The organism is Planctopirus hydrillae (genome assembly GCF_001707835.1).
GTDB classification, from domain to species: domain Bacteria; phylum Planctomycetota; class Planctomycetia; order Planctomycetales; family Planctomycetaceae; genus Planctopirus; species Planctopirus hydrillae.
In genome coordinates this window covers 115,344-346,029 of the sequence record NZ_LYDR01000152.1, presented here as the reverse complement: position 1 = coordinate 346,029, position 230,686 = coordinate 115,344, and the positions used below count along the sequence as shown (strand labels likewise).

Here is a 230,686-nt window from a genome sequence, read left to right as displayed (position 1 = left end):
GTCATTCACGCTACTCGCAGATACCGAGGCCAAAGTTGCCGAGGCGTTTGGCGTGCCCTATACCAGAGGGGAAAAGTCGGTGAAGGCCGAAGTTGATGGTAAAGAAGAAACCTTGCTTCGCAATGTGACCATCCAGCGCTGGACATTCATTATCGACAAGGATGGCAAGGTCGCCTACAAGAATACGAAAGTCGCCGCCGCCGATGACAGCAAAGCTGTCGCGGAAGCCGTCGCCACCATCAAGAAGAAGTAACTCCTCCGATCGAGCGATGAATCACTCTTGAGCCAGAGTCAGGTCTTATCGCCTGTCTCTGGCTGTCTTTATTTTTGGGACAATCTCAACTTCCCGGCGGGACATCTCTCCAGATTATCCGGCTTTCCGTGATTACGAGATCGACTGGCAGATCATGTTTTTCGACAGGAACTTCCTCGACCATTTGCACCTCAAAAGCCAGCCCGACTTTCATCACCTCGGGCTTCATCACCTCGGGCTTTATCTCCTTCAGCAATCGATCAAAATAGCCGCGTCCCTGCCCCAGCCTTCGCCCCTGCTCATCGAAAGCCAATCCCGGCAAGACAACCAGATCGATCTCCGCAGGATTCACACAGCGAGTCGACTGTGATCTCATTTCAGCGCGTGGCTCGCGAATCCCAAACGAGCCAGCCGACAACTCATCGAGACTCTGCAGCCAGAACAGCCTCAATTCTTCGCCGTCACACCACGGGACGATCAACTTCCGTATGCATCCAGCAGCGTGTTCAGGCTCTTTCAGCACTTTTTCGACAAGCGGCCAGGTCATCACTTCGCTGCCACTGGAGAGGTAAACCAGAGGTGCCCGGCACTTCTGCCATGGTTCTGAACGTTCCAGTTGATCGAGAATGCGTTGGCTGCGCTCCGTGCGATCTGTCAAAGCCACACGGGCCGACCGCACACTTTGGCGAAGCTCTTCTTTTCGAGTGATGAAACTCTTGTGGAAATTCTCAGAGGACATGACTTCGCCCTGCCTGGATCATGCCGATTCCTCGTCATCGATCTCTAATCCGTCTCCAAAACTGTCCACAGTCGTCGTTTCGACGAGAGGCAACTCTTCGCCATCGGCTTCACCAAAACCGGGGGGACGAGGTGGCAGTTCAATCTCATGCACCACGGGAACATCGTTGGTTTCCCCCTGCAGGACATCCCGTGCAGCATTGGTCGCCAGAGCCTGCTCCGTGCTTTGGGGATCCACAGCTTCACAACTCCACGAGATACGCGTCGCCAATTCCAAAAGCTCATCTCTCCACGCTTGCGGATCTCGATGGGGAGGAGGGCAATCTGCAAATTCTTCCAATAGCAGCACCATTCTCAACAGATGCTTAAAAACGAGCCCTTCCTGTTTAGCCAGATCGCGACCGCCAATCAGCTTGTAGAAGTTGAAACCAAATTCTTCGAGATCAGCCACCACATAGACGGGTGTCATTGGGATGCTGATGCCGGGATAATCGGATTGGAACAGCATCAGCAGTTTCTCAGGCAACGTCGGTGCATACTTTCGCTCTTCCGGTGGTAATGAAGGATCAAACTCGGGATACAAGTCTCCGGCAGGCAAAATCCCTCGAGCGACAATCTCCGGGTCAAGTACCTCAACAGCCAGTCGTCCCGGTGGCAAAAATCGGGGAGGCGGAATGCGGACAGATCTCACCAGCGATTTGGGGAACTCCAGAACACTTTCCAGCGCCAGCATCCATTCGATGCGATCAGCCTTTTCGAACTGATCGGCGAGAAACACTCCGTAGAGCGGATGAATGCTGCGAAAGGCAAACATGCGATCCATCGCCGCCGTCGGCTTCGCGAGAAGTGGTCGATAGACGCTCTTCTCAGTTTCATCCTGCCGTTTGAGTTCTGTTGCCGATTTTTTGCCCTGCTGAGCGCGCTTTTCGTCAATCGATTTCTGCAGATGCTGCGACAGCCAGCTCAACTTCTCAGGAATCTCTTCAGTGATTGTTTCCGTCGTTTCTGGTTTTGAGGGTTCACTGGCGACTGGTGGTGGAGGATCCAGTTCCACAAAACCCGCGTGATGCAAGGCCACCAGCATCTGCTCAAAGTCACGTTCGCACGCATTGAGCCGACCAGGATCCATCAATCGCTTCCGCACGAGGACGCGAATTCGATCCACATCGGGTGAGAGTTTGAGCAGATAGGCCACCAGCCGAATGGGAAACTCCCCCTGGCTCACCAGATCTCTGGGTGGAGCTGTTTTCAATTTTTCGAATTGTGCGTCGGTCCAATACTGTTTGGCCGGATTCCGCGTGGGCATCTTTTTCTTGAGTGCTTTTTTCGCCTTAATCAGCAGAGGATCTTTCGTATCCTCAGGGATCTGGTCGTACTTCTCTTTCCAGCGGGCAATCCGCACATCGTCCTCGTGGGGCAAGGCATAAACAAAGCCTTCCTTATCAAACTGCGGCCGCCCCGCCCGCCCAAAAATCTGATGCGCCAGACTCGCGTCGATCAGTTTCTTTTTGCCGGGTGGCCCTTTCAAGAGACAGGTCATGACGACCGATTTTGCGGGCAGGTTGATGCCTGCGGAAAGTGTTTCGGTGCAAACACAGATCGACAGCAGCTTCTCCTGAAACAGTTCTTCGACCAGCCGCCGATGCTTAGGCAATAACCCCGCGTGGTGGACGCCCACACCGCGATGCAAAAGCTGCTTCAGCTTCGGCCCTACGCCATGTTTGAAATCGACATCTTTCAATCGAGCGGCGAGTTGCTTCTGCTGATCACCTTGAAGGACAGATCGCCCCTTCAACTCTTCGGCGGTGCTCCAGCACAATTCCCGATCAAAACAGAAGACCAGAGCCGGTGTCCTGCGGGCTTCTCCTTCCCCCTGAGCCATGAACTCCAGATGCTCGGCAACGAACTGATCCCCAATCCAATGAAACGTGAGTGGCACCTTTCGCTCCGTCCCCACCACAAGTTCCAGCCTTCGCCCATGGCAGCGATGCAGCCACGTCACGAATGGATTGGCATTCCCGATGGTGGCAGAAAGGAGCATCAGCCGGACATGTGGCGGCAGCAGGGAGAGCGAGAACTCCCAGACGATGCCTCGCTCAGGATCAGAAAAGCTGTGAAACTCATCCATCACGACGGCGAAGACATTCGAAAAGTCGAAAGCATCCGGGTGCAGCAATCGATTGAGGAGAATCTCCGCCACGACCACCAGCACGTGGGCATCAGGATTCACCTTCCGGTTGCCTGTCACCAATCCCACATCGTCGCGCGAGAAGCCCCAGCGCTGGGCGGCATCTTGAATCTCGGAAAACTTCTGGTCGGTGAGCGCAATCAGAGGTGTTGTGTAATAGATCGTTTTCTGGTTCTTGAGGGCTTCAAAGATCGCTCCTTCAGCAATGAGCGTTTTTCCGGTCCCGGTCGGAGCTGAAATCAGCACGCCGGTCTCAGAAGTAAACCAGGCGAACAGCGCTTCCTCTTGAACCGGATAAGGCGTGTAACCAAGCGTGTCGTAATACTGTTCGAGAACCTGGTCTCTTCGGAGTAATTCCTGATCAGACAACGACATCATCCTCAGCTTGCAGCCATTCAAATCGCGAAGCAGTTTCAACCAAAGCGATGGACATAACCACCGGGAACCAGTTCTTTTGACTCTCCCGTCTCGCTGACGATCCTGCAAGCCTCTTCAGAAACAATCGTCCCAATTTTTGTGAGGGCGACGGGGAGCTTCCAGTTCTGCTGCAATGTCTCCCACAGAGCTGGAGAGAGCGTGAAGAGGAGTTCAAAATCTTCACCATCATGTAGAGCGTGTGCGAGCGCCGGTGGAGAACTCAAATTCACGATGTCGGCATGATGGCGGATATCCTCATGGACCGGAATCAGCTTCTGTTCGAGTACAGCACCCACATGACTGGCCTTGAGGATATGCCACAAGTCGGAAGACAGTCCATCACTCAAATCGATCATTGAGTTCGGTCTGGCTAACTTAAACAGTTCAGCAGCCACATCCAAGCGGGGTTCGAACTTCAAATGCCTGCCATAGATCGAACCACCCAGGGCACCACTTACGACAATTACATCACCCACCTGCGCACCGGCTCGACGAATCGAGGTCGACTCAATCGATTCGCCCACCACTGCCACATTGATCGCCAGGCGACCATCCCAACTGTTGGTATCTCCTCCAGCAACCGGACAATCCCATTTTGCGGCCAATTCCAGAACGCCACGCATGAGTTCATCCGCTTCGCGGGAGTTCCAATGGCGTGGGATGGCGATCGAAACAAACGAGGCGATGCATCTCCCACCCATGGCTGCAAGATCGCTCAAGTTGACAGCGAGTGCCTTCCGACCTGCCCAAAAGGGGCCGCACTCCTCGACAACAAAGTGCACACCATCCAGGAGCATATCCGTGGCGACGAGTGTCTCTCGGTCGTCTCGACAACCTAAACCGGCGGCATCATCACCAATTCCCAGAAGCACACGAGATGAACCCCCGGCAGCCTTCTGGATTCGCTCAATCAGGGCAAACTCGGGTCGAAGAGTCATTCTGCCGCCTGTCGCCTGCATACACTGTTCAAAATGGTTCTCGATGGAAGATTAGCAACCTGCTCCCTCGAGAACCAAGCAGTCTTGAAAAAGATTAAGCCGCAAGCTCTTTCCGGCCATCCGGTGAAAGCTTGCGGCATCTTCTTCACGCATTGAAACTAATTAAACGCGTTCTATCGACAGTGATCAGGATCTATTGGCGGCTGGCGGTCTGCAGGTGGCCGAACAAGGTTTCCTGTCCACGAACAATGTAGAACTTGATTGGGTTCAGCTTGATTTCGTTCGACTTATTGACGATCCAGGTCACGTTCTCGACTGAGAGGGTTTCCCAGTCGTGCAGACCGACGAGGATATCGCCCTTGGTGATCCCGTTCGAAGCAGCCGGGCTGTCCGGGCGAACATCGACCACTCGCAGTCCACCACGGTAACGAGTACCGGTCAGCAGCTTCTGGTCGGCAGCAATCGGTGCCAGTTTCAAACCCAGAATCTGCCAGAACCGCTGAGCTTCTGTCTCGTTGATTCCGGTGGATGCAGGCCGAAATGCCTGATTCTGCACAAGAGAGATGTTGGATTGCCCGAGAGCAAAATTCAGCTTTTCGTCTCGATCATTTCGACGAACAACCAGATCCAGATTGTCGCCAGGCTTGCGGCCCAGAAGCGATCGTTCGAAATCGACAGAATCACAGACCTCCAGTGAACCGGCCTTGAGAACCACATCACCAGCCTTCAAACCGGCGCGTTGTGCCGGGCTGTCGGAGAGCACATTTTCAATGATTAACAGCTTTTGTGTCGCCGTTTTCAGATCTCTGAGAATCGCGCCGTGATAACCCAGACCCATCTGCTCAACAGAGATCAGTCGAGCCACCACTTTGCGAGCGTCGTCGATGGGAATCGCGAAGCCAATTCGCTGAGCACCTGCCCGGATGGCGACATTCACACCGATCACATCACCGTCCATATTGATCAGCGGGCCACCACTGTTACCCGGATTGATGCTGGCATCGGTCTGAATGAGATTGCGGTATGACTGCGTCTCATTGACTTCCACATCGCGGCCAAGAGCACTGACAATCCCCTCGGTCACGGTGTGGCGGTAACCATAAGCGTTACCAATCGCCAGTACGCGTTCAGCGAGGTAGATATCGCTTGATGTGCCGAAAGGAGCGACTTTGAACGTCTTGGTGCCATCCACCTTGATGACCGCCAGATCCTGTTCTTTATCGACACCGATGACACGGGCATCGTAATCGCTGCCATCTTCGAATGTCGCACGAATCAGTTCGACATCGGCCACCACATGGTGGTTGGTGACGATGTACCCGCGTTCGTCAATGACAATGCCGGTCCCCATGCCGTTGATCTTGCGACCTCGGCTGGAAGCAAAGACAGAGTCCCGTTCCTGGGCTGACTTCTCAGTGTGAATGTTCACAACGGAAGCCGAAGCCCTTTTGTAGGCCCGGACGGCTGGGGTTTCACGAAGCTCCGACGCACTGGACAGCACTGCTGTCAGGCAGAGAACTCCGTAAATCGCTGGCGTGATAAGCCACTTAATCATGGGGAAGATCACTCGTGGTCCGCAGGGTTGCGTTGTGGTCAAACGGCTCAGGCTGCCACGATCCATCGTGTTGTATTGGAGCAATCCTCCATGGCTCCGCCGGGATGGCATCGACCAGTTACCCGGCAGGGTTGAAATGCACTTGCGTCATGGCGTACAGATTGCCAAGTCGTTACTCGTGAAATGGGGTAAACTCTTCGGTTATGCGGCCGCAGAGTTCGTCCAAAACCACAGGGCTTAGCGACTTTTGTTCAAGAGCGACTGTGGAACTTCATCAATGACCAGCAGCAGAAGCGCGCATCGGCAGAGATTGCCGAACCGCCGGAATCACAACGAAAAAATTCACTCCAACTGATAGAACACAGCCGGGGAGCAGTCATGTCGCGTTTAGAAAAATTGAAGCAGATGTTGCAGGAAACTCCTCAAGATTCATTCCTGCGTTATGCGCTGGCTCTCGAGCTCGTCAAGGCGGGAGAAACAACATCCGGGCTGGAAGCGCTGGACAGCCTCATCGCTGATGATCCTGATTACGTCGCTGCTTACTTTCAAAAAGCACAGGTTCTGGCCGAAGACGAGCAAACCGTTTTAGCCCGCGAAGCCTGCCAGGCAGGAATTGTGGCTGCCAAGCGTGTGGGAGATGCTCATGCCGCCGGTGAAATGACCGCTTTTCTGGAAACACTTGAAGATTGATCATTTCTTTGGCCGCGTGAAAAATTGCGATCATGGTCTGGGAGCAGCTTACTTCTTTGATGGAGGGCTCGCTGGAAAGATCTCTTTCCAGTCGCGCTGCATATTAATCACGATCCACCCCTTGGAAGTGGCGTCTATCAGTGCCCGATCCAGCCGACCGAAGTTTGAGTGACGATCATAGGCAAACTCCCGCTGCGCATCCGTATGGTGCACCAATAGGCCCAGGCCACTGGCCGGGGTGGAGGTGACATACTCCAGCATTTCGTAGTCGCCATCGGAGTTTCCGACGGCCATGATTGGTCGCCCACCAATCACCTGCCGGATTCCCACCGGTTTTCCCGCCTGATCATCAATGAAATTCAATTCGGCGAGACGTACGAGCACAGGTTTTCCATCGCGCAATTCGTATTTCAGTTTGACGCTGCTGCCGATGACCTGCTCGGGAGGAATCCCATAGACTTCTTTCGCCCAGGGCCTCATGAATTCCACTCCACCACCTGAAACGATGAAAGTTTTGAACTCGTGCTGACGCAAATAGGCCAAAAGCTCGAGCATCGGCTGATAGACACATTCTGTATAGGGTCGATGAAACTTCGGGTGCCGGGCCTTACGAATCCAATCGGTCACGATGTTTTCGAACTCGTCGTCTGTCATACCGGCATGAGTCGCCATTGTCAGTTCTGTCAGACCTTTGGCACCCAGCTTTGCCAGCGCAGGCAGATCTTTCTCGATCACTGCGCGAAATGGTTCTTTGGTCCGCCACTCGGGATGTTGGTCTGCCAGTAATGACACTCGATCCAGCACAAATGCCAACTGCACGTACATGGGCTGCTCACACCAGAGCGTTCCATCGTTATCAAACGTGACAATTCGCTCCGAGACAGGCACAAACCTGGGAGAGCCCTCAGTCGTTACCAATTGCACATATTCCAGAATGGCTCGACGTGCGGCACTGTCATTCCAGGAGGGTAATGGTTCCTCTGCCCGCAAATTTGTCATCATCCCCACCACTGCCATTGCCATTAGAAAGATGTGCCTGAATAGTGTCATCATTGCTCACCCTGGGTGACCATCACAGAATTGCCCACGATTCGAATCGAACGGAATCATGGCGATACTCCGACAAGATTGCAGGATCGCCATGCCCGAAACCATCCTTAAAACGAAATCATAATTCTCAAGTAAATCATCATGACATTTCTCCGGGAGCTATGGTCCACTATTTCTGAATCACAAAATCCAGAGGCTGCGATAACTCCGCATGAAACTTTTCCAGTGCCTCGGGACACAGGCTGCGATTTCGATCGCGTAATTCACAGACTGCTGACCGCACTGCTATCAAATGCGGCTCAAGCCTCTTGAGAACGGGAAGAGTTTCTACTCGAATCTGGCCAGCAATGGCGAGCAGCATTCCAGCAGCGACCAGTTCATCCCGACAAGAATTCAATTTTTCCCAACTGTAAACGTCGGTCATTGTTTGACCCGTTTTCTCATAACTGTCAATCAGGACTCCGGCCAACTGCTGCTGGATGGCAAAAGTCTTGACTTCTTCCAGATCGGGGGCCTGTGCGGAAGCGTCAAAATAGGCGACGGCTATCCAGCGAAAACTGCGTTTTGACAAGGCCTCCGTTTGCTCTCGGAACTCGAGCCATTTTCGAACCCAGCCCCCGTCGCTTCCCTGTTGGCCCGAACAGTGTTGGGCGGCAGAGTGTTGGGCGGCACCCTTTTGAGCAGCACAGTGAGCTAACCCCACTTTTAAGACATCGACACCTTCCGGAATCGCACACGGTTCAACTTCTAAAAGTTCGCCGAGTGCGAGTGACATCACCACACCAGAATCGACACGAGTCGCCCTGCCTGAAGACGTTTCTGCGTAGGCAGGCTCAACCCGAGGCTTTCCCACAACAGCCAGAATTTCTCTGCAGACCGATTCATCGGCCCTGCCGAGGGCTCCCCGGGCAGGGTCTTTAACATCCAGCACAGCGACACCGGTATTAACAACCAGCCTGGCCTCTGCAGCATTCCGGACACTCACCAGAAGCTGATTTCTCCTTTGAAGAAGCTGATTCCAGGAAGAGGCCGCCTCCGAACACATCAACAGGCTCCAATGTAATTGATCCAGAAACAGCCGATGAAACAGGTATGATCCATCGAAAATCCATATTCTTCGCGAGATTATCACAAGTCCCGGGCCGTGACAGGCTTTCGAGTCGGGAACTATGAAGATAGACTAATGCCTTGGCAAAACCGCCTCAGGTTATTCAGTCTCAGGCTCATAGAACATCGGAACTGGTTGAAACCAGTTTCCGCGTCCGGTCTGGCTGAGTTTTGCGCGTCGACCGTACTGAAGGACGATGCGATCACTCAAAGACCGAGTTGCCAAACTAAACGCTGACAAGGTTGTCAGCCCCGTATTTCCTTGCGGTGAACTTACTGTTCGACCCGCCCAACTTTTTGATTTGAGAACATGAAGCGACGAAACGACATCCGCAACGTGGCCATTATTGCTCACGTTGACCATGGCAAAACCACTCTGGTGGACAGTTTGATCAAGTTCAGTGGCCAGTTCCGCGAGTCACAACTCCAGCAGGAATGTATCCTGGATTCCAATGACCAGGAACGCGAACGCGGCATTACCATCCTCGCCAAAAACATCGCCCTGACCTATGGCGATACCAAAATCAATATCATCGACACTCCCGGCCACGCCGACTTCGGTGGTGAAGTCGAACGTGTCTTGCGGATGGCGGATGGCGCTCTGGTACTCGTCGATTCGTTCGAAGGCCCACGCCCACAAACTCGCTTCGTGCTGCAAAAAGCTCTGGAAGTCGGTCTTCAGCCACTCGTGGTCGTCAACAAGATTGACCGTCCCGATGCCCGGCCTCTCGATGTTTTGAACGAAACTTTTGATCTTTTCGTCGAACTGGGAGCCGATGACGCGACTCTCGATTTCCCTTATGTGTTTGCCAGTGGTCGCTCAGGTTATGCCTCTCACGATCCAGCGACACGCAGTGGAGATATCCGTCCACTTCTCGATCTGATCATTGAGCGGATTCCCGGGCCGGAAGTTGATGAAGAGGCTCCGCTGCAGTTCATGGTCACTTCGCTGACTTACTCGGAATTCGTGGGCCGGATTGCCACGGGTCGAATTTCGTGCGGCAAGATCAAGACTGGCCAGACAATTTCGCTCATGAAGGCTGACGGTTCGATCAAGAACGAAAAAGTCGTCGCTCTGGAAGTTTTCGACAAACTGGGGCGTACACCAGTTCAAGAAGCGACTGCTGGCGATATTGTCGCAATTACCGGGCTTTCCAAGCCGGAAATTGGCGATACTGTCGCCGACCCGGCCTTTCCTAAAGCATTGCCTCGAATCAGTGTCGATGAACCGACCATTTCGATGGTGTTCACAATCAACAGTTCTCCCTTTGCCGGTGCTAAAGAGGGTGGCGGAAAGTATCTGACCACTCGCCACTTACGGGATCGACTGGATCGTGAACTCGAATCGAACGTGGCTCTGCGAGTGACAGAAGCTTCTGACAAAGAAGCCTTCAACGTCTCCGGACGCGGCGTGCTCCACCTCTCCGTGCTGATTGAGCAGATGCGACGCGAAGGCTACGAACTCTCTGTGGGTAAGCCACAGGTGATTCGTAAGAAGATCGATGGCAAAGTCCATGAGCCGTTTGAAATTCTGGTCGTGGATGTGCCGCAGAATGAAGTTGGCCCCGTGATGGAAATTGTGGGGAATCGCCGTGGCGAAGTTACCAATATGACCACCAACAGTACCGGGATGTCCCACCTTGAGTTCTCGATCCCGGCCCGTGGCCTGATTGGAATTCGAACCCGGATGCTGAACGCGACGCGTGGCGAAGCCATTATTCACCACCAGTTCGACTGCTATAAGCCAATCGAAGGCGATGTGCCTCGCCGGGCGAACGGTGTTCTGGTTTCTCAAGAGCGTGGGAAAGTGGTCGCTTTCGCCCTCGGGAAACTCCAGGAGCGTTCGGAACTCTTCGTGGCCCCGGGCGATGAAGTCTATGAAGGGATGATCGTGGGGGAAAACTCACGCGATACCGACATGGTGGTCAACCCGATTCGTGAAAAGAAACTCACGAACATGCGTGCCTCAGGTTCTGATGAAAACATCATCCTCAAGCCACCACGCCGCCTCTCTCTCGAAGCGGCTCTCGAGTACATTGAAGATGATGAATATGTCGAAGTGACACCGTCGATCATTCGCCTCCGCAAGATCCGCCTGACAGAAACCGAGCGCAAGCAGCACTCGCGAGGTAGTGTGACGGAATAGCTGCCATTTCCTGATTGATGTGCACAATGAGACTTCCATGGCATTTGCCGTGGAAGTCTTTCTTTGTAACCACTATCGAGAATTATAATCGTTTCAAGAATGTCACTTTCTCGATACTGTCCGAGTAGTAGTCAGGAACAGTCGCCACGTCGTTAAATCCGTGCTTTCTATAAAATTGCCGGACTGGTCCGAAGTCGTCGGTGGAACTGGTCTCGATGAGAAGTAACCTTCCGCCCATCGATCTGATGTGCTCTTGGCAGGCCTCGATCATCAGCGAGCCAACCCCCTTGGTTTGGCGTGTTGCACGCACCATAATCATCAGAAGTTCCCATGTTCGATCAGTCAACTCCCTGGGTAAGTAGTAAGCCACGGCTATGAGTTCATCTTCGTCTTCATAAACCAGCGCATGATGTCCTAATCGCGATTTCGTCAAGTGATAATCATCAAACAGGAGTTCTAGCGTCGGAAAATCTTCGATTGTGAATAGACCTGTCGTCTCACAAATCGCCAGAAGTTCGGGAGTATCCTCAGGTGTAATCATTCGAATCATTTTCCTATCCTTGTCGAGTGCTGTTCCCGATCGCTACGGACGTCCTCAAATACGATTTCTTAATGCGTCCTATTCAAATTGGATACGAGGAAACGCATGAGGGTATCAGGAAATCTTTTGCTGCTTCCCCTTTTCACAAGTCGAAGGAGCTACAGGGCGATACAACTCACTGGTTGTGAAAGTCGTTCTCTTCTTCTTGCCACCGGGTGGCTGGTGTCAAACGTCCTCGTTTGCCCCCAGTTCGTTGAGGGTTGATGTTCAGGGCCATCATGATGAGAAGGAACGTTACCGGTGCAGTCATACTTGCGAATGGTGATGACCAGATGGCGGATGAAGACATCCGACCCCTGCCACCGCGGCGTGAAGGCATGCTTGCCCAGAGCTGCAAGCATGGCACGAAGAGATACCGAATTGAACAAAGATGGAAGACCCTCACCCTGCCCTCTCCCACGCAGACGTGGGCGAGGGTTTCAGAGGGGCACGCGCATGGCGCGGCTTCTTGTCGTTGTGTCGAACACAACGACCCGGCCACGAGTTGGCCGGGCCACCCTTGCCCAGCAATTGTGGATCATGGACAGATCACAGCCGCAAGCATGGCACACAAAGTAAAGCAGAATCTTGGGATGCGTATCATTCTCTGAAAATAGAATTCAAGATCTGGCCTTCGCAGCTTTTTCTTCGGCGGCACTGAGCCTTGCGTAGAAGGGTTCGAGCGTCCAGGGATCTGAGAACTGTGCCTCGTCATAGAGTTTCTGTGCCAGGCGGGCAATTGTGGTCGCGGGAGGGGCTGCTACGCTGGCTTCGATCCGCTGAGCCGCGGTCGATAATTCGACAATTCGAGACAATCCCGGGCCCATCAGGATATCTGTGGCCGTCAAAGCCGCGAGCCATTCCCGCGACTTAACGATCTGAATGGCATCACTCCGCGAAAAACCGGCTGAACTTCGCTGGTAATGCCCCACGAACAATTCACCACGCTGGGCATCTTCAATCGCCCAGATTTGTCGATGTTCGCCACTCCAGGCCGTCGCGCTCGCCAACAGACTATCGACCGCCAGCAGTTTCGCTCCCGTCGTGTAGCAAAAGGTCTTGGCCACAGTACAACCGACTCTCAACCCCGTAAAACTTCCGGGGCCAATACTCACGCCGACAGCCGTGATCTCATGAGGTTGCACTTGCGCCTCACGGCACATCAGTGCAAGCTCAGCCACGAGTGTCTGCGCATGCCGGCGGCCCGTCGTTTCGAGCTGACGGTGAGCGACAATCTCGTCCCCTCGAACAAGTGCCAGCGAACCTTCACGGCCTGAGGTTTCGATCCCCAGAATCAGCGGCAGTTGATCGCTCACAACATTTCTCCATGTGGGGCAGGCTGTCCGGTTCGTCCGCCGCCGGTTTTCCCGGATCGAGCTGCGGGATCATTGCCCGCTCCCTCACGAGCAGCGATGGTCTCCATCGCAGTTCGCATTTCTTTCAAGAATCGCGACGGCTTGGTCTCGCGTTTTTTGCCCCATTTCACCCGGCTCTGCGAACGGGTAATTGTCAGAAAATCTTTCGCCCGCGTAATTCCCACGTAACAGAGCCGCCGTTCTTCTTCGACAGAGGATGGATTTTCAAACTCCTCATCGACACTGCGCTTATGCGGCAATATCCCCTCTTCCAAGCCCACAAGATAAACCCGCTCAAACTCCAGACCTTTGGCACTATGCAGAGTCATCAGAGTAATGGCATTCTCATCGGGTCGTTCGGGGGCAGCAAAATCAGATCCTCCCAAAGAGACCTCGTCAAGATATCCCTCCAGTGAAGGCGACCTCGACTGGGCCTCATATTGCGAGACGGCATTTGCGAATTCACCCAGAATCAGATTTCTCATTTCCTGCTGCTCGGCTGATCTATAGGTTCGCTCGATTTCACGGGCGTAGCCGGTTGTCTCGACCATCCGCAGGAATGTTTCGCTTAACTTGACCCCTGGCTGTTTAAAAGCTTCTCTCAAAGAGGACATCTGCTGTTCAAACTGTCGCAGGTTATTGAGTGCCTTGGATGTAATTTCCCCAGCGGCAGCCGCATCCGGAATCACATCCCAGAATCGACGTTTCTCCTTCACAGCTCTGGCCAGTAATCGCTCGCAGGTGGCGTCACCAATCCCGCGCGGAGGTACGTTGATAATCCGCAGCAATGAAAGATCATCCCGTGGATTGACCAGTACTTTCAAATAAGCCTGAAGGTCTTTGATTTCCTTGCGATCAAAGAAGGATTGCCCACCGACAATTCGATAATGAATCTGCTTGCGGCGAAGTTCATGCTCAAAAATTCGAGGCTGCTCATTGGTGCGAAAGAGGATCGCGATTTCACAGGGGCGAACATTGAGCTGATGAATCAGATAAGCAATATCCCGCACCACGCCTTCGGCTTCTGCCTGCTCATCGGGATATTCCCGGAACACCACGGATGTTCCCCCTCGATGAGCAATCAATCGCTTCTCATGACGACCATGATTATGGGCCACGAGTTGATTAGCCAACTGAATGATCGACTCCGTGCAGCGATAATTGTCTTCGAGCCGCACCACTTTGGCGGCAGGAAATGAGTGCTTAAAACCGAGAATATGCTTCACCTCGGCACCGCGCCAGCCGTAGATGGATTGGTCATCATCACCCACCACACAGAGATTCTGGTGCCGCCTCACAATGGATTCGATCAATCGAAACTGAAGTTCATTCGTGTCCTGGTATTCATCAATCTGCACAAAGTCGAATCGATTCTGCTGTCGCTCAAGAGCTTCCGGATGATGTTTGAACAATTGCCATGTCAGGAATAACAGGTCATCAAAATCGACTCCGCCAGCCGCCTTGAGCGCCAGTTGATATCTGCGGTAAGCCATGCCGGCGAGTTGTTCATGATCGGAATCGGCAATCTCCTGTGCGAGATCGGGCATGACTCCCTGCATCTTCCAGCGACTGATCTGGGCGAGAAGATCGCCAGGTTTCAAAGCTGTATCGGTCATCTTGAGGACTTGCAGAGCTTTTCGTGCCGCTGACTCCTGATCTCCGCGATCATAGATCACGAACTGTTTGGGATATCCCAGTGAATCAATTTCCTGTCTCAGAATGCCCACACACCAACTGTGAAAGGTGGAGATCGTGGGCCGCTTTTTCATGGTGCGGCCCAGGAGCAATGAGGTTCGATCCAGCATTTCCCGGGCCGCTTTATTGGTGAACGTCACCGAAAGAATTCGCTCAGGATCAACGCCGGCAGCGATCAGATCGGCCATGCGATAGGTAATGACTCGTGTCTTGCCAGTTCCAGCGCCTGCCAGAACCAGAAGTGGCCCGCGATGTGTCCGCACGGCCTCCTGCTGTGGGCGATTCAAATGCGAGATATCCAGCATACGTCTCGGGAATCCATCGAAGACTTGATGAGAAACTGCCTGACCACACTCAAGACGGCCTCGTCAGACGCCGAGGTTTGTGGTCAGCATAATCAGAAGGCCCACTGCTTTGAAAGTTGATGGAGACCGTTCATGAATTGGCTGGATCTTTGGCAGTCTGTTCCTGATGTACAGTTCTTAGAACCTCAATCATTTCGCTGATCCTCTGCCAGCGATCATTTGTCTGAATGGCCAATCCCTTCATGACAGCCTGAACGATTCGATCATCAAGATCGGGGCAATAGGTTTTGAGATCGGCTGGTGGAGAATTCAAATGGGAAAGAATCGACTCCAGTGTTTGACCAGATTCCCAGGGTAACTGACCGGCAAACATTTCAAAACAAGTGACTGCATACGAGAAAATATCAATCCGCTGATCTGTCCGCTGACGGCGAATCAGTTCAGGGGCCATGTAATTCGCAGTTCCTGTGCGATTACCAGGAGCCTGAAAATGGGGAGTGTTGGGAACCACCAGTCCAAAGTCGATCAACTTGATGCGGTGATTTTCATCGAGCAGAATATTTCGCGGACAGATATCGCGATGGATCCAGTTCTGCCGATGGAAATAATTGATCGCCTCTCCCAATTCGATGGTCATTCGCAGGCAGTGCTTTTTCATGACATCGTTCTGAGCACTGATCAGAAAACTCAGAGCGACCCCTTCGACGAACTCCATGACGAGATAAGCCTCGTTTTTGGTCGTTACCCCGTGCTCAAACGTTTTCACGATATGGGGATGTTTGAGGGTGATGGCAATCTCACCTTCCGATGGTTTTTTGAGCCCCTTAAATCGAGCCTCCAGTCGGTTGGTTTTGTCGATATCGAGGACTTTCAGGGCCACAATCTTGCCGAGTTTGGAATCCCGCGCTTTCCAGACTTTCGACATACTCCCCTGACCGACACGCCCGTAGAGTTCAAAACGACGGCCGATATCGACCTTCTGAACACGGGGTTTGCTTTGGAACAGTTTTTTTAGAAAGTCCATCACGAGAACGACTCTTCCACAAAGCGATTCAGAAAGGGTTCAGTAAGACACTCTCTCGATGGGCCCCAAGAAGTCTGCAACAGACTCAGTATAACCGGGAAACTGGCTCCGGACTACTCGCCATCATGACCTGTTCAACCCGTCGACCACGGGAAGAAACAACGCACCACAAATTGGCACCTCAAAAGTCTCGTCAAACGGAAGTTGCCAGGCCCTCCCTTGAAGACTCCTGATGGGGAATTGCCAATCGAGAATCGGCTTGACTTCCGAATCGCAGGCGAACTCGGTCAAGAAACAGATACACGACAGGTGTCGTATACAGGGTTAAGACCTGGCTGAAGATCAAGCCCCCCACAATGGCAATCCCCAGTGGCTGGCGAATCTCGGCTCCGTTGCCAGAACCGACAGCTAATGGCAAGCCTGCAAAGAGTGCGGCCATCGTCGTCATGGTGATGGGACGAAACCGCATGAGACAAGCTTCAAAGATCGCTTCTTCCGGTGATTTCCCTGCGGTGCGTTCGGCTTCAATGGCAAAATCGATCATCATGATGGCGTTCTTTTTCACGATCCCGATCAAAAGCAGAATCCCGATCAGCGACATGACATTCAGTTCATAACCACATAACAGCAAGGCCAGTAAGGCCCCGACTCCCGCTGATGGCAAAGTTGACAGAATGGTCAGCGGATGGATGTAGCTTTCATAGAGAATCCCCAGCACGATATAGACTGAAACCAGTGCCGCCAGAATCAGGAGTGGTTGAGTATTTAACGACGATTGAAAGGCCTCGGCAGCACCCGCAAATTTGCCCTGGATATTTTCCGGCAAGCCGAGTTTGACCGAAATCTGCTCGATCTGAGGGACAATCTGACTTAACGAGACACCCTGGGCCAGATTGAATGAAATCGTCGCTGAGGGGAACTGCCCCGAATGATTGGCAGACAGCGACGAGTTCGTTTTCGTGATGGTGCATAACGCCTGAAGTGGAATTTGTGCCCCTTCCGGCCCCTGCACATAAAGCCCGTTCAACGCATCCGGATTCTCGGCGAACTCCTGATCGACCTCCATCACAACGCGGTACTGGTTCTGCGATTTGTACATGGTTGAAACCTGCCTCTGACCAAAGGCGTCGTACAACGTGTTATCAATCTGCGCAAGCGAAACTCCTAACCGGGCTGCTGTTGTTCGATCGATCTCCAGCCGGGTCTGCAGACCGCCATTCTGCTGGTCAGAATTTATATCGACGATGCCCGGTATCTGCCGCATCTGGTCGAGAAGTTTGGGCGTCCATTCATTCAGCTCTTCAATACTGTCTGCCTTGAGGCTGTATTGATATTGAGCACTACTCCCGCGTCCACCGATCCGAAGATCCTGCACGGACTGCATCAGAAGCGCCGCTCCGGGAATCTTCGAGGCTTTCGCACGAATCCGCCCCATGATCTGTTCGGGGGTCGCTCTTCGTTCACTCAATGGTTTGAGCATGACAAAGATTCTCGCTGAATTTGTGGCTCCACCAAAGCCTCCACCAATTGAAGCCTGAACGGTCGCTACAGCCGGATCGTCCTCGATAACTGCTGCGAATTGATCGAGCAGAGCTGTCATGGCTCGAAAGGAGGTGGCCTGGTCTGCCACAAGATTGGCAGAGAGACGCCCCGTATCCTGCTGAGGGAAAAACCCTTTGGGAATCACGGCATACAGGTAACCTGTCAGGGCAATTGTTCCCATGGTCACAATCAGTGTCATCCACTGATGCCGCAAGACGACACGCAAGCTTGAGGCATACATGCGAATCCATAAATCAAAAATCGCTTCGGTCCAGCGAAAAAACCAACCACGATCTTTGACTTTACGATGCTTGAGCATCCAGGCACACATCATGGGAGTCGTCGTTAAGGAGACCACCATTGAGACGCCAATCGCCACGGAGAGTACCACTGCAAACTCACGGAACAACCGTCCCACGAGTCCATTCATCAGCAGGATCGGAATAAATACGGCGACTAGAGAAATACTGATCGACAAAACGGTAAAACCAATTTCGCGGGCTCCTCGAATCGAAGCCGCCAGAGGCGACATTCCCTCCTCCAGATGGCGAGAGATGTTTTCGATCACCACAATCGCATCATCGACCACAAATCCCGTGGCAATGGTCAGCGCCATCAGCGAGAGATTATCAAGACTGTAATTGAGTAAATACATGGCCCCAAAAGTTGCCACCAGTGAGACAGGGACTGCTACTGAAGGGATAATCGTCGCCCGGAGATCTCTAAGAAAGAAAAACACGACGAGAATCACCAGTCCCACCGACAGGACCAAAGTAAACTGCACATCTTCCAGCGATGCCCGAATCGTGGCTGTTCGATCCATCGTGACTCTCAATTCCATCTCAGCCGGAATCTGCGCATCTAACTGAGGCAGCATAGCGTTGATCTTGTCGACAATTTCGATGATGTTTGCACCAGGCTGTCGGAAGATGAGCAGGGAAACCGAACGAACTCCGTTGCTGATGCCGTAGGACCGGCTGTTTTCGACAGAATCTGTGATACGGGCAACATCCCGCAGTCGAACAATCGCTCCATCCTGTTGATAAAGTATCAAAGAGGCATATTCATCCGCCTGATAGAGCTGATCTGTGGCATCCAACGACCAGGCCTTCTGACCATCGTCGATCAATCCCTTGGGTCGGTTGGCATTGGCATTACCCAGCACTTCGCGAACATCCTGTAATCCCAGTCCTAGATGATTCAGCAATGCCGGGTTGACGTCGACACGAACTGCTGGTGCCGAACCACCACCGATAATAATCTGTCCCACTCCACGCACCTGGGACAATTTCTGCTGCAGGATCGTTGCAGCCGCATCGTACATTTGTGCCTGCGTGTAAGTCTTAGAAACGATACTGATTCCCATGATCGGGGCGTCAGCCGGATTCACCTTTCGATACGAGGGGTTATTCGGCAGGTTCGTGGGAAGCTGGCCCCGGGCGGCGTTAATTGCCGCCTGAACATCACGGGATGCGGCATCGATATTGCGATCCAGATCAAACTGCAAGGTGATCGAAGTATTCCCCAACGAACTATTGGATGTCATCTCTGTGACACCGGCGATTCGCCCAAACTGCCGTTCAAGAGGTGTCGCCACAGCCGATGCCATCGTTTGCGGGCTGGCACCCGGCAGATTGGCGCTTACTGATATCGTGGGGAAATCAATCTGGGGTAAAGGTGCGACTGGTAACAAAGAATAACTGAGCGCACCCGCCAGCATGATTGCCATTGTGAGCAGCGTGGTACCGACGGGTCTTAAAATAAATGGTGTTGAAAGATTCATGCACGCTCTCCGGAAAGAGCGACATAACCACCTTCATCGCCATTTCGATCGAGCTCTTGTTGCAGAACTTCTGCACGAGAAGCTGAGAATCCCAAGCGTTCGCTGAGGTGTTCAAACCACAAGAAGATCACGGGTGTCGTATAGAGAGTGAGTAACTGACTGACAATCAGTCCGCCGATAATCGTGATCCCCAGCGGGCTGCGAAGTTCTGAGCCAGAACCATGACCTATGGCTAAAGGAACTGCGCCCAGCAGTGCCGCCATGGTCGTCATCATGATCGGACGGAAGCGTAACAGGCAGGCTTCAAAAATCGCTTCTTCTGCCGACTTACGATCAACCCGCTGCGCATCAATCGCAAAATCGATCATCATGATCGCATTCTTCTTGACGATGCCAATCAGCAGAATAATTCCAATGAGACCAATCACACTTAGATCGACCCGGCAAAGGAGCATCGCAGCCAGTGCTCCCACTCCAGCGGAAGGGAGTGTCGAAAGAATGGTCAGTGGGTGAATAAAGCTTTCGTAGAGGACTCCCAGGACAATGTAGACCGTCACCAGTGCTGCCAGTATCAGCCATGGAGTACTGCGCAATGAAGCTGTAAAGGCCTCGGCTGTACCCTGGAATCCACCGACGATACCTGCTGGCATATCGAGCTCGTCATGGACACGGTCAATTGCTGCGACCGCCGCTCCTAAAGAGACTTGCGGAGCCAGATTGAACGAAACCGTCACGACCGGAAACTGCCCTTGATGGTTGACCGTTAAGGCTGTATTCGAATCTTCCAGAGTGGCAAAAGTATTCAATGGGATCGGCTGGCCGCCGGGAGGCTGGATATAGATCTCACTGAGATCTTTCGGCGAGTTGCGGAATTCGGGGAGAACTTCCAGGATCACGCGGTACTGGTTCAGTTCTGTAAACATGATCGAGATCTGCCTCTGGCCGTAGGCATTATAGAGAGCCTCATCAATCATGAACGGAGTTATTCCCAATCGCGAGGCAATATCACGATCGATTCGGACTCTCAGTTGCAATCCCCGATTGAGCTGATCACTGGCGACATCCCGGAGTTCAGGCAACTCTCGGAGTCGCTCCACAAATCGAGGTGCCCATTCTTCCAGATCCTTGGTATTGGGGCATTCCAAACTGTACTGATATTGAGTCCGGCTTAATTTCGTCTCGACTGTTAAATCCTGAACGGGCTGTAAATAAAGTTGAATTTCCGGAATGCTATCGACGCGTTGCTGAATTCGACTGAGAATCTCACTGGCACTGGCGTGACGCTCTTCCAGTGGTTTGAGGTTGATCTGAATTCGGCCACTATTGACCGTGGTGTTCGTACCATCAATACCAATAAAGCTGGAGAGACTGGCGACATCTTCATCTTCCAATATCGCGCGATTGAGTTCGAGCTGTCGTTGGGACATCGCCTCAAACGAAATGCTCTGCGAAGCTTCTGAGATCCCCAGGAGCACTCCTGTATCCTGCACCGGGAAAAACCCCTTCGGGACAATCGTGTAGAGGTAGATTGTGGCGACGACGGTCGCCGCGAACACGAGCATTGTGGCCAGTTGATGCCTGAGAACTACTTTGAGAGAATCGCCATATCGGGCAATAATCCACTCAAAAAGTGCTTCCGACTGGCGATAGAGCCAACTCTGCTGAGCCTGATGAGTTTCTTTGAGCAGGCGGGCACACATCATCGGAGTGAGCGTTAAAGAGACCACTGCCGAGACGAGGATCGTCACACTGAGTGTCACGGCAAACTCACGGAAGAGTCGTCCGACGATATCTCCCATAAACAATAGTGGAATCAGCACTGCAATCAGAGAAACACTCAAGGAGATAATCGTAAAGCCAATCTGACGGGCACCTTTGAGAGATGCCTCCAAGGGGGAATCTCCTTCCTCAAGATAGCGGATGATATTTTCGATCATCACGATGGCATCATCGACAACAAAGCCTGTCGAGATCGTCAGCGCCATGAGCGTGAGATTATTCAGGCTGAAGCCCAACAGATACATCACGCCAAAGGTCCCCACTAAAGAGAGTGGAACGGCGACACTGGGAATGAACGTGGCGCGAAGATTTCTAAGGAACAAAAAGATCACCAGCACCACGAGTCCAATGGTCAGCAGCAGTTCAAAATGGACCGCTTCCACCGATTCACGCACTGTCTGCGAACGGTCTGTCAGGATGTGGATATCAATCGCTGACGGGAGTGATTCTTTCAGTTGTGGAAGCAGGTCACGAATCCTGTCCACCACTTCAATCGTATTCGCACCGGGCTGTCTCTGAATGTTCACCAGTACTGCGGGAGTCGTATTCAACCAGGCGGCCAGTCGTTCGTTTTCCACACCATCGGTCACCCTGGCGACTTCCGAGAGTAATACCGGCGCACCATTGCGATAGGCCACAATCAAATCTGCATATTGCCTGGCGGCGTAAATCTGATCGTTCGCTCCAATAGTAAAGGCCTGCTTCGGGCCATCAAAACTCCCTTTAGCCTGGTTGACGTTGGCAGTCGCCACGACATTACGAATGTCATCCAGACTTAAGCCCAGATGAGAAAGAGCTGCAGGATTGGCCTGAATTCGCACAGCAGGCTTTTGACCACCACTGAGACTGACAAGCCCCACGCCGCTTAGTTGAGAAATTTTTTGTGCCAGGCGGGTATCGGCCAGATCCTGGACTTTCGACAAAGGTAATGTCTGCGAGGTCAAAGCTAAGGTGAGTACCGGAGCATCGGCGGGATTTGTTTTGGTGTAGATTGGCGGATTCGGGAGATCTCGGGGTAGAAATGTCGAAGCGACGTTGATCGATGACTGGATCTGCTGAGCAGCGACATCGATATCGAGTTCCAGTTCAAATTGTAATGTGATCACAGAACTGCCGTCGGAACTGGTCGATGTCATCTGCTGCAGGCCTGGCACCTGCCCGAACTGCCGTTCCAAAGGTGCTGTGACTGAAGAGGCCATCACGTGGGCACTGGCCCCCGGATAGAATGTCACCACTTGAATCGTGGGATAATCGACCTGTGGCAATGCTGAGACGGGTAACAACCGATAAGCGATCATTCCCGAGAGGAGAATCGCGACCATCAGCAGGACTGTAGCGACGGGCCTGAGAATGAAAATCCTTGAAAGATCCATTTCGATTTTCGATCCTCACCAGTCCCAAGCGATGTACAAATCCAAGTGATTCCGTTGATCGGGTCTTCAGGGGGCATTGAGAGGCCGCTTTGGCAAAGCCACTTGATGACTCACTCATCAATGCCCGGCACTCCGTCGAAAAGTGCTATCTGGCTGCAGGCGGCGTGACATCGCTGGACTTTTCCTTGCGACCCGCCGGTTGATCACGAAGGGTGATTTGTGCTCCCGGTTTGAGTTTGTCGATCCCTTCGATCACCACGACCTCACCAACTTTCAGGCCAGACTCCACAATCGTTTCGTTCGCTTCCGATGGTCCGGTCTGAATCGGACGGAAATCGACTTTCTGATCGGCGTTCACGACATACACAAACGAACCTTCCGGTCCTTGCTGAATGGCCGCTGAAGCCACAGTGATGGCACCGATCCGCTCGTCGATCAGCAGCCGCGTATTCACAAACTGATTGGGAAACAGTCGGTCGGCATCTTCTTCGACTATGGCTTTGAGCCTTAATGTGCCGGTCGCAGAGTCCACCTGATTGTCGGCCGCCAGCAACTGCCCTCGGGCCAGCAGATTGGAAAAGTCTCGGTCGTAAGCGAGAACTTCAAGTGATTTCTGCTCGCGTATTCGCTGTTGAATGCGCGGGATTTCATCCTGAGAGACCGTGAAGACAATCGTGATGGGCCGCACCTGATTGATCACCGCAATCCCCGTAGGATCATTCGCGCGGACGATATTTCCCAGATCGACCAATCGCAAGCCAATGCGTCCTGAGACGGGTGCGGTAATACTGCAATAGGCAATCTGTAACTCGGCATTGGCAATGGCTGCCTGATCGGACTGAATGATCCCGATCGTCTGATCGACGATGGCCCGCTGCTCCTGGACCTGCTGCAAAGGAATGATTTTTTCTTTCAGCAATTGCTCGTAGCGATCAAGTGTCAGCCGGGCCGAGGCGAGTGCCGCTTCGTCGCGAGCCAGTTGCCCGATGGCCTGGTCGCGCTGCAATTCGAAGGGGCGCTTATCGAGCTCGGCCAGAAGTTCGCCTTCCTGAACCATTTGCCCTTCTGTAAAGGCAATTCGAATCAGTTCACCTTCGACTCGCGCCCGGACTGTGACCGTCTTAAACGGTGTGACCGTTCCTAATCCATTGAGATAAAGCTTAATACTCTGTTCGCGAACCTCTGTTGTCCCGACGGGGATGATGCGGGTCGGTGGCTTCTGAACTTCCGATTTCAGACCGACAAAAGCCTCCACGCGGGGCCACCAGTCGTCTCTGAGATACCAGACGAGAAATGCCATCACCGATAAGCCCATGAAGACGAAAAACCCCTTCTTCGATGAGCGTGCCGTGGGATGTGATCCGCCGGGCTGCTCGATTTGGGTCAACGTCTCGACGTGTGATGCAGATTCTTGGTTGGTCGTCATGAGAACTCACTCCTGAATGCAGGAGCACTCAAACTGGGGGATGCGGGGCGGGGTGACAGACAGAGTTTCTGCGAGGACGGCCTGACTTTGCCAAAAGTTAGCGCGGCAGACAATCTCCTAAGAGCATACGTCTACCGGGGGGTACTCGACCAGTTTATTGCGTCTTACAGACTGAAATTCATGGAAAATCAGAATTCAGGCCCTCTTCAGTTAACCGCTGAAACTCCCACAATCTCTTCCAGCCGCCATGGAGCCTGAATGACTCCCTTTCGCTGGATTGTGCACGTCATCTTCGAAGTCTGTAACGAGTTGATCAACATACGACCTGAAAATACAAGAAGGCCCACAGAACTGCGGGCCTCCGTAAAAATTTCACCACAAATTTCCAGTTGCAACCGTCATTCAGACAATGAGCTATGTCGGGCTGTGCGTCGAATTCTGATTGTCCATCTCCACCTGGGATTGGCACTTGCCGTTTGGTTGCAGCGTGACTCGGAATGGCTTGGCCGCTTGACTCTTGGGGAGTTTGACATGCAGCACTCCCTGCTGCAGAGAGGCTTCGATCTGTGCCAGATCGACGGCTGCGATCAATTTGACGCGCTGTTCAAACTGACCATACACCCTCTGGTCGTTTTGACGCCGCTGCGCAGGTGCCTTGCGTTCGCCCTTCACCACGAGATGGTCTTCATGCACTGTGATCTCAAGATCGGCTTCGTGGATCCCAGGGAGATCCATTTCGAAATGAATCGCTCCTTCATCTTCCCAGAGACTGGAAGGGAAACCAGTCCAAGACTGGGATGCAGGAGCCAGAAAATCTTCGAACAATCGGTCGAAGACGGGTGACAGCCGATGTCCAGGCAAAGCTGCGACCAGATGCCGGCCATTCGAGTTTTGAACTGCTGGAATCATGACGATCTCCTTGACTTGTCCACGGGCAACTTAGAAAAGAAAACCACTCTTGATTTCATGTCTGATAGCTGGTGCCCGTGCCCCGGAACTCAGACGTTTCAGCAAAAAAGCAAACGGCATTCCCAAAAAATCTCCGAATTGTATCCTGAAAAATGATGAATACTTACGACAACAGCCATCTTGGCAGGACGTTTCAAAACCGCCATTTTGACAGCCAAAATGTCAGTTTGGCAATGCATGCCACCTGCACGTTCTGATCACAAATCTCATGGAGTCCAGATCACATGGGCCAGTGGCCGCGATTCTGCAGGCAAGCGCGCACGACTCTCAATTTTTCGTAGCTGACCTGACCATTCAGACGGTCAAACGCTGGCTTCAGTCGGCGGTGATCCTCTGGCTCGAAAGCTCCCTCAATCTGAGAAAACTCACTTTTCTCAACCCACGGGAGACCATCCTGAAGGCCACGATCCAGTATGTATTCTTCCAGATATTGTGCGACCGTCGATCGGCTGCGCTCTAAAACTTTTGCCACTGCCTCAAGTTCCTGTCCGCTGGAGAACAATTCATATGCTCTTTTCTGAATCTCTCCGGGCTCTCGCCTGATCGGCGGGCCTTGATCGACAACGGCGGGTCGAGAGTTTTGATTTTGATCTCTCACTGCAAACTGATCGCCAGCCAGATTGCGTTCGTGGCAATACCGCGAGATCACAGCGACAAAGACCTCGCCATACAGGCTGGTCTTCTTGTCTCCAATCCCGCGAATCTGTCGAAAACTGGTCGTACTCAACGGACGGACGGACGCCATCTCCCGCAGTGGGGCATCTCCAAAAATGATAAATGGAGGCACTCCCCGCTCTGTTGCCAATTGCCTTCGCAAATCACGCAACTCTTCGAAGAGTTCACGATCGACGCCGGCCCACGCCACTTGAGCAATACCTGTCTGACTGAACGAGGTCGAATTCGCGACGAGTAATCGCGGGCTCTGGACACCCTTCAAAACAAGCCGACCTGCCGGCGTGACTCGCAGGAGGCTGTACTCGCCATATCGTTCGAGAAAACTTTGCGAGATGAGTTGCTCGATCCAATGGCGAAGGACTTTCAGGTCCACGCCTTTCAACAATCCAAATGTGCTCAGTTGGTCATGCCCACGGTTGAGAATGTTTTTGGCACGCGATCCTGCCAGCACTTTACAAACATGATCTGCCCCGAAACTTTGTTCGACTCGTACGACACAAGAGAGAATCTTTTGCGAGACGACCAACGAATCTTCAACTTCCGTCAACTCGCCCAGACAGATATCGCAGGCACCACAATTGCCTGATTCTCCGGCCTGCCCAAAGTATTCCACAATTGCTCGATGTCGACATTTTGTCGATTGGCAGAAGCCTTCCATTCCTGCCAGAACCTGCTGCGCTGTCTGTTGAGCTTCCTCCGGAAGATTGGCCTGTAAGCTGCGCCATAACGCAAAATCGCCCTGGGCATAAAAGAGCCAGCACTCGGCATCGAGTCCATCGCGACCTGCCCGACCACTCTCCTGCTGGTACGCTTCCAAAGATTTCGGAGCGCCAGTATGGATGACAAACCGGACATCCGACTTATCAATCCCCATCCCGAAGGCGACTGTCGCGACAATGATCTCGACATGATCATTGAGAAATGCGTGCTGGTTGGCATGCCGCTCTTCATCGGGCAAGCCGGCATGGTAAGGAAGAGCTCGAAAGCCAGCCTGTCTGAGCATCATCGTCACATCGTCGACATCTTTTCGGCGGAGACAGTAGACCACTCCCGATTCTCCGGGATGCCGCCGGATGGTCGAAATCACCTGCTGATCTCGATCTTCTCTGGGAAGAACGCGGTAGATCAAATTCGGTCGATCAAATGAACCGACATGGAACTGAGGATTCGCGAGGCCAAGTTGCCGGGCGATATCCTGACGTACTTCCTGTGTGGCGGTGGCCGTAAATGCATGGATGGGAAGTTGTGGAAAGCGATCTTTCAATCCCGAAAGCATCCGATATTCCGGGCGAAAATCGTGTCCCCAGTCACTGATGCAGTGAGCTTCATCAATGGCCACCATGGAAAGCGGGACTTGCTCCAGAAAGCCCAGCATCCGGTCGGTCATCAATCGTTCAGGAGAAAGGTAGAGTAATCGAAGTTCACCCGAGCGGATCTGGCCGGCAATCTGCTGCCGCTCCTGGTTGGACAACCCGCTGTGAATGGCTGCTGCTGCAACACCCACTTCCTGAAGTGATGACACTTGGTCAAACATCAAGGAAATCAATGGCGAAACGACAATCGCCAAGCCTGGCTTTAACAAAGCTGGAACCTGGTAGCACAGCGATTTCCCACCCCCCGTGGGAAGCACCACGACACTTTCCCGCCCATCGAGCAGAGCTTGAATCACCTGTTCCTGCAGGGGCCGAAAATCCTCGTATCCCCAAAGTCGTTGCAATAACGAACGAGCTTCCTTGAGTCGGGAACCCTGAGCGACGAATTGAGAACTCGCAGCTTGATCGAGACTTTCACAGGTGATTTCGCGATCCGCCAATTCCGTAGCGTCTACCATACTGACCAGGCTTTCCTCCCTGAAGCTGAACTGTGTGGCTTCAACCCGTGCATGGATTACAAGCCCTATATCCCGTAAACAGCCTACAAATGATTCACTCGATCCCCAAGTCAGTGGCGGGTTTTCAATCAACAGCCACAGTTCCAGCGGATTCGAGCTTCAAAAGACGGAGAGGAGCATGATCAGATTTAACGGTCATAAGCTCTTTTTGGGCATCGTCCGGCGTCAGGCAGTTTTTGCCACTGATCGCCCAGCAAAGGTTCTCACTCGCTGATCGAAGATCCGATGTTCATTGCGAATCAATGTTTTTGAGCCTGGTGGGGGTCTCGAGCATGCACTTTCATTTCCAGACGGAAAGAGAAACATCTGTGTTTCAAGTCGGCAGCACATCACCAACTGAGCCTATGTTCCAGCACGCATCACAACTCGGGCTCCCTGGCTGCTCACGCAAAGTTTCTCGAACTTCTTCCCTGTGCACGTTACCAGCCATGCTGCTGATTCTGGTGGGGACGGCCTCGACCGGCATGACCAATGAAACATCACTCCAGGAGCCAGGCTGGTTGCCCGTTGTGGTGGCGACCGGCCCATTGAGAACACAGATCGACGCGACGCCAATCGAACAGAGGCCTTATCGTCCCTTGCACTTCTACGGGAATACGATCCGCCGGGTGTATTACCGCGGGACGCCGATGCCTCGCGTCGGCGAGATGGCAGCACTTCCATTTCGCACCATCGGTGTGGGCAGCCGAACCCGCCGTGAAGAATTTGCCACGGGTCAGCTCACTTCGAACCGCAGACAGACTTCTGGTTCACGGAAGAAATAACTTGATCCGTTCCTATTGAAGACCCAGGGGAACTGTTCTCAGGCCACTTTCATGCCTGTTTCCGCATGATGAGGCTTTTGACTCATCCACTGGTGGATCTGGGCCTTATCAATCAATCCGCCGCGAGGCATGCCTTTGATCTGATTCAAGATGTAAATCACATTGGCATCGGTCGCCTGATACCCGAGATCCTGCAGGTGATGGGCTACGGCACCTTTGCCACTATGCCTTCCCAGGACGAGTTCAATCGCGGGACCGCCCACGACTTCCGGCCGATAAGGCAGATAAGTATCCGGATGCTTGAGCAGGCCATCCTGATGGATGCCGGCTTCTGTCGCAAAAATCGTGCGGCCGGCCACGGGTTTATTCAAAGCCATTGGTACGCCAGTCTTCTTCGCGACCAACTGGCAGAGCGGAAAAAGTGACTCATAGTTGAGCTTCACTGGACGGCCATACTGTTCCTGATTGACATAGAGGGCCATGGCCACTTCTTCCAAAGCCGCATTTCCGGCCCGCTCACCGATCCCATTGACTGTGCATTGCACAATGTGAGCACCGGCTGTTAATCCCGCGAGGCTGTTTGCCACCGCCAGGCCCAGATCATTGTGCATGTGCACCGCCACCAGAACTTTCTTCACCGATGGAACATGTTCCAGCACATGACGAATGGCTGCATAGGCCCGCTCAGGTGTCAGAACACCGACGGTGTCGGGATAGCCAATGGTCGTCGCACCGGCCTGAATGGCGGTTTCGTAGCATTCCACGAGAAAGTCGGCTTCGGTTCGACTCGCATCTTCGGGACTGAAAGCCACAATATCGAACTTTTTCGCGGCGTACCGGACCGATCGATCAATGATCGACAACACCTCGGTGCGAGATTTTCTGAGCTTATAATCCCGGTGAAGAGGACTCGTTCCAATGAACAGACTCACTCCTCTCTTATGAGGAGCCAGACCGGCTAACGCCTCATCCGCAGCGTCGACATCTCCCTCGATGGTCCGGCAAAGCGCCGTCATGACAGGCCGTTTGATCACCTGGGCCATCAGTCGAATCGCATCAAAATCCTGTTGAGAACTGGCGGGAAAACCTGCATCCAGCGAGTGAATCCCGGCCGCTTCGAGAGCCAGAGCAATTTCCCGTTTCTCTTCGGGCTCCAGGGTCGCCCCGGGCATCTGCTCACCATCGCGCAGGGTGGTGTCACTCAGCATGACCCGTCCTGAGCGCCGATGACTCTGAATGATCGCCTGCTGAATCGGCTTCTTGATTGGTCGAATCCATGCTCTCAGCCAATCCATGGCATACCCATTTTTATAAGCCTGCGGAAACAACCTACGAAATTCTCAACCAGTGGAGCGTTCGATACCGGCATTACCAGTTCTGGAACAAAGACTCACGCCGATACTTACTTCAGGATCTGGGGTAAAGTCGTCTTCAAATCCTGAACAGTGGCTCCACGGTTCACTACTCGCCCCGCTCGATCTGTCAGAATCATCGTGGGCAAGGTGATGACACCCAGTTGGACAGCCGCCGGACTTTCCAGACCACCTCGCTCGTAGATCTGCGGCCAGCGCATCTTATTTTCGACGCGGAATTTGTTCACGTCCTGGGGTGACGTATCCACGTCGAGGCAGACACCCACAATTTCGAACCCTTGAGCGCGATACTGTTCGTAGAGGGCTCGAATCTGAGGGAGATCGGCTGCACAAGGCTGGCACCACGTGGCCCAGTAGACCACCAGAACTGCCTTCCCTTTCAGTTGCGATACATTGAAACTCCCACCCTCAAGCAAAGTTCCCGAAAGCTTCAGTGGCTGCCCATTGAGCTGAATTCGAGTTACTGCACCAGCAGCCCTTTTCCCCGCGATGGATTGAGGCTGTGCCGCTGCCAGCTTGCTGTACCAGGCGACGGCTTCTTTGATGCGGCCATTGAACTCTTCGGTAATCGCCAGTTGCAGCATCGCTTCACTGGCATCTTCCGAGTTCGGATAGGTCGTAATGAATCCTTCGAGGCTTTCCAGCCATGCTTTCTGAATATCTGCCCGCTTGGCCTCATTCGCGGTATTCATTTCGACGCTGTACTGGGCCAGCATGCGACGGTAAGTGACATAGGGGACCAATGGGGAAGCGGCTGAATCTTTCTTGAGCTTGGTTTCCATATCCTTCAGCCGATCCAGACTGTCTCCCCCCTGGCCAGTCTGAATTGCAGCGGCATAACCATCGGCCAATTGCTGCATCCACTGCTCTTTGTCATCTTCCGAAGTGGTGGCATTCACGATCTGCAGGAGCAGTTCAATGCGAGCACTGTTGAACTTTGACATCGCTTCTGGTGTCGCAGCCAAAGTCGCGGAAGAAGCATCCAGTTTCTGCAGCTTATCCAGCAAAGCCTGCATTTCCGGAGAGACTGAGGGAGCGGCACTTTCCGCGCTGGCCAACAGTGGCTGCATCAACACTCCACCTGCGACGGTAATGGAATCGCTTCCAATCGGCTCAGGGATTTGAGTGAGCTTCCAGGCATCGCCCACACGCACCAATTCCCCTAACTGAATCAAAGCGGTCTTGCCCCCGCCATTATCCACAATGCACATGGCATTTTCGTAAACCTGAAGATCGGTCTCTGCTTTTCCGTCGTCCGCAGGAATGGATCCTGGCATTAACGCATCAAATCGCACCCAGACAGACTTCGGCGTGAAATCTCTGGACTTGGAGAAAATCTGCCGCACTTTGGCTTCCGGCTGGCTGACATTATCCAGCATTTTCTTTTGCAGTGCTGCGTTGACTCCCAGAGTTCGCAAATCAGCCGGATTGATCAGCAAAGTTTCCAGCAGGCCAAAATCCCCTGTGGTCATCGCCTTGATAGCTTCGCGCGAAACTTCCGCTGCAGAAATGGATTTCCAGGAATCGACTTTACCATCTTCATTCTGATCGATTCCCCAGCGACTTCCGCCCAGATTCACATAGCGAAACTGATCGGGTTTCTCATTGAAGTTGGAATCGATGTCGCGGTAGACCTCAATTCCGTGATTGTAATATCGCCACTGGTCAACCTTGTTATCACCATTGGTATCCATGAAGCGGCGAAGTAACTGGCCTTGAGCCCCCAGCACGACGTAGCCCGAGACTTTGCCCAGGCGTTCGACAGTCACCTGGCATTTTTCCAGATCAGCGGCAGTTGGCACCTCGTAATCGACATCCTTTTGTCGAGGCGAGTAAGCCTGGAGAATCTGCTTGGCAGTCACCTGAGCTTGAGCTTCGCGGCCCGGGGATATCAGGACCATGATCAACACCAGTGCGAGGCTCGTTGGGAGTTGAATCCTGGAGTTACGGAAAAGTGAATCTGTGAACCGGCCGGAGAAACTTGCGCGATCCACCACGTTCTTCGAGAGAGAACCTGAGCCATCAACAACGGGGCGCACCCGTGAACTCCACAGCCATTGTTCGGACATCCGTGTCAACTCCATTCCAGATGAAGCTCAAACGCCTCATTTTCTCGACATTATCTGAGACCTCTTGTTCTCACCCCCGAGTCAACATCAGGTGCAGAACAGGTCATTTCCGATCAATCGTGTGACCGGATTTTGTGAGACTACCAGAAGTTCTCCAATCCGTCATGCCAATTTTCTCCAGAGCCACACTCGCAGGAGTCGTGCCTGTTTTGCTGAACACGGCCGTTGTGGAGCATGAATCACGATCGCAGTTGCTGAGTCCACGATTCTGCAAGGCGCCCCTTGAAAAGAGTGACTTTTGAACACTGGTCTAGTGGATGGCTGGCGGCTTCGATGATGTTGAGGCTTGTTTTGGTGAAGCCTTCGAACGTCGACACCGCTCACTGCAGTATTTGACTTCGTTCCAGACGTTCTCCCATTTCTTCCGCCACGCAAACTCCCGCCGACAAACCTCGCAGATTTTGATGGGCAGATTTCGATGATGAGTCATACTGACGCTCCCAGAAGTGTTCGACTTACCACCCAGCCCAGGAATTTGCCTCACAATTCTATCCGAAATCAGACCAGCGACTGGTCTCGATCACCTGCGGAGTCATGACCGCCAGCAAAGCTCAATTTCAGAAACGCTTCGCTCCCTTGCCAAATCGACGAATTCTCATTGCAATACGTGCAGATCTTGATCCTCGATCAAGATGGCTCGCGCCCATAGCTCAGCTGGATAGAGCATCGGATTTCTAATCCGACGGTCTGTGGTTCGAATCCACATGGGCGTAGTTTTGTTTCTTACAGCAACGGCACGCACTGGTTCGCAGAATTCGTTCTCTGGCAATGAGTTATGCGGACTGTCGCCACGTGCTGCCTGGTCTGCCTTCTGGCACACAGCGGCTATCCGACCGGCGGTTTTACTCCCTGCTGTTCACACCGCTGCCGCAGGTTGCCGTGGGATGAAAGAAGGCGTTCCTGGGTGGATACCCCCGCTTTCAGGCTGGCCTCACAGATTTCAGAGCTTGAGATTGAATGTATTCTGTGTTGAACTCTCTGCAGGAATTGTCAGTCCGTTGAATCAACCCTATGACCTCCGCTCGCCAACCCGTTATTGAGATACTGGAACCCGAAATGGTGGAGATTCTTCGTCAGAAGACTCCCGCCGAACGGTTGACTCAGGCATTTCGGATGTGGGAAACCGCCCGGGAAATGATCCGGGGCACGATACGTCAGCAACATCCGGATTGGAGTGAAGAACAGGTTCTGCGGGAAGCTGCCAACCGACTCAGTCACGGAGCCACTGAACGTGTCCCCCGCTGACCTGACGCCTTTTCAACTGTTGCAGAAGACTGCCAACTGCTTTGAACGGCTGGGAGTGCCGTACCGGGTCGTCGGTTCCATGGCCAGCATGGCTTACAGTGAGGCTCGCCTTACTAACGACATTGATTTTCTGGTGGATCTGCAAGAAAGCCACATCGCTGAACTGGATCAGGAATTTCCGTCTCCAGATTTCTATCTTTCGACCACGGCTGCGGCAGAAGCCATTCGTACCCGCCACCAGTTCAACATCATTCATGTTCCGTCAGGCCTCAAACTGGATATTATCCAGCGGAAAGAAACACCTTTCAGCCAGTTGGACATCAGCCTGGGACAACGGCTGTCCAATCCCGGCTTTTATGATGCCTGGTTCGGTTCCCCGGAAAACATCATCCTGATGAAGTTGCGGTACTACCAGGAGGGGGGTTCCGAAAAACATCTGCGAGATATTGCCAGCATCCTGCTGATCCAGAAAGAGGCCATTGACCGGGATTATCTCACACATTGGGCGGAAACTCTGGGAGTGACCACAGAATGGAAACTGGTGCAACAACGCATCAACAAAGCGTCACCATAATCAGCTACGGCACTGACAATGTGCTCGTTCTGCAACTTACCCTTTGAATGACCACCTGACTTTGAAATCGACTGGGAAGAATATTCGGTCCTCAGGCCGAGTTTATGGAGATCCCAAGGACTTTAACGCTGCGATCCTCACTGAACTTCAAAAACGCAGCCACTCGTCGAGTCTCCACGAGCAAAGATCATCATCCTTCGAGAGCCACTCCAGAATGATGAGCCACCCTGAGTTCGAATTTGATACGCTCTGGCTTCACGCGGGGATTTGAACACCCTGGGCCTGGCCCGTCTGGATCTGACCCGGCTGGATCTGACAAATAGCAGCGAATTTCTCAACGCACCGGAGATGACGAGTCATGAGACAACGGTTGTACTGGCAACGTCAAGCAGATCTTGCGCTGGTCTCTGCGTTTTCTTTCTGCATGATGTCTCTGACAGTTACCCTGACGATGGCTGCGGATCGGCCGAATATTCTGCTGATTGTCGGCGATGATATGGGATATGCAGACGTCGGCTTCCATGGCTGCAAAGACATCCCGACTCCCAATCTCGATGCTTTGGCAAAATCGGGCGTTCAATTCACCAGCGGTTATGTCACTGGCCCTTATTGTTCACCGACCCGCGCAGGTTTACTCACGGGGCGTTATCAGCAGCGATTTGGACACGAGTTCAATCCGGCGGGTGCCAATACCGGTCTTCCACTCAAAGAAGTGACAATTGCTGACCGATTGAAACAAGCCGGCTATACAACGGGTTTGGTGGGCAAGTGGCATCTGGGTTCGCAACCCGTGATGCACCCCCAGAAACGTGGGTTTGACGAATTCGTCGGCTTTCTGGGAGGGGCGCACAGCTTCTTCGACGCCCAGGGCATTTTGCGTGGTCAAGAGCCCGTCAAGACCATTGACTACACCACGGATTTCTTTGGTCGAGAAGCGGGTGCGTTTATTGAAAAACATCGCGACAAACCATGGTTTTTGTACCTCTCGTTTAATGCCGTCCACACTCCCATGCATGCTACGGAAGATCGCATGGCGAAGCTGGCCGGCATTACTGATCAAGAACGCCGCACTTATGCGGCCATGATGCTGGCCATGGATGAAGCAATTGGCAAAGTCGTTGAGCAACTGGACTCGACCGGGCAGAAGCAAAAAACTCTGGTGATGTTCATCAGTGATAATGGCGGCCCGACAATGCCTGGCGTCACTATTAATGGTTCAATCAACACCCCTCTAAGGGGCTCCAAGCGCACCACTCTCGAAGGTGGGATCCGGGTTCCATTCGTCGTCTCATGGCCCGGTCAGATTGCCCCAGCGATTCTGGATTCTCCTGTCATTCAATTGGATCTGACAGCGACAGCGCTGGCCGTCGCTGGTGCCGAAAAAGATCCTCAATCGGATGGCGTCAATCTGCTCCCTTATCTTCAAGGGAAACAAACCGAGATTCCGCACGCCGCACTCTTCTGGCGATTTGGGGAACAGATGGCTGTGCGTGCCGGCGATTACAAGCTTGTCCGTTACGATTCCAATGCGGACACGCTGACAGGCAAAGGGAACCAGCCCGTGACCGCTGCGAGGCTTTACCACCTCAAAGATGATCTGGGAGAGACCAAAGATCTTGCGGCTTCCCTGCCCGAAAAAGTCGCTGAACTTCAAGCCCAATGGGATCACTGGAACGAACAGAATGTGCCGCCTCTATGGGGTGGTGGTAACAAAGTCGCCGGCAACGGCGAATCTCGCTCCGGCCAATCGGGAAAAGCTGCTCAGAAATCGGAGAGGTCGGAAAAGAGACGCAAACAGTCGACAAGTGGCGAACATCCATAGTCGACCACGATCTGTTCGAAAATCCTGTGTGATCGATTCACCCGACTTTTTTTATTTTTGGGCGAACTTCTTTGCGTGAACCTCTGTCATTCCTGGCGGCGAGCACAAGTCTTCAGTGATTGCTCCCATCGATTTTTTAAGCGTCGAGAGTCGCAGAGTTTTATCATGTCCCAACAGAGTCAATCTCAAGCCCTACGACAGGTCGATACCGTGAGGAAACACGAACTCGAAGCGTGTTTTCATCAAGGCGGCGGTCACGTGCTGCATGTTCCAGGCTTGACCGTTTTGATTCCGGAACAGTATCCGCCTCAGGCAGAATCCGAATTATCCAGTGAGCTCTATCAACTCAAATGACAACTGCAGGATGTATGTCCGGCTGATCAAGCCCGGCCTCACCTGCTGAATAGCGAGTGTGATGCCGGGCTTGCTGTCGTTTTCACGTTCGATGTCGCGAATTGAGGGCTGGTAGCTGAGATGGTGTAGCATCTGGCTGAAAACCAGAAGACAAGGATTCGAGCGCCTTCCAGCCCAATTCACGTCACGTACAGATCTGAATCATGGTTCACCAACAGATCATCTGGCTCGTTCGACTTCTGGTGAGGTTACCAGCCTTTCACGCTGGGCAGGTTGGGTTCGAATCCCACACGAGCTAATCGAATCATTCGGGATGAAGGGCACCGGCCGCCCGCGTGTCTTGGGCACACGACGAAGTCAGTTCGATTCTGACCTTCCCGATTCTTTCATGCGGAGTTGTTCCGCAACCGCTTCGTCTTGTGTCCATTGTAAAGATTCCCTGATGACTATCGACAATCCCAATAAACGCCCCACCCCTCCCTCTTGGGGTTGTGGTGTAATGGCAGCACATCGAGCTTTTAACTCGTTTCGTGGGGGTTCGAATCCCTCCAATCCCATCCTATCTTTGAGAGTCTGAATCGTGTGCGCAGAGATCATGGATTGAACGACGAGTCGATCAATACATATCCCGGTGATTGCATGACATTGAGCGTCGGCTGAGTATGGGCGTACTCAAGTGGCTGTAACCCACCCGCCTGCGGGCATTGATGGTTCGAATCCGTCCCGACGCAGTCATAGAAACAGCTCAGTATTGAGTCGCACTTACTCGCCACGCATTCCGGACGATTCTCAGCAACGGGTTGATCAGAAAGTTCGTACATAAACCTTCAACGAGTCCCATCACTCGATCAAGTGGTGCAACTGGTAGACACGCGACGCTCAGAATGTCGTGCCCGATTCGGGCTTGGGAGTTCGACTCTCCCCTTGATCAATCATAGAAAATCGATTCGCGGAGACGGTCAGATACGCAAACTGGAAAAGCGGCCATGTCGAGAACGTGGTGAATTTGTGGGTTCAACTCCCACTCTGATCAATGGCGCCACCCCCTTCGCCTTCTGGAGAAATTCCGGCCCAGACTGCTGAAGACAAAGGTCACGACCTATTGGCGATGATGACGAGATCCGACGCCAGGCGAGGGGCTGACAGTCGGCATTTCGCACGATCTACTATCAATCGTATTTGAGAACTTTCTACTCGACGACTTCTTGAAGGAAAGGAACAGACATTGTGGTTGCCATGTTGACAAGACCCACCCTGGTGCTCAATCGAAACTGGCAGCCGGTCGGTGTCGCTTCGGTCGCACGTTCACTATCTCTCGTTGCCAGTGGTAGAGCGCGCATTGTTGACCCTGCGGATTATCAACTCTATACCTGGAATGACTGGTCGAGACTGATCCCTCAGCAGGACGAGCCCTTCGTACAATCTGTCACATTCCGCCTGCGCGTTCCTGAGGTGATCACCTTAGTCGGCTATGATCGAGTCCCTCGCCAGGTGGTGACATTCAGTCGGCTGAATCTCTACAAGCGGGATCAGTATACCTGTCAGTATTGTGATGCAAAACCGGGTTCAGAAGAACTGACGATCGACCATGTTCAGCCGCGCTCGCGTGGAGGAACAAGTACCTGGGAGAATTGTGTTCTGGCGTGCATTGCCTGTAATCACAAGAAAGCGAACCGTACACCTCAGGAAGCCCATATGCCCCTGCGGAAAATGCCAGTTCGCCCCACATGGCAGCCACTCTATTCCCGGCACAATCTGAAGATTCAGAGCTGGAGAAAATTCCTGAGCGAAGCCTACTGGACAGTCGAACTGGATGGTTCGTAATGGATTCCAATAAACCAGCTGACGATCGAGAACCCGATCTGTCAGCTGGTTTGTTTTCATTCAGCCCAATTTTTGTGGACTGCCCCGCCGTTGACCTGTCAAAAGCATACAACATCAAACTTCAGACGGGTGACTACAGGCTGTAATCGATCAATCAGAAGCCTCACCATTTTGAAGTACATACCAGTTGCAGTGTTTCCCTCATGATCTCAAATATGAAGTTGACAAAGTGCTGTCCCGCTTCAGTTTCGTAAATTTCGTATATGAAAACAGGCAATCACGGATCGACGACATGATGGCCAATACAGTAGATCTACTGGTTCTGCGTCAAATCACTGCATTGTTATCATTCGTGCAATCATAAGCCTGGCTGGCAATCATTTGTCAAAAGGGAATGTATGTTTCAACCGGTGATTTTGTCCACCGGCGAGAACATCATGCTTCGAATCCCTTGCTACGCACCAACATCTTCGATCCCTCCGGAACCACTCGTTTCCGAGTTCTGGCGATACCAGCGAAATCGTCGAGGAGCGGTGGCTGTCGAAACAGCACTCGTCCTGCCTGTCTTTGTCATGCTCATTCTTGGATGCATTGAATTCAGCCGAGCGCTCTCTGTCTCTGAACTGCTGACAACGGCGACCCGTGAGAACTGTCGTCGAGCAGTGATTGACGGTTCCACCTCAAGTTCAATCATTGAGACGACTCGCCAGCAGATCCTGCAAACGATCGGGCCCAGCGTCAGTACTTTCGAAATCGTCATCGAAGTCGATCGACCGGAGGCTCAGAATCTCGTCGAGAAAGCCCGTCCGGGAGATATTGTGACACTCAAAGTGGCGATCCCAGTCTCGCATATCCAGTTGACACCCGGTGATTTTCTCTCATCCATTACGCTGCGTAGTCAATGCTCGATGACGCATGAATAAGTGTCGGTTCTCATTCACTTTCCCGAGTTTGACACTTTGTTTCATAGATCGCTCGACACTCAAGTATCGCCCATCTCGATTGCCATCGTGGCCATGCCAGTGGATTCCCATCAGTTTGAGATGTCGATCACTACGATCTAATCCTGAAGTCTTACATGTCTTCGCGGAATTCGGAAAGAACTTTCAACATGAGGCCTTCAACGACTCCGCGGCATGATCGATTCATCCATCGATCTGACAGTGAACAGCGATTCGAATATTCACAGACCTGTTCTTGTCATCATCGGGGTGCGATTGCTGTCCATGCGGCTATCTGCATGCTGCCGATCATGCTGCTGATGGCACTGGTGGTGGATGTGGGCTTGATTTGTATGACCAATGCCCAGCTCCAGCAGGCAGCCGATGCGAGTGCAATTTCGGCAGCGCACAGCCTGGTGCACTCGATGCAACCAACAAAACTAGCGACCGACTTTAATAAAGCCACCAGCACGGCTCATAGGATTACCGTCCTGCATCCTGGTGCTGCACAAGGTGAAAAACTTCGACTAGCGAATCAGGATCTTGAGTTTCTGAACGCTCATTACGATCGTCGATCTAGTCAATATGTGACGGCGCCTGTTTCGTCTCAACAATCTTTCGCCAATGCGGTACGCGTTTCGATCCGACGTGATGAATCCGTCAATAGCCGACTCAGCCTGAGCTTTTCCCATTTGATGGGTCTAGAAAGCACGAGCCTCCGCAGAGATGCGACAGCCGCCTTTTTTCCAGCGACTGAAATCGGTGAAGGGGCGGAAATACTACCCATCGCTGTCGATGCCACTGTCTGGACGACCATGCGACTTGGCAACCATCTCACAAATCAGATCGTGCCTTATGACATCGCTGACTTTGTGGAGAATATCTCACTACTCGACGCATTAGCGATGACGCTCGGGAAAAGAATCCTCGATCCTGTGGGTGTCCCGTTTGATCTCGCAGGGAATCCCTTATTGATCATGGATCGACAAAGCTGGAATTCATCGAAAGAGACTGTGACTTCGGGCTCTGATGGAGTCTGGGAAGGTTTGTTCCTCCCTCATCAACTCGAACGCACTCTGACCAAGATTCCCCTGGTGACGGGTTTAACAGGGATCAAATATGTTCCAGGGAACATGGTGGTCATTGATCTCGGCAAGCAGGCGAGCTCTTCAAAACTGGTGATGAATCTTGCACGACTGGAACGACAACTTGTGACCGGGCTCGATATTCATGACGTGGCTGGTGTGAATGCTTTTAATGGAACAACCGGTGAAACCATCAAAACTCCGTTCAGTGTTCCAGGGCAATACTATCTGCCCAAAGAACTGAAAGAGGAACTGACTCAGTCGATTGGCAAGCCCAAGATCCTGTTTCTGTATGCAACGATTCCCGGTGTCATTACGACCGCTAAAGATCTCCTTCAACAGCCGACCGCTTTTGTGATTGTCGGATGGGTGGGAGCCGTCGTTACCGAAGTCAATTTCGATTCCACATTGAACTATGTCAAACTGCAGCCCGCCCCGTACCACAGCTTTCGACTGGGAAAAGGTGATGGGTCGAATACGGATTTTTCAAGTGGTGTTTATGCAGGCCCTTACCTGATCGAGTGATTCCAAAGCGATTTGATTGAATGCGGACATCCAACTGGCTTTGAACCGCATTGATACCATTCTAATGATGCTGCCCGCGCATAAAAGAACTGGCGGTTAGAGAATCTTCTCTAACCGCCAGTTCACATTTTTCAGGCCGACTTGATTGGCTGGCCTATTTCAATTGGTACCATCAACGGGCATGTATCGCCTTTCGATGAACCAACACTCGTTAGCGACGAACGTCTGAGTAGAACTTGGTTTGTTCTTCGATCAGCAGTGGTTCTTCGATCGAGTTGCTGGTAACACGGGCTCGGAAGCGGAGATTTCCTTCCTGTGTGCTGCGAACATGGACTCGGAAGATCGCTTCGGTTCCTGGAGCGAGGCTGGCCAGTGGTTTGAAGCCGACGATGCGACCATCGCTGATGCCTTCTGTCGCACCCCGGGCGTTGATCAATTCCAGACCGGCGGGCAGGTCACACGTCACAGTGACACCTGTGGCCGCCTTGGTTCCTTCGTTGGAAACTCGAATTTCGTAGGCGGTTTCGCCACCCACTTCGACAGGATCATCCAGATCGATCACCTTCATCGAGAGTGCCGAAGAACCTTCGACGTTCGTTGTTGTTGAGGCTTCCACCATAGAGGCGGTGTCGTTGGCAGCCTGAGCAGTCATGGCAAACGAACCCAGAGCATTGGCTGTCAGTTCGCAGACCAGATTGACGGACTGGTTCGGTTCGATCCGACTCACGATCCAGGAAACCTGATTGCGGCTGGAATCGTACTTTCCACCCTTATCTGCCGACACAAATTCAAAGCCTTCCGCCACATTCTGCGTGACGCGAACATTGGTGGTCGGGACACTTCCGTCGTTCTTGACGGTCACGACGTACTTGGCATTACGACCTTTGTATCGCAAGCCAGGCCCTTCGATGGCGAGCTGAAGTGCAGGTGCGAGAACATTGATGACAGAGGATGCGGTATGACCTGCATCCGAGGTGCTGGTAGCAACGACCGTCACCGTTTGACGGCCACCTTTTACTGCGGCAACAGGGAGTCGAATCGTTTGAGATTCACCCGCATTGATCGAACCCACATCCATGACAAACTGACTACCCTTGCTGCATTCGAGCCCTTCGCTCAACGTGACGTCGAGCTTGACATCGTGAGCAATCCCGCTGCCAGGGTTAGAAATTACCACTGTCTGTGATGCAGGATCACCGACCATGATGTCTGATGGCCCCTTGAGTGCGACCTTGAGCAAAGGCTCTTCCACGCGGAAGGCGGCGGAAGCCGAACCTGTCAGGCGGACAGTGGCGTTCGTTGCAAGCTCGCCACGACGGCTGGGAATCATCTTGATGGTGACTTTGTACTCACCGCCAGCAGGAATCGCATCGATGTTCCATGTGAGATGATCGGTGATGGTGGCCGGCTTTGGCAGAGCACTGGTCAAGCGAACGGTTGTCGGGAAGAAGCCATCGACAGAAACTTTTGATGCTGTCGTTGTCCCGGTGTTGCGAACAATCAGATCCACCGTGCATTCTTGACCAACGTTGATATCTGATCTGCGAACCCACTCCACGTTCAGTGAAGGAATCTGTGGAGCAAGATCAACGCGAGAAGTACTGGTCGATTTAGGAGCAGTGCTGGCAGCTCGCTCTTCTGTATGACGCACAGGCTGAATGAAGCTGTTGTTCCCTTCAGCTTTCTTGAAAGCTGCGGTCCCTAATGGAGCATCATTATCGGTTTCACTGCTCCAGGCCGCGGTTCGCTCTCCACCGGCACGCATCGCACCAGTTTTATCAGGTGCTGCGGTTTTGGCTGAAGCGCCAGTGACTTTACTATCTTTAACAGGCGTCGCCTTGGGAGCTTCGCCAAACAGCTCACTGTATTTCGTGGAACTGGTGCCGCTGGTACCAGCTCCGGCCTGTGCAGGCTGAGTTCGCGAGTACTTCGTCGGCACGTCGGCCGATGGTGTCGCAGCAATCCGTCCGGCTGGCTTGGTTGTTGAAGTTTCAGCAGCCGGGCACAGGCTGGGAGCGAGTGCAGCCGCTGCAGACATAGCGAGAACCCACACTCTTCTAGGCATCGAAACGCTCCTTCCATGAGCCGGTCAACGGCGATTTTCGCCGTAATTTGCCTCGTCATTCCGGAGGGGCTTATCTCCGGATCCATACATCATCTCGTATCGGCGTAAAAAGAACTGCGGATTGATTCGAATAGAGTGACTGTAACGATTTTTCTCAAGGTTCCAGATGTTTGTGAAGAATTGAAGGAGATGGTGGGATTCGGGAAAGCGAAATTATGGTCATTGGAGAGGGACTTGATGGGTAAGGGCAAACGTCCTACCTGGCCCGCAGGCTCTTGGACGTAGATAGTTAACAGTGAAAACGTTCCCAACTCAGGAAGCACTATCGTGGATGCATTCAATGTGACGTTGGATAACGGAAAGACCACGCCCTTTCGAAGTGTTTTGAATTTTGGGGCCAGAGGGTCGTGCCACTTGTCGGCACGATGAGACAGGGAGAAGACCCTCACCCTGCCCTCTCCCACGCAGACGCGGGCGAGGGTTCCAGAGGAGCAAACGCATGGCGCGGCTTCTTGTTGTCGTGGAACTGCACGACAACCCGGCCACGAGTTGGCCGGGCCACCCTTGCCTGGCAATTGTGAATCATGGACAGATCAGAGCCGCAAGCATGGCACAGTCAGCGTTGTTGAAACCTCGAATCAGTATTCAAGCGTTTGGATCTGTGGCAAAAAAAGAGCCAGAGGTCCCCGATCTCCGGTGAACCTCTGGCTGATGATCGCTGAAGCGAAAGGGACTCATTCGTTGGGAAGCTCAGGTGCTGGTGTCGTATTGGCTGGGGTGGCAGCTTCATGTTCGGCAGGCAAAGCGGGAGCCATCGACCTGGCTGCGGCCTCTGTCTTGGCTGCGACATCCGTTGTACCGAGATGAATGGTTCCCCGGCCAATTTTGGCGGAAACGGCTTCGGTGATTTCGACACCGGGTGAGATCGCCAATAGCAAACCGTCATTTTTTGGAATGATGACGGAGTAGCCTTTCTCTTTGGCGATTTCAGCCATGACCGGCTTGATCTGCTCTCGGAACTGGGCCACCAGTTTCAGTCGCTCCTGGTCGAGCAGTGTTTTGGCAGTGTTACGAGCACTCGCCAGAGCACGATTGGCGCTCGCCTCGAACTGCTGCAGTTTCTGGGCTTCTTCACGAGATGGCAATTCACCGGCTGCTGTTTTCCGGTTCGCCAGTTCCTGCCGCAATTTTGCTTGAGCAGTCAGCAGTTCACCATTGAGGGTCTGTTCTTTGGCAGCGAGTTTCGTTTTGATTTCTGCCGTGACGCCTGTCAGTTCTGCCACTTGATCCAGATCCACCACTGCCACAGCACCACCTGCTGGCTGCTGATTGCAACCGGTCGATAACGGAGCGAGAAGGCTGAATCCGAGGAGTGGAGCGAAAAACTTCCAGCGCTTCGATGTTTTCAAACTGCACATAATCTTTGACATGGTCTTGGCTTCCCGAAACATAACTATGGGGCCCAATCGGGCAATGGGCGTGGGTTTCGCTCCTTTCGAAAAGCGTGTCCAGAGGGAAATCCAGCAAGCGACCATACGCTCAAACAAAAAACGGCCAAACTTGCCGATGGGCAAGAGTGGCCGCATGTTTCTGCCATCCATTTGGAAGATGTCGCATTCAGCTTGCCCAGAATTCAGATTTTATCTGTTCACGGGCAACGAGGTCAGCTTTGCCAGGTCGCGAAGATCTTATCCATGCGCCCCGAGATCTCTGTCAGGCGTTCTGCACCACCGCCGCCCACTTCGGCAGTTGCCCAGCCCGAAAAGCCGACTTCCTTCAATGCGGTAAGAACTTCCGGCCAGTCGCAATCACCTTCCCCAATCTCGACACCAAAACCAGCCCCCTTCCCCTGCGTATTGGCTTTCGACCGGCTGAATTCCTTGATATCGATTTTGCCAATCCGGGGGCCTAATGTCCGAATCCAATGTTCTGGCCAGCCGTAATGGACAATATTCCCGACATCGAAATAACTGCCGACGAGAGGCGATTCGAATTCGTCGATGTAACGTGCGCATTCCACCGGGCTGAGAAGGAAGTTATTCCATACGTTTTCAAACAGGATCTTAATCCCCAGCTCTTTGGCCAGAGGCAACGCCTTGCGAATTTCTACCTGAGAGCGTTTGTAGGCGTCTTCGTACGAGATTTTTTTGTTGACGACTGCTGGAACGAGGAGGACTGTATCACCTCCATAGAACTTCGCATCCCGCAAAGATTCTTCGAGGGTTGCCAACCCTTTGGCACGTACCGCTTCCTCCGGACTCGAGAGCGGCAACGACCAATGGTCGTAATCGACGACTCCGTGAACAAGCAAGCCAGTCGATTTGGCTGCCTCGACCACTTCATTCCTGTCTTTAACCCGGGCATCCATGTCGATTCCCTCGAAGCCAGCGGCCTTCACGGCTGCGAACTTCTCGGCGATTGTCCCCTTCACACCCACCATGCTGTACTTGACAGCTTTCCTGAGTGGACCTTTGGGTTGAGGGGTGCTCGGTGAGGCGGAGGGTTCCTGGGTCATGGCAAATCCATGGCTTGCAAGCAGGGATGTGGCACCGTAGGCAGTGGCGGCAGTCATCAGAAAGTCTCGTCGATCCATGGGCTGTTTTTCCTCGTGGTGGGCTGGACACAGAGTTTGATACGTCCATCAAGGCAGGTCTGTGGGGTGGCAACGTTCTGCCGAAAGGTCATGGCAGAACTGCAGGCAGTCTGTGCAACATGCAGTCTGGGGCAATACCGGGCGGAAAAACTGTTCCCACAAATACGCCAAGATTTTCGTAAAGATTTCTCGCGATTCACAGTCTCTATCTGGTACAGTGTTGCGGGCGGAAAAGTCAATCCGCTTGGTAACTTCCACACACGCCTTTTCAAATCCTGCCGAGGTATTGATGACAGACATCCCCGCCACAACCCCATCAGCTCCAGCCAATCGTCGAGACTTTTTGAAAACCTCTGCTGTCGGAGCCACTGCCGTGGCACTGGCTTCACAAATTGCCACACGGGCGTACGCTGCGGCTGACGATACGCTGCGCATTGGACTGGTGGGCTGTGGTGGCCGTGGAACCGGTGCTGCAGCACAGGCCCTTTCGGCTGACAAGAACACCAAGCTGGTCGCCATGGCAGATGCCTTTGGCGATAACATTGAAAACTCACTGAAGAATCTGCAGTCCAACGACAGCTTTGCAGGTCGCATTACTGTCGATGATGCCCACAAGTTCACCGGCTTCGATGGCTGCAAGAACATGCTGGCTGCAGGTGTCGATGTCATTCTCCTCTGTTCGCCACCACACTTCCGGCCAGAGCATATGAAGCTGGCTGTAGATGCGGGTGTGCACATGTTTGTCGAAAAACCAATTGCGGTTGATGCCCCCGGAGTTCGCTCGGTTCTGGAAACTTCCAAGAAGGCGGCCGAAAGAAATCTGGCTGTTGTCTCGGGCCTTTGCTGGCGCTATGACTACGGCATGCGAGCTACTTTTGAGCAGATCCATCAGGGAACGATTGGTGATATTGTTGCCATGCAGTGCAGTTACGACACACGCGGTTTGTGGCGTAAGCCACGCAAGCCCGAGTGGAGTGATATGGAGTGGCAGGTTCGCAACTGGCTCTACTTCACGTGGCTTTCGGGTGATCATGGCAACGAGCAGGCCATCCACAGTCTCGACAAGATGGCGTGGGCGATGAAAGATGTTCCACCAGTGGTTTGCAGTGCCACGGGCGGTCGTCAGGTACGAGTCAGCCCCGATTTTGGGAACATCTACGATCACTTCGCCGCTACTTACGAGTATGCGAATGGGGTGAAGATGTTCTTCCGCAGCCGGCAGCAGGACGGCACCCAGGTCGATGTCAGCGATCACGTTCTGGGAACCAAGGGCCGTGCAGATATCTTCAAGCACCGGATTGTCGATAACGAAGGCAAGGTGATCTGGAAGTACGAAGGCCCGAGGAACAACATGTATCAAACCGAACATGATGAGCTCTTCGCTTCGATTCGCAAAGGACAGCCGATTAACAATGGCGAATACATGTGCTACAGCACCATGCTGGCCCTCATGTGCCGCATGTCGGCCTATACCGGTCAGAAGATCACCTGGGAACAAGCCATGAACAGCCAGGAAGTTCTGGGACCCAAGGCTTACGAGTGGGGTCCACTTCCGGTGGAGCCAGTGGCGATGCCCGGCTTGACACAGTTCATCTAGTCACACGTCAGATCTTGGACTCGATGAATGCTTTCGGGGCTCAATCCATGATTGAGCCCCGTTTTTTTCCCATCGGGTTTCAGGCTAGAGTCAGCAAATTCAAAGAGAGTCATTCAAGCACGTTTTCAGATGCATATTCGCTGGTAAAGTCGACGGCCAGGCGAGACGAGGAAGAGATCCGATCCCTACCAACCGATATTATGAAAACATAAAGGAGAAAGGCATAAAGACCACGCCCTTTCGCAAAGCCTCAGTGGCGTGCCACCCAAAAGAGTGCCATCCAAGATCAAGTCAAGAGTGGTGGCAGGGCGTACGCATGGCGCGGCTTCTTGTTGTCGTGGCTTTGCACGACAACCCGGCCACAAGTTGGCCGGGCCACCCTCAGGTGGCCGTTGTGTCATAGATTGCCCAGGGCTGCAAGGATGGCACAATAGCGGTGGGGACCGACTGACTTCAGAGAAGATCAAATCGGGTTAGTGATGTTACTTGTCGGATCCTGATTTTTCTGGAGCGACCTGATCGAAGTAGGACTTGATCGATTCATGATAGCCTGGGGGAATCTGCTCCTGCTGAATCGCTTCGGCGACACCCTGCTTCACGGCCGTGGCGGCTTTTCGATAATCTTCGCTCGCCTGCCCTTTTTCGCCCATCCCTTGAGTCTTAATCGAGAGGAGCATCTTACCGGCAGTGACCTGAGATTGTGACTTTTCATCAACGAAGGATGTTTCCACCGAATCATCCTCCTGAGCTTTTCCACCTTTGCCCTTCCCTTCGTTACCCATACCCGAACCATTGCATTTGGCCAGCATTTCCTTGTAGAGCTTCTCGTAATCTGAAAGTGACTGGCACTGCTTGCACTTTTCCCCATCGAGAGGGTCAAGCTCGTTGAGCTTTTTTGCAGCCTGAATGGCCTTGAGGGCTTTCTCCAGATTCTGCATGTCCTTCAGATTCTCCATGGCTTCGGAGAGTTCCATCTCAGAGAGTTCCATCGATTCCATCGCAGCCTGCATGGCTTCACTGGCATTTCCTCCATCTTTCTGTGCCATTTGCGCCTGCTGCCGGGCTCGTTCGAGGGCTTTGGCCATTTCTTCAGAACCGAACTCTTCCCGAGCGAGCTTTTCGAGGTTTTCCAGCCGCTTTTTCAACTGCTCCAGTTTCTCGGCCCGCTCGACTGGGTCTTCCGTCTTAGCCAGCTTTTCGAGTTCGTCCTTAATTTGCTCCATCGTCTCTTTGAGAGGTTGCATATTGCCCGAGCGCAATGCCTCTTTGGCTTTTTTCCTTAAGGTTTCGGTCTCTTCATCTCCAAATTTCTGACCTTCTTCAGAGGGTGATGATCGACTGGCCGAAGGTGAACTTTTGGAGGCGGCTTTAAGCTTCCACTGCTGGCTGATTTCCTTCTGCTGTTTCAACAATTCCTTGCGATTTTCTTCTTTGCGGGATGGTTCCATCTTCTGGAAAGCCAGCTTCAGATTTTCTTCCAGTTGTTCGTCCCTGGTCATCTCGCGAGATTCCTGAGCCCGCTTGAGCTCTGTCTTACGGACTTCTGTCATCTTGCGAGTGAGGTTCAGTTGAGCCGAACGCTGCTCGATGACGGCAGCCTGTGCGCGATTGCCAAAGAGATCCCACTGGGGAAGAAAGAATTGGATTCCGCCCGCCAGCAAAACCAAGCCAAGCAATGGTCGAATTCTTCGTGAAGGATTCCAGGGTGACACCTTCGCTGGCACCACGGACTGAGCTTTGGCATGGGCCACAGCCAGCACGACCGGCTGATACTCTCCCACGGATGACGACAGGCGAGAGACAGTCAAGAACAGATCTTTTTCGCCCAGTGCACTATCGATCTGATGGGCCGCTTCCGAAAGTGTGGGTCGCTTCAAAAATATGGCGGCCAGAAGTGCTGCTGCCGGCACAATCGCCAGCCAGACGTACATAATCATCTGTTCCGGCGCAAATGCCGTCAGCCGGTTCACGATCGTGAGTACAGTCATTGACGCTGTGAGCACCAGCAGATTGAGCATGGCAAGCTCAGCCCATTGGCCCAGCGCCATCCGCCGGCGAACTTTTTCGAGCAGGTGAGTGGTCACATCATTCATGGACATATTCCCGCCAGGCTGAACAAAAACTTCTTACCGAAGTATAGCCAGAAATTCGCACCGAAACGAGAGGGGATTCTTCAGCGAATCTGATGCAGAACTCGGGAGAATCGTTCCCGATTTCGATGCCTCGAACCAGAATCTCAGGTTTTGGAGATATTTTGAGCCAGAATCGGTCGTTACCTGGAACTGAATTCGCTTCTGGAGGCTGGTGAATCCTGGCCGGTTTTTACGACCCAGCGGTAGTTCAGAATTCGTCGGCCATTTTCCTGTTCTAGCCGCAACCAGAGCGTCTGACCATCAAAACGTGCGCCATCGGGAAGATAGAAAATCTTCTTGTCGAGGCCCTGGCCCAGTCGAGGGATATTCACGCGTTGCCTGCGTTCATTGGGGATAAACAGGCTGCAACGGAAATCGACAATCTCTTCGGGAACTGTCCGATTCGTCACCCGCTGCTCGATTTCGAGTCGTCCATCGGGAAGAAGTCGATCGATCACTTCGATGGTAATGTCATCCAGCCCCACTCGATAAACCAGCGGCATGCGGAATTCGTAGTGCTGATCTGCATCGATTTTGAAGACGATCTCGGCCTCGTGATCCCCCAGACTGGCGGTGGCGGGCAATAGAAAGCGGAAAGGAATCCGCCAGGGCTCGCGAGCTCTCAGTTGAAGATTGCTGCTGCGTGGCTCGGCATTCCATTCTTTGGGGAGCAAAAGCTCAACAGTCGCCGAGGCCCCTTGTGGAAAGGTATTCGTGCCAACCAGTGCATCCTCGTGCATCCCGTATTCACTGCGGCAGCGGCCCCGTTCAAAATGAGTGGCGACGCGCCATTGAGCCAGCGCCGGCGAACATTTGCGAATAATGATCGGAACCGGGCCTACCGGGAGAAGCTGCTGTCCAGTGACTTGATCAATCAATAGTTTTCGCTGTCGTCCCCAGAGATCGACGAGTACGGCCTCATTTCCCAAATGCGCTTTCTCGATGGTCTCCCGTTGGTTCCAGAGAACCACGCAGGCTTCATGCTCATTGATAAAAACGGCATTTTCACTGCGTTGAGGCAATGTGAAGGCCCCCACAAACTCTTTTCCCGACAACGAGATGGCCAGCGTTCTCCAGGGGAGAAACATGTTTCCTGGCGAACCATCGGGACTGAACACTCCCGACTGTGGATGAAATGGATCTCCATGCAGAATGGTTTCGATACCAGTTTTTCGCTGTTCGATTATTCGTTTGGCTAGTTCACCCGCAATCTGAGGGGAAGTCGTCCCCTTCAAATCGGTGGCTTGCAGAACCACCCACTGTTCCGCAGTCTCAGCAGAATTCCGCCTGGGCAATTCGAGACTTGCCGGACTGATGACAAAGTCGATCCCGCGAGGAAGTTCTTTGCTTTGAGGTGTCCAGGCAGTTCCCACCATTGAGCCACGACTGATCGACTGAATTTCACTGCGAGCCACACGAAAGCCAAGGACCGTATTCAGGCCATCGACAAAACTGTGATCGCGATCACTTCCCAGTTGCCAGCGTCTGACATGCGAACCATATCTGGCCAGGGCAGGTTGCATCGAATCTGCCCAGATTTCTCGCGGCAATGAAAAGATTTCGGCAGAGCCCTGCCATTCCTGGCTGGTCATGGCCTGTAATGGTTTTGGCGGTGCACCAAAGACACCCACAATTGTGACACCCTTTTCGGCGAGATCTTCAAAAAAGTCTGTCGTTTCGCTCATCAGAGCTGGATCGTCGGCTGATTCCCAGACAGGGTACTTCACCCAGGAGGTTGCTGTCTGCTCGACCATGGCCGAGAGAACATTCAAAACTTTCTGTGGCATGACGGTTGGGACAGACCAGCCGAACTCGCCTGTGGTCAGAGGGGTTTCCAGAGTTTCGAAGCGCACGAAGGGCCGAATTTTCTGCAAGACGAGCACACCATCATGTGTCAGCCGGGCTTCCATCTGATAGTGACCAAATTCCAGTTGATCGAGGTTCCACGTTACTCGCCTGGGTTCCGCCACCTGGGTGGGCTGCGCGTTTGCGCTTTGATCGACCGGTTTTGGCAGTTCAGGCTTCAAAATGCGTTGATCTCGGGCAATCAAGTTGCCATCGACATCGCGAGCCGTCAGATCGAGTTGATACTCGAGTGCTGGTTCCAGCCCGGTGAATGCCATATCCAGATTGAAGTTGAGGTCTTTATCCTGAAAGCAATTGAGAGGCGAACTGCCCCAGTCGATATTGGGAAGTCGCACGATTTGCAGATCTGCAAACCAGACATCTCCGCGGACATCGGTTTGAAATCCATCCACCACGTGACAACCGACAACCACAAATGCCGCCTGAGGGGGGAGAGAAACGGGGCCAATCACAGCCGCTCCCCAGGCCTGACTCCCGGAGACGGGCTGTGATAACCAGCGTGCCAATCGCTCTCGTCTGGCATCGAGAACTGAGATCGAAATGAGACCCGCAGAATGATTCAGCCCTGAGGTCTGAATACTCCCGGTCACCGCCAGATTGTAATTGGGATCGACTCGCACCAGCGGACTGTAAAAGACCGCCGGTCCACCGTTGACTCGAAATCGCAGTGCATGATGATCCAGCCCCGGGGGACTTCGATCAATCATCGATTCGACATAGCGTGGAAAAGGTGCCCCTTTGCGTCGAAGCCAACCGTCTGGCAGGTCATCCTGATCAAGATCTTCCTGATCATCAAACCGAAATTCCTGAACAACGGTGGCTCCGGAGAAATGCCGAGCGATCTTTGGCGCCGAAAGTTCCTTGCGGAAGGTCTCAGCAACTTTCTGAGGAGCGATCACTTGCTGGTTGGCGGGAAGACTTCCTGAGGGAAGAGGTTCACTATGGGCGTTGTCCTGATGAATATCACTGGCGGATGGTTTGCCTGCTGCCTGGTTGACGGGCGGTGCCGCTGGTCGAGAATCATCGGCAAGCGTCTGAGTGTGCAGAACAATGAAATAGACCCAGACATACCAGCATCGAGAGATGACGGGCCATGCCTTAAAAAAAGACCTTCGCAAGCTGGTACTCAGGCGGAACCTCAGCATATTGGCCCTGACGGCGAAAGAATCGCCCGCCAGACTCCCCTGGAAACGATGAATCTGCATTCTTGGAAACCTGGACATACAGATTCATCGGCAGAAATTGCGGCCAGAGCCGACGAGACCCTCTGTGATTGAGCACGTGAGACAAAGGAGATTGCGGGATAATTGCAATCTGTCGATTTCGAAGAATTTCGGGGCTGTCCGTGTTCCTGAATTCCCGTGATCCTGAACCCCGTGTTCACCAAGACCAATGCGCACGAGTTCGGCGTTAGAACAGGCTGGAACATCAGCAACCCGGGTCTACCGAGAAGTTGCGTGCTTGTTCGGCGTGAATCTGAATCCCGGTTTAAAAATCCCAGTTCACACGCATGCCGACAAAATTGGCAGTACTGGTACCGAAATTCTGTTTGTAAAGGATTGGGTGAATGTAATTGAACTGCACCTTCGTGTATGGGTTCAGATACCAGTTCACCCCAAACGTGAGGTCATGGAGATTGCCTCCCTGAATATTCTGGTCATTCAGATCGAGCCAGGACCAGCGAGCAGCCAATTCCCAGGCACCCGGCCCCGAAGGTGTCTCTGTCGATCCCGGTGCCGGCAAGACATTCGTGAAAGGAATGGGGCGACCAAACATGCCGATTGGTCTCGAGTTTTTGTTCTGGGCGACGGCGTAGGGGCGATGCTCGCCAGTGACGAACCAGCTCACAAACGCATAAGCTCCGTGGAAATTCACGCGTGGCCCGTTGAGCTGATCGACCTGCACATAGTTGTATTCGGTCTGAAATGAAAGCGGCCCACGCACAAAGGCCATTTCAAAATTGATCAAGTCGACCGTACTGGCAGGAATGTTCCCCGTGTTCACAAAGTTCGGAATGCTCGCACCACCTGATTCGGACATGCGGATTTCTGGCGTCGAAGCAATGCTGTAAAGACGATCATCTGGCCGCCGGATGCTGTGAGCAAAACCAAAGTGATTCAGGTAACGTGTGTTGGCTTTATCCAGTCCAGGTGCCCAGACCACGCGGTGGGTAAAAGCCCAGTCGGGAGAGTCGCCTGTGTCGTCGCCGTAGTTGTCGCTGCCTGACTTAAAAAAGCCATACTGCCACATCAGACGTTGAGATTCTGTCGCATTATGAACGCCAATTCCGGTGTTACGGGCAGGAGCAATCGCATCGGCCAGCCCCCGTTCCATAAATGTGCTGAACCGATTGGCCGAAAGCCTTTCGAGACTGAAGGGTTCAAAGAAATGCCCGACACGGATCGTTCCGAAGTATTTCACATTATGATGCCCGACCCATACATCCAGAAATGAGGGTCTGCCGGGGAGCGCAAAATCCATTTCGATGCGATACTCGTAATACTCCTGATATCGCCCGACAGCCCCCAGCCGGGCTCTACGAAAATCGGTACCATTGGGTGCGTTGCCGACGGCCAGACGATTTTCTTCCGACTGATCGGAGAAGACTGTGTCGACTTGAAGCTGGCCAGTCCAATCGATGGAGGGAAGTTTCTGTTTGGCGGCCTTGGCTGCGAACTCAGACTTCTTCTGCTGAGCTCTTTCTGCCGCCAGCTCGTTCTCAATGAGATCCAGACGTTGTCTCAGGAGACGAAGATCTTCCATCAATTGATCATTTGTCGAATCCGATTCTTCGACGGCAGGAGCAGGAAGCAGTTCGTCAGGAAGCTTCAGAAAATCCTGATCGCTCTGCGTCAGCAACTCCGGTTCAAAGTGAACCGGTGCCTGAGAATGCTGGGCGAAAGCCGAGCTTACGCCCAGACACAGACTCCAGGCCATGATCAGTCCGGCAACCAGAACCACTTTTGTGGAAGTCAAGGTGCGTTGAGATCGGGCCGTTGAACTCCAACCCAGACGATGGCTCTCACGCCTTCGCTGAACCTCTGGCAAAAATATTTGCTGAGCAAACATTGGGAGGAGTTCAATCAGTGAAGAAGGGCAGGCAGGCTGAACTGGCGGCGATTGGCACGAACAATTCAGAGGAATGGAGGGCGAGATTAACGATTATATCGACTGGCGAAGCTACGAAAGTTAATCCACTGACATTCGATTTTCTGAACAAGTACTGCTCGCAGGTCTCCGACATTCTCCATCTTTTGAGGTGTCGGCAGATTCTGCCTGTCCGAGCCCGGTTCCCCTTCTCACGAAATCCAAATCAAGTGGCGAGCCCCCGGATTACTTTTCAATTGAACTGATGGCCTCTTTCAGGACGAGAGCGCTTTTCCGCAATCCCTGATGCTCTTCGGGAGCCAGGTGCAAGGGAATTGTCGATTGGACACCAGAGCCACCCACAATCCGGGGCATCGAAAGTGTGACGTCCTCGACACCTTCGACCAGCTTCTCGCGGGCACAAACGGTCAACACGGCTCGATGGTCATTCAGAATGGTTTTCACCAGTCGAGCCAGAGCTGAACCGATCCCGTAGTACGTCGAGCCTTTTCCCTGAATGATACGATAAGCAGCACCACGCACCCTATCGTCGATGATCTGCTTCTGATGCTCATGCAGACAGATTCCCAGAGAATGGCAGTATTCATCGAGGTGCAGCCCGGCGACTGTAGCGAGCGACCATGTCAAAACTTCGGAATCGCCATGCTCACCAATCACGTAGGCATGGACATGGTGAGAGTCGACCTGCAGGGCTTCTCCCACCAGTGTGCGGAACCGGGCGGTATCCAGCATGGTTCCCGAGCCAATGACTCGACTTGAAGACATGCCGTAACGCATGGCGATATTGGCTGTGAGGTGTGTCATGACATCCACAGGATTTGACGCCACCACAATCATGGCACCCGGCGCATACTTGAGAACCTGAGGAACGATTTCTTCGAAGACCGCCTTATTGCGGCCCAGGAGTTCGAGGCGAGTTTCCCCGGGTTTCTGATTAACTCCTGCCGTGAGTACCACGACACTCGCATTGGCCAGATCTGAGTACCCGCCCGCCTTCACGCGCAGGTTATGCGCAAATGGGACCGCATGAAAAAGATCGTCGGCTTCCGCTTCGGCTCGTGCCGTATTGCGATCGACGAGGACAATCTCCCTGCCAATACCACTCATGATCATGGCAAATGCGGCCGAGGAACCGACCATACCACAACCGACAATTCCGACCTTCATGGGATGTTCCTATCTTTATCTGAAACGCCATCCTGCCGATGGACGCACCCGCAAATCTCCGGGGAAAACAGACTTCGTCTTGAGGTGAGTCTTTTCCCAGGAGAACTGCGAACCTGACAAATGGCATTAGACTATGGCTTGGATCTACAAACAAAGAAGATTTCACTCGAACCTGTTGGCTTTTGGGAAGTGTGTCGTTTTCGCAGGTTCAGGTCAGCCAGACTGACCAGTTCCCTGCGGCTCAAAGAAAACAACAAAATGAAGTGAAATTCATGTGACCGCAGGGAGCAGAATCGTTCTGATCAAAAACCAGGGAATTGCCGCAGGATTTTTTGACGGTTACAATTCGCAAACCGATTGTGGATGACGACGCTCTGAAATCTGTACTGATTGCTTGTGGTTAGTATGTGACGGGTCTTGATTCACAGTTTGTGTTTTTGCCATAGCACCAACGTGATGGATGATCCAGCCCGGAGCAGGAAAGGAATCAAGTCGCGATGATTGCGGGTCGAACGACAGGTCTGCATGCGAGCGTCCTGGCATTGAATCGCCATTACGCTGCTGTGCAGGTGATTTCCGCCAAGCGAGCCTTTTGCCTGCTGGCGAAAGAACTGGCTGAGGTTATTTCCGTAGAAGAAGGTTCTTATCAATCGCTTGATTTTGGACAGTGGCTGGAAATCAGCCAGATCAAAGCCTCTCTGGGAGATTACGAAGAGGATGCGGACTGGGTCCAATCGGTCAGCTTTGCGATTCAAGTTCCCAAAATCATTCGTCTGTTGTCTTACGATCGCATGCCCCGCAATGCCGTCAAATTTAACCGCCGGAATATCTTCTTAAGAGACGAGAATCGCTGCCAGTATTGTGGCAAAAAGTTCAGTTTGCACAAACTCAGTCTCGATCATGTCATGCCCAAAAGTCGAGGCGGGCCGACCTCGTGGGAAAACATCGTCTGCTCGTGCCTCGATTGCAATGTTCGCAAAGGTGGCCGAACTCCTCACGAAGCGGGCATGAAGCTGATGTCCACGCCCTCCAAGCCCTCTCGCAGTCCCACGATGCAGCAACACCTGGATTCGTCCAAGTATCGTTCATGGAAGGCGTTCATCCATGGAGAGTGATTTCTGAGCCGGGTGACTCATGGTTAATTCATGACACAGTCAGTTCATGACATGCTCAGTTCATGACACGGTCGGTTCATGACACGGTCGGTTAATGAGTCGTGCAGTGCCGACTTATCGTTGTGCCGGGGTCTCAACTTAGCCGATCTGCTAATTCGTCGAACGTGCTTACGGTGCTTTCTTTTTGGGTCGAGCAAACCACAGGAGGCCCACGAACAGGGCGGCCGCTAACACAAAGTACACCAGTGGAATGCGAACGCGGGACATGACGACGATGGCCAACGTCATGCCGCCGATCAGCCACCACGAGAATTTCGACCGCAGGCTGAGATTCCATTGTTTCGGGCCCAGGAGCCAGAAGGCACCCACCACGATCCCGATGCGGATCAAAATTCCCCCCAGGCCATCCGCCTGTTCGCGATCTGTTAGAATCAGAAAGATCGCCGTCCCGAGAATGCCTATGGCAAGCCACCCCAGCAGTGTGCGATTCACTGGGGCGGACGGTGCCATTCGATTTCCTGGGACATGAGAATTTGCAAAGGGATGAATTCAAACCCGGAGGTGTGACCTCGCCTGATCGAGCTCGGATTACGTCGCTGGTTTCAGTTCACCCGAAGGACCTGATTCTCCCGGTGTTCGCCAGCGATGGCCAGACTCCCAAAGGAGTTCATCGGCTTCACGCGGCCCCCACGAGCCTGCTCGATAAGGTTCCGGAACCACGGTTTTCTTTTCCCAGAAATTCAGAACCGGATCCACAAATTGCCAGGCGGCTTCCAGCTCATCACTGCGCATGAAGAGTGTGGAATCTCCGCGGAGAACTTCCAGCAAGAGCCGCTCGTAGGCCTCTGGCAAAGCCTGAGTGAAGGCTTCTTCGTATTTGAAATCCATCTTCACGGGATGAATCTGGTACTGCATGCCGGGTTGCTTGGTCGAGAATCTCAGCGAAATGGATTCACTGGGCTGAATGCGGAAGATCAATGTGTTCGGACGAGCCCCCACGAGGTCACAGATATCTCCTTCACATTCCACTGTGCTGAAGAGATTGAGCGGTGGAAGTTTAAATTGAATGGCAATCTCGGAAACTCGCTTGGGAAGCCTTTTGCCCGTTCGCAAATAGAACGGGACGCCGGCCCAGCGCCAGTTGTCGATTTCCACTTTCATGGCCACGTAGGTTTCGGTGCGGGAATCGGGCGCGATGCGATCCTCTGAGAGATAACTGATGGCGGTCTGACCATCGACCATCCCTGTGGAGTATTGGCCAGGAACAACCCAGGACGAAATATCACCTTTGTTACCAGGCCTTAAGCATTTGAGGACTTTCAGCTTTTCGTCATGCAGGTCGGAAGCCAGAAAGCGAGCGGGTGGCTCCATACCGATCAGGCAAAGTAACTGGAGCACATGGTTCTGCAGGACATCGCGCAGGGCACCCGATTTGTCGTAGTAACCGCCGCGACCTCGTTCCATCCCTTGAGATTCGGCCACTGTAATCTGCACATGTTCCACATGGCTGCGATTGAGAAGTGGTTCAAAAATCGAGTTTCCAAATCGGAACAGCAAGATGTTCTGGACAGTTTCTTTGCCCAGGTAATGGTCAATGCGATAAATCTGATCTTCACGCAGCAAACGCTTCAGATTGGCGCTGAGCTGCTGGGCCGATTCGAGATCGTGCCCGAATGGCTTTTCAAAGACGACTCGCAACCAGTGTTCGTCGTCACGATCCGGGATCATTCCCGCGAGTGACAGATGCTCGACGGCCGGTAAAAACAGATCTGGCGATGTCGCCATATAAATCACTCTGTTGGCACCGTGACCGGCCTGGGCCTCAAGCGCTTTCAGATCCTCATCCAGACCCGCATACTCGTTGGCATCCGAAATATCGGTCTGTCGGTAATAAAGCCGTGCTGAGAAACTGGCCCACTTTTCCGCAGGAATCTTTCCATCACGCACCGAGGACTGAATGGCCTCGAAGATCTCTTTGCGAAATTCTTCATGCGATTTTTCGCGACGGGCCACCCCCACGATTGGTGACGTATCACTGAGATAACCATCATTCCAGAGGTCGTACAGCGCGGGCAGAAGCTTGCGTGCTGTCAGGTCGCCGGAGGCACCAAAAATCACCACGGTTGCTTGAGGTGTCGTCGTCGACTGACCAGTCATTTCTGTTCCTTCAGGACGGCTTATCGCCAGAAAGGTTGATACGAGGCACTGTTTCAATCAGAGAGCGTCCGGCTCTAGGAGCATCCTGCCATGGGGACACAATTTGAGCAACTCCCCATGGCCGGTTTCACATCACCACTCCACATCATGAATGCAAAACCATAGCACGACAAATCATTTCAATAGAAACCGATTACGGCGGCAAAGAGCAGGTCGACCCGAGCGTTTCGATGAAATCTTTCCTGGCGAGTGATTGGCTCGCCAAGACCAACTGAACACTTGTTCCGTCATAAAGTACAAACGCAACGAATAGCCGTAAAAACAGCAGAGATCATCGCATTTCTACCAACTCGATTCCGTGTAGCTTCTGTGAATCGGCGATTGTTTCGGCCCAGAAGTTGGATATTCTGAATAGGGTCAAAATCTTTGACATAACAACCTTGTCAGTTTTATCAACATTTAAATGCTCTTGCGAATCGTTCGCAGGCGAAGTCCAATCATTAACTGGCGATTTGACGACCATTCAGCAAAGATCGTTCGCTTGCTCAATGATCGACAGTTTGTCTGTTTTTCCGACACCACATCTTTTCGTCTCCTCCTTTCAAATTGGGCCCATCTTGAGACAGTATGATTTCGAAAGCAGTGTGGGGTATTGGTTAGGGACAGCCACACAAAGTTATCAGAGAGCACTGAATGCCGAACTCGAAAAGTACGGCATCACCTATCGTCAGTCCCATGTGATTGGCTGGCTGGCGAAAGACAAGGAACTGTGCCAGACCGAACTGGCCGAGCGGATGATGATTGAACCGCCCACACTGGTGCGAATTCTGGATCGCATGGAGCAGGCGAAACTCATCGAGCGGACTGAAGCCTATGGCGATCGCCGCAAGAAGATCATTCGACTGCTCCCGGCTGCCGAGCCGATCTGGGAAAAGATTGTCGATTGTGTCCTCGATGTCCGCGCGATGGCTGTCGAGAATTTCACAGCCGAAGAAATTCAGTCACTGATTGCCGGGCTGAGAAAACTGCACGATAACGTGGTGGCACAAATTCCTGAGGTTGTTCAACCTGTCTCTTAGACAAGATCAGGAGCGCTGCGCGTCGGTTCGTCCTGTCGAATTCGATGAACTTGAAGCCATGATCTGAGTAGAAATTCCTGAATTGCCATGGTTCGAGCAATACTGACGACTTTTCTTTTGGCCGCCGCATTGCTCCTGAGTGCTTTGCTGATCGATGTCGCCAGAAACCGTGGCATTTCCCGGAACAGCGAAACCTATCGACTGCAGACTGCTCTCAGAAGCACAGTTCAAGAGTTTGTCAGATCGCTGCGTGGCAGTGACCTGCCAAATGAATAACCCAGAGTTCTGATCTCAGGGCTCTGATCTGGCGTGAAACGACAAATTCGCGCAGGGATTGTCGCTTCAGGCTTCATGGCCCCAAGCAGGGATCCGTGTCAAATAGGGACCAGGGCAAACTGTGATCATCGACGAACTCGCGAACCAACATTTTTACACCCATTGTCACCCGGCTATTACCAGAGCGCTGCAATTCCTTGCTTCGCCAGCCGCCCATGAATTACCCACGGGAAAACATCACCTCGATTCCGATGCGCTCATCGCTATTGTCGAGGAGTATCAGACGAAACAGCCGACGGATGCTGTCTGGGAATCTCATCGAAAATATGTCGATGTCCAGTACATCGTCCGTGGAGAAGAAGCGTTTGGGCTCGCGCGGAGTTCCGACAATCTTGCCATTCGCACACCCTACTCGGATGAGAGAGATGTCGTCTTTTACCATCCGGGAACACAGCGATTTGTCGCAACAGCCGGGATGTTTCTGGTCTTCTTTCCGCAGGATATCCATGCCCCCGGACTGGCAGTCAATCAGCCCAGTCCCGTTCGCAAGATTGTCATGAAGGTGCGCGGCGACTGGGGCGTCGAACAGGATTGAAGCTCTGCTTGCATCCATGGCTATCCACTGGGCCACTGAGTCACTGGGGCACTGGGCCACGGGGCGCTGGTGAGAAGTTGTTCCATTTCCCGAACCGATCATCTTTTTGGCAGTAGATTTTCCTCCAGGGGCACGCAGCCTGTTCACGCCAGAAAATGAGACGTGGAGTCACCAGCCTGTTTGAGCGTCGATTCGTCGGCAGGCATTTCTGTGGTGGCACCATCTAAGACCTCAGAGGTGCGAAAAGACTCGGGATCTGCGATGCTACTGGTTGATGATGGCCGACTGCATCAAACCTGCATGGTGGGCATATTTTGAGAATCTGCCTGTATATCAGTCATTGCCACAATCACTCGAACTCATGGCGATGAGTTACCAAGGAGACTGGATGCTGGTTCCTGAACTGTTCTTGCGAGTTGCCAAAGTTGAAACCTATGGAAACGGCCAATTATTGACAAATGCCAGCGGTTTCTTTTTCGAATGGCAATCTGAGCTTTATCTCATCACAAATCGGCATGTCTGCTTCGATCAAATGGCGGGGCATCATCCCGACAGTCTCAAACTTCAGTTGCACACGGTGCAGGACGATCTCACAAAGAGCGGGCCTCTCGAAATCCAGCTCTACAAGCAGGGCATGCCTTTGTGGAAGACTTATCCCCGCCCAGAAAACGATATCGATGTCGTGGCTGTTCCGCTGCCTGGTAAACTGCTCAAGCAGAATTACGTGATTTCCAGCTTTGGAGCCTCCGATATTCTGGGCCCTGAGGAAACGTTGCCACCTGGCCAGCAAGTGCTCATCACCGGTTTTCCCCTTGGATTCCACGATACGCTGCATAACCTGCCACTTGTCCGGCAGGCCGTGGTCGCCAGCGACTTTTCGAGACCTTTCAAGGGCAACCCTTATTTCGTTACCGATGCACGGACACATCGCGGGACCAGTGGATCACCTGTGGTCACCAAATTACGCAGACCCACACAGGTCGCTGGTCAATTTGAAGATCGCTGGTGCCTGTTAGGAATTCATGCCGCCACGTTAGATGTTTCCAATCGAGACCCGATGTACGATGATCGACTTGGGTTAAACGTCACGTGGTTTGCCAGTTTGATCCCACAAATCATTGAAGGACGACTGCCAGGGAGTCCATCTTCCGCAGAGAGCAGCGATGCGGTCTGCTTCAATTAATCGCGAAGCTCAAGGCGCTCGTTTCGATCAGAGGCAATACGCACTCGAAAACTGACATTGCCAACAATTGTTTGTCATGTTGAACTCACATTAAGATCATGCGGGGCAAGGTCAGCGATTCACTTGCCAGATTGAAATCGAGAGGAGTCCATGGATGGACATGCTGATTATTCGGGGAGGAATCCCACTGGCGGGCAATGTCCGCCTCGCTGGCGCCAAGAATGCCTCGCTCCCGATTATGGCAGCATCGATTGCCGTCAGTGGTTTATCACAATTGCGGCGTGTGCCTCATCTGGCTGATGTCTCGACATTGACACAAGTGCTCGAATCATTGGGAGCGGTCGTCACCCGGGATCTCTCGACTGGCGAACTGACGATCACCCCTCCCCACGCAACGACCGGTATTGCCGATTACGATCTTGTCAGGCGAATGCGAGCCAGTGTCTGCGTTCTGGGCCCACTTCTGGCACGCTGGGGAAAAGCCGTGGTTTCACTTCCCGGCGGGTGCAATATTGGTCACAGGCCCATCGACCTGCATCTCAAGGGATTGGTGGCACTGGGAGCACGCATTCGTATTGAAAGAGGCTACGTTCACGCCGAAGCGACGCGGCTGCATGGCGCAGAGATTTACCTGGGTGGTCCCTTTGGCAGCACGGTCACAGGGACAGCCAATATCATGACAGCCGCCAGCCTGGCGCGAGGGATAACTCGAATCTCGGCAGCAGCTTGTGAGCCGGAAATCGTCGATCTGGGAAACTATCTGAATGCTGCCGGGGCCCGCATTACCGGGCACGGTACACCCGTCATCGAGATTGAAGGTGTGGACGAGTTGCATGGGGTGGAGCATGAAGTCATTCCCGATCGGATCGAAGCTGGCACGATGATGATTGCTGCCGCAGCCACTTGCGGCGATGTGTTGATTGAGGATGCCCAGCCGCGTCACCTTTCGGCAGTGATCGACATCCTGCGTCAGATTGGCGTTACCATTGAACCTTCATCCACGAATGATGGCCGGACGGGCCTGCATGTTTCAGGTGCCGCCCACTTGAATCCGGCTGATTGCACCGCGTTGCCTTATCCGGGAGTGCCGACCGATCTTCAGGCACAACTCACCGCTCTGCTTTGCCTTGTCCCGGGAATCAGCGTCATCACTGACAAGGTCTTCCCCGACCGGTTTATGCATGTGCCAGAATTGTTACGAATGGGGGCACAAATTCGTCGGGAAGGGGCGAGTGCCATTATTGCCGGGCCCGCACATTTGAGTGGTACGAATGTGATGGCTTCCGACTTACGAGCCAGTGCTGCCCTGGTGATTGCCGCTCTGGCTGCCGAGGGAGAATCTGTCATTCGTCGTGTGTATCATCTTGATCGCGGCTATGAAAAGCATGACGAAAAGCTGCGACAACTCGGTGCACAGATTCAAAGAACAACCGACCATCCCGAAGCACTGCCGGAGAGCCTCCGCATGACGGGAGAATCCACGATGGAGCAACACAAGATCGAGGAGATCTCGAGCAGGTTCACTCCACCTTTCCAGAATCAGCCGACAAAACCTCATTTTCTCAGCGACGGTTATTCGATTGCCAGGCCTATGGTTTCACAATCCGATGATTCTTCAGGACCAGTTGTCGATCTTTAATCGTATTCATTTCTCGGGTTATTGAACCCCTTATGGACTCCGCACCGCTTCCACAGACCGAATTGACTGCGACCGCCTATCACGAAGCGGGGCATGCGGTGGTCGCACTTTTTCTAGGTCGACCCGTTCACGAAGTGACCATCGAGCCCAACAGCTTGCGCCTGGGGCAATGCCGACTGAACAAAGGAAACTTCAAGCCCAGCAAAGATGTGCTCGAAGGCGAAATCCTGATTCTCCTGGCGGGTGTCGCGGCTGAAGCCAGGTATCGAGGCGATTATCGCTGGGAAGGCGCCGTGAGTGATTTAAGACAAGTCAGACATTTTTCGAGTCTGCGGGCGACCAACATCAAGCAAGTCGAACGTCTGGAACAGCGGCTGCTCAATAAGGTCGAGCATATTCTTTCCCAGGCAGGCCCATGGCTGGCCGTCGAGGAGATTGCCCGGGAACTGATCAGCCGTACGACCATCAGCGGTCGCTCCGCCAGACATCACTTTGACCTCGCCATGGAGCGATTTGCCAAATAGGAGAATTCGACTGGCAAATTGTCTGACAAAAAATTGACCCCGGTTGCAGCGAGTACAACCGGGGCCATTCTTTTTCGAAGCGAGAGATTCCTGGGAATCGACGCTTTCGATGTTTACGGCTTAAAACTCTTTTGCATTGATCCACTTCATCATTTTGCGAAGATCGCGGCCGACCTTCTCAATCTGATGTTCGCGTTCACGGCGGCGGACAGCCTTGAAGCTGGCCTGATTCACGCGGTTTTCCAGCAGCCAGTCACGAGCGAACTGACCGGATTGAATCTCACCCAGAATCTTCTTCATTTCCTGCTTGGTTTCAGGAGTGATGATTCTTGGGCCACGGGTGTAATCCCCATACTCGGCAGTGTTGGAAACACTGTATCGCATGTAGTTCAGACCGCCCTGATAGAAGAGGTCGACAATCAGCTTCATTTCGTGCATACACTCGAAATAAGCCATTTCGGGCTGGTAGCCAGCTTCAACGAGAACTTCGAATGCCGCCTTGATCAAGGCACTGACACCGCCACAAAGAACGACCTGTTCACCGAAGAGATCGGTTTCGGTTTCTTCGGCGAAGGTGGTTTCGATCACGCCGCCGCGTGTTCCACCAATCCCTTTGGCGTAGGCCAAGGCCAGTTTACGGCTGTTATCGGAAGCACCAGGCCACAAAGCGATGAGTGATGGGACTCCACCACCCTTTTCATATTCGCTACGGACGAGATGTCCTGGGCCCTTGGGAGCGACCAGAGCGGCATCGACACCTGCAGGGGGTACAATCTGACCGAAGTGCAGGTTGAAACCGTGTGAGCAGAGCAGCAGAGCATTGGGCTTGAGGTTCGGCAGAATTTCCGCTTTGTAAGTATCCCCCTGCACTTCATCCGGGAGGAGGATATTGACAAGATCGGCCTGCTTGACGGCTTCAGCAATTGACAGGGGCTTGAAACCATGGCTGACAGCGAGGTCGTAGTTCTTACTGCCAGGACGCTGACCGACGACAACATTCAAACCACTGTCACGCAGGTTCTGAGCCTGGGCATGCCCCTGGCTGCCGTAACCTAGAATTGCGATGGTTTTCCCTTTTAACAAAGAGAGATCAGCGTCATCGTCATAATAAACCTTAGCTGCCATGGTGCTGTGATTCTTTCGTAGAGTGTCAAAAAGCAACGAGTCTCGCTCTGTTGATTAACAGACAGAGTTGATGAACAGACCGAACAAACCAGCGATGCCCGCCCAAAGTGGTCAAACCTTCTCAGGCATCAATCAACGAGCAAGTGAGTTTAATCAATTTCCGCAGATTTTCAGCCGAGCGGGCACCAATTGCAAGAAAAGGTGCCAGAAGTTCGGTGATCGCCGTCAATTCCCGTGAATTCGAACTGACGAAAAGGGAATCGCTTCACCAGAAATTGTGACACTGCACCCATTCGGCTTAGACGATTTCCAGGAAGTAACAGTTTGCTGATGGTTGCGAAGACATGCTTGCCCAGAGCTGCGAGCATGGCACACAGCCGTCAATTCCCGTGAAGTTGAACAGACGACAGGAGAATCGTTTTACCAGAAATTGTGACCCTGCATCCATTCGGCTTAGACGATTCCCAGGGAGTAACAGTTTGCTGATGGTTGCGAAAACATGCTTGCCCAGAGCTGCAAGCATGGCACGCAACACACAGAACACAGCACACAGAGCGCCTACATTGCCTGGAAAACGGCTCAGACTTCGATTTCGACTTCAGAAGTGTCGAAAGGGGTCGGAGGCTTCAGAGCATCCTCGACAGACAACGACACTTCCCGAGCGAGCGCAATCCGTCCGGTACGAACCAGTTCCAGAATGCCAAAAGGTCGCATCAGATCGATAAAAGCGTCGATTTTGCGTTCCGGCCCGGAGAGCTCGATCATGACATGGCTCTGGCCCACATCGACGATTTTGGCACGGAAGATTTCCGCCAGTTCTTTGACCTTGGAAAGTCCACTGTCCACCGTCGAGACCTTCAACAGCATGAGATCCCGCTCAAGAATGTCCTGATCCCGGTAATCCATCACCTTGACGACGGTGACAATCTTCTCCAGTTGCTTACGGACCTGATCAACAACTTTATTGTCGCCTGCCACAACAAACGTGATCCGAGAAAAATCAGGCCGTTCCGTCTCTCCGACAGCCAGACTTTCAATATTGAATGCACGGGACGCCAGCATTCCGGAAATATGGGCCAGAACGCCTGGCTGGTTCATCACCATGGCGGACAAAACATGTTTCATCATCGACTTGATCTCTTAATTGATACGCTTCAAACAGGATGTGACGAGGCGAATTGAAACCATTCAATTCTGGCTCATCTCCTGAGACCAGATAAAAGTCATGCCATAGCAATCATTCGATTGTCAATTGGACGCTGCCAATCCTGACACGGACAATCGTGCCGGTCGAATGTTCACTTTGCCAGATGACAAAATCTCTCTCGCCTCAGAACTTCCTGAATTCACAGGAAGTCTACTTCCGCGCTCATCGATCCACAACCTGGCGCGTCAGCAGGGAGTGTTGACCCTGTGTCACAAGCGGGACGATGCCATGAGAAGCCAGAGAAAGCCGAGAGAAAGATTCACTGGTCATGCATTGAACAGTTTTTGGCAATTGGCTTTTCGCCGAAATCAGGGAGTGGAATTCCGGGCCAAAAACCCAGCTAACCGGAGGACTGCAAACCAGATCTCAGCAAACGAGAATTTAGCGCATCCCACCAGAAATCTGTGCCACCCGCGTGGTATCGGGGGTGTTCATGCCGTTCTGTGAGCCCTGAGAAAAGGTGTCTTTTGTGGGAAAGCGATCGGCTTTGAACCACTTCTCGAACAAAGTGGCATGCCGCAGCCTGGGATCGTTCATGGCGACCTGATGCTGCTTGCCTCGACGAGTTACCAGTTGCAAGGTGCCATCGGGAGAGACGGAGCGAACTGTCCAGTACTTATCAACGTAGTAGTTGTAAGTTTCGCCATAAGGGGCAGGGCGCACATCCTGGGCACGCGGCCCAGGCTCAGTACTGAACTTGGTGATTCGAAAAACCACATAGTCACCTGGATGAAACTGCGCCATCTGTACACCTTCAAACCATCGACCACCAACCCTTACATGAACCAACAGTCACCATCTACTTTAATTATTACGCCATCTACCAATTCGAGACAAGTTCGGAAACCGACTCAAAGTTGACTGCGAGTAAAATTCACGAAAAAAACAGCATTTCTCAACAATTTTTAACTTCTGAAATTCCTCTTAACACACGCACCTTTCGGCTTCTGCTATTTTTGATCGACCGCCGAGAAAGTGAACTTCGCGAATTTCGTGGGGTTGGCACGAATTCGTCTCATGTTTATAACTGCTGATAATCACAGAAGTTGGGACATTTGATGAAATCAGTTACAGTCAGCTTCCGGGGGTGATCATCGTGGATCTGGCAGACCTGGTCAGTGGAATCCGGATTGTCGAGTTGACTGCCAAAACGCGTCAGGGAGCGATCCGCGCTCTGGTTCAGGCTGCCAACTGGGATGATGATGGCATCAATCCTGAAAATGTTCTCGAAGCCATCGAGGAACGTGAGGCCGCCGCACAAACCCTTGTGGCCAATGACTTTGCATTACCACATGCATTTATCGACTGGGATGGTGACTTCCGCATCGTGCTCGGTCGCAGCAAAACTCGAGTCGATTATGGCGGGCCTGCCGGTGTCAATGTCCAACTGATTGTGCTGCTGGTGATTGGGCGCCGACTGCAGCAGACCCATGTGGAAGTTCTCGCGGCTCTTGCCGAACTGCTCAAAAGCCCCGACTTCCGACAAAACCTGATTGATGCCAAAGACATCAAAGCCATCGACCTGCTCTTGATGACACAAGCTGGGATTCAGCCCGAGAATCGTCCCGTCCGTGGGCCGAGCATTCCCCGATTGACAGTCAACATGGTGAAGACTGCGATTCAACTGACAGAAAGCCTCGCCGCCCAGGCATTGCTTCTGGCGGTCGAGCGAGTGGAAAACGTTCCGTGGGAGGCACTGGCCAACTACAAGGGCCGCCTGCTCCTGGTGACTTCGCAACACTCTGAAGAGTTCGATCACAAGCGGGAAGATCTGCATATTTTTGATGTGGCACATGCATCGCTTTCTCGTTCGGATCGCGCCAATCTCGGGCTCTTGTTAGCTGCCTCCAGCGGTTTACTCACCGAAAAAAACAGCGTGGTCTGTGTGACAGGTCCCGATGGTCGCCGACTCGACAGCATCAATGTCACGAAACCGGAAGTCCATTTTCGGGCGATGCTCTCCGAGAAAAATCGACGTGGTGCCGATGTTGTCCGTCCCGCCGTCATGCTGCGCGTTTTGACTCTGGCAATCGAGATTGCCGCCGAAGGTCGCGAAGCGCACCCGATTGGTGCCTTGTTCGTGATTGGTGATTCCCGTCAGGTCCTGAGGCACTCACAGCAACTTGTGCTGAACCCTTTTCATGGTTATGCCCGGCAACTGCGAAATGTTCTCGATCCGAGCCTGGCAGAAACGATGAAGGAGTTCGCCCTCATCGATGGGGCCTTCATCATTCAGGGTGACGGAACGGTGCTTTCTGCGGGAACTTACCTCACTCCCAAATCGGCTTCGGGAAGTGTGGCCCATGGTCTGGGGGCACGCCATCAAACCGCAGCCGCCATCTCGGCTCACACACAAGCGATGGCAATCACGGTCAGCCAATCCACGGGGACGGTCACCGTCTTCCGCAATGGGAGCTCTGTTCTGTCACTTGAGCGTTCCGGTCGCACGAAGTGGTAGTGAGTGGTTGTGGCAATATTCTTCAACTTGATCGTGCGACGGGAGTTGCCTCATGCCCAAGTTCTCCGGGATTCAGGCCATTGATCTCCGTTTTCCCACTTCACGCCTGCTGGATGGTTCCGACGCGATGAATCCGGATCCGGACTATTCAGCCGCGTATGTGATTCTCAAAACCGATGATGCTTCGCTCCCTGTGGGGCATGGCATGACATTTACCATCGGTCGAGGAAACGAACTGTGTGTGGCGGCCATTGAATCGCTGGGCAAACTCCTCATTGGACGAGATCTGCGCGAGTTCACCGAAGCTCCCGGCCAATTCTGGCGCGATCTGACGGGTGACAGCCAGTTACGCTGGCTGGGCCCTGAGAAAGGCGTGATCCATCTCGCCACGGCGGCTCTGGTCAATGCGCTCTGGGATCTCTGGGCGAAAATCGAAAAGAAGCCCCTCTGGAAACTCGTCACCGACTTCACTCCCACACAATTGGTCAACTGTATCGACTTCCGATACCTGACCGATGCACTGACACCCGCTGAAGCGATCGAACGTCTCGAACGAAAAGTGACTGGCAAAGCGGCACGTGTCGAGCAACTGCTGGCCACAGGCTATCCCGCCTACACCACCAGTGCCGGCTGGCTGGGATACTCCGATGAGAAACTGAGACAGTTGTGTCGCTCCAATCTGGCGCAAGGCTGGGAAGTCTTCAAAGTCAAAGTGGGGCGAAACCTCGAAGACGATCTCCGCCGCCTATCGATCATTCGTGAAGAGATTGGCCCTGAGCGCCGCCTCATGATCGATGCGAATCAGGTCTGGGATGTTTCGACGGCCATCGACTGGGTGAGGCAACTCGCGAAGTTCGAGCCGTGGTTCATCGAAGAACCCACCAGCCCGGATGATATTCTTGGTCACGCGGCCATTGCCAAAGCGGTGCATCCGATAGCCGTTGCGACAGGTGAGCATTGCGCGAATCGAGTGATGTTCAAACAGTTTCTGCAGGCGGGGGCGATTGGCGTCTGTCAGATTGATAGCTGCCGCCTGGGAGGTGTGAACGAAGTTCTGGCAGTCATGCTGCTGGCCGAAAAATTTGGGATACCCGTCTGTCCCCATGCCGGGGGTGTCGGGTTATGCGAATACGTTCAACATCTCTCGATGATCGATTTTATTGCAATCAGTGGTAGCTGGGAGAATCGATTCTGTGAACATGCCGGTCATCTGCATGAACATTTCATACATCCCATTTCCATGAAGAATGGGCGCTATCAGGCTCCTGTGGCACCGGGTTACAGCATTGAAATGCTGCCTGAGACCATTGCGGCTTACCGATTCCCGGAAGGTGCCATCTGGGCGTAACAACTTCTGTGAAGACATTGCCAGATCGTTCCTGTGGTCAGCTTGCTGAGACTCCCGGCGAAATATGGCCAGTTGACTCACCTGCCGGTTCGACGTGAATGATCACATCTCTCAGCATGGGATGCTGCTGCATCAGTTCGGCTTTCACCTGATGAGCGAGAGCATGTCCTGCAAAGACTGTGATTTCTGCAGGGAGCCTCAAGTGCAGTTCGGCAATCTGTTCAATCCCTGATTTTCGAACGCGAAACTTTTCAATGCCCTGCACTCCGGGAACTTTCTGGACAGTGGCGCGCATGGCATCCACTTCGGTTTCATCGATTTGCAGATCGAGCATTTCGCGAAGACTTTGCCGAAAAATGCTGGCTGCGGAGAAACCGACCACACACACCACCACCAGCGAAGCCACCTCATCGGCCGATCGCCAGGCTTCGCCACCGATGCGGACGACTGTCAGGCCAATGAGCACAGCCACAGAACAGAGGGCATCGTTGCGGTGATCCCACGCATGTGCCAGCAGGGCCGTACTGCCAGTGCTTTTGGCGATCTTCAATTTGTACCAGTAGAGCGACTCTTTGATGACCGCATTGGCGGCGGCCACGGCCAACGTCCACCAGGGTGGTAAGCCATGCTGGACTGTGAGCCGTTCAATCGCTTCCCACCCGAGCAGAAAACATGAAATGAGAATTGCCAGAGCGACATGCGAGCCCGCCAGAGCCTCGGCCTTCGAGAAACCATAGGGATGATTCGAGTTGGCGGGCCTTTGCGAATAATTGAGTGCGAAGATCACCGCTGACGAAGTGACACAATCACTCAACGAGTTGAAGGCATCGGCCAGGAGCGCAAAGGATTGACCGATCAGCCCGGCGATGAGCTTGGTGATCCCCAAAGCCAGATTGATCCACAGACCCAGCCACGCTCCAAAGAGCGCATCTCGATATCTCAACTGCCGAATGTCATTCGACGTTGGTTTTGATGCCTCAGGATGGACTTCGGGTGATCGTTCCAAAGCCTCATTCCTGATGATGCTGCGGAGGGATGACAAGAGGTGACCAGTTCGCCTCGGCTTGCTGAAGTTGAGATCGACTGGTGAGGTCAAAGTGCAGTGGGGTCACGGTCACGTAGCCTTCGACGAGAGCCGCCACATCACTCCCTTCGACCAGCTCATGACCGTGAATGGGCTCCAGGCCGGTCCAATAATAGGTGCGTCCTCGGGGGTCGATCCGTTTTTCCAAAGTTTCGCGTTGCCTGCTCACTCCCATCGAAGTCAACCTGACTCCCCTGGGCCATGGTTCAGCAGACGATTGGTCCTCGTTAGACCATTTGGGAAAGTTGATATTCCAGAGTGATCCTGCGGGTGGATTTTGCGCCATAATCTGCTGGATGAGTTGAGCCCCCAGGCGGGCCGCTTGCGGGAATCTCGGGGCGCTGTTCCCCAGCCATTGAGACAATGCGAATGAGGTCACTCCGAAAAAAGCCCCTTCAATCGCGGCGGCGACGGTTCCTGAATACAGAATGTTGATGCCCACATTGGCGCCATGATTGATGCCACTCACCACCAGATCGGGCCGAGGCTGCGCCAGTTCCATGATGCCGAGTTTTACACAGTCAGCGGGGCTCCCCTCGACTTTCCATCCGAAAAACTCGTCCTGGCGATATTCTCGATGGGCCAGAAGTGGATGCAGATAAGTGATCGAATGCCCGACCCCACTTTGTTCGACCGCCGGAGCCACGACGGTCACCTGGGCGAACTTTACCAGTTCGGCATGCAGGCTATTTAGGCCGGGCGCGTGGATGCCGTCATCGTTGACTAAGAGAATGTGCATTCGGTGAGACCAGAGCTGATTCCGTGGGAGAAGTTGAATATCTGACAATAGTCTCTGCCGGCTTCACAGACTATCAAAGAGCAGGTTTTCGAAGGAGCTGCGGCGCGAAAACCAGCTTCTCATTAGGATTCGCAGGAAGACCCGTGCCGGCCATTTCTCCGTAACTTGAGAGCGTGAAATCCCTTAAGACGAGATTTGAACGTGACAAGTGACCGAGAAATCATTCGATGACGGACACGGTGATCACAATCCGTCCAATTGAAAGTCTGCAGAGCCCGACAATTTTTCCATGTTTTTTCGGCTCGACACGTTACTCTGTGATTGGGCGGTATGATCGTCATGATGGCGATTATCTGAAGACCACATGACGTGGAGCATCGTCTTCTGCAAAGAAGTGGCTCTGCTGGCATGAATTCGATCTATCTTTTGGCAGTGACCAGTCATCACGTCTGTGGTGTTCGGGTAAACTTGATCGCCTTTGCATACAGTTTTTGCGGACGGCCCCCTCCCTGCAGAACTATTCCTTTGCAACTGGTGTGTCAGAATGCGCATAATGCCGGGCTGTTGGAGTTTTAGGGAATCCAGCGATTCGGCGGCATTGAGGAAAATGGTTAAAGTCGGGTAAACGCGGTTTCTGTCACTGCACACCCAACCACTCATCACCAAGTGATGCGGACATTGAAGCACACCTGAACCATGATTTTCCAAGTCATTTCAGGTTGTGAGTTCTTCAGTGAACTTCGGGATTGAGTGGGACGACTGAACAAACATGACGGTAAGTATTCTCCAGGGGGAACGGAAATGAAGAATTTTTGGATCAGCGCAGCGATCACGCTGGTCACGATGGCGAGTGGACAGTTTGCCGAAGCGGCCAGATATTGTGGGGCAGCCAGCTATAGCTGTTGTCCAACCACAGCCTGCCAGCCGACGGCCTGCTACACCACTTGCCGCGTTGAACGGCAAACCTGTCAGCGAACTGTGTACGACACCGTTCAAGAACCACAGCAGTTCACAGTTCAACGCACTGTCTATGACCAGACATTCGAAGATGTCCAGGAAACTTGCTACCGCAACGTGGTTGAAACCCAGTATCGGGAACAATCGTACCAGGTCTGCCGGCCTGTCTACGAAACCAGTTGCCGCGAAGAGCGTTACACAGTTCAGAAGCCAGTCTTTGAGACCAGCTTCCGCGACTGCAGCTACACGGTTCGCCGCCCGGTTTATGAAACACAAATGCGTGAGTGCCGTCGTGTGGTGCAGCGTCCCGTCTTTGAAACCATCGAGCGTGAGTGCCGCCAGACGGTCATGCGTCAGGTGACAGAAACAGTCAACCAGGAACGCTGCTTCAATGTCTGCGAGCCAGTGACAACCTTCCGCACAGTTCGTCAGGATTGTGGCCGCTGGGTGACACAACAGGTTCAACTCCCTAGTCGCTGCTGCCCCACACTGGTTCCAGATGCCTGTGGATGTCCGCGGTTGACGATGGTTCAAAGACCTGGTCCCGTGGTTTGCCGTCGTGTCTGGTGCCCACAAGTTGTGGAACGCCAGATCCCCTGCACCACTTACGTGACACGTCAGGTTCGTCAGTCCTGCCCGGTGACAGTCTGCCGCCTCGTTCCCGAAGTGGTCGTGACCAAGGTTCCTCAGCGAGTTTGCCGCATGACCTGCGAAACTGTGGTTGATCAGGTTCCTGTGCAGGTTTGCCGCTGGACCGAACAGGTTGTAAGCCAGAAGGTCCCTGTTCGCACCTGCAAGATGGTGAGCGAAGAATGTGTCCGCAAGATTCCCGTTCGTACCTGCAAGATGGTTACCGAAACGAAGACTTGCCGCGTTCCGTTCTGCGTGACCCGTCAGGAGCCATTTACGGTCACTCGTCGCGTGGCACGCTGCGTTCCTCGCACAGAGAATGTGAACTGCACCCGCTATGTGACGCGTTGCGTTCCCCGCGTCGAAAACTACGAAGTCTGTCGGTTAGTGCCCCAGACTGTCTGCCCAACGACCGCCTGCAACAGTTGCGAAACTGGAGCTTGTGCGGGCGGCTGTGCCGATGGAAGCTGTGGCGGAGTTACGGCACCGGCTGCTGGTGTGCCGACACCCACCGACACCGCCAAACCACCGATCGCTCCGATTCCTGAAACAACACCTGCTGCTCCAGCACCAGGCGTATAGTTGAAACATCCACTGAGCGATGACTTTTTAAGACCTGCATCAACCTCGCGTTGATGCAGGTCTTTTTCTTTTACCCGCGGGGGTGGCATTGTTTGTGGATGGCCTTGAGCCGGGAATGTTCGACATGGGTGTAGATCTGAGTTGTGCGAATACTGGCGTGACCCAGCAGTTCCTGCAGTGCACGAATTTCGGCTCCATTGGCCAGCATATGGGTGGCAAAACTGTGCCTCAAAGTATGTGGCGTGACCGCATCGCTTAATCCAATCCGCGAGGCATACCTCTTGACGAGTTTCCAGACCTGAATGCGGTCGATGGATCGACCAGATCTCGAGGTAAAGACGGGGCTGTCGAGGTTCGTTCCCGCGCGAGCGGGGCGCTCTCTGGCCAGATAGGTCTTCAGTGCTGCAACTGCGACGGGATTCAAAGAAACCAGACGCTCCTTATTCCCTTTGCCCAAACAGCGGCAAAAGCCTTCGTCAAGTTGCAGATCGCGCATTTTCAGACTGCAGACTTCACTGGCCCGGCAGCCGGTCGCGTACAACACAGCCAGCAACGCGCGGTCGCGATACGGATTCAGATCCTGATGCATTGGTGCATCGAGAAGACGATTGATCGCATCTTCTGAAAGCACTTTTGGCAAATGTTCCCAAAGTTTGGGAGAGTTCAGCAGATCGGCGACACTCTCTTTGAGAATCCCTTCCAGCATCAGATACCGGAAGAACATCTTCAGCGAAACCAGATGCCTGGCAATTGTGCTGGTCGCCAGTTTCAACTCGTGCAGATATCTCAAGTAACCCGAGAGATCCTGGAGCGTGATGTCTGTCACACGCGCTACACCGGATTCATGGAACCAGTCGCTGAATCTTTTGATGTCGCGCTCGTAGGAAATGACCGTGTTCCGCGCGAGCCCGCACTCCCCCTGAAGATAGGCCACAAACCCTTCGACATGAGTCGATGGCAAGGCCGTTGGTACCGCGCTGGCGACCGAATTCTGCACTGGCTTGAAGCGTGGCGGCATGGCGGTCTCCCGAAAAAGTGTCGCTCCCTCCTGTCAGTATCGGCCAGAGAGACTTTCCGAAGAGACACAACCGCACAGTTCCTGGTCGATTTCTGCCAAGCCGGCGCGAGCTCAGCGATCAGCGAAACTTTGACTGTTCGTTTCCGAACCGGAAGCGGGGATTCCCCGACATGAACAAATGGTTTCCGCATCCTCTTACTTAAAAACACGTTACGTCGTAACCATGCTGGCGAATCCATGCGATCGTGCCAGCCGACATGAGCCCCTTGGGAAAATTTCTTCAAAGAATGGATCGCTTTCGTCAATTTTCTGAAAGAGAACTGCACAGATCCAGTAACATAGTTCGACAGGTTCCTACATTTCAAACCGTGAGGTTACCATGACGATCCCCACCATCCTGCCCATCGAACTGAAAACCCGCATTGATGCTGCAGAACCCGTGACCATTATTGATGTACGCACGCCCCTGGAATTTCAGGAAGTGCATGCTCATGGTGCAGTCAACATTCCTTTAGATGAGCTCGAAGCGGAGAAGCTTTCCCGTTTAGTGAATCCTGAGAACAAGACGGTCTATCTGATCTGCCGTTCTGGAGGTCGAGGCAAGAAAGCCTGCGAAAAACTCATGGCCAAAGGCCCTTGGCAGCCCATCAACATCGAGGGGGGAACTCAGGCATGGGAGGTAGCCGGCCTGCCGGTTCATCGTGGCAAAAAAGTCATGTCGCTGGAGCGACAGGTTCGCATTGCGGCTGGTTCGCTGGTCGTTCTGGGCTGTGCCCTGGGAGCTTTTGTCACTCCTTACGCCTTCGGACTGGCTGCGTTTGTCGGAGCTGGCCTAGTCTTTGCCGGCGTGACTGATACCTGCGCCATGGGGTTATTGATCGCTCGCATGCCCTGGAATTCAACTCCCCGCTCGAATTCGTCGTGCAGTCTGAATCTCACCAGCCCGCCAACCACTTCTCATTAGACAGTTCTCTCGCCAGGCGTCTTTCATCCCGCTGAAAACGGGAACTCGGAGAAAGTGCGCCCATTTCGAAGTCACTCCCCAAAACTCGAAAGGAGATTCGCCATGCTTCTGAAATATTTTTATGACCCGGCACTCGCCCATGCTTCTTATCTCGTTGGTTGTCAGCGCACAGGTCAGGCCCTTGTGATTGATCCTGGTCGCGATGTCGATGGCTACATTGCAACGGCTCAGGAGCAGGGCCTGAAAATCGTGGGGGCGGCAGAGACACACATTCACGCCGACTTTGTTTCCGGTTCACGCGAACTAGCCGATCGAGTCGGGGCGACGCTGTATCTCTCTGATGAAGGCCCTGCCGACTGGAAGTATCAGTACATCTCGAAGCATCAGGTGCAACTGCTGCGCGATGGTGATGTCTTTGGTGTCGGGAATGTGCAGCTTAAAGTGATGCACACGCCGGGCCATACTCCGGAACACATCTCTTTTGTGCTCACAGATCGTGGCAGTGGTGCCAGCGAACCCATGGGAATCTTTACGGGAGACTTTGTCTTCGTGGGTTCGATTGGTCGACCGGATCTTCTTGAAACGGCTGCGGGTGTTGTCGGAAGCGCTGAAGTTGGAGCCCGCCAACTTTTTCACTCGATCAAAAAGTTTCTGGCATTGCCCGACTTTCTGCAGGTCTGGCCTGCCCATGGTGCCGGAAGTGCCTGCGGCAAAGGCTTAGGAGCTATTCCCTCTTCCACTGTGGGTTACGAAAAGCTCTTTAACCCGGCACTGCAGATTCGAAGTGAACAGGCCTTTGTCGACTACATTCTCGATGATCAGCCTGAGACACCTCCCTATTTCGCCGTCATGAAGCGTGTGAACAAAGTTGGCCCTCAACTCATTCGTGAACTTTCTGCGGTTTCGCGTCTGAACATGGAACAACTGGTCGAAGCCAAAGGTACCAGGCTGGTGATCGACACTTCACCCGCTGCGCTCTACGCCCAGAAATCGATTCCTCAAACCATCAACATTCCGGCAACCCAGTTGGCCCAATGGAGTGGATTCTTTGTGGACGATGGCGAACCGGTTCTGCTGATCTCCAACGCAGAAGGTCTGCCTGCTCAACTGAAAGCTCTGCGATCTATCGGCATTGACAATATCCAGGGATACTTCGATCGCTCTGAGCTCGAACAGAGTGATCTGGCAAAGGGAGCCTATCGGTCGATTTCTCCGACAGAACTCAAAGAGCTCATGGAGAATCACTCCATCGAACTGCTCGATGTCCGCTCGGCACACGAGTTCGCAGAAGAACACATTGAAGGGGCCACACACGCATTTCTGGGTGGGCTCCGGAAGTCCTCGAAGACGTTATCGCCCGATGAAACGTTCGTGGTGCAGTGCCAAGCCGGGGGACGATCAGCGATTGCTGCCAGCCTCCTGAGCCGCTCTGGTCTGAAGGTGCTCAATCTGGCAGGTGGCCTCAATGCCTGGAAGCGAGCCAATCTTCCGGTCGTTCATCCGAGCATGGACCAGCACGTTGTTGGTGCCTAGGCAGGAATCCCGTTTGAGGAGACCAAGCCATGTTGATGTCGTGGCCTGAGTGGATGGAGTTCAGCCTGCAGTTTCATCACTTCCTGGCCATCATCGCTGGGAGTCTGGTGGGGCTCTCACTGGGGCTGACGGGAGGTGGTGGAGCGATTTTTGCTGTTCCACTGCTAGTTTACGGGATGGGTGTGGATCCCCGTGAGGCCATCACGATTTCGCTGATCGCTGTGGGATTGACTTCCTTTACCGGATTTTTATCCCGCTGGCGGAAGGGAGAGGTGGATCTCAAGACAGGATTCCTGTTTGCCCTATCGGGCATGATCGGGACACCAGCGGGAACGTGGATTGCCAACCTGATTCCAGAGACCGTGCTGATGCTGGCCTTTGCGGGTCTGATGCTCATAGTCGCTGAAAGAATGTGGAAAAAAGCGACAAAGCCTTTCGTCAAAGATTCACTCTGCCAGCCGACTGGTCATGAAGAACCTGATGACCAGGTGACATGCCAGCGCAGTCCATCGGGGCAACTGATACTTACCTCCCGATGCGCGGCACTGCTTTTGATGGTCGGTGTGCTGACAGGTGTGATTGCCGGTCTGTTTGGTGTCGGCGGGGGCTTTGTCATTATCCCGGCCCTGGTGCTTTTCAGTGGTATGCCTATTCATAAAGCGGTGGGGACATCTCTGTTTGTGATTTCACTGGTGAGCCTCTCGGGAGTGATCTCTCAAACTTTTGCCGGACGAACTGTCGATCTGGAAATCACTCTTCCATTTGTTTTGGGTGGCCTGGCGGGTGTTGTGGCCGGACAGGCCTTCGCCAAGCGACTCTCGGGCCCCGCACTTCAGAAAACGTTTGTCGTGGCGATTGTTTTGGTGGCGACGATGGTCATCGTCCGCAATCTGACAGCCTCGATTTGAAAGGATCCGTCATGTCCGAGATTGAACATTATCAGGTCGTCATCATTGGTGGAGGAACGGCTGGAATCACCACCGCTGCCCGGCTCCTCAATCGATGGTTCGGTCGTCCGTCCGTCGCAATTATTGAACCGGGAGATCAACACTTCTATCAGCCATTATGGACGCTGGTGGGGGCAGGACTTGCTTCGAAAAACGCCACGGCAAAACCGATGCGATCTGTAATTCCTCGCGGCGCACAGTGGATTCGCGATGCTGCCACAGAATTTCAACCTGAGAACAATCAGGTACTGACTAAATCTGGAAGGGTGATCAAGTACGATTTTCTGGTGATCGCAGCGGGGTTGCAGGTCAATTGGGATCAGATACCAGGTCTCAAAGAGGCGATTGGAACGAACGGCGTTTGCAGTAATTATTCATTTTCAACTGTCGATTCCACATGGGAAGCGATTCGAAATTTTCGAGGCGGAAACGCTATTTTCACGAATCCGGCGGGAGCAGTGAAATGTGGCGGTGCTCCTCAGAAAATCATGTATCTGGCTGATGATCGCTTTCGAGAAGCCGGGATTCGAGATCAAACGAAGATCATCTTCACCACTGCTCTTCAAACCATATTCGCTATTGAGAAATACCGAAAGACGCTTGAAGAAGTGATTGCCCGCAAGCAGATCGACTGCCGCTTTCGCCATGAACTGATTGCGATTCGAGCCGAAGCCAAAGAGGCAGACTTTCGCCGTATCGATACAAACGAAATCGTCACGATTCACTTTGACCTGCTGCATGTCACCCCCCCCATGGGTCCACCCACGTTCCTTGCCAAAAGTCCACTTGCAGACCAGCAGGGCTGGATCGATGTGGATCCAAAGACGCTCAGGCATAAATCATTCGCTAATGTGTTTGCATTGGGTGATTGCAGTAACCTCCCCACATCCAAAACGGGTGCTGCGATCCGTAAGCAAGCTCCTGTCCTCGTCAAAAACCTTCTGGCTGCTCTTCGTGGGCAGGCACTCACGGCAGAATACGATGGCTATACGTCATGCCCGGTTGTTACCGGCATTGGCAAACTTGTCTTGGCCGAATTTGACTATGAGAAACAACCGGCAGAGACTTTTCCTTTTGATCAATCTCGAGAGCGCTGGAGCATGTGGATTTTGAAACGTTACCTGCTACCAATCATGTACTGGCATGGGATGCTCAAAGGACGAGCCTGAACGGTCTCGACCTGCGGATCCATCACTCAAGAAAAACGCCCCTTAGAAAGTATGACCATGAATTCACTGCGATGTTCACTCGCGAAAAAGCTGCTGATTCCGGGCCTGTATGTGGCGAGTCTGTTGATCAACTTCTCCACAGCCACTATGGCTCAGGAGACGAGCGTCAAGCCCGGGATCAATCGCTCGTTTGAAAACGCAAAACCGCAGGAGTTCATCGAGAAATTCGAAATCGAAAGCCGCGAGGTCTTTCACCAGCGTGAGGAGATTCTCAAAGCCTGCCGAGTATCACCTGGCTCAGTCGTCGCCGATATTGGTGCCGGGACCGGTCTCTTCACCAGAGCTTTCTCACCGCTTGTGGGGGAACAGGGACGTGTGATTGCTGTTGATATCTCGAAGAACTTTCTCGAACACATCCAGTCCACCAGTGAAAAACTTCGACAGCAGAATGTAGAAACAGTGCTGGGCAAGGACGTTTCTGCCAACCTGCCTGAAGGATCGATCGACCTCGCCTTTATTTGCGATACCTACCATCACTTCGAGTTTCCTCAGAAAATGATGGCCTCGATTTTTCAGGCTTTGAAGCCTGGCGGACGGCTGATTGTGGTCGATTTTCGCCGTATTGAAGGGCAAAGTTCGGAATGGACACTCAGTCACGTTCGCGCAGGTCAGGATGTCGTCACACAGGAGATTCTCTCCACGGGATTTCGTTATGTTGGTGAACGCTCCGGTGCACTTCGCGACAATTATCTGATTGAGTTTCAGAAACCTGCCGGCGTGCCAGATCTCAAGTCGTCCATTATTCCCGGCATTGGCGGTGTGGCGGAACTGACCGGTGCTCCGGAAGGACCGCGAAGTGGCGCCAAAGTGATCTTCGATGTCACGGCATCGTCTGCTGCGGGAGAGGTCAATGCCGGGCTGGAACGTGCTGCCCGCCTGCTGAATCTTTATGGGGCAGCCGGTCTCAAAGCGAGTGATGTCAACATCGCCGTCATCATGCACGGTGATGCAGCACTTTCGATCCTGACGAATGACAAGGCAAGTGCAGCAGCAAGTCTTCCAAACCCGAATCTTGAGCTGATCAAAAAGCTGAATCAGGCGGATGTTGAAATCATGGTCTGCGGCCAGACCTTAGCCCGTAAGAAAATCGCTCACATGCAGGTCGGCGAAGGGGTGATCATTACGACATCGGCCATGACGACTCTTATGAACCGCCAGACCAATGGCTACAGTCTCGTCGCTGTCCCTAAGTGACAGGTGATGATTCGGCCAAGCATCTCAATTGAGTTCATGAAGTCAATACAAAATTACGAGCTGTCAGTCTGACAGCTTCGCAACTCCGAACAACTCAGGATGGTGAACATGCCTTTGACTCGAAGAGAATTCGCGGCACTGACCGCAGGTGGGATATTGAGCTCTCAATGGCTGGTAAAGCCATCGGCCTACGCCGAAGCGAAAGCAACTTCTCCAGATTCCCAACCTGCTGAGACGACCCGGTCGGTGACTCTATTGCACTTCACAGACACACATGCCCAATTGGAAACACACTGGGATTACCTCCCGGGCCAGCTTCCAGCTTTTCAGCAGATGGGTGGCTTTGCACGCTTAAAGACAGCCATTGATCGTGAAATCAAAGCATCCCAGGGGCCTGTCTTTGTCGCCGATGGGGGTGACGAGTTTCAGGGTTCCGGGCCAGCCGCATGGTCTCGTGGGGAAGTCATTCTGGATCCATTAAACGCACTCGGTGCAGATGTCTTCGTCCCTGGGAATTGGGAACCTGTCTACGGCCCGGCACGATTTCGAGAACTCATGAGTCGACTCAAAGCTCAAGTCACCTGTTTCAACTTTCATGAGAAAAGTACGGGCCATCGAATCTTCCCTCCTGCATCCATTATTGAAAAAGATGGGTGTCGTATCGCATTTGTCGGCTTAACGGATCTCAAAGCCAGTGACCGCCACTCGCCCGATGAGTTTGCCGGTCTTGACACCTCCAGACTCAATGGGCTGTCTGAGTTTCTGAATGATCTCAAATCGAAGGAACGGGTCACATTAATTGTGGGCCTGTTCCATACCGGACTGACTGTTGCACGTTACCTGGCCAGAGAGTTCCCCAAATTCGATATCATTCTTTCAGGGCACACGCATGAAAGAACGACTCAGTCGATTATCGAAGGAAAAACAATCATTGTTGAATCAGCCGGCATGGGCTCATTCCTGGGACGTCTGGATGTGGAACTCAATGCCGGAAACGAAATTGTGGCCCACCGGTTTCGGCTCATCGAAGTTTCGGCAGCAAATACTCCGGAAAACCCAGTGGTTAAACAGCTTGTGGATGAGAACCTTAAACCGTATCGAGAGCGTGCCAATACAGTTGTGGGCCGGACGGTAACACCGATCATGCGATACGATGTGCTTGAAACCAGTGCTGATGACTTCATAACCGATGCACTTCGTGACGAAACAAACGTGGATATTGCCTTCTCCAATGGCTTCCGATTTGGACTGCCCATACCGGCAGGAAACATCACTGTGGGAGATCTCTGGAATCTGCTTCCTATGGATGCTCGTATCAAAGTTGGCTGGGTTACTGGACGACAACTCAAGGACTATCTGGAAAATGAATTGGAACTGGTTTATTCGCCAGATCCAAAACGTCTTTCGGGTGGTTGGGGCCCGCGGGCTTCCGGGATGATGATGCGTTACTCCATGCGAGCAGGCCAGGGCAAGCGGGTTCAAGAGGTTCATGTGGGTGGAAAAATACTTGATGAAACCGAACGCTACACTGTCGCCAGTTGTGAGCGAAGTGGTGAACCACTCGACGTGATCTGCCGGATTCGCGGGGTGCATGATGTTACATTTGCACCACAGACCATTCATCAGGCCCTGATCACCTATTTTCAGAAGCATCCAGTCATCTCACCCTCTCGCGAAGGAAGGGCCTACGCAGACGATCTTGCACCGGTTGTTTTCAGTCAGGACTCGATCCTTTCAGAAGGACAGAGAGGATCGTATCAGGCTTGGGGGATGTAACCTTGAGCCGTCAATTCAGCTCTCGTGCTAATCCTTTGAGTCGGGCGATGATTGCTGCTTCACCGACCACGGGGAGCTGGCAGACTCCCTTTTGACAGACATAGAGCACCGGTTCACTCGCAGGAGCCAGGCGCCCCTGCACCAGCCCGGCTGCGAGTGTGCCCTCCCATTGCGCTCGTGCTGTGAGAAACAGGACGTTCGGCAGGTAGAGTTCATGGGCCACTCGCTCAACGGCATCCTGTTTCAAAGGTCCAGAATCCGTTGCTGATGTCGTCTCAGCGGGTACATACACACATTCGTAACTGGGGCCCAGCCACCAATCGAGAGCGGCCAGCGAGTGGGCTGTAGCCATTGTGGATTGCTGCATGAGGCCCGAGGCGGCCTGCAGAACTTCATGTGCCAACGCTTCACTGCGAGCGTCTGATGTGATTCGACTGAACTTAAGGAGTGCATTGGCGACAGCCGCATTGCCAGAGGGTGTCACGTTATCCTGAAAATCCCGACTGCGACTGATCAGTTTCTCGGCTTGATTACTCGTGAAGTAGAACCCGCCGTGTTCATCGTCGTGAAACTCATTCACCAGGCGGTCGATCAGTGGAACAGCCCGCGATAACCAGGAGGGATCACCATCCGCCAGAAACAACTCGATCAGTGCTTCCAAAAAGCATCCATAATCATCCAGATAGGCACCATGCTTTGGCTGCCCCTTCTGAATCGAATGAGGCAAGCCATAGGGCAGGCTCTCCGCCATGTCGAGAATCACGCGGGCGGCCCGTTGAGCGGCCTGAAGTGCCTCCTGGTCATCGAGCACAAGTCCGGCTCGGGCCAGTGCAGAGATCATCAAACCATTCCAGGCGACAATCAGTTTTTCATCACGACCTGGGGCAACCCGACTTTTCCTGTGCTTAAACAACTTCGCTCTCAGCAGTGAAAGCTTTTGCTCAAGGGCAGTTTCCGCCATGCCGAGTTCGCGTCCGAGTGCGGCGATCGTCTTCGGCAAATTCAGAATGTTATGACCTTCCCAGTTCCCTCCCGAGGTCACACCGTAGGCCCGCTCAAAGAGCCGCGAATCATCATTCCCCTGTGCAGTTCCTGCGAGGACAGAGCGAATCTCGGATTGTGACCAGACAAAAAATCGCCCCTCTTCACCTTCGCTGTCGGCATCCTGGGCTGCACAGAATCCTCCCGACAGTTCGGCCCCGGGAACCTGCATTTCCCGCAAGACGTAATGGACAATCGACTGGGCCGTCCGGCGGTAAAAATCGGTCTTAAAAAACTGCCAGCCATCCAGATAGGCCTGCAGCAAGAGCGCGTTGTCATACAGCATTTTTTCGAAGTGCGGTACCAGCCAGACTTCATCGGTCGAGTAGCGGGCGAAGCCGCCTCCCAGGTGGTCGTGAATCCCCCCTTTGGCCATCGCCGTCAGCCCCAACTCGGCGACTTCGGCTGTTTCCGTCGTATCGAATCGATGCGCGAGGCGCAAGGCGAGCCGTAAATCCATCGCATGAGGAAACTTGGGGGCATGTCCAAAACCACCATTCACACGATCACAAACTCGCACCAGCGTACGGCCCGCCTTTTCCAGCAGATTCTCATGAAGAGTCGTTGGCTCCTGACGTTCCGAGAGCTGATCCTGGACGGTCATGGTTAATTGAGAGGCTTGCTCAGTTACTACTTCACGACGGTTCTGCCAGGCGTCGTGGATGGCGGCGAGGACTTCAGCAAACCCCGGACGCCCATAGCGGCTGGTCGGGGGAAAATAGGTTCCTCCATAAAACGGATGCCCCTGAGGCGTGAGGAAAACTGACATTGGCCAGCCACCCTGCTGAGTCATGGCGATTACGGCGGCCATGTAGATCTGATCGAGGTCTGGCCGCTCTTCGCGATCGACCTTGATACTCACAAACCACTGATTGAGCAGTTCGGCAATTCGAGGATTCTCAAAGCTTTCGTGCTCCATCACATGGCACCAGTGGCAGGCACTGTACCCAATCGACAGAAAGACTGGTCGATCGAGTTCGCGTGCCAGTTTCCACGCTTCATCATCCCACGGCTGCCAGGCGACCGGATTCTGAGCATGCTGATTGAGATAGAGGCTGGTTTCTGCCGCCAGACGATTGACAAGATTCATAAGATTCTTAGGCCCTGATGAGTTTTCACTGGCGGACAGAATGCTTCCATCGAGAAAGCATGCCACTCGTCACGCAGCGTTACGCTTGTGTTGCAGTATTGTATTACGAATGCACTCAATCTGTCTTGAGAGCCCTGGAATTCGTCTCGGGCAGAATCGTGATCTTCCAGCCTGTGGGCGACTTCAAGAGTTGCATCTGACCGGCCATCGTTTGTGTTCCCGGATGAACCTGAAAGGCGATCTGCAGGAAATCGGGCAAAACGGGCGGACCTTCCAGCGGCGAAAGTTCCAATAGTTCCGCCCATTGAAATTCCCCTTGAAAGACAATCGTCACGAAGCCACGAGGGGTGCCATCGGCGGCGGGAGTCACTGCCCCCTGATAATCGAGATAATGGGCTCTGTGGTCGGTATTTCTTTCGGCTTCGATCGAGCCACCCTGCAAGAACAGTTTTTCCCAGACCTTTCGATCCCCTGGAAATCGCCATGTCCAACAGAGCCCAAGACCATCGCGAGATGTGAGCCCGGGGACTTCGAGAAGAAAATCTCCATGGTTTGCGGGCCAATCGTGTTCCAGCAGTGCGAATCGCGGCATGACATCTCTTCGTCACTGCAAGTGTTCTCAGTACTCGATCCCAGCTTGCTAAATCTGGGTCTGAGTACCGCCATCATCAATGATTCGGGTCAATCGCTACTTTTTTATGGGCATTGATAAGCCGCGAATCCAGGATAACCGCTCGGTGGCTTGCGGAAGTGTCTGCAGGTGAGTCACGATTTTGGCGGCTTCTCCCTGATGATGGGCAGCATGTGCCGCGAATATCGAGGCCTCTTCCCTCACGCTCAAATCGCTCGTCTGCCCGATCAAGACCAGTGCGGGCTCAACCATACCCACTTCTTTCAATTGACCGGCCAGAAGACTGGTCATCAAGGCTCGTGTGGGAGCATCAGCCTCTTTGAGCACAGCCGCTGCACCAGCACCATCTTTGGCCGCAAATCGAGAAGCGGCCAGTAATGTTGCCGAGGGTGTAATGGCCCCAATTCTCGTCACGCCGGAATACCAATCGGTCACAGCCTGTGCCTGTGTCGGTTCATTCGCTAACTGGAATGCTGTTGCCAATGAAGAAACCAGCTTCATCGAGATTTCGCTGGGAACCTGCTTCTGGACAGCATTCGTGTCAGATGCCAGTTCCTGAAGCTTCTTCCAGACGATCGCCTGACCGCCGGCCTGTGCCAACCGATCCAGAGCCTGGAGTTCGAGATCATATCGAATGGCGGCATGTTCTCGATAATTCAAAGTTCCCCGGCGATAACTGGAGAAAGCCTGCCGCGCGGCATCTTCTGTTCGAATTCCCAGTTCGTCTTTGAGTCGATCGCGAATGCTAGCCACATCCGGGCCATTGAGTTGCTCCAGAAACTGATCGACATAGTTTAGAGCCGGGCCAACTCCTTGCAGTGTTGCAAGAGCTTTGCTCAGCGCTGCATCACAACCAGCGGTATCTCCCGCCAACTGGCAGGCGATGGAAACTTCGGCCCAGGCCACGAAGAGTCGTTCTAATGGCGCGACCGCTGGCAGTTGTGGATTAATCAATCCCTGGGTTTTGGGCCAGGTCATAGGAGCCGGAAGCTCTACTGGTTCCAGGAGTGTCTGGGCCTCTTTGATGAGCCCGAGGGCTGCCGGCCTGGAAACCGAAGCGACTGCCGCCGCGCCCCGCGCGAAGAGATAAGCTTTCGAGGCTGGCAACTTCATGACAGAAGCGTTGGCACCCCAGCTATCGAATTTGGCTTTCAGAGCCTCCGCAGTGGCATCTGGTGGTGCAGTTGCGCCTTCGAAGGCAGCGATTTCACCCAGTGCTTCGAGTTGTCGAACTTCCGGCTGGCTGATCGCCCAGGAGATCGCCTTCTCGCTAAAACCGTGAGCTGCAGCCGATCTTGCCATCGCTGCCGCCTGCGGTTCAAACCAGACAACTCCCGGCCGGGTGGCTGTCACCTGGGCAATTGAGCCGGCGAAGTCATCCAGACCTGACTGAAGCAAAGCCGCGACTTGACCATCCTGGCGTTCCAGTCGTTCGGCCACCAGATTGGAATCAATCAGTCCCGGTTTCCACGTGGTGGCGTAGTCATTCGCTAACTGAGTGGCTTTGTCGGCCTCTCCTGTCGCAATCAGCAGGCTTCCCAGACGCGAGGCAAAAATGAGCCGAGAGCGTCCGTTGCCGGGAAGTTTGTTGACAAGATTGTAGGCCGCGAGGGCGGAAGCTTTGGCGGCATCGCTGGTTCCCGCTCGAAGTTGAGCCCAGCCGAGTTCTGTGAGAATGGAGATCTTGTAGAACGGGACATTCTGCCCCACACGATCAAAGGCCACGACCTGCTCTTGTGCTTTTTCAATATTGCCGAGAAGCGCATAGGCTTCCGCAGCCATTTGCCGAGAAAAGGGCAAGCTGCGATTCTGGCTCCCCCTGATCAGGACTGTCTTCTCAATGAGAATGGGGAGCTCTTTGGCAAGATCAACAGTCGAACCTGCGGCGGTTTTCGTATCGCCCGGGTTGGGTGTTGTTTCTGTCGTGGTCTGTGGAGTGCCGTCGGGTGTGCCGGAATTTTTGGTTTGATTGTTTGCGGTATTGGCGGCCGGTGCGGTTTCGGCCAGCAGGCGGGCCGCTTCCTCGGGAGTCATCCGGTTGACAGCCACAGGACTTGCCGCTGGCTGGCTGGCGACAAAGTAAGCGACGATGCCGCCAATGATGCAAATCGCGGCAGTTCCTCCACCAAGAAGAATATAGTTTGGCTTACGTGGAGGTTCGGGTGGCTTTTCTGGTTCGGGTGGAGGCAATTGCGGAGCGTCGAACGTGGGAACCAGACATTTGGGATTCGCGCACTTGACTCTTGTACCCGCTGATTTTGGTGAGATGTACCCGACCGTCTCACACATGGGGCAGACGACGCGGAAGGATCGCTGTTTGGTCGCAGTGGCCACCGCCACGGTCGTAGCGGCTTTTGTCTCGGTTTCAAACGGGAGATCATCAGTTCCCGAAGATTGATCCGCCGAAGACGATCTGCCGGCACTTTTATTGGCGGCACCACGATTCACTGCGTTGGCGGCGCTGGCTGTATTGGTAGCACTGGCGGAAACAGATTTTGAAGACTGTGCCGCTTTGGAGGTAGCCGGTTTGGCGGGAGCGCCACCAGGTCTGGGGCCGCCTTTCATCGGTGCACCACAGAAGGGGCAGTCGACGGCATCATCATCCAGGACCGACTGCTTGCAACTGGGACAGACAGCGAAGTCCATAGCAGAATCTTTCAGCGTGGTGACCTGGCACCAGAGAGGTGCCATGCGGAATATTATCCGCAATACAGGAAAGGATCAGCGATTGGAAACCAGACGATGGTTTGACGACATTTTCAGCACCGGTACGCCTGTTAAATTCGATACAGCTTCATTTTATGCCTTGAACCCTGCGAAAGCGAGACGGCAACAATATCGTCTACTGAATTTCACCAGTTCTGCTGCCACTAGCAGCCGCTGTTGGTATGAGGTGGGTTGTGTCCTATCGATTCTTCAGGAATCTCAGGGAACACAACTTGGAGACACAACCTGCAAGGCAAACACCACGCCATTCAGGGCGGAAAGCCAGTGGTTCGAGGCACAAAAGATCTGGGAGTCGCCACGAAGTCTAATCGACCAGCAGGACACTTCGACCGGAAGCGGCTCGAATCACTTTATCAGCGACACTGCCAATCAGGTTTTCGGAGAGATGTTTGGCACCACGGCGACCAATGACCACCAGGTCGTAGTTCCCACTGGTCATCTCTTCAATCAGGCTGGCAGCAGCTGCCACCTGGCGCGACTCAGGAGTCGCATCAGCGACGCACAACTTGATATGGATGGCTGATTCCGGCAGACCACTCTCCAGCAGCTTGGCCTTCGCTTGAGCCAACGCCTGTTCCCCTGCAGAGCGCGACTTCAGAGACCATGCTGAGGCGAGCTCTTTGGCGTGCATGCCCACTTTTTCGCTGATCTCGAAAACATGCTCAGGAAGTGATTCGCAAACTGTAAAGAGTGTCACTGAGTTTGACTTGGAGTGACCTAAACCAAGTTCAGTCACGCGGGAGATCGCTCGGTCTGATGATCCCGATGCATCGACACAAAGCAGCAGTTTCACGGTGTCATCCTCAGGCTGTAAGTTGGAGAAAAAAGTCACTTTTGCCCGGGGACTGCACTCCATCAACGCTTTTTCCAGGCGATGGCCCATGCCCCTGAGGCGAATCATTTCGATGTCATCAATGATGTTACCCCGTGAGGCTTCCATTCAGCAAACGTCATTGACGAATCGTGGCTGCAGCACCACGGTGAAAAATTGTGTGAATTTGTTGATCGCCCGACGGCACGATTTCGAAAGGGGGAGATTTCCCTCGAATCTGGCAGGGATTCAGGCTGGCAGGGATCAGGCTGGTGAGGAGGCAAAATTCAGTATCGATCAGAACCTGCCATAGTGGCAGATGATTTTGAGCCTCAATTCCATTTCTACCGCCAAAGGCCTCGTGGAGCACCTGGGCCCTGAATCTGGTCTTGCTCTTTAACTCAAATTGCTGAATACCTTTGTGTCAAATCAGAGATTCGGGCGATGAATCATGCCTGACTGGCATGTCAGTTGCGTCTTTAGAGGTCTGATGTTGATTCAGGAGTAAAGCAATATGGCCATCTTTCGATGGGGAAATGCCTGGCAGGCCATGGAGAACTTCGAGCAGGAGGTTGATTCCCTGCTCGCGGGTGTTCTTCAGGGACTGCGCGTTGTCAGACATTACCCTGCTGTGAATCTGTATGAACTTCCTGACCAACTGCTGATCACTGCAGAGTTGCCCGGAATCCGTCTCGAAGAACTGGATATCAGCGTCAACGAGGGCTCTCTTACGCTCAAAGGACGTCACCTGGGCCCGGAAGGTGTTCCTGATGAAGCCTTTCGCCGGCAGGAACGACCTCGCGGCAAATGGCAGCGGACTCTCAAGCTGCCCGATGGTATTCGTGAAGAAGCGGTTTCGGCACAGTTTTCCAACGGTGTGCTCCTGATTCGTCTGCCCAAAGTGCCCCCCAAGCCGGCAAGGCAGATTACCGTTACGGCTGTTGCCGAAAATCCTCCTCCCGTCGAGTCGGTCCCGGAAGCGATCCCCACACCGGCGCGGAGAATTGCGACTGAGCCCGGTCAGGTTTCCGGATTGATCGAACCCAAGGAAAGGGAATCTCATGAGAGCTGAACAACCCGAGATTCCGCCCGGTCGAGCATCACTTCGTCACCCGGGAGATGCCGCTCTTGAGCAACCGGTCGAACAACAAGTGGTCTTCACACCGCCGATTGATATTTTCGAGCGGCCGGACGGCCTCATTCTGCTGGCGGATTTGCCAGGGGTCACTCTGGAGACATTAGAGCTGCAGGTTCAGGATAACCGTTTGACACTCTACGGTCGTGTCCAGACTCAATGGCTGGAAGGGGTCCAGACTCTGCATCAGGAGTATCCCATCGGGCACTTTTTGAGATCATTTATTCTCAATGACGAAGTGGACCACGAGAAAATCACAGCGAGACTCGCCCACGGCGTGCTGGAGGTTTTCCTCCCCCGCGCGACGAAGGCCATCCCCAGGAAGATTGAAGTCAAAACCGACTGATACTCATCCCGAAGATCAATAGCGTGTCGAGAGCCGATTACACATGCTTGCTCCGCAGGGTGGGTTAGGTTGTTCGTTCGCGAGTTACCTGTGGGCCGGGGGCATAAGAGGTTTGGGTGGCGTAAGAACTGCCATGTGAGTCTCTCAGGATCTGAGATGCGACTCTTTCGGTGCCGTTTTGTGGTTTGCTACTCCAGTAGAAATCAGAGTTTCGACTGGGGCCACTCTGCGGTCGTCTTTGCAGTCAGTGCTGTTGCGACCATCAAATTGCTTTAATGAAAGTCGGATATGCCGAGAACGACGAATGGAATCTCACTCTAGGACCCTCCAGTCTGATACAATATAATCAAAACAATCCTTTGTATTTCTCATACCATGCGTCAAATTCAAGAGAGTCATGAATTATGCCGCTGTCCACTTCAACCGCAATTACCTTTGGAGGTTCAGGAGCACCGGCCTGAAGAGCTCGCTCCATGAGGGCAGAGTTCACAGGAGCAGAATACCCACGAACATATCTACCCGATTCCTCACAATACATTCTCAACGCGTTTCTCCAAGCTGGCACAAGATCGGGACGCCCCGAAACACTAATCATCAACGTGAGAACCCGCAGCCTCGTTCGTAAATCGCGACTACCTGTGTTTTGCAGCAATCCATTCAGGTAGGAATATGACTCTATCGGTGTCTCTTGAAGGATTCTGTACACATCAACATCACATGGATCACGCGAAGCCTTTGATAGGAAATGTTCCGTAACTAACCGCATTCTCTGGTCCGCTGGAAGACTATGAATTAAACGCCAGTATCTGTCTGCCAAGTCTAAATCGACGAAATCCCCACAGCGAAATGTTTCGTACATTCTGATGTGATAGTTGCCGCTTGATTCCCACAATCGCGGCATACTCAACCAGTAGGTCTGCAGCGGTGCTGGAAAGAAGGGGTATAACACATTGCAAGCCACCACAAAGACAACAAGAGCCACGACCACAAAAACGCATCGCCTGACCCAAATGAACAAAGGAAAATGTGAGTTTCCCATATACGCACGTCCTCTTGATTTCTAGTTTCTTATACGGCAAGGCAAGAACGCGGAGTGGAAGAGGTTGTTCGTTCGCGAGCTACCTGTCGGCCGGAGGCATAAGAGGTTTGGCTGGCGCAAGAACTGCCATGTGAGTCTCCCAGGATCTGAGATGCGACTCTGCCGGTGCCCTCTTGTGGCTTGCTACCCAGCGTCGCGTTTCAGTCGTTTTGATGAGCAGTATCAACACCTATAGCGAAACTATGCATCTCTTCCGCTATCAACTTAGATTCCCTGTAGCGGGTCGTCACATCTCGATCATCCAACAAAAAGATTCCACCAATAAGGTTGGGTGTGGGCATACAGATGATGCAGCGGGCCGATCCATGACTCCACATGCGCGGCAAGATGGCCCCTTCGAGTGATGAATAAAGCCTTCTAATCGTCTCTGCATCGAAAAACAGTGTGTCGAATAACCTCGCTGATTCAACGTTGCTGGGCTGGCCATGAAAAAAAACATTCGTGCCATCCGTGTTCGAGACAACGGCAAATGGGAACGGCCTTTCTTCAAAGAACGATTGGAAATCACTTGGCTTAATCATCTTCGCACCTCTTTGAAAATGCCATGGATGAATCTACATACGTGGCTCAACTTTAATGAGTCGAGCGGCTTTGTCTCTCCAACGCTACGCAATCTCATGTTTTCTCAACCGGTTTCCATTTGGCATGGAATTGAAGATAGATGCTGCTGGATGTCGCAGGGTGGAAGAGGTTGTTCGTTCGCGAGCTACCAGTGGGCCGGAGGCATAAATTCATCTGAGACATCCTTTTCATGGTGTTCGATCGAATTTGCCATCAGTATTGAGAGTCCCATGACCAAGGGGCAAACGAGGACGTTTGACCCCAGCCACTCTGTCGTGGCAGGGCATGTGCATGGCGCGGCTTCTTGTTGCCGTGAAAAGTCACGGCAACCCGGCCACAAGATGGCCGGGCCACCCTTGGTGGATGTTCACATCAAGTGTTGTTGTCAAAGACAGCTCCGAGCTGCAAGCGTCGCACTGGGAGCGAGGCGAAGCGTGGAAGCGGAATCAGAAGATTGATCAGCTACTCAGGCGACTGCTGGTCGGAGGGGGGCTGTCGAGTTGGTTCTGTGGTGACGTCGGGTAAAGGGATGGCACCTGCCGCTGGTTTTCCGTGACCTGCCCGAATATAGGCTGCTCGAGAGGTTGCATATTCTTCGAGGGAGATTTCCGGGGCTTCTTCTGCGTGGGGATCCAGTCCACCCGATGTCGAGTGCATGCGCCCTTGTGACTCGTCAAAGTACCTTTTGAGATACTTACGACACCAGCCGCAACCCGTCCCGGCACCTCCGCATTCACTGACCTGACTGGCCACGCGGGGGCGGTGAACACGAATGAAGTTCATCACCTTCCGTTTGGTAATATGGAAACAAAAGCAGATCGTATCGTCCAGTTCCATCATCAACCTTTGAGTACTCAATCTGTGCTGCGGACCCTCAATTGATCCATGAGGACGCATCGCAAAAAGTCCGTCAACTTATGGAACCGCGACTTCGCGAGGTTCTTCCCCAGTTGCCGGTGGCTGGCCTGGGACGACATTGCTGTTGAGCTGAATCAGCAATCGACCCTCCTGAAGACTCCAGCCGGCCTGAGAATCGCGAAAGATCTCATTGAGCAGATTCTCGATCGAAACTTTTTCGAGATCGATAGTAATTTTCTGATCAAGAATCTCCACGAGTTCTGCCGGAAGAGGTCCCTCTGGAGTGGTGACGGGAGCCCCCAGAAGATCAGCGGCTGATTTTACTAACCTTCGGCGAGCCACAGGTTCATCTGTCCGAAATCTCAGGAGCGACAATCCTAAATTGATCTTTAAATCCTGTTTCTGTACGACCATTGCGGGTGGCAAGGGTGCCTGAGCGGCAGGTGGAGCGACCACTTCGGCCGTTGAAGATTTTTCCCCGTTGCCCTGCGGTTGTTCAGCAGCAGGATCATCCTTTTGGGGAGTGATCGCGGTGGGAGCTGAAGATTGACTGTCAGCCACAGATTCACTGCCGCCAGGAGAATCTGCCATCGGAATGGTCTGACGAGATGGGGTTCTGGCGGGGAAAAGTGGAGCATCGGGAGAGGCGGCCTCCGTGAGATCAATCCCCTCTGCCATGGTGAACATGCGCCTCATGATGACGGGATCTGTCAACTGGTTCAGTTCTTTGACACTTCCATCCGCCATGAGGAGCAATTGCCCCGATTGCCCGACAATTCCAAAGCCATCCGGCCCATCAATCACAGGTGCTGCTGTCAGCGAACGAATACCCCCCTTGCCTCCACTGGCCCAGGAGGCAAGATCTTTTTTCACAGAAGCGACCATGGCCGTCTGACTCAATCCGTCGAGAATGTCGCGTTGACGGGTCGTTCGACCGTACGCAAAAATCCCGGCATACTCGGAACTTGCCGGTAAGTTGGGGCCATCGATGCCGATTCCCGCCACACCAACGAGTTGAGTTGCTGGATATCCATCACTGCCGATGAGGCCCTCCTGCTCATTGATCAAGAGGGAATTCATGCGACGACGCACAAATCGATCGTGATTCGGGCCACGCCATGAACCTTCAAAAGGTGGTGGCACAATTGTGGGCTGAGTCTGAGCGACGTATCGGTTCAGCCAACCCCAGGCTTCTTCCGGGTTATCGCTCTCACCCGTGGTGGCGGCTGGAAATGCTCCCTGGCTGGCGAGTTCGCCAGAGAGCCACTGTCCCAGGCTGGAGAGCTTTTCATGCGAGGCGGGGAGTGGCTGTGGCACAGTCTCCGCTTTACCAGGTAAGGATGGACCAGGTGGAGATTGACCGGGGATTGAATTCTCGGGTAACGGCAGAGGTTGTTGTGAGCTTTCGTGAGGTTGGGGAGTCACTAAAAGAGTGGCCTGATGATCCCGACGCGAAAAGGACTGCACAATGACCATCACAATACAAAACGTGATGACACCCGATCCGATCCAGGCCATGACAAAGGGTGAAGGGGCTTTGAACGACCGGGCGCCAAGACGCGGGGTTCCTGCCCCCTGTGGTTTGACGACAGCCGGGCCTGTTGATGCATGCAGCCCTGTATTCTGCTTTTCGAGATTCGATTTCGCGGAATTGCCTGTCGCGGCGGATTGTCGGGCGTACTCCTCTGGAAGAATGACTTGCCATTCATCGTGCCCAGTCACGAGGGGCACAATGGGCGCAGCACAGCTTGGGCAGGGAATTTCCCGGCCGACAAACTTCCGATCGCGGATACGAATCGGCGCCAGGCACTTAGGGCAGGCAGGAAATGGCATTGAGCCCACCAGATCAACAAAGTTTCGCCAGATCGAAAATCAACACGGCCAAGGCAACGACCAGCACAATGACGAATCCAACCAGTAATGACCGTTTGTGTCAGCTTTCGTCAACGACACGATCAAGGTGGTATCGACTACTCCTTGGGGAAGACATAAGGGGTCAGCTTCTGTGTTTCCGCGACAGGATAGGTCGTTACCAGGACTCGATTCTGCTTCTGATCAATGACCAGGCACATTTTGTCGTACTTTTTCAGGATTTCAGCGAGGGCTTTGTTGGCACTCACCTGAGTCATCTGGAACTCTTGAGGCATGTTTTTGGTGTAACCTGAAAGTTTGAGAGCATCACCATCGATATCGATGGTAATCTTCAACTCATCGGCAACGTAGGCAAATGCTTCCTGGAGAGGCGTTCGCCGGAAATCAACATCAATGAGTTTACTCAAAGCCTCAGGAAGTTTGGGGCCTGCTGCGGGAGCGTTCGTTTGTGCCATGGTCTGGGCGGCAGGTTTCCGCGAGAAATCGGTGCGGGTCGATTCATCCCACGCCAGCAGTGCTGCCAGCGCCAGGTTGGGTGCGGCCCGTTCGGGCAAGGGAGTAATGACTTCGACATGATGGGAGCCGACTTTGGTTCGACTGGCCATACTGAAGGCTCTGGCCATTGCTGGAAAACGGCCAATTAACTGACGCTTCCCCATCTCGCGCGGCGACATGGACTGAACGGCAGTCAGAAAAATCTGCGGCAACGCATCGAGCTTCTGATCGATCAGTTTGGCCAGGCGATTGGGCTGAATGACATTCGAATTTCTCAGCCACATGTGCGAGAACAAACCTTTTTCACTCAGATGCAGGCTCCATGCGGCTGCTTCGACATCATCACCCAGCCAGTCCAACATTTTGTCGAGCATCGGGCGGGCGGGAGCGGGGACCAGAAATTCGGCATCGAGCCGGACAGCCAGAGGTTCAAACACAACTGTCATCTGCCGACTGGAATCGAGCAGTGGCAGCAATTCTTCAATTCCGCCAATCGTCGGATTGGGATTGGTTGAAGCCTGAGCCATCTCGGGGGCGAGTTCAATTGGAGCGATGGCCATGGTTTTGGCATCACTGGAAAGCAGGTAGCCAAGTTTATCGGTGAGATAGATAGGATAACCATTTGTGTCATCACGCTGTCCGCCGTACTTTTCGAGAAAATCGCTCTTTTTAATGGGCTCGACGAAAGTAAAGACGGCAGCCACACTGGGGGCCATGCCACGTTGTGTGGGTATCAGGCAGAACGTGGCCTGCTCGACGTTGGCAGGTTCTACCCCGGAGTAGAGCTTGATCTGTGCTGCGGCGAACTCGGCAATGGGCCCCAATGAGTAGCGAACTTCTTCTTCGAGCGTATTCGCTTTCCAGAGATCGGCGGGACGCAGATGGACAATCACGCGTGTTCCCGCAGGGACATAACGGAGCACGAGTGGCTGCTTCGTGGTGGGTGGCTGAAACTCGATGGAGTCAATGGTAAATTTGGGAGCGGCGACAGGAGTGGTGGCTGTGAGATTGACGGCTGGCTGTAACTCGGCGGGATTGGGCGAGAAAGCTGCTGGCTTGCCGACAGCGGAAGACCCGAAGGAAACATAAGCGACGGCAGCACCACCAGCGACCACAGCCAGTGCCAGGATCGGGCCGACCAATCGGTTGACTAGACTTTTGGGCTTACGCTTGGATTTCATCGAGCGAATCGAAGTCGGTTCGACATCAAGACCGGGAAAGGCTCCTGGAAATCCGGCCGGCTGGGCCATCGGCTGGGCCAGAGCGGCTGCTGAAGGTGCCGACCGGATGGGTTCAGCCGCTTGAGTTTCATCAACGGCTTCCAGCACGACCTCTGGTGGTTCTTCCATCACGAAGACATGCTGGCATTTCGGGCACTTCCCTTTTCGGCCCAGCATACGACGATCGTGAATCTTCAGTTCCCGCTGACAGGCGGGGCAAGTGATAATCAGGCTGGCTGACATCGTGAGTGGATCCTTCTGCAAGCCGGACTACGATTTCTCGCTGCGTGCAATGTCTCATGGATAACTTTGCCATGGCGGATTGGGCAAATGCCATGATCTGCCATGAATACGGATAAGTAAAAGTCTAACAAATGCCAAACACGGTGACGACAAATCTTTTCAATATCTCAACTTCCAGAAATTCATCGCCTGTTCCATGATCGGTGAATCAACCTCGTCTTGACCTGATTGACCCCCGGAAACTACTCTTCAGAATCAAGGTTTCCCTTCCTCCTGCTCACGTCGATTCTTGATTCCCTCGCTTTTCATACCATTCCCGCCTGCCATTTGAGTTTTCACCTCAAGTTTTTCGCTTTTCAAACTTACTGATTTTCGAGTGGCAAGACCCTTTGCCAACACGATTGATCCGTTTTCGTTCGCATAAAAAGTGTGCCCACAGGCCGCTTCCCGCCGGGAGTTCTCCATGATCTCTGGACATCGATTTTGCTGGTCGCTGATGGTGCTGTTCGCCACCACGGGGTTTTGCGCTACCCACATGGCGATGAATCCCTTCAAGTTCGGGAAATCTGAGAAGTCCAAGGCTGCAGCGGAATCGAAATCTGAAGAAGAGATCGAAGATGAATTCGCCACAAAAACTGAGACTCCTTTGATTGGAACTTATGCAAGTTTCGCAGGGCTTGAGCCTGTGGTGCTTGAAGGTGTCGGTCTGGTGGTCGGCCTGAATGGAACTGGGGGAGACCCTGCTCCTTCGCAATTCCGCTCGCTGTTGCTGGAAGACATGAAGCGGAGAAATGTTCCCAATCCCAATCAGATTCTGGCTTCGCCGAACACGGCTCTGGTGGTCATTAAGGCTTACCTGCCACCTTTGATTGAAAAAGGGGCCACCATCGATGTGGAAGTCAAAATTCCCGAAAGTGCACAAGCTACGAGTCTTGAAGGTGGTTATCTGCTCGACTGCGATCTGACGGAACATGCGTTTGTGCCAGGGCGTGGTGTGCTCGAAGGACATACCTTTGCGAAGGCCAAAGGCCCGATCCTCACGTCGTCGGTTCTGGGTGGCTCGAAATCTGAAGTCGAGCTGCAAAAGCGGATGGGGCGAGTTCTGGGTGGTGCGACAGTTCTTCGAGAACGAGATCTGGCTATTTTTCTGCGGAACGATGTGCGATCCGTCCGTAACTCTTCGCGTATTGCCGAAGCGATTGGCATTCGCTTTCACGATTACGACAAATCGGGGATCAAGGTTTCGATGGCCGAAGCCAAGACGGATCAGAAAATCATTCTGAAGATTCACCCCACCTACCGCGAAAATTATCCTCGCTATCTGCAAGTGATTCGGAGCATCGCCTTTCGAGAAACGACAGTCACACGCCGGGTCAGACTGCAGAAGCTGGCCAAGGATATCTTTGAACCGGATAAGGCCGAAAGTGCCTCGCTACAACTGGAAGCTGTGGGTCGCGATGCGATTCCTACATTGAAGGGAGCACTGGAAGCTCCGCTGCTGGAATGCCAGTTTTATGCGGCTGTCGCACTGGCCTATTTAGGGGATACCTCGGGCGTGGATGTATTGGAAAAGTGCGTGCGGGAAGAACCGGCGTTTCGCGTGTTTGCTCTTTCGGCATTGTCGACAATCGAAGACGCTGAATCGTATGTCAAACTTCGCGAGCTCATGAGCGAACCAACGGCAGAGACTCGATACGGCGCATTCCGAGCCATGTGGACGGCTTCTCGCGAGGAGCCATTTATCCGCGGCATTCCACTCAAGGATAAGCAGTATCAACTGCATGTCCTCAAGACGACTGGCCAGCCGATGACTCACGTCACGTTGCGTACTCGACCGGAAATCGTGCTGTTCGGTGCTGATCAGGAGTTTATTGCCCCCATGTACGCGACGGCTGGTCGCGGAATTATGGTCACGATTCCTCCTGGCAGCCGCACGGTCTCCGTCGCGAAGTTTGCTGTTGGTCAGGCGGATGAACGGAAAGAAACGTCCCTTAAAGTGGCAGACGTGATTTATGCTGCTGCCGAGATGGGTGCCAGTTATCCAGATATTGTGCAACTTCTGGTGCAGGCCAATCGTCAGCAGAATCTTCCTGGTGAGTTTGCGATGGATGCACTTCCGAAAGCCGGGCGATTCTATAGTCGTCCGGACACTGATGGATCGTTGCCAGCCAGCCGTAAAGCCCGCGTGGGCCGTGAAAATCTTTCACCGAATATGTTCCCGATCTCACCCGAAAAGGCGATCGGTGAAGAATCGGATCCCCTGGCACTCAAGACCGATGCAGAGAGCCTGAAGGCCGTCACGAAAAAGCCTGATGCCAGCGAAAAGAGTCCGGCCGATCAGAATGCTGAGCCTTCGATGGCGAGTGTGAAAACCGATGGTGCCGAGAAGAAATCTTCGTCCAGAAAAACACCTGAGAAGACAGAACCGAACCCGGGGCTCCCTTCTCAATCTGAGCCTGATGATTCCCCACGAGCTGAGAAAAAATCGTCGTCCAAGTCGACAGCCGATCGCTCCTATGGCGATGATGAGCCCGATTCATCGTCAGAGAAGATCCAGTCTCGCTGGCTGCCTGCGTTCAAACGTACTCCTGTGAAATAAGACAATTTCTCGGTGTCTTTGATTCCGGTTGTTGATGTTCCATTGTTTCAAGTGTTCTTCCCATGCTCAAAGCGCTGGAACTTTTCGGCTTCAAGAGCTTCGCGGATCGAACACGTTTCGATTTCGCCTCGGGGATCACGTCGGTTGTGGGCCCTAATGGCAGTGGAAAAAGTAACGTCGTCGATGCTCTGAAGTGGATTCTTGGTGATCAAAGTGCCAAGAGTTTGCGCGGCAAAGAGATGACCGATGTGATCTTCAACGGTTCGGCTGGACGAAAACCGAACGCCTATGCCGAAGCCACATTAACCTTTGATAATTCCTCGGGCCTCCTGCCGATTGAAACTCCCGAAGTGACTGTCGGGCGGCGCATCTGGCGAAATGGTGAAGCCGAATACTTAATCAATCGGCAAAATGCCCGGCTCAAGGATGTTCGCGACCTGTTCATGGGAACTGGCGCTGGAGCGTCGGCCTATTCGATCATCGAGCAGGGGCGAGTTGATCAGATTCTTCAGGGAAATCCCTCCAGTCGGCGTGCTGTTTTTGAAGAAGCCGCAGGGATCAGTCGATTTCGAACACGCGAGCAGGAAGCACTGCGCAAACTTGAGCGTGTCGATCAGAACCTGTTGCGACTGACAGATATTGTTGATGAAGTCGAAGGCCGACTGAATTCGACGCGCAGCCAGGCGGCCAAGGCTGTCAAATATCGGGAAATCCATCAGGAACTCACCCGATGGTGGCTGGGCCTGGCGGCAGACGATACGCGGGCTTTGCAATTTCAACTGAATGAACTCGCGGCAAAGATGGTGGCGCTCGATGCTGAGCGGGAAAGTCTGACCAGCGAACATCAGAAAATCGAAGCCGACGAAAAACTGACTGAGCACGAGTTATCCGCACTCGATGGAGAGATTCGTCAGGTCAATGAGAAGTTGAACGGCCTGCGACAAGAAGTCGCTGGAGATCAGGCGACGGTTCAGTTTCTCAAATCGCGCATGAGTGAGCTCGAAAGCGAATTGACGCGGCTTTACCGCCAGCGAGTCATGCTTGCTCAGCGATATGATGCTTCATTCCAGGAAATTCAGTCGTCCGCCGTTCGATCTGCAGAAATTCAGACAGAATACGCCCAGCGCCGGGAGAGTTTTGAACAACAGCAATCACAGTTGGTTCATCTTGATCAGCAGCAGGAAAGCGATTCGATTCAACTGCAGTACCAGGAACAGCAGTTGCGGGAACTTGAGCGCAAGACCCAGCAGATCGAGAGTCAGTTGACACAACTGGCGGCACAGACTGACAGTCAGCAATTGGCGCTGCTGATGAATGAACAGCAAATCGAAGAACTTCGAGAGAAGCTGCATCACGCCCAGCAGAAACGGACTGTGCTTCATGCCGAGATGAATCTGGCCTCGACTGATCATGCACAGAGGCTGGAACATCTCAAAAGTGTGCAATCTCAGAGATTCCAACTGATTGGTACTCAAGACAGTGCTCGCGAGAGACTTTCCAGCCTGCGTGAGCAGCGCAGTGCTGCCATGGCCAGAAAATCTGTGCTTGAAGATCTCGAATCGCGCGAAGAGGGTCTCGGGATCGGTGTGCGTGAAATTCTGCATCGAGCCCGCACGACAAGGCAGGCTCCGTGGGATTCTGTCGTCGGCAGCCTGTCTGATCTTCTGGATGTCGATCTCAATGATGCGGCCCTGGTCGAAGTGGCACTGGGCTCGCGTGCCCATATCATTGTGCTTCGCGAATACCAGCCACTGCTGGATTACCTGGGACGCAGCCAGGCTCAACTTTCGTCGCGGGTTCAGTTTCTCGCGATTCCTGAAACCGAAGGATCTGATTTCCGTCAGCCAGCGTGGCAGGGAACGCGGTTCATTCACTTCCCACTCGATCACCGTCGACTGGTCTCTCTCGATGGACAACCGGGTGTTGTGACTCGTGCCGATCGACTGATCCGTCAGGAACGTGGTGTCCATGGATTGGCTGCGGCTGTCCTGGCAGATACATGGATCGTGCATGACCTGCCGGCGGCAGTCCGACTTTCCGCAGGGGAAGGGCAAGGCTGCCGGTTTGTCACTTTGCAGGGAGAAGTTCTCGAAGCCAACGGCGCGATTGCACTGGGAACATTGCGGACAGATACGGCGGTTATCCCGCGAAAAAGCGAATTGCGGCAACTGCGAATCGATATTTCACGCCTGGACCGGGAGATCGAGCGGCAAGAACAATCGGTGAACATCACTTACACCCAGTTGTCTGCGGCTGACGCCTCTCTTGAAGCCGCCGCGACTGAAGCGGACACGGCAGCGACACGGCTTGCCGAGGTGCGTTCACAGGTTTCGATGGCCGAACAGATCGAACATCGACTGCAGACTGAACTGGAAAAGGCCCACGCGAACCGTGCTGCGGTCGAAACACAATTGCACCATCTGCAGACTTCTCAAACTGAGTTGACTGAAGAGAAAACCCGTCTCGAAGAACAGTGCCGTTCTCAAGAGACCGCACTCCAGAACGCTCGTCATCTGCTGGAACAGACCGCGCTGGCACGCAGGCAACTGATCGAGGCCATCAATCGCGAACAACTGGAACTGGCGACGCAGGCGGAACGACTTGCCGGCTGGGAAAAACAAAGTGCCCGTCTGGCCGAAGAAGTGCAAAGCCGGTTGGCCCAGCGCGATGAAGCCGAACGTCGGGTTCAGGAAGCCTTGGCGACACGATCCGAGTTGACGCTGCAGATGCTGAATGCTTCCGCTCTGACAGACGAATCGATGATTGAAATTGAAAGCCTGGCGATTACTTCTGCCAGACTCGAACACCAGAAGCAGGAGCTTCGTTCCAGCCGCAGCCAGACTTTGCAATTAGAACTCAAATTGCGTCAACAAGAGCGTAAACTCGATGATGAGCGGCAGGCGATCGTCATGCGGCAACGCGATCTGGAACATGCGTTCGCTGCGATTGCCGAGCGACTTCAGGAAGAGGGGCACCCGCAACCTGAGGAACTCGCGGCTTCGGAACATAGTGCGCTGAAAAACTATCGGGAGCAGCGGTTATCCGCACATCATGAAACTACTGCAAGCGAAGAGGAGGCAGCGCCGTTAACGAGCTCTGATCTGGCTTTGGAAGACATTACTTTTGAGGCCATTCGCCCCGAAGTCGATGCACACGTCCAGCGATTAAGGCGAAAACTCAAACTGCTGGGGAGTGTGAACACAGAGAGCCTTAATGACCTCGAACAACTGGAGCAGCGCTATCAACAACTGGCGGCACAACTTCAGGATCTCGTGGAAGCGAAGGCCACGTTAGAAGATATTATTCGACGCATCAAACAGGAGAGCCGCAAGCTCTTTGCTGAAACCTTTGCCACGATTCGCACCAACTTTCAGGATCTGTTCCGCAAGGTGTTTGGGGGAGGTGAAGGAGATATTGTTCTCGAAGACCCCAATCAGATTCTGGAATGCGGCATCGATATCAAGGCTCGGCCTCCAGGGAAAGAACTGCGCAGTATTTCGCTGCTTTCAGGTGGTGAGCGAACGATGACGGCCATTGCGCTGATCATGGCGATCTTCCGCACCAAGCCCAGCCCCTTCTGCATCCTGGATGAAGTGGATGCAGCCCTTGATGAAGCCAACGTCGAACGCTTTACAGCGGTCATTCGCGAGTTTCGAGAAGACACACAGTTCATCATGATTACACATCACAAGCGATCGATGGTTGTCGCGGATGTGCTGTATGGTGTCACGATGGAAGAATCTGGTGTCTCGAAACGGATGTCGGTCCGTTTCGAAGATGTTTCGGATGATGGGCACTTCCGCCCAGCGACATCGTCCGGTGCGGCATAAATCGGATTTCAATCAACAACTGCACTTCTTGTGGCTGGAACTGAGTCTTGGAACACCCAGCCACTTTGGACGAGAACTGGGGATTCGCGAAGACGCTCAACCCCAGCCATCCCATCACCATTTGCCGGTGCGGCAAAAGATAGTTTGAGCGAGGGCGAGCGAACAGTGGTTTGCGGAGATACATCAGCCCACGCTTTAAGACGCACTGCTGAGTGAACTCAGTTCAAGGTTTTGAGCCGCAGACGTCGGTATTCCATCTGGCCACGGTCTCCTTCGAGGCCAATGGGGCCTGTTTCTGGAACAGGGAGAGCCGCTTCCAGAACTTCACCATTGCAGGTGCAGTAGGCCTTGCCCTCTTTGACCACAACGACCAGTTCGTTCCAATCCTGAGGTTTGTAGTTTTTGAGATTTTTGTAGGGCCCGGCTAATGGATAATCTCGACATTGAAGCTGTGGCTTGCGAATAAACACACCACTGTCGGCATTTGGTGTGGCTCGAAATTCCAGTCGCAATTCAAAGTCTTTGGGGAACTCAGTGGTCGTCCACATTTGCTGAACCCGTCGGCCTTCAATGGGTGTGGTGACCACAATGCGACCATTGATCACCTGATAACGACCGTCATCTGATGCGGTTTTCCCATCGAAGGAAACGATGCCGGCGGGATTGCCGGGAGCAGCCTGACCTTCTGGTGTTTTCTTACCACGCCAGCCCCAGCCCGTGAGATCGTGGCCATTGAAGAGGCTGACGAATCCTTCTTCGGGTACAAAAGAATCGACTTCGGTCTCGATGAGGCCCGCCGTGGCGAAAAGTGGCCGCAAAGCATGGGCCCACTTCTCATAGCCTGCATCGTTGGGATGCAGCAGATCGGGGAATTCGGCGGCTTTGGCATCACCTGTTTCATTGGCAAAGAGTGTCCAGGTATCGAGAACTGTCACCTGGGGAAAATCTTTGGCCATCTTTGCCAACCCTGCGTTGATCGCCTTGATCTGTGCTGCAGGGCGTTTTTTCGTTTCTGAACTCGGGAAGACGAGTGAGAGGATGACTGGCATCTTCGCATTGGAAGCTTGGATCGCCTGCAGGATGAGCTGTACATTGGCGACGATCACCTCTGGGGAGGCCCCTTCTTCGAGATCATTAGTGCCCATGAGGAGCACCATCCCCTTTGGAGCAAGACGCAGGGCATCGTCATTCAGGCGGAGGAGCATGCCACGAGTGGTGTCGCCACTGATGCCCCGATTGGCGACTTTTAAGCCTGGAAACTGCTTCGAGAATCGATCGCCCCAGCCCTGGGTTATCGAATCGCCATAAAGGACGACGGCCCCTTGATCGTTCGCGGCATCTTTCACCCATTGACCGCGTCGCTGTTTCCAAAGATTTTTGAACCAGTCGTAACGACGAATCGGGCCTGTGCCGGGAAGTCCATCGTCAGTCTCAGGGAGTGTTAAATGCTCCACCTGGGGATTGGCAGCAATGGCCAATCCGGCAATTGGTGTGACGACTGAGAACATCGCGAGGAGCGATACGATAATCCAGGTTGTAGTTTTCATGGTCAAGATCCTTTCGAATCGTGGCTTCAGAAGCAAGGGTTTCCTGGATTGCTTATTTTTCAATTTTTCTGTCGTGACGTGGTTCGCACAGAAATTCGCTGAATGATACGGTTCCCGGGAAAGAATTCGCGTTGTTGGTTGAGACGACATGCTTGCGATTGAGGTACGGGCGAACGTGCTCGAAAATTATGAAGGCTTGTTTCGGATGCATTGGCGCTGGTGAAGTCGATTGACCATTGGGCGAATGAAGACATTCGACCCCTGCCACCCGGGCAAGAACCACGCCCTTTCGCACTTTCTTGATTTTCAGGGGCTTCAGGGTCGTGCCAACCAAGACAAAGTCCACAGTGGTGGCAGGGCACGCGCATGGCGCGGCTTCTTGTCGTTGTGTCGAACACAACGACCCGGCCACGAGTTGGCCGGGCCACCCCTGGTTTCGAGGAAACAACTTTGCGCTGTTGGTTGTGAAGACATGCTTGCCCAGAGCTGCAAGCATGGCACACAGTCGCAAGCATGGCACGAAATGCAAGGCAAACTGCAACTGAGGAGATGCGGGGGTACCACGAAGGTCACGAAGAGCACGAAGATGGAAGGAAGAGTCTGGAAGGCGGGTGGGAGCCTGTTCTGCCTGGGCTGATCTTCCTGGTGAACTTCGCGGCTTCGCGGGAGAAGGGTTTGAAATTTGGAGGTCTCACGCGAAGGGTGAAGAGTTGGTGCATTTCGCTGGCGCTGCATGGCACCCTACGGTTGGAAGAATGGAGAAGACCCTCACCCTGCCCTCTCCCACGAAGACGTGGGCGAGGGTTTCGGAGGGGCATGCGTATGGCGCGGCTTCTTGTTGTCGTGCAATTGCACGACGACCTATGTGAGCAAGTTGGGCACGAGATGGCCGGGCCACCCTTGGTTTCGAGGAAACAACTTCGCGTTGTTGGTTGTGAAGACATGCTTGCCCAGAGCTGCAAGCATGGCACCAGTCGCAAGCATGGCACTAGTCGCACCTGTTGCAAGCATGGCACATGGCACATGGAGCGCGTTTGTTTCAAGGAAAGAGGAGAGTCGATGAATGTCGACGTCTTACCTTGAGGTAGCAAAAAACCCTGTGCCAAAAATGGCACAGGGTTGACAGTGTTTTGGGAAAACGGTGGCTTGGGAAATTCGGGGGTTGGGAAAGCTGGGGTTTCGCAAAAACGATCCCCTCATGCGGCAGCGCGATCATCATCCCAATCGGCCAGGCGATTTTTCTTGTCGCGATCCATGCGGAGGACATCGTTGCCGAATGGCGAGTAAGCCATCTGGTAGGCATCTTCATCGGTATCGACGTAATGACCGCGGAGGACATCGACAGCCTGGCAGCCCCGGCTCTTGAAAAAGAGCTGGGCAGCGAGATTCGTTTCGCGGACTTCGAAAGTGATTTCTTGCCGGCGCTGCATGGCCAGTTTGCCCACCAGCTTGTCCATCAGACGAGTCCCTACGCCTTGGCGGCGATGACCCGGAGCGACGGCAAAGTTCAGAATATGAAGCTGGTCTTTGAGAAGTTCGTAGACCATATAGCCCACAATCTGCTCGTGATGCTCGGCGACCATGCCAATGCAGTTCCGCTGGCGAAGGCAGTTGAGAAAGTCTTCTTCAGACCAGGAATATTCGAAGCTCTTTTTTTCGATTTCGAGCACTTCCGGCATGTCTCGGCGGATCATCCACCGAATCTGCATGTCACACAGCCAGGCCGAAGGATTGCTGCTCGTGGTTTTGCCGGTTGTCACCATGGCCTCCTTGCCAATCAAACTTCGAGTCTATCGAGGCTCGTTGTAAAATACGAAAACCTTCAGCTCATCCATAATCTATCGCGACATCCTGTCGGAGAGTATGGGAAAGTAACAAAGCTTTTGATGGACGAAAAGAGAAAATTCAGGATTTGGCGGCAGTTCCTCACTTTTGCCTCAAGTTCCAGGCAGCAGCCACATCATCTGGTGGCTGTAAAACGGGAAAGCCCAACCTGTCTCGACTGTTCCGGGAGGTCAGGAATGGGATGACTCCTGTTTTCCCACAGTTCATCTGGCGTTCGACATCATGCCCCCCTGCCTATAATGTGGATGTGCGTGCGGAGGTGGGTTGGATGAGGTCAAGAATTTCATCGGTGAAGGACAGGTAATGGTGGATCGTCCCCAGACAGTTGGTCAACTTCGGGAATCGGGTTATCGACCACAGAGCGTTAAGGACGAAATGAGAAAAAACCTCATTCGTAAATTGCGCTCAGGTGAAAATCTGTTCCCGGGAATTGTCGGCTACGAGGAAACCGTCACGCCGCAGATCATCAATGCGATTCTTTCCCGTCACGATATGCTTTTTCTGGGTCTGAGAGGCCAGGGCAAAACTCGCATTCTGAGGTCGTTGACGTCACTGCTGGATGACGCCTTGCCCATCGTGGCGGGATCGGAGATTCATGATGACCCTTTGGCACCACTTTCGAAGTATGCCCGTGATCGAATTGCCGTCGAAGGGGACAATTGCCCCATTGATTATGTGGGGGCTGCGGATCGATACTTTGAAAAGCTGGCGACGCCCGATGTGACGATTGCCGATCTGATTGGCGAAATCGATCTTGTGAAGCATGCTTCAGGGAAAGAACTGGCGAGCGAAGATGTGCTCCATTTCGGCCTGATCCCGCGTGCTCATCGCGGTATTTTCTGTATGAACGAAGTCCCCGACTTGAGCCCCAAGATTCAGGTGGGATTGTTTAATGTGCTCGAAGAGCGAGACATTCAGATTCGCGGATTTCCAATTCGTTTGAATCTGGATGTCTGTATTGTCTTCAGTGCGAATCCTGAGGATTACACGAACCGCGGGCGAATTGTCACGCCTCTCAAGGACCGGATCGGGTCTGTCATCCGTACGCATTACCCCCTGACGCGCGAACTGGGGATGTCGATCACCGATCAGAATGCGTGGACAGATCGCGACTCCTCCACACAGGTGATTGTGCCGACATTCCTCAAAGAGATTGTGGAAGAGACGGCCCGCCTGGCGCGGCAGAGCCCGCATGTCAATCAGGCATCGGGAGTCAGCGTGCGGATGTCGATCGCCAACTACGAAAACCTAGTTTCCAATGCGGAAAGACGAGCCATTGTGCAGCATGAGAGCCTGGCTGTCGCCCGGACGTGCGATCTGAATTCGATGGTCAGCAGTTCCCGGGGCAAGCTCGAACTTTCGATGTCCGATGAATCGGGTGAGGAAGATAAGCTCCTGGGACGCATCATTGATGAGGCCACCAAGAACATCTTCGACCAGCATTTTAATCCCAAGCAGTTTCGGAATGTTGTCGAACATTTCGATCTGGGAGAATCGATCGAGCTGGGTGATGGACTTTCCTCTGAAGAAACGTGGAAGAAATTGAGTGCCATTCGCGGCTTCAGCGAGCAAGTCGAAGCTGCTGCCAGAAAGCTTGAGCCAATTTTAATGGAGGGTGCTACAAAAACGGCTGTGCTTGCCAGCGTGGCGGAATTTCTGCTGGATGGCCTGTACTGCAGCAATCGATTGAGCCGGCAATCCCGCGGGACCGGGCTCCAGTACGGCAAATAGTCACGAGTCACAGGAGAGAGCGGCGTGCTGATGGTTGCGGAACATGCTGGTTACCTCTCCACGCCCCATGACTTCCAAAAAACTCACCGGTTCGTTTCCAATAACAGATCAGCGCTGAGTTTACCCATTGATCAGGAAGTCGGACATGTCCCGCTGGTTATTCGAATGGCATGCATGCATGTCAGCGATTCAGTTTCTGACACGTATTCCCGTCCCGGGCGGCATGCATCAACCGGGAGCCGATCTGGCAATTCTGCAGCACTCGATTATTTACTATCCGCTGGTGGGTGGCCTGCTGGCACTGCTGACGGGGACGATCTATGGTCTGGCCTGTCTGGTGTGGATACCGCTGGTCGCGGCTCTGCTGGCTTTGGCCTTCGAAGCGTTCACCACAGGTGGTTTTCATGAAGATGCGGTGGCAGACAGTTGTGATGCTTTTGGTGGAGGCTGGACGAGGGACGATATCCTGCGAATCCTCAAAGACAGCCGGGTGGGGAGCTACGGTGCTCTGGGGCTGATTCTGGCGATTGGTTTACGGGCGAGTCTGATCAGCAGCCTGGTCGTGACACCTGAAAATTTGCTGCTGGTCGTGGCGCTGGTGGCCAGTTCGGGTGCGATTGGCCGCTGGACGATTCTTGTCATGCGGATTGCCTATCCGCTGGTCAGCGGTCGTGATGGATTATCGAAAGATATTGCCGGTGACGTTCGACCCGGGATGTTTCTGGCCGGTACGCTGTGGCTCTTGCCCACTTTGATCTTTGTGTTGACAGTGACGCTGGCGACTGCTGCGGATCGGTGGGAAGTGATGGTTATCAGCGTGAAGCTGGCCGGAGCTGTCTCCCTTTCTGCCCTCTGCGGATGGCTCTGGGGGCGTTTCGCAGTTCAGAAGATTGGCGGCCTGACTGGCGATGTCCTCGGCTGCGGCTGTTACCTCGGGCAGATCATGACACTTCTGGTGCTGACATTCACGATTCCTCGATGACCGCGAGAGTTCACAGCGCTCTGTGAGACATGCTTGCGGAAGCTCTGGGCGAGTATGCGTCTGCTATCTTTCAGCGTTCAATCCCCTCAACACATCCGGCATGCTCATTCGCGCTCTACGGGTGACGTGAAACTCCGGGGAGGCAAAAAGGCATTAATAAAAAGAACTTCTTGAGTTATGCCCCGTTCATAGTCATGATTCTCTCGGCAGGTTGAGAGGAAATCCATATTTATGAACAAGGGTCGCCCGTGAGTCCAGCTTTTCTGCGATTACTGTGCTGTGCTTTCACCTTGCTGGTGATGGGTTGTGAACAGCTCTCTTTACCCGGCTTGATGGCAAAATCAGGGTCTGCACCCGTCGTTACAGAGATTGAGAAGGAACCGGCGAGTTCCCGTCCCACAATTCTCATTACTCCCGAAGCGCTTGATGAGATCCGGCAGCTTATGAAACGGATGCATGTCGCCGACGACGAATATCTGCGAATCGGGCTGAAATCAGGAGGCTGCATGGGCTATCTCTATGAGCTTGGGTTTGCAGAAGAGATCGAAAAAGGCCATCAGGTGAGCCAATATCAAGGTCTGAACATTATCACTCCCCGGCATCTCGCAGAAGTCATCGATGGTACGACGATTTCCTTTCTCGAGCTTGAAGATCGCAAAGGATTCCAAATGACCAATCCCAAGTTCGAGGGCGACAAGTCGGATTACTGGATTCAATGGCTCAAGGAGCATGATCAGAAGTAGGGGGCAAGCCGATGGGCCTATTTGCAAAGTGGGAAAGTCTTCTCATCTGTCGGCAATATACAACACCCAACGACGTCGTATAACGGCCTGATCTGGCAACATCAACAACTTGTCCAGGATAAACTGGAATGAAAAGCTGCAATCGTGGCGTTATCCTTACAGGCCCCTTCGCGCTGATGCTGTATTCAGTGCTATTTTTAAGTGCATGTGGGGCAGAGGTACCGCGAAAAAACTGGTCGGAAGGCTCATTTGGACCATATGGCCCACCCATTGAGTGGAGTTTTTATAGCACGGATTTACGATATTCGGGGTTTGGTTTAGTCACTCGAAAGATTTCTAACGCCACCAAAACCATCAAGAGTGAAAGACAAATCATTCTTGATGCTATCATCGACATACGGAAGTCTTTCCATGATGCTTATACGAAGAATGAGATCGAAGCGTTTGATGAATTTGGTTGGCAAAAACATGAATGGATCGATGGCAAGCAGTATTTCGTAAAATTCAAGCCAGAATGGATCGCTGTGACAATCTGTGAGGATCCAGTACCGGTTTCTGATAATCACGAGATTAAAGTCGAGAATGTTCTGAACTACTTATCTGGGTATGTCTTTCCTGCAAGTTCGTTGTTTGATTTAACTTTGTCGCCAGAATTGATTGTCGACAAAGGGTTTCGTGTTGATAAGCCGGTTCACCTGGACTTGAATGCCTCACTCGACAAATATCGAGTTGTATATGATTCGATTGAGTTGTTTCGCATTCGTGAATCTTCTATTTATAAGAAGCATGTACGAATTAAATAACTCGCCTTCACCCCGTTGCAGGATTGTACTGCTTGCTTGGTCAGCAATGGAAGTAGGGCGCATGCCAACGCACCGTCTTTATCCACGATATCTTCAGGAAGATGGTGGGTTGCGCAAAGCCTTAACCCACCCTACGGGTCCTAAAAGCTAATTATGAATCCTGATGCTTTTGTTATTTGCCCCCTTCGTTGATTTGCGGGAATGAATGATAGTTCCGTCGCTTACGCTTCCGGCTCGTTTTTGTTGGGGTGGGGATGGTGGGTTGTGCCACGCAGCGGTTGGAACTCGTGCTGGATTCAGTTGATTTCAGTCCTGTTGAACGGCTGTAGGGGCATGCTTGCTCTGAGCCGCAAGCATGGCACGGGTGACAGTGCTTTCCTGTGGATTGGCCAGTGCGGTCGAAATCGGAATTTCAACCGGGGCCACACTTTGGGTACAGTGTTTTCCTTTACGTCGTTTCCATTAACGGCAAACAACTCAAGTGTTTTATTATATGCAGGCAGTGAGATGTCCTTATCAGAGCCCGCTTCCCTCAAACGTTTAGCTATTTCTGTTCTGATACTCCTTTCAGCGATTGCCGGCGGAGTTGTCGTTGGTGTCAATGGGTTCGCCATGGCCTGGACAGCTAGCGAACGCCATTCGTGGGCAGCTCAGGTGATGGCCGTTGTGTTCGCATTCTCGATACCGGCCGCGATGACGCTGGCTTTGACTTATGTACGTCCAGCATACGCGATTGCCATTTTCGCACTTGTCGCCGCACCGACTTTTATGATGCTTCACCCTGCCGCAGACATGAATATCAAGATGGGTCACAAGTCAAATCCACTAACATTTGCAATATTGATCAATACCACGGGTTGCTTATTCGGGACACTTCTTGGTGCATCACTCCGGTTCGTGGTGAATCCGCAACGAATTGTTTCTTGAAGATGTAATCTTCAGAGCCACGGGGATCGTAATGCGATGTGGCCATGTGGCCATAGCACTCCAGTTGAAGATGGTGCATTGCGTCGGAACTGCATGCACCCTACGGTCTACGTTCTACGGGGTAGCGGGTTATAGTCCGAATAGCGGACCCTACGGGGTGCGTGATGGGTGCCGTTGCTTATACTTCCCGTTCGTTGGGAGATTCTTTTTAGTGTCCGTCGCTTATGCTTCCGGCTCGTTTTTTGGGAAGGGGGGGTGGGATGGCAGGCAGGAGCCTGCCCTACGCTCGAACAGATATGTAGCACATTGCAGGAAGATGGTGCATTGCGTCGGAACTTCATGCACCCTACGGGGCTTTGTTCTACGGGGTAGCGGGTTATAGTCCGCATAGCGGACCCTACGGGGTGCGGGATGGGTGCCGTTGCTTATGCTTCCCGTTCGTTGGGAGATCCTTTTTAGTGTCCGTCGCTTACGCTTCCGGCTCGTTTTTTGGGAGTGGGGTGGAGGTTTTTTGAGCCCAAGCCAGGCCTACGAGGAGGGTGACGAGGCCGATGACGGTCACGACTGATGCGCGGGCCATCCAGATGTAGCCGCGTTGCTCTGGTAGGAAGGATTCGACCGAGGTGAGGGTTTGCCATTCCTGCGAGATCCAGAGGCCGAGAATCACGAACATATAGATGGGTGCGACGTAGCGGACGAGGTAGTAGACGAACCGTGGCATGGGGATTTGCGCACCGCGAGTCATTTCGGCCCACATCTCTTTACCGCCGAAGATCCAGCCAAAGATGATCAGTTCAATGAGGGCGAAGATAAAGAGGCCTAATGTTCCGGCCCAGAAATCCAACTGATCGAGATAGGCAGAGCCGGGGAAGACGACGACGGGGATGCCGAAGCCAATGAGGATGCCAAAGAGGATGCCGGCGGCGGATTTGCGGGAGATGCCGAATTCATCCTGAAGGAAGGCCATCATGGGAGAGGCAAGGGCGACGGAGGATGTGATGCCTGCAAAGAAGAGGAGAGCAAACCAGACGGGGCCGAAGAGACGGCCGAGGGGCATCTGCTCGAAGATGAGAGGCATGGCGACGAAGCCGATGTTAAATGAGCCGCCACTGGCAATGGCTTGAGCACCGAAGAGGCCGAAGACGGCGACGGCCATGGGGATAGCGATTGAGCCGCCCAGGACAATTTCGCAGAACTCGTTGGTGGAAGCTGTCGCGAGGCCAGTGAGAGCACAATCGTCATTCCGCTTTAAATAGCTGGCATAGCAAAGGATGCTACCGGTGCCTACGGAGAGGGTAAAGAAGATCTGTCCGGCGGCAGCGAGCCACATTTCGGGATTGGCGAGTTGATCGAAGCGGGGCTCCCAGATGAAGTTCATGCCATCCCAGACGGTGTAGCCATGCTCGGCTGTGGATGGGGACTGGAAGGTGAGGACGCGCACAGCGAGGATGATCGCAAAGATAATGAGAGCGGGCATGGCGATTTTTGCGAGACGTTCGATGCCGGCATTGATATCAGTCCCCAGGACGAGACAGTTGATCGCTACGGTGACGATCCAGAAGAAGACGGCGGGCCAGAGAGTGCGGAAGTAGGTGGCTTCGATAGCGGGGTCTTCATAGGAGCGGCTGCCGAGATATTCATCAAGGAAGAGTTGTGTGCGGGCATTAGCCAGCGGCTTTTCGATCGCCAGGCGTTCGGAGGGATCGAGAGCGTTATCTTTATTGAGATCGATGGCGGTGAAAGCGGCATCGCTGGGAAGTTTAAGAAGGCGAGCCATTTCGGGATTGTGCTGAAGGATATTTTCAGTTGCGGCGAGCCATTCGGCTTTGGTGATGGGTTCTTTGGCGAGCTGGGCCTCGCGATCCTGCGAGATGAGATCGCGCATGAGGTTTGAGTTGTTGGAGGATTGCAGGGTCAGTTCATCGGTGGTGAGGGAGTCATCGCGGTTGGTATCGAGGTTGGAGAAGATGGCTGGCGGGTTAAGTTTTTCGAAGCGGCGAGGGTTAGCAGATTTGAGATTCTGGCCTTTTTGTTCCCACTCGGTGCGAGAGATGGGGAGAGCGAGAGCGCGGGATGACTTCCAGGCGGCGACTTCTGTAACGAGTTGTGGAGAGACGGGCGAATAGAGGATCTTTTGGGTGTCGCCTTCCTGCGGGGCGAATGGCCTGGTGACCGAGTACCAGGTATAGGCGAGGCACCAGGACTCTATATAACAATAGTAGATGGTAATGAGTAAAGGGAGTGCTACGCCGAGAGCACCTAGATATTTTGAGAAGCGGTTGCGCCAAAGTTTATCGAAGACGCCCGGTGCGGTGGAGTGTCCGAATTGTCCGCCGTAGCGACCGATGGACCATTCGACCCACATGAGTGGGATTCCGAGGAGGAGAAGAGCGATGAAGTAGGGGATGAGGAAGGCACCGCCGTACTTTGTGCAGAGGCCTGGGAATCTGAGGAAGTTGCCGAGCCCGACGGCGTTTCCTGCCATGGCCAGCACAAGACCGATGCGTGATGCCCAGGCACCTCTGGAGGAACTCATTATCGACAGACTTTCGGTGGAACGAGGGGTTGAAGTTGTTGGGGGGAGAGTCGCGGAAGGATTGTAGCGGAGGATGCTGGCGGGACTGAATGGTGAGGGGTTGATCGGCCGGGATTTTTGGGGATCGGGTTGTCGTGGGAGTGTTCAGGTGATTGATGATATGCGAAATTGTTTTGTCGACAGGTGACGCCGAGGTGTTATCACTCTTTGGACAGGTGATACAAAAGCGAATCTTGTTTGGGGGGACAGATTTATCGCAGGGGTTGAGATGAAGGTTCAGTGATGCACGAGTGGCGTCTCGTGAAGGGTGGCGGAAAGAGATGATTCCAAGTGCCTGTGGAGTGTGAAAAATCTAGCGATTGCCCCAGTCGGGTTGGGGGTGGAGACGAGAGCGCGACGGTTGCGAAACAAGGAGATGGCGATTAGACTTAGGGAATGACGAGCGTGCAGCGGATGCGTACATGCTCTGGTTTATTGCCGGAACTACTGACGAGATCTGGAGTTGGGTCGTGTCGATCGATAAAAGTTTGAAGCGTAAGGGCCGTCTCGCACGTTCCCGCAATGTTTTGTCGCGAAGTGAGCGAATTCTGCAGATGATTGGAGAAGACAAGCTGGGCTCGCAGGATAGCCCGTTTGGACTTCCCAAGCTTCGTATCGTGAAAATGGTGATTGGTAAGAAGAAAAAGAAGAAGGCTGCAGAAGATAAGAAGGATGATAAGAAGAAGGCAGCGAAGAAGAAGTAGTGCATTTTCTTTTAGCTGTAACTCTTTTTGGCATATTACGTTAAAGCCTCTTCAGCTTGTGCTGCAGAGGCTTTTTTCATTGGGAGGGCCGGATTTTTGCGGGATGGAATTGCGTTTCGTCACCTGCATGAATTCGCTGCTGGAGATCGCTGGCGGGAGCGCTCTTTGCCGCAGAATCCTCCCAACCGGCAGGGCCCTCTCAACTCTCCTTTCTTTCGCACCGATAACCCAGAGTAGTGGACTGATTGCCTGTTTTCTTCATCGATGCGGGCGAAATCACGACGGCCGGAAACTCTGGGAATTTTCGTATGCTGAGGATGTTGCGTTACCTTGGAGGCAAGCTCGTCCGGCGTCGATTGAGCCAGGTTGCCGACGAATATCTTTCTCGCTGCGAGCAGTGCTATCGGACTCAGCGTGAGACGTTGTCGAGAATTCTGGCACTTAATGCGACCAGTGAGTTCTCGCGTCAGCATGGATTGAATGCTTCGCTTTCGCCGGACGATTATCGACTGCAGATCCCGGTTTCAGATTTTGAACTTGTCAGGCCTTACGTAGAGCAGGTCCAGCGGGGTTTTACGTCTGCTCTGCTGGGGGCGAACAATCCACTCCTGATGTTCGCATTGAGCAGCGGAACGACTGCTGAATCGAAGTCTATTCCCATCACAAAACCATTTCTTGATGATTACCGGCGCGGATGGAATATCTGGGGGCTTCGTTTCTTCAACGACCACGAAAAAGCCAATCGGCTCGACATCGTGCAGCTCACCAGCGACTACGAACAGTTTCACACATCTGGCGGGACGCCTTGCGGCAACATCAGCGGACTGGTCACGAGTATGCAGAGCCGCATTGTGCGCTCGATGTATACGATTCCACCCGAAGTTGCCAAAGTTCGAGACACAGAGGCCAAGAGCTATATCAACCTTCGATGCGCGATGGCTAACGAACACGTGGGGTTGATTACGACTGCTAATCCGAGCACTTTAATCCGATGGGCACAACTGGCCAACGAACACAAAGAGACTCTCATCCGCGATATCCACGACGGCACAATTCATTATGCACAGTCGATCCCGGGAGAATTTCGAACAGTCTTTACCAAGGGCCACTTTCGCCCCAATAGATCCAGAGCGAAGTGGCTCGAAAATCTCGTTCAGCAGACGGGGCAGCTAACTCCCGGCGATTTCTGGCCGCACCTGCAAGCTCTGGCTGTGTGGACGGGTGGCGCAGTCAAGCATTATCTCCCTTCGATGCGAAAACTTTATGGCAATGTCCCTGTAAGAGATCACGGGCTTTCTGCCAGCGAAGGCCGCATGACAATTCCTCTCGAAGACGAAACGAGTTCCGGCGTACTGGATATCGGAACGCACTACTTTGAATTCATTCCGGAAGCTGAGTATGGTCGCTCGAATCCGGTCGTTCTGGGTGCTCATGAACTCGAACTGGGGCAGGATTACTACATCCTCCTCACCACGACTTCCGGCCTTTATCGTTACGATATCCGTGATGTCGTGAGATGCACGGGGTTTTACCATCAAACTCCCATGCTGGAGTTTCTCCACAAGGGAGCCCATATCTCGAATCTCACCGGTGAAAAGCTTGCCGAGTCCCAGGTCGTAAACGCCGTCCATCATGCGTCTCGAGAGCTTCATTGTGAAGTCGGTTGTTTTACCGTCGCTCCTGTTTGGGGGGCTCCGCCTCACTACAGGTTGCATACAGAAAGGCTTGCTGAAGGGGTCTCTGCCGCTCGGCTGGCGAAGGCCATCGATTGTCAATTGATCAACTCGAATTGCGAGTATCGAGACAAGCGTGAATCTCAAAGGCTGGCACCTCTCGAAGTGATCACAGTGCCCCAGGGAACATGGCAAGCCTTTCGCCACGATCGACTCCAGCGCAAAGGTGGCTCGCTCGAACAATACAAACATCCCTGCCTGGTGCCAGATCTCGATTTCAGCGAGAAAATCGCGACTCTCTCTGGCCTTTCCAAAGCGAGCGTGGCCGCTCCGCATTTTCTCTCGGTTGATCACGCCGCCAGAATGCACACCCATCACGGTGTCGAGCATTCGTGAATTCAGGGCGATCTACAGACTTCAACCTGTTGAATACCACTTTCTCGGGTCAGATTGAGAACCTCGGGACTCTCCCATCCCCTGAGGCATGGCTTGAAGTGTTTTCCTGCTGGATTCTGCCGCAGATTACGAGTAGACCATCTGAAACCTGCCGACTCACCTCTGGGTACTCTTCACGAGTCTGCTCAAACGGCATCATTTGTCGGTGGTCGTTCTCATCAGCAATGGCTCAGCAGCACTTCATCATCTTTTCGACTCGATTTACCAGGGTGGCTCATGCAATCGATTGCCTCGCTCCAAGCGTCCGCTCAATCCATCAGTCGCTTTTCGAATCCCAGCAAGATTTTCCGGGGCCCACTTCAAATCCATGGCTTGCTGCTGGGATTGATACTCCTCTTCAGCACGTTTTCAACAGCCGGTTTTTCGCAGGATGCACCACAAAAGCCCGCACGTGTTGATCAACCACTGCTGCTTTCCCAGGTGGCCAATGTGGAAACTCTCGAAAAGCATGGCCGGACGTTATTCGAGAAGTGCGAACGCCCAGACATGATCCCCGCCATGGAAATGTGGCTCAAAAACGATCTCAAAGAGCTCAAGGGCGTCGACAGAACACGCCCCCTGGGCATGATGATGTACCTCGGAGACATCCTCACGGAACCCATGTGGGCTGCCACATTCATCCCCGTCACCAATGTGGATGAGTTCCTGGGCTGGATGTGCAGCATGCCCCCCACTCCCGGAACATTTCAAAAAGTCGAAGGCTCGGCTGATCGCTGGAAAGTCAGCTTCGGTGATAACGCGAACGTTCATGTTGTCAGTCGGGGCAACTATCTCATCATGGTCGGCGAAGCAGAGCAGGCTGATCGGAACTTTCCCGATCCCGGCCCGCTCTGCGAACCCTTCGCCACCCGTTATGATGCAAGTTTCAGTGGTTTGCTCAAAAACATTCCTATTGGTCTAAAAAGTGTCTTTCTCGAATTCGCCAAAACGACTTTACGAGCAGACCTCCAGCAAAGAGACAACGAGCCCGCAGAGAGTTACCGCCTGAGGCGCGCCAGCGGCGAATCCGTCATCAAGCAGTTTGAGCGCATGGTTTCCGACGCCGAGGAAGTCACCATTGGTGCCAGGCTCAATCGCGAAACCATGGTCGCCACCATAGAGCTCGAAGTCGTCGGGACTCCCGAAAGTAAACTCGTCAAAGCCTTCAGTGCCTTTCCTGGTCGTCACAGTCAATTTGGAGCCCTGCTCGATCGGGAAACCACACTCACTGTCGGTGTCTCAACCATTCTGGAACCCGAACAGCAGACACTGCTCCAGCAGGTCTGGACAACAGCCGAACAAGTTCTCAAAAAGGAAATCGAAAAGTCGATCGCTGCCGGTAAACCTGGCGCCCCGACAGATATCGATGCCTTTCAACCCCTTTTCGGCGCTCTTCAGAGATCAACCCAGGCGGGTCTTGTCGACGTTTTCGTCCAGATGATTGGCGCGGAACGGTCGCAATACGAAGTCGTGGGTGGTTTTCGTCTCCCCGGCGGCGAAGAGTTTCCCCTCGCACTTCAAAAACTGGTGCAGTTGATCAAAGACCGCCAACCCGATAATGATCGCTTACAGAAACTCGAACTCGATGTCGCCCGCATCAACGATTTTCCGGTGCATCGAGCCACTCTCGATCCCAATGGTGCCAATCGACGCCTCTATGGCGAAGACGGTGGAGAACTCGCATTCCTCGCGACTCCCGAAGCCATCTGGTTTGCAGCGGCCAGCAAAGGTCAAGCGATTGCCGCCTTGCGAAAGACCATTGATGAGGCTGCGAAACCAGCCGACGATGCCACTCGACCAGAGCGAGCCCCGATTCTCGTGACTGCGGAAATTTCCCGGTGGGTCGATTTGATTGATCGTCGAGGACGAGCGGTGGAAACATTCAAAGAAGAATCGGCCATCGCCTTCAAAGGAACTGGCCACCAGGTTCGCTTCCGCATGAAACCCAGCGGCGATGCCCTGAAGCTCCAGCTCGAGTTCGACGACGGCCTCGTTAAACTCTTCGGCCGCCTCATCGCCCGCAGTCAACTCGGCAACGAACTCTAAACAACTCAGCCGGGTTCAGATTGATTTAGTCATGTAGGGCAGGCTCCCGCCTGCCTTCCTGACTTATATACGTCCAACTCATATCCGCCCAAATTATCGACACCGCACTCACTTTTCCAAGTGCCGCTGCTGGCTTGCCCAGCAGTGCTCCTCCCACGATCCACTCGTCTTCACACCTTCTCGTAGCCCCCACACACAACCACCTCCCACTCGTTTCCCTCTCAACCTTCGTGCTCTTCGTGAGCTTCGTGGTGAACTCGGATCCTCCTTGTGTAGCAATCCCTCTGGGACTCTCGCCCGTTCTTCGAGAGACAGCAAGGCAAGGGTCTTCCCAGTGGATGTATCTTCAAAAACACCTCTGCTACATGCCTATCGACTATCGAAGGTCAACCATCGAGAACATCTCGCAGCCGATCGGCCCCTTGATCGCACACCAGATGCCTACCAATTCTCTCTCATCCCGACCTGACCCCATCAGCACAAATATTGATCGCATGAGTGTGAAATACCAAATCGATATTCCGGGTCGACTCATTCGCTACCCGCCTTTCGACAGCTCGTACAGATTTACTTTTTGATCTCCACGGCGGTTTTAATAGCGACCAGGTCTTCAGGCGTGAGGCGTTGGCGGGTTTGGTCAAGCATGTCGATAAAGTGACTGTAGCCATCCTTATCGGAAGGAAAGCCTATGTTGTGCCCTTCCCTCAAAGAGGATGTCATGGGCTGGCCGTCATGATCGAGCACGGCATACCACGGAATGCCACTCTCTGCTCCCTGACGCAGGTTGTTCATGACTGCTTCCGTTCCACTGAGGCGCTGATCGAGTTTTAAGAGTATATAGTCCTTCTCAAGGAGTATTTTTTGGGTGTCGAGAAAGCTGTTGAGTTTCCAGCACGGCCCGCACCAGGTCGCCCCTTCAATGACGAAGACGCGTTTATTTTCCTGTTTTGCTTGAGCCAGAGCTGAATCCAGCATTTGTTGAGCATCGCTTGGATCCAGCGCGTTTTGCTTTAGAAATGTCAGAACCTTCCCTGCATCGATTTTTCCATCAGTCGAAAGAGACTCTTCAGTGGCTTCGGCCAGACGCTCGCCCTTTTCATCGAGAACCGCCATCCATAGACCGTCCTTCTTGGGAAACGTGAACTTGTTCTGAGCCACAAAACGCTCTGCTTCAGCGGCCTGAGTGCCAGTCGTGGGGATAGCGATCAGCCAGTAGCTGTTATATAGCTCTCGGGACTCCCGAGACGTGTAAAGGGCCTCAAAGAAAGGTTGCGTGGAGACTGCCGTCGGTGAGCCAATGAGGATGAGCGGCCGTAAATGGCCAATCCGTGATTCATTCAGTCGTTCTTGAAATCGCTGTTCCAATGACTGGGTCGATGAAAAACTGCTGTTGATCACCATATCATACGCAGAAGCCTTGGGGAGCCGCGACCTGTAGAATACCCCCAAATTGATGACCTGCGTCGAGGCCTTTGTCGAAGCATTCGTCAATGCCACCTTCAGGCCGATAGGAGTTTCGGCATCTGCTTTAAAGTGACCTGCTATATGATACTCTTCATCTGAGACCAACTGAGCAATCGTGAAAGAGCCTTTATCATCGGTCGGGGCACGGCCGCCAAAAGTACGTTTCAGAAACATGGGAGGAGAACTTTTCGTGTACACATCATACCCATACAGAACTTCCTCATGGGGAACCGGTTTCTTTGTCTGTCGATCCAGGATTTTTCCAGTCACTGTCTTTGTAGGCTTCAGCACAATTTTGCACATCGTGATCCGTCGCGCTCAGCTTGGTGATGGCAGAGAGTGTGCCATCTGGACTCGATGCGTAGACGACTAATGCATGCGGCAACCGCTCCCGCTCCAGTATCCCCTCACGGTTCGTTCGCTGATCAAAGTCGGCGTGAACGGGAACGATCGCCCGATAAGCACCTCAAACTCTCGCATGGGCCACGGGAACAGGCGGGCTACCCGCCAACACCTTGATTTCCAGTTTTTGAAGAACCGGCGACTGATCGTCCCCATTGATTTGCGGAGAAGCTGAGATCCGGGGCGTGCTCAAGAAGAACAGAACCAAGCCAACCAGAACTTTCGACGTAAACAAAGAGAGTCGCCGAAACACGAACAGCTGAGGAATTCTCAAACGTTTCCGCTCCCACGAGGTCGCCATAACCATGATCAAGTATCCTTAAGAGGATCAACGAGGATCAATCGGCTCGGAGCGACAAGCCTCACCGCCTCTCACCTGAGTGGAGCGGTATCCTGACAGAATAACATGCCAGGGCCACTTTGCACGAAAAAACTATCGCCCGAAGTGCCACTACCGGCGGTGTGGCCCAGACGTGGCTAGGCACGTCTGCGTAGTGATAGGCACAAGAAGCTTTCGTGCATCATACGGCGATGCCTGTAGAACCTCCCGGTTGACAACTTGGGTTCTACATGGGACGTAGGGTGCGTGGAGTCCTTGGAAGACACTGGTTTAATTTTGCCAATTCGAATTGGTGCATTGGCATGCACCCTGCAATTGAAGATGTCACGAGTGGTGGTGGGCACTGTATTGTCCGCAGAGCAAACGTTACGGTGCTGGGCAGAAGGAAGGCAGGCAGGAGCCTGCCCTACCTCAGGATCTCGGAAGCTCAGGGACAGTTAGGCGAATAGCTGCGTTACGGGCAGGCCTTTGCCATCTTCGGTGACATAAAATGGTCGACCTTCAATGGAATAAACCGTCTTCGGGCTGATGCCCATGGCCGTCATGATTGTGGCGTGTAAGTCCGTGACTGAGACAGGGTCTTTGATAGCAACCAGCGGGCGTTCGTCAGCCGTCTGGCCATGGACATAGGCTTTTTTCATGCCACCGCCAAACATCAGGACGCTGCTGCCGCCAGTGAAGTGTCGATGCAGGCCGTAATGGGCCATTTCGCTGATATTGTCGCCACGGAAAGCGGCTTGATCCCCTGCGTTTGAGCCAGGTTTTCCTTCCATGAGGGCGTCGCGACTGAACTCGCTGGCGACAATCACCAGCGTGCGATCGAGCATACCTCGTTCATCCAGTTCTTGAACCAGCGTGGCAATCGGGCGATCAATTTCCTGATGCATACGGGCCACGGTTTCATGCCCATTCGCATGCGTATCCCAATGCAGAAATGGAACATACTCGGTCGTGACTTCCACGAACCGTGCACCATTTTCAATGAGTCGGCGAGCCAACAGGCAACCTCGGCCAAAGCGACCGGTATTATACTTTTCCTGAACCTCTTTCGGTTCGAGCGTGATATCAAACGCCTCCCGCTCTTTGGAACTCAGCAGACGGTAGGCGTTATCGAGGCTGCGAAGCATCGATTGCTGCTGATAATCGCTGAGTTGATCGCGGTGAGGATTTTTATCGATCAACTGCCGGTAAAGCCGCTCGCGATTGGCAAATCGCGCGTTGGTCATCCCCTGAGGCGGCTTGACCGATTGAGCCGCTTCTTCAGGGAACGGGAGGTTCATCGGCCCGAACTCACTGCCAAAAAATCCCGCCGTCGTGAATGCCTTGAGTTCTTCGCTTTCACCAACACCTTCCAGTCTCTGCCCGATATTGATGAAGGCGGGCATGACGGGATTGCGCGGCCCAAGCACCTTGGCCATCCATGAACCTAAATGCGGGCAGGCCACCGTCTGGGGAGGGACATAGCCCGTGTGCCAGTGATACTGATGGCGGCTATGGAGAATGCTCCCCAGATCGGGTTGGACAGCACTGCGAATGAGCGTCCCGCGATGGAGAATCTGCGCGATGTTTTCCAGCCCTTCGCAAATCTGCACACCATCAATCGAGGTATCGATCGCAGGGAAAGTGCTGAGCATCTCCGCAACGGCCAGCCCCTTTTCGAAAGGGCGGTAGCGTTTGGGGTCAAAGGTGTCGGGAGCCGCCATACCGCCGGCCATCCACAGCAGAATGCAGGCATCGGCCGTCGGTTTCGGATGGACCAGCGGCTCATCAGAATTGGCTCGCACGACTCGTGGTTCACCCGTGGCCATGGCAGCCAGACCGGCCATCGTCAAGGCTTTGACAAAATCCCGTCGGAGAATCGACCGCGGCGTTGAAGGATCAATCTCAAAAGCCATTTATCCATCTTTCGTATGGTGCGATCTCGAAGGGAAACCGTTGCCTTCCTAAGAGATTGATTTCAAGTCATTGGAAATCGTGGGATCAATTCACATAGAAAAATTCAGGTTGCATCAGAATCGCCCAGAGCAGGTCGGCCACGTTCTCTCGGGTGGGTTCGTCACCCAGAGCCGCCACAGTGGTTGCCAATTCTGTTTCTGTCGGCGGCCGGGAAAGTGCGTAGCAGTAGACCCAATTGACCAGTTCAGGTGTCGTGGCAAAATCTTTCTCCAGGAGTGACTTGGCTCCTTGATCCAGAGCCGTTGCCAGTGTTTCTCCGTTCGAGAGATCGATCGCCTCCAGCGTTGTGAGTTCGTTCGGCCTCATGGAAACAATCTGATCTCGATTCGGGCGTCCCAGCGAACGCATCAGAAAATCACTTTTCACCAGCGAGCTGCGGACCATGTGGTCATGATCAAAATTGAGTTCAACGAGACGGTTGATGGCTGGCTGCAACGTACGCTGTGTCCAGACGTCGAGCGCCGGAACTTTGACGGCTGGCTTCCAGTCAGTCGGCTGCTCAGCGTATTTCCCTTTGGCATCTGGAAGATTCCGGCTCCATTCCCATGCAGGGGAACTGCCAAAATGCTTCAGTCTGCCATCTTTCTGAACGATCTGCACTTCGACAAATAAGCCGGCGGGGTTATTGCCTGCCCCCGCGTTTTTCCCCACGACCAGCAGCTCGTTCGGTTGATTGGTTTTGAGGGCAGAGGTGAGTGAATAGCCGCCGAGAATCTCCCAGTTTTTGCCCTCGCCCAGCTTCTTGCCGTTCAAATACATGGTGTATTCGTTATCGCAGGAAATGATCACCGCTGCTTTGTGAGGCATTTCGAGCAAGTCGATGGTCGTGCGGAAGGCAAGCGTTTCGTTGGCTGGTGGAGATTTGCCATCCAGCGCAGAGTCTCCCCAGATCCATTCGGCGGACATGGCCTGGGCTGTGGCCTCCAGCAGAGCAGGATCGAGTTTGCCCCTTACGACGTTGGCATCGGGTTTTCTGGGAGCAGTGCCGGTGAGCTGCCAGACGGCATCCACGAATTGCTCGGCAGAAAGGCGCCTGGCTCGTGGGCCACGGAAGCTCGCCTGCAGCGATTCTTCGGCAACGGATTCGGTTTTTGCCTGGTAAATTTCCGAGGTGGCAATGAACTCCAGAGTTTGCTTGAGATCGTATTGATGCTCCTGCAGATGGTTGGCCAGATAATCGAGCAGGTCAGCGTTCTCGGGCTCACTCTGCATGGCATCGAGAGGGTGAACAATGCCACGGCCCATCAGGCGATGCCATAAACGATTGACGATCGTCCGCGTGAAGCGCCCGTTTTCCGGATGCGTCATGAGGCTGGCCAGTTGTTTCAGCCGTTCATCACGCGGTGCGGCAGGGTCGACTTGCCCAAGTTCCGGAAAAGGCCAGTAGGCCTTCGCCATGCGGCCTGTGGGCTTGTCGCAGCGATGGATCTCCAGAGGTCTTGTGGAGTAAATGGCCGCCAGGCCATAGGCCTCATCCAGTTTCCAGCGATCAACGAAGCTGTCGTGGCAGGAAGCACATTTCAAGTTGATGCCCAGGAATGACTGGCCCACGCTTTGAGCAAATTGAATCTCGACGGTCTGACCCGCACTCACTGTTCCACGCCAGGTAATCCCATCAATGTAACCACGGCTTTCCACAGAGGGTGGTGCAATGAGTTCGCTGGCCAATTGATCGTAGGGCAGGTTGTTGAGGAGGGATTCATAGAGCCACCGGCTGATCTGTTTGCGTCCCCCCGTAATAAAACCGGTGCCGCTGTAATCATTGCGCAGTAAGTCGTTCCAGAAGCTGAGCCAATGCTCGGTGTAATCGACATCTCGATTCAATAACGATTGAATCAGCCGCGTCCGCTTGTCTGGATGATGATCAGCCATAAACGCGGCATATTCTTCCGGCGTCGGCAGCAAGCCAATCAGATCGAGTGAGGCACGGCGGAGAAACTCACCATCGGAAATCGCGGCTGGGCGCTCGATCTGCCTGCTGTCAAATGCAGCATCAACCAGACGATCAATAGGATGAGCCCGGCCATTCACAATAGGGGGCAATTCCACCTTTCGTGGCTTTAGAGGAGGTTCATAAGCAGGCTTGGTGAAGGCGAAACCAGGTTCCCACGGAGCCTTCTCCTTGATCCACTGGCGGAGCAGAGCCGCTTCTTCTTTGGTGAGCCCCGGACCTTTCGGAGGCATGCGGACATCGGCGTCGTCCGTCGTGACCACATGGAGCATCAAGCTTTGATCCGGCTGTGCGAAGTCGACGATTCGACCGTTTTCGCTACCTTGAAGAAACGACGCCTGATCATTGAGTGAAAGGCCACCGCTGATTTTTGTCCCGGAATGACATTCAATGCAGTGTTTGCGGAGCATCGGCACGATCTGATGGGCAAAGTCAACCTCAGCAAACGCAGACGTCGATGCACAGCAGAGCCAGACGGTGAGTGCGAGGCAGACCCAACTCAACCCGCGTACCGGCGGAACGCCATTTCCAGGCATGAGGAGAGTGACAGTTTTCCGAACAGGATGGTGCGACATCGGATGGATGAACTCGGCAGGCATGTTATGTCGCGACAATCAAGACTTTGTGCTGGTCGCACAAAACTTCAATGTCGGATCGACTTTCGTGATAGGAGCCCATTCACTGTAACTGTGATGATGTGGGAATCCAAGAGGCAAGCCACGCAGGGTGATTTAGGGCCTTGCGCAACCCACCATCCCCGCCCCAAAAAAAACGAGCCCCAAGCATAAGCGACGGACACTCGAAAAAGATCCCAACGAGCCGGAAGTGTAAGCGACGGCATTCATCATTCACCCGCGCTGAGTCCGCTATGCGGACCATCTCCCACCACTCACGACATCTTGAACTGTAGGGTGCATGAAGTTCCGACGTAATGCACCATCCTCCCGCGATGAAATTCCCCCGCAGGGCCACTAAGATCCTGACAAAAAATCGCTTTGCTGCTGAAGAGTTTAGACTGACTTTCTCATCAGTATGCGATAGCAGAGGGCTGCGAGTGCCAGGTGGTTTCAGGCGTGGATGATCTGCTGATCGCGGTCGTAGCGAATGCGGAATCGGCCAAGGCCGCCCAGCCAACTGATGGTACGTTCCACCACCCATCGAACCTTTCCCAGTCCACTTCCATGAGCAGTGTTTCTGCGCCGAATGTGGCGGATGATGCCGCGACCCTGGAGTGCCTGTTTTCCGGCGATTGACTGGGCTGGGGCCACTGTCCGCTCCGCCTCCAAAGGCCCGGAATTGCGTGGAATCGACGATGACAACTTCAAGATTCAACCCCTGTTTCCGGTGAAGTTGTTCCAGAATGCTGGCATGCATTCGCTGCCAGATTCCCAGTTCTTCCCAATGAGCCAGTCGTGTCCGAGCGGTCTCACCAGAGCAGCCCATGCCTGCTGGCAGATTGCACCGACCGCAGCGGGTGGTGAGCACGAACCAGATGACTCGGAGAACAGTTTCATGCGAAATTGGCGGCCTGCCACCTCCCGAAAGATTACTGGAGGGCGTCCCGGCGGGCATTGCTCGGGAAGCGTGTTCATGACAGACTGACAAATCACATCCGGCAAATGAGTATCCATGATCGGCTCCAGAAGGAGTTGAAGGTCGTACTTCCACATCCCGGCGCAAATCCCGTGCCATTTGCCGGGTGCTTTGGATATTTATTTTTTGTCGGGTTGTAGGACACTCTACAGCCCAGGCATTTGCCGGGCAATGCCCTGCAGTGATTGGCGCAACAGCTCGAGAAATCGATGGCATTTTTATGGGTGGAACTGCACTCCCCCGAGTGACTTGCAGATATGATATAATCACATTGAGGTTCGAGTGGACGCCAGTTGCGTCCTCTAGAGAACACGCGTAAAGGACGAATCATGAACTGGAAATTCATAACCACAGTTTGTGTGGCTCTATCCTGCTCCATATTCCTGAATAGACCACAGGTAGCTTCGGAATCAGTGAATAGTCGAGATCCGTCGATAGTGTCAGACTTCGCCAATTGTGCAAGCCAAGACGAGGCAATCATGCTTTTGCGATTATCTTACCAGAAGGGAGTAAAGTATAGCGACATTCTCGATGTTGTTGGTACTGGAAATAGCAAATATGACTCTGCGGTAGTACAAGCTGTTAGTGGTGCAATGACCCGCGAATCGTCTTCGCGGAAAACAAAATCTGATGGCGAAGCGGTGGACTGGGAGCTTGCGAAGGCACTTTCAGATGTTTCATCAAAGAACACGAGTCTTTCAAAGCTGCTCATTTCGGCACAACGAGGTAGCTTTCGGAAGACTACTATTCCAGATAGGGAAAAGGTCGAAGTATTGAGAAACTATCCTGATCGCGTTTACCGAGACTTGTTTGTACGTCTTAGGATGTCGACTTCACATAAAGTCTATTCGACAATTGTTTTTCGAGAGATGTTTGGCATAAATGACGATTCAATCCACCGTTGTATTTGCGAACATAACATAGATGGCGCATGGCATCTGCTTGAAAAATGGCTGTGGGAGAATGGTCCATTTATTGTTTATGTGGAAGAGTCTGATTCTTTTGTGGTGGATGTTGCTGCCAAAACTGCGAGACGCCCAGTTCCATTTTGTTTTTGAACATCATTTTGCATAGACAATATTTACGAGAGCCTTCCCCGGTGCGGCAGGAGCGATCTGCCAGCCATCGCCTGATTCGTAACAGGGCTTGTTGGTCACAATCACCAGACTGCGGCCCCTGCAAACTGTAAAGATAAGCCGTTAGGAGGAGCTCCCGACAGCAATGATATCTGCAATAAAATCCTAGGCCGCATGGACATTCGATCTTGCAGGTGATGAGTTGGTTATGCGAGGATAACACCACTCAAGGAGGAGGGGGATTATGCGCAAGCGACACGCACTTTCTGATGAGCTTTGGAAGCCATCGAACCACTTTGCCCCGGCAAAGCTGGCGATCCCGGTCGTACGGCGGCCGACAATCGACTCTTTGTCGAAGGTGTGATTTTCGTACTCAAAACCGGGATTTCCTGGGCCGATCTCTCCGAGTAATTTGGTTTACATAACTCGGTTTGGAGGCGGTACGACCGCTGGTGCGAGAGAGGGACATGACAGAAGATTCCCCAGACTCTGCAAGATCCAGAACTGGAGGAAGTCCAAATCGACTCAACCACGGTCAAAGTTCATCCCGTTGCTGCGACGGGGCGCCGTCAGGCCGGGGAAAAAAAGTCGAGGCCGATGAGCGCCGCTGCCTGGGACGCAGTCCTCTTCATGGCAAGACCAGTGGATTAACGACGAAAGTTCACGCCGCTGTGGATGGTCGAGGCCGCCTTCTCAAGTTGATACTGACTCCCGGCCATGCAGGCGATGCCCCTGTAGGAGAAAAGCTGCTGGAAGGTCTTTGCGCGAATCATGTCTTGGCAGACGCAGCCTACGACAGCGACGCGATCCGGCTACGTGTAAAGCGGATGTGGGCGCAGGCCTGCATCAAACCGAAGGGGAACCGGAAGGTGAAGAAACGTTGTGTCAAGGAGCGCTACCGGCACCGCAATATCATTGAACGTTTTTTTGGGGCTTTGAAGCGATTTCGCAGGGTGGCCACACGTTATGAAAAGAAGTCCATAAACTTCGCAGGCTTCCTCTGGCTCGCATCGCTGTTAACCAAGCCATTCTGAATGTCCATAGACCCTAGACTGGGAAAATCTTTCAAGCAGTACTTTTGTCGAAAATGGCATCAAGAAAATGTGCCCTACAAAAGGTTGTGAAGGGACATACCAAGTATGTGGCCGATGTGTTCATGACCACTTTATTGGAAATATAATGTATGGTTTGTGGATAAAACCTCATGATTATACGTATGCCACAGCGTTTTCTGCCGGGGAAACAGCACAACTTGTCGGTCCAACCAGAGAACAAGGGCTTGACAAGACATGGGATCGGGCTGGTTACGTCCTGGGGTTTGAAGTTTATGCCACTATTTTTGACATGTCTATGACCGCTTCAAAAGACACGCTTTGCTCAATACTCAAAGCAGAGGCTGGGAGTGATGTATGGTACGAGATGGCAAACGAGACTGGCCGCGATCTATCTCACTGCAAAAAGTGCCCTGCAGGTTTGGATGGAGGCGCGGCGGCCTGGTTAAGGAAAAACTAGAACGGCACGGAACTATCTGCATTCTAATGTGTTTGTGCCTTTCTACCTAAGGTACGTCAAATCCGTCGATAACTAACTTCACGCCCCTGTTGGTGCCTACAATGAGAAATGTCTGCATTGCTCTTGTTTTTGTGACGGCTATCATAGCCTTCGGTGTGTACCTCCACCGATCCATCAATCCGGTTGATACCAACAAGCTTGTTATGATATTGCAGGATGATACAATTCATGGTCCTCGCTCACCTGCGAGAATTGCGTTGTTCGGTAAAAATCACTGGTTTCAAGAACTTAGCACACACGGAAGTATAGGGCCAAAAGCATCGAGCAGGGTTTATGTTTACGATATTAGACATGCTTGGTTTGATGGAGATATCAGAGTTACGTCGGAGTCTGGTGAGAAGTTGGCGTTAGTGTCAATTAAGCCAAGATCGCGATTTGGCCCCACGCTTGTAATAATCGTTAAGGAGGGTAACGAAGCCTTTGGTGGTTGGAACGAAATTCCAGGGATGTTTGAATTGAGACCACTGTTGACTGATGCCGACAGGCCTGACAAATCGTGAGTTACGGCATATGACTGAATGGCACAGGTTGCTCGTCTTCGAGCTACCTGTGTGACAGCGGCACGAGAGTTTTCCGCTTGATTGAAACTACCTCTCTCATGCGCTGCTGAAACATAGACTCCGCCTGTACCCAGTTCAAACCAACGCCGAATTTCTTCCTGACCCATCCCCATCCCTTCAACCCCGGCCGTCATTCCTGGCGGCCGGTTTCTTTTCCCCTCCCCGTTCCCTTTCGTTCTTCACAATTCCCTCCCCCATCCACCTCGAACCAAACCCATCCCTAACCGCAACCGCGTCTCTTTCATCCCTTCCTGCACCCCTTTCCCGAAAGCCCCTCCCATGACCACACGAACTGTCGATACCCCCAACCCCGCCACACCCTCCGCCAGCTTCCCCCTGGTCCCCCTTCTAAAACCCGCCTCCGGCAACCTCACCCTCACCGCCACCGTTTACCGTGATTCCGGCGACGAAACCTCGACATTCGTCACGACCGGGTGGCTGGAGTCAAACGTCTTTGTTTGCCCCGAGGTCACGAACGTGGATTGTTCATGGCGAACATGTCGAAAGTCCGTCAAGCGTGTGCCGGATGCTTTTGCGCTGTGGATTTCGTTTGACCGCGGGGCGGATGACGACATCCGACCTTTGCTACCCCGGTAAAGACCACGCCCTTCCCGCACTGTTTTGATTAGCAGGGCGCCCGGGGCGTGCCACCTGTCGGCGCAATGAGACGGGAAGAAGACCCCCACCCTGCCTTCTCCCACGCAGACGTGGGCGAGGGTTCCAGAGGGGCATGCGCGTGGCGCGGCCTCTTGTCGTTGTGGCTTTGCACAACGACCTGTGTAAGCAAGCTGGGCACGAGTTGGCCGGGCCACCCTTGGGTCACAGATTTGCGAAATACATAGCGCAGGGCCGTTAGCATGGCACGCAGCCCGTGATTACAGGCTGCACTGCGTGACATTGCCACCGATCGTTACTTGGCCATTACTCGCTATTTAGCCACCAATGAAGAGGCGAGGCTGATCTGTGGCTCGAGATTGCGTTCCCAGTCGGTCTGTGGGCGAAGGACAGTGCGGACGAGAGCAGGCAACGTTCGCTTGATGGCCACGGGCTTTCTCTGGAACGAAACCTCACTTTGGGCAATAAACCGCTCATCAAGCTGCAGGGCCTTGGCAGCCGGTTTTTCCGTTGGCGAGATCGGCGTGAAATCAATCGGTGCAGGAACCTTCATCGAACTGTCGTTTGAACCTGGCTTGGTCGCGTCAGGACTGGCTGCATCAGGCTGAGCAGCATCCGCCGGGGCCTCGACCTTATTGGACTTGGCGGGATTCTTCCCGGTCTTGTCGCCCGCTGCATCGGCTGGGGTTGCCGCAGGTGTTTCGTAACTGGGTCGGAAGGAACCCCCAAACTCCGTCGAGCCACCAGCAGGTTCTGTCGTCGGTGCAGGCCTTCTCATCGGCGGCATCGGGGTTGCCGAGTTATCGAGGGGAGCGGAACTTGCGCCACTACCGGCTGGCGTATTCGATCGGCTGGGCGTGAACGGTTCCCTGCCCATGGGGTCAATCATCGGGTCTCGCCCGGCAGGAAGTGAGCTTCGGCCGGGAGAGGATGGATTGATGGGATTGGTGGTCGCGGGTGCATCGAACATCGGTGCTTCGCTCCCTGTGTTCCGCGGAGTAAATCCGTCGCGTTCAGGGGTTGTTCGAGGAGGTGTCGATTCACGCGGTGTGACCGGTGTGATTTCCGGCTCGTCGAAGGTATTGCGTGGTGGCGGTGTATAGGGATTTCGCGAAGGAATCGGCTCAAAGGTCTCTGGTGGATTATTGCGTGGAGTCGTTGTGGGATTACTGCGCGGAGGTGTGGGTTCTGCGATGGGTGTCGGCGTTCCGGAAGGAGCCATATTCGTCATGCAGTTTCCATTCGCACAGTTACCACCTGTGCAGGCAGTCCCACAACTGCCGCTCCCACACGGATTACATCCACAGGGGTTGCAGGAGTCGCACGAAGAGACGGCGTAGCTGGCGGTCTGACAACTGTTACAGGAGTTCCCCGTCCATGCGTAGCCACTGGTAACAACCGAGCTTTGCCCGCTCGCAACAGTGCTTTGGCCGGCAGGAAAGTAATAGGTCGCCCAGCCGCCACCCGTGGGAGTGGAATAGTAGCTGGGGGCATAGCTGGTGCGATAGTTCGCGTAGAATTCACCGGCAAGGAGAGGGCTGGCTGTGCTGCCAAAGCTGGCGGCAAATGCCAACAGCCAAGCCATGGTGCTGCTCGAGAGCTTGAAATACGTCTTCATGGTGCGATCCCGGATCTGGAAATCGCGAACGGCAAAGGGGTGCGTCCTCCCGATTCCATGACGCAAGCCGCCTGTCGGTAACTCCTACCAACGCCCCAGACTCCGCTGAGACCGCAATTTTCGAATCTCCGTTCTAGCGTGGTGCTGCTGGCTCTGTCAACGAGGGGGGATCGGTCAGGATTGAGGAAATGACCTTCTGGTGGGGATCATGCGGACTTTCTGTGACAGAATCCGGGTTTTCATCCAAAGAGGGTAGAGCCTCGAACTCGCGACGTGCCGCAAAATAATAGATTAAGCCAATGGCCGAAATCGCCACCTGGATCACGCGGCTGGTAATCGCCATCAGCAGTCCATTACCGGCTGCACGGGCAACGGCAGCAGCATCATTCGGATCGACCGTCAGCGAGTAAAACGCTTTGATCGCTCCTTCCAGTGCGCCCATCCCTCCCGGTGTCGGAATCAGTACACCAAAGACTTCCGCAGCGGGGATAAATCGTAAGTGAGCGACAAGATCCGGGATGGGATCATTCCCGCGAATGGTTTCTGCACACAGGTAAAAGGAAAACAGCATGAAAAGATGCCCGAAAATGCTGATTCCGATACAGGCGACAATGATCGAAGTCCGGTCTTTGTAGAGCGTCGCTGCCTGAAACAACTGATGGGCCAGCTTGCCACCCACCGGAAAGCGGCTGAAAAGTCGATCCCAGTGATAGCGATGAAGAAAAGGAGATTGAATCACCACCAGGCCAAGAATCCCGGCACCGGCTGCCACCCACGTTAACGTCATGATGAGTTGTAACTGGGCGTTGAAGGGCAACGTGGTCGGCAGAAGTGCTGCAGCAGCACCCACGATGACCAGTGCCACCAGGCCCAGAACACGGTCATAGATCACAGAAGCTGCCGCTGCCGCCCGACGTTCAGGATGCCCTTTGGCAAGAATCATCCCCTTGATGAGATCGCCACCCACGGCACCCGGCCCAATGTAGTTGCACATGAGCCCTAATGACCCCAGACGAAACGCTTCTTTGAGTGTCATCGGGAGATCCACAGCTCGCACCAGCAGGTACCAGCGGAAGAACGTCAGGATGACACCGATTAAACAGGTGGCAAAAGCCAGTGCGAAGAAATCCCAGCGAATTTGCCGTTCACTCAGGTTCGCCAGATTCTTCCAGTTGGAAGAAACCAGCCATGACATGAGAGCCGCAGCCAGGAGCCACTTCAGCCAGAACCAATTAGATTTGAACCACTGGATGGGCAGATAAGACAGAACACTCACTGGCGAACTCCTGCCAGTTGATGCACCTGTAACCATTCACTTCGAGTGACAGGTTGAATTGATAATCTCATGCCACGTTTCATCACCAGCATACTGGCTGTCTTGGTATGGGAGGCCAGTTGATCGCGAGTGACGACGGCAGGAAACTTCTGCTTCAGTTGGACATCGACGCCAATCCAGCGGGGAGCATCGGGCGGGCTTTTGGCATCGTAATATTTGCTGTCGGGGTTGAATTGCGTCGGATCGGCGTAACCGGCCCGCACCACCTGCATGGTTCCCACAATTCCCAGCGGCTCTTCCCGGCTGTGGTAAAAGAAGACCAGATCGCCTGTCTGCACATCATCACGCAGAAAATTTCTCGCCTGATAATTCCGGACGCCATCCCACAGGGCTGTCTGCCCGGGAGACGCCGCCAGATCATCAATCGAAAATGCGCTGGGCTCAGATTTAAAGAGCCAGTAGCGAACCGGATCTGCCATAACGTGGCTCATCGATGAATTAGAAACGAAAACAAAGGAAATGGCCTGCAGGTCTCACTTCCATGACGAGCAGTGAAGGTAGCTTGAGTACGAATCTGTGAAAAGACTTTCAACGAAAAGTCTGGCCAGCCAGAGCGAGAATTTCTTCTTTAAGGTGGCTCTTTGTGCCTCTGGAACCCTCGCCCACGTCTGCGTGGGAAAGGGCAGGGTGAGGGTCTTTCCGGTATTTTATTATGATAACGGATGGCACGCCCCACTCTGTGCCATGCTTGCAGTTCTGGGCAAGCATGCCTGACAGCACCAACGAAAAAGGGCGACCATGAAATATGGACGCCCTCTGAATAGATGAGTATTCGTGGATTACCACAATGCACCTGAGGAATTGCACAGATGCGGCTGGTCGATCCGTGAACAATTACGCAGGATTCTTGCCTGGGAGTTCACCAGCCTTAATGAGATCGCCAAAGGTCTTGCCTTCTGTAGAGCTCTTCTCGGATTCGACCTTCTTCAAAGCGGCCTTGATTGCCTCGGTGTCCTTCACGTTGGTAGCTCCGAGAGCTGTGGTCATCGCTTTTCCGTAGTCGTTTTTGTTCTTTTTGCTCTCACCGAAGTGGCAGACCATGCACTTCGATTCGGCTGCCTTATCGGCCAGATTGGCATACGTTTCCTTGAAAGCGGCAAGGTAGGGCGGGCGAGCTTCAGCCGAATTGCCGGAGACCAAAGCGGCGATTGCGGTACAGCAGGCTAGCGAAATCCAAGTCAAACGCATTGATGCTTTCCTCTCGTACGAATTTCCCGGGCATGGGGGCAGGAGTGAAAACCAGGAACACCTGATCTCCACCGAACGCGGAAACAACTCTTGCCGCATCTCACGGCACAGGCATTAGACGGGCTGACACCCGCTGTGTCAATTCCCTCTTCAAAACATTACAGCAGATCCCATACCATTGTGATCTCATGATATGATGGGCCGTGATCAGGTGGCCGCCTCCATTCGCATGAAAGCCGCCTGCCGTCACAATGACCCGCAATGTCCTCGATTTGATGTCGCCAATTCGTCTCCCTGAATATCCGAATCACCTGGCTATCCCAAACACCCGGCAATCATTCAGCCCACACGGGCCTCAACCATTCCCCTTTGTAAATTCAACAACTCATTTTTCAGAAATCTGCCGATCGGCCCGTCTCTCAGCGTCCATAAATCAGAACACCGCAACATACCGTATGAGACAAAAGTGATCGCATGCCCGCCCAGAGCTGCTGTCCATTTCACAAAACTTGCACCCAAGGCAGGCCCGGCCAACTCCTACCCAACTTGCCTACACGGGTCGTTGTGTTCGACACAACGACAAGAAGCCGCGTCATGCGCATGCCCCTCTGGAAACTCTTTTCCGCTACTTTCACGTCTTGATTTGACTTCGTGCGATACTTTCTGCAACTCACCACAATTTGACTCTGAATTTCCTTCGTGTTCTTCGTGCCCTTCGTGGTGAACCAATCAGCTAAAAGTGACCTCACGCGAAGTGGGCGAGTTCACCAGGAAGATCTCCATGATTAACCACTGACGCGAATTTGCTCCCCCATTTCCTTCAGTTGATCTTGCCAGCATACCCCTCTGGAACCCTCGCCCCGTCTGCCGGGACAGCGCAGGGTGAGGGCCTTTTCCGCTACTTTCACGTCTTGATTTGACTTCGTGCGATACTTTCTGCAACTCACCACAATTTGACTCTGAATTTCCTTCGTGTTCTTCGTGCCCTTCGTGGTGAACCAATCAGCTAAAAGTGACCTCACGCGAAGCCGGCGAGTTCACCAGGAAGATCTCCATGATTAACCACTGACGCGAATATGCTCCCTCATTCCCATCAGTTGATCTTGCCAGCATCCCCTCTGGAACCTTCGCCGTCTGCCGGGACAGCGCCGGGTGAGGGTCTTTTCTACTTCTTTACACAGTGTTGATTTACACAGTGTTGATTTGCGCAGTGTTGACCAAGGTTTTGCCCGATTGGGTGGGAGAGATCGGTTCTTTTCATCTGCCCCCAGTTCGAGAATGCCACCCGCACGCACGCATCCGCGGCATTAGTCCCCACTTTCAAGCATGTATGCTTTTAACAATCAGAGCCTAATAACCTGGGGGCAGATAAGGACGTTTGACCCCAGCCACGCGGTCCACCGGCTCCCTACGCCTTGGTCTGAACTAACTCTGTCTGCAACTGGGCAATCGTGGTCATCTCGGAGAGGATGGCACAGGCAGCATCGAGCATAGGCATCAGCAGCAAAGCTCCTGTCCCTTCACCCAGTCGCATCTGCCAATTGAGAAAAGGATCAAGCTGCAAAAACTCAAGTGCAATGGCATGACCTGGTTCTGTCGAACAATGAGCGGCAATCCAGTTGCGACGACTCTCCGGCCAGAGAACTTCGGCCATAAGAGCCGCTGCAGTGGCAATAAATCCATCGAGAATCACAACCAGTCCCAGTTGTGTCGACTCGGCAAAAAAGCCTGCCAGAGCTGCCAGTTCGACACCAGCCACTTCGGCAAGCTGTTTCCGAAGTTGACCCGTCCCATGCTGTCGCGCCCGCTCGACAGCCTGAGTGACGACTTGAGTTTTTCTCTGAAGTGTTTCGTCGTCAGCGCCGGCTCCGCGACCCACCACAAGTGCTCCACTTTCGTCACAAATCAGGCTCGTAATGCAAGTGGCGGAAGTGGTGTTGCCAATCCCCATTTCACCACCGGCCACAACTCGAAAACCTTGAGCGGCCACTTCCCTCGCAATCTTTCGTCCTGCGGTCAGTCCCTGTTCGAGTTCATCGACAGTCATCGCCGGTTGTCGAGCCAGGTTGCGCGCCCCAGGCAGCATCCAGAAATCTCGACGCACTGCGGACGAACCTCGATTTGGCAAAACTCCTCCACGAAAGGAGCCGACATCAAACACTTCCAGAGAGGTCGTTGTCGCCATGGCCAGAGCGCTCGAAGCGGCTTTCCCCTGGGCGATGGTATCGAGCATGATTTGCGTGATCTCGCCGGGCCAGGCGGTCACACCTTCGGAGATCACAGCGTGGTCTCCGCCGAACACAACAAGTTTGCGTGGCAAAGAGACGGGTCGCAATGTCTGCTGAATGCGGCAGAGTTCGCAGGCAAGATCTTCGAGTCGGCCCAAACTTCCCGGCGGTTTGGCCAGACTGGCAAGATGCTCACGAATCGCCAGATTCGTGAGCGGTTGAGGCTGATGATCTTGCGACAATTCCTAGACTTCCGTCGTACGGCGCGAATTGTTCCAGCCAGCCACGACAGACTCAGCGAAATGCCAGCCACCAAAGAGGACAGTGGTGAAGAGCAGATCACTCATGACCGAATTCTGGAAGTAAGGTATCGCCAGAATGTAGTTCTCCAGGAACCCTTCTCGTGTATGCGGATAATAGGCCCACCAGTTCGCCAGATTCGTAATCAGAAAGAACTGGATGGAACCTGCTAAAGCGGCACCCGCGAGCACCAACGGGTTGGAATGTCCACCGACCCAGCGGCCAATCAGCACATTGATAAGAAAGCAGCCGTAGACCACAGGGACCAGAGCGTGGAAGCCGATGAAGGCATCCGAGATGGTGAGAATCGCGATGGGAATCAGGAGTGCAAACCACCTTTGAGTCAGAAACGCACCACTGAAGAGGGCGACTGCTCCCACGGGTGAAAAGTTAGGCGGATGTGGGATAAACCGGGCCAGAATGGCCAGCAAGACCAGTGCACACATCGCAATGAGACGGACTTGCTGTGACGACTCAGATTTCACCACCGATTGATGATCGCTCATAACTTCCACCAGCATTCAGGACGAGGGCACAACCAAGTCTCGTGCAGGTGGTCGATCGAAGCGCAAAGAGAGTCATACTTGAGATCCCTGTATTGCAAACAGTCGGATCAAAAGATCTGACTCCAGCAATGGGGAACTCTCAAGATGTTGACTTCAACTCACTCCGATCAGCAGCCTGTGTCCGAGACACCGATCAGCAAAGTTCTGGCAGGTCTTCTGACTGACAGCATGAGGATCTGTTCGTCTTCCCACCCCGGAGTGATCATCCGTGGGCAGTGACATTATGAACAGATCAATAGCTGATCACAGCAGCGGCCCTGTGTCGGAATTTCGCCGACTTCCCTCTTACCTCTTCGAAAACCTCACGGGATGTGTCTCATCTCATGAGGTTTCCTCGGAACCGGAACCTGATACGCCGGAGAGTAACGATCTGCCGGCGCGGATGCCACTGTCTCGTTCCTGAATCAGTTTTTCGCCATGATCCGCAGGTTTTCCGATTTCTTCAGCCCATAAAAGCCTCACGTTTCTCCGGGCCAATTCGGCCTGCAAGAGCCAGGCAAACTTTTCAGCCTGAGTAAGATGTTGGACTCTCTCCGATCATGACGACCCAGGGGACGACTCTCGTAAAGTGCTGCGACAAATGCCGAAAGCAACACGGATGAATGTCGTAGCGAATCAACCTTCCTGAGAAGTTCAGCGGAAGATTCGCAGTGAATCGTCAAGCGGTTGTTCGACCTGACAAGCGTTATGCATGGATCAATCAGGCACTCGCAGATTTTCATTTGGGTGTGAATTCGGCCACCCCGGAAGAAGAGACTGCACACTGCATACGCAGGCGGTGCCCCTGAAAACTTTCCAGCGTCACGTTTCAGTCAATCACACCCCGCCTGATGCCTTCAAACGACTTTCAATCATGTGAAGTTCACGAGACGAGCGGTGGCAGCAACCCTGTGTGATGCCACATCTGCTTTTCGCAGGGAATGGCTGGCCCATGATTTCGACCCTGTATGCTCGCTACTACAAACACATGTTGTGGTTCGTTGCGCTCACATTGCCCCTGTTCTGGTATCAGGCCGAATCGATCAAGTCGAATAACGATATCGAAACCTGGATGCCCCGGGATACCGGCGTCCGCCAGATCTACGAACAGTTCAAGCTCGACTTCGGTGCTGAAGAAGTCATTCTGATCGGTGCCAGCGCCAAAGAACTTTCGAACGATGCGATTGAAGCACTGGCGGGTCGATTAGAGCGTTTGCCAGGCATTCGCTCCTGCTGGACGCCGGGACGACTGGCTTATCGCATGGAAGCTTTGGGAGTGTCTCCCGAAGAGGCTCATGCCCGGCTCGAAGGCTTATTGACCAACCCTGATAAAGATATGGTCGGGCTCTCGGCGGTCCTTTCCGAAGCCGGGACAAAAGACCGCGCGGGCACAGTGGCCCAGGTTCGCGAAGTTCTTAAGTATTGCCAGCTCAATTCGGCACATGTGGCACTCACGGGGGCTCCTGTCATTGTGACCGAGCTGGATACTCTCGGTAATGCGAAATCTGGCCGTAAGTTCTTTGCGATTACGTTAGCGATCTGCCTGGGGTTACTTTACTTCTCGCTGAGGCATTGGAATTTGTCTCTGGGAATTCTGGGAGTCACCTTATGGGGGATTTTCCTGACTCAGTCGATCATCGCCTGGTGTGGCGGCGAGATGAACTTTATTCTCGGTTCACTCTCCGTCCTCGTGATGATCTTTACGCTGTCGATTGCAGTGCACTTCGTGAGCTACTACAGCGATGCAGTTGCCTCGGGTGAGCCTAAGCCACTCGACCATGCCTTTAAGGCCTCGTTTAACCCATGCTTTCTCTCGACTCTGACCACATTGCTGGGCCTGGTTTCGCTAAATGTCAGCAGTATTCTGCCTGTGGCGCAATTCGGCTATGCAGCAGCGACTGGTGCTGTGGTCGCGATGGTTGTCGGCCTGGGGCTGACACCGGCTCTCCTGATGGTCTGGCCGGACTGTGCTGTGAAATCGTTTCGCATCCATCACGTCGATTTCAACTGGTGGGGGCACTTCGTCAATCGGCATCGACATGGCATTCTGGCAGTCGCAACCGTCATGCTGTGTGTCGCGATGGTCGGGATTGTCCGTCTGCGGCCCGATGTCGATCCGGTAGACTTCCTGCCCCGGGACAGCCAGGTGCTGGTCGATCTCGGACGCGTGGAAAAGAAGCTGACCAACGTCGATTCGATTGAAGGGGTGGTCGACTTTACCGGGAAAAATCTCACCTTCGTCGATCAACTGCAGATTGTCCGAGAGCTGGAAGCCGTCCTGCGGCAACAGCCAGGTGTGCGCCATGTGTTGAGTCTGGCGACATTCTTCCCCAATGAACTTCCAGATGGAGCTCTCGCGACAGCCCGGATGTTTTCCACAGCGCGCAGCTATCAGGGTGAAGACGGCCTGATTGCTGCTGACCAGCAATTGTGGCGAGTTTCGATTCGAGTGGAAGACAATGCGATTGCCGGCGGAGGTGCCGACCGTGTGCTGCATAGCATTCAACAGAAGACGGCGAGCTTTCCTGTTCATTTCACGGGGATGACTCCACTATTGGATAGTGCCCAGAAAGAGATCTTTAATGGCTTCTGGGAAAGCTTTACCGCAGCCGTCCTGACCATCAGCCTGGTCTTCCTGATCTCGCTGCGATCCTTTGTCGGCACCCTGATTGCGATGGTGCCGAATATTGTCCCCATCTGGCTGGTCTTCGGCTCGGTGGGCTTTTTCGGGATGCCGGTCGATATTGGTATGATGATGACAGGGAGTATTGCCCTGGGCATTTCGGTCGATTGTACGTTCCACTTTATGGTGCAGTACAACCAGGCGGTTAAGCTCGGAGCGACTCCTTCTGAAGCCGTACGCTCTGCCCTGCAGCATTCCGGCGAACCGATGCTCGATTCGACGTTGATTTCAAGCACAGGGATGCTGGCACTCTGCCTGAGCAGCTTTGCACCGACCGCTCGCTTTGGCTGTCTCATGTCGGCCCAGATGATAGCTTCGATTCTGGGGGAACTGGTCTTTCTCCCAGCCCTTCTCTGCTGCCTGCCAGAAAAACGCCAGGCAACGACGACTTCTCTGGCGGCAGAAGAGTCATCAGAGAACTCCACGCCCCCCGCCGACGCAGCACACGATGAGATCGAGCCGCAGATCCATCGCCTCCCGGCACCACACATCGGGCACATCAGCCGAGGAGCAAAAGCCCCACGCCGCGCCGACAGCTCGTTCCTGAACTAGCGGGGATATATCAATTCCCGTAGGGTCCGCTATGCGGACCATAACCCGCTGCTATATCGTATACGGCGAGTAGACAGTATTATCCCGTAGTATTAACCCGTAGGGTGGGTTAAGGCTTTGCGCAACCCACCATCTTCTATAAAAATATTCCAAGCGAAGCATAGGGCAGGCTCCCGCCTGCCACCCCACAACCCAACCCGCTATCCCCACCCCAAAAAACGAGCCGGAAGCGTAAGCGACGGAATGATCATTATTTCTCACAGGGCCCCCTATGCGAACCATAACCCGCTACCCTGTAGAACATAGACCGTAGGGAATCCCAGTAGGGTGCATGAAGTCCGATGCAATGCACCATCTTCCTGCTGTATTCTACACATCTGTCCAAGCGTAGGGCAGGCTCCCGCCTGCCAACCCACAACCCACCCCCAAAAAACGAGCCGGAAGCGTAAGCGACGGACACTCAAAAAAAACGATCACTCACCCCCATCTCGCATCGTCATAAATAGAACCAGAGATCCTCCAAGTCGCTCCCGCCATTTCAACGTGTGCCACTGCTGGCTCGTCCAGCAGTGCTCCTCCCAAAAACATCAAACACCTACCGATATTAAACCCCAGAAATCGAACCCACTCCCCCGCCAGTAGGGCAGACTCCCGCCTGCCCCCCCACAACCCAACCCACCACCCCCACCCCAAAAAAACGAGCCGGAAGCGTAAGCGACGGAATGATCATTATTTCTCGCAGGGCCCGCTAAGCGGACCAGCGGAATATGGCCCGCACAGCAGACCCTACGATGCTCAAACCATTCCCGAGTGAAAGACGCCGTGCCTTAGTTCTTGAAAAATTGATCTGCAGCGACTTGATCTTCTGATGTCGGCGCGGAACGATTCTCGGCAGTACCTTTTCCATCCCTCTGAAGCCATCGAGTTGGCACCATCTCCACAGACAGGGACTGATCGGGAACATTTCCGTTTCATTTCTTTGCAGAGCTAGTACAGCTTTCGAGGTGAGTGATGCCCTTATTATCTTTCGTGATCGCTCGATTGAATCCAATCGGCTCGTCTGGTCATACAATCCAGAGGTCATGCTTCTGGGGTTGGCGACTCTCTTTACTTGCCATGCTGTCGCTGATCACCGGCTCAGTTCTGGCGGCTGACCCTCTCCCGGAAGCGAAATATCTTCCGGAAAAATCAGTCGCCATTGCGTCAATCAAAGTCAGTCAGCTCTATCACTGGAAACCAGTACAACTTGCGAAAGAACTCGGAGCCTTCGATGAGGCTGATTTCGGTCCACTTCCATTCACGATCGAAGATTTCAGCAAGATTGATCGGATTGTCGTCGCCCTCGATCAGAACTTCATTAATGCGATCGCGAACGATTTCGGATTGGAAACGCCCCTCAGCGGAGCGGCAACTCAATATGCACCGGATCCACATAATAATCTTTTGAATATTAGCCTTGCAGCACATAACTACCATGAGCAAAACGGCCGATTTCCCCGCGCCAATGGCGATGGAGAAGGTCGCCAGACAGGTTTAAGCTGGCGGGTGCACCTCCTTCCTTATCTGGATGAAAACACGCTCTATAAACAATTCCGGCTGAACGAACCCTGGGATAGCGAACATAATAAAAAGCTGATCTCCAAGATGCCGCATTTCTACAAGTCGCCTGGTGTCAAAGTGACTGGTAAGACTTCGATCCATGTGATCACCGGCCCTGGAACTATCTTCCCAGACGATGCAAAGCGTGGCACAGCCATGGGTGATATCAGCGATGGAACCGCCAATACGATCATGGCCGTTCAAGCTGATCCATCGACAGCGGTCGAATGGACAAAGCCGGGTGGGTTGCCGTTCGATCCCAAAAATCCGAAAGGATCGCTCGGCCCAATTCCCGAAGCTGGTCTCTATATAGTATTGGCAGATGCCAGCGTTAAGAAACTTTCTGCAAAGGTATCCGGGAAGGATCTAGCCGCTTTCATCACGCCTTCGGGAGGCGAACCTGTTGATATGGAGGTTTTCGGCAAATCTCGGCCAAATTTTCGGTTACTGCCAACGGTCGTCATAAGTCCAACGGTCGTCATCAATCTTAAAGAACCGTTTGAGATGTCCCGAATCGAGGCGTTTTTCGACGAAAAGCTGACTGTTGGAAGGCATACTATCTACTGTACCCGTGGAGTCGGCTTATGGCCTACCACGCCCTATGCTCCCACCACATTTGTACTAGGGTCGATTGCGGATCTGGAGGCGAGGCTGAAGGGGAACACTATCACCACCATCAAGCCATCCCCTCTGGTGGCGCAATTGGATCCGGGTGCCGATTTCTCCATGGTGGTCAGCCTGCAGGCTCAGAAACCGCTGCTCAAGCAACTGGTAGGACAGATGCAACAACTGCAGGAGTTACTCGATTATCAGGTGCTCACGCAGAGCTTGCGACTTACGAATCTTAACCCCGGAGACAAGATCCTCGTATCGACCGGAACCTGTGTGAGCGCTAAAGTGGCTGCTACGAAAGCTGCCGAATTGAAAAATCAGATGCAGCTTGTCCAGACTCTTCTCCCGGCATTGGCAACCGATATCCCCAATGCGGATGATCAGAAAATGCTGACCAGTCTGGCCAAAGGACTGAAAGTGGAACAGGTCGGCAATAAAATCACGACGTCACTGGTGGCTCCTCAAGGGATCGAAAGACTGCCCGACTACTTCGATCCAGCGATTCGGCAGGCGGTTGCCGCTGCCAACGCCACAAAACAGCGAAATCATCTCAAACAGATTGGTTTAGCATTTCACATTTCACATGATAACTTTGGTTTCTTTCCTTCTTCGTCTCGAACTACTAATCCAGATGATTCTAAAGCCTTGAGCTGGCGTGTCCATATCCTGCCCTTCGTAGGCGAACATGAACTCTATAATCAGTTCCATCTCAATGAGCCCTGGGATAGTCCGCACAATCTCAAACTGGCTGAGAAAATGCCCATCGTTTATAAGACACCCGGTGTGACCGAAGCCAACAAGACCTCAGTGCACTTGTTGGAAGGAGCGGGACTGCCCTTTGATGCAGCGAATGCACCCCGTCTTCGAGACTTTACTGATGGTCTTTCCAATACGGTGATTGTCGTTCAGGCTGGCGCGGATAAAGCCGACATCTGGACGAAACCCGGCGGATTACCCATCGACCCCGAGGAACCCCTGAAATCACTGGGGCAGATCAGCGAGAAAGGGATTCTTGCTCTGAATGGTGATGGTTCGCTGCGAATGATTCCCGCTTCCGTCGATACCAAAACACTGCTCAACCTCTTAAGACACAACGACGGCAAATAGCCGTTCCGCTCAGAAAAGCCGCCAACAACTCAACGATTGGCAACGCCGCAGGCTTAAAGGACAGGGGCTTTCACAAAGTCCTGAATCCAGTCTCCTGCTGGACAGCCCGTGACTTCGGCAAAAACGGCTTGACGAAAATACTACAACTTTAGTATTTTCCGCCCGCGAACTGGCTTTTGGCCATTTTGCTCATGACCTTATCAGGAAAGGATTCCTCATCAGGACATTACGCCCCAGCCGCTGCTGCATTCCCGCGTCAGAACGCTCTGGGCTGTCAGGACGCACTGGGCTGACCATTCTTGAGCTGCTGGTCACTAGCGGAATTCTCTCCGTGTTAACCGCACTGCTCTTACCAGCCGTGATGGCAGTGCGGGAGTCTGCCCGGCGCATGGAATGTACAAGTCATCTTCGTCAGATCGGGCTGGGGCTGCATCAATACCACGAGACATATGCCTGTCTTCCTCCCGCCTGGCTGACAGACTCTCGTGGAAAAACGGCTTATGGCTGGGCGGCTGCCCTATTGCCATTTGTCGAGCAGCAGGCCACATCCGTAGTCATCCAGCGGCAGGTCGGATTGAGCGATGCCGCCAATGAGCAGGCCCGATCGATCGTGCTACCGCTCTTGACCTGCCCTTCAGACGTGGCACCACCGGTCTTTGAGCTCTATGAACCTGGAACTCTCACACCTTTTCTCATATTGCCCCACGCCAGTTATCTCGGCGTTTATGGAACTTCTGAAGCGGATGAAATTCATCCCACACCACCTGGAGACGGTACCTTTATCAACGGACGCCCTGTCCGCTTATCTGAGTTAACCCGTGGCCTGAGCCAAGTGATGATCGTCGGTGAGCGCTCTGTTTCTATGTTTGATACGACATGGATTGGTTTTGATCGCCGCGATGAAGATGCGGAATGCCGGATTTTGGGAAGTGCTCTGCAACAGCCCAATTGCCAGACCTGTGATGAATGTGAGTTCAGCAGCCGCCATGCAGGGCTAAGTCACTTTCTGTTCGGAGACGGTCACGTCCGCGGCCTCTCGAATTCGATTGATCAGGCGGTTTATCAGCAAATGGCGCGACGTTTCGAGTAAGTAGCTCCTCCATACGCATCGCAACTTGAAATAGCGAGTTGAAGATCGCAAACACATGCTTGCCCAAAGCTGCAAGCATGGCACACAGATCGCAATTTCTCATTGGAATTCGAATAACGTATTTAGAAGTACTCACCTGTTGGCTTCGGGCAATATAGATACGAATCAACAGGCGGGGAGCGGAGACTTTATGACTGTCTATCTGACGCGCGGTGAAATGGAGATTATGGATATCGTCTGGGATCGCGGGCAGGCCAGCGTCCAGGATGTCTGTGATTCACTGCATCGCCCTTTGGCATATACGACAGTGATGACTGTCCTGAAGACACTGGAGTTAAAGCGTGGGGCTTTAAGGAAGGTCAAGGTCGGCCGGGCCTTCGTTTATGAGCCAATCGTCTCCAGAGAAGAAGTCTGCCAGACGATGCTGGGCCAACTCCAACAGCAGCTTTCCAAATTGTCTGTCAAATCATTGGTTCTCAATTTAATTCAGAATGAAAAAGTTTCGACAGAAGACCTGGCTGAGATTAAAAAGGCCATCTCCAGGCTGGAAAAGAGATCATGAACTCAGCCCAATTTCTGGAATTTCTCGTCTCGCTTTCCATTCAGGCCACAGTACTTGTCGGTATTACTGACTGGCTTTGTCGTGTTTCCCGGTGGCCGCAGGCACAATATAAACTCTGGAGTTATTGTCATCTCCTGCTTCTATTGCTCACTGGTTGTGGTCTGCTACTCCCCCATTTGCGTGTGCTGACGAACCCCTGGCAGATCATGAGCCCGGAAGCCTTGCAGCAACTGGTCTCTGTTGAACAATCACTGGGTCAACTGGCTCTCGTCATCTGGGCGACAGGAATACTGCTATCGCTGATCATGCTCGCCTCGGAGTGGATCACAGTGGCCAGGTTTCTCAAGTCGTGCCGGCCGGCGACAGAGAGCGAAGTGAAGCTGGTCTTTAACGACCAGAGCAGCCACCTGACCAGCACATTCCTGCAACCGAATGCTTCGATTCAACTGTTGATCAGCCAGCGTTTCAACAGCCCGTTCTGCTATCAATGGCATGCACCAGTTCTCGTAATGCCAGAATACTTACTGAGCCTGCCTCAAGACGAAATCACTTTCATCGCCCGCCACGAACTCTCCCATTTACGCAGTGGTCATCCGCTGCAGTTATTTATTGAGCGCCTGGTCATGACCTTATTCTGGTTTCATCCGGCGATCTGGTGGGCTTCTCGCCAATCAATGCTGGCTCGCGAATATGCCTGCGATGATGCGGCCATTTCTGCCCGGTATGAAGTTGTGGGATATCTCAAAACCTTACTCGCTGTGGCAGAACGGGGATTTCATAAAGAACCAGAAGGATCGGCTCTATACTTCGGCAGCGGTAGCAGCATGATGGCGCTGCGGGGGCGAAGAATACTGGCCCGCTTTGAGTCGACAGCAGATTGGTCGCCGCCAGATCAACGGGCCAGGTGGTGGCCGTTCCATCTGATGACAGCCATGGCCATGATCACGTGGTCTTTCTGGTTGCCCGTCGATGCACTGGCTTCATCACGAATGGCATGGTCTCCGTGGCCTGGATGGTCAGCCGCTGTTCTGCGGACGATTGATATCTCCGCCCGGGATTATGAACCCTACGACCGATCGACTCGCCTGCATGAACTGTCGCTGGAGTCCAGCCAGCCTCAGGCTTCGTCGCGATCCCCTTATTAATAACTCTGACCCTTAAAAACACTTCTTCGTTCACGGAATTACTAGAAGCTTAGTAGAGACAACAATACGACCCCGTACCTGGCAATGGATCTGCCCGATGAGAACACTGGAAACGACAAACATTCCCTTCCAAGCCCTTCCCGATATTGGCCATGTGGCCAGTGAATACCTGACAGTCGGCGACTTCGAGCGACGACGTCGCCCCTTGACGATTGTTTTCGGTCTCTTCGCCATGACGGCCTTATTCGCCACGGGAAGTGCCTGGCCGCTACATGGTGTCATGCGCGAACTTTTCTTCTTCATCGGGATCTGTATGGCCGCTATTGGTATGCTGGGTCGTACCTGGAGTAATCTGTTCATTTCGGGATACAAGACGAGAGTCCTGATTCAGTCCGGCCCCTACTCGATCTGCCGCAATCCTCTCTATTTCTTCAGCGCGATTGGTATGATCGGCATTGGTCTGTGCTCGGAGACAATCCTGCTTCCACTGATGATGCTCCTCTTTTTCTCGCTGTATTACCCTTGGATTATCAGTTGCGAAGAGAAGCGACTCTCGGCTGCACATCACGAGGATTACCAGGAGTATTGCCGGCGCGTTCCCGCATTCTGGCCCAGGCTTTCCACCTATGAGGAACCACAATCCTATACAATGATCCCGCGGGTCATGAGAAAGAATATTGTCGACACCTTCTGGTTTGTCGCACTGGCGGCAATCGTACATATCGTTGCCGATCTTCATGAAACCCACGCCTTGCCTGAATTTTTCACGTTCTGGTAAACGCGACTTGAAAGATGAGTGATTCACTAAAGAAGGCAGGCCGGAACCTGCCTTGCTTTTTTAAATAAATGGAAAATGGTGAACGGCGCGCAACAGGGTCTGGTACTATGAGAGGGTGTCGTCGAGTGAGTGGCTTTGCGGAAATCGCCAGCGGCACCCTCAAAAGGACTTTTTGAGGCCTGAGATCGCTGTGAAGCCAAAAGCTGCCGAGATCTTGAAAAGTCTGCGAGAACTGGTTGAGCGTCTGGGGCCGGAGATCTCTCTGCAGCGGTTTACGCGCGAGACGGGGATTTCGACCACCAAAGTCTTCGCGCACTGGCAATCGTGGAGCCATCTGAAACGCTATGCCGGTCTGAAGCCCCGCGCTCCGATGCCGAAAATTTACACCGATGAGGAGTTGCTGCGCGAGATGAATCGCGTCTGTTGTGAAATCAACCATTATCCGACGTGTTCTGAATTTGACCGCTTGGCACGAGTGAAATGGCAGACTCTGGAACGTCGCTTTGGGCTGAAAGACGAGGTCATCAAGGCTTATCGCAAATGGCTGCATCCTCATCAGGCGGGGATGTCGAAGCCTATGCCGGAAGAGATAGAGGAGAACACAAAGGAATCGCGAGTTGAGATTCCAGAATTTCTGCGGGGTTGTCCCCTGGATCATGAGCCGACGATGATCCCGGGATTATTTTTTCCGGTGTTCACCTCTCCGACCGCAGGTAAAGAGCAGCCGGGGCGCGCTTTGCAGGGTCTATTTCCAAACGGTGCGCTGATATTGGCAGTTCCTGAAAATCAACGAACCAGGCCCGAGCCTGTGGATCAAAGCCAGCCACCAGTGGATCGTCAGCCGCGACGAGGTGGCTACAGTCGCGGGGAGTCTTTCCTGACTCCCGAGGAGCGCCAGCAGTTGCTCAAGCTGCTGAGAGAGCATGAGTCCAAGAAGGCCATTGAAGACTGAATGGCGGATTTATAGTAATATGTAATGTAGTAATGTAGGGCAGGCTCCCGCCTGCCTTCCTGACGCCCAGCACCGTAGGCTCCGCTGTGCGGACCATCTTCCGTGCAACACCACAAGCAACATCGTCAAAAGTAGTGTGCATGCCAATGCACCAATTCGCGCAGCGGGGTGGCACTGCTGGGCAAGCCAGTAGAGGGCTCCTGCCTCGGTTACCAAAAGTCTCTAATCAAGAGCGTTAGTCGTGGAGTGAAAAATGGCAGGCACAATTCATATTACTGAAAAAGATATTTGGATATCTGGATCAGTCGCATTTCACATAATCGTCGAATTCACATGGCAACGACTTAACAATTCCGAACAAGGGATTCTTGAGGAAGCATATTCGCCATTGCGACAGGGTTTTGAATTCATTGCACTCGACGAGCTTGACAAAGATCGTTTTGAAGCATTCTACCGAAATTGTTCATCAGCGTTCGAGGGATTCAAGGAGAATCGCAGTACTACGGACTTACCAGATGAATTGTTTGATGGAGTAGTCGAGTGCTGGGAAGAGTTTCTTGGCGCCTTGAAGAAAGATGATCGTTTCGATCATTAGTCGTATTGTTTCGCAGGGTGGCTTCGGTTGAAATACTGTGTTCTATCGTGGTAGTGACTCTGCAGGAGGGCATTTGCAGAGGTGTTCTTCGGGTAACGAACCTCGTCTGTTTCCGGCACGAAGGTCGATCAGGACGAGCAACCTGTGACCCCCAGCGGGTTATGGTTCGCACAGCGGACCCTACTGAATGCCCGTCCCTGACGCTTCCGGCTCGCTGGTAGGGCCCATGGGCTCAATTCACAGTGGGTTGATGAATTTCCTGGCGATTTTTGCGATAGTTCAAATCGTGAGAAAGAGGCCCTGGCTGCTGCCGCCAGGGCGGAGTGGTGCAGCGAATCCAGGTTCAGCCTTCAAATGGAGTCATTGACGATGCGGCGATCACATGCTGGTGGTGGGAACTGTATTCGACGCGTCTGGCTCAAATGGTGCCTGGTGCTGGGTGTGCTGGCGGGGTGCAGCGAATTCGGGTTGAGGGTGGTCCGGGGACAGGAGATCCAATTGGATAACGTCGGCAGTGATCTGATAATCGAAGATGTGGTGCTGGGTGTGCATGGCGGCACGGGCGTTGACAAAAAGGACATGACTCCCGAGCTGGAGAAAAAGATTCGAGCCGGGCTGAAGGCCGCTCTGGAAGCAGGAGCCAAACGGCTGAAAGAGCCCAACGCACTCCCTCTGGATGGCGTGGAAGCCGCGATTCGAGTGCTGGAGGATGACCCGCACTTCAATGCCGGTCGAGGGGCGGTCTTTACTCACGAAGGTCGTAATGAACTTGATGCTTCGATTATGGAGGGGACGACCAAGCGAGCCGGAGCCGTCGCCAGTGTGACGATTGTGCGGAATCCGATCTCCGCTGCTCGGGCCGTGATGGAAAAATCAAAGCATGTGATGATGATTGGCCGGGGTGCGGAAGTCTTTTCGACACAGCAGGGCCTGGAGATTGTCGATCCTGCCTACTTCTGGACAGAGAGCCGGTGGAAAGACATCAGCCGGGTGTGGGCTGAAGAAAAGAAAAACGGCGGCAAAGCGGATCTCGAGCCCAAGTCGAGCACCTATTTTGGAACAGTCGGGGCGGTGGCTCGCAACAGCCAGGGTCAGTTAGCGGCGGGAACATCGACCGGCGGAATGACCAACAAAATGTTCGGCCGCGTGGGAGATTCGCCGATCATTGGTGCGGGGACATACGCCGAGGATGGCGCTGCAGCGGTTTCCTGCACCGGTCATGGAGAATTTTTTATTCGCTATGGAGTCTCGAAAGAGATCGTTTCGCAGATCAAGTATCGCGGTCTCAACGTGCAGCAGGCGGCTCAGGAAGTGATCAATCGCCAGTTGAAGGCAGCAGGCGGAGAAGGTGCGGCCATTGTGCTCAACAGTCAGGGTCAATGGACAACCTCTCGCAATTGCGAGGGCCTGTATCGCGGCTGGATCAATTCCAAGGGTGAGATCTTCACACGCCTGTACGAGGAATAACGGACTGGGAATAACGGACTGGAAAGTGAGAAGTCGGCTCACATTCAGCACGTTGCATGGCTTTCTGACTGTCGGGAAAGCTGTATGGATCGTACGAGGATGGATTTGAAGAATTGGCCATTGCGTGAGAATTCACGAATTGAACTTGGCCATCTTCAGGTTTAGACTTCAAGAGATCGTTACATCTGGATGAACCACAGTTATTGAACGCGATTTTCCGGGCAGTGGAATCCTCGATTGAGATCACACTTGAGATCACAATCGAGAACTCTGAGCCAGCGGATGGCTTTCACCTGTTGACCTGCACTTGATTGACCCGGAAGGCGTTCTAGAAGGAACAGCAATGCTCCGTCTGATGATTGATCGACTGTCGCAAACATCGTTGTGTGGTCGTTGCCGGGATTGGGGGCCATCATTGCCACTGGTGGTTCTGGCCACGTGTGTGAGTGTACTGGCTCCCGAATCGTTGTATGCCCAGGCGACCAAGCCAGCCGCCGCAGTGAGCCGGTTTGAAGACAAGACGCTGGTGACCAAGGACGGAATCCCGCTGAAAATTTCTTACTTTGCAGGCAAGAAAGGGAAAGACACACCCGTCGTGATCCTGCTGCACGGGAAGAAAGGTTCACGGCAGAATTTCAACAGCTCGCTCGCACCCTTTCTGAACGATGCGGGTTATGCCGTCGTCACGGTTGACTTGCGCGGGCATGGTGAGACTCCCTTGGTTCCTGGGCCAGCCGTGGCCCCAGGAGCCACCAAGAACAATGCACCTCAACTCAAGCCGCGCGATTACCAGGCCATGATTCCCGGCGATCTCGAAGCCGTGAAGAAGTTTCTGTACGACGAGCACATGGCCGAAAAGTTGAATATGAGCAAGCTGGCCATTCTCGGTGCCGATTTTTCGACAGCGATTGCCACAGCTTATACGGAACTTGACTGGTCGAAAATTCCCTGGGATGATGCCCCGACTGTCGCAGCGAGAACACCTCGCGGGCAGGATGTCCGGGCCCTCGTGCTCCTCTCTCCGGAAGGCTCCATTCAGGGGATGAATACGGCACAGTCGGAAACAGCCGTACGAATTCTGGGCTTGCCGGTCTTGATTGGTGTCGGCTCCAAAGATACCGCTGATAAAGGTGCTGCCAAAAAGCTGGCTGAAAAGCTGAATCCTGATAAGAAGGATCACATTTATCTGGAAACCTATGAAGGTGGGCTGCGAGGAACTGGACTTTTGGGGCGAAAGCTCAAGACAGAAGACCATATTCTGGCCTTTCTGGATAAATACGTGGGAAAATCGACGATCGAGTGGCGGGATCGTCGTTCACGCCTCGAGCGGTAAACAGGGGGCGATGAATCGGGAGCGATAAATGACGCACTGGCTGGAAAGACGCTGGAGTCGAGCTGCTTGCCTCGCTGGTGCGATCGTTTTCGTCGCTGCGGGAAGCTTGGGGGCTTCCCTCCTGCTGAAAGACTCCCCGGCGTCTCTCCCGGCACCAGCACAGATCTCAGAAACTGAGACGCACTTTTCTCCTGGACGACGAGTTGCCAGAAAACCGAGGACGACCGTTCTCTGTGAACAGGAAGTTCTGCAAGGCCAGCCAGTGGTTCCCCAGGAAGCGGTTGTAAAGGCGGTAGAGGCCGGCAATCGACCTGTTGTGGCGGATGATGAGCCGGTTTTTATTAACGACGAAGAGTTCTCGCGGAACTTCGAGCGTAAGGCGATCTTGCTGGCGAAGGCGGGCCAGTGTCTCTCTTCGCGGGATATGAAAAAACAGCTCGAGCGGCGGCAGGTCACACTCGAATTGCCACCGCCTCGAACGACCGTCCTTTCGCCCGAAGAAGTCTACCGGCTGGCCGCTCCCTCCACACTGCTGATTGGCAGCTTACAGCAGACTCGCACACAGCCACCCCGCTTTCATTATGTCAGCAATGCCACCGCCTGGGTGCTGGCTGCTGACGGTGTGATTGTGACCAACTATCATGTGTTCGATACGACCGAGCTGGAATGCTTTGCAGTCATGACCCTGCAGGGTGAGGTCTATCCGGTGACGGAAATTCTCGCAGCCGATCGCCGGGCCGATGTGGCGATTGCCCGGATCACTGCGAAAGATCTGACGCCCATTCCTTTAGGGAAATCGGCTGCCGTCGGTGCCTGGGTGGGAGCACTAACGCATCCGGGATCCGCCCATTTCATGTTCACACAAGGTTATGTCACGCGTTATCAGCAGATTGGCAGCCGCAAAAATGAGCGACCTGAAAAATGGATGTCAGTCAGTGCCGACTACGCGATTGGATCAAGCGGCGGGCCCATTCTGGATCGATATGGCAACGTCGTCGGCATGGCCTCGATGACAGAGCCCGTCGAGTTCGATACGGATGAGAGAGCCGATATCGGCTCGACCTTGCAGATGATCTTGAAACTCACGGTACCGCAAATTGAAATCCGGCGACTGGTCGTCGCACCATAAGGTCTGTGCGAGGCGATTCTCTGGCTCTCGCGAAGAGACGAAAGCCACAAAGAAATCCACGAATCTGTAGAAGGTCAACCGGAAGGTTCAATAGTCGTAGGGCAGGCTCCCGCCTGCCTTACTCTTACACCCCAAAACCTTCAACCGGCTCGATGGATGGATTCATTTGATTGTGGCATATCCAACTGATCGCCTAAACTTACCGGGTGAAAGGAAGCTTCGAAAATGATTGTTTCGAAGATGCGACTCATCCTCACGATCATGATCTTCACATGGCCATCTGGCCTCTTCTCACAAACACACCAACCTTCATTAGATGATCTTATTACGATCGTTCACGGCAAAGATTCCATCAAAAGTGCTGAAGCAGTGACTGCGATTGGCAAACGACGACCGGCTTCAGAATTAGCCATCCGGACGCTGATCGATTCCCTGAATGATGACCGTCGGGCAGTTCACATTCCCAATCATGTATTCATCATATTTCCCGTAGAGACTGTTGGTTCTAAAGCGGCGGATGCCCTTGCCGACATTGGAAAGCCTGCCGTTTCGCAAATTTGTGAATTCATTAATAAGAGCCCCAATACAAACGGTCGCAAACGCGCAATTCTTGCACTTTCAAAGATGGAAAGCGACGCGAGTGCATCGCTGCCTACGTTGACACGACTGCTGGCTGATCCTCAGGACGAAATCCGCTTGCAGGCCGTCATGGCCATTGTCTCTATACAGAAGGATTCTCATTCCCTGTCAAAAATCCTCGGAACCGTTCTTTCCGATGAATCGCCCGAGGTGCGTGCGGCTGCCATACAAGCCGTAGGCGCACTTGGTGAAGCAGGTTCTCCGAATATACCTCGACTGATCGAGCTGCTTGACGATACAGACGATCGCTCGCACTTCTATACACCCGATATGACGGGAACTCGCCCCATACGATACGATGCCGCTATTGCTCTGGCATTTATGGGGAAAAAAGCCGAGGTGGCCCTCGTTCAACTTAAAGAGATTATGAACCGGGATCCCGACCCTATAGTGCGTGTTGCGGCGGCATTTGCGATCGCCAGAATGAGCGATGCACCTGACGATGCAGTGGGAGCTTTGATCAGCGCCATTCAACACGATGAACATGGATCTGATGTTGTTAGTGATGCGTTGATATGGCTTGGTAAACTTGGGGCACGAGCAAAAGTGGCAATACCAGAGTTAGAACATGCCCTCGAACATCCCGATGTTTTGGTTCGCATTCATGCGTTAGAGGCGATCGTGGCGATTTCACCGGAGACCGCTGAGTCGCGATTACTCAAGATGTTCAGGGATGAGGACGCGCTGGTGCGTGCTTCCGTAATCGAAAATCTGGGATCACTCGGAAAAGCAACTCCCGAAGTCATGAGTGTGTATATTGCTGCTTTGCAGGATAGCGATACCGTTGGGAGTACGGAGTTACGCCACGCGGCCGCAATTGCACTTGGGAGGCTTCAAGAAAAGGCTGTCGCTGCGATTCCGCATTTGAACCGATTGGCTGAGCAAGACAAAAGTGAATGGGTCAGAAGTGCTGCCATAGATGCACTTCAACAGATATCATCAGGACAGACGGAAATCGACTGATAGCAAGGGCGAACTGAAGTCGTGAGTGAAATGATTTTTCTGTCTCGTCGAGTACAACAGCCTGGTTAAGTGTGTCTGCCAGGATCAGGAGCTTTAAATCTTGTTGAATACCTTCCGGATGGCCGTTGTGGTTGTTGTGGCGGGATTTGGTGTGGCAGCGCCGTTGATCGCCCAGGGAGCTGACTCTATTTACAATGCGGAGACCCGCACGCTGAGTATCAGGACGGCTACCAATCGGCGCTTTCAATATGTCTTTAACAAAGGGGGTGCCATTTGTGGACTTTACGATGTTGACATCGCACCCGAGACCAATCTGGTGGGAGATTCGTTCCAGGGAGAGACGACAGATCGTGTGATCCAGTGGACCTATTGGAATTCACGCTATCTGGGTTCGCCTCATGATTCCGGTGACAAGGACGTCAGAGCGAACGTGACGATGGAAGGCTGTTTCCATGGAAAGTTCACCTGCGATGCCCTGGAGTCGCCGAAAACGGGCCACCAGAACGTGCTGACTTTCAGGTCGCAGATCACGCACTGGTTCTATGCGGAACTTGACCGCCATGGGCGTCCCGATTTTGAGACCACTTGCCGCTATGAAGTTCTGGAAGATGGCAGCGTCAAACTGGAACGCACCGTGTTACGCAGACCCTGGGACCTGCGCGACGTGGTTGTGAGAACGTGGGATGGGAAGCAGTGGGACGCGGCGGCGTCAGAAAAGACAGTTCTCGTCGCTGACCATCTCTGGCGAGGCTCGATGACGTCTTATTTCGAGAACTGGATTCCCTTGCGGCGTACCGCCTTGCCCTATCAGCGATCTGCCAGGGGAACGTTCACAGAAGATGGCTATAAGTTCTGGAAGCCGCAGGATCTGGGCGGATGGGCCATGGCCTTCGGTGAGAAGCTGGCAGTGGCTGTCGTCTTCGGCGAAAAAGAGACTGATCAATCACCGCATCAGGTGCAGGTTGTGTTCAACAGGCTCGACCTGCCCCAGCATCAACTCAATATCCTCCTGCCAGGTATTGAGACCGATTGGCCAGACCATGCCACGCTGCGTCAGACATTGATTTTCGTCATGGGCGAACCAACGGAAGTAACCCAACGGGCCAATCGACTGACGTCTCAAGTGCCGTTTCCCAGGATTGAAGTGAAATAGAAACCTGCAAACGACGTTCGTCGAGGTGGCACTGCTGGCTTGCCCAGCAGTGGCGTTCAGAGCGACAGTGTTCCCTACGAATGGATTTCTGCTCTTATCGCTCAGATGCGGTCTATTGTGTACGTGTTGGGGTGATGCGACTTTCCATTCGCAAGCGGGATCGAACATGAAAGGAAAAGCGAATGAGATCAGCGTGTAATACAACCCTGTGCATAATCCTCCTATCTGTTGCAGCCACATATCTGAGCAATAAAGCCCTCTGCGGCAACAAGGAGTTGCCAAATTTTCCAAAGGCAATCGAAGAAGACGATTGGGACACGTTTCCTGACGCAGCCAGCAAGGTACTGTTATCGTCCAGTGTGGATGAATTAAATGATCTTGAAGCGTCTGACGACATCACTGCTCAGTTGTTTGCTCGATGGGAGAAGCTCTGCCGACGTCATGGCAACTCAAGGGATCTCATTGGGTCAGTCTTTGGTGGATCAACATTTTCAGGCTTCGTACAAGGTCGACTTCATTGCGATCTTCCAGATTGGTGGGGCCGCTCTTTCTCGGAAAGGTTAAGTCTTGAAACAGAAGCAGCTGCGGAGAAACTTGCCAAAATCGGGTGGCAGAGAACCGGTCGATTCTTCCATCCACTTGACACCACAGTTGAAAAAGTCGGGCATCAACTCTTCGTTCAAATGAATGGTTTGACTGTGCCGTTGGACTTGAGCGAAGTTAACTCTGTGTCAGGAGATTGTACTCTCGCTGTTGCAAAAGAAGGGCCGAAATGTTTTGTGGCAGTTGCCGGTCAGTGGGGATTTTCCTACAGCATCTTTTGCTTTGATATTGACTCAAAGAAATTGGTATGGCGGCAGGAAGTCTGGTGTAGTTCACTGGCCGGGGCATCTGGCATTCCTGGTATTCACCTTGCCGGGATCAGTGTTTCGGACGGTGTTGTCGCTAGTTATGGTGCGACATGTGGCGCAACATATATTGAGGGATTTGAGATTGCGACGGGATCGCCTCGCTTTCGATTTAGTACGGCATATTTTGATCGCACCGACCCCTGATTCGATATGATGATTAGGCGAGCCGAACTGATTATCGGGCTGTCACCTTATCGGACGGGTGGCACTGCCGGCTTGCCCAGCAGTGGTTTGAGAGATCGTGATGATTAACCCTCAGTATCTTTCCTGATTAATCGACCAATGGAAATAACTGCTGGCACCCAGGATGTAGGTATTGGAGAGATCGTGGGGTCGGTGAAGTGGTTGAGTTGGCTGGAGGATCAGAAGAGCACTCCTGGCCAGCCGGAAGTGGCACCAGCCATTGAGTGGCACTCGGCATTAAGTGGCACCCGACCTTGAATGACACCCGCTCAAGACGTGTTTGTCCAAAGCTCCCGGCATGACCGCAGCTCGCGACCACCTCGTGCCTTTGGAATTAGATCTCTGGCGTATTGAACCATTTTTTAAGGGGTGGTTCGGGGGGGAGTGAAAGTTGTTCCAGAAGCTCAACGGGCGTCGTAGCGACGCGCAAGAGCAGGCGATGTTCCGGACGGACAAAACCCTCGGCGACAAGATGATCGATCTGTCCGATCAGCGGCGTGAAGAACTGCCGTGTGTTCAGAACGGCAATGGGCTTATTGTGCAGGCCCAACTGCTTCCACGTCATGGTCTCCAGCAGTTCTTCGAGCGTGCCATAACCACCGGGGAGGGCGACAAACGCATCCGACAGTTCCATCATCTGACGTTTGCGCGAGTGCATGGAATCGGTCACGAACAACTCAGTGCAGTTGTCTTTCATGACTTCGCGTGTCGCGAGAAATTCGGGAATGATTCCGATGACTTTTCCGCCGGCAGCCATGACGGCATCGGCCATGATTCCCATCACGCCAATCGATCCGCCGCCATACACCAGATTCCAGCCCTGAGTCACCATCAACCGGGCCAGTTCGACAGCGGCATGCTGATAATCGGGATGAAACCCGGAGCTCGATCCACAGTAGATACAGAGATTCGGCATGGCACCTTCTTGATACGTATCCCGGTCGGTCATCCACAACGCTGTTATCGTATTGAAAACATGCTTACGGCTCTGATCTGTCCATAATCCACAACTGCTGGGCAAGGGTGGCCCGGCCAACTCGTGGCCGGGTCGTTGTGGCTTTGCACAACGACAAGAAGCCGCGCCATGCACATGCCCCTCTGCAACCCTCGCCCGTGTCGGCGTGGGAGAGGGACAGGGTAAGGGACTCCTCCCTGTCTCATCCTGCTGTGTGCCATGCTTGCAGCTCTGGGCAAGCATGTCTTCGCGCCGGGTGGCAGGGGTCGGATGTCTTCATCCGGCCCCCGGTCATCACCATCCGCAAGTATGATTGCACCGGCAATGTTCCTTCCCATCATGATGGCCTTGAACATCACTTCTCAACTATCTGGGGGCAAACGAGGACATTTAACCCCAGCCACACGTCAAACAACCATTCGGCAAAGATGTGTGCAATAGACAGCCCAAGGCTGCAAGCATGGCACAGGTCGGCAAAGCATGGCGTTCAACAGGTAGGCGCATAGAGCACCACGATGACATCGAAAGCATATCAGAAGGCGTTACTTGAAGAACCCGCCGATCATTTCGACGAGAGCACCGCTATAGACGGCTGTCTGCCCCTGCGAAGAAATGACGCGCATCAGATCGGCGGCAATCACTGTCCCTGCCACCAGCGTCAGGGTTGATAGCGCCAACAGTGAAAATGTCCCAGCACCCCATTCCTCTTCACGAGGAGTTGGTCGTCGGACACCACCGGCAGTCAGGCCGACGGCACTCGAACCTTCGACCATTTCCGAGTCCATATCGTCTTCGTCGGCATCGGCGAAGACGTTGTCGTCATCATCGTCGGCGTCGTCAAATGTCACGACATCATCGTTCTCGAGTTCGGCGACGGAGCTATCGCTGAGATCTTCGAATTCATCATCGTCGTCGACATTCCGGCTTCCCTTGCGAATGGTAGTCGCCAGATTACCGTCGAGATCTTCGTCGTCATCAAAGAGAAGCACGTCAGCCTCGGTCTGATCGCGACGATTCCCTTTAGAAGGAGCATCGTCATCGAGCATCGGAACTTCGAAGGCTGTCGTCGAGACGGTCTCTTCTTCATCGTCCAGAATCAGCATCGGGGCTGTCTGATCAAGGTCGTCACGCGCGGGAGGGGCCTTGCCAGAATTCTTTGAACTTGAATCGCCAGCCAGCTTGGGGCTGGAATCCATCGCGAGCGTGAACTGCTCGGGCTCAGTTTTGGATTCGAACAAGCGCGAGCTGCTCGAACCGGGTTTCGGTTTCTCCAGGAGAATGCCACTATCGGCAGGACGTCCCAGCTCCATTCCGCTGTCGCCGCCTAACCTTAAGGCACTGTCGCCAGGCAGGAACAGGCTATCGCCGTCATCGTCATCGAGAATTGCCGAACCGCCAAAATCTCGATCCCGCCCTTCGACATCCGAGACCAGTGCGACATCACTATCGCTACCTGGCTTAACAATATCGCGTCCACCCACGAGTCGGACATCACTGTCAGAACCGGGAGATTTCGCGAGCTTGACATCACTATCGGAGAGCGAGAGACGGACATCGCTATCCGAATCGGAGCGGCTCATCAGCTTAACATCGCTGTCTGAACCTGGTTTTGAAGCCAGCCGGACATCGCTATCGGAGGGAGCCGCAGCCAACGAAATTTCGGGATCGGTGCGAACATCACCTTCGTCGAGGGCGAATGAGGGGGCCACCAGCCGCACATCACTGTCAGAACCCGATTCCCCTTTTCTGCGCGGGGGAGTTGGCTCGTTGAAGAGGTTGCCATCCTCGTCGTCAGAGAGCAGGTTCACGTCAGGATCGGAGTCGATTTGACGCCGCCGGAGGGCTTCTTCGATATCTTCGGATCGAAATTTCCAGTTGCCGCGATCGGCGAAGCCTCGCAAATCGCCTTTTTCGCGCATGCGGCCCACATCTTCCGGGCGCATGCCGAGCATTTCTGCTGCTTCTTCGAGGCTCAGATATTTCTTCGCCATTGCGATGTTACCCCAGACAGTTCATCTCGCTGATAAGGACTACAGAATTGGAAGGTCTGTCGCCTGATCGTGTTACTGCGCCTGATCGTTATCTTGCCTCACATCGGCATCTCCTCAGGCAGACCCATTGTTCAGCCGGGAAATTCTCCAGTAAAGTCAGCCAGAATTCGCTTGCGATCCTTATGCCCCGCATACCTGTCGCAATCGCCACATCCTCAGAGGGAGGAAGTGGTGCTGAAATCTCCGGATTGGTGAAAGCAGGCACTATTTTCCGCTGCTGACGGGGCTGCTGACAAGCAGAAATCAGTGTGCGTGCCGATTTCCTGGGAATTGACAGTTGGAATTGACGGAAGACCAGTCAATCCTCGCGGGCCTGGCATGCCCTCAGGCTCCATCGAGTGAACAACGGCCATGGAAGATTCCTTCTTCCGGCTGGAAAGGGATCGTAAAGATCGGAACTGACGAATCTGCCGATTTCGAGCATGGACATCCTGAAAATTGTCCTGAGTTTTTACAATGCTTCAAATTCTTTCATGCTTTGGACTTAGTTTTGCACTGATCGATCTTTCCATTCTTACAAAAATGTGGTATTCCAGCCTCTGAATGCAAAAGCTGCGCATAGGTCATGCGGGCTTTGAGTGCACGATGCACGTTGCGGTAGGGGATGGATCCATGCTGTCCGGTTTCTGGAAATTTGCCGCCCTTTCGGTCGTGGTTGGGGTCTGTTCACTCGTGGTCGTGAACGTTTACGGCCAACTCAACCAGCTCAATCAGTTGAAGCAGCCTCTGGTGCATGCGGGAGAAATCTCCGCTGAGCAAAGCGCCGAGACCTTCCCGGAACTTGATCTGGCTGTCGATGCGTCGCTGCCTCCTGTCCATGAGGCCCATGTTTCGACGAATTCGACCAAGGTCGCCCCGGGTGAGACCGCAAAAGGTCAATCTTCAAGTCGTGGACTCGATTTTCGACTGGCGGCTTATCAGGCCGGTGGAGAGTTCCCCGAAGCCGACCCTACTGCCGATGTGAAACAGCATCCTGTCGTGCGCAGTCAATCGGCCAACGAACCTGTTTCGGGCCCTGCACTGGTCTTGCCTCCACCGACAGTCGCCGAAAAAGACTCAGCGGCAGCCATGCCCACACCTCCTGTCCTCCCCGATCTGGATGCTCAACCACTGACAAGATCCTCAGGTTCGGCACGCACCGCGCAGATCGAACCCACAAAAGAAGCTTCCGGGGTCGCACCTCGTTTATTGGAAATTCCTGATGCCCAGCCGATTCCCATCGGTCAGCCGACGGTTGGTGAGAAGACCCCAGCCAGAAGCAGGATCCAGCAAACCAGCGGCATCCAGAATGGAGAGGCGGATCCCTTTGCTGATGCATTCCCTGCGGACTTACCTCCTTTAAAAAATAGCCCTCCAGCCAGTAGTGGACGGGAACCTGCGACTGCTCAACCCGGTGGTAATCTGCAACCCGGCGACATGCAGCCTTATCGCCGACCATCCATGGCCCCCTCGGCGGCGATCCCTGAGGCAGATCCCTTTGGGCTGGATGCTCCTGCAACTCCTCCCGCTGGCAATAATAGCCGAGATCGTCTGCCATCGCGGAATCCATCGAATCGTGAATTGCCCACCGATTCCGGTCTGCCAGCCAATGGTTCTGGTCGCACAACTCCTCCAACCAGTTTGCCGGTCGATCTCGATGTTGAATTGGGTTTGCCTTCGCAGCTTCCGCCAGCAGGTTCCACGAATGCTCCGGCCACTGGTCGAAATCGGAATGAGCCCGATCGATTACGCCCCGTCGAACCTGCAATTGGCCCAGATCGTGATTTTCCCGGCGATGAAATTCCTCGGACGGTTTTGCCTCCACGCAATTCAGGATCACGCGATCTGGAAAACTCATCGCGAACTCTTCCGGCAGAGAATGATCCCTTTGGTTCTGAGCCCGTGCGGGGACGGTTGCCGCAAGATCCTCGCGGATCGACTCGAGATGATTTCCCGCAAAAGCGTCCTGTGAACGAAGTGGTCGAGCCACCTTTCGATTCCTCAAACCGCCCGGCACGTCCAGCCGTGCTCCCGGAACCTGGAGCAGCGGCCGAACCCACTGCGCGGGCTGTTGAACAGCCGCGGGTTGTCATTGAGAAACAGGCTCCCGCCAGTGCCGTATTGGGCCAGTCGCTGATTTATTCGGTGGTGGTAAAAAATGAAGGAACTGTCGCGGCCCGGCAAGTGATTGTGGAAGATCGAATTCCGAAAGGCACACAACTGACAGGGACTGCTCCTCAAGCCGAGATCAGCGACAAGCGTCTGATCTGGAAGCTCGGGACATTGACGCCCGGCGAGACCCGCACGATTCAAGTCCGTGTGACCCCGGTGGAAGAAGGACAGATTGGCAGTGTGGCACGCGTCAGTTTTGTCTCGGAAGTGGCCGCTGAAATTGTCGTGGCTGCTGCGGAAATCGATCTTCGAAGTGATGTCCCTGCCGAGGTGACACTGGGAAAAACCTTCGAAATGATATTCCGGGTCAAAAATCTCGGTAAAAACACGGCCAAAAATGTCATCGTGCGGGATCTTCTGCCGGAAGGAATTGATCACCCTGCGGGCAAAGATGTCGAGTATCTCGTAGGTGACCTGGCTCCTGGCGAAACTCACGATGTCCTCCTGGAAGTGGTGCCGACTCGTGTAGGTCGATTGAAAAATCAGGTGACCGTGCTCGCTCAGGGCATGCGGCCCATTGAAGCACAGAAGGAAATCGTAGTGCTGGGGAGTGGCCTGGCGATTACCCATCAGGTTCCTTCCCGTGCCATCGTGGGACGCCCGGCCCGCTTTGATAACCTGGTGCAGAATCAGGGGAGTGCGGTCTTGAGAAACATCAAAGTCGTGGAAGAAATTCCAACCGGTTACGACTTTGCAGATGCCAGTGAAGGAGGCGATTTCGATACCACAACTCGCACCGTGAGCTGGGAAATCCGTGAGCTCCCACCCGGGGCCACAAGAACATTGAGCACTCGTTTGACTGCCCGACAGACCGGTGAAGTGGCTGCCACAGTTTCTGCGATCAGTGGTGAAGGTGCGAAAGCGACTGTCAGTGCCACAGCAAAAGCCGAAGGGCTCCCTTCAATCACGATTATTCCGATGAACGATGAGAAGCTGATTGCAGTGGGCGAACGCGTTCACTCTCGGCTCGTCGTCAAGAATCGCGGCACCGCACCGGCTCAAAGTGTCGCACTCGCGATCGACATTCCCCCCGGGCTGAAGCTCATCAGTGTGGATGGCCCCGTGCAGCCGACACAGCAGGGTTCGCGGATCATTTTTCAAATTCCCGGCTCAGTAGCGGCTGGAGCCGAATTACCATTCGAACTCGAGTTGGAAGCCTCTCGCGAAGGGGATAACCCGATTGGCGTGCAGGTGGTGGCTGAGAACATGCTCAGGCCACTCCATCGCGATGACGTGATCCAGGTCATTACCGATCCCGCAGCACCAGTACCAAACACTGCCGGAACCCGAGCCTCCACCCGCCGATAAACGAGCTTCACAAGTTTTACGTGTTTTACGTGTTTTACAAGCTTTACGAGCCGGAAGCGTCAGCGACGGACATTTTCCAATCTCTCTTGAATCTCGTAGGGCAGGCCCCCGCCTGCCAATTACGTGCCGCAAAAAAAGAGTCTTGACCACTTTGACTTCTCTCGCCCTATTGGGCTTACTCTATATTTATATCTGTCTTTACAGAGTCCGCTATAAAGCACTCTTCATGTGCCGTGTGATGAAGGGCATTAATAGTATCTCCCAATGGCCCATCACCACGATCTACTATCGCTTGCTTGAGAAGCACACGAATCATAGCGAACCTTCCGCCCGTCGCGGCTTCCATTGATACGACGGCGCGGTCGTGATAACTCAATACTTTTATTCATTGCATCGAGGCAATGTATAGGAACGTGAGCATGTGCCAGCTTGAGATGGCGGCAACAAATGCTTTTTCGGGGTCGACTGCGTCTGCGCGTGAGTAAGGCAAAGGAACAACAGATGGAGAAGCGGAAGCCTCGACTTCAATTCCGCAATCAAAGCGCCATCGATACGCACGGCTCGACTTCCCGGCCGTAAACGCGGAACTGTCCGATTCCCATGTGATGCAGCGATATCTTCGGCCTTCATGATTATTTCTAACGAACGACCAAGCGCAGCGACCCGGCCCGCGAAACGCCACGATTGCAAACTACGACGCCATGCCGGGCTCGCTGCATCGCATGGTTAGGCAACTGTTGTCTCATCTTAACAACAAATGGAATGGTGTCACTGGCCATATGGGCGCGAAAACCACAACTGAGCCTGCAGCAATCAAAACGGACGTGACAACCGCCACCACGGTGACATTGCGGCGCGTCCAAGTCGAACTCACAGCCCACCAAAGTAACACTCCGAACCCGAGCATCGCCAAGACCGCCATGAATGCCATCACCCCATACTTCTCTGTCCCCAAAAACGTCCTCATGTCCTGAGGCGGGCGATACGGCGCTCGCAACAACTCGAAGAGTAGCCACTCGACAAAGACGAAGCCGCAGAGTGTCGCTGCAATTCGCTTGATGGGTAGAGCGTGACGTGACATGGGGTGCGAAGTTTCTTAACGACCCGCATCATGGGCAGCGGGAAGTGACATTGATTTTTAAACCGACTTGCCACCGCCACTCCCGCGCATGCGATGGTTATTGCTTCATTTCCACGCTATTCACTTAGGCTCGTTCGGTACTGTATCGCCCGTGGACGCAAGTAATCTAGTGCCGCATCCACATCATCGAACATCGGTTTAGCAACACCGCACGTAAGAAATCCGTTGCATCTTTCAGACACTATTGTAGCAAAAGGCTCATCACACCGAAACATGTCCCATATCGCGCTGCCCCATTCGTATTCAAGTTCACGTAGATCAAAGATCAGGGCGGATGGCAGCACACAAGTGACAATGTAGTCGCGAATCGCGATCATGTACGCAGCGTCCCCGTTTCCCGCAGAACCGTAACCATACTCACCCATGAATTTAATAGCAACTACTTCGAATTCGTCTCCAACCTCACCGAGCTCATAGACGATGGCTGCGAATTCTATTTTCGACGGTTTGAATTCCTTGGCAATCATATGTTTAGCGTTGGCTGCGACGAAAGTGTGCAGTTGAATGTGTTTCTTGACTGGTTGAGACGATCGCATTCTTCCTGTCGATGAAGCGATCGAGTCGTTTGCGATATCATGCGTTCAACCGCCGAAGTGCGGTAGAATGCTGCTGCAGTTTTGCGGTGTGGCATGGCCTTGTCAATTTTGATGTGCCAGGATCCCCAAAGATTTACGACAGATCGTCGCAGACAGACCCGCGCTACACCGCACTTGGCCACCAGACGTTGCCGCAATCGTCAAAGTCGCGACCCGACATGCGTCCTTCACCTCCAGCCTGACAGCCACGCAGCAAGTAGCAGAAACCAGTCCTGCCCCCTTTTCCTCCTCTCGCTCAACACCCGCGAGCTTTTCGCGAAGCGCATCAGCTTTACTGGGTAGCGACAGACGAACACATCGCCGAAGTTTCCCAATGGACCAGCATGGCACACCGTGCGGCGGCATCTTAGGGAGAGCCACATGACCACTCGACTTCAACAATTTCACCCGGCTTGGGAATGAGTTCCAGCCACGCGCGAACATCCCGTCCAAGTAACAGTCCACGGATGGCGGCAATGCAACCGCCGTGGCTCACAGCCAGATAGTCTCCATGAGCCGGAACCGACTGGCACCAGTCCCAAACTCGATCAGCAAACGAACGAGTGGTTTCACCTCCCGGCGGGGCAAACGTCTCCGGTTGGTCAATCAGGCCATCCATGGCAGCTCCCGTCGCGTCATAAATCGCAGACCACTGCTGGAGTTCCCACGCCCCAAAGTTTCGTTCCATCAAACGATGATCGATCTGCACAGCCTGGCCCATCTCCGCAGCCAGCGTATGGGCCAGCTTCGCACAGCGACTGAGTGGGCTGGAATAGAGCCCATCAAATCTCTTCTGTGAGGAAATATTCTGTGCGACCTGGAAGAAATCGTCTTGCCAGGTCTCATGAAGAGGAACATCGCTCTGGCCATAACAGATGCCGCGATATGAGTCACAAACTGTCGTGTGGCGAATCAATAGCAGTGACGGCATATCCCATACCCATCGCAGAACGTCATACCGAGTCGAGAGTCCATCAAGCCGGCTGGCCACTCGCTTTCGTGCCATGCTTGCAGCTCTGGGCAAGCATGTGTTTTCATCTTTCAACGCTCGATGTCCTACTCGAACCCCGTCATGCTCACCGGAAGCTGTTCTCAATGACACACATCGATTTTTCTGTCGATGTTGGAAGGCTTGGCAGGCGAGGGTGAAGTCGAGCATGCGGGTTAAGCTGAACCAGATGGTCTGTGGACCAGGGAGGTCGGCTATTTCAAGGTTTCCAGGTAGCTCAGCAGATCGCGGAACTCTTGAGGAGTCATTTGCTGAATCAGCCCTTTGGGCATCAACGATTCCCTCGAGACGGACTGCTCTTCGATCTGATCGAGCGGGATATCCGAGACCACTCCCTCGTGATTGCGGATTCGAATCATCCCTTTGGGTGAACCATCGGCCAGCATGCCGGTGATGGTGCGACCATCGCTCATTTCTAACGCGAGAGTGGCAAACTGGGGCGAGATTTCTCGACTGGGCTCGATGATGGATTCAGCGAGCTTCTGCCGGTTCATGGTGCGGGCAATCCCACTCAGATCGGGCCCGACATTTCCCCCTGCACCATCCACGCGATGACATTTCGCACAGGATGTCCCATCGGATGAGAAAAAGACGCGACGGCCCGCTTGATGGTCGCCGGGAGTGTTCCAATCGATCGAGGCTGGAGTGGTGGCTGGCTCGCCAGAAGCTGTGGCGATCTTGAGCTGTTCAAGGACATCGCCTCGTCCCGTCGATTGAAGCTTTTCAATCTTTCGAGCAAGTTCCGGCGCAGCAGCAATCTGTGGTCTGAGCACGTTTCGCAAAGTGCGAATGGCACTCGACTGAATTCGCGGATCTGACGAATCGAGCAGTTTCAGGATGGCCTGCGTAATCTCTGCTGATGACTGTGCCCCAGCATCTGCTGTCGTTGGGGGAGGCAAAATCAGACCGGCGAGAGCATCCAGACGCAGTTCGACCGGTAGAGATTCATCGACCGCAATGTTCGTCAGCAGTTTCTTTCTGGCGGGTTGACTGGCACGGGCCAGTGAGCGCACGGCTGCAGTACGAAGCGGATCGGATCCCTTGAGGACTTCCCGAAAAAACTCTTCGTTGAGAGCGGGATCATCAGGGTTTAAGAGTTCGAGAGCGAGTGCTCGGACCCCAGGATTTTGTGTGCTGTCGAAGAGAATCGGCTTCGCCAATGTCGCAGGGGGAGCCTTTTCAAACTCGGCTGGTGGCTGGCCGGAGATCATGGCACGAGCCGCCAGTGCCGCGAGAAAGAGATCTTTGGAGGATAAATCTCCTGCGAGCACCTGTTCGATCCATTTCTGGGCATCTGGCAGGCGATCTTCGGCCACGGCCTGTACCAGCAGCCGGCGAACAGAAGGATGCGGACTCGTTGCTGCCATCGATAGAACTTCGGGAGTCAGTCCTTTCTGCTGTCTCAATGCGAGAAACGCCAGTTCGGCGGCGTAAGGATTCGTGGCAACTTTCAGAGCCTGGATCAACTCCTGTGAAGGCTGTTTGGCCGATTCGACCAATCGACGACTGAAAACAAACGGATCTGCCAGACCGGAGGATGCAGAGGAACGGGGTGCACCCATGGCAACTGGAACATCTTTGGACGAAGTGGCCAGTTTGGGTGAAAGTTTCCATACGCGACCCTGCCCATGCAATTGGTAATCGCGTTTGACCCAGTCACTGAAGTAGACATTACCGGCGGCATCCTGCTGGATGGAAACGGGACGGAAATCTTCACCACCAATCACAATGGTTTTGAAATCGGCACCAAAGGAAGTTCCTCGTGGCTTGAGCATGTACTGTTCAATCCGATGATCACCCCAACTGGTGACGAGCAGTGTCTGGGCGAAGTCAGCAGGGAAACCTTTGCCTGAATGCACAATAATGCCCGAGGGGGCTTCACCAGTGCCGCAGACCATGGGGAGTGTGCCCGGAATTTCGCCATTCCAGGAGGTGAAAGGATGTGTCCCTTTGCGACCATTGCGAAAGCGGTAGCCGTAATCCCCCCCTTCGATGACGTGAAGTAATCGGCAAGGCGGGCGGCTGTCGGGATCGTTATCGACCGTGAACCAGTCGCCTGTTTGGGTGAAGGCGCTCGCATACGGATTCCAGAAACCTGTGGCGACCTGTTCGAGCCCATGGCCGTTGATATCGCAGCGATAGACATTGCCCCCTTCTCCGCCGCCTGCGATCACTTTTCCATCGGCCCCTTTGAGTTCATAAGAGGCCCCGAGGTTTTCACCGCAGCCAAAGATCAGCTTGCCTGAAGGATGCCAGGCGAGGCCTGAAAGTCCATTGTGCGGGTAGTTGCCCGCGGTCTCGAAATTGATCAAGACCAGGGATTCATCACATTTCCCGTCGCCATCGTGATCCTGACATTTAAGAATCTGAGATCGCGTGGCAATGAAGACCACGTTTCTGGTGGCTTCCCGGGCCAGCGGATCGCGTTCACCCAGCAGCAGACTCATCGAGTTTTTGAGGTCGTCTTTGAAAACGGTGAGAGGCACTTCGGTCGGTTGATCGGTTTTCCCCGAAGCCCGACTTTGCGGCTGAAAAACAAGCACTCGATCGAAAGGATGCCTGGAGTAACTGCCGGGACGAAAGTGGGTATTGTTTTCAATGACCCAGATGCGGCCTTGAGAGTCAACTTCGAGCCCGGTAGGAGTGGCAATGGCGGGTGAATCGAGAACGCATTCCAGTTGGAGGCGATCGTCGAGAACTCTGGGAGGAACCTCGGCGGCAGAGAGAAGCGGGAGCGAGATGATCGCGACCCAGAATGCGATCGCGGACCGAATGGTCACTGTGGGCATGCAAAAGCCTTCGCTGCAGGATGTGAATGCAGGGTGTTTCTCAGCATCATCCCGTTTCGGCCACGCGAAAACAATTGACCATGCTTTGATGTCAGTTGTTGCTGAACCACCAATCCTTCCAGCGGCTCCACGAACCAACCCCACGGACATCCTGGCTATCAACCACTGGCGGACGATCAAGGTCGGAGTAGGGGTAATAATTCGCGGCCATCAGCTTTTTGAGCAGCGCCTGCCCGCCATGCTGGCGGGCGTAATCCATTTCGACGCGATGAATCTCCATGATCAGCATGAGGCCGAAATCGGCATGAGCGTCTGTCATACCATAAGCGTCGAGAATCAGGCAGCGTCCGCCCACAACTTCCATTTCGCTCGGAAACTCGACCGTTTCAAAGGGATTGAGCTTCGCCTGTGCGCTATAAGGGGCCATCATGTTGAGAATGGCGTTGATCGTGAAGTGTATCTTCCCGAAGGGAGTTTCGGGCTTTTTGGCATCCTCGATCGAAAGATCATGGCGGGTGAACATCACGAATTCATAGTTGGTGAAGACATTGTTGGATGAGCCGTCACCGGGAGTATTCGAGAGTTCTTTGGTGGCAACGCCTGTTCCCGGAATGAGATGAGGGTAGTAATACAGGTCCAGCCCACCACCCATCCCATACGGGATGAGGGAGTGCATGACCATGTCATGCTCTTCGCCCAGCAATTCGACCATGCGGGCTGATTTCTCAGCATACCACTGGGATTCGATGCGACTTTCCTCTGCCATCAATCAGGCCCTTAACTCTAAGCAGAAAAACAGAACGTCGAGATTAGCCACAATCCCGACGTTCTGAGCAAGAAAAATCTGCGAATCGGCCAGGCAAGGGAGCACTGAAGATCCGACTTTCGTTGATTTTGAGGCTAGTGCTGACTGGCTCGACCTCCGATGGCAACAATCTTCGATGGGATCCCCCCAACATGCAGATTCGCGACGGTTTTGCGGTCAGCAATGGAGAAAACAGAGACTGTACCTTCGCCGGGATTCGTGAAAAATGCACGACGACGGTCTGCATCAAAGTCGAGAGCATGATGGCCGCTGTGACCTTCAACCCGCGACTTTCCAACGTCAAATTCCTCAGCCACCTGTGCATCATTCCATTGGCCATCACCATTGGGGTCGAGTTCTAACAGCGTCAGACGATTGGGAGCATCGACCGAAGCCGGGTGATCGTGAAAAATGAATGCCAGTGGAGAACCTTTCCTGGGCTTTAAGAAATAAGGTCCTACAGCACGATTCCCCTCGGCAAGTGCGAGAGGGATTCGAATCCAATCGGGATCGGATTTGGATGCGTCAATCAAGCCTAGAGCTGATTCCTTCCCGCTGCCGGTCGTAAAGGCGACGTATGGCGCAAAGGTCGTAAACGAGCCTGTTCGGAGGGGCTTGTTATCCATTTTGCCAAGGGAAATATGGTGAATGGCCGGCGGATCTTTGTGGTCGGAATGCCAATTGGAGGCATCAACCCAGCAGATGCCGTCGGCCGGTGCGAAAAAGACTTTGTTGTGAAGAGTCGTGGCTCCGTGAATTCCACCCGATGGCAGGTTGAATGACGAATCGACTTTTCTCGAAGAGCTATTCACAGGTGTCACGTCGACGCGGCCTTTATTGGGCCCCTCGCGATCAATCCAACTGGAGAAACCAAGAGACTTGTTGACGACCGCGAGAGTAATATGGCCACCGCCACCTGGAATGAACTCGGCTTTTTTGCGGATGGCCTCCTCGTTGTCCATGGGCGAGATTGAGGATGGATCGATCCGTGTGTAGCCATTCATGCGGTCATTGGCGAGATAAAAGACATCTTCATAACAGTAAAGATGTGCAGGGTTCCCTTGTTTCTCATCGAGGAGGCTGGCACGCACGCGAGGTGCATGAGTGTAGTACCAATGGGAATGATCTCCATGCTCTTCTTCGACAACACCGGTATCGATCAGAACCCAACCGCTTTGAAAACTTCCGTCTTCATCATCACGAACACCGACGAGCAGGAAGCCGGCAGCGGCTTCCATCTGTACCAAAGTCTGTTGTTCAAGTTTTAGCTTCGGAAACCCGTCGACTAATGCCGGTTCCGTCAATTGGATGGAGTCACCGACTTTGACATCCGACCATTTCAATTCATGAGTTTCATCATCCTGAAAAAAAATACGTGTGGCAATTCTTGGCTCAGCAGCTTGAGCCAGGGGTAAACAAGAACCATTCACCACAAACAGCAAGGCAATGGTCATAAGAGTACGAGTCATGCGATCCCCCTGATTGACGAGCGATATTGAACACCAGACTTTTACCGCACACGCTTTCTATTTGCAACCAGTTTGCAATTGACTGGCAGGTATGAATCCGGTGGAGGAGCCGAGAAAGCCAACGCGAAGGACGAAAAAACACCCAGGTGACGATCTGAAATCGCCACCTGGGTGTCTCCAACCTGCCTCGTCGTTATCAATCTGAGAAGACCGACCAGTCGATAGGAATGGCCAGAGAATGAACGGCCTTTAATCGACAATCCGCAATTTGAACTCATCGGAGTTGCCGCGAAGTTCGGGGGCGTACATGGCGTGTCCGCGAGCAGGCAAGGCACTGAATTGTCCCGGGATTTCCGCTCTCAGACGATAGCTGACCTGGTGCCTGCCACGTGGCAACAAGCGGACGAAAAAGGCGACGCGTTCATCGCGGAATTCGACAAATGCCCCCAGTTCATTGCCTGTATAGCCACTGCGCAGATCGACCGCTTCACTTCCAGCGGCTTTGAGATCTTCAAAGAGCAGATACTCGTAATCGTTCTTGGTTTCGATGATCAATTCGACTTCGAGAAGATCACCACTTTTCAGTTCATCGAGACTGGCCAGGGGAGTCTTCTTGAAGCCGGCCTCATCGACTGATTGTGCAGCACCGGTTTGTGTGGGACGGACTCCGTCTTTCACAATCGGATCGAGCCGATAGAACTTGCGATCGACTTTGACTTCTAATCCCACCGCTGGAATGGGATCTTCCAGAGAGAAATAACTGACATCGACATTGAAATAGACCGGCCCCTCCCCTTTGCGGCGGAATTCGACGCGATGAGCCCCTGTGGTTAACTCGTCACCAGTGACCAGCAGGCGCGTCTGGGCTGTGAAAAGGTTCTCTTTGGAGAGAGCGACTTCCTGGCGCAGCTTGCCATCCAGCCAGACTTCGACAGTCATCTGAGGATTGAGTTCACCCGTCGCTTTGAGATATTCGACAAAAGCTTCAACAACGAGTGCTGTATCTCGCGTGCTGTTCCAGTAGGTGGCATGCCGCCGATTGTTGAGCAGGTACTTGACCAGCCGGGGAGCGACCTCGCTTTGGGGATTGGTGCGTACGAGGAGTTTGAGATATGTGGCCATCGCTTCGATATCGCTCCCATGCCAGAGCCACCAGCGACTGCCAGCGGGAAGTCTAAGAAACGCTGTCTCGTTCGACGCATCCTGAACAACGAACTGACCGATGTTTTCCTGCAGCATGGCCAGTTGTTCGGCCCGACCTTCGGCATGCAGTGCCAGAGCAAACAGACTCATGGAATAGACCGACAGATCGACTCGATCGCGGTAGAGAAACTCCCGCATTTCCGCTGAGAACTGCCCGGTTTCACTCAAAATCGAGTAGACCAGTGCATCGGTATCATCGGCCTTCGCTTTATGCTCACGCGCTTCCTGGGGAAGTTTCAACCGGCGGAGTTCTCCTGCCTGATAGCTCTGCAACCAGGCAATGCCACGGGCTAATGATTCTTCGTTGACAGGAGCTTCGTTGTCTTTGGCGAGGAGCAATCCATGCACCACGACAGCGGTGGTGTGTGGCCACGAACGTTCACCAAAGCCACTGAACCAGCCCCAGCCGCCATCGGAAAGTTGCATCTCGACCAGTGTCTCCAACCCTTCCCGGCTCATTTTGGCCACTTCGGCTTTGTTGAAGACGGGCTCGCGGTCAAAGCGCTTCCAGCGAACGGCTCGTTCATCCGGCCCGGCAGCTTCCTGAGGATTGAGCTGGCTGCGTTTGGCCGCAATCTCCTCGAGAGACAGATTCATCGACAGCAGTAATCGCTGCGTGGCGAGCGTGGGCAGAAACCGGTTGAGTGTCTGCTCAGTACAGCCATAAGGAAACTCGACAAGATAAGGGAGCGCGTCGACAATCGCACCTGCCAGAGTGGGCGAGTAACGAACATCGAGAACAGCCGTTTCGGGCCGGCGCTCGGCTGGCAATTTGAACTCGACAGCCAGTGAATCAACCCCGGGCTTGAGTGTCCCGGCGAATGGTTCCTGCCTGGGGGCACCATGGACGTAGACCGGGAATTTCATCTGAGTCGCATCGGATTCTCTGGTTGATCGAGCCATCATGCGGATGGTGGCTGTCCCTTCGCGAACGACTTTGACCCGCCAATCAACACGGACTTCGGCTTGACCATCGATTACGACATCTGCAACCGCAGGTGTGAGCAACTTGAGGGTATCACCCTCGAACTCAATGCTGACCTGCGCCGCAAGAGCCTCTGCGAATTCGTTGCGAACGTTGGCCGAGAGCACCACTTCATCTTTTTCAACGAAGAATCGAGGTGCCTGCAGGCGGACAATCAGGTTCTTGCGAGTCACGACCTGCGAAGTCGCTTCGCCAACTTGAGCCTGTGGCCCCATGGCCCAGGTGCGGAGCTTCCAACCGGTGATGTTCTCCGGCATCTTAAACTTGACGACAGCGCGGCCCGATTCGTCGGTGATGATCGAACCATTCCAGAAGGCGGTATCGGCGAACTCCTGGCGAATAGTAACCGGGGCGGCATTGGCTTCATTAATATCGAGTGCGACGGAATCGGCAATACTTTCAGCGACTTGAGATTTCGCCATGGGGGCGGCCATAGCAGCAGCCATCGGGGCACCGGGCGCACCACCACCTCCACCAGCCATCGCAGAAAACAGTCTTTCATTTCCATCGGCAGCACCACGACGAGCGCCCAGACCACCGCCAAAACCCTTTCTCAAGACTTTGTCATCGACATCCATGTTGCCAAAGATGCCGATCGGTTGCAGGACGACCTGATAGGGCTTGCGGGCAGGGAACGACGTGCGCGAAAGATTGTTTTCGTTCTGAGGAGTGTGAGTACGCTTCCAACTCCAGAAGAATTCGCGAATGTCGCCTGAGAGTGGGCCACCGGCAATTGCATCAATGCTGCGGTCGTAGACCGAGAGTGCGAGTTGACCCACAAATGGCTGACCCAGTTTATCTTTGATTTCAAGCGTCGCTTGAGCTTCACTTCCTGGCAGATACTCGACCTGTGAGGGAGTGATTGAAACGTCGAGAAGTTTTCCAGCGGGTGGGACGAAAATTTCCCGCACAGCCGAGTGAACAACACCTGCAGAGACCGTGATCGCTTCGACGAAAATGTTGGGGCGATCGGCGGCATCGAGCGGTATCGGGATCAGCATGGTCTGACCCACCAGTTGCTTAACTTCCACTTTTCCGCCCACGCCATTCGAGGAACGCAGGAAGACGAGGACCGTGGAGTTGGGCTGATTTGTGGAGACCATCAACTGCACAGTCTCGCCGGGTGCGTACTCTCTGCGATCGGTCGTGAGTTCGAGATCGCTGAAGCGGAAACCACCAGGAGCAACATCTTCCCCACGGACAGTGAAAAGATAGGCCCCTTCGACCGTTTCCATTTGGGCTTTGTCCGTCGCGCTGGGAATCTGTGCGAGGTAGGCCAGTCGATACTGACCAGCTTTCGCAGCGACAAACGACTGCTTCGCCAGACCATCCTCGCCACGCTTGGAGGCCCATTGATCGACCTTTGTTTCCTGCGGAGTGCCATCTTCGGCATAGCGCACTGAGTAGAGTGTGAACTGACCTTCACCAGCAAAGGGAACGCCTCCCGGTTGTGTGATCATGGCCGTGGCCTGAACAGTATCGCCAGCTTGAAAATAGCCGCGATCAACCCAGACAGTCACCTGCAAAGGTTGTCTGGTCACAAGCACAGAACCATTTCCAGAGACCATGCGCCGTGAGCCATCAGTCACTTCGGCCTGAATGGTGTATTTGTGATCCGTCTTGCCAAAAAGTTCTTTGGCAATGGCGGTATCAATCTCGATTTCATACGTCCCATCGGCTGAGAGGGGCGCTTCGCCAGAAGCGACGAGTTCTGGTGCTTCGACCTGGCGCGGCCACCAGCCGCGAACTGGGCCTAAGCAACCCCACCGTTCAAAACCGGGGTACCAGGTGGCATCGGTCGCGAACCACCACGCACCGCGTCCATAAAGCCAATCCCAGGGAGTAATCGGAAAGAAGCGATCTTCCGAGGCCTGACGTTCAATCTTGTAGCTGACAGTTCCCTGCGAAACGGGTGACCCAAAGTAATACTTGGCAGTAATTTTGGCTTTGAACTTCTGCCCGAGACGAGTGGGAGTTTCAGGGCCATCGACGAGAACTTCGAATTCAGGCTTCTTATATTCTTCCACACGGAAGCGGCCCCAATCCGAATTTTCAACTTCGACTGCATATTCGCCCAGTGCGGCATCCGAGGGGAGTTCGTAATCGAATTCCACGCCGCCAAATCGATCCATCGCCAGTTGTTTTTCAAGAACGACTTCACCTTGAGGCTTGCGCAGACGGATCGTCAGTGGCTGACCTTCAGGTGTGACTGCGGCCCGAACCTCGGCATAAGTTGCTAACTGCTGCCAGATCTTGAGGTGCACCGTTTGTGATGGACGATAGACCGGTCGATCCGTAACAACGTAAGACCTCTTCCGTTCTTCCTGCTCCATGCTGCGCTGGCCATACCAGTAACCTTGCAGGCCGAGTTGAGCCGATTGTCCCGCGGGTGTTCTGGTGCTGACAAACCACTGGTAATCCTGCATTTCATCGCGAGGAAAGCTGGCAATTCCCTGGGCGTTCGACTTGCCAGTGATTGTTTTCGTCTGCACGTTCGCACGGCGGCCCTTTTCGTCCCACTGTTGCTTCCAGCCGAACAATTCAAGAGAGGCATCAGCGACAGGGGCACCGGTGGATGCATTGGCAACGAAATAGAGCGGGCCGGCATCTTGAGCTTTGCGTACCAGAGCGAGATCGTTCAGCCACAGAATGATCTGATCCTGATTGCCACCTTCCATGGTGACCGTGATCAGGTAAGCGCCGGCCGGGAGCTTGGGAACATCAACCTCGACGAGGCTGTCGCGATGCTCGGGGCGAGGGACGACAACCTGTGACCATCGGGCAACTGAAGGACCCACAAATTTTTTCTGGTCGCCGGTCACAATCGAGTAACCAATCTGGTCAGGATTCAACGCTGACCAGTCGACATTTCGCGGATTGGTTTTGAGAACGCTCTGAGCCTCCCGAAAGAGTTCAGCAACCCGAATGGGCTCGGCAACAAAGGAGATGTTTTTGCCATTGCGGTAGCGAACGCTGAGCTTGGCGCTGGTCCCTGAAATCTGAGAACGGGCAGGTTCGAGGGCGAGCCAGTTGTTGACGATCTGTTCCAGATGACTCTTGGCGTTCGGCGATTTGGGATCCTGTTTGAGGAGTTCCCGCCACTCGGCAGCGGCCTGAGGATACTGCCTGCGATTCTCATAGGTAATGGCCAGTAACTCGCGGGCTGTCCGGGCGATACCTGTGTTTTTCCCATCGGCCAGCGTCTCGTAGGTCGTGAGAAAAGCGTAGTCGTCGCGAAGCTGGAATCGACGGATGCCATTGGCCAGGCGTGCGACCGTTTCATTGGGAGCTAACGTTTCGAGCGAAAGTATCGCACCAGTCTGGCCTTCTTCAGTGGGATCGGGGAGGCGGAACCAGCCACGTGAACTGAGAGTCTGCACGCCGAATTGTGACTGAGCAAATTGTGCAAACTCCAGATCGACGCGAGGGCCTTCACTGGGGAGGATCTTTTTCTGTTCAGCTAATAGCCAGCGGTAACGCTCACCATCGGACTTCGCTGCCGCCCAGCTTTCCGGAATCGAGTAGTACAGTGGCTGGCCATGGGGAGTGACAGGAGCATCTGACGATTCCCCACCTCGAAACCAGATGGGAACTTCTTCAAATTCGGGCAGGAGATCGAGATTGGTAAGTGTCTGCAATTGCCACGCCTGCTGATCGCTGCGATTGGCAGTCAGGGCATTAACCATCTGCTGGAGAATATCGACGCGTACTTTAGGCGGATTTTCGGGGGCCAGTTGCCAGGCCTGGTTGAGCAGTTGCAGTGCCCGCACCCGGTCACGGTCATCTGTCCAGACCGTCTTGCCACGGCCATCACCATTCCCGCGAATGAACTCGTTCGCAATCATCTGCCCGTTCGACGGGAGTCGCTGATAGGACTCTCCAGCAGCCGCCAGAACCTGATAGCTTTTCGCATGATTGGCGATGGCCTTTTCCAGAAGCTCATCGGCTCGCTCGATACGACCTAATCGCTGCAGACAATCCAGCATTTGAGGGAGCCAGAGGCTGATCTGTGCTGGATCGGACTCTGGATTCGAAAGCTGAGGCTCGATGAGTTCCAACGCTTTGAGAAAATTCCCCTGTTTGATGAGCTCTTTGGTTTGTGAAACTGTGGCTGGGCCGGGCTGTTTCTCGGCCATAACGAATCTCCAACCCAGTGTTAAATCGGCGATGAAGGTGATACAGGCGACGAGCACACACAGAGCGGCCCAGCGCTGGCCTGACCAAAGCACCTTAACGATGGCATGATGTTTCATAGCAGTCTCTTCTACAGAGGTCGACTGGGCTGTGGCTGATGGATGGCTGCTGATTTCTGTTCGCTGATCTGTTTTCAAAAAACTTTTGAAGAAAGAACACACTGGCAGTGGAATCGAGCAGAAAGGAGTTGATTGGAAATCGGAATTGAGAATCAATGCTTACGTGTCGGGCAGACGAAGCCTTTCACCACGGATTTTCCGTGTCGATCATTCCCAAAGTAGATGTCGAACGACTCCCGAGAGTTCCCAGAATCTTTGAAAGGATCACAAAAGGCTGTTATTGGCTGCCTGAATAACGATGGCAAGCAGAATTTGATGAACTATGTGTCAAAGGGCTTAGGACGTATGCTCAATTCGTTCAGCCACGCTGTAGCCGTCGCTTTCACGGCTGTTGAAATGGACAATCAGTTCGGCAAGAAACCCGAGTGTCATCGCCTGGGCACCCAGGACAGCGAAGGCCAGCGAGTAGGCCAGAAGTGGTCTCCCCCCAATGGGCGTTGCGGGCCAGGTTTGCAGAATGTTCATCAGAAACCATTCCATGGCAAGCCAGCAAAGGCCGGCAGCCCCGACGCCGAAAAGCATTAATCCCGTGGCTCCCAGAAGATGCTGGGGGCGTTGGCGATAGAACGACAGAAAGGAAACTGTCAGCAGATCGAGAAAACCGCGTGTGAAGCGGCGAAACCCATACTTCGAATGGCCATGCTGCCTCGAGCGGTGATGGACTTCGATTTCCGTCACTTTGAAGCCGCGCATGTGAGCGAGGACCGGAATAAATCGATGCAGTTCGCCATAGAGTCGGATTTCGCGGGCGACTTCGGCGCGGAAGAGTTTGATGCCGCAGTTATGATCGTGCAGACGAAGGCCCGTCAAGCGGCTGACCATCGCATTGAAGACCCATGAAGGGTAGACCTTATGCCACGGGTCCAGCCGCCGGATCTTCCAGCCGTTAACGACATCCCAGTCGTCTCCCAGAGTTTCGAGAAAATGCGGGATTCCCGCAGGATCGTCTTGAAGATCGGCATCGAGCATCATCATCAGTTCGCCACGGGCGGCATGCATGCCCGCACTCAGAGCGGCGGCTTTACCAAAATTTCGACGGAAGCGAATGCCCCGCACGCGAGTATCTTGCCGGGAGAGATCGCGAATGGTGGCCCACGAAGCATCCCGCGAACCGTCATCGATAAAGAGAATTTCGCTGCCAGAGGGTTGCCCGTCGAGAACGACAGAAAGCTCGCGATGAAGTTCCGCGAGACTTTCGGATTCGTTGTAGACGGGAATGAGAATCGACAGCCGCATGCAGTGGGTTACCCGGGAGTTGAGACGTGATTGGCAGACAGGAGCCTGCCCTGGGCTAAAGTGGTGCATTTCGTCGGAACTTCATGCACCCTACCAAGAAATCAGGGTTTGGCGGGCTCTAAAAGGCTGCGGCGTAACACTTCCTGGGCATTGGCGAAAAATGGCTGCCAGACAATTTCTGGCTGCATATCCCGCAGTGCATCACGCACTTTCTGCAGTGTGTTTCGCGCCATGTGGGGGCAGCGATTGCAGGCACAGGTTTCGCCCGTACTGGTCATGATGCCGGGGACGGGGATGAACGTGTGCTGCGGGGCGATCTTCTGCAGTGGATGAATCATGTTCGCTTCGGTCGCAACCAGGAATGTCGTCGGCTCGGCAATCGCAGCGACATGCCGGCGCATCTTCTCGGTCCCACCAATGACATCCGCATGCTCAAGCACGTTACGCGGGCATTCCGGATGAGCCATGATAATGGCCTGCGGATTGTTCCGTTTGGCACGCAGAAGGTCTTGAATGCTGAAAACTTCGTGCACCATGCAGGAGCCGGGCCAGAGTATCATCTTGCGGCCAGTGACTTCGCTTAAGTAGCGGCCCAGATGCTGGTCGGGAACAAAGAGAATTTCTTTGTCAGCCGGTACTCGATCGATGATTTCGCGGGCGTTGCCACTGGTCACAATCCAGTCGCAAAGGCTTTTGACAGCAGCCGACGTGTTGATGTAAGCGACGGTCTGAATATCACGGCCAGCGGCCCGCAGCTCGTTCTGGAAACGGGCGAGAGCTTCCGGCTGGCAGCTTTCGGCGAGCGAGCATCCCGCTTGAAGATCAGGCATGAGGACCGTTTTTTCGGGGCTGAGAATCTTGGCCGATTCACCCATAAAGTGTACGCCACAGAAGACAATCACCGGATTGGTGATTGAAGCGGCATCGCGAGCGAGTTTCAGGCTGTCGCCGGTGAAATCGGCAATCTCCTGCAGATCACCATCCGTGTAAAAGTGAGAGAGGATGGCGGCGTTGCGCTCTTTTTTGAGTGCCTCAATCTCATCCATGAGCTCCAATGGATCTTCCGCGATCGCATTGGCAAAATGAGTCACAGGCTCGCCCGGATTCTGAATGACTGGCAAAGACATGTTCGGCGCTTTCAACTCATGAGCAGTTTGAGACAATCCCGGCTGGCTGATCTGTAACGTCACTGTAACGCTTCAACTCGTTACGATTTTATTCCGCGTCGTTTTCTTCAATACAGTTTAATGAGGATTCCCCAGTGAATCGACCCCTCCGCATTCTGGTGATTGGTGCCCACCCGGACGATTGTGAACTCAAGGCGGGTGGAATCTGTGCATTATACCGCCAGGCGGGCCATGAGGTGACATTTGTTTCGGTCAGTTGCGGGAATGCGGGACATCATCGGTTGAAGCCCCGGGAACTCGCCGAAGTGCGAAAAGCCGAAGCCGAAGCCGTCGCCCGGCTGATGGGAATTGGCTACATCATCATGGGCCAGAATGACGGCGAAATTCTCCCCACGCTGGAACTGCGTCAGAAGATGATTGCGCTGATCCGGCGTGAGCAGCCTGATCTGGTTCTGACACACCGGCCCAATGATTATCATCCAGATCATCGAGGGACATCGCAGGTGGTGGCCGATGCCGCGTACCTGCTGATTGTGCCGAACATCGTTCCCGAAGTCCCGGCACTGCGCGAGAATCCGGTCATCATGTACCTGTCGGATAACTTCCAGAAACCGACACCCTTTGAGCCAGCCGTCGTGGTCGATGTGACGCCGGTTTTTGAATCGATTCTGGATCAGCTCGCGTGCCATGCGTGTCAGTTTGGTCAATGGTTGCCCTACACGATGCTCAAACCCGAAGTGGAGGGAGCCGCCGCCATCAGGCAGGCAGCTCAGGATTTTTACGAGGGATTCAACGGACCACTCGCCAGTCGTTTCCACAAAGAGATTGAAGCAACCTATGGACCCGAGAAAGCCGGGCAGGTTCAGTTCATCGAGGCCTTTGAACCCTGCGAATACGGAGCCCCCCTCACAGCAGAAGCGAAAAAGCAACTGTTTCCCTTTTTGCCGTAGGGAATCGTTGATACCAACCATTGTTGCGTGGAATTACGCCCTCTTTTGTACTGGCGCGTGGCCGGTCGTTTTCAATTCGGTTTTTTCAATTGTGACGCGCTGAACAATCCTTGATCGAATCGAGTTATCGGAATTCAAGCTGTCGAAATACTTGCCTTTGTATTGAAGTAAGGCATTTCGTGTTGCTCTCGGTTCATATGATGCCCTTGGATTGGCTGACAATTAACATTGAGCTCCATTTTTCACGTGCAGCAGGCACTTCTACTGCCTAGATTACCACTAAGGTCTGTCGTGAACGTTTGCTTCAAAGCTGGAGTGAGTGAATGAGTCTTTGGGAAGTCGTTGCTGGAACCAAGAAAGGTGGTCCCTTCACTCGCGTACAGCTTGAACAACTCTCAAAAAGCAATCGCTTGTCGGCAAATGCCTTCGTTCGAAATCAGGAGCTCAGTAATGACTGGAGCCAAGTCATTACGATTGATTGGCTCAACTCACAACCGGAACCATCCGAGGTTCGCTACTGTGCAGAATGTGACTGCCGGCTAGTTGTGTCTCAAATTCCTAGAGAGAAGCAACTCCACTGCCCAAACTGTGAGGCTACCGGCCAATTCATCAGTTTCGGACAACAATCCCCTCCTCTATTGGAAGAAAATATTTCTGAACCATGGGGAAGGTTCGATGTCATTATCTTTGCTGCCGCTGCCGTCGTGATATTGGCAGGAGTTGTCGGTGCGTTCGCCATATTTTTTCAGCCAGTTCTCGCGGTTCTTTTCGCTTTTATCCTGCTGGCAAGTGGAGGAGCTCTATTCGCAATTACATTTGAACATAGAAGTCGATGTGACAAATATTTTCGTCATCTCACAAAAGTTGAAACGTTACTTGATCAACGTTCTGCAGCACTCAGGCTTGCCCACACTGAGTTGAATACACTGAAGCGAAATCTTGATCTCGCCAGGAAGGACACGATTGACCGTGTTCATCAAGAGTTTGAGATTGAACGCGAAAAGATTACAGCACTTCGCGCTAAGGCTGAGCAGGACGCTGCCGCTGTTGATCGAATCGCCGATGAATACTTGAAAAACGTCACTGAATGGTGGTTACAGAAACTCACTGGCGAAAACTTCGAACTGACCAAGACTCGAATATTGAAGGCGATTACTTTTTGCAGAAAGTGCGGTTATGAAATCTCGCCAAGTCGCGAAAAGGAGGAAGTGAACAAACTCAAAGACCAATATAAGTTGGTCATACGTCGTGAGCACGAGAAAGCTGAACAGAGGCGAATCAAGGAACAAATTAAAGAGCAGCAGAAAGTTGAAAGAGACTTAAAAAGAGAAATGGAACGTGCGGCCGCTGAAAAGCAGGTCATTGAACGAGCGATTGAAGAAGCTCTTCGACGTCAAGGAAATGAACACTCGTCTGAGATTCAAGCTTTACGTGCGAAACTCGCCGATGCGGAAGCTCGCGGGATCAGAGCCAGGGCTCAAGCTGAGATGACAAGAGTTGGGCATGTGTACGTGATTTCCAACATCGGTTCTTTCGGAAAAGACACTTATAAAGTTGGTCTTACACGCCGTCTTGACCCCAATGACAGAGTCAAAGAACTTGGAGACGCTTCCGTACCGTTCCCGTTTGACGTGCATATGATGATTTTCTCAGAAGATGCTCCACGGCTGGAACATACGCTCCACCGTGCGTTACACCGCCATCGAATCAATCGAGTTAATTTTCGAAAAGAATTTTTTAAGGTCGATCTACAGACCATTCGAGATTTAGTTGAACAGCATCATGGACGAGTGGAATACACGCTTGATGCCGAAGCTATGCAATACTACCAGTCATTAGAAACTTCAGACAGCGACCTGGATTTCTTTGCTGAGGTTGCCGAGGACGAAGGGCTTGAAGACGACGATGATGACGCTGATGGACTCGACGAAGTGATCAGCAGTGATGATCTGTGATCTCTACATCAGATTTACTTTCATGTCGCAATTCGAAAATCTTCTATGTAGGCAAACATTTTTATCAGTATTCTTGAGATAACGTATTTTGATAGATCAATTTGCTTTTCCTATCGATATGACCTGTTCGCTGGTGGGGCCGACGGTGGTGCTGCGGCCGATTTGTGCGGAGGATTTTGAGCCGCTGTATGAGGCGGCGGCTGATCCACTGATCTGGGAGCAGCATCCGGATCGTCAGCGCTATCAGCGGGAGCCGTTTCGACAGCGATTTTTTGAGGGAGCGCTCGCTTCCGGGAGTGCCTATGTCGTTGTTGACCAGGCGAGTGGAAAACTCATCGGCTCCTCCCGCTTTTATGAATGGAATCTGGAAGCGAGAGAAGTGGCGATCGGTTTCACATTTCTGTCGCGCAGCCATTGGGGAGGTGTGACCAATGGCGAAATGAAGCGACTGATGCTCGACCATGCATTCACCTGGGCCCAGGTCGTCTGGTTCCATATTGGTCGCGATAACTGGCGTTCACGCAAGGCAACGGAAAAAGTGGGAGCCGTCTTCTCCCATGAAGCCCCTAAAGAATTGAGCGGCATCCTGGTGGACTACACCTTTTATCGGATCGATGCCGACAATTACCGCAAAAGGTCTTAGAGTTCGTAAAGATCCACAATTCCGCACGCGAGATGCCGGATTATGGCAACACGAGAATGCGGAGATTGGCGAATTCGACAGGAAAACCTTCCGCCTGCAAGCCGATAGGCCCACTGCTGAGAAAATTGGGCTCGGACGTGGTGATCTTTTCGCCATTGAGCAGCACCGTGAGAGCGCCGCCTTGAGAGATAACCTCCAGCGAATTCCACTCATGGGCTGGTCGAATCACTTTCTGCTGCAGTTCTTTGTCGAAGGTTTGTGTCGCTTTGGCAGCACCGCCATTTTCTTTGACGGTGCCCAGATCGACGTACTTTCCCTGGACTTCCATCGAAAGGGGCCAGACCTTTTGATCGCCCGTGATATAGACGAGAACGCCTGTGTTTTCTTTGAGTGGTGAGGCGGATGACAACAAAGCGGCAGGAAATCGCAGATCATAGCGCAGACGGAAATTTTCAAAGGTCTTTTGCGTGTAAAGGTAACCTTTGGGAGTGCCAGTGCCGCGAATGATGGGCCCGTCTTCGGACCAGCCACTCGCCGCGTTGTCGCCACTGGTCTCGGGGAAAGTCAGAAAGTCGGCTAAGGCGAGCCGCTGCTCGTCAGGTTCCAGTTCAATGACCGGTGCGGGCAACTGTGGAGCCGGAGTCGCTGTGGGGAGAGTTTCTGCAGACTGAGTGGTCTCAGACTTTACAGGTGCTGAGTTTTGAGCACAGCCGCAAATGCCCCATAGGCAAATGACCAATATGAAGAGCAGCAGGGCCAGGCGGGTTCGCAGATTGTCGGTCGGCAAGTGCTGGAGAGAAGCGGTCGCGGAGCGCATGGTCATACCCGTGGATTGGCCAGAATGTTCAAGCAGGTTCAAAAGCCCGAATCATACAAAGAATGACTCGGAATCGTTAGGCCTGACCTTGAAGATCTGACGCGACGGATGACCTGTGGAAGGGGAAAAGCCCCTCGCCCGGCCGTCTTCCGACATGAGGAAAGCGTGGGTTTCTTACTCCTTCTCCCGTTCCGATGGGAGAAGGTTGGGATGAGGGCGATTCCGAACGTATTTGGGGATCTGTCCACGACCAACCTCATCGCAAGATGCTTTTCGTCATCGCTATCTGACAAACAATCGGCGCTCCCGCGAGTGCCTCAGTGACTGATACACATCCATCGGCAAGACCCTCACCCGGCCTCCGGCCACCCTCTCCCACACAGACGCGGGCGAGGGTTTCTTACTCCTTCTCCCGTTCCGACGGGAGAAGGTTGGGATGAGGGGAACTCGCCCGTATTCGGCGAACAATCCACCAGTATCTTCATCGCAGGTTGCTCTGGATCTTTGGTTACCGGGAGACACTTAACGCACCTCTGGTAGCCCAGGTGACTATTGCACATCGATTGAAAATCTTCTCCCTGCCTCTCTCGCGAAGACGCGGGCGAGGGTTCTTGAGAGGCGGTTTCCTCTTGGAGAGAGTCGGGCCTGAGAGCCGAGAGAACTTCAGGGGCTCTTGCGAGGCTCAGTGGATAACGCCTGCTCGACGACATAGCCCGCGGGCATGAGCGTCTGGTGATCGTTCGAGATCGTACCACCAGCGGGAGTGACTCGATTCTGGGGAGGCAGCGATGCTGCTGGTTTTGATGGGGGAACCAGTGTGAGCAGTGTCGGGCCCGAGCGAGTTCGCGTGTGCAGCACCACTTTGGGGAACGATTGTTCTTTCGACCAGGGGGCAACTTCAATCTGGCGGACAAACAGGCGAAGATCTTCATCCCGGGGGATGCCGACCAGAGACCGCTGGTCATCCATTCGCCACTGGCAGAGTTGATGGAGTTCTTCAAAGCGGATTTCGCCCGAAAGTTTTTCGAGGAGATCGACCACATGTCCGGGGAGTGGTTCGCTCGTTGACCAGCGAATTCGCTCCAGCTCGGTTTTGTTCCACGAGGTGCGACCAATCGAGGCTTTGGCGACTTCTCGTAAACGCTGTTCCACCTCTCTTTCGAGGGGAACGACGGGATTCAAAACGACGGGCTCCTGCACGGCAGACAAACTTTGGGAATGTGCTGGTTGTGCCGGGCGAATGGTCAAGGCATCGGTCTGCGCCATGGAACTGGTGACGCTGCTCAGACCATGGATCAGCATGGTGATGGCAACCACAAAACGGGATGGCCAGACAATGGCAGATTCTCGACGTTGGCACTGGGCGAACATCGGTCGGTCTCCGAATTCAGCGGTAATTGACGGGAATACTCAGTTTGACAGAACGTCAACAGGGAGGTAGAGGCGGCGGGATGACGTGGTATAGCAGCGACATCAATTTCGGGATAGAGCAAGTTCTGCCCGATCCTGCTGCTGCATGGCGCTGCGACATCAAGCGAGGGGCGAAAAGGTAGCTAGGTAAGAAGGCAAGATAGGAAAAAGGCAAAAAGTTACCTCCCGGGAATCCAAAGCAATGGTGGTTTCCCCGGGAGGCAGATTCTCGTTGAAAGAAGTTTCACGGACAATAACAGGGCATGATTGGTTGTGAAGACATGCTTGCCCATAGCTGCAAGCATGGGACAAGGAGCAATCTCAATTCATGGAACGCGTAAGACATTCCGTGTACAGAAATCACTCAGGCCTGAAACAGTTCCACAAGCACTGGCTTCTGCTCGGCGTAAAGTTTCAACTTATCGAGAGCCTTAAGCACGATCTGCCTGACGCGTTCTTTGCTCAGACCAATTCGCCCGGAGATCTCGGAGAGTGACTGGCCGCGAGGCTGGCCATCGAGACCAAACCGGGCAGCAATGACGGCTCGCTCGCGCTCCGACAATGTTTCCAGAAGTGATGTCAGTTCGCGCTGGCACGCCTCTTGAGACTCTCCAGGCTGCGTTTCTGCAGGACTGCGGAAGTCTTCGAACTGCTCAAGTGCTTCATGGATGTAAGCCGTCGTGTGTTCGTTCCAGGTCTGCACCTTTTTGAAGTGGCGATGCATCTGATTGCGGACAGCCCACGTAGCATAAGTGCTGAAGCGATTTCCCAGACTAATATCAAACAGCTCCACCGAACGGATGAGAGGCATCACCCCTTCAGAAACCAGCTCGGCAAGCTGTTCAATCGATCCACAGCATTTACGAGCCAGAGCCACGACAAGCCGCAGATTGGCCTGAACAATCTGGTTGCGAGCTGTGATCGATTTATTCAGCCAGAGATTGTACTGAGCAAAATAGGCATCGCTTGCAGGAGATTTGGCGAGCTTTTTACGGGCAGCTTCAGCCTGGTACCGGCAGAAGTTCATCCACAAGAAGAGATAATTTTCTTCATCCGGGGCCAGTAGACGAGACCGTGCAAAAGCGGGCAAAAGTGCTCCTGCCGTCGTCGCATGAGAGACAGGTGCGGCACTCAGCGAGTCAATGGTGAGTGGCTTCAACTGTTCCAGTTGAGCTTCGGCCTTTTTGCGTGCGAAAAGTGGATGATCCACATAGGCCAGGGGTGGAGGAATCAACCGCTGGGGAGCCACCGGACGTGGTGCTCGAACCGTTGTTTTGTTCTTGACGGCTGTACCTGCGGATGAATTCAAAGATTTGCAGATTCGCTTTTCAGACACGAGGGTCGAAAGGGAGAGTTCCTCTGTCAAACTTTGAGATTTGCTGGCGATTCTGCCAGAAACTTTCGTCGCAGCAGTTGCCGATTTCGATCTGGCTGTCTTTGATCCCGAGTGAGACTTCTTGCTTTTGCTTCTGGATCTTTCCAAAGTTGCAATCATGTCAAACCTTTAATAGCAGCCGATTAGTTGTTCGGACAAGTGATCCTGTCCAACGAACCGCAGTGCGACTTGAGGTTTAACTGCTGAACTCCAGTAAAATTGTGGATGACAATTTCTGGCGAGAAAAATCGTTCCCTGCTCGCAGTGCCCACCGTTTGATAAGCATCCCGAAACACGGGGGCATTAACTCACGGAGGCAGCATTCAAATCCTTGAACATGAACGATTCGGATTGAATTTCTGATCGTCCGTTCAAGTCGATGTTGACCAGCATTGCCAGAGCGAGACTGGTGGCCACCAGACTGGAACCACCATAGCTCATCAGGGGCAGCGTGATCCCCGTGATTGGCAGTAATCCGACAGCCATCCCCGTGTTGATGATCATTTGTGTGATCAGAAGCACAGTGATCCCCGTGGCGACTAATCGCCCATAAGGCTCTTTGCATCGCTGCGAAATCTGCATGCCCTGCATCAGGAAGATCGCATAGAGTGCAACCGTCGCCAGAGATCCTCCCAGTCCAAACCGTTCTGCCACCATGCAGAACACAAAATCGGTCTGCGCGGCGGGCAGGTGATAAGCGGCTGGTTCTTCAAGCACCTGTCCCTGAATCTCACTTCCCCAGACGCCACCAAGTGCAATGACCTGCTTCGCCTGATGCTGATGATAGCCGTCACCCCGCGGCGATGGCCCACCATCAGTCTGATTGAAAAGTGCCGTCACCCGTGAGCGTTGCTCGGCATTCATCTTCTGCCAGAAGAAAGGCATCAGACAGGCAGCCAGCAGCATGACAGCCAGCAGATGCCTGGCCCGGGCGCCCGCAACAAACAACATACTGAAAAGGACGGGGATGAAGAGCATGGCCGAGCCAAGATCTGGCTCCAGCAGGATGAGTGCCACAGGGAACAGCATGACGACAAAGGGGACCACGAGACCGCGCAGTGTGCGATGGTTATCGCGGTACATCAGGTAATGTGCCAAAGCCATGATGAAGGTGAGTTTGGCCATTTCCGAGGGCTGGAAATCGAGAATACCTAACGGAATCCAGCTTCGTGCCCCATTGCGAGGCGGCATGGCGAGTACCAGCACCAACAGCGGCAAAGAGGCCACAAAGAGCCAGTCACTGAATCGCTTCCAGCGGGAGTAAGGAATGGCCACGACGAGAGCAAACGCAATCGCTGCCGGAATGAGCCAGACGACCTGCCGCTCGTACCGGGGTGTGACATTCTGCAGTTGATCAGCCCGGGCAATCCCACAGAGACCCAGGACGACAAGACCGAGAGCACAAGCCAGGAGAATGAGCGACGGATGCGAGAAAAAGCCCGTCACCGAAAACGAACTTCTGCTGGTCGACGAAACATCGCGTCGGATTGTAATGCCAGCCATGACGACCTTTGTTACGCAGCGCGGCGTTCTTCGAATTGCCCGGCCTGAAAGATCCCTTTGCTTTCGATAATCGACTTGGCGTCAAAGCGACTCCCGAAGTAATAGCGCTGGGCGTCCGGGTCATTCAGAACCTGTTCCGCATCGCCACTGCAGAGAATGCGTCCACCGAAGACAATGTAGCTGCGATCGGTAATCGTCAACGTCTCCCGTTCGCGGTGATCGGTGAGGAGTATCGATATCCCGGAGTTCCGGAGTTCGGCAATGATATCCTGAATACTGTTGATCGTGACCGGATCAATCCCGGTGAAAGGTTCATCGAGCAGAATGAGATTGGGGCGACTGGCCAGACAGCGGGCGATTTCCAGCCGGCGGCGTTCCCCACCAGAAAGCGTGGATGCGATCTGATGCCGCTTTTCGGCAATGCCAAACTCATTGAGAAGTTCGTCGCAGCGGTAATTTCGTTCTTTGGCCGTGAGGGGCATGAATTCCAGGACAGCAATCAGATTCTGATCGACAGTCAACTTGGTAAAGATGCTCGTGTCCTGCGGAAGATAACCCATCCCGGCCTGAGCCCGCCGATAAAGCGGCCAGTTGGTCACATCGATGCCATTGAACATGACCTTGCCGCGAGTGGGTGTGACCAGCCCGCACGTCATGCGGAAGCTGGTCGACTTCCCGGCCCCGTTGGGCCCGAGCAGACCAACGACTTCACCGGGATTCACATGGAAGCTGACGTCCGCCACAGCCAGCTTGCGCGGGTATTGCTTGACGAGACCTGTGCATTCCAGCAGTTTGGGCATCTGATCCTCCTTGATCCGATGTCAGTTTAGCCTGATCGTGTCGAGCCGTACAGATGACGTTCGCCACCCGAGATGAGGGAACCTTCTGGCCAGTGCGCTTACCGGATGCGCGTCCAGCGCCACCACTGGGGATAGAAGGGGATGGAGAACCTGGGATAGTTTTCGACATCCGGGTTTTGGGCTTTGTTGACCTTATGATAGAAAAATGGCAGCGGTGCATACCCTTTGCCATCGTTCATGAAGGGAACACCATGCGGCCAGAAAATACTGAACGCCTTGCCCACCAGAGCTGAGCCAGGGACAGCATGCCGGCGGTCGGCACCACGAGTATTCGACCATTGTCTGGCATCCTGACTTCGCGGTGAGTTATCCCCCATCATGAAGTATTCGTCTGCTCCCAGAGCCGGAAATTCGGCGGCAAAGGCGTGGGCTTCGTACTCGGCTCCCCAGGCGAGCGGATCGCTCAAAAGTGCTGCCAGACGACCAGGGCTTGAATACTCAGTGAGCGAAACTGCTGTAACGGGATAGGCCAGTCCGTCACTCAGATCGCGGTCAGCCCGGTAATAAATGTCGCGGAAGATGCGGAGCTCTTCGACATCCACTTCGCGACCCTGAGCAAAAATCCCAACCGGAGAAAGGTCTCGCAATTGCGGGCCATAAAGAGCCGGTGGTGCATAGGTCGTCTCGGCATCGAATTCGACCAGTTGATCGTTGATCCAGACGCAGAGCCTTTGATCGAAATTGGCAAACTCCAGATTGAACCACGAACCAGTCGCCACGACAGGACTTTTGCTGCGGGCAATGGGGCGAAACGCCTCTTCGCCGGCCAGTTCATCGGACATTCTCAACGTGACGTAACCATCGGTTCCAATCACACACTGATACACCCGCACGCCACGTGTGAGTTCGATGATCACGTTCGCATTCTCGTTCCCCTCTTTAGGAGGGCCCAGTCGGAATTTCCCCGTCACCGCGATGTCGCCGACCCAGTAAGGATCAGGTTCGCCACGCTGCCCATTTCCCATCGGGGCATAATGGTTGTAGGAGCAGAAATCGGCGATCAACTGAGGCTTCGCGGGGAAGATCATCGGCTGATTTTCCACGGCCTGATTCCAGGCTTCGGGCGTAGGAAGATAATGCCGATACCTGAGCCATTTACCAGATTGAGAGTCGTTCCCGGTGATCGAGAAGGACCTGGCTTTTCGATCGGCTTTCCACCCGGCGGGATCTTCCTTCCAATCGGCTGGGGAAACATCGTTGGCGGGAATTTCCACACCCTGCCAGCGTTCGGGCCAGCCGGCATCGATGAGAACCCGTGGTGCTTCGGTGTCGTCGTAAACTGATTGCTGAATAACGCGCTGCTTGTTGGGATCGTCCTTGCGAGCGATCTTGTATTCGCCATCCAAGCCGGGACGCACGTAGATATCGCCACGCCAGACGCGGAGCATTTCACCGGGAAGACCCACCAGACGTTTGATGTAGTTGGTCTCGGGCTCTTCGGGGAACTTGAAGACAACCACATCCCACCGACTGGGTTTAGCGAGCTCGTAAGTCCATTTATTGACGAGAATCCGATCACCGCTGAAGACCGGGCGGTCTTTGACATCGTTCTCAAAGCGGCAATTGGGGCAGGTCGCCGTTTCGATCCGCATTTCGAGAGAGCCATTCGAGCGATTGAGTTCATCGCTGGCACCAATGGCGAATTGATGGCTGCACTGGCTGCACGTCACCTCTTTGCAGCGGCCATACAACGTCGGCGCCATCGATCCGGTGGGAATGACAAACGCTTCGGCCAGAAACGTACGCAGTATAAAGGCCAGAATAAACGCAAAGGCAATCGATTCAATGACTTCCCGCGTATCATTGCCAGAGCGGACGCGCGTCTTCGCCTGGGGAGCGGCCATTGAAGCCGGCTGAACTGCGACTCCTTTACCAAACCAGGTACTCTTCGCCGTCAATCCCATTAAAACCTCAAATCTGAAGCGGTTCGCTGCGACAGGGACGCATTTCTCGATGGCCGGGAAAACGCCTCACCCTGGTACCATACCCAGATTACGTTCCCGACGACCATCTCGTGAGAATGAAGACACGGAGTCTACTCGAAAACCAGCGATGGGGAGAAGTCAGACTTGATGCGTTTGTTCAGTGGTCGATTTGCCGGGGGAGGTAGTGATGATGAAGCTCACGCCACCAACGAGCCGGAAGCCTTAACAACGAGCCGGAAGCGTGAGCGACGGACACTCGATAGACCAACGAGCCGGAAGCGTCAGCGACGGACACACACCTTAACAACGAGCCGGAAGCGTCAGCGACGGACACTCAAAAGAGATCAAAGCCCCCCATCGACCAGCCCCCACCCGCCGATTGGATACGCTCCAAACTTAAACTCAATCCAAGAATCTGGCTGGAGGCTGATGGGTGTGAGAGACTGATGGGCATAAGCCCGCATGAAAGATCTTGAAAAACCCCAATCAGGCATGATGGAAGCTGGCGGAGTTGGAAAACGTGACAGGGAGTTGCCGATGAGCCAATCAATTGGGAAAGCTTCAAGCCACACACCTCCCTTGCGAGACAACTCGCGAACTTCAATGGGCTTTTGCTTCGATGCACTTATTGATGCCAATAGACAAAGACTTTTGCTGCGCCTGTTGAGGTTAGTGGTCTGTGCCCTCCTTGTGATGATGTTTTCGGCCCCGGGTTGCAGCGACAGCCCCAAGAGATCCCACACTGAAACCACAAAGCAGACGACCCGCGAAAGATTGCTCAATCACGGATTCTGCGACGAGATGATCCAAATCATCGGAGATGAGATCGTTCGCGACAACCATCACTGCAGACCGTCAGAAGAGGTGACCCAACAGATATCCAAATATCTTAAGAAAGAAATCTTAAAGGAGGATGGTTTCGAAATGGATCCCCCGCTTCAGATCTCCAACGAGACATTCGTCGTTGTGTACCGGGGTTCAAGAGGCGGAGCCTTCCACGAAGTCTGCCTGTTGCTAAAGTACGATGGGGAGTCGAATTGCTCCGTTCTGAGTTCATGCATCCGCTGGATTGAATAGACCAATCCAAAGAGAATTACGCTCCTCGCCAGGGCGGCACTGCAGGCTCGATATCTCAACGAGCCGGAAGCGTCAGCGACGGAAACTCGATATACCAACGAGCCGGAAGCGTCAGCGACGGACACTCAAAAGAGATCTAACGAACCTCATCGACCAGCCCCCGTCCGCCGATTGGATACGCCAGCGTGCCACTGCTGGCTCGTCCAGCAGTGCTCTTTTCAATCGCCCAAAGACTCACTCATAGCCATTTTGTTCTCGCCTTTGCAGCAATCTTCTCAATACCCTTGATCAAGGAAGTCCCAACTCTTAACCAGTAAACACACAATCCCAAACCAAAGCGATCGATGCCCTGAATCATGTCCCCTGAAAACCACTGCTGGACAAGCCAGTAGCACCAACCCGCCGATTGTGACCTTCCATACATTTCGTCGATCAACAACTGTCGAACAGATAAAAAGCCTTTCGTCGGGCTGTTTTACCCGAAACGTTGCTCGGCAAATCTGGCCTCGCTGAACCTATCGAACTCGCCAGCAATCCGCCGGAGCATCCTCGTCTTCCTCAAATTCCTCTCAATATGCTGGCAAGCTCAATTCATCCATCACCCTCCGTGATAACACCCATGTGAAAACTTCAAGAAGGTCTCCGTGATCTCCATTGAACAGGATATCACGACTCATCATCTTGCTCAGAGACTCGTTCAGAAACAATTCAAACTCACCATCGATTCAAAAAACTACCTCCACTCAAAATTGACACTCAGTTTCCAAGGTGCATTTATCTCATGGCTTCATTCTCAGATGCGAACAAATACAATAAGAACAGCCTCTTGCGGATATCATCCGCTGCAATTACCTGTGCATATATAACTGCCGTCAGTGCCTTTCTTCTGTTTCCATTCTGGCTGACTTATACCAACTTTGGCGAAGGCTTGCTTCTGTGGCGTGAATACCACCCCGCCATCAGCACTCGATGGAGTGAAGGTATATCACTCGGCGCAACTGACTATATACTCCACAAGAACGGCTTACTCTCTAAACGGGCAAGCGTGCACACATTCTACGCTGTAACTTCCCGGGAATTGACAAACCAATGCGTGAGACAGCCCACAGCAACCCTGTTGAACACTGACCGACTCGTCGATCTCGTCGGAGACTCATCATCCTTACATGTTATATCACCTTCTTGTTACCACGTATTACATTATACAACGAATGGCATTGTGAGTACTTCAAGTGAAGAGCTTTGCGAACAAGGCAATCCTCTCAATGCTCTGCCAGATCGATGGCTATGTGTAAACGGTGTGCTCCTTTGTACAAGAGCGACATTTGACCCCGGATATGATGGTTCATCTTACAGTTCCATCCTCTTATTCGCGAGAAATGGTGAAACAGGAAGCCGTTGCTGGTTCAGCAGGGGACCAAAGATAAAGGATGCTCGAAAGTGGCTCACGAGGGAAAAGACAATTGCGACGACCGACGAGAAGGGGCAGGTCTGGCGAACCTTCGAATCAAAGCATATTATGTCGGCCATTGAAAAGAGTAGCAACCTGCACATAGTCATCGAGTACGAAGGTGGGGTATGGCATCGACGCCTTCCCGAGGGGGTTTCATTGATTCTTACGCGTGGTATTGACCAACGATCACCAGAAGAGAAAAGAAATGATCCTCTATCAAGTCAGATTCCTTGGAATGAAGTACGGTCATGCGAAAAAACCGTGGATCTTTTGGAATTCTCAATTCAAGGCGACGAATGCCGCCTGTTTGTCCACGATCGGCACAATGCCCGTGTGCTTCTCTATAGGAATAGAAATGACAAGTGGAGTACTTCTCCAGTCACCTTCACCTATAGTGAACTGAGATTTCGAGGAGATAATTCCATCGGTGTCGCCACCGAACAAGATGGAAAGGTATCGACTATCATCACGCGGGATTCATGGGGAGATCTCTGGCTGACACATGTAGTCGATGGAGTCAAGAGCGATGCGGTTAAAATTGAACGCTTGTCGAATCAGCCACTCGTCGCGATGCTTTTTGCGATGCCAGCGAAGGCATTGGTTACCGTCATCGCTATGCTGGTGTTCTACGCCTGGGGCGTCAACTTCTTAGTTTCAAGAGGATGTCACACCACACTGCGTCTTGCGAACACTACGGTAACCTTAGCCTCGATTCACTCACGCGTTGCGGCGGGAGTTGTCGATTTTGTGATTATTTGTCTTCCATTGTTTATACTTAGCATTTATTGTTTCGTAACAGCGGATATACATACGGCACTCGACAGATTGCAGGAGAATTCGCACGTTTGGATTCTCAATCAGTTCCTATGGATGTTTTTTTATTCCGGGGTTTACTTGTCTTCGGCAATAATGTTGTTGATTGTCGTTGAAGGTAAGTATGGGTGGACGCCAGGCAAGCATCTCTTCGGACTTGTGACGCTTTCCACAACACTCAGACCTTGCGGGTTCATACTGTCGCTTGTACGAACAGCGGCATTGCCAATCGACGCCTTGGGCTTCGGCGCGGTTTGTATTCTAACTATGGCTTCAAATGAAAAGTGTCAAAGGGTGGGTGATCTGATCTCAGGTGTGGTTGTTGTAAGAAGGTGTTTTGGGAGAAAGTGACGGTCTTCCAAATTAGATGCGGCCCAACGTGTCGGTATGCATAGGCATTAGAGCCTTTTATAAACTTTTCTGGATGATTTGTGCGTTATATTTGAGCAATAGTGACATCATGGCGACCCAGTGCCAGCCTGCTAATTTTTTATTCCCAGTCGTTCATGATCACTGGTCAATCGGCGTGAGCGTCCCAGCCAGGGAAATATCCGTTCGACAATCCATCGACGAGGCAGCAATACAAGACCTTTCTTCGCCGGGGTGCCATTGCTGGCTCGTCCAGCAGTGCTCCTTTCAATCCCCCAAAGACTCACTCATAGCCATTTTGTTCTCGCCTTTGCACCAATCTTCTCAATACCCTTGACCAAGGAAGTACTCAACTCTTAGCAGTGAACACACAATCCCACACCAAACCGATCGATGCCCTGAATCATGTTCCCTGGATGCCACTGCTGGACAAGCAAGAATTGCCACCCCCGCCGCAAATCATCGAGACAAGTCCTTGACAGGTACTAGCTGTCTGTATTCCACCGCATTGTATCCGATGCATAGGTACAGGACGGGTAGCCACCATCAGCTTGGTATCTCAGGGTGAACTCAATAGACGATGTTGTATAATACCATTTACCGTCTCCGTACAGGGGCGGAGCGATTTTCGCCATGTAACGCGGTGAGAGAAGTTCAAGTGTGGTAGGGTATTCTCCTTGCTCCGCTCGCCACTCCTCAATTGCAATAATTAAGCTCTCTGCGTACTTTCTTGTCTGAACGGCATTCGGATGTGACGTATCAAAGAAGGGAGAGTAACGGCCAGATCTCATTAAAGCATGGGCGTGCAATCCAAGATACCCTATGCAAAAAGCAACCAAGAGTATACCACATAAAATCGATGGGGAACTAATTCTTAAAAGATTTTCTTTCTGCATACATTTCCCCTCGATCGATTCTACCACATAACGATTTCACACCATGACAAGCCAAGTAGGGTGAGTAAAGGCTATGCGTAACCCACCATGGTCCTTCGCAATCTTGTAGTCGATTGGGCATGCCAAACACTTCACGTCAATCCAACGTTTTCGTTTGAGACTGTTGGGTATGAGAATCAGGCGGGCATCAGCCTGCACTACATGACTGACTTGCGCCAATCTGCTAAGGTCATAATGACACCGTTTAAGCACTCAAAATAGGAGTCATTTTGTACACCCAACCAACAGGTAAAATAGACAGAATGTGATTGATATTAACATATGCACTAATGAGAAACAGCGACGACGGTGGTTATATCCTTTTAGGCCGTTCGTTTGTCCGCCAATTATGAATACTTTACGGTAAGCTAACGATACCCCGCAAATAAGGAATGCGAGATGCCCCAACCCTGCCGGCAACAAAATCGCTGGACACCAACGAGGTGTTAGTTGCCATCCATAATCGGCTGCCAATGCTATCAGTAATCCGCAATTTACAACAAGTCCTACACCCCAGAATTCCAGGAGACCAGTTCGATTTAGATGGTCGTGTGCTTCGTCGGTAATCATTGTGAACCAAGCATGACAAACATTTTGAATGGTCCCAGCAATCCTTGCTTACCCGAACGTTGAATTCAAAAGAGTCAACAGTTCAATAGTGACAAAGCTCTTTCTCTTCGGCAGTCTTCTTGAAAAGGATCTGTGGTCAGCCGTATCGGTTGACAGGAGAGTAGGTTCTGAGGAGTGGAGCGGTCCAAAGGAACCATCGCTAATCACGGCTCGAAAACCGCTGCTGGCTTGCCAGCAGTGCTCCCCTCACAAACGCCCGGCATCCAATAATTCGTGCCCCCACGTTCACAACAACCTCTCTGAACCTTCGTGCTCTTCGTGTACTTCGTGTTAGCTCAGTATTCTCACTTTTAGAACAGCCATGCGATAAACCGCAGCGCTCACATTCGACACCCTCGACACCCCAGAAGTCACCCGCAGATCCCGCGAGCTGTCATTTTCCTCATGCTTTTCGAAAGCTAGCCACTCTCCAGCATCCGCCAGACAAGGGGCATTAATCAACCAGCACCCGTTCCAATTGGAGCAGTGCTGCCTTACGCTCGATTCCCCAGCGGAAGCCAGTCAGTTGTCCATCACTGCCAATCACCCGATGGCAGGGGATAACGATTGCCAGCGGATTGGCCCCGCAGGCATTGGCCACAGCGCGGACAGCCGCAGGCTTGCCAATGCTCCTCGCCAGTTGAGCATAGGTGCGAGTTTCCCCATAAGGAATCTGCCTTAATGCCCCCCACACCTCCTGCTGAAACGGCGTTCCCTGCACATCGATCGGGAGGTTCCAGTCTCGCAACTTTCCAGCGAGGTAATCGAGAATCTGCTGAGTCCAGTGGAAGAGTTCACTCGCTGAAGAGCCAGACATTCGAGCACCAGGTGGCAGGCCTTTCTTTCCGAATCTGCGGGAAAAATCCTGAGCCAGGCTCTCCTCGTCACCGCTCATCGCAACATACAAAAGTCCGCGAGCATGACCTGCGACCATCAATAATCCGAACTCGGTCGGAGTGATCGTATAAGGAATCATCTCCCCGGAGACGCCGCTCGCACTGCAGGCCCTATCTTGAATCTCTGACGGCAAAATTCCCGATGACGGCTGGCTTTCCATTGTCCGCAATTTGCGAGCCGGAGTTTTTACGACCATCGAACGTTTCCTCGATCCATGTTTGGAAAAGCCAGAGCATTACACGGGGCGTGCAAAGCTTCTTGGATCATACACCGCTGGAGTTCATCAGAGACAGACCCGAGCCGTAAATCGGATCGAACATCTCGGCGGAACGTCGCCCGGTCATGCTCAGCGTGGCGAGTGGACTCGCAAGGGAGCCACCCGGCGGCCCTGTTTCCCGAAAATCAACGAAACACCTTCGTTTGCCGAATCAGCTCATGATTCGAGATCCCTGCCCTACATCTGACAAGCGACTGATGAGACAGCAGCACCATGATTTGTTCACAAAAGTTTATGTTACGGAAACTTTATGGAGCGTTAATACAATTTTTATATCGGTGTTTATTCTTAGCAGCACTCTTTGTTTGTTCTGAAATTCAAATTCTCAGGAGTGCCTCAGTTGACCAGAAATCAACACAAAAACCGTTCAGCAGGCTTCACACTCATCGAACTGCTGGTGGTGATCGCCATTATTGCGATTCTCATTGCCCTCCTTTTGCCCGCTGTTCAGCAGGCACGAGAAGCGGCCCGTCGGACGGCTTGCCGGAACAACATGAAGAACCTGGCCCTGGCCATGCACAACTACCATGACCAGCATGGGACCTTCGTCTTCGCCTTCGACTCGCTCGAAGGAAGCTGGTCGAGCCAGATTCTGCCACAAATCGACCAGGCTCCGCTGTTTAGCACGATCATCCGCGCCGAAGGAAACCCGGGGAACTGGAACACTAGCAGCCCTGCCAATAACGCTGCTGGCGGAGCCTCAATTCCCGTCATGTTCTGCCCCAGCACCGCCATGTCACCCCAACTGACCAATGAGAGTATCCCCAATCGCGGCGTGGCGAGCTACGGAGTTTGCGGCGGCGGTAATGTCTTCACAGATAACGCCAGCGAACTCGCCTCATTGCCTGTCCCGGCAGGTGCTAAAGCCCTCTCGGATAACAATCTCGACGGGATCTTCTGGGGATGCAGCTCCGTCCGTATCCGCGATGTGATCGACGGTACCTCTAACACCGTCATGCTCGGCGAGTTCTACACGAATATGAACGGCCGGGATGGTCAGGCGTTCGATCACTGGATTATCTGCGTCCCTCAATCCGGCAACTGGTCTCCTTCGAGCACTACTGGCGGCACTGAATTCAGTGAATGTATCGGTGGAACCGGCTCCAAGATCAACGGCTGGCTCGACCTGACAGTTCCCGGTCAATTCGCCGAAGCCGGCTTTGGCAGCTATCACACCGGCGGAGCCTTCTTCGCAATGGCCGATGGCTCTGTCAAATTCATCTCCGAAAACATCGACCTCACCACATACCGGGCCCTCGGCTCACGAGCTGGCAGCGAAACTGTTGGCGAATACTAGTACTGGTCAATTGTTTGCATCGTCCTTGTGTTCGCTATCTGGCCAGACTTCACACATCAACATCAAGGTTCAATTGATGCACGCGAGATTCTTCAGATCCCTGCTCGTTCCCGGCTCCCTGTGTTTATATATCCTGAGTTTCGCAGCAGGCTGCGCGAACGATGTTTCCGGTAATTATCAGATGTTTGAGTGGGCACCGGTCACAGGCCGCGTGACTCTCGATGGCACACCGCTCCCCAACGCCATGGTCACGTTCTCGGAAGCAGGCTATAGCAGCTCCTGGGGCATTACCGATAGCGACGGTCGATATGAACTGACCTTTGACCAGAAGCAGAATGGGGCTGCCATCGGGAAGAAATCGGTCGTGATTCGTACCGTCTTCAGTCCACCCGAAATCTCCGGGTACACCCCTCCTCCTGTCGTTGAAGGTGCACCGGAACCCGTCGAAAAACTACTCCCCATCTACCATAACAAAACGACATTAACTGCGAATGTCGTGGCGGGTCCAAATGAAATCAACTTCGAACTCTATTCAACTCCACAAGGGCAGTATTAATTAAACGCCCTTGAGCGACTTCGAAAAGCTCGCGCTCTATTAGCCTTCTCCTCAATTCTTACTAGGAACGAAATGGTCATTCGTAAATCCGAACGTACCGTCCAACCTGCCAGAAACGGCTTTACACTCATCGAATTGCTTGTTGTGATTGCGATTATCGCGATCCTCATTGCCCTCTTGCTACCCGCTGTGCAGCAGGCACGAGAGGCCGCTCGCAGAACCGCTTGCCGCAATAATCTGAAGAACCTCGCTTTGGCGATGCATAACTATCACGACAACTCGAATACATTTGTCTTTGCCTGGGATACTCTGGAAGGAAGCTGGACAAATCAGATCCTCCCTCAGATTGAACAGACGGCTCTATTCAACACGATTATTCGAGCCGAAGGTGATCCCGGTAACTGGAACAACGCCAACTGTGTGGCGAACAGGGCGGCTTCCGGTGCCAATATCCCTATCTTCCGCTGCCCCAGTATGGCGGTCGCCAGCAATATCGATGATCAATCGATCCCGGGTCGCGGGGTTCTGAGCTACGGTGTCTGCTCGGGCAGCAACGTCTATGCCGATCAGGATTCCGAGTTAACAACGGTTGGCGCGCCCACAGGTGCCGTCTCTCACGAAAATGCTTCTGCGCCGGACGGGATGTTCTTCGGAGTCAGTTCTGTGCGCATGCGCGATGTCATTGATGGAACATCGAACACCATCATGGTTGGTGAGTTCTATACCAATCCTTCAGCAGGACGGAACGGTGTTGCTTTTGATCACTGGATTATCTCCATCCCTCAGTCCGGTGGTTGGGCTCCCGGCAACACCAGTGGAGCTGAATTTTCAGAATGCACAGGGTCGGCTGCTGTCAAAATCAACGCAGCTCTCGACCTGACAGTTCGTGGCGAAGCTGCTCAGATCGGATTTGGAAGCTGGCACACAGGTGGTGCGTTCTTTGCCATGGGAGATGGTTCAGTGAAGTTCATTTCCGAAAACATCGACATCACCACCTACCGCGCTCTCGGTTCACGAGGTGGTCGCGAAACAGTGGGCGAATACTAATTCGCCTTCCACGAAAAACGAACGCCCCGTTTGTGCCATGCTTGCAGCACTGGGCTGTCTATCACACGCAACTTTGCATGCATATGAATCTGCGGTCTGGCAGGGGACTCTATGGCTTAATATGGGGGTGGCTTAATACGGGGTTGGCCTAATACCGGGGTGCCTGGGGTCAAACGTCTTCGTTTGCCCCCAGTTCATGAGGCTTTGATCGTCCCTAGTGAGGACTTTGCTCCTTCTCCCGTTCTGACGGGAGAAGGCCGGGATGAGGGGAACTCGCACGTATTGAGCGAGCGATCAAGCCACGACTTCATCGCAGCGTGCTCTTGATCTCCGGCGACCTGTTGACAATTGGCGCTCCTGTGGAGGCCTCGGTGATTGCTGCACATTAACTCGGTGATTGTTGCACATTAATTAGAGAAGACTCTCACCCTGCCCTCTCTCACGATGACGCGGGCGAGGGTTCCCGAAGGCATGCGCATGTCGCGGCTTCTTGTTGTCGTGAAAACTCACGACAACCTCCTGTAGGCAAGTTGGGCACGAGTTGGCCGGGCCACCCTTGGGTGGCAGTTGTGTGCCATGCTTGCTGTGTGTCATAGACAGCCGCTCTAGGGCAGAGCATGTCTTAGAAACCAACCACGGGCAGTGATCTTCAGGGAATCGTGTAAGATCGATGATTCCAGCAATCGAATCTTGATTGCCAGAGCTCTTGCAGCCGGTTGGTGAGCATGGTGCTGATCAACGGGCTGTTTTGCTCTCTGGAAGTGAGTGGCCTGGGCGTTATACCAGTCCCGTCAGCGTACCGGTGGCATCCGAAAAGCGGTCAGATTCCACACCCATTTTCTGGGCCAGCGAAAGCAGCACGTTCGATAACGGAGGATGCTTATCAGGATCAAACGCCAGATGCTGTCCATGCTTAAGACCCAGCTTCCTGCCACCAGCGACCAGGAGTGGCAAGTTCTTCGGTGAATGCTCGCCCCCTTTGCCCGAATTCATCCCGCTGCCATAAACGATGATCGTTTGATCCAGCATGTGGCTGTCGGCCTCAGTCGTCGATTTGAGCAGATTCATAAAGCGGTCGAGCTTCGACAAATGAAAGCGGTCAATCTGCCCCAGTTTGGCCAGCATCCCGGCATCGCCGCCATGATGGGAATACTCGTGATGATTCTCACCGCCCCCGCCAAATCCACCCGCTTCGCGCGACCATTCAAACGTGATGACGCGCGTCGTATCCGTCAGAAAGGCCAGATAAGCCAGTTCCAGCATCACATCAATCCACATCGGGCGATCATGGGCATTGCCAGGTTGGCTCCCCAGTTGCAGATTCGTGGGAGGGACTTCTGGCTTGGGTCGATCAATCCACGCTTCCATCCGGCTGAGCTGCTCTTCCGTCGTGCGGATACTCGTGAAATACTCATCGAGTTTCTGTCGATCACGCTTCCCGAGTGTTTTTTCCAGCCGCTTCGCATCCTCACGAACGCTGTCGAGAATCGATTTCTTCTCGGCCAGACGACGTAACGTCGCCGTTTTATCGGCCGCACTTTCGGGAACAAACAGTCGCTCGAACAATCGTTGCGGCGAGTTCTCAGCAGGTAGTGGCGTCCCATTGACATCAAAAGAAAGTGTATGGCTATGCCCTGCACTCCCCGTACCTGATTGATCGCTGAGCTGCAAAGATCCGTAGCGTGTGTGCCGCCCATGCAGATCCGCCACGATCTGATCCACCGACACGCTATTCGTATAATCGGCACCCGGGACCGCTTGCAGATTGGCCCCGGTCAGCCACGTATCGGCTCCACTATGCCCACCTTGCGAAGCCGGATGTCCCAGCCCCGACAGGACAGTGAAATCATCCCGATGAGGCTCCAGTACCTGGAGAGTCTTCGATAACTGATACTCTTTCCCCGTCGTTTCGGGCACCCATTCGAGGATATTCACACCATTGGGAATGTAGCAGCAGATCATCCGTGGCTGTGGGCCATGCGAGCGATTCCACGGCTTGAACTGCGAAGGAGCTCCCCACGTTCGAGGGAGCATGGCGTCCAGAAGTGGCAGCGCCAGCATGGCTCCCGCTCCCCGCAACAGATGCCGACGGGATAACAGTCGTGTTGAGGATGTCTGCATAGCCTGGCTCCGTTCTGATAAACCACTGATCGATCAAACCACTGATCGATCACAGCATCGCGAGTTTCATAATGCGTCCGGAGGGGAATCCCACAATCACCGCATCCCCCATCGCTGTCACCTGTAGACGATGCAATGGTTCAGGCAATCCCAGGAGATAAACCAGGTCTCCCGCTTTGCTCAGGCACGCCAGATGTTGCTCCAGCGTCGCTGAGTAAATGCGATGTTGATGAAAACTCTGGCCGACATGGCTGGCTGTGCCGTCGAGCATCAAAGTTCCCGCCGAAGAACCGTCATTGCCGAACATCTGCAGGCCGTGCATGTAACCAGCCAGCAGAATCGACTCGCCATTCCCGGTCACTGCCAATCCCCCCACTGTCGACCAGAGCGATTCGGACCACAGGATCTGCCCATCCAGGCGGATTTTGGAAATCAACCCATACTCGGCCGCACCAATCAATGCAGTTTCCGTTCCCAGAAACGCCAAATGTTTGAGGGGTCTGGGCGTTTGAAAAGTCGCGTGTTTTTTATTCCCCAGCGTATAAATCGCATTCATGCCATCGGTCAGCGAAACGGCAACATGTTCACCATAAGGGGCAAGTGCAGTGGCGAGAATGCTGTCAGGAAGTTGCCTCGTCCACTGGAACGAGAGCTTCCGATTCATAAGAGACAGCGAACTCGGCCCGGAGACAGCCGCAATCGTGGCCCCATTATCAGCAAAAGCCACTTCCCTGGCGACTTGCCCCAAGCGGGTCAGTGCTCGCACCCGCCCTTCGATATCGATCAGATAAATCCCGCCCGAATGATCACTGGCCACAACTTCGCCAGTCTCACGAGCCAGCTTCAAATCTGCGAGTGGAGCATCGGTGGTAAACGACCAGAGACAGACAGGGAGTCGCCCCTGTCCTTCCTGCAACCAGTTCATGTTCTCCTGAGTCACAATGGCGATCCACAGGGCCAATCGGGAAGTTCTGTCTCATCAATCAGATATTGTTGATCAGATGACCCGTCGTTTCCAGTTGAAAGAAACATCCCACACTTTTTCCATGAAATAAGAGCGATATCTGTGCCATGCTTGCAGCTCTGGGCAAGCATGTTTTCGCAACCCACAACGAGCCATTATTTTCTGGGAAACATCTCACAATGAAATTCCACAATCCTGAGAGTCCCTCCGCCCTCCTGCAGAATGTGCCGAACAACAATCGCAGTGTTTACCTGAAAGTCGTCCTATTCGTTAAAGTCCAACATTTCATCTGGCGGAATTGTCGTCTCACTGTCGATCTCCACCGAAAACACCTCCATCTGTCGTCACTGAGCCATATGAGGCCCTGGTCGTAAATGATGGATTATTGGCCTCCAACAGAAGGTAAGACGATGGAACAGACATCTGCTCCGATGTTCGTTCTTTCAACCGACGGCGAGCTTCATGGCGTCGATACGGAAGGAAATCGCGAACTTGTCCGCCGGATTTACGCCTGCGTTCAAGCCTGTGAAGGGATTTCCACCGACGAGCTGGAAATGGGTGTCATTGCCGAAATGAAGCGACTTCTGGGGCAGGTCGTTCCCCTGCTTCAAAATCGCTCAGCCGCAGCAGCCGAACGCGAAGCGGCCTGAAGTTCGTCTCGATCGCTCAGGCTCAATTTCAACGGCCGGCAAAACCTCGCCTTGACCGCAAACGCCATCCATCGGACGATCTGTAGCAACACAGATCTCGAGCGGATGGCGAGATTGTTTACCAGGCCTCCTAAGCTTTGGCATTTGCAGCTTTTGTCACTGGTGAATGACGACCGGGCAGTCAGGGACGATCAATATGCATATTTTCTTTTCCGTGGGCGAACCCAGTGGCGATCAGCATGCCGCTCATTTGATTCGCGCGCTCCAGCATCGTGATCCTGGCCTGAAAGTCAGTGGATTGGGCGGCCCAGCCATGGAAGTCGCTGGTTGTGAAGTGATCTACCCTCTCACCAATCTCGCGGTGATGGGGATCTTCCGGGTCCTCCCACTCCTGACGACCTTCTACAAAGTCTTCCGCCAGGCACGAGCCCACCTGCAACAGCATCGCCCCGATGCCGTCGTGCTCATCGATTTTCCCGGCTTCAACTGGCACATTGCCAAAGCGGCCAAAGCGTTAGGGATTCCCGTCTACTACTTCATGCCTCCCCAGATGTGGGCGTGGGGTGGCTGGCGAATTCACAAACTCAAACGCACCGTCGATCACGTGATTTCAGGTTTACAGTTCGAGACCGAATGGTACGCCCAGCGAAATGTTCCCGTGACCAACGTGGGACACCCCTTCTTCGATGAGATTGTCCACCATCCACTGGATCAATCCTTTGTACGAGAATGGAAACCACAGGCCGGTCGCGTGGTCGCGTTGCTCCCCGGCTCGCGTGGCCATGAAGTCACCCATAACTGGCCGCGCATGCTCGAAGCCGCCCGCCTGCTCCAGGAGCGTTTTGACGATCTCACTTTTTACGTGGCCAATTACAAAGAGAAGCAGCGCCAATGGTGCAGTGAAGAATTCGTTCGCACAGGCGGGGGATTGCGCATGAACTTTTTCGTGGGCCGCACTCCCGAGATCATCGATATTGCGGATTGTGCCCTGGTTGTCTCAGGTTCCGTCGCGCTCGAACTTCTCGCCCGTCGCACTCCTTACGCCACGTTCTACTCCTGCAGTAAGCTGACACACTGGATTGGCCGTCAAATCATTCACATTCCGCACTTTTCACTCCCGAACCTGATGGCCAACCGCCGCATCTTCCCGGAACTGCTCTTTGTGGGAGAGGCCCCGGAAGCCGGCCGGCAGATGGCTGATGCGATTTCTCCCTGGCTGGCCGATCCTCAGCAGATGACCCTGAAGCTGGAAGAACTCGACGCCTTGAGGCGAGATGTTGTTCAGGCAGGAGCTTTAACTCGCACTGCCGATCTGATTCTCCGGCTCACCACAGATCGAGCCCGGCCCGAACCCCTTTCATCCGCAGCATGATGAATGAAGATCACGCATTAATGAATCAACTCGTAGTAGTTGGTCTATCGCTAAATGTCCTGTATGGGATAGAGGGCCTTGAGTTTGACTCGGGCGTCGGTGGTTGTAAATTGCCAGTTGGCGCCGAGTCTCTGGGCGTTGCGGGTCTGTTGCCAGGCTGCGATCTCGGCCTCCATCGTCGCAGTGCTCTCAAAGCGGCGGCCAATGCATTGCCGGGTCAGAACACTCAGTTCCATTTCGGCCATGTTCAGCCAACTTCCGTTGCGAGGAGTGTAGACGATGCGGAGTCGCTGTGTCAGCCGATGAGCGGTTTCAGCAGCGAAAGTGGCGTACAGGCTGGTGATCTCATGCGTATTGAGATTATCACAGACCAGAGTCACGAGTTTTGCCTCGGGATAATCGACCTCCAGTAACTGTTTGACTTCCGCAGCCCAGTCCTGACGTTTGCGACTGTCACGGCTGCTGACGCGACGCCAGCCGTCAATCGGATTGAAAAACATGAACAGCGCCCGCACATCTTTCCGTTCGTAATGATGGTCTTCACGACGGGGCTGCCCGGGTGACATTGGCAATGCGGGTTCCACATCACTGAGGACTTGCTTGGACGCTTCATCCATGCAGATCAGCGGGTGTGTTTTGCTGAATGATTCGTGGTAGACATCAAGGAGTTGTTCCATGTGGGCCACGAAGCGGGCTCGGTCTTTTTCCGGGATGCAGAAGCGTTTCGTCTGCCACGGTTTCAGGCGATTTTTTTCAGTGTCTTCCGCACGGTCTCACGGCAGACACTCGTCACCACTTTCAACCGACACATTTCATCGACCAATAATTGCAATGTCCAACGCTGATGCCCTTCGGGCGGAGTACTGCAACTGAGGGTGACGAGCTGCGCTTCCGCCTTTCCATCCAGAACTTTCTGCCGACCCGCATCGCTCCGGCGTTTGCGATTCAAAGCAGAGGCCCCCTCGCGCACGAACTGTTGTCGAATTCGTTTGACCTGTTTCTCGGTGAGGCCCACCAGTTCGGCAATTTGCCAGTCGGGTCGGCGACCGTCGCCATGGTCCGAGTCTGACAACAGCAGAATTCGCGCCCGGCGAGCCTGCGCGGCACTCACATTCTGCGAACGCGAGATCCGCTCCAGCTCTTCACGCTGCGCGGCACTCAAATAAACAATGAGCTTGCGTACCCGATCCGCCATCCGATTCCTCCATGAAATTCCAACACACCGACTCCTCTTGAGCCAGTCGAACAGAAACACTACCACTTAACGGACAATTACCGATAGGCGAAACAGTAGGGTCCGCTGTGCGGACCATCTTCCGCTTACGACCAGCAATAACTTTCTTTCTCTTCAATCGGTAATGAGGCTTGTTCCCGTCGTTTACCCAGGCTCTCCGGGTTGCATTCAAAAAGGTTCCTGACAAGGTGGCCCAAAAGTGGCTGTGCACGTCTGGGTGACGACAGGCACAAGAAACGACCCTCACAAGGCATCGTCGTACACAATACTCAGTGTGGCCCCGGTTGAAATCCCAATTTCTACCTGAGCAGCCAAGCCACACGAGGGTACTGGCAGAGTTGCATCTGAGATCTTCAGGGACTCATACTGCAGTGCTTAAGGCAGGCAAACCTTTTTTGCCTCCGGCACACAGGTAGCCCGCATACGATCAACCTGCGACACACTCCGAAAAAGTGACATGCCAGTCGACAGCCTATCTATCCTTACCTACCATCACCAGTGGTTAGCAACATTTCTGCCGCAATTCTCTGAAACTCGGCACTTCCAGTTTTATTGATGACAATCTTACGGGCAGCAGCAACCACTTCATCGGAAATCTCGTTACCCCTACGAAACGCAGCTGTAGACAATTTCCTTACAATCTCGTCGTTCTTTTCATTTGCAAACTCTCTGATTGCCAGCTGCCTAATCGCCCACAGGCTGCGGTCGCTGATATCATCACGAGTGCTTGCTGCATCCAAGACACCAAAAAGTGACTCCCAGATCATAATTTTTCTCTCAGGCAGTGCATGATCTTCATCGTAGCCAGCAAGAATGCAGTTTACACCCTCATCATATACACCACCTTCATGAACCACTCCCCATAAAGATGCATACCTCAATATTGTTTGGCATGTCTCGGCCGAAGAATCGCGACAACGAAGAAGCCTTGACCATTCCCGGAGTGTATTATGCTTTGATATTCGCGACACGCCAAGAACCATGATTGAGGGGGAAATATGACGGCCACCTCTTAGTTGATTGAACAGCCAGTCTTCAAGTTCATAGGACTCGTCAGACGAACATAGATATTTCCCGGCCGTTATAACCAGCCAAGCCACCATAGCAGGTGACTCTCTCTCGACGTCTGCTCTTTCAAGAAGCATTTTCCAAGGAACCTTGTCGGCAGGTGTGTGTACTCCTAATTCAACAACAGCATCAATCATTGATACTGGTGAACCTCCTTGCTTATTAACATCTGCGATAATCTCATCTTGACCGCGAGAGCGGTCTTTTATCACGCTAAAGCGATTGTACTCCTGAAACACAATTTTATAGGAACTTTCCCTTGGATGGTCACGCGGTATATCTCTGGCGCAAGCAAATGGAGACGCAAAGAAACCTACAGCCAGGAAAGCTAACACATTCACACTCTTCCACCCTGGTAGATTGTGCGCTACGCAACGCCACTTAACAAAGAAGCAAGGGTCATGCAAATAATTCATACTATGGCCTTGAGTGAAAAAGCAACTAATTGAAGGCTACTTGATGCGGGAGAACGAAGGGGTCCGGACTCTTTTTCCTCTGTGTTGTCTCTGTGGTTAGCCGCGCAGGGTAGCCCCGGTTGAAATTCTGATTTCGACCGGAGTAGCCACGCCACAAGAGGTTTGGGTACCATCCATCCGATTGCGTCCCACGTGGTCTCAATGAAATCCCATGCCGACGATCTCCACAACGAACAAAAAAGTCCTGACCCCCTTGCCCTTTCCGTGTTATCTTGATGCCAAACGATGCCCCGCTAGACCTTACTGGCGGCATCAGTGGGAGCGGCAAGATTCTACCAGATTGGCCGGGAATTTAGTCATGGAGTATCTGAAAGTACCGTGGAAGCACGATCACGCTGACGAACCAGTCTGGTTGTACAGCGAAATCAACAACGAGCGTTGGGAAACTCGGAAGGTTGAGGTATTTCGGGATGGGTCAACGGGCTACGCAGACAACATTGAGGCGAAGGGCGGGTCAAAGTTATCAATCAAGCCACTTCCAACGATGGCTGAAATAGCCAAAGACTCACAGTTTGTGCCAAGCTTAATTGGCAATGACGAATTCGAGAGGGTATGGAGCTGTAGGGTAGAAAGTGTGCGGGCTGATTCCGCAGTGTGGTCCCGGTTGAAATCCTAATTTCTACCGGGGTGGGCAAGCCATAATTGGGCACTGGCAGAATTGCATCCGAGATCTTCAGAGACTCACATGGCCGCCATTGCGGCAGCCAAACCTCTTTTGCCTCCGGCACACAGGTAGCTCGCCGACCAGCAACCTGTGCCACCCTGTGAAGAAGCGGTTCGACACGCGTGGACCGCAAACTGTGCAAGGGACTCTGGCTTCACGATAATTCAGATTGTGAACTACCGTGACACTTCTGGAAACTACGACATGATTGAGGTGATGTTTACCCAATGAGTAACGGACATGTAGAACAAACAGTTGTGAATCAAATGCAAAAAGATTGCCAGCTTGGACTTGCTCTTTCTGAAATAATTGAGAGAGCGAGAACATCCTTGGGTGATCGAGGTGAATACACCCTTTTAGTATTGCGTCATTTTATGGTCGCATTTGGTTTGTCACTCAAAGATGCGAGGCTACTCGAAGCCTGCCCAATTATCGGCGGGACCGCAATGACAGTTACTGAAGTCGATTCATTTCTCCGTCCAAAGATGGATAACTTTCTACAAGAATTAGACCTTGGGCCATAAGTATATGCGCTGGGTGACCCCGGTTGAAATTCCGAATTCTACCGGGGTGGCTTCACCACAGGAGGGCATTGGCAGAGTTGCAACTCCGTCAAGTTTCCACCTGAAATCCTCAGAGACTCATATGACATTTCTTCCGGCAACAAAACCTCTTTTGCCCCCGTCACACAGGTAGTTCGCAGACGAGCAGCCTGCGCCACTCTGTGAGCCCGGCCCGAACCACTTTCATCCGCAGCATGATGAATATAGAACACGCATTAATGAATCAACCAGTAGGGTCCACTGTGCGGACCATCTTCCGCACACCACCGGCGATAACTTTCTTTGCCTTCAATCGGTAATGAGGCTAAGTTCCATGCTTGCAGCTCTGGGCAAGCATGCCTCCGTAAACAACGACACGCTTGTGATTCCTGGAAAGCGCATTCGTTGAGATCACAAGTTCAAACAAACAGCCCCCGGCATTTGACCAATGCCGGGGGCTATCTTTTCATCGCATCATATCGCTCATGTCACCAGCTTATCGCAAAGCTTCCTTCGAGAAGTTTGCAATCACCGAGCCGACATATCGCAGAATCCCCTGGTTCGCATTGAGTTGGCCCACGACTTCCTTGTCCTTCCGCTCGAGGCTGAAGGTCAGCAGGTCGTCACCACTGGCGAAGGCATCGACAGCCAGCTTGCGCAGGTTCTCAATCTTCTTGATGCGGTCCAGTTCTGCCTTGGATTTCCCGGTCTTCGAAACAGGGGTATTACCACGGAAGATTTCGAGGAGCTGCACCGTCGGCCCGAACTTAACCGTACCGGAGAGCACCACGGGGCTGACTGTCTTCTCACCACTGGCTTGCTGATCGATCGCAGCTTTCAGTTCGTCCAAGCCACCTTTGCCAGCCGCACCCCAGACGATCTCTTTGCCAACGCCAATGTAAAGATCGCTTTGATCTTTCCCGAAGATCGACTGAAAACCTTCCAGGCGACGAGCAGGGAATGTCAGCTTATGGATCTTCACGCCATTATGTTCTGCCACATCGGCTTCGTATTTCCAGTCGTCTCGAATCTTGGGCATAAGTGCCAACAGAGCGGGAACCGTCGAAGTCTCCTTCGCCAGAATTCCACAGGTCATGTTATGCACATTTCCCTCAACAGCATGCAGGTCGACATACGAATCGACCACACCTAACGAGACACCGTCCGTCAGAAGTGCAAAGAGTGTCTTGGAAAACTCGTTGGCAGCCGCTTTCCCTTCCGCCGTGAGATTCGGGCGGTTCTCGATATTCACGCCAATGGCGGCATTCATCACAGGATAGAACTCGATCAAATGCTTCTGTCGCATGTCGTCGAGTTCAAAGCAGGTCTTGCCCGAGATGACTGGCTGATCATGCAGCTTGATCGCCGAAAAGGCACTTGGTTTGGTTCCGAGTAAGGCAATGCTCTTTTCGAGTTCAGTCCCCGGAAGAGCCGTCAGGAGCAATGTCCCCGAACCTTTCCCTGCCTCAATATCTGTCGTCCAAGTCGCCTGCAGATGCTCAGACTGAACGATAAACCGTTCGAGTTCGGCCAACTGGTGGTTTGTCCCCAGCTTGCGCAGTTCAAAAACTTCTTTGGCTTCGTCGCGTTTGAATTTAACAGCCGCTTCAAGTTCTACGCGAAGCTTGGTGAAGTCGGCCTGTCGCTGAGTGATGGTGGCGGGATCATTCTTCAGGTCAGCCACAATATCCTGCGACCCACTGAGGAGATTCTGCGCCAGTTTCCCGGGATCGGGTGCATTCGCAGGAATGTCCTGTAGCCGCTGGCTGAGCATGGCATACTTGCCATTGGCCCGCAGAAAATACTTACGCTTCGAAGCCCCCTGCTCTGTCAGGTCATAATGACCGGCAGCATTCTTTTTGACCGTGTAGCCAAACGAAGCCACGTTGTCCAGAAAACCATCCCGGCCTTCGAGCTTGGTGGTCGGAAAGTTGAGCTGATAAATCAGTTCCTTATCACCCAGAATCACATCCACTCGAATCGGTGTCTTGCCATCCACACCAGCCAGAAAGCTTTCCAGCGTGGCGTCGAGGTTTTCCCATTCCTTTTTGAGTGCCGGCGTGGGGGCCAGATTCACCAGATACTTCAGATCTTCCCGAAGTCGGTCAGCACCCGGTTGCACAAAAGTAATGCGTGGTTCATCAGCCCGAGTCACCATCGTCGCTGCCAGAAGACTGGCGCCAAGTGCCAGAGCAGAAAAGCACTTCGTAGACCACTTACCCAGTTGAATCTGCAACACGGATGAGACTCCCTTCGCTTACAGCGCTTCTCAGGTGAACTCCATTCGGCGGCTTTGAATACTTGCCTCAGCCAGTACACAAAGTTTCCAGGAATGCTTAGGTTCACCGACTGTCAACTTATTTGTCAACCTAAACTCGGTTCTTTGATCGTTTGATCCCGGCAGATTTGCAGAAGGAACACTCAGGAATCTGTCAGGAATCAGCAGGAATCACCACAGTTCCTCTCCCGCAACTTTCAGACCCTCGATCACAAAGCCTCTCCAAAAGCAGCTTTGGGGCGATGTTTGCAGGTTGGCTTGCCAAACAAACCAACTTATGGATCAGGCCCTCATTCCAGAAAAACAATCAGCCAGGGAGGCCTTGGGGCAACACCTGGCTGATTGACATTTGTCAGGAAAAACCTACTTGGTGCATGTACTGCAGGGAGCCTGAGCGGTGGCTGCAGGAACTGCACAGCTCGGATCAACAGCGGCACAGGCCGTGACAGGCACCCGGCGGCAAACGGTACGTGGGACACACACCGTCTTGGTTTCGACCACTTTACGTGGCACGCAACTGGTCTTCGTCACCATTTTGGTCTCACAGACCTGACGGCACGTCGTGTAAGGCACCTGACGGGTTTTCACTTCACGTGTCATCGAGCAGGTTGTGTAAGGCACCCGCTTGGTGATGCATTCCGTCGTCCATGAGCAGGTTGTGTAAGGCACTCGCTTGGTGATGCACTCGGTTGTCCACGAGCAGGTCGTGTAAGGCACCCGCTTCGTGCATGTTTCGCGAACCATCGAGCAGGTGGTGTAAGGAACTCGCTTTGTCACACATTCCTTTTCCCAGCGAACGCAGGTGTAAGGAACTTGTTTCACAGACTGCACAGGCACCCGGCGGCAGACAGTGTAAGGCTGCTTGCAGGTCTGTGTCTCACGGACATACGTTGTGCAGGGAACTTGCTTGCAAACCTTGCGGGGAACCCATGTTCGTTTGCAGCACGTTGTTGGTGGGCACTGCTCGCAAACCATCCGGGCACAACCAGGACGATAAACACACTTGCAGGCACAAGGATCCCATTCCCATGTCCCGGGATCCTGCACGCACTTCTGCACCATTTTGCCAGGGATCTGATAAGTCTCAGTGACCCATTCGCCAGTGCACTCTTCCACAGTCTTGTAGGTCGTGACAGGCTTGCAGACGGTGTAGCAGACATCGCGGTAGCAGGTTTCGGTCTCTGTCCGATAAGTGGTGCAGCAAACCTGACGATAGTGCGTCTCGCAAACAGGCTTCTTGACTGTGCAGGTCACGTCGCGATAGCAGGTCTGGAACACAGGACGGCACTTGGTGTAGCAGACGTCGCGATAGCAGGTCTGGTAAACCGGCTTCTTGATTGTGCAGGTCACGTCGCGATAGCAGGTCTGGTAAACCGGCTTCTTGATCGTGCAGGTCACTTCCCGGTAGCAAGTCTGATAAACAGGCTTGCACACGGTGTAACATTCTTCACGATAGCATGTCTCGCGGATGGTACGGGTGCAGGTCACTGGTACCTGGCAAGTCACCTGATCGTACACCGTGCGGCAGCACTGGTACTGCTTCGTATCCCAAACCGTTTCCTGAACGGTCTGGTAGCACGTGGTGGGGCAGGCCTTGGCGGCGCAGTAATCGCCAGCCGGGGCACATGCCTCAGTAGGACAGCAGCGATACCTTGCGGCACCGCAGTATTTTGCTTCGGCAACATCTGCCAGTCCGAAGGCCAGCAGGCCTCCCAGAGCGACCATCATGGACGCAATTTTCATCGCTCGATCCTTGTTCCTGTCAGAACGGCGTGAAGCTATCCCCCGGCATTTGTTCGCAGGTGCCAGAAGACAACTTGTCTCATCGTCTACATCGACGGCCCCCTCACGAGGCTTGAGACAAAAGTTGGATTTTTTTTTCGCAAAAGTCCCGATTCGGCATTTCTGGATTGTTTTTGCCCGTGAGTGGCAAAAACTGCCGAAAAACTCCTTGGCAGCGGAAGCAAAGCCCCCGGCCTGCCTATTTTGCGGCATTCGAATCGGAGCCTGCTTTCCCTCACCGCTCCAAAGATCGGCATTCCCAGCCGCTTCTCCCACGAAAAGACAACCTGTCACCGGTAATCGTCAGGATCAGCAGAACCACCACCTGACCTGCGCATCCTGACCAGGCCTCCCAAGACACTGAATCTGCCACTCCTCCAAAATGTTGGGGATCGGCAAGCCAAAGGATTGATCGCATGAGATCGCGTTGATATGACGGAGTCGTCACCGATTCGCACCGTTAGGAAGATGCACATGTCATCAGGAAGTCACCCGGCAATCGCACTCTGGTTGGTTCTTGTGGCATTTTGTTCACAAACCCTCTTAGCCGCCGAGGATGTGAATAAAACCAGCCCACCCGGACGCCCCAACATTCTCGTCATCATGGCAGATGACCTGGGATACGCGGACCTGGGGGTTCAGGGTGGCTGCGAAATCCCCACGCCTCACCTGGATCAATTAGCAGCCAGTGGCATTCGCTGCACCAACGCGTACGTTTCCGCACCTTATTGCAGCCCTTCCCGCGCAGGCTTTCTCACCGGGAAGTACCAGACTCGCTTCGGGCACGAGTTCAATCCCCATGTGGGCGAAGAATCCAAACTCGGCTTGCCGCTCGAAGAAGTGACGATCGCCAACTTATTGCAGAAAGAGGGCTATCGCACGGCCCTGATTGGTAAATGGCACCAAGGCTTCAGCAAAGATCATCATCCGCAAAGCCGGGGGTTCGATGAGTTTTTTGGCTTCCTCGTCGGTGGCCACAACTACCTCTTACATAAAGAAGTCAAACCCAGGTTTGGCAGTGCTCACTCTCACGACATGATTTACCGTGGCCGCGAAGTCGAACCCCAGGAAGGCTACGCGACAGATCTCTTCACCAACGAAGCCCTTCGCTGGATGAGTGCCACTCCCTCTCAGCCCTGGTTCCTGTATCTCGCATACAATGCGGTCCATACACCACTCGAAATTGCCCCCCATCTGCAGAAGAGAGTCCCAGAGTCCGTAAAAATCCCGGCTCGCCGTGGTTACCTATCCTTACTGGCCGGCCTCGACGATTCCATTGGCCGGATTACAGAGCACCTGACTCAAAATGGGCTCCGCGAAAAGACTCTCATTATATTTCTCAGTGATAATGGCGGGTCGGGACGCGCGCCAATACTCGCGTACAACTCTGGGCTCAACCATCCCCTGCGTGGAGATAAAGGGCAGACTCTCGAAGGTGGCATCCGCATCCCCTTCTTTGTCTCATGGCCCGGGCAACTCCCGGCAGGCACCATCTACGAGCAGCCCATCATTTCTCTCGATCTTCTCCCCACGGTCTGCCAGTTAGCCTCCAAAGATCCAGGAAAACCACAGCCACTTCCTCAAGGAATCGATGGGGTGAATCTCATGCCCTTTTGGCTCGGGCAACGTTCGGGAGCTCCTCACGAATCGCTCTTCTGGAGATTTGGCCCCCAAAAGGCCGTCCGCTCAGGAAACTGGAAGCTCGTGGATTGGCGAGACTTTCCGGCATCAAAAAATAGCGGCTGGGAACTTTACGACCTTTCCACAGACATCAGCGAAAAAAACAACCTGGCAGAAACTCATCCCGAAACGGTCGCCCGCCTGAAAACTTCCTGGGAGAAGTGGAATCAATCCAATATCGAGCCCCTCTGGAGAGGCTCCAAGATGGAAGATCCCACCCCCGTGACGAAATAATTTTGCTCACAACCTGCTGTGTGCCATGCTCAGTGTGCCATGCTTGCAGCTCTTGGCTCTCTATTACACACCACGGCCACCTTAGGGTGGCCCGGCCAACTCGTGGCCGGGTCGTCGTACTTTGTACGATGACAAGAAGCCGCGCCATACGCATGCCCCTCTGGAACCCTCGCCCACGTCTTCGTGGGAGAGGGCAGAGTGAGGGTCTTCTCTCCTGTCTTATTGTGTTATGTGACATGCTTGAAGCTCCGGGCAAGCATGTTTTCACAACCAGCAACTCTCAGCAATTTTCTGGAAAACGTCTAAGTCGGCTCAATCGCCTGCCATTTCCCAGATTCGTTGTTTCCCTGGCATCAAACGGCTGGAGAACTCTTCTTGCCCACGTTCGCTACTTCTGCGAAAGTCTTACAGCGTGCGACTTTTCGTAAGAAAAGCTCCTCGCCAAAGATCAGGAAAGACTTTTCGAACATTTGACTTGGGCCCACACACAATCGTCGGCCCCTGGCACAGGGATGTGCACGATCTATGGAGAGCCTGAACCAACTAGCCCCTTATCTCTGGCGCGTCCGGGGATATCTGATTGGCTCATCAATTGCAGCCCTGCTGGTGGCCATTTTCTGGTCAGCCGGGCTGATGCTCTCCTATCCGCTTGTCAAAGTTCTCTTACAAGGCCAGAGTCTCCAGGCTTATCTGACAGAAGAAACCCAGAAAGCCGAAACCGAAACCGCCCGCCATCAAGCCGAAGCCGCCCGAGTTCAGCATCAGCTCGACCAACTCGATCCGGAAGTCTCGTCCTCCGAAAAAATCAGCCTGCTCAAAAGCCTCGACCGTGCTCAGAGGCAACTGGCCTCGTCCGGCTGGCGGCTCATGTTCTGTACCTGGCTCACCAGACAGCTCTCCTCCTGGCTCCCCGAACAGGCATTTCCCACGCTCGTCCTGCTCCTCGCTTTGTTGACGTTGGTCACGCTGGCCAAAGGTTTAACGGTCTACCTGCAGGAAAATCTGGTCGGCATCGCCGTCGAATCGACCATGGTCATGCTCCGCCAACGCATGTTCCAGCACGTTCTCAGGCTCGACCACGTGACCTTAAGTCTCCTCGGCACGCCGCAGTTGATGGCGCGCTTCACTTATGACCTGCAACAGTTAGGGACAGGGCTCACCCTGTTCGGCGGGCGTTTAATCGTCGAACCGTTAAAGATTCTCAGCGTGCTGATCTGCTGTTTTGTCGTGAACTGGCGATTAACAACCCTTTCGCTCATCGTCGTCCCGCTGGGAGCACTACTGTTTGGGCGCTACGGCAAAAAAATCAAAAAAGCCAGCCGCAAACAGATGGAAAGCATGTCGCGGATCTTCACTCAACTCGAAGAGACGCTCAGATCATTTCGCACGATTCTCGCCTTTGGTCTCGAAAGGCAAAGGCGGCAAAGCTTTCATCGCGAACAGAAAGTGGCCTTCGAAAAAACGATGAAAATCCTGCGAATGGATGCCCTCTCCAGCCCCACCACAGAAATTCTTGCCACACTGGGGGCCTGCATAGCGCTTCTTCCGGGAGCTTACATGGTCCTGCGCCAGAAGTCCGAAATCTTCGGGATTCAACTCTCCGAAGGGCCTCTCGATATCGCCGAACTCGCGCTGCTTTACACCCTCATGGGTGGCTTGCTCGACCCGGCCCGCAAACTCGCAGCCGTCTATCCCAAGTTCAAAAAATCGTCCGCCGCCTGCGATCGTGTCTTCAGCCTGCTGAAAACCCACACCCGCCTACAGCAGGATCGACAATGGATTCCCCTCCCTAGGCATACTCAACAGATTGAGTTCGAAAACATCACCTACACTCATCCCGTCGCTGAAGAACGCAATCAGGCACGTCCACCAGCGCTGGACCGCGTTTCACTGAAAATTGCCTTCGGCGAAACCGTGGCAATCGTCGGAGGGAACGGCTCCGGAAAATCAACACTCGTCAACCTGCTCCCCAGGCTCTACGACCCGGATTTCGGCGTCCTGCGTATTGATGGAATTGATGTTCGCCACACTCAGTTGGCGTTGTTACGAAAGCAGATTGCGGTCGTGCCACAGGAAACACAGCTTTTCCACCGCACCATCTCGGAAAATCTGCGCTATGGCAGTTGGGATGCTCCCGCTGACCAGGTGACTCGACTGGCTCATGATTTTGCCGTCGATTCGTTCGCCAGTCGTTTTCCCGATGGACTGGAAACTTCTGTCGGCGAGCGGGGTCAACGCCTTTCCGGTGGTCAAAGACAACGTATCGCCCTGGTCAGAGCACTCCTGCGCGATCCTGCTATTCTCATTCTCGATGAAGCCACATCAGCGATTGATCGCGAGAGTGAAACTCAGATTTACGAAGCACTCGCCCACCATAAGCAAAATCGTACCGTGCTGATCGTCACACACTCGTTGACAGACACACTGCTCAAAATTGTGGATCGAGTGGTCGTGATGGATCATGGGCAGATCATCGCCCATGGCGAACATACCCAACTGTTGAAAACCTGCCCGATCTATCGAAATCTGTTTGCCGCCCAGCGTGAACAGGCCCACGCCGCCTGAGATGACCGCTGCTCGACAACAAGAGGCCGCGCCATCCGCGTGCATCTGGAACCCTCGCCCGCGTCTTCGTGGGAGAGGACAGGGTGAGGGTCTTCTCCGTATTTCATTATGTCTTGGGTGGCAGACCTTGGTGGCCCATAAAATCAAAACACTGCGAAAGGGCGTGGTCTTTGAGCATCTCAATCTTACTTTTGATGTCATGACGGGTGGCAGGGGTCGAATGTCTTCATTCGCCCCTTGGTTAATCGACTTCACCAGCGCAATTGCATCCGGAAAAAGCCTTCCTGGCTTTCGAGCACAATCGACTGAATTCATAAGAGTCGAATGACGTCGGAGCAAACGAGGACTTTTTACCCCAGCCACGCGTCTAATGAGCACTCCGTCAAACTTGTGTGTCATCGACAGCAGCTCTGGGCAAGCATGTTTTCGCAACCAGTCACGCGATGTTATCTTCTGGGAAACATACAATAAGAGACCCCCACGAAAGAGCCCCGGTAGACGTCATGACTAAGATCGTTCTTTCTCGCGGCAACATCGCCATTGATTCTTCAGTTGACGAGGCTCTCCTCTCCCCATCCAGCACAACTGACGAAACGATCATTGAACTGAAGCTCGCCGGCATTTGCGAAACCGACCTGCAACTCATTTCTGGCTACATGGGTTTTGAAGGGGTGCTAGGTCACGAATTTGTCGGCACAGCCCTCAATGGCCCGTTCGCCGGGAAGCGCGTCGTTGGTGAGATCAACTGTCCCTGCGGTCAATGCGTCTATTGTCAGCGAGGCCAGACATCCCACTGCCCGCATCGAACGGTCCTGGGAATTTATCGACGTCATGGAGCATTCGCTTCGAAGTTCTCACTCCCTTCCAGAAATCTGCATGTGGTTCCCGAGAGCCTCCCGGATGATCTGGCCGTTCTCACTGAGCCACTGGCGGCCGCACTTCGCATCCCGGAGCAACTGGATCTGGCTGGGAAAAGTGTGCTGGTCGTGGGTGATGGCCGCCTGGGCAGCTTATGTGCCGCCGCCTTGTTCCCATTGGCCGGGGAGCTTGCCGTCGTCGGCAAACATCCCGAAAAACTGCAATTCGCCAAAGAACTCGGGCTGACGACTTATCTCAAAGACCAACTTCCCGCACAGCGAAAGTGGGAGGTCGTCATCGAGACGACAGGTCGTAAGGAAGGTCTTGAGTTTGCTTTGCCCCTGGTGGAACCCGAAGGGGTTGTCGTTCTCAAAACGACAGTCGCCGGCCCGCATCAGCTCTCGCTCGCACCGGTCGTGATTGATGAAATCCAGGTCATTGGCTCGCGCTGCGGCCCCTTTGCCAAAGCTCTGGAGTGGCTCGTTCAGCAAGGCTCAATCCTGCAACCACTCATTGAAAAAACGTACTCTCTTCACGAAGGCCAGGAAGCTCTGGCTCACGCTCAAAAGCCCGGCACCCGCAAAATTCTGCTCAAACCATCATAGACCCACAAACCCTCTGAAACCCTCGCCCGGTCTGCCGGGAGAGGGCAAGGTGAGGGTCCATCTTTGTTCAATTCGGTATCTCTTCGTGCCATGCTTGCAGCCCTGGGCAAGCATGCCTCGCCGTCCCTCAACTCGCCATAGATTTCTGAAACGCAAAACAGTTCCCAACCTCAACCCGACCTGAAACTCCAGCTCTCACGACGGAACATTCCCGGAACTTCCTCCAGAATCCGATGAGTCATAATCAACCAGCGATCCTCCGGGAAAACCCACGCGCAGCGCATTCAGGACAGCGATCACATCGATCACTTCCTGAAGAATCGCGCCAAACACCGGGGGTAAGTATCCCAACGCTGCAAAGCTCATCCCGGTGAGACTCAAGACAATCCCACCCACTGCACTTTGCAGGGCAATCGTTCGTAATCGCCGGCTGATATGCAGAAACTCATCGACCCGCTTGAGATTCCCATCCAGAATCACAGCGCCGGCCGCTTCAGCAGTCACATCGCTCCCACGGCCAAATGCCAACCCCACTGTCGCTTCTAATAATGCCGGTGCGTCGTTGATTCCGTCACCCACATAAACAGTTTTTGCCTTCCGGGTTTCGGCTCGAACAATCGCCACCTTCTGCTCGGGTGTTTGAGAAAAATAGATTTCCGAAATCCCGACGGAATCAGCCAGATACTTCACTTCGCTTTCACGATCTCCCGAAACGATCATCACCTTCTGGAAATGATGCCTTTCTCGAAGATGATCGATAAATCGCTTGCCGTCATCTCGGGGCCGATCTCGAAAGCTGGTAACAGCCGCCAGTTGGCCATCGATAAGAATGACACATTCGAGCCCCCCTTGTGTGGGTGGTAACTGCTCTGCGAGAGCCGGTTGATTCTTCTGAAGTTTTGCACGTCCCGTAACAGCGATCTGATGGCCTTGAACCAACCCTGTCAGCCCTTGCCCGGGGAGTTCAGCCACGCTCGAAACGTCCAGCAATGGCAAACCCGCTGTTTGAATCGCTTCCAGAAATGGCGTGGCCAGTGGATGTCTCGAATACTGCTCGAGTGTGGCTGCCAGTTGCAGAACATGCTTGCGGTCGAATCCCGAAAGTGGCGTCAACTCGACCATCGCGGGCCGGCCGTAAGTCAGCGTTCCCGTTTTATCGAAAATTCCTACCCGGCACTGCGTGACTGTTTCCAGAACAGCGGGATCCTTAATGACAATTCCTTTGCGGGCAGAAAGCGAAACCGCACCGATGATCGCCACCGGGATCGCAATCAGCAGTGGGCAGGGAGTCGCCACCACCAGCACTGCCAGAAATCGAATGGCTTCGCCGCTGATGACCCACGCCGCAATCCCAATGCTGACTGCCAGTGGCGTGTACCAGGCTCCCAGTTGATCCCCCAACCGCCTCAGGCGGGGCCGCTGCTGCTCAGAAGCCCGCATGACTTCCATGATCTTGGCGTGCCGTGAATCACTCGCTGGCTGATCGACACGAATCGTCAGTGCTGCCTCCCCATTGATCGCACCCGAAAGCACACTGGCACCCACCGCTTTGGGGAGCAGGTAAGGTTCGCCCGTCAGGAACGATTCATCCATCGTCCCCTGCCCTGCAGTCACGGTGCCATCTGTCGGACAGAACTCGTGCGGCAGCACAACCAGGAGTTCTCCCACTTGCACCTCTTGAAGCGGGACATCTGTCAGGTGTCCATCAATCAACCGATGGGCGACAGTCGGCATCCGCTTCGCCAGAGCATCGAGCGCACTCGAGGCCCGGCGGACAGCGTAAGCCTCGAGCGCTTCACCGCCAGAAAGCATCAGCACCACCAGCGTCCCTGCCAGATATTCCCCCAGCAGCACAGAGGTGACAATCGAGATCCCAGCCAGCAGATCCGAGCCAAACTCTCCCCGGAAAAGATTCCCCAGCAGCCCGATCACCAGGTAGCCGCCACCCAGCAATAAGGCCACCAGCAGTGGCAAATCGGCAACTCGAATCGAACCGTAAATGGGAAGATTCGGCGAGGAGTAGGCGAGCATTCCCCACACCAGCATCGCCACAATCGCCAGCCCGGCAATCGATGTTTGCCGTTGTCCCTCAGTGAGCCATCGACTGCTGTTTTCATTCGTAGATTCAACAGTCGATTTTTTCTGTCTGGGAGCGGTCATGGGGCCACCGATTTTGCACAGCGAAAGCCCACATGCGACATCCCGGTATCAGGGCTGCAGCCATGCCGGGCACTGGGGCGATAACGCGAACAATAGCTGTCGTTACACAGAAACGAACCTCCACGCTGAGACCGCAACTGCTGGAAAGGTTGCGTCGGGTCGTGGCTCTTTTCTGGCCCGGCAGGATTGTTCGTCACGGCAAGTTGTGGCCTTTTGGAGTAAAGCTCCCGATCATACCAGTCGTGGCACCACTCCCAGACATTGCCAGACATATCGTAAAGCCCGTAATCGTTGGCCGGAAATGATTTGACCGGGGCCGTACGCGTAAATCCGTCTTTGGCCGTATTCTCGTAGGGGAACTTTCCATTCCACAGATTCGCCTGCGGTGAAGTTTCACTGGGGGGAGTCGTCCCCCAGACGAATGGCAAACCCTCTTTGCCGCCCCGCGCTGCCCGTTCCCATTCAGCTTCTGTGGGCAACCGCTTGCCTGCCCATTGGGCATAGGCCTGGGCATCATCCCACGAGACATGCACCACGGGATGATCCATACGCTCCAGAATATGAGAATAAGGCCCTTCAGGATGACGCCAGTTCGCACCAGGTGTCCAGACCCACCATTGCGAAAAGTCATTCAAAGGGACCGGATGATCGGGCGGTGTAAACACTAAAGAAGCTGGCACCAGCACTGCAGGATCTGGTGCCGGTGTACCAGGTGGACTGTTCGCCAGAATCTCTTCAACAGTCGGGGCTTTCTCGGCGGTCGTCACATAGCCCGTCGCTTTAACAAACTCGGCAAACTCCCGATTGGTCACTTCATGCGCATCAAGCCAGAAACCCTCGACAGAAACAGGATGTGTCGGGCGTTCGTCATCCCACGCCAGAGGATCATTTGAACCCATGCGAAATTCACCACCAGGGATCCAGACCATCCCCGCAGGTGCGACCACACCTTCTGGCGGGCCACTTTTTTCCCCTCGGCCTTTATTGGCCATGATCCATGAATTGGCGAGCATGCCGGCTCCCAAAATAACTCCCACCAGTAACAGCAGGAGACCCCACCGGGAGGCATTCGATTTCTGAACCCCAGGGGCCGCGCTGGCTTGAGTCGGTGTTGGCGAGAGAGCATCCGGCATAGTGAATCCACAGAACACATTCCATTTTCTCAAAAGCCATCCTCCGAAAATGGAGTGCTGCCTTTTGGTGCATCGGCATTGTATAACAAAACGTGGATGCGATGCTCATCCCACATCAGACATTTGCGACATGACGAATCAGCCATGCTTCCGGATATGATCCCATGCTGAAAATCTATCAGTTTTTCACCACTTTGTGTGGTTCCGAAGGGCGAAATCCTTTCTGGATCAACTTAAGCACCTTGTTCGTGTTCAGCGTGCAGCCAATCGTAGGGGCTGCTGAGCAAGGAACCAAAGAGTTCGTCCCCGATCAGCAAGGTTACCAGAAGCTTGTCGCCCCGTTCTTCAAATCGTATTGCAGCGAATGTCACTCAGGGGACAAACCCGAAGGCGAATTCAGCCTTGATAAAGCACAACTGAAGAATCAACTGACAGACCCCGTGGCCAAAGCCCGCTGGCGGGAAGTGGTCAATGTGCTCAACTCCCACGAAATGCCACCCGAAGAAAGTCCTCAGCCACAGGCGAAAGATGTCGCCGCCGTTGTTGACTGGGTCACAGCCGAAGCCGTCCGTGCCGAAAAGTTTTCGCGAGAACAGACCAACGTCTTAAGACGCCTGACGCGCGATGAATATCGCCGCACAATCCGCGATCTCGTAGCAATTGATTTCGATGTCTCGGCGTTTCCCGAAGACCCCGCCGCAGGAGGCTTTGATAACAACGGGAGTGCTTTGACAGTCTCTCCCATGCACATGGAACTTTACCTCGCATCAGCCAGGCAGATTCTCGATCGCGCACTGATCGAAGGCGAACAACCACCGACAATCCGCTGGAAATTCGACCCGCAGGCCGGCCCAGCCGATCGAGTACGATTGCGGATCGATCCCAAAAACAACCCATTGGTCAATGGTGGTAACAATCGGCAGGATGGCGAATGGGTCGCTGTTCACCATGCCTCGTGGGATACGAATGTGGGGGCTCGCGATTTTCGAGTCCCCATGGCCGGCACCTATCGCATCCGGGCACAACTGGCCGGGACAAAACCCACTCGCCAGGAAGTCATCGCCAGTGCCGCAAAAATTCTCGCGAAGCGGCGCGACGAGCAGATCGCCAAACAGCCGCAGCGCACTAAACAGCACCAGGAGCAATACCAGCGAGATCTCCAGCACTTCGAAACATCGCGGATCTACGATTACGGGCCAGTCCGCGCCAAACTCAATGTTCAATTGGGTTCACAACCCCGCACCATTGCCGAGTTCGATATCGAAGGCACCCGGGAGCAGCCCGAGATCAAGACATTTTTGACCCGCATGACGACCGAAACTGCGGGCATATCTTTCGAGTATGCCTACTCCATTCCGCGCGAACTGGAAAACTTCTGGCTGCAATCCTCACTGGAGTTTGCTCGACCTGAGCTGCTGGTCGACTGGTTCGAAATCGAAGGACCAATCTTCGAAAGCTGGCCACCTCCGAGTCATCAGCTCATCATCGGGAAAGAGCTTCCATCCGCCGACAAAGAAGTATCCGCAGTCACCTCCATCCTGCGGAACATGATGCAGCGGGCCTATCGTCGGCCACCCGACGAAGCCGAGGTCGAGCAGCGTCTGGCTCAGTTTATCGCCGCCCGCAAATCCCGCACCTTCATCGAAGCCCTCAAGCTGCCACTCATCTCGATTCTCACGTCGCCCAACTTTCTTTATCTCGTCGAAGGGCCCGTCCAAAACCCCGCCCAGCCACTCGATGATTATCAACTGGCCACCAGACTTTCCTTCTGGCTCTGGTCAAGTATGCCCGATCAGGAACTCCTGCAACTCGCGGCCGAAAAGCGGCTTTCACAGCCAGAAGTCCTCAAAAGCCAGGTCGTACGAATGCTCAAAGATGCTCGTTCGCGAGCCTTTGTCGAAAACTTCGCTGGCCAATGGCTGGGTCTAAGGCAAGTCGGAGCCAATCCTCCCGCCAAAGATCTCTACCCGGAGTACGACCGTCATCTCGAAACATCGATGATCGAAGAGTCTTTGGCCTACTTTCAGGAGTTTCTCCAACACGATCTCGATGTCCGGCAAATGATCCAGTCCGATTTTGTCGTCATCAACGAACGACTCGCCCGCTTCTATGAAATTGATGGAGTCCGCGGCGATCAGTTTCGACGCGTCCAGGTTTCCAGCGATATCCCCCGCGGCGGAATCGTCACCCAGGCCTCGATTCTTTGCCTCACCTCCAACGGAACTCGCACCTCTCCCGTCAAACGAGGAACCTGGATTCTCAAGACATTACTGGGGACAGATCCCGGCCTCCCCGTCGCCAATGCCGGTGAAATTGCCCCCAAAGTCCCCGGCATCGACAAAGCCACCGTTCGCCAGAGGCTGGAAATCCATCGCGAGTTGCCTCAATGCGCCCGCTGCCACAATAAGATCGATCCCTTAGGGTTCGCTCTCGAAAACTTCAATGCCGCTGGTGATTGGCGCGAACGCGAAGGGTTTGGCTACCAGGGCAGAATCCAGGCCAATGATCCACTGATCGATGCCTCATCCCGCATGCCCGACGGAACAAACATCGTCGGCGTGCGCGGATTGCAGCAAGCTCTCTACCAGCGGCACGATCTCTTCGTCAAAGCCCTCGCAGAACGCCTGCTGACTTACGCACTCGGCAGAGAACTGGGTCTCTCCGATCAACCCGCCGTCGACCGCATTGTGCAATCCGCTCGCGACAATAACTACCGTTTATCCGCCATGCTCGAATCGATTGCCACCAGCGAAACTTTTTGCCTCAAATAGCGATCCACCAGATTCGTTATTCAACTCAACCTTCGCCAATCGTTGACCAGCCGGTCGTAAAGTGACCATGGGAAATACTTGAAAACATGACTGCCAAGGCCTCTCAGCCAAATCTGACTCTCACAGCCATCAGGCACAAAATTCCGGTCTATTCGTGGCTGGCCTTGTTTCTGGCGATGGGGCTTCTGGGCTTTGCGAGCTTCCAGATTCAATCAACATCGAGCATCACGTTCGACGAAACATTTTATCTCAATGCCGGCGTCAGGACTGTCGCCTCGGGAACACTCGATCCTGCCATCTGCGATTGTGGTGTCGCACCACTTCCCATCATTATCTGCTATCTTCCACCACTGCTCCTCTCTCGAAATGAGTATCGCCATGAAGCCTGGGTCGGACACGAGAACGATCCTCAGTTGATCATCTTGCCTCGCCGCCTCAACACACTTCTCGTGGGTATGCCCCTGCTCATCGTCATCTGGTTATGGCTGGGCACAAAGTGCGGGCCCGCCGGTGCCTCCCTGGGCGTCCTTATGACAGCCGCCTCTCCCACAATTCAGGCCCATGCCGCCCTGGCGACAACCGATTTAAGCTTCACTTTGTTCGGATTGCTGGGAATTCTGGCGTTAGCCCACTATCTCGAACAGCCAACGTGGAGCCGGCTCGGGATCCTCGCCATCGCCATGGCCGCCTGCCTTTCTGCAAAATACTCGGGGGTCTTTCTCTTTCCCGTGGCCGGACTGATGTTTCTCGGGCGGGCTCTTCGCGACCAAAACGTCCCCCCAACAAACGAAACCAGCACAAACGTGCCCGAAACAAGCGCGACCCCAACAATTGAAACCAGCACAGAGAAGTCCCCCCTGTCCAGTTCTATCAGTCGGCGATCGCAGGGATGGTGGCCTGTCGTGCGGCAGACTTTTGTCACTTACACGTTACTTCTGCTGCTCGTCATCCCTCTGTGGTGGGCGTTTCACGGCTTCTCGTTCACTGGCCCTTTGAAAAATGTTCCACTGGAAGTCACGCCTCCCGATTCACCCTGGGTCGAAATCCTTGGTCGCGGGCCCTGGGCAGACTGGATCATGGATCAGGCCCATCGTCGCTGGAAGCGGCCCGCTCCAATTGCGGGTGTCCTCTTTCAATACCTCCACAACAAGACCGGACATACAGCCTTTCTGATAGGGGAAACCTCACTCACTGGCTGGCGCACATACTTCCCCTGCACCATCGGATTCAAGAGCACACCCTCCGAACTGATTCTGATCACTCTGCTGCTATTGGGGACCATTTTCCTGAGGCTGGCTGGTTGCATCAGTTGGAGTCAACTCGATTTCTCCCGCCGCTGCTTGTGGCTTTCTTTCGCTGTATTGGCAGCACTCCTGCTCTTCGCCCGCATCAATATCGGCCATCGCTATGTATTGATCCTCTACCCCCTCTTCATCATGCTAGGTATTGATACGATCTTCATGATTTATCATAGTTTTATAGTTCGTTTCCCTAATACGAGTGGTACTTCGAAAGCCGAATGGCCTCGTGTGATATTCACGCTGATTGGCAGTCTCCTGTTGGCGATGCAACTTTGGAGTTCATGGTCGATACAGCCCCACCCCCTCTCCTACTTTAATGGGCTCTGTGGCGGCCCGGAGCAGGGTGGCAGATTGCTCCTCGATTCAAATATCGATTGGGGCCAGGACCTTCCCACCTTGCAGAAGTTACTCGCCAGCGAAGACTCGTCGAAAGTCGCTTTGCAATACTTCGGGACGGCATTACCAACTGCCTATGGTATTCACGCCGACCCCACCAAAGCACTGCGCCGACCACTGGAGGACTATGAACTTCTGGCAATTTCTGTCACCCACCTGGGTGGACTTTACGTCTTCGGCAACGATCCCTATCAGAAGTTTCGCACCTGGCAGCCCGAGGCCCGGGCCGGCTATTCGATCAATCTCTATCGACTCGATACTCCCGAACGAAAAGCGGCCTTTGCACAAGCCATTCAAGAGCATGAAAAAGCCCGGGCCGAGTATTTACTCAAGCAGTAGATCGATCCGAGACAGATACCAAACAAACTCTGCTCGTCGGTATGGGGTGGCTGAGGTTGAGCGTCTTCGCGAACCCCCAGATCGTGCCCAAGATCACAGGGGGTTCGACCGGTTGGCTGGGGTCAAACGTCCTCGTTTGCCCCCAGGTCGTTGGATTCTGATCGTAATTCGCGGCGACCGGGTTGCTGGGGCCACACGTCTTCGCGAACCCCCAGGTCATTTAACTCTGATCGCTAATGGCGAACATGCCTTGAATACCATGCTTTCGGCTCCAAGCAAGCATGCTCGACAAACTCTCCACACGCCTCTGACTTCTGAGAGGGAAAAACAACAGGTTTTCTGCCTCGCTGCTCAATTTCCATCCAATCAATATTCATACAATCAATCGAGATGAAGCACACTGTTGAGCGTGATCAGTTCGGCTCGGTCAGTCGTCCACTCGATCACATTAATACAGCAATTGGCCTGCTTGACCTGACGCGCCAGGCGGAGTGGTAAACCCAAGAGCGGTGTGAGAATCACTCGATTAAGCATGTTGTGAGCCACCACCACAATGTTCTCACCCTGATGCCGCTCAGCCAGTTGCTTCAGAGTCGGCTCTGCACGGTGGAGCACATCAGAATAGGATTCGCCTCCCGGGTGAGGGTTGGTGGCAGGATCCGCAAAAAAATGATCGTGAGCCTCAGTGTCCTTTGTCCGGATGGTTTCCCAGTCAAGACCTTCCCACCGACCGACACTGCATTCCCGTAGATTCACATCAGTTTCCACCTTCAACTGATGACTCTTCGCAATGAACTCTGCGGTCTGATGGGCCCGCTGAAGTGGGCTCGCATAAACTCCCGCAACACGAAAGCCGCTTAATGCCTCAGCGAGCGATCGGGCCTGCGTTTCACCAATCGCCGTGAGAGGCCCGTTCATTTCGCACCCCTGCAAAATGTAGGGACGCATCTCATTCGCCGCCGTCGCTCCATGCCGGCAAAGAAGCATTCGACAGACATTTGCAGGTGGGGCTTGTCGCATCAATCGTCTTTCTCAGGAAACACTGCCATCACAATTCATCAGCACAGGCTGCGATGTAAACTTTAGCGACATCACCCGGAAACAACAGCCTCACACCCGAACGATCCCAGGCAATCTGATGTTAAATGGATGCCAAGATATCGTTGCGCCAAGTGTGTCATGCTTGCGGCTCGGAGCTCTTTTTTTTCACGCAACGGCCCCCTTAAAGTGCCCCGGCCAACTCGTGCCCAACTCGCCGACACATGTCGTTGTGTTTTGAACAATGACATGTAGCCACGCCATGCTCTTGCGCCTCTGGAACTCTCGCCCGCATCTTCGTGGGAGAGGAAAGGGTGAGGGGCTTCTACATACTTTTCCAATCGGCGAATTCCGCTGCGTGCCACACACCATCTCTCCACCAGCTCGCTCTCAATTCTGGGTGGCACGACCCTGCAGGCTCTGCGGAAGGGCGTGGTCTTTCAAGGGATGATGTCGACAAAATCTCCTCATCCTCCCAGCAGCAACAGGGCACAACCTTTAGTGACCATGCCTCCGTACACAGAGCAACCTTTTTTCCAACCAAGAACGTCGCGTTCACCAACTCGCTAGTTGTTATCCGCCGAATTGGTGACATGAGTGGCTCGCAGATGCCCGCCGTGGGTGTAGCCGCTTTGCGTAATCAACCGGGCCGAGCGACTGAACGTGAGATAGTTCCACGCCCATTGAATCAACACCAGAATACGGCTCTCAAAGCTGACGATTTGAATCAGATGAATAAACAGCCACAGGATCCAGGCAATGAGTCCCGTGAACTTCCACGTCCCAATCTGTGCGATCGCTGCCTTTCGGCCAATCGTGGCCATGCTCCCCAGATCGGTATAGGTAAACGGTGGCAAAGTAATATTCTGAAAGCGCGATTGAATCGCTTTAGCCACATACTTCCCCTGCTGCATCGCCGCTGGTGCCACGCCAGGAACGGCCTGCCCGCTGGGTAGTTTGAAATGGGCCATATCCCCAATCACATAAACTTGAGGATGTCCCGGCAACGTGAGATCGCTTTGAACTTCAATCCGCCCTTGACGATCAAGTGGCGCACCAGTGGCTTCCGATAGCAGTTTTGCGAGTGGTGAAGCCGTGACACCCGCTGCCCAGAGCACATTAGCCGCAGCGATCTGTTCGACTCCCTGCGCCGTCATGACTTCCACACCCGAGGCATCCACTTTTTGAATTTTGACCTGCGTGCGGACTTCAACCCCCATCTCCATCAATTTCTTTTGCGCATTCATTGCAAGATCTTCGGCATACGCCATGAGAATGCGCGGGGCCGCATCGATCAGAATGATGCGGGTCTCGGCAGGATTAATAATGCGGAAATCATGCCGGAGTGTGTGGCGGGCAATTTCAGCGAGCGTTCCTGCCAGTTCAACTCCCGTCGGGCCGGCACCCACCACCACAAACGTCAGCAGATGTTCGCGAGCCTGGGGCGTCGGCAGCTTATCGGCTTCTTCAAAAGCTGTCAGGACACGCCCCCGGATCTCGATGGCATCCTCGACAGTTTTCAGACCCGGTGCATTTTCAGCCCATTGATCGTTGCCGAAGTAGCCAGTCTTCGCACCCGCAGCCACCACCAGCGAATCATAGGCGAGTTCTCCTTCCTGGAGCAGAACCCGTCGCCTCGGAAGATCAAACCCGATGACTTCATCCATGACGACATGGACATTTCTTTGCCGAGCAAAAATCGATCTCAAAGGGGCGGCAATATTCCCGGGAGACAACCCTCCCGTCGCCACTTGATAAAGCAGCGGCTGAAAGAGATGAAAGTTGCGGCGATCCACCAGCGT

159 protein-coding genes, 7 tRNA genes, 3 pseudogenes and 1 riboswitch (2 of these 170 only partly in view) are annotated in these 230,686 nt (G+C 53.5%); of the genes and pseudogenes, 84 read left to right on the top strand and 85 right to left on the bottom strand.

Annotation, left to right across the window (positions count from 1 at the left end):
• A protein-coding gene (locus tag A6X21_RS20445; RefSeq protein WP_083233801.1) for a peroxiredoxin crosses the window boundary here: on the top strand, positions 1-253 show its end. The gene continues 338 nt to the left of window position 1, outside the view; the window shows 253 of its 591 coding nt (coding positions 339-591); its start codon lies beyond the left edge, outside the window; it ends in the stop codon at positions 251-253.
• A gap of 85 nt (positions 254-338) precedes the next feature.
• On the opposite strand, the gene A6X21_RS20440 is transcribed toward A6X21_RS20445, so the two are convergent.
• The 4 genes from A6X21_RS20440 to A6X21_RS20425 form a co-directional block, all read right to left on the bottom strand.
• A complete protein-coding gene (locus A6X21_RS20440) occupies positions 339-992 on the bottom strand; it encodes a 5-formyltetrahydrofolate cyclo-ligase (protein WP_068851934.1) in 654 nt (217 codons plus the stop codon).
• An 18-nt stretch (positions 993-1,010) separates the two neighbouring features.
• Positions 1,011-3,554 carry a DEAD/DEAH box helicase gene (locus A6X21_RS20435; RefSeq protein ID WP_240490344.1) on the bottom strand — a complete coding sequence of 848 codons (2,544 nt, stop codon included), beginning with the start codon at positions 3,552-3,554 and terminating at the stop codon, positions 1,011-1,013.
• A 38-nt stretch (positions 3,555-3,592) separates the two neighbouring features.
• Positions 3,593-4,534 carry a thiamine-phosphate kinase gene (thiL, locus tag A6X21_RS20430; protein WP_068852340.1) on the bottom strand — a complete coding sequence of 314 codons (942 nt, stop codon included), beginning with the start codon at positions 4,532-4,534 and terminating at the stop codon, positions 3,593-3,595.
• 193 nt (positions 4,535-4,727) lie between these two features.
• The gene (locus A6X21_RS20425) at positions 4,728-6,089 is read right to left on the bottom strand and encodes a trypsin-like peptidase domain-containing protein (protein WP_068851930.1); all 1,362 of its coding nucleotides are present in this window, start codon (positions 6,087-6,089) and stop codon (positions 4,728-4,730) included.
• Between A6X21_RS20425 and A6X21_RS20420 the strand changes: the two genes are divergently transcribed.
• Both A6X21_RS20420 and A6X21_RS20415 read left to right on the top strand, forming a co-directional pair.
• Positions 6,088-6,330: a hypothetical protein gene (locus A6X21_RS20420; RefSeq protein WP_068851927.1), complete on the top strand. Its 243-nt coding sequence runs from the start codon at positions 6,088-6,090 to the stop codon at positions 6,328-6,330. The two genes, A6X21_RS20425 and A6X21_RS20420, sit on opposite strands and share 2 nt — an antisense overlap.
• Positions 6,331-6,467: 137 nt before the next feature.
• A complete protein-coding gene (locus tag A6X21_RS20415) occupies positions 6,468-6,779 on the top strand; it encodes a tetratricopeptide repeat protein (protein WP_068851925.1) in 312 nt (103 codons plus the stop codon).
• Between the two features lie 48 nt (positions 6,780-6,827).
• Here A6X21_RS20415 and A6X21_RS20410 read toward each other — a convergent pair whose 3' ends face one another.
• The gene (locus tag A6X21_RS20410) at positions 6,828-7,829 is read right to left on the bottom strand and encodes an HAD family hydrolase (RefSeq protein WP_068852337.1); all 1,002 of its coding nucleotides are present in this window, start codon (positions 7,827-7,829) and stop codon (positions 6,828-6,830) included.
• A 169-nt stretch (positions 7,830-7,998) separates the two neighbouring features.
• Complete coding sequence (locus A6X21_RS20405; protein ID WP_165603886.1) at positions 7,999-8,814, bottom strand: (5-formylfuran-3-yl)methyl phosphate synthase; 816 nt, start codon at positions 8,812-8,814, stop codon at positions 7,999-8,001.
• 432 nt (positions 8,815-9,246) lie between these two features.
• On the opposite strand from A6X21_RS20405, the gene typA reads away from it, so the two are divergent.
• The gene (gene typA / locus A6X21_RS20400) at positions 9,247-11,082 is read left to right on the top strand and encodes a translational GTPase TypA (RefSeq protein WP_068851919.1); all 1,836 of its coding nucleotides are present in this window, start codon (positions 9,247-9,249) and stop codon (positions 11,080-11,082) included.
• A gap of 82 nt (positions 11,083-11,164) precedes the next feature.
• On the opposite strand, the gene A6X21_RS20395 is transcribed toward typA, so the two are convergent.
• The 9 genes from A6X21_RS20395 to recQ form a co-directional block, all read right to left on the bottom strand.
• Positions 11,165-11,632: a GNAT family N-acetyltransferase gene (locus tag A6X21_RS20395; protein WP_068851916.1), complete on the bottom strand. Its 468-nt coding sequence runs from the start codon at positions 11,630-11,632 to the stop codon at positions 11,165-11,167.
• A 650-nt stretch (positions 11,633-12,282) separates the two neighbouring features.
• On the bottom strand, positions 12,283-12,978 hold the full coding sequence (tsaB, locus tag A6X21_RS20385; protein ID WP_068851910.1) for a tRNA (adenosine(37)-N6)-threonylcarbamoyltransferase complex dimerization subunit type 1 TsaB: 696 nt from the start codon (positions 12,976-12,978) through the stop codon (positions 12,283-12,285).
• Positions 12,975-15,017, bottom strand: coding sequence for an ATP-dependent helicase (locus tag A6X21_RS20380; RefSeq protein WP_068851908.1), 2,043 nt, complete (start codon positions 15,015-15,017; stop codon positions 12,975-12,977). Before A6X21_RS20380 ends, tsaB begins: the two co-directional genes overlap by 4 nt.
• A gap of 130 nt (positions 15,018-15,147) precedes the next feature.
• Positions 15,148-16,041 carry a serine/threonine protein kinase gene (locus tag A6X21_RS20375; RefSeq protein WP_068851905.1) on the bottom strand — a complete coding sequence of 298 codons (894 nt, stop codon included), beginning with the start codon at positions 16,039-16,041 and terminating at the stop codon, positions 15,148-15,150.
• Between the two features lie 193 nt (positions 16,042-16,234).
• On the bottom strand, positions 16,235-19,366 hold the full coding sequence (locus A6X21_RS20370; RefSeq protein WP_068851903.1) for a multidrug efflux RND transporter permease subunit: 3,132 nt from the start codon (positions 19,364-19,366) through the stop codon (positions 16,235-16,237).
• Complete coding sequence (locus A6X21_RS20365) at positions 19,363-22,518, bottom strand: multidrug efflux RND transporter permease subunit (RefSeq protein ID WP_068851900.1); 3,156 nt, start codon at positions 22,516-22,518, stop codon at positions 19,363-19,365. The genes A6X21_RS20370 and A6X21_RS20365 overlap by 4 nt, the downstream gene beginning before the upstream one ends.
• A gap of 145 nt (positions 22,519-22,663) precedes the next feature.
• On the bottom strand, positions 22,664-23,944 hold the full coding sequence (locus A6X21_RS20360) for an efflux RND transporter periplasmic adaptor subunit (protein ID WP_068851897.1): 1,281 nt from the start codon (positions 23,942-23,944) through the stop codon (positions 22,664-22,666).
• A 414-nt stretch (positions 23,945-24,358) separates the two neighbouring features.
• Complete coding sequence (locus tag A6X21_RS20350; RefSeq protein WP_068851891.1) at positions 24,359-24,853, bottom strand: Hsp20/alpha crystallin family protein; 495 nt, start codon at positions 24,851-24,853, stop codon at positions 24,359-24,361.
• A 280-nt stretch (positions 24,854-25,133) separates the two neighbouring features.
• Complete coding sequence (gene recQ / locus A6X21_RS20345; RefSeq protein ID WP_068851888.1) at positions 25,134-27,419, bottom strand: DNA helicase RecQ; 2,286 nt, start codon at positions 27,417-27,419, stop codon at positions 25,134-25,136.
• 368 nt (positions 27,420-27,787) lie between these two features.
• Between recQ and A6X21_RS20340 the strand changes: the two genes are divergently transcribed.
• Positions 27,788-28,243 (top strand): hypothetical protein, encoded by a 456-nt coding sequence (locus tag A6X21_RS20340; RefSeq protein ID WP_068851885.1) that lies wholly within the window; start codon positions 27,788-27,790, stop codon positions 28,241-28,243.
• A gap of 38 nt (positions 28,244-28,281) precedes the next feature.
• Here A6X21_RS20340 and A6X21_RS20335 read toward each other — a convergent pair whose 3' ends face one another.
• Positions 28,282-29,451: a hydroxymethylglutaryl-CoA lyase-like TIM-barrel protein gene (locus tag A6X21_RS20335; protein WP_240490343.1), complete on the bottom strand. Its 1,170-nt coding sequence runs from the start codon at positions 29,449-29,451 to the stop codon at positions 28,282-28,284.
• A gap of 68 nt (positions 29,452-29,519) precedes the next feature.
• Here A6X21_RS20335 and A6X21_RS24880 point away from each other — a divergent pair, with 68 nt between their 5' ends.
• Positions 29,520-29,666: a hypothetical protein gene (locus A6X21_RS24880; RefSeq protein WP_165603865.1), complete on the top strand. Its 147-nt coding sequence runs from the start codon at positions 29,520-29,522 to the stop codon at positions 29,664-29,666.
• Here the strand turns inward: A6X21_RS24880 and A6X21_RS20330 are convergent.
• Together A6X21_RS20330 and A6X21_RS23875 are read right to left on the bottom strand one after the other, a co-directional pair.
• On the bottom strand, positions 29,646-31,685 hold the full coding sequence (locus A6X21_RS20330; RefSeq protein WP_068851882.1) for a TlpA disulfide reductase family protein: 2,040 nt from the start codon (positions 31,683-31,685) through the stop codon (positions 29,646-29,648). The two genes, A6X21_RS24880 and A6X21_RS20330, sit on opposite strands and share 21 nt — an antisense overlap.
• Before the next feature lie 310 nt (positions 31,686-31,995).
• Positions 31,996-32,175 carry a DUF2256 domain-containing protein gene (locus A6X21_RS23875; RefSeq protein ID WP_083233775.1) on the bottom strand — a complete coding sequence of 60 codons (180 nt, stop codon included), beginning with the start codon at positions 32,173-32,175 and terminating at the stop codon, positions 31,996-31,998.
• Between the two features lie 209 nt (positions 32,176-32,384).
• Between A6X21_RS23875 and A6X21_RS20325 the strand changes: the two genes are divergently transcribed.
• The 4 genes from A6X21_RS20325 (at position 32,385) to A6X21_RS20310 (ending at position 35,386) form a co-directional block, all read left to right on the top strand.
• Positions 32,385-32,458: transfer RNA gene (locus A6X21_RS20325), tRNA-Arg, on the top strand.
• A gap of 298 nt (positions 32,459-32,756) precedes the next feature.
• Positions 32,757-32,990, top strand: coding sequence for a hypothetical protein (locus A6X21_RS20320; protein WP_068851879.1), 234 nt, complete (start codon positions 32,757-32,759; stop codon positions 32,988-32,990).
• On the top strand, positions 32,977-33,564 hold the full coding sequence (locus tag A6X21_RS20315; protein ID WP_083233774.1) for a hypothetical protein: 588 nt from the start codon (positions 32,977-32,979) through the stop codon (positions 33,562-33,564). The genes A6X21_RS20320 and A6X21_RS20315 overlap by 14 nt, the downstream gene beginning before the upstream one ends.
• Before the next feature lie 451 nt (positions 33,565-34,015).
• Positions 34,016-35,386 carry a sulfatase-like hydrolase/transferase gene (locus A6X21_RS20310; protein ID WP_240490342.1) on the top strand — a complete coding sequence of 457 codons (1,371 nt, stop codon included), beginning with the start codon at positions 34,016-34,018 and terminating at the stop codon, positions 35,384-35,386.
• 324 nt (positions 35,387-35,710) lie between these two features.
• Here the strand turns inward: A6X21_RS20310 and A6X21_RS24875 are convergent, their stop codons facing one another.
• Complete coding sequence (locus tag A6X21_RS24875) at positions 35,711-35,872, bottom strand: hypothetical protein (protein ID WP_165603885.1); 162 nt, start codon at positions 35,870-35,872, stop codon at positions 35,711-35,713.
• On the opposite strand from A6X21_RS24875, the gene A6X21_RS20300 reads away from it, so the two are divergent.
• The 9 genes from A6X21_RS20300 to A6X21_RS20275 all read left to right on the top strand — a co-directional run bounded on the left by A6X21_RS20300 (position 35,846) and on the right by A6X21_RS20275 (position 40,115).
• Positions 35,846-35,917: transfer RNA gene (locus A6X21_RS20300), tRNA-Phe, on the top strand. The two genes, A6X21_RS24875 and A6X21_RS20300, sit on opposite strands and share 27 nt — an antisense overlap.
• A gap of 48 nt (positions 35,918-35,965) precedes the next feature.
• Positions 35,966-36,038, top strand: a tRNA-Glu gene (locus tag A6X21_RS24870).
• A gap of 187 nt (positions 36,039-36,225) precedes the next feature.
• Positions 36,226-36,297: transfer RNA gene (locus tag A6X21_RS20295), tRNA-Lys, on the top strand.
• Between the two features lie 92 nt (positions 36,298-36,389).
• Positions 36,390-36,471, top strand: a tRNA-Tyr gene (locus tag A6X21_RS24865).
• Between the two features lie 115 nt (positions 36,472-36,586).
• Positions 36,587-36,671 (top strand) — tRNA-Leu (locus A6X21_RS20290).
• Positions 36,672-36,697: 26 nt separating this feature from the next.
• Positions 36,698-36,773 (top strand) — tRNA-Leu (locus tag A6X21_RS24860).
• 194 nt (positions 36,774-36,967) lie between these two features.
• Positions 36,968-37,564 (top strand): HNH endonuclease, encoded by a 597-nt coding sequence (locus tag A6X21_RS20285; protein WP_083233773.1) that lies wholly within the window; start codon positions 36,968-36,970, stop codon positions 37,562-37,564.
• Positions 37,565-38,001: 437 nt separating this feature from the next.
• Positions 38,002-38,487, top strand: coding sequence for a TadE/TadG family type IV pilus assembly protein (locus tag A6X21_RS20280; RefSeq protein WP_165603884.1), 486 nt, complete (start codon positions 38,002-38,004; stop codon positions 38,485-38,487).
• Between the two features lie 188 nt (positions 38,488-38,675).
• A complete protein-coding gene (locus A6X21_RS20275) occupies positions 38,676-40,115 on the top strand; it encodes a TadE/TadG family type IV pilus assembly protein (RefSeq protein ID WP_068851864.1) in 1,440 nt (479 codons plus the stop codon).
• Between the two features lie 211 nt (positions 40,116-40,326).
• Here A6X21_RS20275 and A6X21_RS20270 read toward each other — a convergent pair whose 3' ends face one another.
• The 3 genes from A6X21_RS20270 to A6X21_RS20255 form a co-directional block, all read right to left on the bottom strand.
• Positions 40,327-42,180, bottom strand: a complete 1,854-nt coding sequence (locus A6X21_RS20270) for a DUF11 domain-containing protein (protein WP_083233771.1) — start codon at positions 42,178-42,180, stop codon at positions 40,327-40,329.
• 734 nt (positions 42,181-42,914) lie between these two features.
• Positions 42,915-43,610: an OmpH/Skp family outer membrane protein gene (locus tag A6X21_RS20260; protein WP_165603883.1), complete on the bottom strand. Its 696-nt coding sequence runs from the start codon at positions 43,608-43,610 to the stop codon at positions 42,915-42,917.
• Positions 43,611-43,843: 233 nt separating this feature from the next.
• Complete coding sequence (locus A6X21_RS20255; protein ID WP_068851852.1) at positions 43,844-44,773, bottom strand: sugar phosphate isomerase/epimerase family protein; 930 nt, start codon at positions 44,771-44,773, stop codon at positions 43,844-43,846.
• 289 nt (positions 44,774-45,062) lie between these two features.
• On the opposite strand from A6X21_RS20255, the gene A6X21_RS20250 reads away from it, so the two are divergent.
• Positions 45,063-46,370, top strand: a complete 1,308-nt coding sequence (locus tag A6X21_RS20250) for a Gfo/Idh/MocA family oxidoreductase (RefSeq protein WP_068851849.1) — start codon at positions 45,063-45,065, stop codon at positions 46,368-46,370.
• A 482-nt stretch (positions 46,371-46,852) separates the two neighbouring features.
• Here A6X21_RS20250 and A6X21_RS20245 read toward each other — a convergent pair whose 3' ends face one another.
• The 4 genes from A6X21_RS20245 to A6X21_RS20225 all read right to left on the bottom strand — a co-directional run bounded on the left by A6X21_RS20245 (position 46,853) and on the right by A6X21_RS20225 (position 54,643).
• Positions 46,853-48,463, bottom strand: a complete 1,611-nt coding sequence (locus A6X21_RS20245; protein WP_068851847.1) for a hypothetical protein — start codon at positions 48,461-48,463, stop codon at positions 46,853-46,855.
• Positions 48,464-48,642: 179 nt separating this feature from the next.
• Positions 48,643-51,573, bottom strand: a complete 2,931-nt coding sequence (locus A6X21_RS20240; protein WP_068851844.1) for a hypothetical protein — start codon at positions 51,571-51,573, stop codon at positions 48,643-48,645.
• 283 nt (positions 51,574-51,856) lie between these two features.
• Positions 51,857-53,437 carry an OprO/OprP family phosphate-selective porin gene (locus A6X21_RS20235; protein WP_068851841.1) on the bottom strand — a complete coding sequence of 527 codons (1,581 nt, stop codon included), beginning with the start codon at positions 53,435-53,437 and terminating at the stop codon, positions 51,857-51,859.
• 264 nt (positions 53,438-53,701) lie between these two features.
• A complete protein-coding gene (locus A6X21_RS20225; protein WP_068851835.1) occupies positions 53,702-54,643 on the bottom strand; it encodes an L-lactate dehydrogenase in 942 nt (313 codons plus the stop codon).
• A 497-nt stretch (positions 54,644-55,140) separates the two neighbouring features.
• Between A6X21_RS20225 and A6X21_RS20220 the strand changes: the two genes are divergently transcribed.
• Positions 55,141-55,758: an HNH endonuclease gene (locus tag A6X21_RS20220; RefSeq protein WP_013109468.1), complete on the top strand. Its 618-nt coding sequence runs from the start codon at positions 55,141-55,143 to the stop codon at positions 55,756-55,758.
• Positions 55,759-55,926: 168 nt separating this feature from the next.
• Here the strand turns inward: A6X21_RS20220 and A6X21_RS20215 are convergent, their stop codons facing one another.
• Together A6X21_RS20215 and zwf are read right to left on the bottom strand one after the other, a co-directional pair.
• Positions 55,927-56,268 carry a hypothetical protein gene (locus A6X21_RS20215; protein ID WP_068851832.1) on the bottom strand — a complete coding sequence of 114 codons (342 nt, stop codon included), beginning with the start codon at positions 56,266-56,268 and terminating at the stop codon, positions 55,927-55,929.
• Between the two features lie 78 nt (positions 56,269-56,346).
• Positions 56,347-57,915, bottom strand: coding sequence for a glucose-6-phosphate dehydrogenase (gene zwf / locus A6X21_RS20210; RefSeq protein WP_068851829.1), 1,569 nt, complete (start codon positions 57,913-57,915; stop codon positions 56,347-56,349).
• Positions 57,916-58,532: 617 nt separating this feature from the next.
• Between zwf and A6X21_RS20200 the strand changes: the two genes are divergently transcribed.
• The 5 genes from A6X21_RS20200 to A6X21_RS20170 all read left to right on the top strand — a co-directional run bounded on the left by A6X21_RS20200 (position 58,533) and on the right by A6X21_RS20170 (position 63,211).
• A complete protein-coding gene (locus A6X21_RS20200) occupies positions 58,533-58,994 on the top strand; it encodes a MarR family winged helix-turn-helix transcriptional regulator (RefSeq protein WP_068852328.1) in 462 nt (153 codons plus the stop codon).
• 397 nt (positions 58,995-59,391) lie between these two features.
• Positions 59,392-59,865 carry a NanQ anomerase/TabA/YiaL family protein gene (locus A6X21_RS20190; protein ID WP_068851818.1) on the top strand — a complete coding sequence of 158 codons (474 nt, stop codon included), beginning with the start codon at positions 59,392-59,394 and terminating at the stop codon, positions 59,863-59,865.
• A 388-nt stretch (positions 59,866-60,253) separates the two neighbouring features.
• Positions 60,254-61,048 (top strand): S1 family peptidase, encoded by a 795-nt coding sequence (locus tag A6X21_RS20180; protein WP_083233800.1) that lies wholly within the window; start codon positions 60,254-60,256, stop codon positions 61,046-61,048.
• A 154-nt stretch (positions 61,049-61,202) separates the two neighbouring features.
• On the top strand, positions 61,203-62,687 hold the full coding sequence (gene murA, locus A6X21_RS20175) for a UDP-N-acetylglucosamine 1-carboxyvinyltransferase (protein WP_068851812.1): 1,485 nt from the start codon (positions 61,203-61,205) through the stop codon (positions 62,685-62,687).
• A 32-nt stretch (positions 62,688-62,719) separates the two neighbouring features.
• On the top strand, positions 62,720-63,211 hold the full coding sequence (locus A6X21_RS20170; protein ID WP_083233770.1) for a M50 family metallopeptidase: 492 nt from the start codon (positions 62,720-62,722) through the stop codon (positions 63,209-63,211).
• Positions 63,212-63,331: 120 nt separating this feature from the next.
• Here the strand turns inward: A6X21_RS20170 and ilvC are convergent, their stop codons facing one another.
• The 3 genes from ilvC to A6X21_RS20150 all read right to left on the bottom strand — a co-directional run bounded on the left by ilvC (position 63,332) and on the right by A6X21_RS20150 (position 66,287).
• The gene (gene ilvC, locus A6X21_RS20165) at positions 63,332-64,336 is read right to left on the bottom strand and encodes a ketol-acid reductoisomerase (RefSeq protein ID WP_068851809.1); all 1,005 of its coding nucleotides are present in this window, start codon (positions 64,334-64,336) and stop codon (positions 63,332-63,334) included.
• A 579-nt stretch (positions 64,337-64,915) separates the two neighbouring features.
• Complete coding sequence (gene ilvN / locus A6X21_RS20155) at positions 64,916-65,461, bottom strand: acetolactate synthase small subunit (protein ID WP_068851804.1); 546 nt, start codon at positions 65,459-65,461, stop codon at positions 64,916-64,918.
• 463 nt (positions 65,462-65,924) lie between these two features.
• Entirely contained in the window at positions 65,925-66,287 is a 363-nt protein-coding gene (locus A6X21_RS20150) for a hypothetical protein (RefSeq protein WP_068851801.1), read from the bottom strand.
• Positions 66,288-66,639: 352 nt separating this feature from the next.
• On the opposite strand from A6X21_RS20150, the gene A6X21_RS20145 reads away from it, so the two are divergent.
• Positions 66,640-68,001 (top strand): diadenylate cyclase, encoded by a 1,362-nt coding sequence (locus A6X21_RS20145; RefSeq protein ID WP_240490340.1) that lies wholly within the window; start codon positions 66,640-66,642, stop codon positions 67,999-68,001.
• A gap of 52 nt (positions 68,002-68,053) precedes the next feature.
• The gene (locus tag A6X21_RS20140) at positions 68,054-69,349 is read left to right on the top strand and encodes an L-fuconate dehydratase (RefSeq protein WP_068851798.1); all 1,296 of its coding nucleotides are present in this window, start codon (positions 68,054-68,056) and stop codon (positions 69,347-69,349) included.
• 37 nt (positions 69,350-69,386) lie between these two features.
• Here A6X21_RS20140 and A6X21_RS20135 read toward each other — a convergent pair whose 3' ends face one another.
• Both A6X21_RS20135 and surE read right to left on the bottom strand, forming a co-directional pair.
• Positions 69,387-70,355, bottom strand: a complete 969-nt coding sequence (locus A6X21_RS20135; RefSeq protein WP_068851796.1) for a cation diffusion facilitator family transporter — start codon at positions 70,353-70,355, stop codon at positions 69,387-69,389.
• A 4-nt stretch (positions 70,356-70,359) separates the two neighbouring features.
• Positions 70,360-71,172 (bottom strand): 5'/3'-nucleotidase SurE, encoded by an 813-nt coding sequence (gene surE / locus A6X21_RS20130; RefSeq protein WP_068851793.1) that lies wholly within the window; start codon positions 71,170-71,172, stop codon positions 70,360-70,362.
• Positions 71,173-71,973: 801 nt separating this feature from the next.
• On the opposite strand from surE, the gene A6X21_RS20125 reads away from it, so the two are divergent.
• Entirely contained in the window at positions 71,974-73,341 is a 1,368-nt protein-coding gene (locus tag A6X21_RS20125) for a hypothetical protein (protein ID WP_068851790.1), read from the top strand.
• Between the two features lie 70 nt (positions 73,342-73,411).
• Here A6X21_RS20125 and xerD read toward each other — a convergent pair whose 3' ends face one another.
• The gene (gene xerD, locus A6X21_RS20120) at positions 73,412-74,359 is read right to left on the bottom strand and encodes a site-specific tyrosine recombinase XerD (protein WP_068851787.1); all 948 of its coding nucleotides are present in this window, start codon (positions 74,357-74,359) and stop codon (positions 73,412-73,414) included.
• A gap of 379 nt (positions 74,360-74,738) precedes the next feature.
• Here xerD and A6X21_RS20115 point away from each other — a divergent pair, with 379 nt between their 5' ends.
• The 6 genes from A6X21_RS20115 (at position 74,739) to A6X21_RS20090 (ending at position 82,002) form a co-directional block, all read left to right on the top strand.
• Complete coding sequence (locus A6X21_RS20115; RefSeq protein WP_068851784.1) at positions 74,739-75,323, top strand: rhodanese-like domain-containing protein; 585 nt, start codon at positions 74,739-74,741, stop codon at positions 75,321-75,323.
• Positions 75,324-75,425: 102 nt separating this feature from the next.
• Positions 75,426-76,856 carry an MBL fold metallo-hydrolase gene (locus tag A6X21_RS20110; protein ID WP_068851781.1) on the top strand — a complete coding sequence of 477 codons (1,431 nt, stop codon included), beginning with the start codon at positions 75,426-75,428 and terminating at the stop codon, positions 76,854-76,856.
• Positions 76,857-76,885: 29 nt separating this feature from the next.
• A complete protein-coding gene (locus A6X21_RS20105; RefSeq protein WP_083233768.1) occupies positions 76,886-77,764 on the top strand; it encodes a sulfite exporter TauE/SafE family protein in 879 nt (292 codons plus the stop codon).
• Between the two features lie 11 nt (positions 77,765-77,775).
• A complete protein-coding gene (locus A6X21_RS20100) occupies positions 77,776-78,972 on the top strand; it encodes an NAD(P)/FAD-dependent oxidoreductase (protein WP_068851778.1) in 1,197 nt (398 codons plus the stop codon).
• A 57-nt stretch (positions 78,973-79,029) separates the two neighbouring features.
• On the top strand, positions 79,030-80,226 hold the full coding sequence (locus tag A6X21_RS20095; RefSeq protein WP_068852314.1) for a methyltransferase domain-containing protein: 1,197 nt from the start codon (positions 79,030-79,032) through the stop codon (positions 80,224-80,226).
• A 108-nt stretch (positions 80,227-80,334) separates the two neighbouring features.
• A complete protein-coding gene (locus A6X21_RS20090) occupies positions 80,335-82,002 on the top strand; it encodes a bifunctional metallophosphatase/5'-nucleotidase (protein WP_165603882.1) in 1,668 nt (555 codons plus the stop codon).
• Positions 82,003-82,012: 10 nt separating this feature from the next.
• Here A6X21_RS20090 and A6X21_RS20085 read toward each other — a convergent pair whose 3' ends face one another.
• From A6X21_RS20085 to A6X21_RS20070, 4 genes are all read right to left on the bottom strand, one after another.
• On the bottom strand, positions 82,013-84,133 hold the full coding sequence (locus A6X21_RS20085) for a thioredoxin domain-containing protein (RefSeq protein ID WP_068851771.1): 2,121 nt from the start codon (positions 84,131-84,133) through the stop codon (positions 82,013-82,015).
• A gap of 115 nt (positions 84,134-84,248) precedes the next feature.
• Positions 84,249-84,725, bottom strand: coding sequence for a hypothetical protein (locus tag A6X21_RS20080; protein WP_068851768.1), 477 nt, complete (start codon positions 84,723-84,725; stop codon positions 84,249-84,251).
• A 96-nt stretch (positions 84,726-84,821) separates the two neighbouring features.
• The gene (locus A6X21_RS20075) at positions 84,822-87,455 is read right to left on the bottom strand and encodes a hypothetical protein (RefSeq protein ID WP_131818465.1); all 2,634 of its coding nucleotides are present in this window, start codon (positions 87,453-87,455) and stop codon (positions 84,822-84,824) included.
• A 340-nt stretch (positions 87,456-87,795) separates the two neighbouring features.
• Positions 87,796-88,284, bottom strand: a complete 489-nt coding sequence (locus tag A6X21_RS20070) for a universal stress protein (protein WP_165603881.1) — start codon at positions 88,282-88,284, stop codon at positions 87,796-87,798.
• Between the two features lie 532 nt (positions 88,285-88,816).
• Here A6X21_RS20070 and A6X21_RS20060 point away from each other — a divergent pair.
• Positions 88,817-89,374: an Hsp20/alpha crystallin family protein gene (locus A6X21_RS20060; protein WP_013109441.1), complete on the top strand. Its 558-nt coding sequence runs from the start codon at positions 88,817-88,819 to the stop codon at positions 89,372-89,374.
• Positions 89,364-89,783, top strand: a complete 420-nt coding sequence (locus A6X21_RS20055; RefSeq protein WP_068851757.1) for an Hsp20/alpha crystallin family protein — start codon at positions 89,364-89,366, stop codon at positions 89,781-89,783. The genes A6X21_RS20060 and A6X21_RS20055 overlap by 11 nt, the downstream gene beginning before the upstream one ends.
• 1,239 nt (positions 89,784-91,022) lie before the next feature.
• On the opposite strand, the gene A6X21_RS20045 is transcribed toward A6X21_RS20055, so the two are convergent.
• From A6X21_RS20045 to A6X21_RS20030, 4 genes are all read right to left on the bottom strand, one after another.
• Positions 91,023-91,403, bottom strand: coding sequence for a hypothetical protein (locus tag A6X21_RS20045; RefSeq protein WP_068851751.1), 381 nt, complete (start codon positions 91,401-91,403; stop codon positions 91,023-91,025).
• Positions 91,404-91,905: 502 nt separating this feature from the next.
• Positions 91,906-92,226 carry a (2Fe-2S)-binding protein gene (locus A6X21_RS20040; protein ID WP_240490339.1) on the bottom strand — a complete coding sequence of 107 codons (321 nt, stop codon included), beginning with the start codon at positions 92,224-92,226 and terminating at the stop codon, positions 91,906-91,908.
• 132 nt (positions 92,227-92,358) lie between these two features.
• Entirely contained in the window at positions 92,359-94,134 is a 1,776-nt protein-coding gene (locus tag A6X21_RS20035; protein ID WP_068851746.1) for a hypothetical protein, read from the bottom strand.
• 137 nt (positions 94,135-94,271) lie between these two features.
• Positions 94,272-96,131, bottom strand: a complete 1,860-nt coding sequence (locus tag A6X21_RS20030) for a zinc ribbon domain-containing protein (protein WP_131818464.1) — start codon at positions 96,129-96,131, stop codon at positions 94,272-94,274.
• A 463-nt stretch (positions 96,132-96,594) separates the two neighbouring features.
• Between A6X21_RS20030 and A6X21_RS20020 the strand changes: the two genes are divergently transcribed.
• Together A6X21_RS20020 and smc are read left to right on the top strand one after the other, a co-directional pair.
• Entirely contained in the window at positions 96,595-98,730 is a 2,136-nt protein-coding gene (locus A6X21_RS20020) for a flagellar basal body P-ring protein FlgI (RefSeq protein WP_068851736.1), read from the top strand.
• A 62-nt stretch (positions 98,731-98,792) separates the two neighbouring features.
• On the top strand, positions 98,793-102,560 hold the full coding sequence (smc, locus tag A6X21_RS20015; RefSeq protein WP_068851733.1) for a chromosome segregation protein SMC: 3,768 nt from the start codon (positions 98,793-98,795) through the stop codon (positions 102,558-102,560).
• Positions 102,561-102,778: 218 nt separating this feature from the next.
• On the opposite strand, the gene A6X21_RS20010 is transcribed toward smc, so the two are convergent.
• Both A6X21_RS20010 and rimI read right to left on the bottom strand, forming a co-directional pair.
• Positions 102,779-104,107: a GDSL-type esterase/lipase family protein gene (locus A6X21_RS20010; RefSeq protein WP_068851728.1), complete on the bottom strand. Its 1,329-nt coding sequence runs from the start codon at positions 104,105-104,107 to the stop codon at positions 102,779-102,781.
• Between the two features lie 1,196 nt (positions 104,108-105,303).
• Positions 105,304-105,870, bottom strand: a complete 567-nt coding sequence (gene rimI / locus A6X21_RS20000) for a ribosomal protein S18-alanine N-acetyltransferase (RefSeq protein ID WP_083233767.1) — start codon at positions 105,868-105,870, stop codon at positions 105,304-105,306.
• A gap of 385 nt (positions 105,871-106,255) precedes the next feature.
• Between rimI and A6X21_RS19995 the strand changes: the two genes are divergently transcribed.
• The 5 genes from A6X21_RS19995 to A6X21_RS24450 all read left to right on the top strand — a co-directional run bounded on the left by A6X21_RS19995 (position 106,256) and on the right by A6X21_RS24450 (position 111,138).
• Positions 106,256-107,683, top strand: coding sequence for an AAA family ATPase (locus tag A6X21_RS19995; RefSeq protein ID WP_068851722.1), 1,428 nt, complete (start codon positions 106,256-106,258; stop codon positions 107,681-107,683).
• A 145-nt stretch (positions 107,684-107,828) separates the two neighbouring features.
• Entirely contained in the window at positions 107,829-108,665 is an 837-nt protein-coding gene (locus tag A6X21_RS19990; protein ID WP_083233766.1) for an adenosylcobinamide-GDP ribazoletransferase, read from the top strand.
• Positions 108,666-108,913: 248 nt separating this feature from the next.
• The gene (locus A6X21_RS19985) at positions 108,914-109,408 is read left to right on the top strand and encodes a HesB/IscA family protein (RefSeq protein WP_068851716.1); all 495 of its coding nucleotides are present in this window, start codon (positions 108,914-108,916) and stop codon (positions 109,406-109,408) included.
• Positions 109,409-109,536: 128 nt separating this feature from the next.
• A complete protein-coding gene (locus A6X21_RS19980; protein WP_068851714.1) occupies positions 109,537-110,211 on the top strand; it encodes a hypothetical protein in 675 nt (224 codons plus the stop codon).
• 201 nt (positions 110,212-110,412) lie between these two features.
• Complete coding sequence (locus A6X21_RS24450) at positions 110,413-111,138, top strand: hypothetical protein (protein ID WP_131818463.1); 726 nt, start codon at positions 110,413-110,415, stop codon at positions 111,136-111,138.
• Between the two features lie 469 nt (positions 111,139-111,607).
• On the opposite strand, the gene A6X21_RS19970 is transcribed toward A6X21_RS24450, so the two are convergent.
• Positions 111,608-113,674: an SLC5/6 family protein gene (locus A6X21_RS19970; protein WP_068851709.1), complete on the bottom strand. Its 2,067-nt coding sequence runs from the start codon at positions 113,672-113,674 to the stop codon at positions 111,608-111,610.
• A 461-nt stretch (positions 113,675-114,135) separates the two neighbouring features.
• Here A6X21_RS19970 and A6X21_RS19965 point away from each other — a divergent pair, with 461 nt between their 5' ends.
• The 3 genes from A6X21_RS19965 (at position 114,136) to A6X21_RS19955 (ending at position 118,571) form a co-directional block, all read left to right on the top strand.
• A complete protein-coding gene (locus A6X21_RS19965; RefSeq protein ID WP_083233765.1) occupies positions 114,136-114,417 on the top strand; it encodes a small basic protein in 282 nt (93 codons plus the stop codon).
• 308 nt (positions 114,418-114,725) lie between these two features.
• A complete protein-coding gene (locus tag A6X21_RS19960) occupies positions 114,726-116,486 on the top strand; it encodes a GH3 auxin-responsive promoter family protein (protein WP_068852305.1) in 1,761 nt (586 codons plus the stop codon).
• 276 nt (positions 116,487-116,762) lie between these two features.
• Positions 116,763-118,571: a hypothetical protein gene (locus A6X21_RS19955; RefSeq protein ID WP_131818462.1), complete on the top strand. Its 1,809-nt coding sequence runs from the start codon at positions 116,763-116,765 to the stop codon at positions 118,569-118,571.
• 567 nt (positions 118,572-119,138) lie between these two features.
• Here A6X21_RS19955 and A6X21_RS19950 read toward each other — a convergent pair.
• The 5 genes and pseudogenes from A6X21_RS19950 to A6X21_RS25630 all read right to left on the bottom strand — a co-directional run.
• Complete coding sequence (locus tag A6X21_RS19950; RefSeq protein WP_165603880.1) at positions 119,139-120,209, bottom strand: thioredoxin family protein; 1,071 nt, start codon at positions 120,207-120,209, stop codon at positions 119,139-119,141.
• A gap of 1,005 nt (positions 120,210-121,214) precedes the next feature.
• The gene (locus A6X21_RS19940) at positions 121,215-122,672 is read right to left on the bottom strand and encodes a DUF1501 domain-containing protein (RefSeq protein ID WP_068851699.1); all 1,458 of its coding nucleotides are present in this window, start codon (positions 122,670-122,672) and stop codon (positions 121,215-121,217) included.
• An 85-nt stretch (positions 122,673-122,757) separates the two neighbouring features.
• Entirely contained in the window at positions 122,758-125,259 is a 2,502-nt protein-coding gene (locus A6X21_RS19935) for a DUF1549 domain-containing protein (RefSeq protein WP_240490338.1), read from the bottom strand.
• A gap of 492 nt (positions 125,260-125,751) precedes the next feature.
• A complete protein-coding gene (locus A6X21_RS24855) occupies positions 125,752-126,009 on the bottom strand; it encodes a hypothetical protein (protein WP_165603879.1) in 258 nt (85 codons plus the stop codon).
• 55 nt (positions 126,010-126,064) lie between these two features.
• Positions 126,065-126,256: pseudogene (locus tag A6X21_RS25630) on the bottom strand (hypothetical protein); the annotation flags it as partial.
• 500 nt (positions 126,257-126,756) lie between these two features.
• Between A6X21_RS25630 and A6X21_RS24445 the strand changes: the two are divergent.
• From A6X21_RS24445 to A6X21_RS24440, 5 genes are all read left to right on the top strand, one after another.
• Positions 126,757-127,335: a hypothetical protein gene (locus A6X21_RS24445; RefSeq protein ID WP_131818461.1), complete on the top strand. Its 579-nt coding sequence runs from the start codon at positions 126,757-126,759 to the stop codon at positions 127,333-127,335.
• A 294-nt stretch (positions 127,336-127,629) separates the two neighbouring features.
• On the top strand, positions 127,630-127,764 hold the full coding sequence (locus A6X21_RS23865; protein WP_083233763.1) for a transposase: 135 nt from the start codon (positions 127,630-127,632) through the stop codon (positions 127,762-127,764).
• A gap of 56 nt (positions 127,765-127,820) precedes the next feature.
• Positions 127,821-128,387, top strand: coding sequence for an IS5 family transposase (locus A6X21_RS19920; RefSeq protein WP_110766498.1), 567 nt, complete (start codon positions 127,821-127,823; stop codon positions 128,385-128,387).
• 145 nt (positions 128,388-128,532) lie between these two features.
• Positions 128,533-128,865 (top strand): hypothetical protein, encoded by a 333-nt coding sequence (locus tag A6X21_RS19915; protein ID WP_068851689.1) that lies wholly within the window; start codon positions 128,533-128,535, stop codon positions 128,863-128,865.
• An 899-nt stretch (positions 128,866-129,764) separates the two neighbouring features.
• Positions 129,765-130,082, top strand: coding sequence for a hypothetical protein (locus A6X21_RS24440; protein ID WP_131818460.1), 318 nt, complete (start codon positions 129,765-129,767; stop codon positions 130,080-130,082).
• Between the two features lie 331 nt (positions 130,083-130,413).
• Here the strand turns inward: A6X21_RS24440 and A6X21_RS19900 are convergent, their stop codons facing one another.
• From A6X21_RS19900 to A6X21_RS19865, 6 genes are all read right to left on the bottom strand, one after another.
• Positions 130,414-131,718 (bottom strand): hypothetical protein, encoded by a 1,305-nt coding sequence (locus A6X21_RS19900; RefSeq protein WP_131818459.1) that lies wholly within the window; start codon positions 131,716-131,718, stop codon positions 130,414-130,416.
• A 133-nt stretch (positions 131,719-131,851) separates the two neighbouring features.
• Entirely contained in the window at positions 131,852-132,994 is a 1,143-nt protein-coding gene (locus A6X21_RS19895; protein WP_068851677.1) for a lysylphosphatidylglycerol synthase transmembrane domain-containing protein, read from the bottom strand.
• A complete protein-coding gene (locus tag A6X21_RS19890) occupies positions 132,991-133,473 on the bottom strand; it encodes an EVE domain-containing protein (RefSeq protein ID WP_068851674.1) in 483 nt (160 codons plus the stop codon). Before A6X21_RS19890 ends, A6X21_RS19895 begins: the two co-directional genes overlap by 4 nt.
• 415 nt (positions 133,474-133,888) lie before the next feature.
• Complete coding sequence (locus A6X21_RS19885) at positions 133,889-134,242, bottom strand: hypothetical protein (protein WP_068851671.1); 354 nt, start codon at positions 134,240-134,242, stop codon at positions 133,889-133,891.
• Between the two features lie 1,408 nt (positions 134,243-135,650).
• Positions 135,651-136,712 carry a nicotinate-nucleotide--dimethylbenzimidazole phosphoribosyltransferase gene (gene cobT / locus A6X21_RS19870; RefSeq protein ID WP_205847505.1) on the bottom strand — a complete coding sequence of 354 codons (1,062 nt, stop codon included), beginning with the start codon at positions 136,710-136,712 and terminating at the stop codon, positions 135,651-135,653.
• A gap of 3 nt (positions 136,713-136,715) precedes the next feature.
• Positions 136,716-137,276, bottom strand: a complete 561-nt coding sequence (locus A6X21_RS19865) for a DUF6580 family putative transport protein (protein ID WP_068851663.1) — start codon at positions 137,274-137,276, stop codon at positions 136,716-136,718.
• Positions 137,277-137,465: 189 nt separating this feature from the next.
• Positions 137,466-137,650: riboswitch (cobalamin riboswitch) on the bottom strand.
• A 617-nt stretch (positions 137,651-138,267) separates the two neighbouring features.
• Between A6X21_RS19865 and A6X21_RS19860 the strand changes: the two genes are divergently transcribed.
• The 14 genes from A6X21_RS19860 (at position 138,268) to A6X21_RS24435 (ending at position 156,729) form a co-directional block, all read left to right on the top strand.
• The gene (locus A6X21_RS19860) at positions 138,268-140,550 is read left to right on the top strand and encodes an efflux RND transporter permease subunit (protein WP_068852295.1); all 2,283 of its coding nucleotides are present in this window, start codon (positions 138,268-138,270) and stop codon (positions 140,548-140,550) included.
• A gap of 1,011 nt (positions 140,551-141,561) precedes the next feature.
• Entirely contained in the window at positions 141,562-143,868 is a 2,307-nt protein-coding gene (locus A6X21_RS19855) for a DUF1559 family PulG-like putative transporter (RefSeq protein WP_068851660.1), read from the top strand.
• A gap of 331 nt (positions 143,869-144,199) precedes the next feature.
• Entirely contained in the window at positions 144,200-144,958 is a 759-nt protein-coding gene (locus A6X21_RS19850; RefSeq protein ID WP_110766497.1) for a DUF1559 domain-containing protein, read from the top strand.
• A gap of 190 nt (positions 144,959-145,148) precedes the next feature.
• Positions 145,149-145,520: a BlaI/MecI/CopY family transcriptional regulator gene (locus A6X21_RS19845; protein WP_068851653.1), complete on the top strand. Its 372-nt coding sequence runs from the start codon at positions 145,149-145,151 to the stop codon at positions 145,518-145,520.
• Positions 145,517-146,665, top strand: a complete 1,149-nt coding sequence (locus A6X21_RS19840) for a M56 family metallopeptidase (RefSeq protein ID WP_068851650.1) — start codon at positions 145,517-145,519, stop codon at positions 146,663-146,665. Before A6X21_RS19845 ends, A6X21_RS19840 begins: the two co-directional genes overlap by 4 nt.
• A gap of 97 nt (positions 146,666-146,762) precedes the next feature.
• Positions 146,763-147,443 (top strand): methyltransferase family protein, encoded by a 681-nt coding sequence (locus A6X21_RS19835; RefSeq protein ID WP_068851647.1) that lies wholly within the window; start codon positions 146,763-146,765, stop codon positions 147,441-147,443.
• 190 nt (positions 147,444-147,633) lie between these two features.
• Complete coding sequence (locus A6X21_RS19830; RefSeq protein WP_068851644.1) at positions 147,634-148,395, top strand: hypothetical protein; 762 nt, start codon at positions 147,634-147,636, stop codon at positions 148,393-148,395.
• A gap of 253 nt (positions 148,396-148,648) precedes the next feature.
• On the top strand, positions 148,649-148,990 hold the full coding sequence (locus A6X21_RS19825; RefSeq protein WP_068851641.1) for a hypothetical protein: 342 nt from the start codon (positions 148,649-148,651) through the stop codon (positions 148,988-148,990).
• Between the two features lie 369 nt (positions 148,991-149,359).
• A complete protein-coding gene (locus A6X21_RS19820) occupies positions 149,360-150,457 on the top strand; it encodes an isoaspartyl peptidase/L-asparaginase family protein (RefSeq protein ID WP_083233798.1) in 1,098 nt (365 codons plus the stop codon).
• A 343-nt stretch (positions 150,458-150,800) separates the two neighbouring features.
• A complete protein-coding gene (locus tag A6X21_RS19810; protein ID WP_110766496.1) occupies positions 150,801-151,790 on the top strand; it encodes an alpha/beta hydrolase in 990 nt (329 codons plus the stop codon).
• 28 nt (positions 151,791-151,818) lie between these two features.
• A complete protein-coding gene (locus A6X21_RS19805; RefSeq protein ID WP_068851632.1) occupies positions 151,819-152,919 on the top strand; it encodes a S1 family peptidase in 1,101 nt (366 codons plus the stop codon).
• A gap of 225 nt (positions 152,920-153,144) precedes the next feature.
• A complete protein-coding gene (locus tag A6X21_RS19800; protein WP_068851629.1) occupies positions 153,145-154,521 on the top strand; it encodes a HEAT repeat domain-containing protein in 1,377 nt (458 codons plus the stop codon).
• A 100-nt stretch (positions 154,522-154,621) separates the two neighbouring features.
• Positions 154,622-155,674 carry a hypothetical protein gene (locus tag A6X21_RS19795; protein ID WP_131818458.1) on the top strand — a complete coding sequence of 351 codons (1,053 nt, stop codon included), beginning with the start codon at positions 154,622-154,624 and terminating at the stop codon, positions 155,672-155,674.
• A gap of 182 nt (positions 155,675-155,856) precedes the next feature.
• The gene (locus tag A6X21_RS24435) at positions 155,857-156,729 is read left to right on the top strand and encodes a hypothetical protein (protein ID WP_131818457.1); all 873 of its coding nucleotides are present in this window, start codon (positions 155,857-155,859) and stop codon (positions 156,727-156,729) included.
• Positions 156,730-157,102: 373 nt separating this feature from the next.
• On the opposite strand, the gene A6X21_RS19780 is transcribed toward A6X21_RS24435, so the two are convergent.
• Together A6X21_RS19780 and A6X21_RS19770 are read right to left on the bottom strand one after the other, a co-directional pair.
• Positions 157,103-157,684, bottom strand: a complete 582-nt coding sequence (locus tag A6X21_RS19780; RefSeq protein WP_068852290.1) for an LOG family protein — start codon at positions 157,682-157,684, stop codon at positions 157,103-157,105.
• A 581-nt stretch (positions 157,685-158,265) separates the two neighbouring features.
• Positions 158,266-159,714: a helix-turn-helix domain-containing protein gene (locus A6X21_RS19770; RefSeq protein ID WP_068851615.1), complete on the bottom strand. Its 1,449-nt coding sequence runs from the start codon at positions 159,712-159,714 to the stop codon at positions 158,266-158,268.
• Between the two features lie 672 nt (positions 159,715-160,386).
• Between A6X21_RS19770 and A6X21_RS19760 the strand changes: the two genes are divergently transcribed.
• The gene (locus A6X21_RS19760) at positions 160,387-163,233 is read left to right on the top strand and encodes a DUF11 domain-containing protein (protein ID WP_068851610.1); all 2,847 of its coding nucleotides are present in this window, start codon (positions 160,387-160,389) and stop codon (positions 163,231-163,233) included.
• Positions 163,234-163,408: 175 nt separating this feature from the next.
• Here A6X21_RS19760 and A6X21_RS25625 read toward each other — a convergent pair.
• The 9 genes and pseudogenes from A6X21_RS25625 to nadA all read right to left on the bottom strand — a co-directional run bounded on the left by A6X21_RS25625 (position 163,409) and on the right by nadA (position 179,885).
• A pseudogene (locus A6X21_RS25625) lies at positions 163,409-163,840 on the bottom strand (OsmC family protein).
• 590 nt (positions 163,841-164,430) lie between these two features.
• Entirely contained in the window at positions 164,431-164,910 is a 480-nt protein-coding gene (locus A6X21_RS19745; protein ID WP_068851605.1) for a hypothetical protein, read from the bottom strand.
• A gap of 406 nt (positions 164,911-165,316) precedes the next feature.
• A complete protein-coding gene (locus A6X21_RS19740; RefSeq protein ID WP_068851602.1) occupies positions 165,317-165,955 on the bottom strand; it encodes a histidine phosphatase family protein in 639 nt (212 codons plus the stop codon).
• A 197-nt stretch (positions 165,956-166,152) separates the two neighbouring features.
• The gene (locus A6X21_RS19735) at positions 166,153-168,747 is read right to left on the bottom strand and encodes a PVC-type heme-binding CxxCH protein (RefSeq protein ID WP_068851599.1); all 2,595 of its coding nucleotides are present in this window, start codon (positions 168,745-168,747) and stop codon (positions 166,153-166,155) included.
• A 91-nt stretch (positions 168,748-168,838) separates the two neighbouring features.
• The gene (locus A6X21_RS19730) at positions 168,839-169,513 is read right to left on the bottom strand and encodes a suppressor of fused domain protein (RefSeq protein WP_068851596.1); all 675 of its coding nucleotides are present in this window, start codon (positions 169,511-169,513) and stop codon (positions 168,839-168,841) included.
• Between the two features lie 134 nt (positions 169,514-169,647).
• Positions 169,648-171,021: a hypothetical protein gene (locus A6X21_RS19725; protein WP_131818456.1), complete on the bottom strand. Its 1,374-nt coding sequence runs from the start codon at positions 171,019-171,021 to the stop codon at positions 169,648-169,650.
• Positions 171,022-171,270: 249 nt separating this feature from the next.
• Positions 171,271-177,462: an MG2 domain-containing protein gene (locus A6X21_RS19720; protein WP_068852287.1), complete on the bottom strand. Its 6,192-nt coding sequence runs from the start codon at positions 177,460-177,462 to the stop codon at positions 171,271-171,273.
• 336 nt (positions 177,463-177,798) lie between these two features.
• Positions 177,799-178,758, bottom strand: a complete 960-nt coding sequence (locus tag A6X21_RS19715) for a glycosyltransferase family 2 protein (protein WP_068851591.1) — start codon at positions 178,756-178,758, stop codon at positions 177,799-177,801.
• Positions 178,759-178,859: 101 nt separating this feature from the next.
• Positions 178,860-179,885, bottom strand: a complete 1,026-nt coding sequence (gene nadA, locus A6X21_RS19710) for a quinolinate synthase NadA (RefSeq protein WP_205847504.1) — start codon at positions 179,883-179,885, stop codon at positions 178,860-178,862.
• A 134-nt stretch (positions 179,886-180,019) separates the two neighbouring features.
• Between nadA and A6X21_RS19705 the strand changes: the two genes are divergently transcribed.
• The 3 genes from A6X21_RS19705 (at position 180,020) to A6X21_RS19695 (ending at position 183,433) form a co-directional block, all read left to right on the top strand.
• Complete coding sequence (locus tag A6X21_RS19705) at positions 180,020-180,835, top strand: PIG-L deacetylase family protein (protein WP_068851588.1); 816 nt, start codon at positions 180,020-180,022, stop codon at positions 180,833-180,835.
• Between the two features lie 323 nt (positions 180,836-181,158).
• Complete coding sequence (locus A6X21_RS19700; protein ID WP_068851585.1) at positions 181,159-182,790, top strand: GIY-YIG nuclease family protein; 1,632 nt, start codon at positions 181,159-181,161, stop codon at positions 182,788-182,790.
• 118 nt (positions 182,791-182,908) lie between these two features.
• Entirely contained in the window at positions 182,909-183,433 is a 525-nt protein-coding gene (locus A6X21_RS19695) for a GNAT family N-acetyltransferase (RefSeq protein WP_068851582.1), read from the top strand.
• Between the two features lie 40 nt (positions 183,434-183,473).
• Here the strand turns inward: A6X21_RS19695 and A6X21_RS19690 are convergent, their stop codons facing one another.
• The 6 genes from A6X21_RS19690 to lepB form a co-directional block, all read right to left on the bottom strand.
• Positions 183,474-184,250 (bottom strand): 3-keto-disaccharide hydrolase, encoded by a 777-nt coding sequence (locus A6X21_RS19690; RefSeq protein ID WP_165603878.1) that lies wholly within the window; start codon positions 184,248-184,250, stop codon positions 183,474-183,476.
• A 663-nt stretch (positions 184,251-184,913) separates the two neighbouring features.
• Complete coding sequence (locus A6X21_RS19685; protein WP_068851576.1) at positions 184,914-185,621, bottom strand: hypothetical protein; 708 nt, start codon at positions 185,619-185,621, stop codon at positions 184,914-184,916.
• Positions 185,622-186,024: 403 nt separating this feature from the next.
• A complete protein-coding gene (locus A6X21_RS19680) occupies positions 186,025-186,969 on the bottom strand; it encodes a sigma-70 family RNA polymerase sigma factor (protein ID WP_165603877.1) in 945 nt (314 codons plus the stop codon).
• Positions 186,970-187,338: 369 nt separating this feature from the next.
• Positions 187,339-188,538 (bottom strand): FtsW/RodA/SpoVE family cell cycle protein, encoded by a 1,200-nt coding sequence (locus A6X21_RS19675; protein WP_068851570.1) that lies wholly within the window; start codon positions 188,536-188,538, stop codon positions 187,339-187,341.
• Positions 188,539-188,549: 11 nt separating this feature from the next.
• Complete coding sequence (lptB, locus tag A6X21_RS19670) at positions 188,550-189,338, bottom strand: LPS export ABC transporter ATP-binding protein (protein ID WP_013109392.1); 789 nt, start codon at positions 189,336-189,338, stop codon at positions 188,550-188,552.
• A 98-nt stretch (positions 189,339-189,436) separates the two neighbouring features.
• A complete protein-coding gene (gene lepB, locus A6X21_RS19665) occupies positions 189,437-191,296 on the bottom strand; it encodes a signal peptidase I (RefSeq protein ID WP_205847503.1) in 1,860 nt (619 codons plus the stop codon).
• Positions 191,297-191,785: 489 nt separating this feature from the next.
• Between lepB and A6X21_RS19660 the strand changes: the two genes are divergently transcribed.
• The gene (locus A6X21_RS19660) at positions 191,786-192,400 is read left to right on the top strand and encodes a hypothetical protein (RefSeq protein WP_068851564.1); all 615 of its coding nucleotides are present in this window, start codon (positions 191,786-191,788) and stop codon (positions 192,398-192,400) included.
• 781 nt (positions 192,401-193,181) lie between these two features.
• Positions 193,182-195,017, top strand: a complete 1,836-nt coding sequence (locus A6X21_RS23860; RefSeq protein WP_083233755.1) for an RDD family protein — start codon at positions 193,182-193,184, stop codon at positions 195,015-195,017.
• A gap of 57 nt (positions 195,018-195,074) precedes the next feature.
• On the opposite strand, the pseudogene A6X21_RS25280 reads toward A6X21_RS23860, so the two are convergent.
• Both A6X21_RS25280 and A6X21_RS19650 read right to left on the bottom strand, forming a co-directional pair.
• Positions 195,075-195,259: pseudogene (locus tag A6X21_RS25280) on the bottom strand (transposase); the annotation flags it as partial.
• A 1,774-nt stretch (positions 195,260-197,033) separates the two neighbouring features.
• On the bottom strand, positions 197,034-197,672 hold the full coding sequence (locus A6X21_RS19650) for a methylated-DNA--[protein]-cysteine S-methyltransferase (protein WP_110766494.1): 639 nt from the start codon (positions 197,670-197,672) through the stop codon (positions 197,034-197,036).
• A gap of 421 nt (positions 197,673-198,093) precedes the next feature.
• Here A6X21_RS19650 and A6X21_RS19640 point away from each other — a divergent pair, with 421 nt between their 5' ends.
• The 3 genes from A6X21_RS19640 (at position 198,094) to A6X21_RS19630 (ending at position 200,653) form a co-directional block, all read left to right on the top strand.
• Complete coding sequence (locus A6X21_RS19640) at positions 198,094-199,050, top strand: DUF1559 domain-containing protein (protein ID WP_068852278.1); 957 nt, start codon at positions 198,094-198,096, stop codon at positions 199,048-199,050.
• 181 nt (positions 199,051-199,231) lie between these two features.
• On the top strand, positions 199,232-199,606 hold the full coding sequence (locus A6X21_RS19635; RefSeq protein ID WP_131818455.1) for a peptidase associated/transthyretin-like domain-containing protein: 375 nt from the start codon (positions 199,232-199,234) through the stop codon (positions 199,604-199,606).
• A 72-nt stretch (positions 199,607-199,678) separates the two neighbouring features.
• Positions 199,679-200,653 (top strand): DUF1559 domain-containing protein, encoded by a 975-nt coding sequence (locus A6X21_RS19630; protein WP_068851552.1) that lies wholly within the window; start codon positions 199,679-199,681, stop codon positions 200,651-200,653.
• A gap of 777 nt (positions 200,654-201,430) precedes the next feature.
• On the opposite strand, the gene A6X21_RS19625 is transcribed toward A6X21_RS19630, so the two are convergent.
• Together A6X21_RS19625 and A6X21_RS19620 are read right to left on the bottom strand one after the other, a co-directional pair.
• Complete coding sequence (locus A6X21_RS19625) at positions 201,431-202,774, bottom strand: DUF1552 domain-containing protein (RefSeq protein WP_068851550.1); 1,344 nt, start codon at positions 202,772-202,774, stop codon at positions 201,431-201,433.
• Between the two features lie 49 nt (positions 202,775-202,823).
• Positions 202,824-203,699, bottom strand: coding sequence for a hypothetical protein (locus tag A6X21_RS19620; RefSeq protein ID WP_131818454.1), 876 nt, complete (start codon positions 203,697-203,699; stop codon positions 202,824-202,826).
• A 449-nt stretch (positions 203,700-204,148) separates the two neighbouring features.
• Between A6X21_RS19620 and A6X21_RS19610 the strand changes: the two genes are divergently transcribed.
• Together A6X21_RS19610 and lpxB are read left to right on the top strand one after the other, a co-directional pair.
• The gene (locus A6X21_RS19610; RefSeq protein ID WP_131818453.1) at positions 204,149-204,388 is read left to right on the top strand and encodes a hypothetical protein; all 240 of its coding nucleotides are present in this window, start codon (positions 204,149-204,151) and stop codon (positions 204,386-204,388) included.
• Positions 204,389-204,584: 196 nt separating this feature from the next.
• Positions 204,585-205,760, top strand: coding sequence for a lipid-A-disaccharide synthase (gene lpxB, locus A6X21_RS19605; protein ID WP_068851539.1), 1,176 nt, complete (start codon positions 204,585-204,587; stop codon positions 205,758-205,760).
• Between the two features lie 50 nt (positions 205,761-205,810).
• Here the strand turns inward: lpxB and A6X21_RS24105 are convergent.
• Together A6X21_RS24105 and A6X21_RS19590 are read right to left on the bottom strand one after the other, a co-directional pair.
• A protein-coding gene (locus tag A6X21_RS24105; RefSeq protein WP_110766493.1) for an IS630 family transposase occupies positions 205,811-206,955 on the bottom strand; the annotation gives its coding sequence in 2 pieces (ribosomal slippage) (positions 205,811-206,514 and positions 206,514-206,955; 1,146 coding nt in all).
• 521 nt (positions 206,956-207,476) lie between these two features.
• Positions 207,477-208,403: a hypothetical protein gene (locus tag A6X21_RS19590; protein ID WP_131818452.1), complete on the bottom strand. Its 927-nt coding sequence runs from the start codon at positions 208,401-208,403 to the stop codon at positions 207,477-207,479.
• A 286-nt stretch (positions 208,404-208,689) separates the two neighbouring features.
• Between A6X21_RS19590 and A6X21_RS25620 the strand changes: the two genes are divergently transcribed.
• Both A6X21_RS25620 and A6X21_RS19580 read left to right on the top strand, forming a co-directional pair.
• Complete coding sequence (locus A6X21_RS25620) at positions 208,690-209,154, top strand: DUF6881 domain-containing protein (protein WP_369009502.1); 465 nt, start codon at positions 208,690-208,692, stop codon at positions 209,152-209,154.
• A gap of 275 nt (positions 209,155-209,429) precedes the next feature.
• Entirely contained in the window at positions 209,430-209,726 is a 297-nt protein-coding gene (locus A6X21_RS19580) for a hypothetical protein (RefSeq protein ID WP_068851527.1), read from the top strand.
• 514 nt (positions 209,727-210,240) lie between these two features.
• On the opposite strand, the gene A6X21_RS19575 is transcribed toward A6X21_RS19580, so the two are convergent.
• Positions 210,241-211,983, bottom strand: a complete 1,743-nt coding sequence (locus tag A6X21_RS19575; protein ID WP_068851524.1) for a hypothetical protein — start codon at positions 211,981-211,983, stop codon at positions 210,241-210,243.
• A 402-nt stretch (positions 211,984-212,385) separates the two neighbouring features.
• A complete protein-coding gene (locus tag A6X21_RS19570) occupies positions 212,386-213,765 on the bottom strand; it encodes a hypothetical protein (protein ID WP_013109212.1) in 1,380 nt (459 codons plus the stop codon).
• 513 nt (positions 213,766-214,278) lie between these two features.
• Here A6X21_RS19570 and A6X21_RS19565 point away from each other — a divergent pair.
• The 3 genes from A6X21_RS19565 (at position 214,279) to A6X21_RS19555 (ending at position 219,746) form a co-directional block, all read left to right on the top strand.
• On the top strand, positions 214,279-215,718 hold the full coding sequence (locus A6X21_RS19565) for a sulfatase-like hydrolase/transferase (RefSeq protein ID WP_068851521.1): 1,440 nt from the start codon (positions 214,279-214,281) through the stop codon (positions 215,716-215,718).
• Positions 215,719-216,243: 525 nt separating this feature from the next.
• Complete coding sequence (locus tag A6X21_RS19560) at positions 216,244-218,283, top strand: ABC transporter ATP-binding protein (protein WP_068851518.1); 2,040 nt, start codon at positions 216,244-216,246, stop codon at positions 218,281-218,283.
• 503 nt (positions 218,284-218,786) lie between these two features.
• Positions 218,787-219,746, top strand: coding sequence for an alcohol dehydrogenase catalytic domain-containing protein (locus A6X21_RS19555; protein ID WP_068851515.1), 960 nt, complete (start codon positions 218,787-218,789; stop codon positions 219,744-219,746).
• A gap of 195 nt (positions 219,747-219,941) precedes the next feature.
• Here the strand turns inward: A6X21_RS19555 and A6X21_RS19550 are convergent, their stop codons facing one another.
• Both A6X21_RS19550 and A6X21_RS19545 read right to left on the bottom strand, forming a co-directional pair.
• A complete protein-coding gene (locus A6X21_RS19550; RefSeq protein WP_068851512.1) occupies positions 219,942-221,906 on the bottom strand; it encodes a heavy metal translocating P-type ATPase in 1,965 nt (654 codons plus the stop codon).
• Positions 221,903-222,898, bottom strand: a complete 996-nt coding sequence (locus tag A6X21_RS19545) for a formylglycine-generating enzyme family protein (RefSeq protein ID WP_438822583.1) — start codon at positions 222,896-222,898, stop codon at positions 221,903-221,905. Before A6X21_RS19545 ends, A6X21_RS19550 begins: the two co-directional genes overlap by 4 nt.
• Positions 222,899-223,203: 305 nt before the next feature.
• Between A6X21_RS19545 and A6X21_RS19540 the strand changes: the two genes are divergently transcribed.
• On the top strand, positions 223,204-225,810 hold the full coding sequence (locus tag A6X21_RS19540; protein WP_068851508.1) for a DUF1592 domain-containing protein: 2,607 nt from the start codon (positions 223,204-223,206) through the stop codon (positions 225,808-225,810).
• Positions 225,811-225,896: 86 nt separating this feature from the next.
• Entirely contained in the window at positions 225,897-227,846 is a 1,950-nt protein-coding gene (locus A6X21_RS19535) for a glycosyltransferase family 39 protein (protein WP_068851505.1), read from the top strand.
• A gap of 381 nt (positions 227,847-228,227) precedes the next feature.
• Here the strand turns inward: A6X21_RS19535 and A6X21_RS19530 are convergent, their stop codons facing one another.
• Together A6X21_RS19530 and A6X21_RS19525 are read right to left on the bottom strand one after the other, a co-directional pair.
• Positions 228,228-228,833, bottom strand: coding sequence for a histidine phosphatase family protein (locus A6X21_RS19530; protein WP_261340652.1), 606 nt, complete (start codon positions 228,831-228,833; stop codon positions 228,228-228,230).
• Between the two features lie 617 nt (positions 228,834-229,450).
• Positions 229,451-230,686 carry the 3' portion of an NAD(P)/FAD-dependent oxidoreductase gene (locus tag A6X21_RS19525; protein ID WP_068851499.1) on the bottom strand. Its footprint extends 96 nt past the window's final position, so the window shows 1,236 of its 1,332 coding nt (coding positions 97-1,332); its start codon lies off the right edge, out of view; its stop codon occupies positions 229,451-229,453.

What these genes read in the sequence shown, in the direction of transcription:
- A6X21_RS20440 (WP_068851934.1), bottom strand. Translation starts at nt 992, where the DNA reads ATGTCCTCTGAGAATTTCCACAAGAGTTTCATCACTCGAAAAGAAGAG.
- A6X21_RS20435 (WP_240490344.1), bottom strand. Translation starts at nt 3,554, where the DNA reads ATGTCGTTGTCTGATCAGGAATTACTCCGAAGAGACCAGGTTCTCGAA.
- thiL (WP_068852340.1), bottom strand. Translation starts at nt 4,534, where the DNA reads ATGACTCTTCGACCCGAGTTTGCCCTGATTGAGCGAATCCAGAAGGCT.
- A6X21_RS20420 (WP_068851927.1), top strand. Translation starts at nt 6,088, where the DNA reads ATGGGGAAGATCACTCGTGGTCCGCAGGGTTGCGTTGTGGTCAAACGG.
- A6X21_RS20425 (WP_068851930.1), bottom strand. Translation starts at nt 6,089, where the DNA reads ATGATTAAGTGGCTTATCACGCCAGCGATTTACGGAGTTCTCTGCCTG.
- A6X21_RS20415 (WP_068851925.1), top strand. Translation starts at nt 6,468, where the DNA reads ATGTCGCGTTTAGAAAAATTGAAGCAGATGTTGCAGGAAACTCCTCAA.
- A6X21_RS20410 (WP_068852337.1), bottom strand. Translation starts at nt 7,829, where the DNA reads ATGACACTATTCAGGCACATCTTTCTAATGGCAATGGCAGTGGTGGGG.
- typA (WP_068851919.1), top strand. Translation starts at nt 9,247, where the DNA reads ATGAAGCGACGAAACGACATCCGCAACGTGGCCATTATTGCTCACGTT.
- A6X21_RS20395 (WP_068851916.1), bottom strand. Translation starts at nt 11,632, where the DNA reads ATGATTCGAATGATTACACCTGAGGATACTCCCGAACTTCTGGCGATT.
- A6X21_RS20380 (WP_068851908.1), bottom strand. Translation starts at nt 15,017, where the DNA reads ATGCTGGATATCTCGCATTTGAATCGCCCACAGCAGGAGGCCGTGCGG.
- A6X21_RS20375 (WP_068851905.1), bottom strand. Translation starts at nt 16,041, where the DNA reads ATGGACTTTCTAAAAAAACTGTTCCAAAGCAAACCCCGTGTTCAGAAG.
- A6X21_RS20370 (WP_068851903.1), bottom strand. Translation starts at nt 19,366, where the DNA reads ATGAATCTTTCAACACCATTTATTTTAAGACCCGTCGGTACCACGCTG.
- A6X21_RS20365 (WP_068851900.1), bottom strand. Translation starts at nt 22,518, where the DNA reads ATGGATCTTTCAAGGATTTTCATTCTCAGGCCCGTCGCTACAGTCCTG.
- A6X21_RS20360 (WP_068851897.1), bottom strand. Translation starts at nt 23,944, where the DNA reads ATGACGACCAACCAAGAATCTGCATCACACGTCGAGACGTTGACCCAA.
- A6X21_RS20350 (WP_068851891.1), bottom strand. Translation starts at nt 24,853, where the DNA reads ATGATTCCAGCAGTTCAAAACTCGAATGGCCGGCATCTGGTCGCAGCT.
- recQ (WP_068851888.1), bottom strand. Translation starts at nt 27,419, where the DNA reads ATGGTAGACGCTACGGAATTGGCGGATCGCGAAATCACCTGTGAAAGT.
- A6X21_RS20335 (WP_240490343.1), bottom strand. Translation starts at nt 29,451, where the DNA reads ATGCTGAGTGACACCACCCTGCGCGATGGTGAGCAGATGCCCGGGGCG.
- A6X21_RS24880 (WP_165603865.1), top strand. Translation starts at nt 29,520, where the DNA reads ATGCTCTCAGCCAATCCATGGCATACCCATTTTTATAAGCCTGCGGAA.
- A6X21_RS20330 (WP_068851882.1), bottom strand. Translation starts at nt 31,685, where the DNA reads ATGTCCGAACAATGGCTGTGGAGTTCACGGGTGCGCCCCGTTGTTGAT.
- A6X21_RS23875 (WP_083233775.1), bottom strand. Translation starts at nt 32,175, where the DNA reads ATGACTCATCATCGAAATCTGCCCATCAAAATCTGCGAGGTTTGTCGG.
- A6X21_RS20320 (WP_068851879.1), top strand. Translation starts at nt 32,757, where the DNA reads ATGACCTCCGCTCGCCAACCCGTTATTGAGATACTGGAACCCGAAATG.
- A6X21_RS20310 (WP_240490342.1), top strand. Translation starts at nt 34,016, where the DNA reads ATGGCTGCGGATCGGCCGAATATTCTGCTGATTGTCGGCGATGATATG.
- A6X21_RS24875 (WP_165603885.1), bottom strand. Translation starts at nt 35,872, where the DNA reads ATGCTACACCATCTCAGCTACCAGCCCTCAATTCGCGACATCGAACGT.
- A6X21_RS20280 (WP_165603884.1), top strand. Translation starts at nt 38,002, where the DNA reads ATGCTTCGAATCCCTTGCTACGCACCAACATCTTCGATCCCTCCGGAA.
- A6X21_RS20275 (WP_068851864.1), top strand. Translation starts at nt 38,676, where the DNA reads ATGAGGCCTTCAACGACTCCGCGGCATGATCGATTCATCCATCGATCT.
- A6X21_RS20270 (WP_083233771.1), bottom strand. Translation starts at nt 42,180, where the DNA reads ATGCCTAGAAGAGTGTGGGTTCTCGCTATGTCTGCAGCGGCTGCACTC.
- A6X21_RS20260 (WP_165603883.1), bottom strand. Translation starts at nt 43,610, where the DNA reads ATGTCAAAGATTATGTGCAGTTTGAAAACATCGAAGCGCTGGAAGTTT.
- A6X21_RS20255 (WP_068851852.1), bottom strand. Translation starts at nt 44,773, where the DNA reads ATGGATCGACGAGACTTTCTGATGACTGCCGCCACTGCCTACGGTGCC.
- A6X21_RS20250 (WP_068851849.1), top strand. Translation starts at nt 45,063, where the DNA reads ATGACAGACATCCCCGCCACAACCCCATCAGCTCCAGCCAATCGTCGA.
- A6X21_RS20245 (WP_068851847.1), bottom strand. Translation starts at nt 48,463, where the DNA reads ATGAATGATGTGACCACTCACCTGCTCGAAAAAGTTCGCCGGCGGATG.
- A6X21_RS20240 (WP_068851844.1), bottom strand. Translation starts at nt 51,573, where the DNA reads ATGCAGATTCATCGTTTCCAGGGGAGTCTGGCGGGCGATTCTTTCGCC.
- A6X21_RS20235 (WP_068851841.1), bottom strand. Translation starts at nt 53,437, where the DNA reads ATGTTTGCTCAGCAAATATTTTTGCCAGAGGTTCAGCGAAGGCGTGAG.
- A6X21_RS20225 (WP_068851835.1), bottom strand. Translation starts at nt 54,643, where the DNA reads ATGAAGGTCGGAATTGTCGGTTGTGGTATGGTCGGTTCCTCGGCCGCA.
- A6X21_RS20220 (WP_013109468.1), top strand. Translation starts at nt 55,141, where the DNA reads ATGATTGCGGGTCGAACGACAGGTCTGCATGCGAGCGTCCTGGCATTG.
- A6X21_RS20215 (WP_068851832.1), bottom strand. Translation starts at nt 56,268, where the DNA reads ATGGCACCGTCCGCCCCAGTGAATCGCACACTGCTGGGGTGGCTTGCC.
- zwf (WP_068851829.1), bottom strand. Translation starts at nt 57,915, where the DNA reads ATGACTGGTCAGTCGACGACGACACCTCAAGCAACCGTGGTGATTTTT.
- A6X21_RS20180 (WP_083233800.1), top strand. Translation starts at nt 60,254, where the DNA reads ATGCTGGTTCCTGAACTGTTCTTGCGAGTTGCCAAAGTTGAAACCTAT.
- murA (WP_068851812.1), top strand. Translation starts at nt 61,203, where the DNA reads ATGGACATGCTGATTATTCGGGGAGGAATCCCACTGGCGGGCAATGTC.
- A6X21_RS20170 (WP_083233770.1), top strand. Translation starts at nt 62,720, where the DNA reads ATGGACTCCGCACCGCTTCCACAGACCGAATTGACTGCGACCGCCTAT.
- ilvC (WP_068851809.1), bottom strand. Translation starts at nt 64,336, where the DNA reads ATGGCAGCTAAGGTTTATTATGACGATGACGCTGATCTCTCTTTGTTA.
- ilvN (WP_068851804.1), bottom strand. Translation starts at nt 65,461, where the DNA reads ATGAAACATGTTTTGTCCGCCATGGTGATGAACCAGCCAGGCGTTCTG.
- A6X21_RS20150 (WP_068851801.1), bottom strand. Translation starts at nt 66,287, where the DNA reads ATGGCGCAGTTTCATCCAGGTGACTATGTGGTTTTTCGAATCACCAAG.
- A6X21_RS20140 (WP_068851798.1), top strand. Translation starts at nt 68,054, where the DNA reads ATGCCCAAGTTCTCCGGGATTCAGGCCATTGATCTCCGTTTTCCCACT.
- surE (WP_068851793.1), bottom strand. Translation starts at nt 71,172, where the DNA reads ATGCACATTCTCTTAGTCAACGATGACGGCATCCACGCGCCCGGCCTA.
- A6X21_RS20125 (WP_068851790.1), top strand. Translation starts at nt 71,974, where the DNA reads ATGAAGAATTTTTGGATCAGCGCAGCGATCACGCTGGTCACGATGGCG.
- xerD (WP_068851787.1), bottom strand. Translation starts at nt 74,359, where the DNA reads ATGCCGCCACGCTTCAAGCCAGTGCAGAATTCGGTCGCCAGCGCGGTA.
- A6X21_RS20115 (WP_068851784.1), top strand. Translation starts at nt 74,739, where the DNA reads ATGACGATCCCCACCATCCTGCCCATCGAACTGAAAACCCGCATTGAT.
- A6X21_RS20110 (WP_068851781.1), top strand. Translation starts at nt 75,426, where the DNA reads ATGCTTCTGAAATATTTTTATGACCCGGCACTCGCCCATGCTTCTTAT.
- A6X21_RS20105 (WP_083233768.1), top strand. Translation starts at nt 76,886, where the DNA reads ATGTTGATGTCGTGGCCTGAGTGGATGGAGTTCAGCCTGCAGTTTCAT.
- A6X21_RS20100 (WP_068851778.1), top strand. Translation starts at nt 77,776, where the DNA reads ATGTCCGAGATTGAACATTATCAGGTCGTCATCATTGGTGGAGGAACG.
- A6X21_RS20095 (WP_068852314.1), top strand. Translation starts at nt 79,030, where the DNA reads ATGAATTCACTGCGATGTTCACTCGCGAAAAAGCTGCTGATTCCGGGC.
- A6X21_RS20090 (WP_165603882.1), top strand. Translation starts at nt 80,335, where the DNA reads ATGCCTTTGACTCGAAGAGAATTCGCGGCACTGACCGCAGGTGGGATA.
- A6X21_RS20085 (WP_068851771.1), bottom strand. Translation starts at nt 84,133, where the DNA reads ATGAATCTTGTCAATCGTCTGGCGGCAGAAACCAGCCTCTATCTCAAT.
- A6X21_RS20080 (WP_068851768.1), bottom strand. Translation starts at nt 84,725, where the DNA reads ATGCCGCGATTCGCACTGCTGGAACACGATTGGCCCGCAAACCATGGA.
- A6X21_RS20075 (WP_131818465.1), bottom strand. Translation starts at nt 87,455, where the DNA reads ATGGCACCTCTCTGGTGCCAGGTCACCACGCTGAAAGATTCTGCTATG.
- A6X21_RS20060 (WP_013109441.1), top strand. Translation starts at nt 88,817, where the DNA reads ATGGCCATCTTTCGATGGGGAAATGCCTGGCAGGCCATGGAGAACTTC.
- A6X21_RS20055 (WP_068851757.1), top strand. Translation starts at nt 89,364, where the DNA reads ATGAGAGCTGAACAACCCGAGATTCCGCCCGGTCGAGCATCACTTCGT.
- A6X21_RS20045 (WP_068851751.1), bottom strand. Translation starts at nt 91,403, where the DNA reads ATGATTAAGCCAAGTGATTTCCAATCGTTCTTTGAAGAAAGGCCGTTC.
- A6X21_RS20040 (WP_240490339.1), bottom strand. Translation starts at nt 92,226, where the DNA reads ATGAACTTCATTCGTGTTCACCGCCCCCGCGTGGCCAGTCAGGTCAGT.
- A6X21_RS20035 (WP_068851746.1), bottom strand. Translation starts at nt 94,134, where the DNA reads ATGCCATTTCCTGCCTGCCCTAAGTGCCTGGCGCCGATTCGTATCCGC.
- A6X21_RS20030 (WP_131818464.1), bottom strand. Translation starts at nt 96,131, where the DNA reads ATGTCAGCCAGCCTGATTATCACTTGCCCCGCCTGTCAGCGGGAACTG.
- A6X21_RS20020 (WP_068851736.1), top strand. Translation starts at nt 96,595, where the DNA reads ATGATCTCTGGACATCGATTTTGCTGGTCGCTGATGGTGCTGTTCGCC.
- smc (WP_068851733.1), top strand. Translation starts at nt 98,793, where the DNA reads ATGCTCAAAGCGCTGGAACTTTTCGGCTTCAAGAGCTTCGCGGATCGA.
- A6X21_RS20010 (WP_068851728.1), bottom strand. Translation starts at nt 104,107, where the DNA reads ATGAAAACTACAACCTGGATTATCGTATCGCTCCTCGCGATGTTCTCA.
- rimI (WP_083233767.1), bottom strand. Translation starts at nt 105,870, where the DNA reads ATGGTGACAACCGGCAAAACCACGAGCAGCAATCCTTCGGCCTGGCTG.
- A6X21_RS19995 (WP_068851722.1), top strand. Translation starts at nt 106,256, where the DNA reads ATGGTGGATCGTCCCCAGACAGTTGGTCAACTTCGGGAATCGGGTTAT.
- A6X21_RS19990 (WP_083233766.1), top strand. Translation starts at nt 107,829, where the DNA reads ATGTCCCGCTGGTTATTCGAATGGCATGCATGCATGTCAGCGATTCAG.
- A6X21_RS19980 (WP_068851714.1), top strand. Translation starts at nt 109,537, where the DNA reads ATGAAAAGCTGCAATCGTGGCGTTATCCTTACAGGCCCCTTCGCGCTG.
- A6X21_RS24450 (WP_131818463.1), top strand. Translation starts at nt 110,413, where the DNA reads ATGAATGATAGTTCCGTCGCTTACGCTTCCGGCTCGTTTTTGTTGGGG.
- A6X21_RS19970 (WP_068851709.1), bottom strand. Translation starts at nt 113,674, where the DNA reads ATGAGTTCCTCCAGAGGTGCCTGGGCATCACGCATCGGTCTTGTGCTG.
- A6X21_RS19965 (WP_083233765.1), top strand. Translation starts at nt 114,136, where the DNA reads ATGCTCTGGTTTATTGCCGGAACTACTGACGAGATCTGGAGTTGGGTC.
- A6X21_RS19960 (WP_068852305.1), top strand. Translation starts at nt 114,726, where the DNA reads ATGCTGAGGATGTTGCGTTACCTTGGAGGCAAGCTCGTCCGGCGTCGA.
- A6X21_RS19955 (WP_131818462.1), top strand. Translation starts at nt 116,763, where the DNA reads ATGCAATCGATTGCCTCGCTCCAAGCGTCCGCTCAATCCATCAGTCGC.
- A6X21_RS19950 (WP_165603880.1), bottom strand. Translation starts at nt 120,209, where the DNA reads ATGTTTCTGAAACGTACTTTTGGCGGCCGTGCCCCGACCGATGATAAA.
- A6X21_RS19940 (WP_068851699.1), bottom strand. Translation starts at nt 122,672, where the DNA reads ATGGCTTTTGAGATTGATCCTTCAACGCCGCGGTCGATTCTCCGACGG.
- A6X21_RS19935 (WP_240490338.1), bottom strand. Translation starts at nt 125,259, where the DNA reads ATGTCGCACCATCCTGTTCGGAAAACTGTCACTCTCCTCATGCCTGGA.
- A6X21_RS24445 (WP_131818461.1), top strand. Translation starts at nt 126,757, where the DNA reads ATGCTTTTGCGATTATCTTACCAGAAGGGAGTAAAGTATAGCGACATT.
- A6X21_RS19920 (WP_110766498.1), top strand. Translation starts at nt 127,821, where the DNA reads ATGACAGAAGATTCCCCAGACTCTGCAAGATCCAGAACTGGAGGAAGT.
- A6X21_RS19915 (WP_068851689.1), top strand. Translation starts at nt 128,533, where the DNA reads ATGTATGGTTTGTGGATAAAACCTCATGATTATACGTATGCCACAGCG.
- A6X21_RS24440 (WP_131818460.1), top strand. Translation starts at nt 129,765, where the DNA reads ATGACCACACGAACTGTCGATACCCCCAACCCCGCCACACCCTCCGCC.
- A6X21_RS19900 (WP_131818459.1), bottom strand. Translation starts at nt 131,718, where the DNA reads ATGAAGACGTATTTCAAGCTCTCGAGCAGCACCATGGCTTGGCTGTTG.
- A6X21_RS19890 (WP_068851674.1), bottom strand. Translation starts at nt 133,473, where the DNA reads ATGGCAGATCCGGTTCGCTACTGGCTCTTTAAATCTGAGCCCAGCGCA.
- A6X21_RS19885 (WP_068851671.1), bottom strand. Translation starts at nt 134,242, where the DNA reads ATGCGTTTGACTTGGATTTCGCTAGCCTGCTGTACCGCAATCGCCGCT.
- A6X21_RS19865 (WP_068851663.1), bottom strand. Translation starts at nt 137,276, where the DNA reads ATGAGCGATCATCAATCGGTGGTGAAATCTGAGTCGTCACAGCAAGTC.
- A6X21_RS19860 (WP_068852295.1), top strand. Translation starts at nt 138,268, where the DNA reads ATGATTTCGACCCTGTATGCTCGCTACTACAAACACATGTTGTGGTTC.
- A6X21_RS19855 (WP_068851660.1), top strand. Translation starts at nt 141,562, where the DNA reads ATGCCCTTATTATCTTTCGTGATCGCTCGATTGAATCCAATCGGCTCG.
- A6X21_RS19845 (WP_068851653.1), top strand. Translation starts at nt 145,149, where the DNA reads ATGACTGTCTATCTGACGCGCGGTGAAATGGAGATTATGGATATCGTC.
- A6X21_RS19840 (WP_068851650.1), top strand. Translation starts at nt 145,517, where the DNA reads ATGAACTCAGCCCAATTTCTGGAATTTCTCGTCTCGCTTTCCATTCAG.
- A6X21_RS19835 (WP_068851647.1), top strand. Translation starts at nt 146,763, where the DNA reads ATGAGAACACTGGAAACGACAAACATTCCCTTCCAAGCCCTTCCCGAT.
- A6X21_RS19825 (WP_068851641.1), top strand. Translation starts at nt 148,649, where the DNA reads ATGGCAGGCACAATTCATATTACTGAAAAAGATATTTGGATATCTGGA.
- A6X21_RS19820 (WP_083233798.1), top strand. Translation starts at nt 149,360, where the DNA reads ATGCGGCGATCACATGCTGGTGGTGGGAACTGTATTCGACGCGTCTGG.
- A6X21_RS19810 (WP_110766496.1), top strand. Translation starts at nt 150,801, where the DNA reads ATGCTCCGTCTGATGATTGATCGACTGTCGCAAACATCGTTGTGTGGT.
- A6X21_RS19805 (WP_068851632.1), top strand. Translation starts at nt 151,819, where the DNA reads ATGACGCACTGGCTGGAAAGACGCTGGAGTCGAGCTGCTTGCCTCGCT.
- A6X21_RS19800 (WP_068851629.1), top strand. Translation starts at nt 153,145, where the DNA reads ATGATTGTTTCGAAGATGCGACTCATCCTCACGATCATGATCTTCACA.
- A6X21_RS24435 (WP_131818457.1), top strand. Translation starts at nt 155,857, where the DNA reads ATGAGATCAGCGTGTAATACAACCCTGTGCATAATCCTCCTATCTGTT.
- A6X21_RS19780 (WP_068852290.1), bottom strand. Translation starts at nt 157,684, where the DNA reads ATGCCGAATCTCTGTATCTACTGTGGATCGAGCTCCGGGTTTCATCCC.
- A6X21_RS19770 (WP_068851615.1), bottom strand. Translation starts at nt 159,714, where the DNA reads ATGGCGAAGAAATATCTGAGCCTCGAAGAAGCAGCAGAAATGCTCGGC.
- A6X21_RS19760 (WP_068851610.1), top strand. Translation starts at nt 160,387, where the DNA reads ATGCTGTCCGGTTTCTGGAAATTTGCCGCCCTTTCGGTCGTGGTTGGG.
- A6X21_RS19745 (WP_068851605.1), bottom strand. Translation starts at nt 164,910, where the DNA reads ATGCGATCGTCTCAACCAGTCAAGAAACACATTCAACTGCACACTTTC.
- A6X21_RS19740 (WP_068851602.1), bottom strand. Translation starts at nt 165,955, where the DNA reads ATGGCACGAAAGCGAGTGGCCAGCCGGCTTGATGGACTCTCGACTCGG.
- A6X21_RS19735 (WP_068851599.1), bottom strand. Translation starts at nt 168,747, where the DNA reads ATGCCCACAGTGACCATTCGGTCCGCGATCGCATTCTGGGTCGCGATC.
- A6X21_RS19730 (WP_068851596.1), bottom strand. Translation starts at nt 169,513, where the DNA reads ATGGCAGAGGAAAGTCGCATCGAATCCCAGTGGTATGCTGAGAAATCA.
- A6X21_RS19725 (WP_131818456.1), bottom strand. Translation starts at nt 171,021, where the DNA reads ATGACTCGTACTCTTATGACCATTGCCTTGCTGTTTGTGGTGAATGGT.
- A6X21_RS19720 (WP_068852287.1), bottom strand. Translation starts at nt 177,462, where the DNA reads ATGAAACATCATGCCATCGTTAAGGTGCTTTGGTCAGGCCAGCGCTGG.
- A6X21_RS19715 (WP_068851591.1), bottom strand. Translation starts at nt 178,758, where the DNA reads ATGCGGCTGTCGATTCTCATTCCCGTCTACAACGAATCCGAAAGTCTC.
- nadA (WP_205847504.1), bottom strand. Translation starts at nt 179,885, where the DNA reads ATGTCTTTGCCAGTCATTCAGAATCCGGGCGAGCCTGTGACTCATTTT.
- A6X21_RS19700 (WP_068851585.1), top strand. Translation starts at nt 181,159, where the DNA reads ATGAGTCTTTGGGAAGTCGTTGCTGGAACCAAGAAAGGTGGTCCCTTC.
- A6X21_RS19695 (WP_068851582.1), top strand. Translation starts at nt 182,909, where the DNA reads ATGACCTGTTCGCTGGTGGGGCCGACGGTGGTGCTGCGGCCGATTTGT.
- A6X21_RS19690 (WP_165603878.1), bottom strand. Translation starts at nt 184,250, where the DNA reads ATGCGCTCCGCGACCGCTTCTCTCCAGCACTTGCCGACCGACAATCTG.
- A6X21_RS19685 (WP_068851576.1), bottom strand. Translation starts at nt 185,621, where the DNA reads ATGTTCGCCCAGTGCCAACGTCGAGAATCTGCCATTGTCTGGCCATCC.
- A6X21_RS19675 (WP_068851570.1), bottom strand. Translation starts at nt 188,538, where the DNA reads ATGGCTGGCATTACAATCCGACGCGATGTTTCGTCGACCAGCAGAAGT.
- lptB (WP_013109392.1), bottom strand. Translation starts at nt 189,338, where the DNA reads ATGCCCAAACTGCTGGAATGCACAGGTCTCGTCAAGCAATACCCGCGC.
- A6X21_RS19660 (WP_068851564.1), top strand. Translation starts at nt 191,786, where the DNA reads ATGAAAGATCTTGAAAAACCCCAATCAGGCATGATGGAAGCTGGCGGA.
- A6X21_RS23860 (WP_083233755.1), top strand. Translation starts at nt 193,182, where the DNA reads ATGGCTTCATTCTCAGATGCGAACAAATACAATAAGAACAGCCTCTTG.
- A6X21_RS19650 (WP_110766494.1), bottom strand. Translation starts at nt 197,672, where the DNA reads ATGGTCGTAAAAACTCCGGCTCGCAAATTGCGGACAATGGAAAGCCAG.
- A6X21_RS19635 (WP_131818455.1), top strand. Translation starts at nt 199,232, where the DNA reads ATGTTTGAGTGGGCACCGGTCACAGGCCGCGTGACTCTCGATGGCACA.
- A6X21_RS19630 (WP_068851552.1), top strand. Translation starts at nt 199,679, where the DNA reads ATGGTCATTCGTAAATCCGAACGTACCGTCCAACCTGCCAGAAACGGC.
- A6X21_RS19625 (WP_068851550.1), bottom strand. Translation starts at nt 202,774, where the DNA reads ATGCAGACATCCTCAACACGACTGTTATCCCGTCGGCATCTGTTGCGG.
- A6X21_RS19620 (WP_131818454.1), bottom strand. Translation starts at nt 203,699, where the DNA reads ATGAACTGGTTGCAGGAAGGACAGGGGCGACTCCCTGTCTGTCTCTGG.
- A6X21_RS19610 (WP_131818453.1), top strand. Translation starts at nt 204,149, where the DNA reads ATGGAACAGACATCTGCTCCGATGTTCGTTCTTTCAACCGACGGCGAG.
- lpxB (WP_068851539.1), top strand. Translation starts at nt 204,585, where the DNA reads ATGCATATTTTCTTTTCCGTGGGCGAACCCAGTGGCGATCAGCATGCC.
- A6X21_RS25620 (WP_369009502.1), top strand. Translation starts at nt 208,690, where the DNA reads ATGCCGACGATCTCCACAACGAACAAAAAAGTCCTGACCCCCTTGCCC.
- A6X21_RS19580 (WP_068851527.1), top strand. Translation starts at nt 209,430, where the DNA reads ATGAGTAACGGACATGTAGAACAAACAGTTGTGAATCAAATGCAAAAA.
- A6X21_RS19570 (WP_013109212.1), bottom strand. Translation starts at nt 213,765, where the DNA reads ATGAAAATTGCGTCCATGATGGTCGCTCTGGGAGGCCTGCTGGCCTTC.
- A6X21_RS19565 (WP_068851521.1), top strand. Translation starts at nt 214,279, where the DNA reads ATGTCATCAGGAAGTCACCCGGCAATCGCACTCTGGTTGGTTCTTGTG.
- A6X21_RS19560 (WP_068851518.1), top strand. Translation starts at nt 216,244, where the DNA reads ATGGAGAGCCTGAACCAACTAGCCCCTTATCTCTGGCGCGTCCGGGGA.
- A6X21_RS19555 (WP_068851515.1), top strand. Translation starts at nt 218,787, where the DNA reads ATGACTAAGATCGTTCTTTCTCGCGGCAACATCGCCATTGATTCTTCA.
- A6X21_RS19550 (WP_068851512.1), bottom strand. Translation starts at nt 221,906, where the DNA reads ATGACCGCTCCCAGACAGAAAAAATCGACTGTTGAATCTACGAATGAA.
- A6X21_RS19545 (WP_438822583.1), bottom strand. Translation starts at nt 222,898, where the DNA reads ATGGCCAATAAAGGCCGAGGGGAAAAAAGTGGCCCGCCAGAAGGTGTG.
- A6X21_RS19540 (WP_068851508.1), top strand. Translation starts at nt 223,204, where the DNA reads ATGCTGAAAATCTATCAGTTTTTCACCACTTTGTGTGGTTCCGAAGGG.
- A6X21_RS19535 (WP_068851505.1), top strand. Translation starts at nt 225,897, where the DNA reads ATGACTGCCAAGGCCTCTCAGCCAAATCTGACTCTCACAGCCATCAGG.
- A6X21_RS19530 (WP_261340652.1), bottom strand. Translation starts at nt 228,833, where the DNA reads ATGCTTCTTTGCCGGCATGGAGCGACGGCGGCGAATGAGATGCGTCCC.